Below are 172,197 nucleotides of genomic sequence, written 5' to 3' on the forward strand. Positions count from 1 at the left end.
GGTTTTCGGAACTTCGAAAACTTCAAAAAACGGATTTTTATTGCTCTGAATATCAAAAAAGAAAGGACTAAATCTGTCCTTTCTCGAGCTTAGCTTTTCTTCAACCCACTACAGTTGACAAAGAGCCAGTTATCGTTGCTTATCTTTTAATCTTTTCCACCAAGTCGACTGTTAATATTCATCATAATACTAGCTATTTTTTCACCCCAGTACGGATCTGATGCATAGCGAACATTCATTCCTGTCGCTTTATTTCCAAGGTGATTTCTTCCACGGTCAATATAGTTCTCACGAATCCACTTGGCCGCACCAAGAATTCCTTTATCTACATCATCAAATTTCTTAGCTGAATCATAAGGACTGGTATCGTAAGCAGCTATACCGAAGAAGTTATTTTTATCATTAGCAATTTGGCTACGTCCCCAAGCACTTTCTAGCGCACTGTGAGCCATTAAATAGAGAGCATTGATACCGTAACGTTTTTCAGCTTCTTTAAAAATTGCTCCTTTACCAGCAAGACGGCTGTTTCGGATATTCATCATCGAATAAACTCTATTTAATTCATCCGCACTATAGTTGGTTGGTTCAGTTAAATTTTTGAAAAGGAAACGATTTTTGATAGTAAACCCATCGAAATGTTCTCCATCCTTTGAATAATACTTCTTACCAATTTTCATAGCTGAAGTATGTGGAGCTACCCGAATACTAGTGTATGGAGAAAGTTCATGATATAGGAATCTTCCGTCAGTAGTATAGTGAGGAATAAACTCACTTCCTTCCTCAACTAAAGTCAAATCGCTTTGATTCATATAACCAGACAAGCCTGATATTGAAACAGCTAGACGACTACCCTTGCTTTTAGAGCCATCATGGGTCACAATACTTCCCTGATTGACATAGCTCAAAATATCTCCTGATTCGCTATAAATATAGGCTGTGATTGGTTTAACCTTAAAATATTTTGGGATTTGAATCCACTTTCCGTTATCTTGGAAGAAGTACTCTTTATTTTTGATGTTAAAACCACCAGTAACATAGCTGCCATCTTCTTTTAGATAGTACCATGCATTATAGTTAGGATCAAAAATCCATTCATTCTTGGCCATATAACCACCTGATTTTAGGTAATAAGCACCAATCCATTCACGTGAAGCATAAGCACCACCTGATTTCAGGTAAAACCAGCTATTATAAGATTTATCAAAAATCCATTCTTTTTCAGCCATTGCTCCACTATTTTTTAGATAGTAAGCATCTTTCCACTGATTACTGGCCATCACACCATCATTATTAAAATAGTACCATGTGTCCTTAATCTTTTCCCATTTATTACGAAGGATTTTTCCTGAATCTGTAGCATAATACCATTTATCAGTAATCTTCACCCAAGCATTTTGAGCCATCGCCCCACTACTATTAAGAAGATAATCGTTCACTAGAGCATTGCTAGCCATGACTCCATCTTGCTTGAAGTAATACCAAACATTGCCAATTTTTTCCCATCTATTACGAACAATCTTTCCTGAATCTGTAGCATAATACCATTTATCAGCAATTTTTAACCAGGAATTTTCTACCATTGCTCCACTAGTATGAAAAGCATAGTCATTAACAATAGTATTGCTGGCCATGACTCCATTTTGATCAAAGAAATACCAGACACCCGCAATCTTTTTCCAGTTTTTGATTGGTTGATTATTCTCATAAAAAAGCCATTTCCCATGCCCTTTCTGCCAACCAGTCTTAGGAACTTCTGCAACTTTTTCTTTGTTTGAAATAGCCTCTTTTTTAGAATTATTTTCTTCTACAACAACTGGCTCTTTCTTTTTTTCTGTTTTTTCAGTTTCATTCTTTGTATGTTCAACAACTTTTTTCTCTTCTGATACTGGAGTCTGATTTTTATCTTTAGACTGATTTTTGTCCACAGATTGACTCTTATTCGTCGTTTGACTTTGGTCTGTTGTTTTACTATCTTCAGCAAAGACTGATGCTGTGGGCACAATTGCCAATGCAAGAACTGCTGTACTTACAAGTAGTATTCTCTTCATTTTACTCCCCTAAGTAGATATTCATCTACATCATTCGTAATTAACTTTATTTTAACATAGTTAAAATATGAAGATATTACAAAATGATGAAAATTATGTGTCTTATTGACGATGATGATACCCTAGCTTATCTAAGGCTGGCTTTTACTTCCTTGCGTAGATTTTCTAGACTGCTGATACCATATTTATCCATAACCTTTGGTAAATTTTCTATGATATCAGGACAGGCATATGGATTGGTAAAATTAGCTGTTCCAACTCCGATAGCAGAGGCTCCAGCCAGATACATTTCTAGGGCAGCTTCTGCCGAATTCACTCCTCCCATTCCAATGATGGGCAAGTCTGTTGTTTGGGCGACTTGGCGGATGAGTTTGAGGGCTACTGGAAAAACTGCTGGACCAGACATTCCACCTGTTCCATTGGCCAAGATTGGTTTTCTGGTTTTGAGGTCAAAACGCATTCCAACCAGAGTATTGATCATGGTTAAGCCACTTGCACCCGCATCTTCTGCAGCTTTTGCGACTGTGACGATATCCGTCACACTAGGGGTTAATTTGACATAAACTGGTACATCAGAGGCTTCCACAGCTGCTTTCACCACATCATAAGCTAAATCTGGATCTTGACCAATCAAAAGTCCGTGATTACAGTGGTCAACATTGGGGCAAGAAATATTGAGCTCAATAGCCTTCACATTAGCTGCCTTGGAAATCCCATGAGAAACAGCCGCATACTCTTGTTTTGAAAAACCAGCTACATTAGCGATAATAGGAAGATTTGGATACTCTCTTTCTAGCCAAGGTAACTTTTCAGCCAAAACAACCTCCAAACCAGGATTTTGCAAACCAATTGCATTAAGCATACCAGCAGGTGTTTCTGCCACCCTTGGAGTTGGATTGCCAAAACGGGGTTCAAGGGTTGTCGCCTTGATCATAATAGAGCCTAAAAGGTCTAAATCATAGTACTTGGCATACTCTTGTCCAAAACCAAAACAGCCTGATGCTGGAATAATAGGATTTTTCAAATCCAAGCCTGGTAGAGAAACTTGTAAACGATTTCTAGTCATAATTTTCTCCTTATAATACAACTGTTCCTGTGCGGAAAACAGGACCATCTTCACAGACACGTTGGCTGACCGTCTCGCTTTCTGGCACTTTTAGGACGCAGGCATAGCAAGCCCCCATCCCACAAGCCATACGAGATTCCAGAGATAGATAAGCCCTTGGGTGGTCATAAAAGGTTTGATTGATATACTTCATCATTCCAGGCGCCCCACATGAATAAACAGCATCAAACTGACTATCTAAGTCATTGATAACAACGGAAACATTTCCCTTAATGCCATAAGAACCATCGTCTGTCGTTACAAATACCTGCCCATATTGAGCCAATTCCGGCTCTAAAATAACAGCATCCTTAGTCGCAAAACCAAGAACAGTCACTACTTTTACTCCACGCGCATGCAATTCCTTGGCTACCTCAAGCAAGGGCGGAACACCAATCCCCCCACCAACAAGGAGTACCTGACTCTGCTCATCAAGGTCAGACAAGTCAAAACCATTTCCCTGAGGACCCATCACATCAAGAGTATCTCCCTGACTTAAGGTTGAGAAAATAGCTGTACCAGCTCCCTCAATCCGATAAATGAGATGACACTGCTTCTTAACCTTATCGATAGATGAAATCGAAATAGGACGGCGCAAAAGATGGGCATCATCAGGCACACGCAGATGAAGAAATTGGCCTGCTCGCATGGCTTCAACCATTTCCCCTTCTAGGACTAATTCAAAGATTGCTGGTGCGATTTCCTCCTGTGCTACCACCTTCATGGTTTCCAAACGAATTGCACCCAAACGTTTCTTACATGTGGGATTCATGACTTTTCCTCCTTAAATTTTAAGGGGACCAGACAAAGAAAAGACCTTGCTAGTGCAAGGCCTCAGTTAAAATCGTACAACACAAGAGAGCACACTCAAAAAGTCCCCTCTAGAAAATTGTACTATTCTTTTATCTGACACCTTGTGAGTCTCTCTGGACTCCCCTTAAAGGTTAAATTTTTATTAGTATACTCTTTCAGCTAAAAAAAGTCAAGTAGAAAACGAACATTCTACTTGACTTCACGTGATTATTTTTCACGAATGACTTCGACCTTGTATCCATCAGGGTCTTTGACAAAGTAATAGTTCGGTGCAGTTCCTGGTAGACCATTTGGCTCAGTCACTTCATAGCCTTTTGCACTGTGCTCTTGATGAAGCACCTCAAGATCAGGTGTACTGAGGGCGATATGGGCAAACCCATCTCCAACCACATAAGGACCGTGATCGTAGTTATAAGTCAACTCCAACTCATAATCGTCACCTTCAAGTCCTAAATAGACAATCGTGAAGGCATGGTCTGGAAAATCTCTGCGACGCAATTCTTTAAATCCAAAAGCATCTTGATAAAATGCAATTGATTTTTCAAGATTTTCTACTCGCAAGCAAGTATGTAGCATTTTTGAAGCCATATTTTTCTCCTTTATTTTTAAAAAGACTGGGACAATCCTGTTCCAGTCTTATCTGTTATTATTTACCAAGTTTTGCTTTAGCTGCATCTGCAAGAGCTGTGAAAGCTGCTGCATCGTTAACAGCCAAGTCAGCAAGCATTTTACGGTTAACTTCAATCTCAGCCAATTTCAAACCATGCATCAATTGTGAGTATGAAAGTCCGTTCATACGAGCTGCCGCGTTGATACGAGTGATCCACAATTTGCGGAAGTCACGTTTTTTCTGACGACGGTCACGGTATGCATAGTAGTAAGAGTTCATTACTTGTTCTTTTGCAGTACGGAACAAGATGTGTTTAGCTCCATAGTAACCTTTTGCTAATTTAAGAATACGTTTACGACGTTTGCGTGATACAACGCCACCTTTAACACGTGCCATGTTTTATTTCCTCCAAATATTTCCTAGAATTGTTTACTTACAGTCAAGCTATTATTTCAAGCGAGTAAGCATTGCTTTGATACGTTTGTAATCTCCTGAATGCACCATAGATGCTTTACGAAGATGACGACGTTGTTTCTTAGTTTTTCCGTGGAAACGGTGAGAAGTGTAAGCACGGAAACGTTTAAGTCCACCAGAACCTGTACGTTTGAAACGTTTAGCTGATGCGCGGTGTGTTTTTTGTTTTGGCATGATTTTTTCTCCTTTATTTAACTTTCTGACAATTATTTTTTGTCAGTCGCTGGCGCCAATTGCATGAACATTTGACGTCCATCCATTTTAGCACGTTGTTCGATGATTGCAATATCTTGAGTTGCTTCAGCAAACTCGGCTAAAACTTTTGCACCAATCTCTTTATGGGTAATCATACGACCCTTAAAGCGAATAGATACCTTAACTTTATTTCCTTTTTCAAGGAATTTGCGTGCATTGCGAAGTTTTGTATCAAAGTCACCCTTGTCAATCGTTGGACTTAGACGAACTTCTTTCACAGTAACAACACTTTGTTTTTTACGTTGTTCTTTTTGCTTCTTCTGGTACTCAAATTTGAACTTACCGTAGTCCATAATTTTTGCAACAGGCGGTTTGGCTTGGGGTTGAATCAATACTAGGTCAACATTAGCGTTATCAGCCAAAGCTTGCGCTTCACTGAGTGGCTTGATACCTAACTGTTCTCCCTCAAGACCGATCAAGCGAACTTCACGTACACGAATCTCATCATTGATGAATAAGTCTTGCTTTGCTATGGTTTTCACCTCTTTTGTTTTATTAGAGAAAAACAATAGCGGACTCGTAAATATACAAGCCCGCACGTTATGATAGCGTTTCTTAGAAACTTTTCATCCGTAGGGCCAGGCAACTTAATGTCACAAGGCGAGAAGCTCTCACTTCTGCTTTTCTCAACTTTTATATGATACCAAGTTTTCTAGCCCTTGTCAAGATAAAAAGTTATTTTTTTGAAAAGTTTGTGTTTATATTTTGACTTGATTTTTGAATCAAAAAGAGAGAATCAAGTTGATTCCCTCTCTATGTTAGTTTTTACTTATTTTCCCTATAGGAAAGCTAAAACCTATTAAAAACTTCCTTTTTCCGTGAACTTCTCCATCTTTCGATAAATAGAATCCCCACTAACAAAAGGATAATCAGGCAAGGAAGTAAAACTAGCCCCATGTCCCAATTTAGATTGACATTATCAATTTGCTTAGGTAATCTTCCAGACAAAATCTCCACTGAACGCAAGTAAGTAAAGGGAATCAGATGGGCAATACTCTGAAGAGGCTGAATCGTTTGGATACCAAACAACAAGCCAACAATCCCAATGAGTGAAAGAAAGAGGATAGGCATTTTTTGCTTGAAAAAGTAAGCAATCAAGTAGACGACTTCCACAATGACGATAAAAGCTAAGAAAGTTAAGAGCAAGCTAGGAAATAACACATCCTGTATCTTCCCAATAGTTACCTCTTGATTCGTTAAACTATTGAACGGGTAGGGATAATCTAACTGTCCAAAACCACTTATCAGGCTTCCCACTAGAAAAGAAAATCCACAAATTCCGATAAACAGCACAGTTACATATCCCACCCCAACTCCAAGAGAGGACATGGCAAATGTCACTTTTGAAAAAGGATATAAGTGAGCTGTGTCCAGATGATTTTGATATCTTTCTGCGAACAGTTGTGTTAGCATAAAAATAATACCAATCACAAACAAGGTTGGGATGATAGCCTCTAAAATCCAGACAATCTGATCAATCCCGTGGGTCGGAAACTCCAAAGTATGTGCTTTTATGTTCAAGGGATACAGGGCTTGGTAAATCTTTCGTTGGCGGTCAATTGCCATTTTTAAGTCAGAGCTAGCAGTTGGGGCATTTGACATAACTTCATAATTCTTCTCTTCATCTTGCCACTGCAAATAATAGGCTTCTTTCCATCGTCCTTCTTTTAACAAAGTCAGAATTTCTTTCTTTTGCGTTAAAAGATTTTTTTGCAATTCTAAATTACTTTTAACACTCTGGTATTCCTCCGAGCTGGTGTCAGACATTTGGGAAAGCTTCACTTCATTTTCATTGATGATTCTCTCATCTTTTACAAGACGGGTTTCCAACTCGCTCTCCAAGCTGTGTGAGTTTGCAGTCTGACTATTTAAATAAAAGGTAACACCGAGTACAGATGCAAATAAAAGTAAGATAATCCAGTTTAAACGACTTTTGAAAACTTTCTTTAACAAAAATAGGCTAATATCTTTCATAACGAAACCTCTTCTATCTGCCCCTGATGAATGGTTACCATGCTATCGCAAATCTCCATTAACTCCTCTTTGTAGTGGGAACTCAAAAGAACCAGCTGTTCTTTTCTATCGATTTGTGCCAGCCTATCAAAAAACTTCTGTCGATAATACTCATCTAAGCCATTTGTTATCTCATCCATGAGCCAGCATTTCGCCTGACTGAGAAAATACATAGCAATCACCAAGCGTTGCTTCATGCCTAAGGAATACTTGCGGATGGGAAGGTTGATATAGTCAGACATTTCCCAATAGGCGATTACGTCCCCCAAGTTTAGGTCTGACTTCCAGATATTTTTTATGAGACGAAGGTAGTCCATCCCACTTAAGTTTCCATCCAGCCATTCAACGCTCTCATAATAAAACAAAGAAGGAGGGGCTGCGATATGTCCACTACTAAGGGGAAGCAGCTTGCTCATAGCTCGGAACAGTGTCGTCTTTCCCGAGCCATTGATAGCAAGAACGCCATAAATTCTGCCCTTTTCAAATGTGAAATCAACATCTTGCAAGATGACTTGTCGCGTTTTTAAGGTAACATGAGTAAGATTTAACATATACAGCCCTCCTTTTTTCACTCTTTAACGATTGATAGTTTCCTGTCTAGTAGTTAATGACCTCATAGCGAACATAATGCCAATCGGACCAACTTTATAGTCATTATAGAGCAATAAGCAGACCATCTTGAAATATTTACATATTTATGTTCGTGGTAATTCATACTATACTTCCAAACAGTATTCCAATCATACCGATAACTTTTAGTAACTGTCACAGCTGATACACTGGACTGAAAAAGACCAATAGATCATAAACTAACTAATTAAACGGTTTTTACTAATTTTTAATGGTTTTATATCATCGACATTGAAGACGCTTTCATTATATCGTTTTTATCATTATTATGCAACGGATTTTTAGTTTATTTTACTAATATATAATATTTGTCCTTCCTATCGAACACTTTCGATTTTCCAACTATTCCACCCTTTAAAGCGTATAGCTCCTTGCTGGTCAGTTCGGTAAACTTTGCTATTGATAGTTTCCAGTCGTATCAACGTTTCCTGATGAGGGAGTTTCATTCGATTGTTCTTTCCAACTGAGATGAGAATCATCTCTGGTTTGAGTTTTTCTAGAAAGGTTGAACTTGATGATTTTTTAGAGCCATGTTGGCTAGCTTTCAAGACATCCACCTTCAAGTCTGGATAGTGCTTCAGCATGTCCTTCTCTCCTTTCTCCTCCAAATTTCCTGTGAAAAGAAAGTTTTTATCCAAGAGTTTTCCATACAAAACCAGGGAATCTTCATGATCTCCATCTCCAATTTTCCTTGGAGATAGGACTTCTAATTGACTTCCAAAAATTAGCAAATTCTCTCCCATTGTCACACTACGCACCTTTGTTTGAGTCGCCTGTAGTTCTGCCACAAATTCCTTCTGTTTCAGACTGCCTTTTGATACTAAAATCTCCCCTACATGAAAAGCCTTGGTCACCTCCAACAAATCTCCAACATGCTCCTTATCTGTATTGGTCAAAATTAGCTGGTCAATCTTGGCTACTCCTCGACTTTTGAGATAGGGAATCAAGCTTTGCTGGGCATTGCTGGTCGTCGCCTTTTCTTGCCATTTTTCTATTTTCTTATCAGATTCTGCCTTGCCACCGACATCTATGAGAATGGTTTTACCAGTTATATCCCGTAGGAAAATACTTTCTCCTTGCCCAACATCCAGCATGGTGATTTCATTTTCCAGTGGATACTTGGTCAGGAAAAAGAGACCTGTAATCAATAAGCTCAATACTGTTAGCCTTTTAATGTTTTTTCTCCAATCATAGGCTAAAGCTAAGGAAATTAACAATAAGATTAAAAGCCATGCATTGGGTTGTCCAAAGACCAGAGGTCTACTTGCCACCTGCGATACCAAGCGAATAATGCCCTCCAACCATTCAAAGATAAAATTCAGCTGAATGACTGGATAGAGAAAGGAAAGGGCAAATAAGATAGACAAGAGCGGTAAGAAGACCAAGTCAAATAGAAAAGAAAAGACAAAGGTCAAAAGGATGGACCAAGGTTGAAATTCTGCAAAATAGAAGGATAGAATGGGCAATATTCCCAAGGAGATGACTAGACTTTCTCTGGCAACAGCCTTGAGTCCCTCCCCTTCTTTACTGGTCATAGTCAAGATAAAAGCGTAGGCGCAGGATAAGACACCTCCTGCTGTCAAGAAAAAGTTGGGCATGATGATAAAGAGGACAAGAACCGTCAAGGCAAAATTATCCAAGCCCTTAACACCATGTTGAGCCAGTAACTTTTGCAAGAGACTGCGAATGACCGAAGCTGAAAATCCTGTCAGACCTGCATAGATAAGGGAAAAGGGATAGGTCAGCCATTTCAACTTTTCTTTAGTCAAGCCTGATCGCAAGAGAAGTTTCTTAAATCCATCCATAAAAAAACCTACCTGCATCCCCGACAAGGCAAAGAGGTGGATAATTCCTAGACTGGAGTAAAGTTCATTCATCTCCTCAAAATCTGTGTCCAGATGTCCTAGCAAGAGCCCTGTCATGTAATTGCGCATAGGGTCTGGAAAGTGCATCTTAATCCAAACCACAGCCTTTCGGCGTAAACTCGACAGATTTTCTCCTATATCCCAACTGCCAACCTTTTGAAGTGACTGGATTTTTTTGATATTGAGAGTCTGGTAAATTCCCTGAGTCTTCAGATAGGCTTGGTAGTCAAAGCCACCAAAATTCCTCTGCCCCTCCGGCTCCGAAAATTTTCCTTCTAATTCTATCTCATGAAGGTCTGTTAAGGCTTGAAAGGCTTCTTTCTCCTCCTCGGATTGGAGTTTATAATAGACTTGAAAAATGCCTCCATCAGACTTGCCACGAAAGGATAAGCTATCACCATTAACCTTAATAGTATCAGGAAAAATCCGTACCCTTTCAACAGAATCCGCTAGGTTTTGACTCGCTCGACTCTGTTGCCAATTTTGAAACAGAAACCAGAAACCAAAGATTCCGCAAATCACTAAAACTTTTCTAGCAGATTTCCAAGGAAATTGAATAAAGAGACAAACTAGCAAAAAAACGAACCCCAACAAAGCAAGATAGGATGCTGAGAAAATGGCGTAGTAAAGCCAAAGTAACAGAAAACTCAGGTAAATTAGGGGAATGGGGAAATTCTTAATCCACTGTAACATAATCTTTTAGCTTTTCTATTGTCTTGGCACCAATGCCAGAGACTTTCTTGAGTTCATCGACCGACTTGAATTTCCCATTTGACTCACGATGGTCGATAATGTCCTGAGCTCGTTTTCCTCCCAGTCCCTTGACCTGCTTGAGTTCTTCCAGACTGGCTTTGTTGAGATTGACCTTCTTTTCTTTGCTTGTTGAAGAAGGCGCTCCAGAACCTGCCTGTTGACTAGCTGATTCTTCTCCCTTAGTTGGAACGTAAACCAGAGCCTCATCACTAACTTTCTGAGCTAGATTGAGCGACTTGCTGTCTGCTTGCTCTGTCAAGCCACCAGCCTTCTGAACAGCATCATTGACCCGACTACCTACAGGCAAATCATAAATCCCTGGCGATTTGACAGCACCCTTCACATCTACTGTGATTAGATCTTGTTCAACCAGTTCTTCCTTTTCTTCCTTGGTCACTTCCTTTTCGGCCGATGAATCCTTGGAAACAGCTGCAATTTCAGCCTGCAAATTCGTTTCCTTGACAGGTGTTTGTGGAGCTGGCTTTAGCAGGAAAAATCCGCCTACAAGCAAGCCCAGACCAGTACAGATGACAATGATTTTATACTCTTTAATTTTCTCGATAATTGCTTCCATATTTTCTCCTCTCTTAGATTATTCGTAAGAGGAAGAAAAAACAGTTGAAAATTTCTTCTCAACTACTTATTTATTTGCAAAATAGTCTTCCTTGGTCAAAACATAATGAACTCTTGTAACGATTCGGCCTTCTTCATGCTGGTCCATACAAGCATATGGTTCTGCATGTGAAAAACGCATGCCTGATTTCTCCATGACCTTTCCAGATGCAGGATTGTCCTTATCGTGAAGGGCGGTCAACTTGTTCATTCCAATCTTCTCAAAAGCCAGCGCAATCACGGCACGATTGGCTTCTGTCGTTAATCCTTGATTCCAATACTTTTTATTGATAATGTAGCCAATGGCCGCCTTCTTAAGAGCAGGAACAATCTTGTGCAAATCAATGGTTCCGATAAATTTGCCATTGCTTTTTAGTTCTATTCCCCAGCGTCCCAAGGGATTGGCCAAGTAGAACTGAGCAATGTTATCCTTGGTTTCTTCCAAGCTTTGATTGGTTAGAAAAGTGTAACGAGTATTTTCTCTGTCCGAGGCATACTCAAACATTTCTTCCGCATCATCCAAGGTTACAGGTCTAAGCAATAAACGCTCTGTTTCCACTATTGGATACTGAGCTAGTTTTAAAAAGATTGATTCCATACTTCTCCTCCATTTAAAAATATTTTCTACCAGTCTAGCATAAAAAAGAAGTGATAACAAATTTTTCTTGCTTTTTAAAGCGGTTTCATATAGAATAAAATCATCACCTTATTTTATAGATAATTGTGATAAATCATTTACAGCCCGTCAATAGAAAGGGAGTTTTTCTCTATGTTAATCGGAATTCCAAAAGAAATTAAGAATAATGAAAACCGTGTCGCCGTCACACCTGCTGGTGTCCACAGCTTAGTCGGTCGTGGTCATCGCGTCCTTATCGAAACAAATGCTGGTCTCGGTTCTGGCTTTACTGATGCTGACTATCAAAAGCAAGGAGCTGAGATTGTCGCTACTGCTAGTGAATCTTGGGCTGCAGAGTTAGTCGTGAAAGTAAAAGAACCATTAGCTTCTGAATATGGGTACTTACGTGACGACCTGCTTCTCTTTACCTACTTACACATGGCCGCTGCTCCTGAATTAGCAGATGCTATGCTAGCAGCAAAAACAACAGGGATTGCCTATGAAACTGTTCGTGATTCCCAAGGTCAGTTACCACTCCTCGTACCTATGAGTGAGGTTGCAGGCCGTATGGCAGTCCAAATCGGTGCTCATTTCCTAACTAAGCAAGCAGGAGGTTCTGGCGTTCTACTGGGTGGTGTACCGGGTGTACCTAAAGGGAAAGTAACCATCATCGGTGGCGGTGTCGTAGGGACCCATGCCGCCCGCATCGCTTTAGGATTGGGAGCGCAAGTGACCATCCTTGATATCAGTGCTAAACGTCTCTCCGTTTTAGAGGAGGTCTTTGGTCATCAAATTCAAACCCTTATGTCCAATTCGCTCAACATCGAAGCCAGTGTGAGAGATGCGGATGTGGTGATCGGAGCGGTTCTCATCCCAGGTTCCAAAGCACCAAAATTGGTGACAGATGAGATGGTCAAGCAAATGCGTCCAGGCTCTGTCATTGTGGACGTTGCCGTTGACCAAGGGGGCGTTATCGAGACAGCTGACCGTGTGACAACGCACGATGAACCTGTCTATGAAAAATACGGCGTTCTCCACTATGCCGTTGCCAACATCCCTGGTGCAGTTGCCCGTACTTCAACCATCGCCCTAACCAATGTCACTCTTCCTTATATCGAAGCTTTGGCTGGTAAAGGTTTTATACAAGCAATCTCTGAAGATGAGGGCTTGCGTCAAGGTGTGACCACTTATCAAGGTTACTTAACCAGTCTTCCAGTAGCCCAAGGTCTCGATAAAAAACATACTCCAATTGATGAACTAGTCTAAAAAATATAATTATCAGATAAAAGAAAGAGCAATTCCACCTGAACTGCTCTTTTTTGCTATTCTGTTTCTTCTTGGCTTTCTTCACGCTCTTCATTTTTAATTGGAGCTGGTTCATAAGCTCGGATAATCTGAGCGACAACAGGATGGCGAACCACATCCTTAGCTGAAAAATGAACAAAGTCAATCTGATGGATGTTCTTGAGTTTTTCTTGAGCATCAATCAAACCGGACTTGACGTTACGCGGAAGATCAATCTGACTGATATCTCCATTGACAATCATCTTAGAATTAAAACCTAAACGAGTCAAGAACATCTTCATCTGCATGATGGTCGTATTTTGCGCCTCATCGAGAATGACAAAGGCATCATCCAAGGTTCGTCCACGCATATAGGCAAGGGGCGCAATCTCGATAATTTCACGCTCCATGAGACGAGTCGTTTGGTCTTTGCCAAGAATCTGATACAAGGCATCATAAACAGGTCTAAGGTAAGGATCTACCTTCTCTTTAAGATCACCCGGAAGAAAACCTAGACTCTCTCCTGCTTCCACCGCTGGGCGTGTCAGGATAATTCGCTTGACCTGCCCACGTTTAAGAGCTGTCACCGCCAAGGTCACTGCAAGAAAGGTCTTCCCTGTACCTGCTGGCCCAATTCCAAAGGTCACATCGTGCTGTTTGACACTATCCACATAAAGCTTTTGACCTAGAGTTTTGACACGAATAGGCTTCCCTGTATTGTCCTTGATAATTTCTTCTTCGTAAAGGGCGACAAATTTATCAATTTCATCGTTTTTGACCATGCTAATTGCAGTTACCACATCTGGCGTACCAACGGTCATCCCACGATTTACCAAGACCATCAAAGCCTGGATAACCTGACGGGCTTCCTCACAAGCAGACTCTTCTCCCAAAACCTGGACAATCTCCGTACGAGCATGAATCACAACATCAAGCTCTTCTTCCATCAAACGGAGATGGCGTTCATTGGAACCAAAAAGATGAAACAGGTCATCTGGATGACTCAGTTGAATGTCTATTGAATGTTCCTTCAAATAAAGAACCTCTCTAATCCTTTTATTTCTTTTTATTATAGCAAAGGGGTGGAGAAATTACTAGCCCAAACCCAATGAATCATGCTAGTGTTCTAAGTATTCTTGCCAGATAACGTCAAAGTCTCCTAGGTTAAAAGAGAAACTGGCATGTTCTTCCAGAAAGCGACTCACCTCATCAAAATCATCTGTGTGTTTTGGGAAGGTTGGCTCTTCAAAAGCGAGGTCTGCCAAGATAGCCTTGGGACTGTCACTTTTAGGATTGCGCTCGGTCATGAGCCAAGTGTAAAATGATTTTCTCATATGTATCCCTAAATCAACTCTGTCCCAAACTGGTCTTGCTTGATTTTACCAGCCTTCATCAAGCCACCGAGTGCTTTCTTGAACTGACCTTTAGAAATGCCAAAGGTTGCCTTGATAGCCTCAGGGGATGACTTATCATTCAAGGTCATGAAACCGCCATTGCTTTCCAAATAAGTCAAAATCATCTGAGCATCATTTTCCAACATCTCAAAAGAACGTGGTTTAAGGGAAAGGTTCAAGGTACGGTCCACTTCACGGAAACCAATAACGCGCGCATCTAATACTTGCCCCAAACGTGGCTCTGCGTAACGCTCGCTAGGATGGATAAAGCCAAGCATGTTATTTTCTGGCAGGTAAACAAAAGTTCCTGACAGCTTGAGACGGTATACAATGGCTGGCCAATTTTGGTTCTGCATGTTGTTGTAGGCAGGTCGAGCCAGATGTTGAAAGTCTTCTTGATAGGCCAAGAGTCCCCAGATACGGTCTTTCTTGTCCACCTCAAGACGGATGTAGAGTTGGTCGCCCTTCTTAGGCCAGAGTTCCTTGAGCTCAGGGAGAATATCGAGTGACACAACGATTTCCTTGTCAGGAAGGCCTGTATCCACAAAGACACCCAAGTCTTTACGAACTTCCGTTACAGTTCCCCAACCAAATTGGTCCTGAGTTGCAGTCACTTCTAGAGTGGTCAAGCGGAGTTTTTGCTTCATATCCGTGTAGGCAAAACCTTTAACCGTATCCCCAACTGTATGTTGACCTTCTTCCTTGGCAATAGCATAGGTTTGACCATCCTTTTGCACAAAGTAAAAACGGTCGTTTTCATCGATGATCAGTCCAACGATAAAACTTGCAAGATTTGTATTCATATTTCCTTCTTTCGAATAAAACTCAGCCAGCAATGCCAACTGAGTTTTTCTGTTTATTTTTAGACTTCCAAAAGTTCTTTCTCTTTGTTGGCAGTCATGTCGTCGATGTGTTTGACAGCATCGTCTGTTACTTTTTGAATGTCTTTTTCAAGAGTCTTCAATTCGTCTTCAGTGATTTCTTTTGCTTTCTCTTGTTTCTTAGCTTCATCCATAGCGTCGCGACGGATATTGCGGACAGCCACTTTAGCATTTTCGCCGACCTTCTTCACTTCTTTAGCAAGGTCACGACGAGTTTCTTCTGTAAGAGCTGGGATAACCAAACGAATCACAGAACCATCGTTAGCTGGTGTGATACCAAGATCAGAAGCGTTCAAGGCACGTTCGATGTCTTTCAATGAAGACTTATCAAATGGTGTTACCAACAAAACACGCGCTTCTGGAATCGTAATTGAAGCGATTTGGTTAAGAGGAGTCTCTACTCCATAGTATTCTACATGTACACGGTCCAGCAAGCTCGCATTGGCACGACCTGCACGGATACCACCAAATTCACGAGCAAGTGATTGGTGAGACTGGGTCATTCTCTCTTTAGCTTTTTCAATAATTGCGTTAGCCATAATCTTTCTTATTCCTTTTCTTCGATATTATTTGAAACTGTTGTTCCGATATTTTCACCAAATACGACACGTTTGATGTTGCCTGGTTGGTTCATGTTGAAGACAACCAAGTCAATGTCGTTATCCATTGAGAGGGTTGAAGCTGTTGAGTCCATGATACGAAGACCTTTATTGATAACATCTCGGTGGGTCAATTCTTCAAATTTAACAGCTGTCTTGTCCTTCTTAGGATCGGCATTGTAAACACCGTCGACACCATTTTTAGCCATAAGGATGGCATCCGCTTCGATTTCAGCCGCACGAAGGGCCGCTGTTGTATCTGTTGAGAAGTAAGGTGAACCAATTCCAGCACCAAAGATAACGATACGGCCTTTTTCAAGGTGACGAAGGGCACGTCCACGGACATAAGGTTCTGCCACTTGTTGCATAGCAATAGCTGTTTGCACACGTGTATCAACCCCAACTTGTTGCAATGAATCTGCCATCACAAGAGCATTCATAACAGTCCCAAGCATTCCTGTGTAATCTGCCTGAACGCGGTCCATACCTGCTTCTGCTGCAGGTTCACCACGCCAGAGATTTCCTCCACCAATAACAAGGGCAATTTCGATACCTAAGCTATGAACTTCTTGAATCTCTTTTGCGATTGTTTGAACTGTTTGGATATCAATCCCTACGCCACGTTCACCGGCAAGGGCTTCACCTGATAACTTAATTAAAATACGTTTATACTTGGGATTCGCCATTTTCACTCTCCTTTTTTTATCCTACCTATTTTATCACAATTTCTAAGATTTTTATAGTATCATGAGCAATTCTTTCAAAAAAATTAGACCGTTAAAAATTCCTCTAAGTCAGAAAGAGCACGCTCTGCAATTTTTTCATAACGAGCCTTCTTATCACGGATACGCTCGCCTTCCAACTCCTTGATAATACCGAAATTGACATTCATTGGTTGGAAATGTTTGCTATCTGCATGAGTGATGTAATGAGCTAAGCTTCCAATCGCTGTCGTCTCTGGGAAAATAGCTTCACTTTCTCCCTTGAAAAGACGAGCCGCGTTAATTCCCGCAACTAATCCTGACGCTGCTGACTCTACATAGCCTTCCACACCCGTCATTTGACCAGCAAAGAAGAGATTTGGTTGTTTCTTAGAACGGTAAGTCTGTTCAAGAAGATTTGGTGAATCCATATAAGAATTGCGGTGCATAACACCATAACGAACAAACTCCGCATTTTCAAGACCTGGAATCATTTGGAAGACACGCTTTTGTTCTCCCCATTTGAGGTGGGTCTGGAAACCGACGATATTGTATAGGCTACCAGCCGCATTATCCTGACGCAGCTGAACCACCGCATAAGGTGTTTTGAATTCTCCATCACGAGGTCCTGTGTAGTCGTCTGGATACTCAAGACCGACTGGTTTCATAGGACCATAAAGCATGGTTTTAATGCCTCGTTTTGCCATGACTTCGATTGGCATACAACCTTCAAAGTACTTTTCTTTCTCAAAAGAATTAAGCGGTGCTTCTTCCGCATTGACCAAGGCTTCATGGAAATCCATAAACTCTTGCTTGGTCATAGGCGCGTTGAGATAGGCTGCTTCTCCCTTATCATAACGAGACTTGAGATAGACCTTGCTCATATCGATAGTGTTGACATCGATAATAGGCGCTGCTGCATCGTAGAAATAGAAACCATCGCCGTCATTGAGAGCATGAATCTTTTCAGCTAGGGTATCGCTGGTCAAAGGACCAGTCGCCACAACTGTAATAACATCTGTCGGCAATTCTGTAATTTCATCACGAACCACTTCAATCAAAGGGTGGTTGGCAACTTTCTCAGTCACCATATGGGAGAATCCATCACGGTCCACCGCAAGGGCACCACCTGCAGGAACACGTGTAGCTTCAGCAGATTCCAAAATAACAGAACCCAAGCGACGCATTTCTTCCTTGAGAAGACCAACTGCATTTGTCAGAGCATCTCCACGAAGAGAATTGGAACAAACTAACTCTGCAAAATTGTCTGTTTTGTGTTGAGGTGTTGACTTGACACCACGCATTTCATAAAGTTTAACTGGAATACCACGTTCTGCAATTTGGTAGGCTGCTTCAGAACCTGCCAAACCAGCACCGATAACATTGATATAAGATTGAGACACGACACTAATACCTCTTTGGGAGTGTGAAGACAAGGTTCACATTGAAAAAGCCAATCAAACTTAAGAGTTTTCGAATTTCTTGGCTCAGGCTGAAAAAGTCCACAGGACTTTTTCACTCCCACAAATCTTTCTAATTTTTTCTTCTACTAGTATAACAAAAAAAGGGAAGAAGGCAAACTTCCCTGTTTAGTCATTTTCTTGATTTTCTTCCCAGTCGTGATAGGCAGCGTAGAGTTGACTCTTATTCCACTGGTAAATCTTAGCGACTTCCTTAATAGCTTGGTTTTTCTTCATGCCTTGCTGGATGCGGGCTTGGATTTCTAAGAACAAGTCCTCCTCGTCTTTTTCCTCCATATCCTGACTGGCACCTTCAACGATGAGAAGGCATTCTCCCTTAAGTGGCGTTTCAACTATGCTTTCTAATAACTCTGAAATGGTACCTCTTTGGTATTCTTCATAGATTTTGGTCAATTCTCTAACCAAGACCACCGAGCGGTCACCATAGACTTCTAGCATATTTTCCAACGTATCTGCTACACGATGAGGGGATTCATAGAAAATCTGAGTTTCAGGATAGTCTTTTTTCGAGTCAAAAAATTGCTTCTGCTGACCTGATTTTCTCGGTAAAAAGCCGTAAAAGATATGTGGCTGTGGCGCTAAACCACTAGCAATCAAAGCAGAAATTCCTGCAGAGGCACCTGGAACAGTCACAACCGCAATTTCTTCCTCAATTGCTGCCTTAACCAAATCATGACCAGGGTCTGAGATGCTAGGCAGACCCGCGTCGGATACCTGAGCAATACTTTGCCCTGCTTTCAGGAAACCAATCAAATCAGGAATCTTTTCCTTGGCATTGTGCTCATGAAAACTGATTTGCTTGGTAGAAATGTCAAAATGCTTGAGCAATAGACCTGTATTGCGCGTGTCCTCAGCAGCAATCCAGTCCACTTCTTTCAAGGTCTGGATAGCTCGAAAGGTCATATCATCTAGATTGCCAATCGGCGTTGCCACTAGGTACAGCTTGCCATAGGGAGACTGCCCCTTAAAACTTTTTTGAATCTGCATGCCTACTCCCTGTATAACAACTCGTCACAGAACATACATTCCTCGTCCTGCTCTCGACGTTGTCCATAAAAATCATTACATACGTGAAATCCATCTTTATAAATTCGACGGACACTTTCACGAACATGCTTAGCCTTGACAGGAGCGTCTGCTTCCACCTCACCCAAGCGTTCGCGCAATTTACTATTTTCCAAACGAAGAGCTGTATTTTCCTCTACCAGGCTCTTGAGATTTTTCTTGATGGCTTCCACATCGGCCAAGGTTACCAATAACTGTTGGGAAAAATCATCCAGCGCGTCAAATAATTCTTTTTTGTCCATAAAACAGCCCTTTCCTTTCATTATCGTTCATTTTTGAGTTTATATTTCTTTCAAGACCAGATATTCCATGGCATTTTGAAAGCTGACATTAGCTTGCCACATTTTTCTAGCTTCTAGCAAATCTTGTAAAATCACTCTTACTCTTGCTTGTAGGATATCTTGTCCACAGAGAACTTCAAGAATCCGTAAAACCTGATCTTGTTTTTCCTTGTCATCTGCCAAGCTAGCTAGTTTGGCAACTTGCAAATAACTTTCTTTTTTCTTAGCCACTAACCAAGTCAGCAGGCGTTCACTTTCATCAACCAAGGTCCAAAAACTTGCCTGATTAGCTAATTTTTCTGCTTCAGCTCGCGATTGACTAAACTGAGCTAGGAGAGTCGCTTTTTTCTTAACCAGTCCCATTTGTTCTAAGAGCAAGATGAGCTTCTCTTCTTGTTTTTTAAAGTGAAAAATTTGCGTCCGACTTCGGATTGTTGGTAAGATCTTTTCCTCATCGCTGGTCAAGAAGAAAATATAAACCTCACTCTGGGGTTCTTCGATGACCTTGAGCAGAGAATTGGTTGCATTAGGATGCATTTTCTCAGCTTGCTCGATAATAAAGACCTGTTGTTGGTTTTCAATCCCTGCTTGAGAAAACTGCCCCACTAATTCTCGAATCCGTTCTGTCTTGATGACCTGATTGACTGGCTTGATTAAAGTAACATCGGGAAATTCTTCCTGTTCAATCAGCTTGCAATTTCGACATTTCTCACATGGTAGAACGCCAATTTTATCCGTACAAAAGAGGCTCTTAGCCAAAAACTGCGCCATTTCCAAGCTTCCAAAGAAACCTGAAAAGAGGTAAGCATGATTGAGCTGGTCTTGCTCCAAGATACGGACAAAGCGGTCAAACTGTTCTGGCTGCCAGGCCTTTAGTTGATCTTGTTTCATTTAGCTAATCCCATTCTATCAAACAAGATAGCCTTGGTAGTTTCCACAACCTGCTCCAAAGGAAAACTCGCATCAATCTTGACGATGCGATTTCCTTCTTTGTCCAGAAGATAAAGATAGCCTTTACGGACTTTTTTGTGCAAGTCCAACCCTTCCAAGTCCAAACGATTGATCTCACGATTACTATTAGCAGCAATGCGAGCCAGCCCTTCTTCCACCTCGATGTCAAAATAGAGTGTCAAATCAGGTTTAAGACCATCTGTCGCAAACTGATTGAGCCAGTTAATTGCTTCAATATCTAAGCTACGACCAAATCCCTGATAGGCAACTGAACTATCGATGAAACGATCCATAATGACCAACTTGCCAGCTTCAAGGGCTGGAAGAACTTTTTCCACCAAGTGCTGTCTGCGACTGGCAATATAGAGAAGAAGTTCTGTCTTCGCATCCATCTGAGTATGACTTGGGTCCAAAATCACTTGACGAATCTTCTCCCCAATCAAGACTCCGCCTGGTTCACGAGTCGTCAGCACCTCTACCCCTTTTTCCTCTAAAATTGGTAACAGAGCTTCTAAAACACTGGTCTTTCCTGCTCCCTCTGGTCCCTCAAGAGAGACTAAAAATCCTTTTGACATGTCTAACTCATTTCTTTTTTACTACTTCTATTCTATCAAAAAAATAGGGGTTTGTGACAATCTTTTTGTCTTCTCATTTCAACCACCATAAAAGAGGCAGACAAAGCCACCTCTTATTTACCTAGTTCTTGTGTTCGTTTGTAAGCTTGATGAACTGCATCCATGACCGTTCCTCGAAAAGCATGCGCTTCTAGGCTTGCTACACCAGCGATAGTCGAACCGCCTGGGCTACAAACTTGATCTTTTAAGACCCCAGGATGTTCTTGGCTTTCTAGGACCAATTGCCCAGCTCCTACCACAGTTTGGGCTGCCATTTTCAGTGCTATTTCCCGTGGCAATCCCGTCTGAACACCTGCATCTGCCAAGGCCTCAATAAAGAGATAGACAAAGGCTGGTCCACAACCTGCAAGACCTGTCGCTGCATCGATTAAGCCTTCCCCAAGTTCAACCAAAAGACCAGCCTTGGCTAAAAGCTGACAAAAGAGCTCACTGTCCTCAGCCCTGCAATTAGGAGACAAGGCATAACTAATCACTCCTTGCCCGATAGAAGCAGGGGTATTTGGCATCATACGAATAATTCGGTGTTGACTTGGGATAAGACTAGCCAGTTTTTCTAATGTCAATCCAGCTGCCATCGAAATCAAAAGAAGACTTTCTCTTTTTTCAAGGATGGTCTGGTATTGAGAAAGCAGTTCAGAAAACTGAGCAGGCTTAACTCCTAGAAAAATCACATCTGCTTCTGCAAATATTTCTTCATTGCTAGAAGCCTGACCACCGAAGTCTGCAATGAAAGCATCCACCTTGGCTTGACTACGATTGGCAAGGAGAAGATCATCACCTGTCTTGACCTGCAAGACAGCCTTGGCCAAGCTAGCACCCATATTCCCCAAACCGATAAATCCAGTCTTCATCTCTTACTCCCTTATCTGTCCGTCACCAGTAACCACATACTTGTAGCTGGTCAACTCTTTCAAGCCCATTGGACCACGTGCGTGCAGTTTCTGAGTTGAAATCCCCATTTCACAACCCAGACCAAATTGGCCACCATCTGTGAAACGAGTTGAAGTATTGACATAGACTGCTGCAGAGTCCACTTGATCTGTAAAGTAAGCTGCAGCCTCAGCATTTTCCGTCACAATGGCATCCGAATGATGGGTACTGTGAGCCTCAACATGGGCAACCGCTTCTTCTAAACTGCTCACGACCTTAACAGCTAGGACATAGTCTAAAAACTCGGTATCAAAGTCTTGTGCTTCAGCTGCTTGGCCTGAAACAAACTGACTTGCTTTGCTATCTAGGCGGAATTGAATTGGTTCCAACCCAGCTTCTTTTCGATCTGCAACCAACACTTGCTCCAAGCGAGGAAGGAAGCTTGCTGCCTTGTCTTCATGAACAAGTAAAACTTCCATGGCATTGCAGACAGAAGGACGACTGGTTTTAGCATTGTTGATGATAGACAGAGCCTTGTCTTCATCTGCATCCTTATCCACATAGACATGGACAATCCCAGTCCCTGTCTCGATAACAGGTACGATCGCATTTTCAACCACTGCATTGATCAAACCAGCTCCCCCACGAGGAATGAGAAGGTCTAGATAGCCCTTGGCCTTCATCATGGCATAGCTACTTTCACGGCTGGTATCTTCCACTAGTTGAATCACATCTGGATGAATGGTCGTCGTCTCCAAGCCCTTCTTCAAGGTTGTGACAATGGCATGGGCTGTTTGATAGGCATCCTTACCACTACGAAGAACAACCGCATTCCCACTCTTGAGAGCTAGAGCAGCTGCGTCAGACGTCACATTTGGACGACTTTCATAGATAATACCGATAACACCCATAGCCACCCGTTTCTTTGTGATAACCAAACCATTTTCAAGCTGATTTGTTTCTAAAACTTCACCGATTGGATCTGGTAAAGAAACCACTTCACGAATCCCAGTTGCCATTGCTTCTATACGTCCTGCATCCAAATAAAGACGATCCAGCATCACATCTGAGATTTTACCCTTAGCAGCTTCCATATCAATGGCATTGGCTGCTAAAATTTCCTCAGTAGCTGCTAATAAGTAATCAGCCATGGCTAGCAAGGCTTGGTTTTTCACTTCTTCACTAGCTGTGTTAATCGATTTTTTAACAGACTGTACCTGTTCAAATTGTTCTTGTGTACTTACCATAGTTTACCTCTAAAATTCTGTAAAGAGTAGTTGGATTTCAGGAGTAATGGAAATCCAGTCATCACGGTGAATCAAGACACCCTTGGCTTTTTGAGAACGCAACATATCCTCCAAAGCAGATGCTCCAAATTGCACGCGTCCTTTTCCAAGTGATTTTCCACTTTCCTTGTCAAATACTGTCACGATATCACCGTAAGAAAAGGCTCCTTCTGCTTCAACAATACCAGATAAGAGAAGACTCTTTCCATGTTGAGAGAGAGCTTCTGCAGCCCCTTTATCAACCCAAATAGAACCCTGACTTTTGGCATAAAAAGCTAGCCATTGTTTCTGGGTACGGAGTCCTTTCTCCTGTGCAACAAAGTAAGAACCATCCTTGGTCTTCTCTGCTGCCTCTATCATAGCATCAGCTTTCAAGGATGAACAAATATAAACAGGTACTCCTGATTCTGTCGCAATAGTTGCTGCTTTGATTTTGGTTAACATGCCCCCAGTTCCGTTTGAAGAACCTGCTCCACCAGCCATATCAATAATCTCACGATTGATGGTCTCAATTCGCTCCAAGCGTTTGGCTGTTGGGTCTGAATTAGGATTTCCAGTATAAAGACCGTCTACGTCTGTCAAGAGGACCAAAAGGTCTGCTTGGACCATGGCTGCTACCTGAGCACTTAGAGTATCATTGTCCCCAACCTTGAGCTCATCAATAACGACACTGTCATTCTCATTGATGATAGGAATCGCACCACGGCTAAGTAGAACCGACAAGGCCTGATGGGCATTTTTATAACGGCGCTTATCCACAAAGTCGTCCTGGGTCAGCAAGATTTGTGCAGAAACGATTTGGCGCAAGAGAAGATTAGTGGTGTATTCTTCCAACAAAAGCCCTTGCCCTACCGCCGCTGAAGCCTGTTTATCAGCAATCTTAGTCGGACGCTTTTTAAATCCTAAAGCTCCAAAACCAGCCGCAATGGCACCTGACGATACCAAAATCAATTCATGACCAGCCTCATGCAACATAGCCAACTGTTGGGTAATAGCCTTTACCTTACTACGTGATAAACTTCCATCCTCATTCGTCAGAGAAGAAGTCCCCACCTTAAAGATAATCCGTTTGTATTTCATAGTCTCACTCCGATTCTTCATATTTATCCATTATAACATGAATGACAGAAAATAGAAAAGAGTTGATAGGAAAAAAGGTCGAGACAAGCTATCTCAACCTTTTATCAAATCTAATTCTTTCTTAATCTCTCCAAAGTTTCCTTAAAAATCTCTGGGATATCTGCTGTAAATTCCAAGGTCTCACCTGTTCTCGGATGAGTAAAGCCTAGAGTCTTGGCATGAAGAAATTGTCCATGTCCTTTCAGAGTCTTACGTGAACCATAGACTTCATCACCAGCGACTGGATGGCCGATATAAGCCATATGAACACGGATTTGATGGGTGCGTCCTGTCTCTAGCTGCAACTCCACTAAGCTATAATCACCAAAGCGTTCCAAGACGTGGAAACGAGTCACTGCAGGCTTCCCTTTAGCAGTCACAGCCTGTTTCTTGCGGTCTTTTTCACTTCGACCAATCGGTGCTTCAATCACACCGCGATCATTAGGCAGATTTCCATGAACAATGGCCCAATATTTGCGGAGAGACTTTTTATCCTTAAGTTCTTGGGCAAGTGCTAGATGCGCCTCATCGTTTTTAGCAATCATGAGAAGACCTGACGTATCCTTATCAATTCGGTGAACAATTCCTGGACGCAGAACTCCATTGATACCCGACAAGTCCTTAATATGATACATGAGAGCATTTACCAGGGTTCCACTGGTATGACCAGCACTCGGATGCACAACCATCCCCTGAGGCTTGTTAACGACAGCCACATACTCATCTTGGTAGATGATTTCTAGCGGAAGATTTTCAGCCACATACTCTAAGACCTCTGGCTCTGGTACATGGTAAGTCACGATATCACCCTCTTGAACTGTGTATTTAGCTTTCTTGACTTGGCCATTGACCAAGACCTGGCCTGATTTGATTTGTTCATTCGCGAGACTGCGTGATAATTCTGTCAAATCCGACAAAGCCTTATCTAAACGCAGACCACCAGTTTCAATTTTAATTTCCATTTATTTCCTCTTTTAACATTGCAATCAATAAAATAATCACTCCAACAGTCAGATAGCTATCTGCCACATTGAAAATTGCAAAATTGATAAAGTCAAGGTGGAACATATCCACAACAAAGCCCTGACTGATCCTGTCAATAAAGTTTCCAAGACCACCTGCGATTATCAAAGTCAAGCCCAAGACCATCCAGAATGAGTCCTCCATGTGTTTATGTAGATACCAAATGGCACCTACCATAACGACCAGCGTAATGATAGCAAATAACCACTGCTGGTCTTGTAGCATTGAAAAGGCAGCCCCTCTATTTTGCAGGTAGGTCAAGCTAACGAAATTGGGAATCCAAGAGCGCACTTCACCCAGTGGAATCTGCTGTACGATATAGGATTTGACCAACTGATCCAGCGCAATCAAAAGCAGTACAATGACTGCCACTATTCCTCTTTTTTTCATGATTTCCTCTTTTGATTAAAATATTCTTGCATGACTTCTACAAAGAGAGTCCCAGCTTGACTGAGCTCCACTTCCTCACGTTTAACATATACCATACGATTATCCAAATTATCCTTGAGACGAATAACTGTGATACCATTAACACTGTCACTATCTAAAAATCCAGAACCTGTTGCATAAGCATCCGTCCGCTCCAAAATACCATTCAAAGTAGCACGGTCTGTTACATTAAACATCTGTGAGCTAGCACTGGTATCGACAAAGTTCTCTGAATAATAAAGGTACTCGTCTTTCTCTTGGGTAAAACGAACTGTCGGTAAGTCCGCTAAATCCTCCATGACCAATTCCTCTTTCTGAGCCAAAGGATGCCCCTCACGGAGATAAATATGAGTATAGAAGGGAATCAATTCAATGACCTCCAGACCTAGCTTTTCAACCCGTTGCATGATCCCCTTTTTATTTTGATTGTTGAGGTAGATAATCCCAATCTCACTATGCCCTTGGGCTACTTCGTCTAAGATTTGAACAGTAGTTGATTCAAAAATACGAAAGTTTTTATAGTCAGGATAGCGCTCTGAGAAAGCCGTAATGGTTGGTGGTAAGAAGTCATAGTGCTGACTAGCAATGGAAAATTCATCCTTTTCTTCCTCAGGATTGGCATACTGATTTTGAAAAATATCAAATCCTTTAACCAATTCTTGCGCTTTTTCATAGAATTCCATACCACGACGAGTCAAGAAAGTCCCTGAGCTGGTCCGACGGAAAATCTTAAAGCCCAACTCTTTTTCCAAATCACGAACAGAAATGGACAGACTCGGCTGACTAACATACATCTTTTCAGCAGCTTCACGAAAAGTACCGCTATTGGCAATAGCCACAACATAGCGTAATTGTTGAATGTTCATCTTCTACCCCCAACTTCTTTATCTTTTCATTATACCATATTTTAGAAGTTTTCCATCGAAGAAAAATAATGTCACTCATAAAATTCATCTACACTAAGAACGAAAAAATCATGGGTACAAAAACAAAAAATAGGCTCTCCGAAAACTCGGAAAGCCTTATTCAATGCTACTTCTAGCTTCCTCGCCTTTACATTTCAAGGCTCGGGATAAAAAGGTTCACTGGACCTTTTTATTTAGCGATTGGGTAAACAGAAACTTGTTTTTTATCGCGTCCTTTACGTTCAAAGCGTACTACGCCTTCAACTTTAGCGAACAAAGTATCGTCTCCACCACGTCCAACGTTTACACCTGGGTAGATGTGTGTACCACGTTGACGGTAAAGGATTGATCCACCTGTTACAGTTTGTCCGTCAGCTGCTTTAGCTCCAAGACGTTTTGCTTGTGAATCACGTCCGTTTGATGTAGAACCTCCACCTTTTTTGTGGGCGAAAAGTTGCAAGTTGTTAAGAGTCATTTTTAACATAATGTTTTCCTCCGTGTTAGTTTTCTGTGATAACTCTGGTTTGGACGAACTCAGAAGAGTTCTCCGATAAGTTTGCCATACCTAAGAAAAATGATTCAAAGAATAACTGGGTCATTTCTCTCTGGTGTGAAGGAAGATCTTTTGGTATTTCAACCATCAGATAGCCACCTTCATCTTCGTTTAATTCTAGGATTGGTTCATAGCCTGCAAATTTCTCAATAGAATTGATAAAGTTAATGGCAAGCGTAGAAACCGATGCACACACGACATCAAAGCCGTATTCGCCACTCTCGGCGTGTCCAGTAATTTCCGCACTCCTCAGCTCGCCATCTTCGGCTCTCTCAAAGACTGCCTGTATCATGTGTTCTCCTTAAAATTAAGCGTTGATTGCGTTGATGACAACTTTTGTATATGGTTGACGGTGACCTTGTTTACGGTGGCTACCTTTTTTAGGTTTATACTTGTAAGTAACAACTTTCTTTTGTTTTCCTTGTTTTTCAACAGTTCCAACTACAGTAGCTCCAGCAACAAGTGGAGTTCCGACAACAGTGTTTTCACCACCAACAAGAACAACTTCGTTAAAAGTAACTTCTTGACCAGCTTCAACGTTCAATTTTTCAACGTAAACTGCTTGACCAACTTCAACTTTAACTTGTTTTCCGCCAGTTTTGATAATTGCGTATGTGCTCATTATGCACCTCCTATGATTTTTATGGGTTTCCCCGAATTTTTTGTGAAGACTCGCCTATCATCGTGGGACGAACCACTTAAAAGAAGAGCTCTAAGTATAACAAAGAATAAACTAGGAATTGAGCAGAAGGCATAACTTATGTTAGGCAAGGCGACAATGACGAAGTTTAAATTTGTTATACGACGAGCAACGATGTTCGTGCGGTTGCACAGGATCGTGCATAGTCAACTCTTCAAGTATAGCATATCTCCTATTTTCTTACAAGTAATAACACCTAAAATGAAGCTTTTTCTTTTACTTTTTTCTGCCAAGATGCAAAAAGCATGCTGAGGTAAAAAATACTCATCATAATAGGAACACCAAGAATGGTCTTTTCATGATAGAAAATCGTCAAATAGGCTGAAAAGACAACACCAAGGACAAAACTACTAAGCAGGCTAACAAAGATGAATCCTTCTCGCAAAAAAGGTGTGTGCTTGGTTCGGAAATAATCTCCAAAAGCCAGCATGGTCCGTTTGATATTCCCTGTCATAAAAGCGTTATTATAGGCAATACCCGACACTTCTCCAAAAGCAGTTGTCACCAATCCCATACAGAAGGCCAAGGGCGGTACTAGATAGATATTATCTACAGTCTGCGGCACAAAACCAATAATGATTGATAAGATTGCCAAAGGAATCAGTGACAGAATCGGTTTTTTCACAATTCTCAATTTTTCCTTATAAATTGTTAATAGAAAGACTCCCATCATAAAAGCTAACAAGGTGAGAACCTTGTCCCTAACATCTGAAACATTATTTTGAATTAATTCTACTGAAAGAAAGACGACATTCCCAGTTTGTCCAGCTACAAGAGTATTCCCTCGCACAATAAACGTATAGGCATCTACATAACCTGCACAAAAAGTCAAAAAAAGCGCTAGCCTCTTAGACTGACGTGATATTTTTCTTATAGGTAATAACCTCATTTTCCCTCCCATTTCATTTACTCATCTCATTATTGTACCACTTTCTTTGGAAAAGACCTAGTAGCTTATTTGAAATTTTTTCCCCTCTGTTGGATAGTCCCGTCTATCTATGTTATAATGAAAGAAGGATTTGAAATCTGAAAAGGAGTAACTATGCTTAAATTAGGTGTCATCGGAACAGGGGCTATCAGCTACCACTTCATAGAAGCAGCCCATATCAGTGGAGAATACCAGTTAGTCGCAGTCTATTCTAGAAAACTAGAAACTGCGGCAACCTTTGCTTCTAGCTACCAGAATATCCAACTCTTTGATCAAGTAGAGGACTTCTTCAAGAGCTCCTTTGATGTGGTCTATATTGCTAGCCCAAACTCCTTGCATTTTGCTCAGGCAAAAGTTGCATTATCTGCTGGCAAACACGTCATTCTTGAAAAGCCAGCTGTCACTCAGCCACAAGAATGGCTGGATTTGGTTCAAACAGCTGAGAAAAATCACTGTTTTATCTTCGAAGCAGCTCGTAATTACCACGAAGAAGCTTTTACTACTATCAAAAACTTTTTAGCAGACAAGCAAATTTTAGGGGCAGATTTCAACTATGCCAAGTATTCTTCCAAAATGCCTAACTTGTTGACTGGGGAGACACCAAATGTCTTCTCAGACCGTTTTGCTGGTGGAGCTCTTATGGATTTAGGGATTTATCCCCTCTACGCTACCGTTCGTCTCTTTGGAAAAGCTCAAGACGCGACCTATCAGGCTCAACAACTTGACAATAGCATGGACCTAAATGGAGACGGAATTCTCTTCTACCCTGACTTTCAAGTTCATATCAAGGCTGGGAAAAACATCACTTCCAATCTCCCTTGCGAGATTTATACGACAGATGGAACCCTGACGCTCAACACCATCGAACATCTCAGCTCGGCTATTTTTACCGACCACCAAGGCAATCAAATCCAACTCCCTATCCAACAGACTCCTCATACGATGACTGAGGAAGTCGCTGCATTTGCACACATGATCCAGCAACCAGATCTGAATCTCTACCAAACTTGGCTGGAAGATGCAAGTTCAGTTCATGAGCTACTATATACTATGCGCCAGACTGCTGGCATTAGATTTGAGGCAGAAAAATGAAAAACAAACTACCGACTGAATGGCAAGAACTGAGTGACCAACTCGGTTTCCAAGAATTCACCCCCATTCAAACTCAACTATTTGAGCCCCTTCTTGCTGGAGAAAACCTCCTAGGAGTGAGCCCAACAGGAACTGGTAAGACCCTAGCTTACCTTCTACCAAGTCTTCTCAGACTACAAAAGAAAAAAGCGCAGCAACTCTTGATTCTAGCACCAAATACTGAGCTTGCTGGACAGATTTTTGATGTATGTAAAACGTGGGCTGAAGCTATCGGCTTAACTGCCCAACTCTTCTTATCAGGTTCGAGTCAGAAACGCCAGATTGAACGCCTAAAAAAAGGACCAGAAATTCTGATTGGAACTCCTGGCCGTATCTTTGAACTAATTAAATTGAAAAAAATCAAGATGATGAATGTGGAAACCATCATCCTAGATGAATTTGACCAATTGCTCGATGATTCTCAGATACACTTTGTCAAGAAAATTACTCACTACGCACCTCGTGACCACCAACTTGTCTATATGAGTGCGACGACCAAGTTTGACCAAGAAAAGATTGCGCCTAACACACGTACCATTGATCTTTCTGACCAAAAATTGGACAACATCCAACATTTCTATATGCAGGTAGATCAACGTCACCGAGTAGATATGCTACGAAAACTAGCTCATGTTGAGGATTTCCGCGGTCTGGTCTTCTTTAACAGCCTATCAGACCTTGGAAGTGCAGAAGAAAAACTACAGTATCGGGATATCTTGGCTGTTTCCCTCGCTAGTGATGTCAATGTCAAATTTAGAAAAGTCATCTTAGAAAAGTTTAAGGACAAGCAACTAACCCTGCTTCTTGCAACTGACCTTCTGGCTCGTGGAATTGATATCGATAGCCTCGAATGTGTTGTAAACTTTGATGTCCCTAGAGATATCGAAACTTACACTCACCGTGCTGGACGTACTGGCCGTATGGGCAAAGACGGCTATGTTATCACTCTCGTCACTCATCCAGAAGAAATCAAAAAACTTAAAAAGTTTGCAAGTGTCCGTGAAATTGTCCTAAAAAATCAAGAACTCTATATCAAATAAGGTTGGCTCTCGCCAACCTTTTTCTTATCCCCAAGTAATTTCTAATTGATAGCTGGCAAAGAGGTGTCCCTCTTGATTTTGTAGTTGATAGTCTAAATAAATCTTTTGTCCATCCACTTCATAGCGACTCGTTTGAATGATAAATTCCTGCATGCCCATAGGTGTAGGAATATAGGCTAAACTATCACTATCCTTCAAAAAACGCATAATGGTCTTGGGATTGGAAAAACGGCTCATCACCAGTTCTTGACCATGGAATTTAATCACTACTTTTTCCTTTTCCTCATTGTAGAAAAGCAAATAGCTATAATCGCCCTTTTCTCTTAACTCTACATCATAAAGCTGGTCAATCACTTCCAACTGCTCATCAAACTGAATGGTATTTCGCATCCGAATCTTCACATCAGGTCCTCTTTCTTCTCTCTTGTCCTACTATTTTACCAAAAAGAGCAGGATTTTGCTATAATGGTCATATGAACGAAAAAGTATTCCGTGACCCAGTTCACAACTACATCCATGTCAATAATCATATCATCTATGACTTGATTAATACAAAAGAATTTCAGCGTTTGCGTCGAATCAAGCAACTGGGGACTTCCAGTTATACCTTCCACGGTGGAGAACACAGTCGCTTCTCTCACTGTCTAGGAGTCTATGAGATTGCACGACGTATCACAGAGATTTTTGAAGAAAAATATCCTGAAGAATGGAATCCTGCCGAGTCTCTCTTGACCATGACCGCTGCTCTCCTACACGACCTTGGACATGGTGCCTACTCCCATACTTTTGAACATCTCTTTGATACAGACCATGAAGCCATTACTCAGGAGATTATCCAAAGTCCTGAAACGGAGATTCACCAAGTCTTGCTACAAGTAGCGCCAGACTTTCCAGAAAAGGTAGCCAGTGTTATTGATCATACCTATCCTAACAAGCAGGTTGTGCAACTCATTTCCAGCCAAATCGATGCGGACCGCATGGACTATCTCTTACGCGACTCCTATTTTACAGGAGCATCCTATGGAGAATTTGACCTGACTCGCATCCTCCGAGTCATTCGTCCTGTCGAAAACGGTATTGCCTTTCAGCGCAATGGCATGCACGCCATCGAAGACTATGTCCTCAGTCGCTACCAGATGTATATGCAGGTTTATTTTCACCCGGCAACACGCGCCATGGAAGTTCTCCTACAGAATCTTCTCAAACGCGCCAAGGAACTCTATCCTAAGGACAAGGATTTCTTTGCACGAACTTCCCCACACCTCCTGCCTTTCTTTGAAAAAAATGTAACCTTGACTGACTATCTGGCTCTGGATGATGGTGTGATGAATACCTACTTCCAGCTCTGGATGACCAGTCCTGATAAGATTCTTGCAGACTTGTCGCAACGCTTTGTCAACCGCAAGGTCTTTAAATCCATTACTTTTTCACAAGAAGATCAAGACCAGCTCGCTAGCATGAGAAAATTGGTTGAAGACATTGGCTTTGATCCCGACTACTATACTGCCATTCATAAGAACTTTGACCTCCCTTATGATATTTATCGTCCCGAATCTGAAAATCCACGGACACAGATTGAGATTTTACAAAAAAATGGAGAACTGGCCGAACTCTCTAGCCTGTCTCCTATCGTCCAATCCCTTGCTGGCAGTCGCCACGGAGATAATCGTTTCTATTTTCCAAAAGAAATGTTGGACCAAAACAGTATCTTCGCAAGCATTACCCAGCAATTTTTACACTTGATTGAGAACGATCATTTTACCCCAAATAAAAACTAGAAGAGGAAATTTATGAGTATTAAACTAATCGCCGTCGATATCGACGGAACCCTAGTCAATAGCCAAAAGGAGATTACTCCTGAAGTCTTTTCTGCCATCCAAGATGCAAAAGAAGCTGGTGTCAAAGTCGTCATTGCAACTGGCCGCCCTATTGCAGGTGTTGCCAAACTTCTAGACGACTTGCAGTTGAGAGACGAGGGTGACTATGTTGTGACTTTCAATGGTGCCCTTGTCCAAGAAACCGCTACAGGACATGAGATTATCAGCGAATCCTTGACTTATGAGGACTATCTGGATATGGAATTTCTCAGTCGTAAGCTTGGTGTTCACATGCACGCCATTACCAAGGATGGAATCTACACTGCAAATCGCAATATCGGAAAATATACAGTGCACGAATCAACCCTCGTCAGCATGCCTATTTTCTACCGCACTCCTGAAGAAATGGCTGGCAAGGAAATTGTCAAATGTATGTTCATCGATGAAGCAGAGATTCTGGATGCTGCCATTGAAAAGATACCAGCGGAATTTTACGAACGCTACTCTATCAACAAGTCTGCTCCTTTCTACCTCGAACTCCTTAAAAAGAATGTAGATAAGGGGTCAGCTATTACCCACCTAGCTGAAAAACTAGGATTGACCAAAGATCAAACCATGGCTATCGGTGACGAAGAAAATGACCGTGCCATGCTGGAAGTCGTTGGTAACCCTGTTGTCATGGAAAACGGAAATCCAGAAATCAAAAAAATCGCCAAATACATCACCAAATCTAACGATGAATCCGGCGTTGCCCATGCTATTCGAACGTGGGTACTATAAAATAATTTGAATGTAAAAAAGCACTCCAGAAGTTAGAGATAATGTACTGCCCCCAAAAGTTAGACAGAAAAATCTTACTTTTGGGGGCAGTTTAATATTCAGTATTTTTGGTTTCTAGTTCTATTCCCTTAATAATTATTAAATCTGAAAAAGGTAGTACATTATGTAAAACCTTTTTCATTTTTTTATTTCACTACGAATTAATATTATTTTTTCTAATGATAATTAATCCACTCAAAATTGAATAACAAATTCCAAAAAATATCCAATTTTCTACTATTCCACTCACCATAATGACAAGTGGGATGGTTGCCATTGATATATTCAACAATATAAAGGCATCCTTCTTATTCAAAAAAGTAGAAAGAAAGGTAACTGCTATCAAACTTCCAAATCCAGCAATTGAGTAAACAATTCCAACAAGACTATTTGATAATTTTAATTACGTCCATTTTTTTCTCTCATTAGTTGGACATAGCCCTTTGTTTCTATTTTTGAATTTAAAAACGAGAACTCTCCGCACATTTTATCATAAAAATTATTATAATCTTCTTTTGAAAAATCTCCTAAAATCTCTATTTCAAGATAAAATCCAAGACCATCAATCTTATCTAGATTGATCGTTTTATTTTCTAATGCATCATGATAAGTCTTTCTATGTTTACTTATTGTGAAAATATTTGAAAATCCATCTTGTAAGATATTTCTTACAAATTCTAATTTTTCAGATTCTAGCTCTATTTCACTTTCACTCCACATTCCTTGTTTTATCGTATCTTTTCTTGTAAAAACACATGCTTTATTATCATCTTCTTGGCGAATTCTGTAGATAAAGCTACCTACCTCATCATTTTCAAATTCTCTTCCTTTTGTTTTAAAATATTTATCAACTTGCTTATTTTCATTCTTAAATTTATAAGATTTTTCTAAATATGAAATAGCATTAGTATAATCTTTCTCATCGTTGAGTTCAAATCTAACTTCTAATTCATTCATTAATTTTACCTCTCAATTCTTCAAAGGCTGAAGTCTCTTTACATTCACTCAGTCTATAGTAAGTTTCTGTAGATGTTTTATGGACAAAAAGCCTAATATTTTCTTGCAGTCATTTTAGCACTTCAATATAATAATGTCAAGATTTTTGATAATATTTTTTATTTATTTTTATTAAATACATATTTGTATTATTTTGGATTAAAAAAACGATGCTTAAGTGAACATCGTCTTTACTATTCTGTTATATCTGCAATGTAATGCTCGATTTTAAGAGCCATTGACATATTTCCCTCAAGCTTATATAGGAAATAAGCCGTTTCAAAGTACTCTTTTACTGCAACTTTAGAAGAAAAATTCTTACTGACATTTCCCATCAATACATACAAATCAGCCAAAAGATATGTTGTTCTATACGTCTTACACTGCTTTATCGTATCTGTGATTTTAGTAATAGCCTCTTCAGTATTATTCTGCAACCATAGGTAGCGACAAACATTATAATTAAATTTAATAGAAAGGTTTAATTCTTCGATTGTGTTTAACTTGAGTTGATTTACTTGATACTCTAACTTTTCTCTAATTTCATTAAAACTTTCTAAATCTTCAATATCATAATAAAAATTGAATAGAGTATTTGCAACTTGAAGGTAGGTCAAGTCAGTTACACTTAACTGATACAGTACCTTCTCCAATCTTGCCACAGCCTCCTCTTTTTGCCCATAGAAATAAAAATCTATAAGAGATTTTATCCACTCCATATAAAACTTATCTACTAAAGACAAACGATGTACCTTTACACTCTCTAGTTCATATATATATTTCAAAGACTCATAATTTCGATTTGTGATAAAAGTCTGGGCTAACTTCTTAAACTCTGATAGCTCATCAATCTCCTCTCCAATCTGCTCATTAAAAAAATAATCTATACTAACTTTTAACTTCTTAGACAGAGCATATAAAAAGTCCGCTCCTGGAGTAAATTCTCCATTCTCCAATCGACTAATCTGTCCCTGTTTACATATCCCCTCAGCCAATTCTCGCTGAGACATTTTTAATTCTTTTCGTCTATTTTTTAATCTTGTTGCTAACAGTGTGCCCACGTCTGCATTTTCCTTTTCAATTTGATATCAATTTCAATTGTAACATGATTAAATTTTAAATACAAATTAATAAACCAAAAGATACAAATTATATATAAACAATGACTAAATAGGTTATTTTTGAAAACCTATCATTTCTTCTTTTGAAATTTTCTTACTCAAACGATTGATAAAACTATTAACGTTAAATGTACTAGATGTTAGACTATCACGTTTAGATTTTGATATTGATAGATTTAACAGACCAGAAATAGTCTTTTACAACATATCAAATTCAGGGGAATAATAAAGATTTATAACTAAAAAAATTTTTTGGAACAAAAATAGCTAAAGATGTACATTATCAAAGTGAAAACTGGAAATTTTTTCAATTGTACATAATCCAAAAATGTACTTTTTAAAATAAAATTTTTGACATATCAAAGCGTTTTTATGTAGCTGCTATGCTCGTCGAAATTGACCTAAACTGAAAAAACCAAGCTACATTTTAGCAACTTGGTCTCCCAAAATCTTCTTGAAAGGCACGAAATGTTTCCTTTTTCTTCTTCGACCCTTGCAAATTAAACATGGTTCTTTATGACGTTTCTCAAATAAAGCTCTATTATATAAGGACATCTTGTACCTATGTTTATCATTATTTATGCAGGTCCACCACACATTGTTCCGACTCTTTTCACTGACTTCACTAGGGTTAGATAATAGAATATTATTTAAGTAATCCCATTCGTGAACTTAAGATTGGCTGAGTAACATCAAATGAGTTGTATCCTGGTAATACTTTTCGTCCAAAACAGTAAGGACAGCAATCATCATTCTCATCACACAAATTTATCACCTAATTAAAAGTCTATTATCTGTATACTACAATAACTCTGTCTATAAAACAACGGGTTTTAAGCAACTTTTAAGTTGATTAGTTCAATGAATTTAGACTATTGCTTTTTATAACGACTATAAATTGTATGCTCAATGCTATAATTTGTCTTCAGAATCTACTTCTTCATAATTTATCGGAATTAAAGCAACTTCACTGCTTAGAGTAGATTGTTTTTCATTTTCACTTATTTGAATGGCATTTTTGAGTGAAAAAATAACTTCTCTTACAAGATTTAATAAATCTAATGTACACTCTTGCAATTCAAATTCAGTTAGATACAATCTACTTTCGTTATTATCTACACTTCCATCAAAAAAATTCAATGTGATATTAGTAAACCTATGCTCTAAATAATTTCTAATAGTTTTTAATCGCTTTGAGTGTGGATTTGCTGTCAAAGAATTATTACCATTATCAAAATCTTTCGATATCCAAAATATAGATGATAGACCAATATTCTTATCCAACAACTTATCTAAATTGCTATCTGTTCTCCAAATTGAATGAAAATTTACTTGTCGAGTCTCAATTTTTAAAGAATAATATTCATTTATAAACATTCCTACTTTATCTAATAATGAATATAGTGTTTTAAAAGCTGCTTTTAATCCTTCTACTCGGATAGAATATTGTACGTATTCTAGACCATCAATAAGATTAACATTCTCGTCAGCATAATGAACCGAATCAATCTCAATGCTATTAAAACAGAGATAACGCGCATAAACATATTCTTGCTTAATTTGATTAAACATAGAAATATATTTGTTTAAATCTTTATCCGATTGAAATAATAAACTTGGTAGTAAAAGATTATCATCATATCTATTTATATCGTCAGCTTGTAAGTCATTAAGTGGATTAAGATACAGCCCGTTGTTCCAACACCATTCGCGATACTTTTGTGAATTAGGATTATAATCGATGGTTTTACAAGAGCATTCATCTAAGTCTTTATAATTAAGATATTGTTCGTAAAGTTCAATAAATCGCTTTTCTGCATAATCAACTCTGTTTGGATCTGAAACAGTTATGCTTGTTTCTATTAAATTTTTAATTTTTTTAATAAAGTGGAGGTGTTCGTTATCATTCAAAAAATTACGATAATGATCTAGACAAATAGCCAAGTTACCACTAGCCATTGTGAATCTTGGATTGATTTGTATACATTTACAATACATCTTAATAGCTAACTGCTTTCTACCACAAGCATCTAATAAATTTGCGTAATTAGTGTAAAGTGAACATAATAATGGGAAAACAAACCTACTGTTCTCAGAATTTATATCAACGTTATTTGAAATTTCGATAGCTTTTCTAAAGTAATAAATTTGTTGAACTGTAAAATCGGTATCTATGTTGAAAACTAAGTTATCACTTAGTTCAAATATATCAGCGTATGCTGTCCCAATAGAATAAAATAATTGAATTTTGGAAATATCATCAATAGTATTTTCCATATTTTTTCCAAATTCTATTAGTCTATAGATTTCCTCTATATTTTTATGTTTAAAAGCATTATCGAAATCCATTGACAATTTAAGTACACTATGATTAATTGGATTATTTGTTAACATCTTCATCCCAAACTAAATATTTCGATTTTAAATTTGATTTTCCTTTATTTTCCTGTTCTTCAACTAACATATCAGATAAAAACTCTTTTATCATGTCCCAATTAAAATTCTCTTTAAATCCTCTACTACCATCAGAAGGAACATTTAATGAAAATGTTGCAAATACGGTTTCACAAGTTCTTCTTGGAAATTTTGCTAAGTAAGAATCAAAAAATGAATTTGAATACCTATAATGATGACTATGAATAAAGTCTTTCCATGTATTTAGCATAGTCGCTTCGTCTACAATATCTATTACAGAAACTTCTTCAAGTGGTCGGTCTTCAATATTTCCCCATGCTTTTTTCATTAAATTAACAGCATCTACATCACTTTTAGGAGCACTGTATCCAAAAATAGTTAACATATATGAATGATCGATAAAGTAATCTAATCCTTTCCAACACCAATTTATGTAGCCGTCGGAAGAATATTCTTTATTTTTCACTGGATACAATAATTTTGTTGGATAAAATTTATTATGACATGTTGAGCAGTAGCAATCTACTCCTCCAAACTCAATATGTTCTTCACAAAACCCAACAGCTACATTACCATGTAAACAAAGAATTTGTGGCAAGTTCAGAGTAATTTTTGAGCAGCGAATATAAGCCTGTATAAGTAAAGGGTCCCAATTAAACGTAGCTATACAATCTTTATTAGTTAAACTTAATATTAAGAAATCATAAATTGTTGGTTCATCAGGTAACTCCAAAGAAGCAAAATAATCATAGAGCCTTTTTTCTAGTTTTCTAACGATTTCGGAGCACTCTTCTCTCTTAAATAATTCTGAATAGATATCCTCTAAATTTTCGCTCTTTGTCTGTAATTCAACACCAGCAAGAATTTCTTCTAAATTTAGTTTTTTTAGCAATCCATTCATAACTGAAGAACTTTTGCCATTTTTATCACCATCTGGAATTGCTGCAATAGTAGCACCAGCGCCTAGAATAACTGTATGTGATCTCATGTCATTTCTCCTGAAAGTCTTTTGACACTATTATACCACTACATCTACTTTATTTATGCTTCAATACTATTATTATAACCATAAATATTTTAAACAAAAATGTACAATTGAACCACCACTTCTTCTACACCTATTAGAGTAAAAAGGTACAAATCAATTTCTTAGATTGGATAATATTATGTACTAGAAAACATACAAAACACCACTCCAGAATAATGTATAAAACAAAAATAAAGTACACTTTTTAAAGAATGTACTTTGTGCTTCTAATTCAGTTGTATCAATGGTTTAGCTCTAGTTTAGTCAATTGTACATAAATTTTTAGTTTTCGATTTTCCCCATTTTTTCGGCTCTCTATTTCATAACAATCAATTCATTTTGTCACATACCTTAGCCCGAAAAATCCACACTAAATCTTTTTGAAAGCTGTTTAAAGCTTTGTACTTACTTTCTGAGTTCATAGATCTGAACCTTTACCTCATTTGTCCAATTCCATAATAAAAATAAGGACATTCTAACAAAGGAAGTCCTTATTTTTTAACTAATAGATGTCAAAGTTACTTTGCTGATCCACTTTATCTGTACTCATTGATCAAAATATAATTTTTTGTAAAATTTTGATTATGAATTAGTCAAAGAAAAAACACTAACCTATTTCAAAAAACTAAATTGTGATGATTGCCTATAAATAAACACTTTGAATATTCTTTATTTTTCTTAATTTACTAAAAATGCCCCCTGCAGGAATAAAAAAACAACCTAAAATCCTTATTCTAAAGACTTTTCTATATAGGTTGGTCAAATTTTGGTCAAAGTTTTTGTTTTCTTTCTTATTCTTTATCAACCATAAATTGTCTAATCAATTCATACTCCTTATCAATCACCTCTTGAAGCACATGACCATAAGTATTTATAATTTGTTGTATATCTTTATGCCCCAATAATCTAGCAACAACCCAAATATCAATACCTTTAGCTAAAAGATATGAACCATATGTATGCCTTCCTGCAGTTGCTGTCATTTCTTGATTCCCAATACCAAGTTCTGATAAACATACTCTCAAACTCTTATTCAAACCTGAATTTGTCGGTATTTTATACCTTCTATCATAGAATACTAAATCGTGTTTCTTCAATTCTTCACGATCAAACAAAATTTTATCTTGCTCAATCTGTAATTCTTTCAGAACAGCTATCAAATCATCATCAATAGGAATCTCTCTTATAGAAGTCTTTGTTTTAGGAGGTACAAACTCTTGCCGATCTCCTGCATATCGTCTATATGTTTTAATTGTTTTATTGTTAAAATCAATATCTGACCAGCACAATGCCATACCTTCACCAACCCTAAACCCAGTCTTAAACAAAAAATATAATAGATATGGTATCACAGATTCTCTATAATTAAACTTCGACTGTAAATGTGACAATAAATCTTTATATTCTGAAATACTATGAATATACTTATCTTCTACATTCCCAGCTTCCAAGCCAAAGATTTTCACACCTTCTGTAATATCTGTTATCTGCAATCCACTACGCTGACTAAATTTTATAGCCGACCTTATATCTGCATTGATTCTACGCAAATGATCTTTCGTTACCTTTTCTCCAAATTCATTTAATCTCGACTGATATTCCTGATGATTAAGACTCATTGCAGGTATAACAGAAAATATTTTCTCTATAGCCTGACCTCTTGCATAATATCCTTCCTTCGTCGCCTTCGATTTTTCTGATGGAAGAATCACTAAGTTATACCAATCCTGCCACAACTCATATAAGGTAGCCTTACTGTCAAATCGTGCTGTATAATTTGACTGAAATAGTTTCTTCTCTTTCTCCTGAGCTTCAATCATAGCTTCACGCTTCGTCTTAAAACCTGAATTTGTCGCAACAACTTTTCCTTTTTTATCGAAAATTCGATAATCCCAAAGTTTATTTTTTCCACGTTGTCTGTAACTTGCCACAACTTCTCCTTCCTAAATGGCAATCATCACCATTCTATTATAACATCAATGATATTTTTTGATAATTCTTATCAAAATATTCTCTTGTTTTTCTAGCTAAAAATCTATATGGTGAACCCTTACTTTTAGGATATAAAACAAAACCTTCCTCATTCTGTTCAATATCCACTTCTTTTTTTATGGTAGGATTCAATAAAATATCATTCACTAATTTAGTCTTACTGATAGACAACAATTCCTCTACCTTATCTATCGTCCACCATTGACCTACTTCTTCTTTTTGAATCAAATCTAAATATTCAGATCGACTAATCAGAACTATATCAGCAGGAATTGGAACTTCAATATTAAATACTTGTTTCTGCTCTTTCATTTAAAACTCCTTCACACAACAAAAAAAGGCAGAGTTTCCTCTACCTTAATTATTTACTAAACTTACTTTCACACCTTCAACTGTAAAAGCCTTTCTTCGACTTAAATCTAATCGAATCAATTTGAAAGATAAATCTATTCTTTTTCCAAAAGGATATACTCTAAACACTAAACGATACATTTCATCTACATCAAGAAATCTTTTTTTCAAAGGAGCTTCAAAACCATAACATGCTTCTCTAGAATAAGCAATACCAGTAAATCTTTCAACATTCAAAAAACTTAACTCTACAATATCTTGATAAGCCTCTTTTACTACACGTTGATTAATCGTAACCATTCGTTGGTTTACATCGCTTTCATCAGCATCTACATAGAAATTAATTTCAGGAGGAAAAGGATCCGTCATTTTCTTAATTCCAAGATATTCTTTATTCAGGATATTCTTAAACAAGTATCGCTGAAACAATTTTGTTTGAAACCACTTCATAAACTGATAAATACCAATGCTAATAAGAGCCATTAAAATCCATAATGAAGATTCATTCTCTTGAAATGGAAAATCCACTGCGATTGAAAAAATCAAGACTAACACAATACTTTCAGAAAATAAATAAATGAATCTATCAACACCAAAACGAAATTTTGAAAAGGGAACAGCTAAGATAAAAATAATCATTAAAAATCCTAAATAATTTGAACTAATTTCAAGTATTGCCGAACTCTCTTTTATAAGAACGGCACACGCTATCATTTCAAACACTAAAGATTGCCATTTAAACAACTGACCAACCAGCCAATTTACTCCACAAATCGCAGATAGTTTATATCCCAACTTATCTGATTCTTTCAAAATTCTAAAAAACTCTTTCATACTATCTCTCTTAATTCAATTTACGTTTACCCAATACTGTCGCAATCAATCCTACAAATCCCCAAATAGTTGTAAAAATTGTACTAGCTGTTCCAGTATTCGGAAGAACTTTTAGTTGACCTTCTTTATCCTTCAAAGCGATTGTACCATCTTTTTGCTTTACAGCACCTACTTCATAAGGCTCTTTTTCAACATAATTTCCTTCGTCAGTTTCGATCACTACTTTTCCTTGATTCGTAGAAACTACTTTATGACCAGTGTTTGTTTCAATCGGTTTCTCTTGAATTTCTTCCTTTGTTACATTCAATGGTTTAGGATCATCAGCTTCTTTCACACCAATATTTTCTTCTGCCTTCTGCTTCGCTTCTTTAATTTCAGGAGCTTCTTCTACAGCAGGCTTTTTATCTTCTTTTGGTGTTCCTTCTTTCGATTTTTCTTCCTTAGGTTTTTCTGATGGGGTTGTAGGTTCGACAACTACACCTGTATTATCATGTTCCTGATTCTTACCAGTTTCTTTCCCAAGTTCAGCAGATGGTTTATCTTCTTTTGGTTGCTCACTTGGAATCGTTGGCTCGACAACTACACCTGTATTATCTCCAGTTTCTTCCTTATCAGATTCCTTACCAAGTTCTGTAGAAGAATGTTCTACGCTTGCTGATGGTTGTGTTTCTGTTGGTTGTTCTGAAACTACCAATCCAGTATTATCTCCATTAGAAACTACACTTCCACCCAAAGTTAATTCATCAGCAGATACTCCACTTGCAACTGTACTCAACACAGCTACAGACAACAATGTTACAAATTTCTTATTCATTTCTTTTTCCTCTTTTTTCTTTATTTTCCAATCACATAATAAAAATTTTTAGCTTCATCAGCACTAAATACTCGATAGTCTGTTATCCCAGTTCCTTGTCCACTTCGAACAAAGTTACATTCAGAAATCAATATTGAACCATCATCTTTTACATCTTCTACAAAGGCTACATGACCATAAATTGGGTGACCACCTGCCTGCCTACCTTGGAAGCTAACAGCAGAATGCTTTGTAGGAGTATTAGAAACTTCATACCCTGACTTATGCGCCCAGTCTTGACCATTGCCCATGTATGGATCAAAATGAATCCCAAATTCTTTAGCACGATTAAATACATACCAAGTACATTCTCCATAAGGGTAAGATTGAGTGATATAGCCATCTTTGGTAATTTCCTTATCAATCGAATATCCACTAGGTATATCCATAGCAACAACTCCAGGAGCAATATCTAAGCTACCAGCTATAGCATTTCCACCTGAAGAACCATCGGATTCAATTGTACCTTTAAAGACTTCATACCACTTCTTACTATCCTTTTCCAGCTTCCCTAATTTTGTCTGACCGTCTGAAAGTGAGACACCTTCATAATGTTCAGACCAATATTTTGCACTTTCAAAAGGATCAGTCGCCTTCTGCATATAGTCTTTGACTTTTTTATAGCCATGATTCAACTCATAAGACATCAATTCCAGTTCCACCGTACTATCTAAAGTACGAGAACTAGCATTTCTCCATCTATCACCATTGATAGTATTATCCCAACCTGACCATTGAAAATAGCCAGCAACCCCACCTGATGGATTCGTTAGTTTAGGATCAAAATCACTTTCTCTTTCAGCATTGGCAAGAGAACCACTAGCACCCTCTAAAGTAAATTTCTCCTTAGAAAGTTGCCGGTTTAGAATCTTAATGACATCTTCTGCTCTTTCAACAGAAATATTTGCCTTTTGAGCCACCTCTTGCGCTGTTAATCGTGTTCTTTTTCCAGTTGTAGAATCAGATGAGCCACCAGCAGAAACAACTCCGATAACGCTTAAAATAATTAAGAGAATCACTAAAAACGTAGGTATAAGACTTGCGAAAAAGAATCCCAAGTGTTTCGCTGTTTTATTCCCCATTAAATTTCAACCTTTTTCCTTTTTTTAGCTTTCAATTTTTTGGTTTGCTTACTTAAAATTGCTTTAGAAGTTATTTCTTCATTTTTAGGATTTTTTACAACTGTTTTTCTTCTTCCAACAGCCTTAGGATTGACCGTTTTCAGAGTCTGCAGTTTCTGTTTTACTGAGCCTTCCTGATTCTCTTTAAATGGCTTCTGACCTTTCTTCAACCGTTCTTCCTTCAGCCGTTGAATTGACTCACGAGAAGCATTTTTCTGACCAGCATATTTTTCAGCCTGACTATCTCTAAGTCTTTTTTTCTCTTTCAAGACTTTTCTATCAGCACTTCCCTCTTTAAAAGCATTGGCTCTCACTCCATAGAGTTTAGCTAAAGCCTTATTGCCTTTTTCTTTTAAAGCATTGACTGAACTATTTTTATGTTCCTTAATCAAATTCATTCGATTCTTAATTCCATCCCCTTTTTCAGCAACCTTATCTACTAACGGACTTTTCTTACGTAAAGTTTTAAGATTTTCACTCAACTTATCTTTACCCATCTTCAATCCACCTTTAGCAAACTGTCCACCAACTTTGAGTCCGTTTCCACCTGCTTTCAAACCAGTCTTACCTGTTTTTGACAATCTTTCTTTCAGTTTTTGAACAGACTGAGAATTGCTTATTTCTCTACCAATCTTACCAACAGGACTATTGGTTACTCTTGAAAATGCTGATAAAAGCGAATTTCTGTACTTCCACATTAGAAACAATAATACACCTTTTAAAAAGACTGTAACTAGTAAATCACCACCTACAGCAGTAGAGATAAATTCAGTTAAAGTATTGTAAAAGAAGGAAAATATACTAGTTGCTAAAAGCATAATTGATGATAAAGCAAGCATTGATATTCCTTTTTTATTAAATCCAATCAATAAATGCTCCATCTTAGGAAACAGACTTAACAAAAGGATAAATGGTAACAATACAATCAAAAAGATAAAAACGATTAAAAAGAAGAATCGTGACAAACCTAACAATAAATAAATCGTTCCCATCACAGTAATATCGACATCAGAAGCAAAGGCATACATAAATTTTAAGCCCCACTCATTTTTTAACATCTTGTTTTCAGGGTCTTTATCTTTTGCAAGATCCTTGACTTTTTTATCGCCAACTAAATGATCTCCATCACCTTGCTTATAACCAGCTAAATCTTCAAATTCTTTTTCAGAAAGAAGAAATGAACCATCTTCTTTTACAGGAGAGTTCATATACTTATATCCCTTCAACAAAGTTTCAGAAAAATATGTTTCTACTCCATTTTTACTTTCACCAGTTAAAGTTTTTGTAATTTCACCATTCAAAGTAATTGTTGTTGTTCTAAAGCTATCATAGACATGAGTTATCAAATACTTATTTTGACCATTGACATTAAGTTGAATAAAATAAACTCCAATACAAGTATAAATCAATAACATTTTTATCAATGTTTTGAAGAAACTTCCTTTTCCAGTCGCAAATAGATACAGTAAATAAACTGCCATACTTGCACCAACCATATAAATAATTTCTTGACTAAACAAAGAAGAAAATACCTTACTAGAATTTCTTACCGTTTCATTCAACAATCCACTAACATCGCTCATTCCCTCAACAGCTATATAAACTTGTGCAACTACATAGAAAACAAGTTTTCCAAGCCAAAAAACAGACTGAACCATAGAATTAAAGAAATAATTAACATTGGAATCAAATCCAAAAAACTTTTTATCAAAGTAAACTTTACTTGTTAAATCAGACATCTTAGACTTATAATTCTCATAAGTCAGTTTGCTATTTTCTGCTTCCTTTTTCTTTTGATTCTCTTTTTCTTCTGCTTCTTTCTTAACCGTGTCTAATATTTTTTTAGCATTATCAGAAGGATCAACCAGTTTAGGCTTATTCGTGTTCCTATCAAATTCAATAATATCAAAGTTATTTTTTGGAAGAATATCTTTAACAGAATCAGCTTTTACAAAAGCAGGAAGAAGAAAGAAAGAACAAATAAACACTAGTAAAATATTTTTTCTCATATTCCTCCCCCTATACAGCAACCAATTCTGTTTCTACTGTTTCAAATAATTTCATTAAAATAGGATAAAGTGTACCATCTACTGTAATACGCTCTTTTCTTCCAAACGTATCATAATAGATACATTGACCCATTGTTTGATTTTCAAGCCAAGAACGTGAAGAATCGTTATCTTCTACACGCAAATGTTTCAAAATAGCTTCTGTTTCTGAATTTTCAGGAAAAGCAAATACTGTACCAAATCCAGTTCCATCTTCACTTGTTTTCAAATCTCTTACCGATTGAGTTACCAGCACTAAGAAATTATTGAATGATCGTCCAGTACGCTTAATTCGATTCACTACTTGTCGGCCAGCAGGAGTTGACATAATCTGCCATGCTTCGTCAAGGAATAACATTGTTTCCTTGTCCTTTTCACGTTCACCAAAAATCGCACAGAAATAGGTTAAAGAATACATGACAGTCAAACTTCTTAATTGACTTTCAGTCATTTCATCTTTATCTGTACCTTTTGGCATATCCAAACCAGTAATTTCAACGATTGTAATTTTATTATCAACCTTCAGAACATTTTGGCTTCCATCAGAAAAACAAAGTGACAATAAAGAATTTCTTGAAATTCTTTTTAAGAAATATCCAGCAGTTTCAACATCTTCCTTTGAATTTTTCTCTAATTCATCAAAGACTTGTAACATACCGACTTTCTCACCAGCTTTCCTTCGTTCAATCACTTTGTCAATCGAATCTAACAAATGTGGTTGAACCTTGATATAAGTATCTTTATCCAATACAGAGCCTACAAGTACAGTTGCTAACTCTGTCAGTTCAGCTTCATCTTGTAAAAATGAGAATGGATCAAGAACACCTCTATTATTCTTATCTTTCATATTCAAGGTCACAAAATTGATTGACTTGATATATTCTTGAAGTTCATAAAATTCATCATTTTTTTCCAATTCTGATAACACAGTTAAATATTGTCTTTTCATTTCTGCTTTTGGATCAATATACAATACTTTTGTTTTCAATAAAGAATGATAGGTAAATAATAACTTAGTTAAGAATGACTTACCATTCCCAGTTGAACCAGTTATAGCTGTATGAGGATTGCTTGTTTCCTTACCCTTCACTCCAACTTTATTCGCTTGTAATAAATTTGAAAACACAATGTTTGTACTTGAATCAAGAGCTTTTTGAAAATCTCCATACCATGAAGAAATCTCATTATCAACACGACCAATAGGAAAACCAATTTCTGTTCCAACCTTTTTCGTCGTAAACATCAGATTCTCACACAATCCGCGCAGGCTTCCATATTGAAGAAATGATTCCCTTCCATTATCAAGAATTTCTGTCAATCTACTCTTATAGAACAAATAGATTCGATCAGCAACAGCCTTAACAACTTCTACTTCCAACTCTTTCAAACGTGCAAACAAAATATCAAATTTAAGATTCAATTCTTCCAAACTGTCTGCTGTAATGGTTAAGGTATGAAGATAGGTAATCATCAATTCTTTATTGTCATGTTTCTCCTGAAAATCTTCTAACAACTGATGGCTTTCCAAAACTTCAATCTTTTGAACATCATCATTTTCTGCTGTTTCATTTACCGTATTCCCAAGATTCTTACGTTTGTTTCTTGCCCTAGATAAAAGTGAGAAAAAACCTTTTTGAGTTGAAAAACGGATTTTATACATACTATCAACAGGAAATTCAAGATTTTGAAGTTCTTCTTGTAAATGAAGATAAGATACATTTTTGGGATATGAAACAACAGGAATTGTCGCTACATAACTTGTTTCCTGACCATTGGTTAATTTCAAAGCATTCCCATCAACAACTTCAATAATTGTTTCATCTACATTCTCAATCGAATTTTCAAGTGCAATCAACTCACTTTCTTTATCATAGGTTTGACCACCAAGAAAATGAAGTCGATTCAATAATTCTAAATCAGCTTTTGAAACCTCTTTCACGTTCAAAGCATGGATTTTAGTTTGAATCACATCTTTCTGATTTTGCCAAGCCTTCCACCAATCAACTTTTGGTAATTCTTCAAAACCAACCATTTTCATCACATTTTTACGATAAGTTTCTATCGTCTGTTCAACAGTTAGTTTAAAGTCCGAGGTTACATTAACCGATTTCAAAGGAACTACAAGATAATGCTTATACTCAAAGAGATAGCTTACTTCTTCTTCCAATCGTGACTTCATTGTAGATACAATATAATTTCCTAAAGGACTTGTCCCTTGACCTTGCTCAATATCTTGTGATAACAAAGCAATTTTCTTACCCAATTCTAAATCAATATGTAAGCTATGAATACTTAGATCATTATACTCTGCCAAACTAGCTAAACAATTATAAACAATATCCTTACTAGTCTCCTTTTTCGTTTCTTCAATCGTATTGACAACTTGTGATTCAATTTCAAATACGGATAAAACCGTTCCATCTTTTAACAGAATCAAACCATCAGCAACCGACCAAATATTATTTGATAATTCCACGTTTGATACTTCTCACTTTCTCATATTTTATTCCTTTACAAATATATATTTTCTTTCGCTGACTATCGTATTCCTTCCAAAAAATCAAATACTCATAAATAAATCTAAATAATGTCTTTCCATCTAACTTATAATCAGCTAACAGATTCCCAAGTTTCCAACCAGTAAATGCAGCAGCCATAAAGCGCCAACCCCAATCAAGGTAAGGAATAAAGCCTAGTAAAAACCAGGCTAACACTAAAATTACTAGGCAATAGACAATCGCAGACATTTTAATTGCAAATGGTAAACTAAATTCTTCATTTAATTTATGCACCCAAACAGGCTGTCTAAATGCTGTTGTATAGACATACAGCTTCTTGTCTTTTCTTTCCATTTTTCATTCCTACTTAACTGCTTCAATCAATTTTGACCAAATAGGTTTAGTTGCATTTAAAACTGTTTCAGGATTTTCTAAAAAGAAAAGAATAAATCCTGCAACCAAAATAATAACAACCAATTTTCCTAACTGCTGTTCTTTCCATGCTTTCAATGCTTTCATTCCTGCAAAAAATGCTACTGCTGGAATACCAAACTTAGAAACTAAAAAACTAAATAATGCCATCTATCTTATTCTCCTTTTTCTTCTTTCTTGTTGTAATCTAATGGAATTGTATGTTCCATCTTTTCTACAAAATAACTATCTTTATCTTCTCTTAACTCAAAGCTAAAATTCTCGCTATGAGTTGAACCAGCTACTTCTAAAGTAATCTGAGCATAAGCCAAGATTTTCCCATCTTTTTCTTTAAAGTAGGTATAATCTAAACTCTTAAATGTTGCACCACCAATCGACTTAATATCTTTAGAGATTAAGTCTAAATTTGCTTGACTAGTTGTGTAATTTTTAAAGAATAATTCTAAGAACGAAACTAATTTCTTTCTTTGACCTTCCCCAATTTCATCATTATCCAGTAAAGCCAAATGAGTTTCTTTTCCCAAACCATCAGCTTTAAAATCACTTACAGGAGAGAACCAAGGTAAACCAGCTACATAGTATTTACCATCTTTTTCTCCGTATGGAATCGAGAATTCTATACCTACACGCTGATTCTTGTCATCTTTTTTTGTATCATAAACAATACGATATACAGCTATACCATCTTTAGCAAGTAACATACGAGCGCTAACTACCGACATTTCCTGCTTCGATTGACCTTGATTCTTAACTTCTGGAATACTTCCATAGTATTCATTCAACTTCGCTACATCATCTTCACTAGAACCATTTTGTGAATTATAGGTAAAATATCTACTCACAAATCCATCTAAGAATTGTTCCAATTTACGATCTGTTTCCTTTTTTGATTCAACAACTGGTGAATTTGTCAATCTATCCAGCATTTTTGAAGTTGTCCTTAAAGAAACAAACATTGTTAAACCACAGAAAAGAATAAAAGCAGATAAGCCTGCTAAAAAAATACGATTCGATTTTTTCTGACTTATCTGTTTCATTTTTACTTGCTTTTCTTTTCTTGGCTTCTTTAAATATAAATTTCTCATTTTTTCCTTTCTATGTTTACAAATTAACTTTCTTGTAGAAGCCAATAGGGGTATTTAAGATTTCTCCCTGCTCTACGAATCCTTGAAATACTGTCACCCAATTCCCACATTGAAAAAAATAATCAACAACCGATTTATAATCTAACTCTTTCGTCAATTCAAAAATTGTATCAACTTCATTTTTAGAACAAAATCTATAATATCTAGTTGCAATTTTTGTTACAGGAATATAATGCTGTAATTGAAATCTGACAATGTATTCATCACCATCATATAATTCCAACACTGCTTTCTTCAGCAAATAAACCTCGTCTAACGACATGATTTTATCCACTTCCCAATCAGAAATCCCACAAATAAAAAAGTTGTCTTTATCAATTCCTCTTTCATTTATTCTTTCAAGGACTTGTTCTTGACTGTACTTCATAATATCTAGTTCACAGAGAAATTCAAAATTCCCTTCCCTTAAAACCCTTATATTTGCTATCATCTTGATACAAAATAACCTTTATCTACAAAGCTACCACCTTCTTCTAAGCGAAAATCACGACCAAACTTTTCATAGTCAATATACAGAAGCAGTTTTTCCTTAGAAAGTTCTACACCAACTTCCTCTACAAGATATTCACCTAATTCTCTATCAGTAGCAACATCAGAATATAAACTACAATCATCAAATTCTACACCTGCTAAATATTTTGGATCAGAACTTTCTGATTCAATAAATGATAGAACCAAATCTTCATCAACATCTTCCACGTTTTCAGCAAGTTCATTCGCTAATTCTAAAGTTAAGCCTTCACAATTCAAAGTAGGTAATTCTTCAATAGATTGAATAGTAAAAACAACATCTTCTCTATCATATCCAAACTCAGAAGCAATGTATTCCACATCAGCAGGTAAAGAAAATTGTTTCACTTTCTTTGATCTTGTATCCAAAATTAAAGCTGTTAAGTCCATATTTTCTCCTTTCTTAACTAGCCTTCTACTTGTCTATTTAACTGTTCCAAATCAGCAACACTAAATAAACCATAACCAATAAATGCTGAACCTTCATAATCAACAATTTCAATTTGTTCATCATAAGAGCCATTTAAACCAATATGAGATAACCTTCCAAAATATAAAGGCAAGCTAAACCAAGCCTGCCTTACATTCTTTGGATTCTTAATCAATACCTTTGAAGCCATTCAGCACCAACCATTCTTTATTGCAAAATATACCAACTATCGCCTTCATGACCGAGAAACACATAGGAATCTCCTAAACGACTAGCAATTTCTTCTTCATGTTCTTCTACATAAGCAGACAAACGATCTTCATTCACTAACTGCTCATATTCTCCATGATTCAAAATACCTGCAAAATCAATCAATGCTTCCTGCGTATCAACTTCTGTAAACGAATTGACATACACATTATCAGGATTGTTACCATCAAACTGTCCAAACTCTACACCGTCAAAGTGTTCATCTAAGCGTTCAATAATCTTTGCAGGTTCATCAAGCAACTTTTTTCCAAAATTGTAATACTTACATACATCAGAAAACTTATCATAGACGACTTTAATACTCATTTTTTCTCCTTCCAAATAAAAAAGGAAGCCAACCTTGACTTCCTTCATTCCTTTACTTAAATTGAAGCTGAACGCTCAAAACTAGAACCAATCGCAAAGGCACGAGTTGTTACCTTATTCAATTCCTTATTCATTGCATAGTAACTAGACAGGTCTTTCTTGATACACTCAATAACCTGATACGGTAGTTGCAATTCTTCATCATTTTTGAGAAGCGAACTCAATTCACCAGCATTCTTCCACGCTAAATCAAATTCTTTCGATTTTAGTTTTTTCGCGAGTTCATTCGACAATTCAATAATTTGTTTATCTTTTCCTTGTAAAGCCATTTTTTTATACCTCTTTTCTTCTTTAGCTTTTTATATATTCAACCTAAAGCTGGAGAACGTTTCTTAACTTTCATCTATTCTCTCCCAAACAACCAATCTAACGAAACTTCTAATAAATCTGCTAACTTAATAAGATTTTCAAAGCTGGGCTCGTTTTTTCCAGTCTCCCAATCACTATAAGAATTTTGCTTTATTCCGATTTGTTCTGCTAACTCTTTTTGAGTTAGTTTTTTTTCTTTTCTTAGGGTCTTTAATCTTTCTGAAAAGAGCATTTTCTATACTTCCTTGGTAAACAACTAGCATAATGTTCTGAATCATTAACCTTTGCATTATAAAAAATCATATTATTCCCAATAATTTCTTGCCATTTAGGAATCTCCTCACGATAAATACGATTAAATCCATAAAAGTTCTTTACAATAAATCTGACGGCTCCAATATGATCTCCTAAACCAACCACACACAACACATCATGTTCCATGTCATATACCCAATGACTTTTTGAATTTGTCAGTATTTCCCAAGCAAATTCCCAATCTCTTTCAAGCCAATCATAACCTGGTCTGTAATAAACTTTTGTCTGACAAGATTCATCATTAAATCCATAAAAACAGTGACTACATAGCGTTCTGTTTTTATCTACCCACCAGCAAGAACCATACATTTCATCAACACAGGCTGTATTCCACTTACAGCCACATCTTCTACAAATATCCTTTTCCATATCCTAAATCCACTCCTCTAAATGAAATCGTTCAATCAATTTTAAACACTCCATTTCCATTTCTTCTTTACTCCTTCTTAACAATCCAAACCAAAGTAACTTTCTCTTAACATCTACTTGTCCTGCTAAATATGATTCATATTCTCTAATCAATCGTTTCAATTTAACCCAATCACTTCGCTTCTTTGTCTGATTATAGGTTTGAGATTGAAATTCAATATAACCCTGATAATCTCTTGCTATCTTACTATCAGTTAAACCATCATAGAAATTTCTTGCTGGAATCAAATAGACAATCTTTTCAATATCTTTGTATTCAATCATACTCTCCTGCCTAACTGACTTTGAAGAAGTTCTAATTCTTTTCGCTGTCGTGAAGTTAATTCGCCTGCTTCCATTATCTTCTTCATGTTCTCTTGTAAGAATAAGCGATCTATTTCAGATACAAATAGCAAGGAGTTAGAAACTCTTTCTACCAACCATCTAATCGTTCTATCAACTGAATATGGCTCAGGGCTAACCGATAACCTAATAGCTTCATTATTGCCAAATAATTCTTGCCATTTACTATCGAACTTCCTAAATCCATGTTCATCAGTACCATCATAAATCTGTATCGCTCCTTGAAAGATTGACCTTGTTAATTCAGCAATCTCAGCACCAGCCAAAACTTCTGAAATGAATGACCTTGCCTTACCTTGTGAGAATCGAACTTCATAACGATTCCATATTCCAAATAACCTTACACTATCTGATACACTTATACCTTCTTTCTTCGCTATTTCATACCTCTTTTCATAAAAGTTAAAATACATTTCAGACTGCCGACTACCAAGATAGATTGATAACCCTTGTCTATTTTCTGTTTCCAATGGATTCTCAAAATCAAATCCTCCACCACCCACAAACGAAAAACTTTTTAAATAAGGCGAAACAATATCCTGTTTATAATACCTTGTTACTAGTGTTGATAAATCAAAATTTTCTTTCGTATCTTCTCTAGCCATTTCATCAACTGCAATATCTATTCTAGTAACACTAAAATTTTCCCCATATTTTTGTTTGAACCTTTTTATAAAATCTATCCAAGTTATATTTTCACTTTCAAGATACAGTTCTAACTGCCTGCAGCCTTGACCACTTAACTGTACCGTAATTCTGTTTTTATCTTCTCCATTCTCACTAAAGGAAGAATTAAAACCAAAAAACCAAATGTCACCATAGCGATACAACAATTCATATTTCATAAATGAAGTTGTTTCAGGATTCAACATAATATCAAATCCAAAAAATTCTTTAGCTACATAATAAACATCATTCTCTTTGTGAAGCGTAAATCTGAAATAGTCTATCATATACCTTGTCAATTCTGTATCACACTTTTTCAAACTAAAATTGTTTTTTATCTCTAGGAAATCTTCTTTCTTCAAAGTCCTATAACCATTCTCATAAGCCTTTATAGTAGAAACAGGAATACCAGTCTTAATTGATAACTCTTTTCTAGTCATTTTTCGCTCATTTCTAAAATCTTTTAACTTTTTTCCTTCCATTTCTCCTTTAAAACTCCATTTTTTACCAAAAGGGACACAAAAAAACTCAAAAGGGACACAAGTGTAACCCTTGTCGCTGTAAGCGTGAAGTGCATTTTGTAACTTTTGTTACCCACCTATTAGAATAGGTGGGTTCATTAGCATAGTCTAGCACTCTAGTGAGCGCTAGTGAGCGCAGGCGCTCGTCGCTTCGCTTCCTCGCTTCTGCTACTAGCTACTAGAGTGCTAGACTATACCAACATCCATAAAATAGAGAAAAGGGGATCTCCCCCCTATTCTCATAGTCCATATTCGTCAAAAGGAAAATCTTCCAAAATTTCAGACCACTTCTGACTTCCACTTTCCTTTAATTCAAATAAGTCAGTCAACAAAATAATTTGTGACCGATCCAATACAATAAGTCCATCTTCTTTTAGAATCGTTATTTTATTAAGTTCTTCCAATTTTTTCAATAGATTCTGAACAGATGAAAAACTTACACCAACTTTATTAGAAAAATCACTTGCTTTCATCAAAGGAACATCATCTCCTTCTTTTTCTTCTTGTTTGCTGGAAAGCAATTCTTGTACCAATTCAGAACTATCTTTTTTTACAGTTCCTTTTTCAAGTTCTTCATTAGCTTGCATTTCTTCCTGCAACACTTGTTTTTCTTCTTCAGAAAGAACAGCTTCAGGATTCTCTAATGGATTGAAGGGATTTTCTCGTCTTTGAATCTTGTCATATTCATCAAAGAAAGAGAACTCTTTTGAAAGCAATGGAGAATAAAACTCTCTAGCCACTTCTCCATACACACTCGCATATCCACGACCATATACACGCTTACCAGCAAGATATTTCACATACTTAAATTCCTTATTCCTATTGACTTCTCCGAAGGCTAAATCATATCCAACCTCGTCCAATCGACCAACAGAAATACGAAAGTTAATGTTCGCTTGTAGTTTAGAGCCTAAATCTTCCCTAGAAGGCTTCTGCATTGCAATAGTCGCAAAACACCCAGCTTGCCTTCCTAGAAGCAAAAATTGACCCATAGCATTGTCTAAACGCTGTCTTGTCTGAAAATCAAGCATAGCGCACAAGGCATTATATTCATCACAAACTAAAAAATAAGGTTCAAGTCCATATTCAAAAAACTTCTTCAAATCCTTGTCGCCATTTTCTTCACGCATTTTACGCATATAGGCATAGCGAGCGAACATAATTTGAACTGCTCTTTCAATCATAGAAACAATATCTTCAACCTCATAAGAAATACGACCTTCAAAGGCTTTCTGCTCCGACATAGTAACAAAGTCAGCTTGCTTTGGATCACATATATCCACTACTCCAACTTTAGCCATTGCACGAATCAGAGTTCTTAAAAGAACTGTCTTACCTCCACCAGTACCACCACACACAAGTAAATGTGGATCATCAACAGGATTCCAATAGAGATTCTTCATCAGTTGAATACCTTTACTAGAGTATTCAACATCACTAATCTTAATACGATTCTGAAACGCTGAATAAGCCATTTTATAAGTTTTAAATTTAATATCGTCCTGAACTTCCATAAAGTCCATAAAAAAGGTTGTTTCTAAATCTGAACCAATCTTCTTAAACTTATCTTGAAACTTATTCCCAGCCATTTTAAAAGCAATTTCCAAATCATACCGATTCTGCTTCATATAAACTGCTGGAAAAATAACTTTATCCCTTGTTCCTGAATCCGTCTTAATCTTTTTCGTGTAAGAATATCCATTTTCTTTCAGAAAAAAAGCTAGTTTAGCAAGTCTTTCTAACTTTTGAAAAAAGAAAAAACGTTCTTGTGAAAACCAAGTCAAATAAAGACTAATCAAACTAAATACTGTCACCATCAAACTGACAATCACTATCGAAGGAACATCAGCATTTTTTAGTTTTTCTAAATTTTGATAAATATAAAATCCTAATATTGGACTAAACAACAAAAAGAAAAAAGAAAAGATAAAGTATCTTAGATTTTCCATATAAGGTTTAATCTTAACTCCTCTATACGCTGGAAGTAAACCCATATCTTTTCTCCTTTAAAACTTATCCTTTATGTTCTTGTTTTTGATCATGTTTCTGTTCTTGTTTAGGTTGACTTCCACCAACTTTTTTAAGTTTATCAACCACAAAAACGAAACGGTGCTTGTTCGGCTCTACTTGATTACGATCAGCCTTACGCATACCATGATAAGCAACCAGCAAAGTATCAAAATCAATAGCTTCTTGATAACCAAGATTCAAAGCATTGATTTCTTCTTCTGATTGTTCTGTCACTTTCAAGAAAACAGTATCTTCTTGTCCTTCTGAATATACAAGAACTTCAACACCATCATAATCGCCTTCACCAGTTTCAAGATCAACATTTACAAATTGCGCACCTTCATTCTTAATAAATTTACAAGTACCCAAAATTTCCTTCGGATTTAACAAGAGATCATTCAAAATACGATATTTCTTTGAGAAAATTTCTACACGATTTCCTAATTCAAGTCCATTTTTAGCCATTATTTGTTACCCCCTACACGTTTAAGTCCTTTAGCCAATACATTTGTTGAAGCTGAAAAATTTGTACCTTCAACATAATCTTCCAAGAAAGTTGGTTCAATAGCTTCCACTTCCTCATTTACTTTATAAGTTGCCATATCTTTTGGAGTGATAATTGAAAACATACCATGTTTAGCATTCATCACAATATGTCGAGTTCCATCAAAAGGCTTACCTTCAATAATAGAAGGTGCTTTTTCAGAACGTACATAATTTGCCTTCCCAATAGCTTCAGGATTGAATTTAAATTTTTCGACTTTCATTTTTTATATTTCCTTTTCTTTACATTTTTATTCTTAAAAATAAAGGACGATAATTCCTGTTTTATTATCGTCCTAACATCATTATCTTAATCTTTTTTACGCTTAATCCCTACTAAACCTAACATAGACAAGATTCCACTTCCAACATAACCAAGCATACTAGATGCTGTACCAGTATTCGGCAATGATGGTTTCTTAGGCTCTTGTGGTTTTTCAGGCTCAGGAGTATAAGTCGTTACTTTCGCTTCCATTTCTTGACCATTGACAATATTAACAAAAGTATTCTCAACTTCTCCAGGCGCATTACGCTCCGCCTCAATGTAGAAGTCAGCATCAAATGTTCCTTTAATTCCTAGAGAATTCAAGAAATCTTGATTGATAACATAAGACCATACCCCTGTTTTCTCGTTCCACTTAACAGTCACAAGTTTCTTGATGAACTCAGAATTTGTGCCTTGGTTGAACTCAAAGGTAAAGGCATAAGTGCTACCTTTGGCAATCTTATCTCCTGCCTTAATCACTTTACCATTCTTCAGGATAACATCGTATGGCAACGTTAGCTCTTTTTCTGCTTTATATTCTGTACCCTTGATGATACCTTTCCAATTACCTGTATATCTGTCATGCTTCGTATCGAGCTTATCCAAACCATCATATTGATACAACATATGGTGTCTTTCTGGAACAGTGACACCATCAAGAAGGTACTGAATCAACTCACCCATTTGAACTTCTTTACCGTCAAGAACTTTCTGACCTGTTTTATCAAGCGCATGTTTTTCTGGATGTTTTGGTTTAGGTGGCTCTGGAGTATGGGTTGTTACTTTCGCAGTCATTTCTTGTTTATTGACAATATTGATGAAGGTATTCTCAATCTTATCACCAGTTTCAATACGCTCAACTTCGATATAGAAGTCAGCGTCAAATGTTCCTTTTACTCCTAGGGAATTAAGGAAGTCTTGATTGATAACGTAAGACCATGCCCCTGTTTTCTCGTTCCATTTAACAGTCACAAGTTTCTTGATGAACTCAGAATTTGTGCCTTGGTTGAACTCAAAAGTAAAGGCATAAGAGCTACCTTTGGCAATCTTATCGCCAGCTTTGATAACCTTACCATTTTTCAATGTCACATCATAAGGTAACACAAGCTCTTTTTCAGCAATATATTCTGTTCCTTTAACGATACCCTTCCAGTTCCCAGTATAGCGGTCATGCTTCATATCAAGTTTATCCAAACCGTCATATTGATACAATGTATCATGTTTTTCTGGAACAGTTGCACCATCAAGAAGGTACTGAACAAAATCACCTAGCTGGACTTCTTTACCATCAAGAACTTTCTTGCCAGTTCTATCAAGTACATGTTTTTCTGACTTCACATCTGGCACTTCAACTGTCACAAGATTCGACTGATGTCCAATTCCAAAATCAATTTGATAAAAATCGTTCTTCACAATTTGACCTTTTTCTACAAGCAAACGTGCAGGAAGTTCAATCGTGATATTCTTATCTTGTTTAACGTAGTTTTTATAGAATGAAGCAGAATTTTTCGCTACCCAAAGGTAAAACTCACCTTTAGGGTTCAAACCAGCTTCTTTCAAAATGCTTTGAATTTCTTTTGTACGTTCCTTTTCAGAAAGTACATGGTACATATTAAAGAGTGCTTTCACATCTTTACCAGTAGAATCCTTCATAGTAATTTTACTATCAACTACCTTGTAAGCACCATCTTGTACATCATCTACCATAGCCCATGTTTTACCATAAGTCTTAGAATCAGTGGTAAAAGTTGAATATGGTTTGTAGTCAGTTGTCAAACTGAATTTCACATTTTTGTCAAATGTATTTGCGCCATCAATGTTGTGACCATAATTATCAATAATAGCTTTCACAGGTTTGGGAGTTGAAGGTTGAACACGCAAACGTGAATAATTCACTTTTACATTAGGAACTAAAGGCATTTCAGGAATTTTTTTCTTCTCTGGTGGAGTTGGTGCTGGTGGAGTTGGAAGAGTTGTACGAGGAACAAACTCTTTTGGATTTTCCAATGTTGGCATAGGAATTTCTTTAGTATCCTTCTGTTTCAATTCAGGTTTAACTGGTTCAACAGGTTTAATCACTGGTCTTTGAATAGATGAATTTACTCCCCACAATCCAAAAGTATAACCATGAGCATTAGTAATCTCTAAATCAGTTGGTGCTGGTTTACCTTCCTTCTTCGCAATTTCTTCTAAATAGGCTTTATAAGCATAATAATGACTCTCAGGACGAGTATTATTTGTACCAACCCATTTTGAATATCTTGAAGCTGTATAAGTCAAATGATTCTTTGAACCCCACCCAATACTCAACAATGAACCTTTAGGTACAGAACTTTCCCCTAATGCTCCAGAACCTAAAACACTTCCTACACTATAATCACCTAGTCCAGAAGTATCATCATAAGTAAATTTAACAGGGCTTACAGTCCCTTTAATAAACTCTTTACCATTTTCAACTACTTTAGTCAATTCAGAATCTGGGTGAATCTTAAGAATACCAGTAGATCCATCTTGATATTCATAACGATACATTTGATCATAATCCAGGTCAGTCAAAACATTTACATAGGCAAGATTGATTGGTTTACCTGTTGCTTCATCAAAATATTCAATATCCAAATCCACTACCTGATAATTCGATTGAGAAAAATCAAATGCAGAATGTGATTCTTTTTTTGACCACAATACATTCATTCTAGGCTGAATATTATCATTACCTTTTACTTTAAATTCAGGAACTGGATCAGAAGTAAAAGTAAATTTTGCTAAAATAGACTTACCTGATTCGGTACGTCCAATATTATTAAGTGTAAAATAATCACCCTTCTTCATATTCTTTAAGAAGAAACCTGTTACCCCTTCTTTGGTGTCAATAGTTTTCTCCAATAAATCACTTCTACTCAATTTTACTTCTGTCTTTGGAGAAGCACTTAAAAAACCATCAACTACTTCTAAATCCTTAACACCTTCAAATACAGAATGAAAATTTTTATAAAAGTCTAAAGACCCTCGACCTGATTCATTATAATCTCCATAAAGATTTACTCCTGTTGAAGAAGCAACAAGACCGAGTTTTTCTAATTTTGCTTTTTGCTCATTATAGATAGCTAAATCTTGATTATATTTTTTTAAACCCTTGTCATATTTTTCTTTAGCATTTTTATTGCTAACTTCAATCTGCTTATTCGCATTTTCTTGATTCAACTTAGCTTGCTTATAATCAGCTTCTTTCTTAGCGTTATCACGTTCGATCCGTGCATTTTCAGCTTTAGTATCAGCTTCTTTCTTAGCATTATCAGCAAGAATAGCCTTATTTTCAGCTTCAATACGTTTGACTTCTGCTTCATGATCTTTTACAGCTTTTTCAAACTTATCTTGTTTATCCTTGTTTTCTTTTTCGATTACTTCACGTTCTTTAGTAGTTTTATCTACTTTAGAAGAATAATCATCAGTCACAGTTTTGACATTTTTTTCCTGATTAACATAATCAACTTCAATTTCTTTCTGCTTACCTGCTACTGTTTCAGAGGTTGCAACACCTTTGTCCTGAACTGCTCCGACTTCAACTTTAACGCCTGCGTTTTTAGCGTCTGTTACAGCTTTGTCAAGTTTGTCATGAGCAATAGGAACTTCTACTTCTGTTTTCTTCTCCACTGCAACAGGCTTAGCAGTTGAAACTTCATCAGCCGATACCGTTGAAGAAAATACCATTCCCAACATTCCAAGTGCAAGAATAACACCACATGCACCACCAACCTTCAGTTTACGGATTGAACCATAAGCCTTAAATTCTTGTGTCTTTGACATCTTTTTTTCTCCTTTTAAATTAAAAATTTTTTATATTTTATCAATCTCAATCATTATAGTCCTAAGAAGGTGAACGAGATCTTTTAAAAATCATTCCAATCATTTCATTTTCCTTTCCAAACAAAAAAGCCAGTTTTTACTAAACTGACTTTTTTTATCTATATCAAACCCATTTTCCTGAATAGTCAACACGGTATCTGCCTTGAACGATTTCATTACGAGCATAAGAACCATCTGATTTCAAATAATACCATGCCTTATAATTTAAATCGTAAATCCATTCATTTACAGCCATAGCACCATTAGACTTCAAATAATTGCTTCCTATCCAGGTATTTACAGCCATATAGCCACCTCTCTTGAAATAAAACCAAGAGCCACCCAATTTCATCCATTCATTATTCGCATAAGAACCATCTTCTTTTATAAAGAACCATGAATTGTAATATTTATCATATACCCACTCTTTTTCAGCCATCTTACCATCTGACTTCAAATAATTGCTTCCTATCCAGGTATTTACAGCCATATAGCCACCTCTCTTGAAATAAAACCAAGAGCCACCTAGTTTCATCCATTCACTATTCGCATAAGAGCCACCTTCTTTAATGAAAAACCAGGACTTATAGTTTGAATCGTAAATCCATTCATTTTCTGCCATAGCACCATTAGACTTCAGATAATAGCTTCCTAACCAAGTATTTGTTGACATATAGCCACCTCTCTTGAAATAGAACCAAGAGCCACCTAGTTTCATCCATTCACTATTCGCATAAGAGCCACCTTCCTTCAAATAGAACCATGAACCATAATATGAATCATAAACCCACTCTTTTTCAGCCATCTTACCATCAGACTTCAGATAATACGAATCTTGAAACTGATTAGAAACAGGCTTACCATTCAAATAATAATACCACGAACCATTTTCCTTAACCCATCCATTCTTACTTGAAGAAGGTTTACTTTGATTTTGAGAAGGTTTGCTCGGTTTATTCATATCTTGTTTCTGAGAAGGTTTATTCGATTTATCCTTGTCTTGTTTTTGAGCAGGATTAGATGGCTTAGCAGGACTTATATTTTGTTTTTCCTTATCCTTCTTAGCTTTTTCTTGCTTCTCCTTCTCTTCTTCAGATTTTAAGCTATCAATCTCCTTCACAATTTTATTGTAATCATTATAGGCTGTTTGTAACTTCTCGTACTTACCTTTTTCATCTTGTAATTCTTTTGATTTTTTAGCTAAAGTTGCTTGTCGATTGCCTTCTGTTGTATTTGACGGACTAGAAGTGTTAAAAACGCTCTTTGTTGCTTTAGATAAATCTTCATTAGAAACTTTAATATAACTAATTCCTAATCCATCTTTTAAATAATGAAGTGAAACTCCAAGATACTCATTCTGATAAGTAGTTCCATAATTTACACCAGCAATAGATTGAGCATGAAGAAATTCTGAACCATTATATAGAAATTCTAGTATAGAATAATGAATCCATTGTTTCATTTCAGCTTTAGTCATTTCACTTGAACCACCACTTAAAGCAAAGTAGTTTTCATAGTACTGACCACCATATTCGCTTACTTCATCTTTCTTGCTAGAAGTAGGCAAGCCATATTCTCTAGCTACATCATTGATACCTTTTACATAGTGCCAATCATAAATACTTCTATTTGCTTCAAGAACTTTTTTTGAAAGTTTATCAGAAAAATCAATAGATGAATTAGCTAATGAAACCTGGGGCATTCCCATCTGTCTACGAACTTGATTAAGCATATCTAAAGCAAAGTAATTCAATTCAACTACAACTTCTTTAGGAAGGTTGTTGATATCATAAACTTCTACTTGATCTGAAGCGCTAGAAATAAAATTCTCTTCTTGATAACGTAATTTACTGCTTTCTGACTTCAAAATTTGTTCTGCTCGATCTCTTTCAGCATCACTTTTATCATAATTGAAATAATCTTTAAGAGCCTTTGCATACTCAGCACTTACTTTAATCGTATTCTTTTCTGAATAAGGTACATTTAACTGAGCTACTTGTTGTTCTAATTCTTTTATCTTGTTTTCACTTTCCTTCAAAGAATACCAGCGACCACTAACTTCAAAACCACTATCACCATTCTTCTTAGCAAGTTCATTTCTTTGATTATCCAATTCTTTAATCTTAGATTGTCTTGCAGAATCAGCATGAACAACACTACAACTAAACGCAAGCAAAGTTGCAGTTGAAATCAACGCAAACGACCTTTTGAAATTCATTATAAAATCCCCTTTTAACAATATTATTTATTTTATTATACTATATCTTCCAATTCAATCATTTTTGAACCACAATTTTCACATCTATATTTATTCCAGCAATTCTTAACAACTAAATCATCATACATATCACTGTTATCTTCAGGACTTCCATCAAGATTAACTCTAAAATATGAAAAACCTGACATCTTTTGCTTCATAACCGCAACAGTTCCACCACATTTTTTACAAGGATAAAATTTCATATAATCACTCCTTCTTTAATACTCAATAATCACCCCATCTTCTCTGAAATGACTATACGTTCTTTCAATTTTAGAAATTATCTTACTGTAATAACTACGAGTCAACTGACCGACACCATACAATTGATAATACAAATCATCACAACATTGCTTTGATGATACATAGACATCAGCACCATTTTTTACATGAGCATAGATTTTCAAATTCCAGCAGAATCGACTATAGATTCGATTATACTCTTTTATAATCCATTCTTCTGAATATGTCCTTAACCCCTCTTTATAACCATACTCTTCGATTTTAACACACCTCTCTCCTACTAATCAATCTTCTCAACTAGGTCAAGTAAGAATCGCTTCACTTCACTCTTATAAACATACTTAGTCTTATCATCAGCAAAGCGAATAGTTTCTTCATAACTTTTCCCTTTAGTCAACATTGTTACCAATCCATGAGAAAATTGATGATGACACCCTAGATTATCTAAGTCCTTTGTTGACAAAACTTCTTCACGCTTCACAGTAAATTTTTCATCAACATTAATAAAATCATCTATCGCACAGTTATAATACTTTGCTAACTTGTAAAGTTTATCAATGCCAGGCTCACGTTCTCCACTTTCATAGCGTTTATATGCTTTCTTTTGGATACCTAGATAATTTGCTAAATCATCTTCCGACTTATTATTCTTCTCTCGATACAAACGAAGTCCCATTGACACATTCAACATAAATCCTTTTCCTCTCTACTTTAATGTGATAATCGCAAAAAAAACCACAAACAACACAAATACAAACAGAATTATCAAATGACTAAACATCCAATAAATCAAAAACATCATCAAAATAAGCATAGACAATAGCATTCCAACTCTTACTAAGTAGATCCAAATATCCATCTTTCCTCTTTTCTATTCTCTACTCATATTGTTAGTTTACATAAAAGAATACTTTCTTATATTCCCTTGTGAAAACTAACAATACTTTCAATTCTTATCAGGACAAAACCTGTTTTATAAAAATTAAATGATTGTTAATTTTGTTTTTTGAGTAAAATTAAAAAGGCTTATATTTCAAAGCCTTTTCTTTTTACTCTTTCTTTGTATGCTCTTATCTTCGCACACTTTCAGCTTCTCAGCCTACTACCTTCGCCAAGGTCACAAATTTAAGGATAACTCAATATCCCCTCTTTCTTACCCAAAGGCATTAGCAAGATTTTACTCTTACACACCGACCATACAATAAAGCCTCACTATCTCACTCTAGCTACCTCTTCAAAGTATCATTGACTGCTCCACAGCCGTCAGTTCCCTTTTCTTATCTACTAAGGTGAAAGGACGAAAAACCCAACGTGAACTTTACAAACTCTAAACTCCTTGCCAACCACATTTACTTATGGTATAATAATACCGTATATAAAACAAAAAACAAAATATCGTAAACAGCTTAGTAAGATGGAAACACACTTTGCTGGATTTTTGTGTTCAAAAAATATTAGAAAAGAGAACATTATGACTGAAATCATTACTAAAACAATATCCATCATTTACAATATTGTGAAGTTGTTAATCCGTCTTTACATTAAATCTTTTGACTCAAATCCATATTTGACAACCTTTTGTACAATATTCATCATTATACGTTATCTATGCTTTCCATAGTATTACTAAAAAAGTCAGTAAAGAGTTTAGAATCTATAAAGTTTTGTAGATACATTTCATGGAATCTAGTTAGTAGATGTGACTGAGTTTAAGAAAGTCAAAATAAAGGTCACACGTAAGCACGTAACTGAGAAAGGGTTCTTCTCAAAATTGAAAAACAACTAGACTCCATGAAATATACCTACAATCAAGCAAGTCTTGACATTTTCCCAAAATTCACGTATAATTAAATTGCTAAATTTTTATATTCGTGTTTGGTCAGTGTCTATCATTGCCTGACACGTTTTTTTATTTAATTTTCAAAGACCAATAACTACTATCGTTAGTTAGAGAAAATACCTTATATCTGTTATCACTTTTCAAAAGAAATCACTCAATCATTTACTTGAAACAAAACTCATATTTGCAAACTATTGATTATTCTTCTTTAAAGTTTTAGATACAGATAGGTCCCACTCTAGCTAGCTTTAATAGCTCTAGCAGTACAACCAACTCGCACTTGATTGTACTAAAGAACCATTAAATTAAATAAAGGAATCTATATTATGGCAAAGAGTAAACTTCACCCTTTCGTCCTCCAAGGAAACCATCTCAAAGATGACTTCAATTCCCATAACAGAAATTGTTATCAAGAAAATGGAAAGAAAGTTACAAAGAGGAAAGTTGATAAAGCTAAAAATATGGACAAGGCTTTCAAGACCCGCTCGAAAGGAAAATTGACTATCCTAATTCCTGTCCGCAAAGGAAACGAGATTATCTTTCCTAGTCGAACAAAATAGTCTCAAAGTCAATGTAATCTTCAGACGGAACTTCATTTATCTCCTCGTCTAACTTCAACAAAACTTTTCCTAGCGCTTGACGATACATCAATGAAACACGTTCAATATCATTTAGACGAATTTCCGAGAGTCCCTGCATATCATACTTATCTCTAAGACTTTCTACCATTTCAAGATTATCTTCACAAATTCTTGAAATATCTGAAATAAACGAGAACATTTGTAATTTTGTTTTTTCTTTATTTGAGAAAGTTGACTGTTCCATTCTCTACTCCTCATTTATTTTATGAAAGGTATTGACTTAACAGCTTTTAATCTGTATTATTATAATACAACTTTTTATCTGTTTTGTCAACAGGGTTTTTAAAACTTTTTTATGTTTTCTAAAAATTTAAAAGAATTAAGATTGAAAGCCAATCTTACTCAAGCACAAATTGCTCAAGAGTTGGATATTACTCAACAATCCTATCAAAAATGGGAAAGCGGTAAAAGCAAACCAACCCTTAACACCCTTGAAATGTTTTCTGATTTCTTTGGGGTTTCTATCGAAGAACTTCTATCTGATGGGACTGTTCGTATCGAATCAATCCTCAACGCTGATAAAATCTCTTACAAGAACCAACTACTATCAGATGAAACCGTTGAACTTATTAAGAAAACTATAAAAGATTCATTATAGCTGTTTTTGTTTTATCGCTATCAGCTATATTTATATTATATAGCTATTAGCTATTTTTGTCAACACTTTTTTTGAAAAAATTTATTTTTTTATTTAGAAAGGAACTCTTATGTTTTCTGAACGACTAAAAGAACTAAGAAAAAACAAGGGCTATACTCAAAAAGAAATTGCTCAAGAGTTAAATATAGCCCAATCAAGTTACGCGGATTGGGAACGAAACAAGAAAAAACCTACTCAAGAAAAACTAACCTTGATAGCTGACTTTTTCAAGGTTTCTACTGATTACTTACTAGGTCAAACCAATATTCCAAATTCAACTCTTGAAGCTGACATCGACACAGCTATTGATAACTCAGTCGCTTATGATGGTACACCAATCACAGATAACGACCGTGAAATTATCAAAGACTTCCTAAAAGACTATTTTGCAAACAAAAAATAAGTATGAACCTAAATAAAGTTATAAAAGAGATAGAACAATTAAATTGTAAAGTGATCACTCTTAACAACTTATCAAGTAAAGGTAGATATGTACTTGTAAATAACCAGCACTTTATTTTTCTTCGTTCCGACACAAGCGATATTGAAAAAATAAATGTACTTCTTCATGAAAAACACCATTTAATCAATGATGATTGCAACAATTCACTTTCTCAAATTGATACTTTTAAAAGTCACATTGAAAACAACAGTGAAAAAGGACGAATCCTTGATTTTATGAGTTTAGTGAATAGTGAATATCCAATAGATGAACACTTCAACTATCAAGACTACCTTAAAAATGCCGACATTCCAGCAAGCTATGAAAACTACGTTAAAGAAATAGCTACACATTTTTATAATGAAAACAAAAAAAATAACATTATCTAATGATAGTGTTATTTTTTCTATTTCCGAACAAATTTTAAATACCTGGTTGCCCATTTTGACCTAAAAAACGAATCAAATATCCAGGAACATTTAATTTTTCTTCGCTTTTTACTCTAAAATAACATCTCCCCAAAACTCGCCATTACAAGTTACCGCCAATTCATTATCTAAATAACCTGTAAAAAATCCCCCACCTTTTCTATGAAATGTAATTTCTACAAAATAGACTTCTAAATCAGCTTCATATTCTTTATTAACCGTCATACTTGTACCAGCTTCCATTTCTTCTAGCTGATCTGAATACTCCTTCAGAAAATCTCTCACAAAATAATTAAATTTTGAAATCATGTTTTTGGGAACTCTATCCTGATAACTTATTTCTTTAATTTCCATATTCTATCTCCTTAAAATAAATCCGAATGAGTACCTACACGTTCAAAAACAACATGAGTACCTCTCTCTAAATAATAATAAATCATAAGTAAATCAGACTTTCTTCCACCAATATGGATTTCCCATAACTTCGGTATTCTTTTTCTAGGCTCTAAAACATGCTTCTTATATTCATAACCCAATTCTTCATCATTTATTATCTTCTTAACAGCTTCGTTGATAGGAGTTATATCTATTCCACGCTTAATTATTTTAGCCAAATCTTTATTGTATCTATTTGAAAACTCATAACTAAGCATTTTCTCTTACCATTCTTTCAAAATATTCATCTACACTTTCAGAACATTTTGTTATTCCTTCATTTTCATATTTCTCTATACTCTCTTTGAAAGCATTTTGAGTAATTTCATTATATTCATCTATACTTCTCGTCCGAATATAATCTCCATTTTCTAAATCAATTTCATAATCTGTATTAAGTTTTAATTCAAAAGGAATACTTCTCGTCAACACACTCTGTTTCAAAAACAACTTTACAGCAGTTGTCATATCTAACCCCAATTCACTAAAAACTTCAGTCGCATCTTTTTTTAATTTATCATCTACTCTTACAGCAATTTGTGACATAGCAATTCTCCTTTTCTTATTGTATATCTATTGTATCACTATTAGAAAGACAATTCAACTTTTTATATATAAGTAAATACAAAATAAAATAGACCAGCTTTCTGATCTACTTTATTCTATATTCATTGACTTTTGGTCAAAGATTCCAAAAATACTAACCTATTTTAAAAAACTAAATTGTGATGATTGCCCCTAAACAAACACTTTGAATACTCTTTACGCTTCCCAAAATGCCAAAACAGCAACAGCCTTATCAAGATATAAAACCATATCCTTCAAATACGCTATATCAGTTTCAAGAGATTGACTTCTCATAAATAACCTCTCTATCATTCAAAAAATTTTTCTTAACTAACTTCCCAATATTCGTTTTAGGAGAAAGTAAATCACTAACCAATAGAATATCTATATTACTATCAAAAATAGTTAAAAGCCTACCATATACATCAAAATATATCGAATCATCCTCTAACTCCAAAGCAATATCAATATCACTTTTTCCATCAGCTTCACCCCTAGCATAAGAGCCAAATAGATAAATTTTAGACAAATCATACTGTTTAGCAATAGGAACAATCTTATCCTTTATCTGTTCTACTGTATAAACCATTGCTTCTATCCTTTTTTTATATTGTCAATACATTACAATTATATACCTATTAAATACAGGCTTTAAATTTAAACTTGCAACTTCTTCTCTAATGCTTGTGCCAAAACTTCTGAATAGTTAATCTTTTCTCGATCAGCAAGACGAACTAGCCATTCAGGAACGGTCACGTTCTTTCTAATCGCCTTGTTACTTCTCACAAAAGGCGCAGGATCAACTTGAATCATTGATACAAAACCATCTGAAACTTCAATCTTTAAAATATCACTTGGAGTAGGCAACGCCATCCCTTCATCGATATAAGAAGCTAAAACATTTTCAAGCATTTCTCGAGCATTTTTCATCGCTTCTTCGATATTTTTTCCTTCTGTACCACCACCAAATTCTGGAAATTCTACCCAATATCCTGTTCCTTCTTTATGAAAAATAGCTGGATACGTTTTTAACATTCTACTACCTCCAACATTCTACTACCTCTGATGTAAAAAGACTTAGGAAAGTAAAAATTACAATCCTAAATCTTTGAGAATCTTTCTCTCCAATCCCTTTCCCAAATCTTCATTTCCATGAACTGGAATCGTGACAAGATAAGAAAAACCCTCTTTCTTAAAATGATGATGACTTCCTCTTTGACGAACTTCAACCCATCCATTCTCAAGAGCTAGTTTCACCATTTCTTTACCTGTAAGTGGCATATATTATTGTTACCTCCTTACACTTACTATTATACGCATTATGTGTATAAATGTCAAATTAAAACAAACCACTTTTTCTCAATAGCTACAAAATAAAATAGACCAGCTTCCTGATCTACTTTATTCTATATTCATTGACTTTTGGTCAAATTTTGGTCACACTTTGGTCAAAGATTCCAAAAATACTAACCTATTTTAAAAAACTAAATTGTGATGATTGCCCATAAACAAACACTTTGAATATTCTTTATGCTTCTTTACATTTCTAAAAATGCCCCCTGCAGGAATCGAACCTGCAACTACTCCTTAGGAGGGAGTTGTTATATCCATTGAACTAAGGGAGCTAGATAAAAACTCTGCTGAAAAAGCAGAGTTTTTTAGTCGAATTAACGACGGATTTCTTTGATACGAGCTGCCTTACCTTGAAGTGCACGCAAGTAGTACAATTTCGCACGACGTACTTTACCGTAACGAACAACTTCGATTTTTTCAACACGTGGAGTGTGGATTGGGAAGATACGCTCAACACCTACACCGTTAGAGATTTTACGAACTGTGTAGTTTTCTGAGATGCCAGCACCTTTACGTGCGATAACAACACCTTCAAAAATCTGGATACGTTCACGGTTACCTTCGACAACTTTCGCGTGTACACGAACAGTGTCACCAGGACGGAATGATGGGATATCTGTACGAAGTTGACCTTCAGTCAAGCTTTGGATTAATGGATTCATTTTATTCTCCTATCTTTGTCAATCTTGAGGAACCTTCCTCAGCGGATAAACTGTATTTTTGTGCGTCCATTACACACAAGATACAGTTTACCAAATTTCCATAAAAAAGTAAAGAAATTTATAGCAGAATTCCTAAAAAAATCGCAACCAAACCACCTAGATAGGTCAAAGCTAAATAAGAATAAAATACCTTCTTATCACTTAACAGTCTTTGGAGTTCGTCATTTAAGGTAGAAAAGGTTGTTAAACCTCCACAAAAACCCGTCGCTAAAATAGCATAGACTTCCTTAGATTCCACATGATTGTAGAATAATCCAATTAAAAAACAACCTAGAAGATTGGCTATGAGCGTTCCGAGTGGCAATTTAGATGCTTGATTATAGCGGGAAAAGAAATAACGTACTAGAGCTCCGAAGCCACAAGCAATTGCAAGATAGACCATTACCATTTCTTCCTCCCTAGAAAATAAGCCAAGAGTAGACCTCCACCAATACTCAAAAGCAAATACATAACTAAACTAAGATAACGCCCTGTATCCAGTAGTTTCACAGCATCAAGCATGAGACTAGAAAAGGTTGTCAAACCACCACAAAAACCTGTACCCAGTGCTAAAATAACGCCTTTACTGGTTCCCTTATAGACTAAATAGCCCTTAACAAGATACACCAAGCAGAAAATGCCTAAATAGTTAACAAGAAGGATGCCCCAAGGGAAATCTGGACTGGCTGGTAACCAAGTAGAAACCAGGTAGCGAACCAATCCACCCAACATAGCAGCTAGAAAAATTCCTAGCGGATAAAATTGCTCTTTTTTCATTTGATATTTTGATCCTGATAATCACGCGAACGTTTGAGTATGTCCGAAAAAGTCGAGACAATAGTCTCCTGATAGCGCTTGTCCTCTACACGACTTCTAACCTTTTCAAAGATAATTGCTTCTCTCTTGGTATCTAAAATCGGTTTACCCGAAGCTTTCTTATAAGCCACAACCCCTTCAACTAAGTGCATTCGTTCTTCTAGAAGTTTAACAATTTGATCGTCGATGTGATCAATTTCTTGGCGAATAATATCTAAATCCATACAGTCTCCTCCTTTATTTGAATTATTGTATCAAAAAGCCACCAAATAGGCTAGTAAAATCTCAACTCACGATAAAAAAATGCACTGATTGATTACATCAGCGCACTTTTATACTTATCCTACTTTAGCAGCCAATTCTTCTGCGAATTGTTCCAAGCGTTCAATGTCTTCTTCCTCAGCAGAAAGATCAACTTTAACACACTCTGAACCTTTTTCTGCTCCTGTTGACACAAAGACACGGTCAAAGTCATCAACAGCCTTACAGAATTCATCGTAGAAGGTATCTCCTGAGCCGACCACTCCGTAGATTTTGCCATTCAAGTTGAGGTCAGCTAGGTCTTCGTAGAAGTCCATCATCTCATCTGGCAATTCTCCATCACCATAAGTATAGGTCGCAACGATAGCGATGTCTGCTTCCAAGAAGTCTGAAGCGTCAACAGTTGTACATTCATCAACATCAACATCCAAGCCCAAGTCACGTAATTTGTCTGCTACAATATCTGCAATTTCTTCGGTATTACCGGTCATACTGGCAAATACAATTTTTGCTAATGCCATATCGTCCTCCTCAATTTATCTTTCTCCATTATATCACATCTTTTTCATTTTAAAAATAAAAATTCTTGTGCTACAATGAAATGAGAAAGAATTGAGGTTATTTATGGAAATTTGCCATCAAATTTTAGAAAAAATCAAAGAATACGACACGATTATCATTCATCGACATATGAAACCAGACCCTGATGCCTTGGGAAGTCAAGTGGGCTTGAAAGCTCTTCTCAAACATCATTTCCCTGAAAAAACCATCAAAGCCGTTGGTTTTGATGAACCAACTCTTACTTGGATGGCGGAAATGGATCTTGTTGAAGATAGTGTCTACCAAGGGGCACTTGTCATCGTCTGTGATACGGCTAATACTGCTCGTATCGATGATAAGCGCTATCGTCAAGGTGATTTTCTCATTAAGATTGACCACCATCCAAATGATGATGTATATGGTGACCTATCTTGGGTCGATACTAGTTCAAGTAGCGCTAGTGAGATGATTACCCTATTTGCCCAAACAACTCAACTGGCCTTATCAGATCGTGCTGCTGAGTTGCTCTTTGCAGGAATTATCGGTGATACAGGTCGCTTCCTCTATCCTTCTACCACTGCACGAACCCTCCGACTGGCGGCTTATTTGAGAGAACATAAGTTTGACTTTGCGGCTCTCACTCGCAAAATGGACACTATGAGTTACAAAATTGCTAAACTTCAAGGCTACATCTACGACCATCTTGAAGTGGATGAAAATGGCGCAGCTCGAGTGATTCTGAGTCAAGAAGTCTTGAAACAATTCAATGTTACCGATGCTGAAACTGCCGCTATTGTAGGAGCTCCTGGTCGGATTGACAGCGTCAGTCTCTGGGGAATTTTTGTGGAGCAGGCTGATGGCCACTACCGAGTTCGCTTACGCAGTAAAATCCATCCTATTAATGAAATTGCCAAGGAACATGATGGAGGAGGCCACCCTCTAGCAAGTGGTGCTAATTCCTATAGCTTAGAAGAAAACGAAATCATCTACCAAAAGTTAAAAAACTTGCTTAAAAACTGATAAAATACTTGCCAAACTTTTCAGAATCTGATAGACTAGTATGGTAACAATCTATGGCTCGCAAAGAGACCATGGCAGAAAGGAAATATTGCAAAATGAAAAAAGATATCCATCCAGAATATCGCCCAGTTGTCTTCATGGACACAACTACTGGTTACCAATTCCTTAGCGGTTCAACAAAACGCTCTAACGAAACAGTTGAGTTCGAAGGCGAAACTTACCCATTGATCCGTGTGGAAATTTCATCAGACTCACACCCATTCTACACTGGACGTCAAAAGTTCACTCAAGCAGATGGACGCGTGGATCGTTTCAACAAAAAATACGGTCTCAAATAATGATAAAAAAGAACAGTTTCAACTGTTCTTTTTTTCTTCTTTTTATGAACCAATCACTACTATTATCTCTTTATCAATCCTCAAGCTGATGCCAAGACCTGACTTAGACAGGTTTAAAAAATATCGAAAAGAAACTTGACATTGAGAATGGTCAAGATGAATGAAACTACGTAGCCTAGGATTGTATTCCACTTGGCATTGGTAAATTCTCCCATCACTGACTTCTTAGAGGTAAGATAGATTAAGGGGAAGATTGAAAACGGAAGAGCAATAGAAAGAAAGACCTGTGAATAGACCAACAACTGATCCAAGGTTTTTTCTTGATATCCAAACAAGATAGCAACCATAATCACAGGAAGCAAGGCAAAAATACGTGTACCAATACGGATGATCCACTGAGGTAATTTCATATGCAAGAAACCTTACATAACGATCTGACCAGTCAAAGTACCTGTGATAGTAGAATTTTGACCGCTTGCTAAGAGGGCCGTAGCAAATAAAGTTGACAGAGTTGAGCTGGCTATCGCTCTTGCTATTGTCGAATCCTGTAAAGCATTGTATATTTGAGAGAAAGCTGAAATTTCAGATGAATGACCAAAAAAGAGCGATGCCCCTAAAATGAGAAGTAAGGAATTGACAACAAAGGCTAGGGACAACTGAAGATTTGAGTCCCAGGTCATAAAACGCACAGCTTTTCGAATATCCTTTTTATCCTTATGGTTGATTTTCCTTGTTTGCGAAAGGGATGAATGGAGATAGAGATTATGAGGCATGACTGTCGCTCCTACAATTCCTAAAGCCAAAGTCAGTTGACTCTCATGTCCCGGCAAAGGACTCTCAAACAAAGTTGATGTCGGTAAATAGCCACCAAAGATACCCTGCATACTTGGATTGGATAAAGCCACCAGATAAGAAAATATTCCTAATATAGTTAAGATAAGGGTTGTAACAATAGCTTCAATCTTCTTGAAGCCAAATTTCATCAACAAAAGCAAAAGAAACACATCTAAAACCGTTAGGAGGATAGCCACCATAATCGGTATTTTAAACAAAAGATTCAAGGCAATCGCTGAACCCAAAACCTCAGCCAAGTCTGTCGCCATTAAAGCTAATTCTACAATCACCCACAGACTATAACGGAGCCACTTAGGAGCATGATGAGCTGTTGCCTGCGCTAAATCCATCCTAGTCAAGATACCAAGCTTTCCAGCCATCTGTTGTAATTGCATGGCGATGATGGATGAAATCAAAATAACAAATAAGAGACTATACTTGTAGGAAGCACCACCAACCACACTGGTAATCCAGTTTCCAGGATCCATATAACCAACTGCTACAAGAGCTCCAGGCCCCAAAAATACTTTTAGATTTTGCCAAAATGATTGTTATTCGGAGTTTCAATAGATTGGTTGATCTCAGAAAGAGAGACCTTTTTGTAAGAAGACATCGGAATATTCACTTTCTAATCTTGTCTTTACCTATTTTATTAATGGATTTTGAAAGAAATGTTGAAAATAGTTTTCTATTTCCAATTTATTCTTATTACATCACATTTTGAAATGATTCTTAAGGAAAGTATGATAGTTGAAATAAGCAACACCAGTATTGCAAAAAACCAGCGTTTTCTGACGCTGGTTTTTTAACTGTGAAAATTCTTTCTAAACTAGATTGCTTCTGTAACAAAACTACGGCTTTCCAATACTTTGAGCATGGCGTTAGCTGTATCTATTGCTGTGAAGAGGGGCACCCCGTGTTCAATAGCTGAACGGCGGATTTGCTCTCCATCCTCGTCAGCAGTTCGTTTTGTTCCTACTGTGTTAATGATAGCTTGAATTCTTCCTTTACGAACAAAGCTTGGAATATCCTTATCGTCATCACCAATCTTACCAACAGGTTGGGCTTGCAATCCATGACTGGCAAAGAAGGTTGCTGTCCCTTCTGTCGCGAGGATTCCATAGCCAATATTTTGGAAACGACGAGCCAAGTCCAAAGCTTCTTCTTTGGTATCATCAGCGATAGTAAATACAACGTTACCAAAAATTGGCAAGTGTAAGTAAGAAGCTTCAAAAGCTTTATAGAGAGCTTTTTCCAAAGTAGTATCAGAACCCATAACTTCACCTGTTGACTTCATTTCAGGACCAAGTAAGCTGTCTACCTTAGCTAGTTTGGTAAAGGAGAAGACAGGTGCCTTGATATGAACGCGAGTACTTTCAGGGTAAAGACCATCTTGGTAGCCAAGTTCTTCCAAACTTTGACCGAGAATAAGCTTGGTCGCTACTTGAGCCATAGGAATATTGGTCACCTTAGAAAGGAATGGCACCGTACGGCTGGCACGTGGATTGACCTCAATAACGTAGACTTTTTCATCCTTGATGACAAACTGGATGTTCATCATTCCAAGGCAGTTAAGACCGATTGCTAGGCGTTTAGTATAGTCTGCGATTGTTTCTTGCACCTTTTGCGACAAGGTTTGTGGTGGGTAAACGGCCATTGAGTCACCTGAGTGGACACCGGCACGTTCGATATGTTCCATAATACCAGGAATGAGTACATTTTTACCATCTGAAATGGCATCAACTTCGCACTCTTGCCCAACGATATAAGAGTCGACAAGAACTGGGTGGTCTGGACTAGCCTTAACAGCAGTTCGCATGTAAGAACGAAGGTCTTCTTCGTTTTCAACGATTTCCATGGCACGTCCACCAAGTACATAAGATGGGCGGACAAGAACTGGGAAGCCAATCTTGCGAGCTGCAAGAACTGCTTCTTCTTCATTGGTAGCCGTTTGTCCTGGTGGCTGTGGAATATCCAATTCTTTTAGGGCTTGCTCAAAGAGATCACGGTCTTCAGCACGGTCTAGATCAGCAACCTGTGTCCCAAGGATGGTCACACCTGCTTTTGCCAGTGGTTCAGCTAGGTTGATGGCTGTTTGACCACCAAACTGAACGATAACTCCTTTTGGTTGCTCCAAATCAATGACATTCATAACATCTTCGAATGTCAATGGCTCAAAGTAAAGCTTGTCTGATACAGAGAAGTCTGTTGAAACGGTCTCTGGGTTTGAGTTCATTATGATAGCTTCATAGCCAGCCGCCTGAATAGCCTTAACCGAGTGAACAGTTGCGTAGTCAAACTCAACCCCTTGACCGATACGGATTGGACCAGAACCTAGAACAAGTACAGATTCTTTATCAGACTTGATTGATTCATTTTCCCAACCATAGGTTGAATAGAAGTATGGTGTTTCAGAGTCAAATTCTGCCGCACAAGTATCTACCATCTTATAAACTGGAACAATCTTGTTTTCCAAACGAAGCTGACGAACGTGCTCAGCAGTCGTTTTCCAGAGTTCAGCAATCTTACGGTCTGAAAATCCATTTAGTTTAGCCGTTTTCAAAACGTCTAGATCTTGTGGATGAGCTCCCAACTCCTGTTCAATTTCAAAGATATGCAAGAGTTTATCCAGATAGAAGATATCAATCTTAGTCAATTCAGCAATTTCTTCTGGTGTGTAACCACGGCGAATAGCTTCTGACACATAGAAGAGACGGTCATCTTGGGCTTTGACAACTTTTTCAATCAAGGCATCATCAGAAACTGCTGAAAGTTCAGGCATTTCATTGTGATGCACCCCAATTTCAAGGGAGCGACAAGCCTTAAGAAGAGATTCTTCAATGTTACGACCGATTGCCATGACTTCTCCAGTGGCCTTCATCTGAGTACCAAGACGGCGTTCACCTTTTTCAAACTTGTCAAATGGGAAACGAGGAATCTTGGCAACCACATAGTCAAGGGCTGGTTCAAACATGGCATAGGTTGAACCCGTAACGGGGTTGATCACCTCATCCAAAGTCAAACCTACTGCAATCTTGGCAGCCAACTTAGCAATCGGATATCCTGTCGCCTTAGAAGCAAGAGCTGACGAACGCGATACACGAGGGTTTACTTCGATAACATAGTACTTAAAACTGTGTGGGTCAAGGGCCAGCTGAACATTACATCCACCTTCAATCTTAAGGGCACGAATAATGCTCAAGCTTGCGTCACGAAGCATTTGGTTTTCATAGTCTGACATGGTTTGGGCAGGGGCAAATACAATGGAATCCCCTGTGTGGATCCCAACTGGGTCAAAGTTTTCCATGTTACAAACAACCAAAGCATTGTCAGCTGAGTCACGCATCACTTCGTATTCGATTTCCTTGAAACCTGCGATTGAACGCTCAATCAAACATTGGGTAACAGGTGATAATTTCAACCCATTTTCAGCGATTTCACGTAATTCTTCCTCATTGGCACACATACCACCACCAGTACCACCAAGTGTAAAGGCTGGACGGACGATGACTGGGTAGCCAATTGTCGCTGCAAAGGCAACTGCTTCTTCGACAGTGTTAACAATTTCAGATTCTGGAATGGGTTGCTCAAGTTCCTCCATCAATTGTTTAAAGAGATCACGGTCCTCGGCTTGGTCAATGGCAGATAATTTAGTTCCCAGAAGCTCAACACCAAGTTCATCTAGGATACCATTTTTAGACAATTCCATGGCCATGTTGAGCCCTGTCTGACCACCAAGGGTTGGTAGCAAGGCATCTGGACGCTCCTTACGAAGAATACGTGTCACAAACTCAAGTGTAATCGGCTCAATATAAACCTTATCAGCAATTTCCTTGTCCGTCATGATGGTTGCAGGGTTTGAGTTAACCAAAACAACCTCATAACCTTCCTCTTTCAAAGACAAGCAAGCCTGGGTCCCAGCGTAGTCAAACTCAGCAGCCTGACCAATAATAATCGGACCAGAACCAATCACCATAATTTTTTGAATATCAGTACGTTTAGGCATAGTTTATGATACAAAGCCCGTAAAGAACACAGTGAAAATAGGAAACTCGGTGCAGACGCCTTCAACGTCAAGACGATGTTTATCTTTTTCACACAGTTCTTAGGGCGTGTTCACTTCCGCGAACAATGTATCTTCTCCTTTCTATTCGGCAACTCTCAGGTTGCCATTAAATAAATTCTCCGACGAGCTTTTACTCGTTCTTAGTTTGATTGTTTAAAAGCTTCCATCATCTCGATAAACTCATCAAATAGGTAGCTAGCGTCGTGTGGACCAGGGGCTGCATCTGGATGGTATTGAACAGAGAAAGCAGGTTGATATCTGTGACGCACACCTTCAACTGACTTGTCATTGATTTCTTCGTGGGTGATAATCAAGTGTTCTGGCAAATCCTCACGGCTGACTGCATAACCATGGTTCTGACTTGTAAAATCCACACGTCCTGTAGCAATTTCACGTACCGCATGGTTAAATCCACGGTGACCAAACTTCATCTTGTATGTCTTAGCACCATTTGCCATTGCAAAGAGTTGGTGCCCCATACAGATACCAAAGATTGGAATTTTTCCTTGCACACCACGAATCATGTCCAGTGCTTGGGGAACATCTTCTGGATTTCCCGGTCCATTTGACAACATCACTCCGTCAGGATTGAGATGGAGAATTTCTTCTGCCGTCGTTGAATAAGGAACAACCGTCACGTTACAGTTGCGTTTAGAAAGTTCACGTAGGATTGAGTGCTTGAGACCAAAGTCCACTAGAACCACGCTCAAACCAACTCCTGGAGCTGGATATGAAGTTTTAGTAGAAACCTGTTTGATATTGTCTGTCGGCAAGACTGTTGCTTGGAGCTGGTCCGTCACATGATCCATGCTGTCCCCAACATGGGTCAAGGTTGCACGCATGGTACCATGCTTACGGATAATCTTGGTAAGAGCGCGTGTATCAATTCCTGAAATACCTGGAATTTTCTTGGCTTTCAAAAATTCATCCAGCGTCATTTGATTTCGCCAGTTGCTAGCTCGACGCGCTTCTTCAAAAACAACGACTCCCTTACAAGTTGGAATGATGGATTCGTAATCATCACGGTTGATTCCATAATTTCCTACTAAAGGATAAGTAAAGGTCAAGATTTGTCCATTATAAGACTGGTCTGTAATGGATTCTTGGTAGCCAGTCATACCTGTATTAAAGACGATTTCGCCTGTTACATCAATATCTGCTCCGAAGGCCTTGCCTTCAAATACTGTGCCATCTTCTAATACTAGAAGTCTTTTTGTCATATTTTCACCTCTCGTGGACGCTCACTGGCGTCTTTTAACGTCTTGTGTTTTAGTTGGCGTTTCTACTCGCCAATACGGATTCTAAGATTGCCATTCGAACAAAGACACCATTGGTCATTTGTTGGACAATCCGTGATTTTGGTGCTTCAACCAAGTGGTCTGCGATTTCCACATCGCGATTGACTGGAGCTGGGTGCATAAGGATTGCTGTTTCTTTCAAACAATCGTAACGTTCTTGAGTCAAGCCATGTTGGGCATGGTAGTCCTCTTTTGAAAAGATAGCTCCACTATCATGACGTTCATGTTGCACACGGAGAAACATCATGACATCCACCTGATCAATGATTTCATCAATGGTTACAAACTGTCCATAGTCTGCAAACTCTTGACTTCTCCATTCCTCAGGTCCAGCAAAGTAAAGTTCAGCTCCCAAGCGTTTCAAAATCTGCATATTAGATTTGGCAACACGTGAGTGGTCCAAGTCACCTGCAATAGCAACCTTGAGTCCCTCAAAGTGACCAAATTCCTCATAAATGGTCATCAAATCCAGCAAACTCTGGCTAGGGTGTTGTCCCGAACCATCTCCACCATTGATAATGGAAGTCGTAATCGTTGGACTTGCAATTAACTCTCTGTAGTAGTCAACCTCAGGGTGGCGAATCACACAGACATCCACTCCTAAAGCAGACAGAGTCAAAATGGTATCATAAAGTGTCTCACCCTTATTGACTGAACTGGTCTTCACATCAAAGTCAAGTCGCTCCAATCCCAGTTTAATCTCTGCCACTTCAAAGGACTTATGCGTCCGTGTAGAATCCTCAAAGAAAAGATTGGAAACAATCGGATGGTCTTCATAAGGAAGCTGAGCTCCGTTTTTAAACTCAATCCCTCGTTTGATCAATTTCATCACTTGATCGACAGTGAGGTCTTCCATGGACACCACATGGTTCAATGCTTGTTGATTTTCTGACATGGCTACTCCTTTAGCTTTCTAAGCTTCTTCAGTAATCAGAACTCTGTCTTGGCCATCAAGTTCTGCCATCTCTACGATGATTTCTTCAGAACGACTAGTTGGGATATTTTTTCCAACGTAATCTGGACGGATTGGCAATTCTCTATGTCCACGATCGACTAGAACTGCTAAACTCACACGCGCAGGACGGCCATGACCTACAATATTATCAATAGCAGCACGGATAGTACGGCCTGTATAAAGCACATCGTCCACCAAGATAACTTCACGGCCTGTCACATCAACAGAGATCAAAGAAGTATCTTCTCCACTTTTAATATCATCACGGAAAGGTTTAGTATCCAATTCCACAACAGGAACTGAAAGATTTTCTAGTTGCTCCAAACGTTCTTGGATACGGTGGGCGATAAAGACACCACGAGTTTTAATACCAGCCAAGACGATTTTATTCAAATCTTTGTTGCGTTCGATAATCTCGTAAGTAATACGCGTAATTGCCCGTTTGACGGTCAATTCGTCTACAACTTCTTTTGTCTTCATGACAAACCTCCAAAAAGAAAAGTCTCCTTAAACAAGGAGACTTGAAATGTATAGCTAAGTAAGCCCTACTGCAAACAGTATAGACTTCACCCTTCTACTTTATCACGCTCCTTGCCTGCCTCACGGGACAGGTTTAAAGGAATATTTAGTTATCAAATACTATAGCACAAAACAGACCTAAAATCAAGCAAAAACTTTTGAACTCCCATCTTATAAATTGCTAAAATCATATAACTGTGGGTACTGGTCACACTCTGGATTTTTAGGATGACAGATAGCTCTTCCAAAATAAATCATAGCCTGATGGGCTGCTAACCACTGCTCCGGCGGCAAGATATCCATGACCCGCTTTTCCACCTCAAGTGGTGTCGCTGATTTTTTGACAATATCGTGGTGCTTACAAATACGCTCCACATGAGTGTCTACTGCAAAGGCTGGAATTCCAAAGCCCACACTCATGACAACATTGGCAGTCTTGCGACCAACACCTGCTAAACTCTCCAATTCCTCACGTATTTGAGGAACTTGACCATCAAAATCGTCTAGTAACTGTTGAGCACATTTTTTTAGGAATTTAGCCTTATTCCGATACAGTCCTAGACGAGAAATGTGTGAAGCAATCTCACCCTCTGTCGCAACAGACATGGCTTGTGGCGTTGGAAAGGCAGCAAAGAGACCTGGTGTGGCCTTATTTACCGCTGCATCCGTTGTCTGAGCTGACAACATGACCGCAACCAAGAGTTCAAAATGATTGGTAAAATCAAGACTGGGCTTGGCATCTGGAAACAGAGCAATGATTTCTTCTAGCACTTTTCGTGCTCGTTTTTTTGATAAAACCATTATTCGTCTCCATCAAATAGTCCTTGTAAGCCAGCAAAAGGACTGTTTTCTTCTTTCTTAACTGCCTGTTGGGCTTGGTATTCTTCCTCTGTCATGATTTGCCAGTCATTTCCTGACACAAAACCTTTACCAGCTTCTTCTTCAGCCGTCAAAACCTTAATAGGAATGTTTAGTAGGATATTGTCTGACACGCTCTCAGCAAGGTCAAGTTCTCCATTTTCGATAGGCAAGACCAAATCATCGTCTAAAACTTCCTGATCTAGTTGGTTAGTTGCTCCTTCCATGAAAACCTCCGTTACTGGATAAGATTCAGCCAACTCAACTGGCTGCATACTGCGACTTGAAGCAAGAACAATGATATAAGATAGTTGATAATCTAAGAAATACATACGGTCTTCGTATTGGACCTTCCCAACCGCAAGGATATCTTTTACATCTAAAATTTCTTGATTACGTGCACGCAGGTCTGCGGCTAGGTCTAACGTTTGTTCAAAATGCAAGCCTTCAGACTGCTTACGAATTTCTTGAATATTTAATTTCATACTTCCTCCATAAAGATTTACTCTCTTGATTATACCATGAAAAGCCTACAAATCAGCCCACCAAACTTTATAATTAAAATTCAATTTTTTAACATATTTACTATGACATTTTTGTTTTTTAGTGCTATACTATAGGCAAGAATACATCAGAGCAAGGAGGATGCTCATATGGAAGACAAAGAACTCATTACTAATGCAACCCAACTCCTATCCGAGTTAAATAAAAGTTTCCAAAGCTGCAAACAGGATACTGCAGATGATATTCGATTACAAGAGCTACTAAACACTACTATAAAAGAGCTCAAAAAAGCGGAAAAGTTGAACAACAGTATTTTAATAGACCTTGAGAAATTTTACCAACGTACCAGTCTTCTGATAGGCCTCGGTAGCCTAAAACTGAACGACCAAGCACGTACCGCTTGGCGCAACTATGACAAGTTCCATTACGAGCATGTCAAACACGTACTAACTCTATATGGACCTGTTTTCGGATTTTAGAGATTAGAATTGTCGGTTTTCTGTTGACAAAATATCCTGAAAGGTATAGGATAGAGGTACTAATACTCGGAGGTAAGGGAGACATGAACAACTAAGTCTATCAAATAAAGAACCTTTATTTAGTAGATCTTGTTTCTGTCTCTTTTTGTGTGCTCTTTTTGTACTAGATTTTCTAGTACTTTATCATCTATGAAAATCAAAAAACTAGAAAGCTATGCTCCTCTTGGGTTGGGTTAGGCAACTCCAAGCTAGTTTGACGAGTTTTTCAACGAGGATAATAGAGTTTTGACATAGACTTTGGCTCTACTAGGTAAAGTAGAGCTTTTTGTTATGCACTATTGACATTCTAGAAAGGGTAATCATATGATAAAAATCAATCACCTGACCATCACACAGAACAAAAATTTACGAGACCTTGTCTCAGATTTAAACATGACCATCCAAGACGGGGAAAAGGTAGCTATCATCGGCGAAGAAGGAAATGGTAAATCAACCTTGCTTAAAACTTTAATGGGGGAAGCATTGCCTGATTTTACTATCAAGGGCGACATCCAGTCTGATCTTCAATCACTGGCCTACATTCCTCAAAAACTCCCCGAGGACCTGAAAAAGAGAAGTCTACACGACTACTTCTTTTTAGATTCTATTGATTTAGACTACAGTATCCTTTATCGTTTGGCTGAGGAGTTGCACTTTGATAGCGACCGTTTCGCTAGCGATCAAGAGATTGGGAGCCTTTCGGGGGGCGAAGCTTTGAAAATTCAGCTTATCCATGAGTTTGCCAAACCCTTTGAGATTCTATTTTTAGATGAACCTTCAAATGACCTAGACATTGAGACGGTTGATTGGCTAAAAGGTCAGATTCGAAAGATTCGGCAAACTGTTATTTACATTTCCCATGATGAAGACTTTCTTTCTAAAACGGCTGATACTATTGTCCACTTGCGACTGGTCAAGCACCGTAAAGAAGCGGAAACACTAGTAGAGCATTTAGACTATGATAGCTATAGCGACCAGAGAAAGGCTAATTTTTCCAAACAAAGCAAGCAAGCTGCTAACGACCAAAGAGCCTACGATAAAACCATGGAAAAACATCGGCGAGTCAAGCAAAATGTAGAAACTGCGCTTCGAGCTACCAAAGACAGTACTGCCGGTCGCCTATTGGCTAAAAAGATGAAAACTGTCCTCTCACAAGAAAAACGCTACGAAAGGGCAGCTCAGGCCATGACCCAAAAGCCACTTGAAGAGGAAGAAATCAGACTTTTCTTCTCAGATATACAGCCATTACCTGCTTCTAAAGTCTTAATCCAACAGGAAAAAGAAAATTTGTCCATTGGAGACCGAGTTTTGGTGCAAGAACTACAATTAACTGTCCGTGCCCAAGAAAAAATCGGTATCATCGGCCCAAATGGTATGGGGAAATCAACTCTATTAGCAAAGTTACAGCAACTTCTTAATGATAAAAGAGAGATTTCTATTGGTTTTATGCCACAAGATTACCATAAAAAACTGCAATTGGATTTATCCCCAATCGTCTACCTCAGCAAAACTGGGGAAAAAGAGGAACTGCAGAAAATCCAATCTCACTTAGCAAGTCTCAATTTCAGTTATCCAGAAATGCAACATCAAATTCGCTCCTTATCTGGCGGGCAACAGGGAAAACTCCTGCTTTTGAATTTAGTCTTGCGCAAACCAAACTTTCTCCTGCTAGATGAACCCACACGAAACTTTTCTCCAACTTCTCAACCCCAAATCAGAAAACTCTTTGCCACCTATCCTGGTGGTCTCATCACTGTTTCGCATGACCGTCGTTTCTTAAAAGAGGTCTGTTCGACTATCTATCGCTTGACAGAACACGGTTTGGAGGTAGTTGATTTAGAAGATTTATAAATTTTCAACATAGCAAAAATCCAGAGACGACCTCTGGATTCTTTTTACATCTGTTTTAAACGTTCAATCCGTTCTGAGATAGGTGGGTGGGTATAAAAGAGTTTTTGGAACCCTCCACCTTTCTTAGGATCATTGATATAAAGTGCACTGCTGGCATCATCTACAGGACGACTCATCGGTTTACTATTATCCAACTTATGGAGAGCATTAATCATCCCTTGAGGATTGCGAGTCAACTCGACACTTGAAGCATCAGCTAGAAATTCCCTCTGACGAGAAATAGCTAGTTGTACCAAGGTTGCAGCGAGAGGTGCTAGCACAATAGCTAGGAGGGAAACCACTAGCATAATGATTTCTAAGCCATTTCCATCTCTGTCATCGTTACTTCGTCTGCGACCTGCGCCACCCCACCACATCATACGACCTGCCATACTAGAAAGCATGGTAATAGCACTAGCAAGGGCAACAGCAATAGTCGAAATACGGATATCGTAATTACGAATATGACTGACTTCATGTCCCATAACAGCTTCTAGTTCCTCGCGATTCATGATAGCTAGGAGACCTGACGTCGCAGCAACCGCCGCATTTTGAGGGTTAGAACCTGTCGCAAAGGCATTTAAGGCTGAATCATCAATGATGAAAACACGGGGCATAGGAATCTGAGCGACCATAGCCATATCTTCCACTACATGGTAGAGGTCTGGTGCCGTTTGTTCATCCACCTCACGCGCTCCATTCATGGACATGACAATCTCTGTCGATTGAAAAATCATGGACAAGGCATAGATAAAGCCGATAATCAGTGCGATAACCAAACCACCAATCCCAGACCGCATAAAGAGGTAACCAACAGCATAGCCAACAAGAGCTAAGAGTAGGAAAAATACCAGCAACAAAATCCAGGTTTTTCGTTTATTGCTTGCAATTTGATCAAACAACATCTTAGTCACCTAAACCGCTAAAATCAACTTTAGGAACTGCCTTTTCCTCTTCTGGTGTTTGAAGGAAATCTGCTGCTTTAAATCCAAACATTCCAGCGATAATATTGCTTGGGAAAGTTTCTAATTTTACATTGTAGTTGCTAACAACACTATTGTAGAGTTGACGAGAGTAAGAAATTTTATTTTCTGTGTTTGTCAACTCCTCTTGCAATTTAACAAAGTTGGCACTAGCTTTCAAATCTGGATAGCTTTCTGCAACTGCGAAGATACCTGAAACCTGACGAGTGAGTGCATCACTAGCTTTCATAGCTTCTGCTGGTGAAGTCGCTGCCGCCACTTGGTTACGCAGTTCTGCCACTTTTTCAAGGGTAGAACCTTCATATTTAGCATAACCTTTTACAGTCTCAATCAAGTTTGGCAAGAGGTCATTTCGACGTTTCAACTGAACATCAATCTGACTCCAAGCCTCCTTTGTTTGCATACGATTCTTAACCAAACCGTTATAGCTAACAATCACAAAAATAACAATAAGAGCGATAACTCCAAGAATAATCCAAGTCATTATATAAGTCCTTTCTACTTTTAGATTAGTACCAGTATATCAAATTTTTAATGATTGTGGTAAAATAAGATGATACTAAAGAAGGAAATAACTATGAAACCAGAAACATTTTACAACTTGCTTGCCGAGCAGAATCTTCCACTTTCGGACCAGCAAAAAGAACAATTTGAACGTTATTTTGAACTCTTGGTCGAGTGGAATGAGAAGATTAATTTGACAGCTATTACGGACAAGGAAGAAGTTTATCTCAAACATTTTTACGATTCGATTGCACCCATTCTTCAAGGTTTGATTCCCAATGAAACTATCAAACTTCTGGATATTGGAGCTGGGGCGGGATTTCCTAGTCTACCAATGAAAATCCTCTATCCTAAGCTTGATGTGACCATCATTGATTCACTCAACAAGCGCATCAACTTTCTCCAACTGTTGGCTCAAGAACTGGATTTGGACGGAGTTCATTTCTACCATGGGCGTGCGGAAGATTTTGCCCAAGACAAGAACTTCCGTGCTCAATATGATTTTGTAACAGCTCGTGCTGTAGCCCGCATGCAAGTCTTGTCTGAATTGACAATTCCTTACCTTAAAGTTGGCGGAAAACTATTGGCACTCAAGGCTAGCAATGCGCCTGAAGAATTATTAGAAGCTAAGAATGCCCTCAACCTCCTCTTCAGTAAAGTCGAAGACAATCTCAGCTACGCCCTAGCGAATGGAGATCCGCGTTATATCACAGTGGTGGAAAAGAAAAAAGAAACACCAAATAAATATCCAAGAAAGGCTGGTATGCCCAACAAACGCCCGCTTTAAATTTTTTAGTAAAAAATATTTACAAAGTTCGGAATTTCTGCTATACTATCACAAGCAAAGGTTTTTAATGTCATCCCGTGAGGTGACGAAGACGCAGAAATACTTGAAACTCTTTAAAGTCTAGATTTTAGAGAAGTCTTACTCTGAGGGCCTATTGCTGTAAAATAATGGGCTCTTTTTTGATGCCCAAAAGTGAGGTTTATATGAAACAAGAATCAACTGTTGATTTGTTACTAGACGTTGACCAACGTCCTTCGGCTGGAAAAGGAATTCTCCTTAGTTTCCAACACGTTTTCGCCATGTTTGGTGCGACCATCTTGGTACCATTGATTTTGGGAATGCCTGTATCTGTTGCCCTTTTTGCTTCAGGTGTTGGAACACTCATCTACATGATCGCAACTGGTTTTAGAGTTCCAGTTTATCTAGGATCATCATTCGCCTTTATCACAGCTATGTCGCTAGCTATGAAGGAGCTAGGAGGGGATGTATCAGCTGCACAAACAGGGGTTATCCTTACAGGTTTTATCTATGTTCTTGTCGCTGCTGGTGTTCGTTTTGCAGGTACAAAATGGATTGATAAACTCTTGCCACCAATCATCATCGGACCTATGATCATCGTTATCGGTCTTGGGCTTGCAAGTTCAGCTGTTACCAACGCTGGTCTTGTAGCTGATGGAAATTGGAAAAATGCTCTTGTAGCAGTTGTTACTTTCTTGATTGCTGCCTTTATCAATACAAAAGGAAAAGGCTTCCTACGAATCATTCCATTCCTCTTTGCCATTATCGGTGGTTACCTCTTCGCACTAACTCTTGGCTTGGTTGACTTTACACCAGTTCTTAAAGCTAACTGGTTTGAAATTCCTGGTTTCTACTTGCCATTTAGCACAGGTGGTGCCTTTAAAGAATACAATCTTTACTTTGGTCCAGAAACTATCGCTATCTTGCCAATCGCTATCGTAACAATTTCTGAACATATCGGGGACCATACTGTTTTGGGTCAAATCTGTGGCCGTCAATTCTTGAAAGAACCAGGTCTTCACCGTACTCTTCTTGGTGACGGTATCGCAACTTCTGTTTCTGCCTTCCTTGGTGGACCAGCAAATACAACTTACGGAGAAAATACAGGGGTTATCGGTATGACTCGTATCGCTTCTGTCTCAGTTATCCGTAACGCTGCCCTTATCGCGATTGCTCTTAGCTTCCTTGGTAAATTTACAGCCTTGATTTCTACAATCCCAAACGCTGTTCTTGGTGGTATGTCAATCCTTCTCTATGGGGTTATCGCCAGCAACGGTTTGAAAGTCTTGATCAAAGAACGTGTAGACTTCAGTCAAATGCGTAACCTAATCATCGCAAGTGCTATGTTGGTCCTTGGACTTGGAGGAGCTATCCTTAAACTTGGTCCAGTTACCCTTTCAGGTACTGCCCTATCAGCCATGACAGGAATCATCTTGAACTTAATCTTGCCATACGAAAATAAAGACTAAACGTCTTGACACAAAAAGTCCGCTCAGACAACTGAGTGGACTTTTCTAATTCTTAAGTCCCCCAAGCAACCAATAGATAGATCAGGCTAGAACCAAACATATCTGCTAAAGCATGCATGAAAAAGAATGGAAGGAGATTTTTAATTTTATATTTGTATAAGAAATAATAGAATAAGCCATAAACTACACCGATTACCAAAGCCCATACTAATCCTTGATAGGTGTGGAAGGAAATACGAATAATAGTAGAATAAAGCAAAACCAACCACTTGTGTTTTTCCTTCACTGAAGTCAACAAACCTAGAAAGAAAAACTCTTCATAAAATCCATTAAGCAAGGCATAGGCAATCACTATCGGGCTGAGAGCTAAGAACTTCCCTATTATTTGCGTGAAATCTATATAGGCAAAAAGGTCTGGATTAAAGTAGTTGTATTCACCAGTGAGAGTTGTAACCAAGTCTCCAAACAGTCCCACTAAAGCAAATATAAATGGAACCCAAAAGATAATGGACCAATTCCAGCGAATAGGAAGCTGTTTAAAATCATAATTTCGAATCAAAAGATAGAGTAAGGTCACAGTCAGCAATATAGTTTGCAGGATAAAATTACTAGAATAAGCCGCACCTTCGCTTGCAGCCTGTCTAACCGTCCCTACTGTACTTGATGCACCCGTTGGAAACGTATTTGCTAAAAATAGCTCGGTTGAACGAATTATAAACTGACCAAACATTATGATCGTAATAATCACAATGTCAAACCATCTCAAGTATTTTAGAGGTTTAGATGGATGTATTTTTTTAAAAATATTCATATTTTCTCCAGGTATTCTATACTTATATAAATATTTTAAGAAAAAAAGCTTAAACTTTTATAAAATTTCATTAATTCATTTAGATTCAAAAGCTTTTATTAGTAAAAATAACCCCTCTTTAAGAGTGGTTATCATCTACTTTCATTTTTTGTTTATTTCTCTAACAATAAATCTTTCAAAGAAATCAGAGTTACTGCAATTAAAATCATTGCCATGCCAAGAAAATCAATGGGATAAAATTGTTCATTCATAATTAGGAAGGCAAAGAAAACCGCAGAGATTGGCTCAATTGAAGCCAACAAACTTGACTTAACCGGTCCTATCAGACTGGTTCCCTTTAAGAAGGCTGTATAGGCAAAGACAGTCCCGATAAGGATAATACCCGCAAATGCAAGAAGAAAATCAAGACTAGTTGGGATAGCAATCTGTAGAACTCCTGTAAAAGGAAGGGCGACAAAACCTGCTATGACCATTCCCACACCAATGACCAAACTACTCCCCCACTTCTTAATCAAGGCTATGGGCAAAATGATATAAAGTGCGTAAGTCAGAGCAGAAAAGAGACCCCAGAACAGACCTGCAGGTGTCATAGATAACTGGTCCAACTGCCCATGAGTGGCGATCAGGAAGGTTCCTCCAATGGCTAATATGATAGAAACAATCTCTGCCAGAGTCGGCGCCACCTTATCCTTGATACAGCTATAAATCAAAATCCCGACAGGACAAACATACTGAAGCACTGTCGCGGTACCTGCATTGGTCTCCTGAATAGCAGTTAGATAGGCAAATTGATTGAGGAAGAGGCCAATCAGAGCAAAAATGAGAAGAGACAGCAAACTTTTTCTATCCTTTAAAAAGGCCAGCATTCTATCCTTTGCAGTAGCATAAGCCAAGACCATGAGAATCCCACCAGCGATTAAAAGTCGTAAGTTAGTTAAAACCAGAGACGAAATTCCATGTGCCATCAGGTATTGGCCACTCGTTCCTGACAAGCCCCAAGCAATACCAGCCACAACTGTTAATAGAGTCCCTTTTAAACCGTTTGACATGTCTCTCCTTACTCTTCTTTGCGAATCAAGTCCATCACTTGATTGCGGTCTACAATCCACTGAGCTCTCTCATCCTTTTCATAGGTACGGTTGGATAGGAAAATAGCCGCTTCTTTCTTCTGACGATTCCACATGATAAAGGTACCCGTATAGCCCGTATGGTCTAGCCAATCTCCTTCTAAATTCCATGCTAAAGAACGTTCCTTGTCATCCAAAGGTGAAAAATTTTGACTCAAGTCTCTTGCAAAATCATCTGCTAAATAGTGTTCTAAAAAGATTTGTAAATCCTTTACAGTCGAAAATAAACCAGCACTACCTGCATGTCTGCCCAGGAGACGAGCTTTGGGATCATGTACCATACCAGCCTCTACACCTCTGACTGTGGGAACAGCAAGCTCAACCGGCCCAAACTGGGTTTCATTCATTCCCCAAGGATTAAAAACTTGCTCCTGTAAAATCAAATCCAAGTCTTGATTAAAGATTCTTTCCAAAACAAAGCCCAAAAGCAAAAAATGGACATCTGAATAAAGAAAGGCTGGCTGATTTCGTCTGTTGAGATGAAACATCGCTTCCTTTAATTCTGAGGCTATTAAAAGATCACGATTGGGAATAAACGGATCAAGGTCTGTAGCGTGAGTTAAGAGCTGACGAATAGTAATATCTGGATAAGCACTTTCAGGTAAAAAATCGGTTACTGGTCTGTCAATATCTAATTGACCTCTTTCCCACAAAAAGGTACAAACTGTGCCAACCCCAACAACCTTGCTGACACTGGCTAGGTCATAAACTAGACCTGCCTCAGTCTCCAAGCCATGCTCTGGGTCACTCTGGCCTAAATAGAACTCCGTCCATTGATTGTCCTTAAAATATGCAAAAGAGGCTCCGGGATAAATCCCTGCCTCGATTTGTTCTTCTATTTTTTTAATAATCTTGGTCCACTTCATACTTCTTCAAACCACAATTCAACATTATTTCGATCTTTACCAAGGAAGAATTTTTCAGACTTAGGAATAAAATATTCGGTAGACTCAAATTTCTTGCGAAGACTTGCTATATCAAGTTCATTGACCAAGAACTTAAGCATAGATAAGTCCCAAGTAACCGTATTGTCTACAGTCAAATCCTGCCCCTGTGCTGGGATAAAATCAAGTGATGTCCCAATTTCAGATAGTTCCAAGAAACTTTCGACATCAGTTGGGAGGTGTAATTCCATAGAAATCTCAAATTTACTTAAAGAAATTAATTCCAAGTCTGTTTGAAATTCAGGCTTTTCTTCTACTTCTCCTAGACTTTCTCTATCATCTTCCGCATGAATCAAAACCAAATCATCTTCTGGAGAGTAAATTTCAAAAGCGTAGCCATTCTGCCCCTTATATAATTTATGAATCGAATCTGTTTTAGATAAGAGTCCTTCAATTTCTAAGGGATTTTCCACCTTGACAATTAATCTAGCTAATTTTTTTCTTCCCTCCACCTTACGAGTACGCATACTTGGAGCTTCTTCTAAAACCAGCTTTTCTAGACCTGTTTGATCACCTAGTGACAGAAAGGCTGACTCTTCTAACAAGGCCTTCATACCAAGGGTCTCTATATAAAATATTTCATTTAATTTTCTATTATTAACTTTTAAAGTAGGAATAATCCGTACAATCTGATTTACATTCATAAACTCCTCCAACTCTTTTATTTTAAAGGATTTTAGAATTTTTTACAAGATATTATGCTCAAATTTACCTATTTTTCGTAAAAATTTCACCTAAAAAACCGAGGATTTCCTCGGTTTCAATTTCTTATAGGTAAAGGAATTTGAAGATAGCTACTGCCGCAATTGCTGCTGCGATAGGTGCTACTACTGGTACCCAAGAATACCACCATTTTGAATCACCTTTGTGCTCACCAAGAACTGATTTTGGAAGGAAAGCATGAAGGAGACGTGGTCCCAAGTCACGGGCTGGGTTCAAGGCAGGCCCTGTAGGTCCACCAAGTGATGTTACCAAGGCCATAACAAGGAATCCAAGTGCCAAGTGAGCAATTCCAAGACCAGATGTCATAAATGGAGCTACTTGTTCTTTAGCTTGGTCAAGCGCTGCTGTTACTTGTTCTTGAGGAATGGTTTGACCTTGAGTAGTTGCTTGTGTAACTTGAGCATTAATAGCTGCTTGTGCTTTTGATACTAGTTCAGCACCAAAGAAGTTTTTAGTTAATCCAAGAGCTGCAAAGAACAGAACAAATGAACCGATAAACTCGTTTACAAAACCGTTAACAGTTGCTGCAAAGCGTGATTCTTTTGTACCTTGATCCAAACTTGAAATTGTTGAGAAAGTACCCAAAATGTTGTTAGGATTTTCAGTTTTCAAGTAATATGGACGATGTGTTGCAACAACTAATGCTTGTCCGAAGATTGCTCCCAACACTTGCATAATGATGTAAGGTGCAACTTGAGCCCATGGGAAAAGACCGCTAACTGCAAGACCTAGAGTGAAGGCTGGGTTGATGTGGTTACCAGATACATTACCAAACATCAAGGCTGGGATCATAACCCCCATACCGTAACCAACAGCGATAACGAGCCAGCCACTTTGGTGACCTTTCGTACCTTTAAGTTCAACGTTGGCAACTGCACCATTTCCAAGAATGATCAAAAGAGCAGTAGCCAAAAATTCAGTGGCATATTTAATTGCCCATGTGAAATCCATTTGATAGATTCTCCTTAAAATTTTTTAGACAATCCTTATTCTATCAATTTTTATATCTTTTAGCAACAGGTTTTCTAAAAGATTAACTGGGAAAACGCTTTAATTCAGGAAATTTAAAAAGACTTAACAAATAAAGCTTGTTAAGTCTTCATATTCTATTATTGACGTTGTCCGAAATCTGCAATCATCTGCTCCATTTCTTGTCGACTCGGAGTTGTCAGCATATAAAGGTAATCTCCTTGAAGTTCCGCGAAGGCCGCTGGCATGATTTTTTTAACCTTGAACTGCTGACTATATTTGGCAAGCAAGTCCTCCTCAGAATAGACATAGTGAGCATTTGCACGACGTGATGTAGCCAAACAATACTGAGGTTCAAATTCTGACGCTGGGAACTCTTCTCCTGCGACTATAGCCGCATAGCCACGATAGAGGTCCAAGGAATGGGCAAAATTATAAACATCAATGGTAAAACCACCTGCAGGGCGGTTATTGTACTCGATGGCAATATAATCATCCTCCTCACGGAAGAACTCAATATGGAAGAAACGTTCTTTCATACCAAATTCCTTAACAATCGCTTCACCATACTTGCGAAGTTTGGTCTCCATATCCTTGAGAACGTAATAAGAATTGTCCATCTTGTAAATCATGAGATCAAGCGGTGTATAGGCGTAGTCAAAAGTTGTTGAAAAGACAATCTTACCATCCTTGTCTACGAGCCCGTCAAAGGTACAGATTTCGCTGGAAGTGACAAATTTTTCAAAGAAATAAACGGTCGAATGGTCCCATTCTTGCTTGAAGTGATTGATATCGTCCTCTGTCTCAAGCTTAAAGGTGGCGGCCGCTCCCACTCCGTTATCAGGTTTGGCAATCATTGGTAGACCGATTTCTTTCACAGCTTGATTAACATCAGCTTCCGTCTTGATAACTGCTCCAGGTACCACAGGGACACCTGCTTTTTTGAAGAGTTTCTTCATTTCAGACTTAAATTTCGTCTTTTTGAGATCCTCTGGTTTGGCACCAAAGACATTGAATTGTTCTCTGAGTGTTGCATCCAGCTCAAGCCAATATTCATTATGAGACTCGATGCGGTCAATTGGCCCATGTTTATAAAAGAGAAAAGCAACTGCACGCTTGACTTCATCTACATTTTCAAGATTATCTACACGGAAATACTCGGTTAAGCTATTGCGCAAGTGCTCATCCAGTTGCTCGTAAGGCTCTTGACCAATTCCCAAGACTGTGATGCCTTTATTAGCTAGTTCAATGGTAAACTGTTGAAAATTTTGGGGATAGTAGGGAGAAATAACAAGGTAATTCATAGGTAACTCCTTTTATAAATAGAGATTGCCGAGGAAATAAGGCATTTGTTTGCGCCACCATTCCCAGTCGTGGGCGACATCATGTCCCCATTCAGCAAACCAGGCTGGAATTTGTTTCTGGTCAAAGGCTTCTTTAAGCTTGTAGAAGGATGGCAAGCCATCTTGTTCCCAGGCACCGAGACCCGTACAAAGCACAATCTCTGCCTGACGATAACGGTCAATAAACCAGCCGTCGTTCTGGTTCCAGATATAATCTACTGGAGAATTTTGGTAAATAGCATCGTCATTGTAGTAATCGCCGACAAAGAAACGTGCATCGTAAACTCCACTAAGAGCAATTACTTTGGTAAAGACATCTGGATGTTGGAGGAAGAAATTGACAGCATGATAGGCGCCCATCGAGCAACCCGTCGTCATCATGCCATCAAACCAACCTGTCTTGTGCTTGATAAAAGGAATGGCCTCCTCAATCACATAGCGTTCGTAGGCACGGTGCATCTCTGCTTGATCGTGACCATTTTTCCAAGTGGCCAACCAGCTCTCACTGTCTACACTAGATAGGGTAAAGAACTGGACACGGCCTTCCTCGATAAAGGAAGCACAGGCATCAATCATGCCAAAATCATAGTATTCGTTGTGACTACCACCTGATGAAGCAAAGACCACAACTGGAATCCCAGCATGTCCATAACGGTTGAGGTACATTTCACGGTTGAGGTGACTACTCCAGTGGCTAAGGTCTTCAATATGCATTTGCTTTCTCCTTTTCTAGCTTACCATTTCTCTGCAAAAAATCTCAGACAGTCTGGTAAATTATCCGACCAAGGGATTTCACTATGAATAGCACCAGACTGAACTTTCAAGACAAGATTATCCAGATGAACTCCCCCAGCAATCAAATCATGGTAATAGCGAAGCGACGAGTCGATATAGGCTTGTTTGATATTGCCAGCCATCAGGGTCTTGTCTGTGTCATCTGCTTCTTCTGTTCCTACATAGATGAAGATGCGCTGGTCAGGCGACAGTTTTTGGCGCTCGATATAACGGTTAAATGCTTCTTGGTGGAGCCAGTTTGCAGATGAAAAGACGCCTAGGCAACCAATTTGGTCTTGGTATTCCAAACCGATAAATTGGGTAATATTGCCTCCTAGTGAGGAACCAATCATAGCCGTATGCTGGCGGTCAGCTTTGGTACGGTAAGTCTCATCGATAAAAGGTTTGACCACATCCATGACAAACTCGGCATACTCCACACCTTTACCACCAAACTGCTGCCCCGGAATAGGAGATTCTTGGAACTTCCAAGCCGCATACTCATTCATCCGCCCCATACCATCATTATCAATAGCAACGACAATCATGCGACTGATATCAGGATTACGCTTGATGGCTGGGATAATCTTCCACGAGTGACCAATGAAAGATTCTTTACTATAAAAGACATTTTGCCCATCATGAAAGTAAACAACAGGATAAGAACGATCAGTGTCTTTCTCATAATCTTTAGGAAGAAGAACACGTACACGGCGCTCCTTACCAGTGTAAGGAACCTTGAGTTTGTGTTCTTTCATTTTTAAATAAAAGTAGGATTGATTCATTGTCAGAAAACTCTCTATATTCAAAATTTTATCTCATTATATCACAATTATAGAAAAAAAGTTAGCTTTGCTTCCATTTTTGGATTAAAAACTAACTTTTTCATTTATTTTTCTAAATTCTTTTGGATTTTCTGAATTAGAGCAGATTATCAATCAAGTCATCTACTTCATCTTTTTCAACTTGAGGTGTAATTTCAGTAATCATGATTCCAGCTACTGCTCGCTCAACTAAGCCCTTAACATCCATACGTTTTTCATACTGCTCTGCATTTTTAATCTTAGGATTGGTCTTAGGACGATCAGGTGCAAAAATCGTACAGCAGTCTTCAAAAGGCTGAATAGAAATATCAAAGGTATCGATTGCCTGAGCGATGTCAATGATTTCCAACTTATCCATAGTAACCACAGGACGAATGATTGGAGTGCTGGTCACAGCATTGATAGTCTGCATGCTTTCCAAGGTCTGGCTAGCTACTTGACCAAGACTTTCCCCATTGATGATAACCAAACCATTTCGTACCTCACGGATACGATCAGTAATTCTCATCATAAAACGGCGTGTCAAGGTCATGAGGTAGGCTTCTGGTGCTTTAGCCTTGATTTCCTCTTGAATCTCTGTGAAAGGCACTTCGATAAACTGGATATTGCCCCCAAACTTGGTCAATTTACGGGTTAAATCTTGGGCTTTTTTAAGAGCCCCTGGACTAGTATATGGTGGGCTGGCAAAGTGAACCGCCTCAATATCTACCCCTCGTTTAAGAGCTAGATAACCTGCCACAGGTGAATCAATTCCTCCTGACAACATGAGCATGCCTTTACCAGAACTTCCCACAGGTAATCCTCCTGCTCCACGAAAGGTTTCATAGGAAATATAAGCCGCTTCCTCACGAATCTCAACCTGAAGATTAATATCTGGATTTTTCATCTGAGCTTTCACGTTTGGAATAGCCTTGAAAACAGCACTACCAAGAGTTTGATTGAGTTCACGACTATCAAGTTCAAAGGTGTGGTCGCTACGCTTACCAGTGATTTTAAAGGTCATCCCTTCCTTGTAGGTTTCTTTCATAATCTCTTGGACAGCAGACTTAAGAACTTCCACAGACTTTTCGACTTTATAAACGGGAGAGAAGTTTTGAATTCCAAATACTTTTTTGAGGGATTCTGCTACTGCGGTGTAATCAGCTCCATTGAGGTAAGCGTGGGCACGATCGCGATCTGCGGTTACCTTAACTTGGGGATAGATAGACAAAACGTCTGAAATATTATTACGAAGTTTATTGATGAAACGCATACGATTTTTGTGTTTAGTTGACAATTCTCCGTAGCGAATCATAATTTCTGAATACTGCATAAATGCTCCTATCTTACTTTTCTAGTTTGATTATAAATTAATTTTAGCTTGGTCAAAAACTGCTCGACCTGACTCATATCATTTTCAAGGTCTAGGCTAAGACGCACAGCTGACTGGGCCTTATCCTTGTCCACTCCCATGGCAATTAAGGTGCCTGCAGGTTTTCCTGCCTTGGATGAACAAGCAGAGGTCGTTGAGATAAAAATATCATAGTCTTCAAAGGCGTGGACGATGACTTCACCACGAACACCCTTAATTCCAAAAGTCAGGATATGAGGGGTAAATTCTTCCTCATCTGAAAAGACAAAAATATCTGGATAGTCCAGAAGTGCTTGGCGAATCACTGCCTTCATCTGTCCTGTCTTACTAGTAAAGATATCTAGCTTTTCCATAGATAAACGGAGAGCCTTGGCTGTCGTTGCAATTCCTGCGACATTTTCAGTTGTCGAACGATAATCACGCTCTTGGCCACCACCTGTTAAAAGAGGAGTAATCTTCTTGCCAGACTTGATATAGACAAAACCAACGCCACGAACTCCGTGGAACTTGTGACTAGAGAAGGTCGCGAAATCCACTCGTTCTGTCAGATACTTTTCAGTTGGAATCTTAGCAAGTGCCTGAACCGCATCAACATGGAAGGAAATAGTCGGCTTGTCTGCTAACAGTTCTGAAATAGCCTCAATTGGCTGAACAGAACCGATTTCATTGTTCACAGCCATGACGGAAACGAGGGTCGTATCAGGTCTTATCAAATCTGCTAGTGCCTCAACATCCACAAATCCTTTGTTATCAACTGGAGCAAAATCTACTTCAAATCCTTGAGATTTCAACCAGAGGGCTGACTCTTTGACTGCCGGATGTTCAATGGCTGATACAATAATGTGCTTTCCAAACCGGGATTTTTCAAAGGCCACACCCTTGATGACCCAGTTATCCCCTTCTGTTCCACCAGAAGTAAAGAAGATTTCCTCACTTTTCTTACCGATTAAATCTGCAATCTGTTGGCGGGAAGCATCTAATATTCGTGTTGCTTGGTCTCCCAAACGATGGAGACTAGATGGGTTTCCTAAAATTTTTGAAGCCACCTGCATATAGGTTTCAAGAGCTTCAGGATAAGGCTTGGTCGTCGCCGAATTATCAAAGTAAATCATGTTTTCTCACACTTTCTAAAATCACTCCTTCTATTGTATCATGAAACGGAGCTTGCGACAAGAAAGGGCAATTCCTCTTTTTTTAAGATTTTTTTAAAGAAATGCGGTATAATAAACTTTAATTAAAGGAGAGAATGTATGTCTAATTATCGTAGAACTTCAAAACCAAAAACAGAACACATCAAAAAAGGCTTCACAGTCTTTCAAAAAACCGTTGCTACTATCGGTAGTATCCTTGGCTTAATTACCGCAAGTATCACTATCATGAACGCCTTGGATAATAACAAAAATACTAAAAAAGAACCTACGACAAGCCAGACGACAACAATTGTCAAAGAAATTCAAAAGGAATCCCCTCAGGAAAATACTAGTCCCAATAAAGAAAATAACACTTCTCAAGAAAAAACACAGCAAGAGGAAACACCAAAAGCTAGCGTCAAGGAAGAGAAAAAAGAAGAGCAGAAAACAGCAACTCAAGACTCTACTACATCTGCCACAAGTAAACCTACTACTGAAAATGAAAAACAGTCCAATACCCCAACTTCGGAAAATAAAACTAATCAATAATCACTAAAATAGCCTCCTTCCAAACTTGGAAAGAAGCTATTTTTTTATTGTTGTAAAACTTTTCTTGGTTTGGTACCTTCAGCTGGACCAATGACACCTGACATCTCAAGCTCTTCCATGAGACGGGTCGCACGGTTAAATCCAACTGACAAACGACGCTGAATCATAGATGCGCTGGCTTTCTGCGTTTCGATTACCAAAGCCTTGGCTTCTTCAAAGAGCGGATCTCCACCAGAATCACCATCTGAAAATTCTCCTTCATTCTCAGAAACCTCACCCGGATCAAAGCTCTCATCGTAGTCCGCATCTGCCTGAGCCTTGATGAAGTTTACGATGCGTTCGACATCGTCATCCGATATAAAGGATCCTTGGAGACGAACTGGGTGGTTTTCATCAATCGGTTTAAAGAGCATGTCACCTCGACCAAGCAGTTTTTCTGCTCCATTTTCATCCAAGATGGTGCGCGAGTCTGTACCTGATGATACCGCAAAAGCCACTCGAGATGGGACATTGGCCTTGATCAGACCAGAGATGACATCAACGGATGGACGTTGGGTTGCAAGAATCATGTGGATACCGGCAGCACGCGCCTTCTGCCCAAGACGAATGATGGCATCTTCCACTTCCTTGCTGGCAACCATCATGAGGTCAGCCAACTCATCCACAATCACGACAATGAGCGGTAACGGAACCTGCTTGTACTCAGACTGGGCATTGAACTCTTCTACCTTTGCATTAAAGCCTGCAATATTCCGAACTCCCACCTTGGCAAAGAGTTCATAACGATTTTCCATTTCATCCACGACCTTTTGCAAAGCCTTGCTGGCCTTACGTGGATTGGTCACGACTGGAATCAAGAGGTGGGGAATATCATTGTAAACAGACAACTCAACCATCTTGGGATCGACCATCATAAATTTAACTTGATCGGGTCTCGCCTTCATGAGGATGCTAGCGATAATGCCATTAACAGCTACTGACTTCCCTGAGCCTGTTGAACCTGCGACTAGCAAGTGGGGCATTTTAGAAAGGTCAAAAGCTCTTGCGGTTCCATTAACAGCCTTCCCTAAAGGAATTTCCAAGAGATTTTCTGCTTTCGTTTGAGATTGTTCCCATAGTTCACGGAAAGAAACTGTCGCAATCTCAGAGTTAGGTACTTCAATCCCCACTAAAGATTTCCCTGGGATAGGTGCTTCGATTCGGACATCCTTAGCCGCCAAGGCTAGAGCGAGGTCATCTGCGAGATTGGAAATGCGGTTAACCCTTACACCAACGGCCGGCTTGACTTCATACTTGGTCACTGATGGTCCAATTTCAGCCCGTTCAACTGTTACCTTGATACCAAAACTAGCAAAAGTTTCTTCTAGGATTTTGATATTTTCTCGGACAATTTTCTTCTCTTTAGACTGGTCTTTTGGTTTATCAGGGGCAAAAAGTTGTAAGCTTGGAAGTTTGTATTCAAGGGCCTCCTTGGCTGAAAAATCGACCTGAACATCTTCATCATCCAAGGTTTCTTCTTGTTCAGGAAATTCAAGTTCAGCTTGAGGCAAGATGATCTCTGGTTCTACCCACTCTTCTTCTGGAACCGGTGGAACATCAAGCACAACATCTTCTGTCAGAATTTCACCTGTTTCCATATCAACAGGAGGAAGATTGAGCAAAGCTTTCTCAGCTGCTTCTTTTTCTAATCTAGCCTCTTCCTCAGCCTTTTGACGAGCTTTTTCTTCTTGTTTGACAAAGCGTTCCTCTTTTCGACGCTCATGCCCTTCCCGCCATTTGGCAAAGCCTCTACTGAAAAATTCAGCAATATCGTAAACAGACCAAGGACTAACTAGGAGAGCACCCACTAAAATCAAGATAGCACCAATAAAGTAAGTACCGATATTTGAAAAGAGAAAGGCTGTTGGCACATAGAGGGCAACACCAATCAAGCCTCCTCCAGCAAAACTGGTCGTTCGAAAACCAGTCAAATCAGTCACAACCTGAGCCATGGTTCCTTTTAGAACTGACTTGTCCAAGCCATATTTCCAAACCAAGTAGGCCTCAAAAATCAGGAGCAAGCCTGCAAATATAGTGAAAAAGCCAGATAGAAGACCTTCCTGTTTTCGGATCCACTTGAAAAAGAAGAGATAGATTAAGAGGCCAAATATAGCTAGATAAGCTAGGCTACCCACCAGCAAGCGAATTAAATTGTAAAGAGTGATACCTGCAGACCCTAATTTGAAGGCTGCAAAAATCAATAAAAGCGCTATTCCCAACGAAATCAACATTCGTTGAATCGCTTCTTTTCTTTCGAGTTCTGCTTTAGACGGTCTCCGTCTCGTTTTACTTGTATTCTTGTTTGCCATTCTTCTATTATACCATATTTGACAGACATTTCGGAAAGAGAAAAAGACTGCACTAAACGGTACAATCTTTTCATTTTTCTATTTTTTATGCTTGGGGTTTGCGTAGGTAACCATAAACCACACCACTTACAATTGCTCCTACTAAGACAGAAACGAGGTAAAGAAGAGCATTTGAAGTAAGGGCGATGACGAAGATTCCTCCGTGTGGTGCCATGAGTTTGATACCAGTAAGACCAACGAGGCCACCTGCTACTGCTGAACCAAGGATGAAGCTTGGGATAGCACGAGCTGGGTCAGCGGCACCAAATGGAATCGCTCCCTCAGTGATAAATGACAAGCCCATGATAATGTTGGTCAAACCAGAGTTGCGTTCTTCCTTAGTAAATTTGTCTTTAAAGAGAAGAGTTGCTACAAAAATAGCAAGTGGTGGAACCATTCCTCCAGCCATAACTGCTGCCATGGCTACAGAACCACCTGAAGAAACAGTCGCTGCAAGCGTACCTGTACCAAAGACATAGGCCGCTTTGTTAACTGGTCCACCCATGTCAACAGCCATCATTCCACCAAGAACGATACCAAGAAGGACAGCTGAACCTCCTCCAAGACCGCCAAGGAAATCATTCATAGCAGTGTTGATTGCTGCCATCGGGATGTTAACAGCTAGCATGACAAATCCAGTCAAGATTGTTCCAAGAAGTGGCAAGAGAAGGATTGATTTAGCACCTTCAAGTGAACGAGGAACTTTGACGTATTTCTTGATAGCAAGAACCAAGGCACCTGCGATAAACCCACCCACAAGAGCACCTAGGAAACCAGATGAGACACCTGCAAGAGTTGAAGTTGCTTCACCACCTGCTGCATAAGGGATTTTACCAAAGGCAAAACCTTCTTTGGCAATGGCACCAGCCACGAAACCTGCTACCAAACCTGGTTTTTCAGCGATAGAGTAGGCAACATAACCTGCAAAGACTGGAAGCATCAAACCAAAGGCAGCTCCACCAATTTTCATGAACATAGAAGCTAGCTCATGGTAAGAACCAAGATTGCCAAGATTTTCATTCGGCACACCTAAAGCACCGTCAATCAAGAAGGCAAGAGCAATCATGATACCACCACCGATAACGAATGGCAACATTTGAGATACACCACTCATCAAGTGTTTGTAGAAGGCACCACCAAGGCTTTGTTTTTCATTGCTTGCGGTTGCAGCTTTTGCTCCATTAGCAGCACGATAAACTTCTGCATCTCCTGATAGAGCCAAGTTAATCAATTCTTCTGTCTTACGGATACCGTCAGCTACTGGACGATTGATCAATGATTTCCCATCGAAACGATCCATTTCAACGGCCTTGTCTGCTGCGATGATAACAGCTTTAGCCTTGCGGATATCTTCTGCAGTTAGTTGATTTCCAACACCGCTAGCACCATTAGTTTCAACCTTGATCCCAACACCCATTTCAGCAGCTACTTTTTGAAGGGCTTCTTGGGCCATGTAAGTGTGGGCAATACCTGTCGTACAAGCTGTAACAGCTACGATAAAGTCATCAGAGTCGTTGGCAGGCGCTTGAACAGGTTCCTCAGTTTTTTCTGAAGCTTGGTCAAAAAGCTCAATGACTTGATCAGCTGATGTTGCTTGACGGAGTCTGTCAGCAAAACCGTCTTTCATCAAGTATTGAGACAATTCTGCCAAGGCTGCTAAGTGAGTATCATTGGCACCTTCTGGAGCTGCAATCATAAAGAAGAGGTCAGTTGCTTGCCCATCCAAGCTCTCATAATCAACACCCTTATTTGACTTAGCAAAGAGAACTGTCGCTTCTTTAACAGCAGCGTTTTTGCTGTGAGGCATAGCGATTCCGTCTCCTAAACCAGTAGAAGTCAAAGCTTCACGCGCCAAAATACCTTCTTTAAATGTTTCAAAATCTGTCACATAACCGTGATCTACCAAGCTTTTAATCATCTCTTCGATGACAGCAGTTTTTTCAGTTGCTTGTAAATCTAGCAACATGACATCTTTTCTCAATAGGTCTTGAATTTTCATCTTTTTTCTACCTCAACTTTTTCATATGTTTCTTTAATAAATTCCGCCGTTGCCAAGTCATCCGAGAAGGTCGTTGCCGTTCCACAAGCTACCCCCCATTTGAATGCTTCTACTGCATCTTTTGATTTGACAAATTCACCTGTAAATCCAGCGACCATAGAGTCACCAGCACCAACTGAATTTTTGACTGTTCCCTTGATTGGTTTAGCAAAGTAAGCTCCCTCAGATGTTACCAGAAGGGCACCGTCGCCAGCCATAGAGATAATGACGTTTTGAGCACCTTTAGCCAGTAACTCACGAGCGTATTTCTCAATTTCATCTAAACTTTCGAGTTTAACCCCAAAAATCGCTCCAAGTTCATGATTGTTTGGTTTGACCAAAAGCGGCTGATAATCCAAACTATCAATCAAGGTCTGACCTTCAAAGTCACAAACCACTTGCGCACCATTCTGACGTGTCAAGGCAATTAAATCCTTGTAGATAACATTGCCTAGATTTTTAGCACTTGAACCCGCAAAGACAACTGTATCTTCTGCTGTCAAACTAGACAAAATAGCTTTCAACTCTTTAAGCTGAGCTAGTTCAACAGTTGGACCCGTTCCGTTAATTTCTGTTTCTTGGTCCGCTTTGATTTTAACATTGATACGAGTATCCTCTGCTACTTGGACAAAACGTGTCTCGATTGCTTCATCAGCCAAAGTATCTGTGATAAATTTACCAGTAAAACCTCCGATAAATCCAGTCGCTGTATTTGGAATATCCAAGCGTTTCAAGACACGACTGACATTGATTCCTTTCCCTCCAGCAAACTTATCATCACTATCCATTCGATTGACACTACCGACTTGGACTTGGTCCAAACGAACGATATAGTCAATGGATGGATTGAGTGTGACTGTATAAATCATACTTCTATTACCTCCGTTTTCTCCTTAATAGCCTGCAAGAGCTCATGCCCTTGACTTGTGATAACAATAGCTCGTTTGAGTGGTGCTACCTTGGCAAAGCAAGTTTGTCCAATTTTTGACGAATCAACCAAGACATAGGTCTGTTTGGCATTCTCTAAAATAGCGCGCTTCACAGCACCCTCTTCCATATCAGGAGTTGTATAATAGCCATCGTCCACACCATTCATCCCGATAAAGGCACGATCAAAGTGCAATTGGTTAATCTGGTTAAGAGCAACGCCCCCGATGCTAGCATCTGTTGCCATCTTGACACTTCCTCCAACCATGACAGTTGGAATCTGCTTTTCAACCAACTGTGCGGCATGGTGAATCGAGTTGGTCACGACTGTAACATTCTTATTGACCAATTCATGAATCAAAAAAGCAGTTGTTGTTCCAGCATCGATAAAGATGACATCTTGTTCCTTGATGAGAGAGGCTGCTTTCTGAGCCAGCAACTTCTTCTCTTGAAGGTTTTTGACAGATTTTTCTTGAATGGTTTCTTCTTCCTGCAAAGAGTGAGGCAATTCTGCTCCACCATGTACGCGACGAAGCTTGTTTTCCGCTTCCAACTCATCCAAATCTCTTCGAACCGTTGATTCTGAGGTCTCTAGCAAACTAACTAATTTTTCTAGAGAAACTACATGATGTTGATTTAACTCCTCTAAAATCAGTTGCTTCCGCTCTGTTTTTAACACCGAATCACCTCCTGTTATCGTTTACACTATTCATTCTATCACACTTTATTTAAAAGTCAAGCATTTTTTATCATTTTCTTTCAAAATCTATCATTTTCCTTATTTCTAGAATTTTTATTGCAAGATAAGGGCCTTTATGGTAGACTATTTGAGTAAGTATTGGAAGATTACTCAAGAGGCTTAAGAGGCCGTGTTGGAAACGCGGTAGGCGTGTAACAGCGTGCGTGGGTTCGAATCCCATGTCTTCCGTTTATTTTAAAAAAGATACCCAAGAAATCTTGGGTATCTTTTTTCTTATATGCTTGTTTTATAACTCGGGTGAATTTCTTAGAAAATATCAAATAACAATTTCACATTGAGAATTGTTAAGATAATGGAAACGATATAGCCAAGGATGGTATTCCATTTGGCATTGGTAAATTCTCCCATCAGTGATTTCTTAGAAGTTAGATAAATCAGTGGGAAGATTGAAAATGGAAGAGCAATCGAAAGAAAGACTTGTGAATAAACCAATAACTGATCTAATGTTTTTTCCTGATGACCAAACAGAACCGCTACAATCATGACAGGCAACAAGGCAAAGAGACGAGTTGCCAAACGAATGAACCATTGAGGTAATCTCATATGCAAGAAACCTTCCATAACGATTTGTCCAGTCAAGGTACCCGTAATTGTCGAATTTTGACCACTGGCTAATAAAGCCAAGGCAAACAAGGTTGATAAGGTCGAGCTAGCTATAGCTCCTGCAATAGTAGAATCCTGCAAGGCATTATACATTTGAGAGAAGGCAGAAATCTCAGATGCATGGCCGAAAAAGAGAGCCGCCCCGAGAATTAATAGAAGGGAGTTAACCACAAAGGCCAAGGATAATTGGAGATTTGAATCCCAGGTCATAAAGCGCACGGCTTTTCGAACATCATTCTTGTCCTTGTGATTGATTTTCCGAGTTTGTGACAAGGAAGAATGCAAATAGAGGTTATGGGGCATAACCGTTGCTCCCACGATCCCTAGTGCCAAGGTTAATTGACTTTCATGCCCTGGCAAGGGACTTTCAAATAAGGTTGCATTCGGTAGATAACCCTCAACGATTCCTTGGAAGCTTGGATGTGACAAAGCTACCAGATAGGTAAAAATTGCTAGAATGGTTAAAATCAGTGTTGTCACAATAGCTTCAATCTTCTTAAAGCCAAATTTCATCAGAAGCAATAAGAGAAAAACATCCAACACGGTCAAGAGAATTGCTATCATAATCGGAATCTTAAAGAGAAGATTGAGAGCAATCGCTGAACCTAGAACTTCTGCCAGATCTGTCGCCATCAAGGCTAATTCTAAAATCACCCATAGACTATAACGAAGCCATTTAGGTGAATGATGAGCCGTTGCTTGAGCCAGGTCCATCTGGGTTACAATACCAAGCTTTCCTGCCATCTGCTGAAGTTGCATGGCAATGAGAGATGAAATCAAGATAACAAACAAGAGACTATACTTATAGGAAGCACCACCGACTACACTGGTAATCCAGTTTCCTGGATCCATATAACCAACTGCGACAAGAGCACCCGGACCTAAAAAGGCATTTAAATTTTGCCAGAAATGATTGTTATTTGGAGTATCGATAGATTGATTAATCTCAGAGAGTGACACTTTTTTATGAGAAGACATAGATACTTACCTCTTTCTAAACCTACTTTTTCATTATTTTCTATTAGAGAAAAATAAGATTGACTTTAAACTATTAAAACAATGAAAACTATATGAAAAACATTTAGTTTTTTCATTATTTTTCTTAAGGCACCTTAATTATAACAGAAAATATGATAAAAACTTAAGAAAATTCAGGACTTGATTTAATATTTAGGATACAACAAAATGTTGTATCCTTTTTTTGCAAAAGAATACCAAAGAATAAAATAAAAAACGTTGTAAAAACAACGTTTTAGAAAGATTTACAAAACAATGTAAATTATCAATGGAGCCGGTGGGAGTCGAACCCACGTCCAAACATCTGCTAACATATTTGTCTACAACCATAGGTTATGTATTCGTTTAACAGTCCCTCGACACATAACTCAAGCCTAGAAACCGCGAGTCTATCAATCTCTTATCAAGCCGCTAGACAAGACTTGATCGTATCTCGCTAATAATAAGACCTGTCATTGAACACGAGCAATCCAAATCAGGTCACGCCTGCTGGTTTTTAGGCAGCTAGAGCGTAAGAAGTGTTATTTTTTGCAGTTATATTTAACTGAGCGTTTACGTCGCCACACGAGTCGCAAAATATGCCTCATAATGCCTGTCGAATCCGTAACGACCCCAAAAGACAATAAAACCATTATACCTTATCTAACTCAAAAATGCAAAAAGGAAATCAACTAACTACACAAGATAGTCTTTCAAAGCTTTGGTCAAAACCTGATAACCAGTAACACTAAGGTGCAACCCATCAGTTGTATAATCTTTTTTGAGTTGACCTTCTTGGTCTATCAAACTATCAAAAACTGGCGCAAATTCTACCTGCATATAGGCAGAAGCAAGTTCTTTATAGGCTTGATTCCATTTCTGAATTTTTTCATTCGTGCGGATATAGACTGTCTGCTTGTACTCCTCTCCCTCATTGACTGGCAAAATAGAAAGCAATTTCATCTCTGTCAATGGATAATCGCGAGCAATAGTTTGAATAATAGCTTCAAGATTATTGAGAGCCTCATTCACAGGCACATCTTTTCCGATATCATTTGTCCCAATCAAAAGGACAATTTTATCTACTACTCCACCGTAAAGATGCGCATCTAGATTCTCTAGTAACAGCCCTGTCTGATACCCTCGAATGCCTCGATTGACAATCGTCTTCGAAGTCCCAAATAGTTCCTGCAGAGGATAATATTCGACAATGGAATCCCCAATAAAAAGAATGTCTGGTTCTACAACAGAAACCTGATTTAAGTGACGATACTTGGTTTGGATTTTTTCTTGTTCCTTTAGTAACCAATTTTCTAATAACTGTACTGCCACTTCATTCTCCTTTTTCTAACCAGTTTTCCAAGATTTGATAAACTCCTCCTTGGCTGTTGGCTGGCGCTAGAGCAGTAGCCACAGCTTTGGCTTTTTCATCAGCATTTTCCATCGCATAGGCAATTCCAGCCATTTCAAGCATTTCAACATCATTTTCACTGTCACCAAAAGCCATAATTTGTTGGGGGTTCAATTCCCAACGCTTGAGTAATTCTTCCAAGCCCCATGCTTTATGAATTCCAGCTTGAAGGATATCAATGCAACCATAGCCACTCGATACAGCCCGAACACGGCCATCAAAGAGGTCATTGATTTCTTCCAAGACCGAACTCAAACGTTCCTCACCAACAACCATACTCATCTTGAGCACACCACCAAAGAGGTCAGAGGTTAATTCATCCACAAAATGCATCCGTTGGTAGAATTTTTCAATCATTTCTGAAGTCATAAAACTTTCAAGGTCTGTAAAAATCGTACCTTCCTTGACGAAACCACCCTTCATAGACGTTACAACAAACTGGTCCTGACACGCTCGACCATTGAAATGAGCCAAGGCCTTATCAACAATGGCATCATCCCAAGTCTGAGCCTGAATCAGTTCATTGTTTTCAAAAATACGAGCACCGTTTGCAACAACCAGAACCACCCGATCGACCAAGTGCTCCAGTAGTTGCCTCATTCGGTGAATTTCATTGCCCGTCGCGATGACAAAACGAATACCCCTTTGATCCAACTGATCTAAAATCTTTTCCAAACGTGGGAGATCAAGCTGGCCTCTAGCATCCAGCAAGGTCCCGTCCATATCTGTTGCAATTACCTTAATCGTCATTTACTTTCCTCTGGATTCAAGCTAGTCCCACTTCAATCCCACATGTTCGTTCATTTCTTTGTAGGCTGTATCAATTCGTTCCTTAGTCGCTTCATCTAACTGGTCACGATGACTACCACCCTCGATAAAATCTTCTAAGATATAGGTTTGGTAAAGGAAGAGTGGATAACCTTCTGGAGAATAGGTTCCTTTCGGTGTACGGTTTACCCAAGAAGGATGTGCTTTGGCAGTTTCGATTGTCGTCTTACCGGCTTTTTTCTTAATAGTCACATCCATGAGCACGCCACGCTCTGTCCACTTAGCATTCTCTTCATCTTGCATGGTTTCAATTCGTTGATTGGAAATGAAGTTCCCCATTGAATAGATAATGAGTTTCTTGTCTCCATCTTTTTCAACCGTTTCAGATGGTTCAACAACGTGAGGATGCCCTCCAAAGATGATATCAGCCCCCCAATCAATCATCTTGTGATAAAGAGCTTTTTGTTCTTCAGTTGGTTCCAATCGATACTCAACACCCATCTGAGGCATGATAATGGTGATATCTGCTTCCTTCTCTGCACGTTCAATTTCAGCCTTCATCTTGTCTTCATTTAGGTCTGAAAGATAGCGGTTATAGTCTTCTTGAGAAATACTTTGCTCAATTCCATTAAAACCATAAGAATAGGCCAAAAGTGCAACCTTGATGCCGTTCACTTCCTTGATAACCAGTGGAGCTTGATCACGGGACTCATGCGTATACACTCCAATAGGTGTCATTCCTGCCTTTTCAATAGCATCTGCTGTTGAGACCACACCTTCTATTTGTGAATCTAGGATATGGTTATGCGCCAAGTCTAATACTTGATAACCGGCATCCTTGATGGCATCCATAACTTCTCCAGGTGCATTAAAAAGAGGATAACCAGCCAAATAGTGGTCCTTGTTTACCGTACCTTCAAAATCGCCTATAATCAAATCTGCTTGTTTGAGCCATGGTTTCACATAATCAAAATTTTCATGAAAATCATAGGTTCCATCTTCTTTTAAAGCAGAACGATAAATCGGAATATGATAGAGGAGGTCCCCATTGGCCATAATTCTGGCAGTTTTTTCCTCTTCCTGATCTTTTGTATTTTGATTGGTCTTATTAGCTTCTTGAAAAATGGCGTCCTTTTTTTGACTGGTCAAGGGGATTCCTTGGAAACTTTCAAACAACAAGACCAAGCCCATTGATAAAGCAACTGCTAGCAAGAGTATGGCCACAAATCCCTTATTACTCCACTTGCGATAACTCCTAAAAAAGTTTACAAAGCCCTTCATAAAACGAAAAGCTGAACCACGCTGATTTCGATCTTGTCTTCTTTGCATCTTCATTCTCCCTACTTTCTTATGCAAGCCTTTTCTTTTTATTATATCACAGATAAGTAATTCTTTCACAATTGAATTCAACTTGCTAGTAAATTTCTAAAAAAGCTTAATGCCGTAATGCTTTCAATCCTTGTCATTTTGTGATATCATGTAGAGGTAATGAAAGGAGAGAAAATGTCTGCTATAGAACGTATTACAAAAGCTGCTCACTTAATTGATATGAACGATATTATCCGCGAAGGGAACCCGACTCTACGCGCGGTTGCTGAGGAAGTTACTTTCCCTCTATCTGACCAGGAAATTATCCTTGGCGAAAAAATGATGCAATTCCTCAAACATTCCCAAGATCCTGTCATGGCTGAAAAAATGGGGCTACGAGGTGGGGTTGGACTTGCTGCTCCCCAATTGGATATCTCAAAACGCATTATCGCTGTTTTAGTACCAAATATTGTTGAAGAAGGTGAAACTCCAGAGGAAGCTTACGACTTACAAGCTATTATGTATAATCCAAAAATCGTCTCTCACTCTGTTCAAGACGCTGCTCTTGGTGAAGGAGAAGGTTGTCTGTCTGTTGACCGCAACGTGCCTGGCTACGTAGTTCGCCATGCCCGCGTTACTGTTGACTACTTTGACAAGGATGGGGAAAAACACCGTATCAAACTTAAAGGTTATAACTCCATCGTTGTTCAACATGAAATTGACCACATTAACGGAATCATGTTTTACGATCGTATCAATGAAAAAGACCCATTTTCAGTTAAAGATGGTTTACTGATTCTAGAATAAAAAAATCCCGTTGCAAGACGGGGTTTTGTGTTATAATAGAGGCATGAAAACAAATGATATTGTCTATGGCGTCCACGCCGTTACCGAAGCCCTCCTTGCAAACACAGGAAACAAACTTTACCTCCAAGAAGATCTCCGAGGTAAGAACGTTGAGAAAGTCAAGGAACTGGCTACAGAAAAGAAGGTATCCATTTCTTGGACTTCAAAAAAATCCCTCTCTGAGATGACTGAAGGTGCTGTCCACCAAGGTTTTGTTCTACGAGTGTCTGAATTTGCCTATAGCGAGCTGGACCAAATCCTTGCCAAAACACGCCAAGAAGAAAACCCTCTGCTATTGATTCTGGACGGGTTAACTGACCCTCATAATCTAGGTTCTATCTTGAGAACAGCAGATGCGACCAATGTTTCAGGTGTCATCATTCCCAAACACCGTGCTGTCGGAGTGACTCCTGTCGTTGCCAAAACGGCCACAGGTGCTATTGAACACGTTCCAATTGCCCGAGTGACCAATCTGAGCCAAACTCTGGACAAACTCAAGGATGAAGGCTTCTGGACCTTTGGAACGGATATGAACGGTACTCCTTGCCATAAGTGGAATACAAAAGGGAAAATCGCCCTCATCATCGGAAATGAAGGAAAAGGTATCTCTAGTAACATTAAAAAACAGGTCGATGAAATGATTACCATTCCGATGAATGGACATGTTCAAAGTCTCAATGCCAGTGTTGCTGCAGCTATTCTCATGTACGAAGTTTTCCGAAATAGACTATAAAAAGTTTCCAGTCATCTGATTGGAAACTTTTTTATGATTATACTCAATGAAAATCAAAGAGCAAACTAGGAAGCTAGCCATAGACAGCTCAAAGAACTGCTTTGAGGTTGTGGATAAGACTGACGAAGTCAGTTACCTATACCTATGATACCTACGGCAAAGCGAAGCTAACGTGGTTTGAAGAGATTTTCGAAGTGTATTAACTATGTTCTGTGATAAATTTATAAGCTTCTTGACCAGCGATAGCTCCATCTCCAACTGCTGTTGTTACTTGGCGAAGATCTTTCAAGCGAACATCTCCAACTGCAAAGATACCATCAACTGCAGTTTTCATGTGGTTATCTGTCACAATCCAGCCTGCCTGATCTTGGATATTCAATCCTTTAACAAAATCGCTAAGAGGGTCCAATCCAACATAGATAAAGACGCCACCGAAGGCTTGCTCTGTCACTTGACCTGTTTTCACATTTTCAAATACGACAGATTCTACTCGATTTTCACCTTTGATTTCCTTCACGACAGAATCCCATATAAAGCTTACTTTCTCATTCGCAAAGGCGCGGTCTTGTAAAACCTTTTGGGCACGAAGTTGGTCACGACGGTGAACAATGGTAACAGTCTTAGCAAAGCGAGTCAAGAAGAGGGCTTCTTCAACAGCTGAATCTCCACCACCGACTACCAACAAATCTTGGTCACGGAAGAAAGCACCATCACACACGGCACAATAAGAAACACCTCGACTGTTCAATTCTTCTTCTCCAGGTACTCCCAAAGGGCGGTGTTTAGAACCAGTTGCTACGATAACTGTACGAGTTTCATATGTTTGGTCATCAGTAGTCACTTTCTTAAAATCACCATGGTCTTCTACATTTTCAACATAACCATAAATGTGCTCAACACCAAGATTTTCAAGTGGTTCAAACATCTTTTCAGCCAATTCTGGCCCACTAATATTAGCGTATCCAGGGTAATTTTCGATATCAGAGGTATTATTCATCTGACCACCTGGCAGACCACCTTCAATCAAGGCTACTTTCAGATTGCTTCGAGCAGCATACAAGGCTGCAGTCATACCTGCAGGTCCAGCACCGATAATAATAGTATCGTACATATAGATTCCTTCTTTCTTGTTGTAACTATCTTTATTCTAACTCTTTCTTGTCAATCATGCAAGGATTATGCCTTGAAAACAAGAATTAAACTCATAACCGCAAAGGATAATACTGGAACAACCAAGACACCAATCATAATCATATCATAGAGATGGGCTTGGCGAGCCTTGGCTGTCTTATCAACTCCCGACATGGCTCTCAGTCCAATCCAAATCCCTAAAAAAATCAGAACGAGGATGGTGGTCAAGATCAAACTCTCGAAATATAAAGAAAATAGTTGCAGTAGCATGATTTCTCTCATTTCTATCTTTTTTAAAGAGTAAACTCAGCTAGTCCATCTAACTGAGTTTTCCTTTATCTATTATATCAAATATAAGTTCGTTTGTAACTAGCGAAGAATTCTTTTGTTCGTTCTTCTTTAGGATGGTGGATAATCTCATCCGGTGTTCCAGACTCAATGATTTTCCCCTTATCTAGGAAGAGAATCTTATCAGCCACTTGGGCTACAAAGGACATATCATGACTAACCAAAATCATGGTTTGACCTGACTTAGCAGCATCTGCAATAGATTTTTCTACTTCACCAACCAATTCTGGGTCAAGGGCTGAAGTTGGTTCGTCTAAGAGCAAGACATCTGGTTTCATAGCGAGCGCACGCGCTAAGGCAACCCGTTGCTTTTGTCCACCTGATAAATGTCGAGGGTAATGGTTTTCACGGTCAGAAAGCCCAACCTTAGCCAACTCTTCCTTGGCAATCTTAGTCGCTTCTTGATCAGACAATTTCTTGACAACAACCAAGCCTTCTTTCACATTATCAAGTGCTGTGCGGCGTTCAAACAAATTAAACTGTTGGAAAACCATAGACAGCTTACGACGAAGGGCAAGGATTTCTTCTTGAGTGATTTTAGAAAAATCAACTGAAAAATCATCAATCTGAATAGATCCACTGTCAGGTGTTTCAAGATAATTGAGACTACGAAGAAAAGTTGATTTTCCAGCTCCTGAAGAACCAATCAAGGCTACAACTTCCCCTTTTTGAATGTCCAAGTCCAGATGATCCAAGACAGTCTGTCCTGAAAAGGATTTGCTTAAATTCGAAATCTTAATCATTAACGAAGGTCTCCTTTCACATCTGTTTGCACTGTATCAGGTGCAGAAATAGCCATTTTTCTCTCGATGAAACGACCGAGGCTTTCAATTCCAATATTGACTACCCAATAAACAAGAGCAACGGAGATAAAGCGTTCAAAATAGCGGTAATCAGCCCCACCTAAAATCTGAGCTTGGGCAAAGACTTCCACAACACCCGCACTAAAGGCTAGGGAAGTTCCCTTGGTCAAGCCGATGAGGGAGTTAATTAAGGTTGGAGTAGCTACCACCGCTGCATTTGGAATAATCACTCGACGATAAACTTGCGCTCGGGTCATCCCCAGACTGCGTGCCGCCTCAATCTCACCAGGATTGACTGAGAGAATGGCTGCACGAATGGTTTCACTAGCATAAGCTGCCTCATTAAAGGCAAAGGCTACAATCGCAAAAACAGCCGCTGGAATCGCATTGATATTGAGACCAGTACCCCATTGCTGATTGAGAGCTTTCAAAGCCAAAGGGATTCCGTAGTAGGTCAACATGAGTTGCACCAAAATCGGTGTCCCTTTTAAGAAACTAACAAAGAAGGCCTGCAAGGGATATAAAATCTTGACACGATTGATCTTCACAATGGCAAAAAGAAGTGCCAAAACCAAGCCAAAAAGGGCACCACCAATGGTCAACATAATCGTTGTTGGAAGTTGTTGGACAATTCTCGGGATTCCATCAAAGACCGAACGCAGGCTAAAAAGCTTGCCATCCGGAATCAATTGCATCAAGTTTTGGTACCAATCTGATGCTAAAATCGTTGTAACATTCATAAAAACATCCTCTCCTGATAATGATTCATTCTACCATACTTCTGCCGTCAATGAAATTATTTGCTACGGTCAGATACAGACTTTGTCTACCTACTAGTTTATCATACTTTGAAACAGGGAGGTTATATATTTTATCTATCAAAGAGATAGATAAAAACTATTTCAATCCCAATTCTTCATAAGCTTTTCGATAACCGATTTGCTTAACAGTTCCATTTTCTACTAAAATGGGTCGTTTTAACAACATACCGTCACTTGCTAGCAACTCAGCCGCTTCTTGGTTTGACAGGCTTCCTACCTTATCTTTCAGCCCCAATTCACGGTATTTGATTCCACTGGTGTTAAAAAATTGCTTCAACTCGAAACCTGAGGTTTCTAGCCAGTTTAAAATGACTTCTTGGCTAGGTGTTTCTTCGACGATATGAACGGCTTTATAGTCCACACCGAGTTGGTTTAATTCTTGTTTTGCTTTTTTACAAGTTGAACATTTTGGATATTCGATAAATTCTAACATATCTTTCACTTTCTATTTTATATCTTTAAAATCTGCGCCTTCATGCTCCAAGAGCCAAGCTTTCTTTTCCACTCCTGCGGCATAACCAGTCAGACGCTTGCCAGCTCCCAGCACACGATGACAAGGTACTAGGATAGACCAAGGATTGCGTCCCACTGCTCCACCAATTGCTTGAGCAGAAGCCACTTGCAGATCTTGGGCTATTTGTCCATAGGTCACTGTCTGACCATAAGGAATTCTCTGTAAATAGGACCAAACTCGCTTTTCAAAATCCGTTCCGATTGGAGCCAAGGGCAAGTCGGATAAATCTTGAGGCTTGCCTTTAAAGTAAGCATCTAAGCAAGCAATAACTGAGTCTAAAATGGGATGACTAACAACTACTTCTATCGTTTCATCTCCTATCCCCCTCTCAAAATGCTTCTGCTCCTGCACCCAAATGCCATACAAATACTGGTCATCAGCTACGAGAGAAAGGGAGCCAATTGGCGAAGAATAGAGCATTTTTGCGTACTTCTTTTGCATTATTTCTTCAATTTTTGATAGGCCAAGCGTTCGCCATCAACTGGAACCTTACCAACCTGTTTAAATCCGAGTTTTTCAAAAATATGTTGCATAGCTTTGTTTTCAGCATGCGTATCTGAACGAAAATCAAGATAGTCAAAACCTTCAATCAAGCCCTCTAAGAAGGTTTGAGCAACTCCTTGTCCCTGCACATCTGCTGCCACAGCAATACGGTGAAAGACTAGATATTCTGACTCTCCAGCTTGCCAGTTTCCCTCATAAATATCTTCATAGGCCTCCTCTGGACTCTTAGTCACAGCAGCATAGGCTAGTAGTTCTCCCTCTTCCAAAGCTACATAGGCTTGACCTGAGATTATATCCTCAATAATAATATCAGCATTTGGATAACCATTTTGCCACTGGTCACTACCAGCATCTGCTAAACATTTCTTAGCATCCTCCATCACCTGCATAATGGCATCTACTTCATTTGGAAAAGCTAAACGAATCTCCATATTTTCTCCTCATTTCTGACTAGTTTCTCCCATCATAGCATAATTTAAGTCTTTCCACAAGCAGTTAAAATTTGACTTTCTATTTTTATTATTTTATAATCTAGTTATTAAAACTAGATAAAAAGGAGTTGGAAATGAAAACCGCCTTTTCCTACCCTAAATGGGCAGAAATTCCAAACATTGACCTCTATCTGGATCAGGTTTTACTCTATGTCAATCAGGTCTGCGCCCCTATTTCTACTGATAAAGACAAGGGACTAACAGCATCTATGATCAATAATTATGTGAAACATGGTTACCTGACAAAGCCTGACAAGAAAAAATACCAACGCCAACAGATTGCCCGTCTGATTGCTATCACAACACTCAAGTCTGTATTTTCTATTCAAGAAATAGCACATACACTTAATACTCTACAAATTCAAGCAAGTTCAGACCAACTCTACGATGCTTTTGTGGACTACATGAACCAAGGGATTGACCCAGCTAACCCTATCATACAAACCAGCTGCCAAACCGTTAAACTCTATCATCAAACTCTAGCCTTAATCCATCATACTCAAGAGGAGGAAATCTAATGAATACAAGCCTAAAGCTCAGCAAACAACTCAGTTTTGGAGAGGAGATTGCTAATAGTGTGACCCATGCTGTAGGTGCAGTCATCATGCTCATCTTACTCCCCATTTCATCCACCTATAGTTATGAGGCACACGGATTTTTATCATCTATCGGCGTTTCCATTTTCGTTATTAGTCTCTTTCTCATGTTCCTATCATCCACCATTTACCACTCTATGGCCTATGGTTCAACCCACAAATACGTCTTGCGGATCATCGACCATTCGATGATTTATGTGGCTATCGCAGGTTCTTACACGCCGGTCGTATTGACCTTGATGAATAACTGGTTTGGCTATCTGATTATTGCCATCCAGTGGGGAACGACCATCTTTGGTATTCTCTATAAAATCTTTGCTAAAAAAGTCAATGAGAAATTTAGCCTTGCTCTTTACCTGATTATGGGCTGGTTGGTTCTAGCTATCATTCCTGCCATTATCAGTCAAACAACGCCAATTTTCTGGAGTCTCATGGTAACTGGAGGACTTTGTTATACAGTTGGGACTGGATTTTACGCCAAGAAAAAACCTTATTTCCACATGATTTGGCATCTCTTTATCCTAGCTGCATCCGCACTCCAATACATTGCCATTGTTTATTACATGTAAAAAAGTTGAGAAATTCAATCTCAACTTTTTTCTTTACACATATTGATAAAGTACTGGTGCAAGCGCACATCATCAGTCAATTCTGGATGAAAAGAAGTTACCAACATATTTTTTTCTTGGGCTGCAACGATTTGATTATCAACTGTTGCTAGAATTTCTACATCTTCTCCAACACTGCTGATAATTGGACCACGGATAAAGATCATTGGAATCTGACCGACTCCCTTACATTCTGCTTCCGTATAGAAACTTCCTAATTGGCGCCCATAGGCATTGCGCTCGACCACCATATCCATAGTTCCTAGATGACTCTCTTCCTGAGAAGTAATTTCTTTAGCTAAGAGAATCAAACCTGCGCAAGTACCAAAAACGGGAAGTCCAGAAAGTATGGTTTCTCGAATGGGAATCAGCATGTTCTGGTCTCGTAAGAGCTTACCCATGGTTGTAGATTCCCCACCAGGTAATATCAAACCCGATAAATCACTCTGATGTTTCTGAAAATCATCTAGATTTCTGATTTCGACATTGTCTACGCCCAATTTATCTAGTACTTTTGCATGTTCTGCAAAGGCACCTTGCAAGGCCAATATTCCAATTTTCATCTATTTTCCTCGCTCAGCCATGAGGATTTGGATTTCATTTTCATTAATACCCACCATGGCTTCTCCTAAATCTTCAGAAATTTGAGCCAGGATTTGAGGATTTCGGAAATTAGTTACCGCTTTGACAATGGCACTAGCTCGTTTAACAGGATCTCCTGACTTAAAAATACCTGAACCGACAAAGACGCCTTCTGCCCCTAATTGCATCATCAACGCAGCATCTGCTGGCGTTGCAACGCCTCCAGCCGCAAAGTTTACAACTGGCAATTTTCCATGCTCATGGACATATTGAACCAATTCTACAGGTACTTGCAAGTCCTTAGCAGCAACATAAAGTTCGTCCTCTCGTAAGTTTTGAATACGGCGAATTTCCTGATTCATCATACGCATATGACGAACAGCTTGAACAATGTCTCCTGTCCCTGGTTCTCCTTTTGTACGAATCATAGAAGCACCTTCAGCGATACGACGCAAGGCTTCACCCAAATCCTTAGCCCCACAAACAAAAGGAACTTGGAATTCTTTTTTGTCCACATGGAAACGGTCGTCTGCTGGAGATAAAACTTCACTTTCATCGATATAGTCAATCTCAATAGCCTCTAAAATCTGAGCTTCAACAAAGTGCCCGATTCTGACCTTGGCCATTACTGGAATGCTAACCGCTTCTTGGATTTCCTTAATCATCTTTGGATCACTCATACGGGAAACCCCACCAGCTGCACGAATATCAGCTGGAATCCGCTCCAAGGCCATCACAGCTGCCGCACCAGCAGCTTCTGCAATACGGGCCTGTTCAGGGTTCTGAACGTCCATGATAACCCCACCTTTAAGCATCTGTGCCAAGTTTTTATTTAGTTCATAACGATTTTCAGTCATTTCTTTATCCTCATCATTTGTATTGGTAGCTACCATTTCATTTTAAGTTAGATTAAAATGAAGTACAAGATAAAAAAAACGTAATTGTATGGGTACAGAATAGTTAAAAAACTATCTGGCCTTAACTTAAGGCCAGATAGCTCATTCATTTTTATTTTTCAGCTGTAAGGGCAGCCATTGTGATGTAGTTGTATGGTTTGTTGAAGTGTGGCAAGAAGAATAGGTCTGTCAATGCCAATTTATCAATTGTCACATGCTCTTGGATAGCAAGTGAGAACATGTGGATTCCCATGCTGATTGCAGAATCGTGTGAAACCATTTGTGCACCAAGAATTTCACGACTATCTTTGTCAAAGACAATCTTGATGGCAACTTCATGGTTGTCATGCTTCATAAATTCTGGTTTTTGAAGATCGTTAAAGCCTGTTTCAGTTGCGTTGTAACCAGCAGCTTTAGCTTTTTCAAGAGTCAAACCAGTTGAAACCATGTGAAGACCGTAGATTGAGATACCGTTTGATCCTTGAACACCGATTCCTTCCAATTCATGTCCACATGCGTTATATGCACCAACTATACCAGTACGAACAGCATTTGAAGCAAGCGCGATGTAGCTAGTGTCTTTACGAGCGTTGTCATAAACAGTCGCACAGTCACCTACTGCGTAAACGCCTGGGATAGATGTTTCTTGTTTCTTGTCTACAAGGAAGGCACCGTTACGGAAGAGTTCAATTTTTCCATCAGCAAGGGCTGTGTTTGGACGGAAACCAACTGCAAGAACAACCATATCCACGTCAAAGCTTTCTTTGTCAGTAATCAAGCGTTCAACTTTACCGTCACCCTCAATTGCTTTAACAGTTTGACCAAGCGCCAAGCGGATGTTGTGGTCTTCCAAGTTCTTCGCCATCATTTGTGTGAAGTCTTTGTCATAGTAACCGTTCAAGACAGTATCAACGATATCAACAAGGACAACTTCTTTTCCAAGACGTTCAAAGGCTTCAGCAAGTTCAACACCGATATAACCACCACCAACAACGGCGATACGGTCAAGGTGTTGACTCTTATCAGACAATTTGTGAATCACTTCTTCAGCGTTTTGGTACAATTTAACGAATTGTACATTTTCAAGAGTTGCTTTAAATTCGCGGTTTCCTTTAACAATTTCAACACCTTCGATTGGTGGCAAGATTGGTGTAGAACCTGTAGCGAAAATCAATTTCTCATATGATTCTTTGTGCTCTTTCCCTTCAACTTCTGCTGTAACTACTTTGTTATCATAGTCGATTGAAAGAACTGGTGAGTTCATGTAAACCTTAGCACCTTTAGCTTCCAATTTTTCTTTATCAGAATAGAACAAGCCTTCAGCACCGTCAATTTGTTCACCGATCCAAAGGGCCATTCCACATCCTAGGAAAGAGATGTTAGAGTTTTGGTCGAATACAACGATTTCGTTCTCATTGCCAAAATTATCCAACATAGTATTAATACATGCTGTACCAGCGTGGTTAGCACCAACTACAACGATTTTACTCATAGAAAAATTCCTACCTTCAATTTTAAATTTACCCTTCTAGTATAACATTTACTGTTAGCGTTTACAAGAGTTTAGCTAATTTTCCCGATTTTTTTGTAAAAAAATGTAAATAATCTGTATTTTATCAGTCTTTCTTACAATTATTTTTTTATTTTCTGAGCATATTTCTTGACAAGTTTACAAATTTTATTTGTGAAAACGCTGACTTTATGGTATGCTAGTATCATGGAAAGAAAATGTAAGGGGTTAAATTTAATATAAATTTACAATGTTTCAACCTTCTTTTCATAAGAGAAAGGAGTTGGTAGCTTGCCTCTTAGTTCACATTCCGAACGGCTAATGGGGACTACTATCACTATTTCATTAGTAGATGAGCGAGCCGATAGCTTGCTCCAAAAATCCTTTGATTTGCTCAAAGAGCTTGAATACCGCTTCAATGCCAATAGTCAAGAATCTGAGTTGATGGAAATCAATTATCAAGCTGGAATAGCTCCAGTCAAAGTTCATCCAGACCTGTTTGAATTGATTTCACTTGGATTAGAGCATAGCCTAGCGCCCTCTAGTCATCTAAACATTAGCATTGGTCCCTTGATTCAAACCTGGCGTATCGGTTTTTCAGATGCCAAAGTTGCCCAGCCTCAAGAAATTGAATCAGTACTTCCTTTAATCAATCCTCATTATATCGAGTTAGATTCTTCCACTTCCACTGTGTTTTTAAAACAAAAAGGAATGAAAATCGATCTTGGTTGTTTAGCCAAGGGTTATAGTGCGGATAAAGTTGCCCAATTTCTTAGAGAAGAGGGAGTAACATCTGCCTTGATCAATCTGGGAGGGAATATCCTGACTATTGGAAAAAATCAGGCAAGAGGAAATCAGCCTTGGCAAATCGGGATTCAAGACCCAGCCAATCCGAGGGGAAATCACTTAATGACCATCCCTGTTGTCAATAAATCTGTCGTGACTTCAGGCATTTATGAACGTCACCTGACTGTCGATGGAAAAGATTACCATCATATTTTTGACAGCCAAACAGGATATCCTGTTGAAACGGAACTAGCTAGTCTGACAATCATCTCTGATAAATCAGTCGATGGTGAAATCTGGACAACTCGTCTATTTGGAGAAAAACCTGCTTCTATCCTCTGGCAAGTCGAAAGTTTGGAGGGCATCGAAGCTATCCTCATCGATAAAGAAGGTTACCTAAGCTGTTCTTCAGGAATTCCTACTCTATAGAAATAGATGTTTCAATGGAGTTTTAAAATCGTATTATGTAAAAAGAGAAAGGAAATCTCATGTTAAAACTTATTGCTATTGTTGGAACAAATTCAAAACGTTCTACAAACCGTCAATTGCTTCAATACATGCAAAAACACTTTGCTGAAAAAGCTGAAATTGAACTTGTTGAAATTAAAGACATTCCTGTCTTCAATAAGCCAGCCGACAAGCAAGTACCTGTTGAAATTTTAGAAATTGCTGCTAAAATTGAAGAGGCAGATGGCGTTATTATCGGTACTCCTGAGTATGACCACTCTATCCCAGCTGTTTTGATGAGCGCTCTTGCTTGGTTGTCTTATGGTATCTATCCACTTTTGAACAAACCAATCATGATTACAGGTGCTTCATATGGTACTCTTGGTTCATCACGTGCCCAATTACAACTTCGCCAAATCTTGAATGCCCCAGAAATTAAGGCAAGTGTCCTTCCAGATGAATTCTTGCTTTCACATTCTCTTCAAGCCTTCACCCCAAGTGGAGACCTAGTAGATCTTGATGTTATCAAAAAACTGGATGCTACTTTTGACGACTTCCGTATCTTTGTAAAAATTACTGAAAAATTGCGTAATGCACAAGAACTACTTCGCAAAGATGCTGAAGACTTTGACTGGGAAAATTTGTAAGATAGGAGACCAAAAAGAATGAAATTTGTTGGACTTGTAGGATCAAACTACGATCAATCATATAACCGTAAACTCTTGGAATTTATCCGTCGTCACTTCAAACTTAAATTTGAATTAGAAGTTCTTGAAATTGACGAAGTTCCAATGTTTAATCAAGACGAAAAATGGGACGAAAGTTTCCAATTACGTTATTTATATAACAAAATTACTCGTGCTGATGGTGTTATCATTGCTACTCCTGAGCACAACCACACAATCTCAGCTTCCCTAAAATCTGTTCTTGAATGGCTTTCATACGAAGTTCATCCATTTGAAAACAAACCAGTCATGATTGTGGGAGCATCTTACTACGACCAAGGTACTTCTCGTGCCCAAGTTCACCTTCGTAAGATTCTTGACGCTCCAGGTGTCAATGCCTACACACTTCCAGGAAATGAATTCCTTCTTGGTAAAGCTAAAGAAGCCTTTGATGTTAATGGGAATATCACAAATGAAGGAACTATTAATTTCCTTGAAACATGTTTAGACAACTTTGTAAAATATGTGGGAGTCGTTTCAAAATTGAAAAAACCAAAACCAATCGCACCAGAAGATTTATATTGTACAAATCCAATTGCAACTACCATTCAAGGTGTTGATCCTGATGATCCTGAATGGGTAGAAAAAGCTGCTGAGCTTGTTGGAGCTGTTTCTGGAGATACTTACGTAAAATTAGACCATGGTATCTTGACAGTTAACCAAATTGATATGTTCTTGAAAGCAATGCCATTTGAGTTGACATATGCGGATGATAATAACCAATTCTTGTACTACAATAACGCCCACCAAGATCCAAACACTATGTATGGTAAACGTGTGCGAGTTCAAGCAGGTAGCCGACTAGGAACAGTACACGCTTCTCTACCACCTGCAAGAATGAAAAACGTTGAGTGGGTTGTAGGCGTATTACGTAATGGTGATCAAGAGTATGTTCGTACAATTGTTCCAGGACAACCAGAAGGTGTTATTAATACACATAACTACAAGGCAATGTACTATCCAGATGGCTCATATGCTGGAATTAATGAAATTATCTTTAATTTCCAACCATGGCTTGATTGGTACTTAGAAACAACTGGTCAACGTCTAGTTGGTGGAAATGCTGCAGCATCTGCTGGCGGACATGGTCACGGCGATGCAGATGCTACATCTGGAGCTTCTGATGCAGGTGATGCTGGAGCTCACGGTGGTGGCGCAGACGCTACATCTGGTGCAAGCAACTAATAGTAGTTTTAGGAACCATCTTGGTTCCTTTTTTAGCAAAAAAAGACTAGCAAACACAAACTGCTAGTCTTTTAGTTATTATTTCATCTATCTTTGTTAAAAGAAAAAATATTTATTATGAATTTGGGTCATCGAGACTACGACCATGTAAGCCTTTTTCACGTTGTACCTGACGTAGTTTCTCTGGTGTAACATCGTTTCCTTCTTCGTCCACAATTTTGATCCCTTCGATGTGGTGACGAACAGTGCGACGATAACCTTCGATGTACTCCTCACGTAGTTTGGCTTGTTCTACTTTTTCTTCTGGGGTCAAGCCTTCTGTTTTTTTCTTTTTGGCAAGCTCGTTAATACGATCAATTTTTTTAGGATCCATATTTCTCTCCTTTATGATAAGATTTAATGCGTTTAACAGATTTTATCTGGTATTGATTTGGTTAAAACGTGCAAGCTTAGCTGCTTTTTGAGTTAAATGAGACAAGATAGCCAAACGATTTTGACGGACAGCCTGATCTTCGGCCATAACCATAGTATTTTCAAAGAAGGCATCAATAACTGGACTAAGCGCAAAGAGCTGTTTCAATTGCTGACTTGCAGTTCCTGACAAAACGAGTGATTCTACTGCTTCTGCCAAAGCTTTCTCTTCTTCATTCTCAAAGTGAGCAGGATCAACAGTATCAGTTCCTTCGGCTTTTTCAGCCAAGTTGAAAGCACGTGAGAGGGATTCAACAGATGGTTTGAAGTCTTCTTTCTTGCTTGCTTCTACGAAAGCACTTGCCGCTTCCAACATATCCGCCACAACAAAGTTCGAACTTGCAAGGACCGCTTCCTTAACGTCTTTTGGAGTAGAGCCCATCATCTTATCGACACGAGCCTTGATAAAGTCCATGACCTCCGCTTTATTTTCATAAGTTAAGCTGTCGAATTTCAAATCATAAAGGCTATCGATCAGCTCATCCATAGCAATGTGCCAACCAAAGGCATCCAAGATACGAACCACACCTTGAGTCGCGCGACGAAGGGCATAAGGGTCATTAGAACCTGATGGAATCAAGCCTACTGAGAAGAAACTCAAAATCGTATCCAATTTGTCTGCAATAGCTAGAATGGCTCCAACCTTGCTCTCTGGAAGTTCTCCTTCGGCTGATGTAGGCATGTAGTGTTCACGAATAGCAACTGCCACCGCTGGAGTTTCCCCAGCAAGAAAGGCATATTTCTCACCCATAATGCCTTGGAGCTCGTCAAATTCGCCAACCATACCTGTCAACAAGTCAAACTTGTAAATAGCAGCTGCACGGGCTAAGTCAACTGTTTCATCAGCTGATAAACCTGCTTTTTCTGCCAAAAGTACAGCGATTTGACCCGTACGAATCATGTGTTCACGAAGGGAACCAATTTTCTCATGGAAGGTTACATTGTTTAATTTTTCAACAAGGTCTGAAATAACCAATTTTTGGTCTTCACGCCAGAAGAATTCTCCGTCTTCCAAACGAGCTACCAAAACTTTTTCATTTCCTTTGATAACATTTTCCAAATACTCTGCGTTTCCATTACGAACAGAAATAAAGTTTGGCAAGAGTTTGCCATCTTGATCGCGAACAACAAAGTAACGTTGGTGTTCTTTCATTGAAGTCACTAAAACTTCTTCTGGAACTTCAAGGTATTTGGCATCAAAACTTCCCATAAAGGCAGTTGGGTATTCAACCAAGTTCAAGACTTCGTTCAGCAAATCCGCATCAATTTCGATACGTACACCATTTTTCTCCTCGATTGCCTTAATTTGGTCAACAATCATTTGCTCACGTTCACGTGGATCTGCGATTACAAACTGCTTACGAAGATCTTCTTCATAGCTCAAAGCTGACTGAATTTTGGTTTCTTTCCCCAAGAAACGATGACCACGGCTCACACGACCTCCCTTGATATCAAGGAAATCCAAATCAAACTCTTCTTCATCTAAAAGAACAGTTAAAGTGTGAACAGGGCGGATATATTCAAAAATGTTGTTAGCCCAGTGCATGCTGACAGGGAAAGTCAAGGACTTCAAGACATCCACAACACCAGGAACAATGGCTTCAACTGCTTGACCAATTTCTTCCTTAGTGACATAGACATATTCTTCACCCTTAATTTCACGGAATTCGATATCTTCAACAGTCAAGCCTTTTCCACGGACAAATCCTTGAGCAGCTTTGGTGAAGTTCCCATCACTATCCAAGGCAATTTTCTTTGCTGGACCCTTGAAATCTTCTGTCAAATCAGCCTGTTTGTCTGCTAGACCAGTCACACGAACAGCCAAACGACGTGGTGTTGAGAAGGTTTGAACGGCTTCAAAAGACAGGCGGTTTTCCTTGAGGAAGGCTGCCATTTTTTCGCCTAGTTGTTTTTCACTTGGTGTGACAACATAGGCTGGTAATTCTTCAAGACCGAGTTCTACTAATAAGTTTTTTGTCATGTTTTTTCTCCGAAAAATATCTTTTTATTTTCCAGTTTGCCTTATGTGATTGGCACGCAAGCAACCAACTTCGTTGTTTCATTGCTAAAATTGGAGCCAAAAGTCTCCAATTTTGCCTAGTATCCTTAGTTTCACTAAGGATACCTTCATCACTACGGCAACTGGCTCAGGGCTCACTCTGTTCGCCCATTTTCGTAATTTGTCACTCTCTTTATTCTGCGTCTTCTGCTAAGAGTTTAGCTCGTGTTGCTTCATCCAAAAGTGGATAGCCTAGGCGTTTGCGTTCTGCGACAAAGGTTTTAGCTACGACACGGGCTAGGTTACGAATACGAGCGATATAGCCTGCGCGCTCTGTTACAGATACGGCACCACGTGCATCAAGCAAGTTAAAGGTATGTGAACATTTGAGAACATAGTCATAGGCAGGGTGTACCAATCCTTCTTCCAAGGCGCGACCAGCTTCTTTTTCAAACTTATCAAAGTTTTCAAGCAACATTTCTTGATCCGAAATTTCAAATGAATATTTTGAGTGTTCGTACTCAGGCTGGATGAAGATTTCTCCGTATTTTACACCATCAGCCCATTCAATATCATAGACAGAATCCACTTCCTGAATATAAGAAGCTAAGCGTTCCAAACCATAGGTAACTTCAGCTGTCACAGGGCCAGTTGCCAGTCCACCGACTTGTTGGAAATAAGTAAATTGAGTGATTTCCATCCCATCAAGCCAAACTTCCCAACCAAGACCAGCTGAACCAGTTGATGGGTTTTCCCAGTTGTCCTCAACGAAACGAATATCATGTTCCAAAGGATTGATTCCCAATTTTTCCAAAGACTCAAGGTAAAGTTCTTGGATGTTTGATGGAGATGGCTTCATGACCACCTGGAATTGGTGGTGTTGGTAAAGACGGTTAGGATTTTCTCCGTAACGACCGTCAGCAGGACGACGTGATGGCTCTACATACGCTGCATTCCATGGCTCAGGTCCGATAGCACGAAGGAAAGTGTACGGACTCATGGTTCCCGCACCTTTTTCATTGTCATAAGCCTGCATAAGCATACAACCTTGGTCATTCCAAAATTGTTGCAAAGTCAAAATAATTTCTTGAAATGTTAATTTTTTAGACATTGAATACTCCTTAATAAAAAATGATTTTTTGCGACACGAGTCTGCCTTGTTGATTATACGAGGCAAGACGAGTTAGTACTGCGTCTAGCTCAGGCACTCTAGTGCTGAGCGTGGGGCAGTCCGACTGTAAGGAGGTCTCTGCCACTGATGCAGTGGAAAGTCAATTTTTTAGACATTATTTACTCCTTTTTCTATAAATTACTTGCGACACGAGTCTGCCTCGTCGATTTTACGAGGAAAGACGAGTTAGTACTGCTTCTAGCTTAAACAGACCTAAAGCAGTAGGACTGTATAGAAAATCACAGACTGATTTTCTTGAAAGAAGACTCAGGTTCAAAATCAAAAAGAACCGAATTTCAACACCCAAGCCTTGCGACTAGGGGCGTCAGAAACGCGGTTCCACCCTAATTTATTACTTCATTGTTTTTGAAAATACTACAGAAAGCGCCAGCTCTTTATTTTGTCCTACTTGGCTCCCACTATTCCAAGCTCGCTTGAAGAACGCCATAAGACTTTCTTTCCTGATGACTATTATATCAGAATTGTAACATACTGTAAATCAAAAACTATAGAAAGATGTATTGTATTCTCTACTCACTTTTTGAAAAAGTTGCAAGTCCGATAACTGACAATAAGAGAGAAATTCCTGAAATACTTAGAATAATAGAAATCATGTTATTCTCACCAGTGGCTGGTAATTGTTTTCCTTCTTTGTTGACTGTAGCTAAAAGCACTTGTTGACTACTTCCAGCTAGTGTTTTATTCTCATGCTTAGCTTCTATATTGGAATGATGTATTGCAATTGATGTAGCTTTCTCAATTTTATCATTGCTAATTGAAGGCTTGATAGTTGAGACTTGTCTATTGTGACTTACTAATTTAACAGGTTTCACTTGAGAAACTGGTTTAGTTGGAATAACTGGTTTAATCGTTACAACTGGTTTAGTTGGAATAACTGGCTTAATCGTTACAACTGGTTTAGTTGGAATAACTGGGTTAACCGATGCAACTGCTTTAGTTGGAATAACTGGCTTGATCGTTACAACTGGTTTAGCTGGAATAACTGGATTAATCGTTACAACTGGTTTAGCTGGAATAACTGGGTTAATCGTTACAACTGGTTTAGTTGGATTAGCTGGTTTAATCGTTACAACTGGTTTAGCTGGAATAACTGGTTTAATCGTTACAACTGGTTTAGTTGGATTAGCTGGTTTAATCGTTACAACTGGTTTAGCTGGAATAACTGGTTTAATCGTTACAACTGGTTTAGTTGGAATAACCGGCTTAACTGGTGCAACTGGTTTGATTGGAATCTCTACTTTATTAGCCTTAAGTTTTACAGCCGTCTCTTTTAGAGCATTGATTACTGCATTAATTTCTTCTTGACTAGCTTCTGCATTTTCCAAAAGTAGCTTAGCTTTGTTGAAAATAAGATTATATGCATCTTTCTCCTCTTTGCTAGCTGCCAAAAATCTTGGATCTTTGTCTTGGAACTTCACTTCATCCACGATAACATTTTTTAAGCTCATGAAATCTGTTTCTTTCCCATTCAGCTGGTCTTGTGCTTTCAAGAAAGCGGTCAATAGACGGTCGATTTCATCTTGAGTTATCAAATCTTTTGTAATTAATAATGCCAAGAGTTTAAATTCACGATCATATTGACCTTTGCGTTCTTGATCAGAATTTATATATTTACCTTTTTTAACTGTCTCAGCATATGCTTTAATAGCATTCTTCAATGATGTGATATCAGATTCCTTACCATCCAATGTTTGCATAGCAGACTCTAAAGCCTTAACAATTTGGTCAATTTTATCTTGGTTAAGTTTACTTCCCAATGCTAGTTGCGCATCTTTGACACTTTGATCAAAAATTTCTTTTAACTTCTGTTTTGTATTATAATATCTCGGAGTTTTAACTACTTCCATTTGTTTATTTAAAGCTGCAATCAGAGCTAACTTAGAAACAACTGAAAGTGACAAAACATTATTTTTACCAAACAGAACTTTAAATGGTTGAAGATTATCAAGTAATTCATAACCGTTTGATAGATTTACAAGAACTTTATACTCACCAGTAACTACTTTCTTACCATAAGAATGTTTACCATATGTTTCAGCTGGCAAGACTTGACTCTGACCGTCTTCACCTACTAAAGTAATCGTTGTAGTTCCAGGAACAGCTTGATTAAATCCAACCGTTACTGGGGCATATTTCATTTTGTTAGCCAAGAAGGTAATAGTTTGAAAACTATTTTCTTTCGTTAAATCAAATTCCTTAGATAGAGCACTCACAAATTTCAACTCTGTACGGTCATAGCTAAAAATTTCCGCAACATAATGCCCAAATTTCAAGAAATTAATATCTTTTGACTTATCAACAGTTACATATTGTCCTTCGCTATTTTTAATGCGATAAACATAAGTTGTATCAATCTCATCGTTGGTTTTATTGTTTAGTATAGCAATTTTTACACGACCACTATTTTCTTCACCTACAAGATCTTTGAGAGATATAAAATCTACATTTCCCGCAAAGTCTTCTACATAATAGAAGATTTTCGATTTATCAACGTTCTTAGGAAGTGTATAACTACCATCTTCATTTTGTTTGATAATTTGATACTGTTCGATTTCTGAATCTGTCGCCTCTCTATTTTCAGAAGGACGAATATAAAAGACTTTTTCTAGAAGAATTCCACCATTTCCTACATCCTGAGGTTTGCGAGCTATAAATTGTTCTTGTTCTTCTTGAGAACGAATATATCCCGAAGTAATCAGAGGTTTTTGTGTGTCGATTTGAATTTTAAATATTGTGTATTGTTCCTCAGCTCCAGGGACATCTGGCTTATAACTAATAACATAGTCATAAATTCCATCAGAGACTCGATTTCCATTAGAATCCTGTCCTCCCCAAGCTGTTTTATCTACAATGTAACTTCTTGGATTTCTAGTATCACCATCAAAATAATTTTTTACAAGGTCTGTTGGACGACTTTGCCAAATAGGTTGACTGTGTGTTGTATCCGAAGAATCATAAACTGTTGCACGAAGATTTACCAAATTTCTATAGACAAGAGTTTTAAATTGAACAGAATCTTTATTACCATCCTCATTTGGCGAGATAGCAAGGCGGATGTTCCCCTTTTCATCTAATTGAAGATGGTATTTTCCTTCAGCATCTTGTTTCACTCCGAGTACAGTCACTCGATTTCCTTGACGCTCTGCTTTTAAAACATTTACATCATTTTCAGAACTTGTTAAATAAGTTGCATCGTCTGAAGGTGAAATCCCTGGATTATCTTTATCAATTTCAGAGTAAAATCCACTGTTTCCTTCCTTAATCAATTGATAAATTGGTTTTTCAATTGCAGGTAGATTCTGGAATTCTCCCTTAAATCCCATAAATGGTAAACCAATAACAGAACCATCATCTGCAGGATTGACAAATCTAACAAATCCTTCTAGAAAATATCCATTTGGCATTATTTTGCTAAGTTCTTCAGTAAACTTACTTGTATCTACACTAACTGTTACTGTCTTCGTACTATGAGCTTTCACAGTTACTTCAGGCCAAACTGTTTCAGTTAGTTTTCGTGGACGGAGAGTGAATTTCCCTTCGGCAACTTCGTCCGTATTTGTATTTACAATCATCTTCAATGTTTGGTCTTTATCCGAAATATTATGAATTGTAACTTCAAAGGTAAATTTATCACCAACATTGCCAAAAGTAACACTTGGATAGTTATTTGTACCTGTTACAAATAAATCTGTGCTTGTTGCCGCCATCGTGTCAACTACGCCCGCACCTTGCTGACGTGGAGAAGTATAGGCTCCAGTTTGTTTATTAAAATGTGGTTTTGCAGTAGACATAATTAAAGCTTTTACAATCTCTGAAATTTGACTAGCTGATAATTCAGGATGTTTTTTCGCTAAATATTCTTTGACTAATGCTGCGACACCAGCTACATGAGGGGCCGCCATACTTGTTCCACTGATACTTCCATAGCTATTATCGTTAAATGATGAATAGATATTTCCACCAGGTGCAGTAACATCTGGTTTCAATTGTCCATCAGTTGTAACTCCCCAACTTGAAAAATCTGATAATTGGTCTGCAACGTCTGATTTACGATTATCCATCTTGTGATTAAAGACAATTTTATACTGACCAGACTTAAGAATTTCACCATAATGTTTTGAAATAAAGACAGATGGGATTTTCTTAGCATCACCTGTAACAGACATACTAACATTTGCACCTTCAACGTTGTTATAAATTAAAACTCCAGCTGCACCGTGTTTAAGAGCATTTTTAATCTTATCAGAAAAATGAATTTTACCACGTTGAATCAGTGCTAACTTGCCTCTTACATCAATATTAGCAAAATCTTCTTCACGACCAATACCCGCTGCTACATATTCGTATTCTTTCCCTTTTTCAAAATCTTTTTCTGTTTCAGGTCTATTAAAATCAAACTTACCATAATCAAGGGTAGCGTCATTTTCTAAACCTTTTACTTCAAAGACTTCAGTAGTTAGAATTTTATTATTAATCGAAGCAACAGAAATTGAATCTTCCACTGTAGAGGGATTTCCGACGAGACCATAATCAGGATTTGCTGCCAATGGTTGTGAAAAACCTCTACCGAAAGTATTACTATTACCAGCAGCAATAACAACAGATACTCCTTTAGCACGTGCTCTTTTTACTGCATCAATGATATCTGAACCTGCATCTACCGTTGAACCCGCACCTGCACCCAAACTCATATTGATCACATCTGCACCTAATGCAACAGCATCATCAATAGCTTTTACATAGAGGGCAGAGGCTGTAGTTTTATTTCTGTCTGAAAAAACTCTCATAAACATAATTTGAGCTTCTGGCGCCACCCCATAAACCTTCTCAGAATTTGGGGCTTTATTAACAGGATTTCCAGCTACAATCCCAGTAACATGCATTCCATGAGACTCTTTTTCAGCCTCTTTTATATTATCAGTTCCATCAAAGTAATCATAAGCATATACTACTTTATCACTGTACCATTTCCCATAGTCAATACCAGCAGCCTTTTTAGCTTTTTCGATATCATCCTGATTTTTAAATTTCGCCTTTGACGGATCAGAAATACGCAAAACCTCATGATTCAAATCAAGACCTGAATCTATAACAGCGACTACAGTTCCTTGTCCTTTATGTCCTGCTTCCCAGGTTTTAGGGACAGTAATAATTTCATTACTGGAGATACTGTTTGGCTTTTCTTTCTGTCCAGCTTGAGATAACGACTGTGATTGGATGCTTTCCGAAGAAGAATTACTTTTCACTGCTGATTCTTCCTTCTTCTCCTCACTTTTTATAGCAGTCGTTTCTTTCTGTGTGGTTACATTCTTGTCTGACTTATTATCTCTATATTCTATAGAATCATCTTGTTTTAACGACTCTGTCACTTCTGTTTTTTCCTTCGAAGAAGAATTTAGAGCATTCTTGTCAGCCGTGACTGGCGGTGCGAGCTTATTTGAATCATCTAATTTATTAGTCGTTACATCATGTGTAACTTGATTGGATGCTTCAAATTTTCCCTCATCGGCACTAACCTGTGCGAAAGCAAATCCGAATGCAAAGACCGTTAGCAGAAAAATCGTTGCTACTTGGTACTTTTTATGACAAAAATCTTTGCAATCTCCCATAAAATCACTCCTTTTTATTTAAATTAAAAGTATTATATACCAAATTATCAGAAAATTCTATCAAAAACTTATTTTGTAACAAAATTGTAATATTAACCAATCCTATCATGAGATTTAAACATAAAAAAATTTAGCCTCGATTAATACAAGACTAAATTTATTTATTGAAAAAATACTTACTATGGAATTAGTTATTCAGCAAAAATCTTACTGATCACGATCATAGAATAGTTCATGTGATTTCAATCGTGAATTAAGCATTTCAGGAACTGTGACAAAGTGATATCCTTGCTCTTTTAGATAATCTATAATCTTTGGTAAAGCATTCACTGTTTCAGCATGAATATCATGCATTAAGATAATCGAACCATTACGAACTTGACGTTGAATCTCTGTCAAAATAGATGCTTCATTTTTACTCTTCCAGTCCAGACTATCGACATCCCACATAATAAAGCTCAAATCGAGGCTATTGCGAATGTCGTCTGTAATGGCTCCATAAGGGGGGCGCATAAGTTTGGAGCTAGACCCCAACACTTTAGTTAGCGCATCTTCAGTATCAGTAATCTGTTTTTTAGCTTCATCAAGCGAAAGTTTTGAAAGCACTGGATGACTCCAACTATGGTTTCCAATGACATGGCCATCTGCTTTCATGCGTTTCAATATCTCTTCATTGCCAGAAACATTCTTACCTAAAACAAAGAAAGTTGCCTTGATACCATACTTAGAAAGTGTATCTAATGCTTGATTTGTCGTCGCAGGATTTGGTCCATCATCAAAAGTTAAAGCTACTACTTTTTGATTTTTCTTTTCATAATAAGCCTTATAAAGTTCGGCATCCTTATCTAATAAATAAGAGGATTGTACTACATCAAAGAAACTGGATACTGGCAAGGCAATCTCATCTATATTTTCCACTGCCTGGCTTGGGTAAAGGATAATTTGACTATCCTTGTAATCAAAATTCCATGCAGACAAATCTTGATCAGAAAAGCTTTTAACAAGCTGATCAATCTTTCCTTGTTCTAATTTCTTATCCTTTAAGAAAGATGTGAGTTCTTTTAGCAATATTTCCTTTGCCTTACTAGAATCTGAAAATAATTGATCCAGGGTAAATAATTTACCATCCTCAGTCAAATATACTTTTCCAAAAGAAGTTTTCTCTGTCTCCTCTACCTTAGAATTAGACAAATCATAGATTTGCTTGCTTATACTGTGTGTGATAATTCCCTTTAAAACTGAATCTAGTTTCTCTGTATAATAAAAAACAAGGTTATCTTTATCTTCTAATTTATCTTTAATATCCTGATTAATCTTATCTTTTATTGAAGGAATAAGCTCATTTCCTTGGAGGGGATAATAAACAATAATCTCAGCCTGGCCCTTTTTAAAGCTTTCCTTCTGACTTCCTTCGTTGAAAAGTTGATCTTTTTCATTTTTAATGGTTTGGATAGTTTCGTCAAAGGTATATTTTTGGAAAATCTTATAGCCGATTGCACCGCCTAGGAGAATCATCGCCAATCCCAAAATTCCTACAAAAACGAGTAAAATACTTCTCTTTTTAGCGTGACTACTACGCTTTGTTCTATTTTTCTTCATATTTACATGATATCAAAACCAAGCATTAATTTCAATGATAAACAAGCAATCTCACGACTTTTGAGCAGATAAAAAAGCTTAGAATGAACTAAGCTTTTTAGAAACGAATCGTCTCACGTGTTTTCTCATAAGAAGATACAAAACGGTTTGTAACACCAGGCTCTGCAACTTCCAAAGCTTGCGAAATCTTATCAAATGAAGCATGATAATCAAATTCTTTTTCAAAAATTTCTAGTGATTCATTAAAGGCTTCTTGAATTCGTTCATCAAATGAGCGGTAACGGTTCGAATACTGTAGCAATTGTTCTGTCAATGTTGCATATTGAACAATATTATATGTTTCTGCTTCGAGTGCTTCCATGTCATTTGTTGCAATTTCAAGAATTCGATTTACTGATTCAACATCAACGAGTTCTTGCTCTAACTCTGACATTAATTCTTCTGTGTTATGACTCGCAGTGAAGAAGATTTTCAAGAAACTTTGTGGAATCCCTGGTAAATTTCTCTTTTCCATATAACGTTTGATCGTATGCAAGCGATTCACATAAACATTTGCTTTTTGACGAGCATTAATGTCATCTTTTTCAACCTGCGCAAGACGTTGGCTAACAGAAATCTGTTCATCTTCAATCTCTTTAAGTTGGCTTTGGAGAGCTTCTAATTGCTCCTCCAAAACAGAATATGCTTGAGTTGGTTCTGACTGATCTTCAATAACATCCAGAATTGCAGTCTCAAGAGCAGATAAATCAGCTTGAATACGACGAACATGACTCGCATCTGTTTCTGGCAGAAGATAAGTCTGGCTCAAACGTTCAAGATCCTGAACAAGGACTTTATTATTTTCCTTTACATGATTGAGATAGGTTGGAAGTGTTGAAAGAAGACTTTCAACAACTTTCTGAGCAGCAATTTCACGAGTAAAAATATCGTAAAGTGAATTAATTTCTTCTTGAATTTGAGTATTTTCATACTCTGCATTATCCAATTCCAATTGACGAATATTTTCTTGATTCTTTTTCAAGGATTCATACAAGAGTTGGAAACGTGACTCGATATCTGTTTCTGTGAAATGGTAATTAGCATCTAATAATTTACGGTAACCTTCTTCCAAATCCACTAACTGATCAGGTAAAGTACTTGTTAGAGTTGTTACAAGACCTGGAACACGGTCAACAATATGTGTTAAAGCAAGAATATGATTTTCAGTAGCATCCAGAATAGCTGCTGCTTCAACTGGGTCTCCCGAAGAATTCAAGGTAACAAATTGAGAGAATTCAGATTGAATGTTTTCCAATTGCTTCTCAATTTCTTGAAGAGCTTGTCCATATTTCTCTGAATCTTCTTCGACAGTATTTTGAAGCGATTCAAACAAATCTAAAGCATGTAAAACACGTCCACTGTTTTTAGACTCTTGTTTTTCAAGTTCAGATAAGGCATTACGAATTGATGTAATATCTTCTTCAATCAAATCAATTTGACTTTCAATTTGATCAATCTTATGTGTTGCTTTAAAGAAACGGAAAGAATTATTATAACTTTCTGCCTCGAAGATGTTATTTTCAATATCAGCGAACGAATTCAAAGATAAGTCTACCCATTTTTGATTCCATTCACGAAAGGCCACTTGGCTTTGACCAATCAAATGCATATTTTTTACTGCTTCGACCTCATCATTAACAGGAAGATTATAGAGCTGTTCTTTTCTTTCTTCAAGACCTGTTAATCTACTTACGTTTCGCTTGCGTAGAAAAATAGCTGCCACATAAGCCAGAATCAAAATGACTGCAATCGCAACCATTAGATAAATTAGTTGTCCATTAGACATATTAAACTCCTTTTATACTAGAAACAATCGTAATGATTATATCATATTTTTTAAACCATGGGAACCATTTCCCATTTTTTAGACGTCAAGTGTACTATAGACAGCATTTTCTTCGATAAACTCACGACGAGGCTCTACTCGATCCCCCATCAACATATCAAAGATTTTATCTGCTTCTGCAGCATCATCCACAGAAACTCTAGCCATCAAACGGTGTTCGGGATCCATAGTTGTTTCCCACAACTGGTGATCATCCATCTCACCCAAACCTTTATAACGCTGAATGGTTGGTTTGGCACGACCCTCACTGTGGCGTGCTAAGGCTTCTTGGAGTTTAATTTCTTGATCTGCCCCTGGCTGGATATATTCTTTAATCTCGCTTCCAACCTTGACACCATAGATTGGTGGTTGGGCGATATAAACATAACCAGCTTCTAGAATTGGTTTCATATAACGATAAATCAAGGTTAAAAGAAGGGTACGAATGTGAGCACCATCGACATCGGCATCGGTCATCAAAACGAGTTTTTGGTAACGGGCTTTTGAAACATCAAATTCTGCACCAAATCCTGTTCCCATCGCTGTGAAAAGACTGCGAATTTCTTCGTTAGCTAGAATCTTATCCATACTTGCCTTTTCAACGTTCAAAATCTTACCGCGAATCGGAAGGATTGCCTGAAATTCACGGTTACGACCAGATTTGGCTGACCCACCAGCTGAGTCTCCTTCGACGATGAAGAGTTCTGTCTCTGCAGGATTGTTAGAAGAACAGTCCGCCAGTTTTCCTGGAAGGTTAGAAATTTCCAAACCAGATTTTTTACGGGTAACTTCACGCGCACGCTTGGCAGCCACACGAGCCTTCGCAGCCAAAATACCTTTTTCCACGATACGTTTAGCAATCTGTGGATTTTCCATGAGGAAATCAGAAAAGGCATCACTGAAGAGACGATTGGTAATCTTGACCACTTCGCTATTCCCCAGTTTTGTCTTGGTCTGTCCTTCAAACTGTGGATTTGGGTGTTTAACTGAGATAACTGCAGTTAATCCTTCGCGGACATCTTCCCCTGTTAAGTTGTCTTCATTGTCTTTCAGTAACTTACTCTTACGAGCATAATCATTGATAACACGTGTCAAGGCTGTACGGAAACCTTGTTCATGCGTTCCACCTTCATGGGTATGAATATTATTGGCGAAACTCATGACATTTTCATGGTAACCTGTTGTGTACTGCATGGCTACTTCGACTGTGATATCATCCATCTCACCGTCTGTATAGATTGGTGTATCAAAGATTACATCCTTGTTCTCGTTGATATATTCAACGTAGCTAGCAATCCCACCTTCATAATGGTAATGCTTGGTTTGTTCCAAACCTTCACGCTTATCTGTGATAGAGATTTGAAGACCACGATTTAGAAAGGCTAACTCTTGAATCCGTTTATTTAATTTATCGAAATCAAAGGTTGTTGTTTCAGTAAAGATTTCTGGGTCCGGTGTGAAGTGAACTGTTGTTCCAGTCTTATCCGTATCTCCAACCACCTCAAGGTCTGCGACAACATGACCACGACGGTATTCTTGGTAATGAATCTTACCATTTTTGTGGACATGAACATCTAATTGAGTTGAAAGGGCGTTAACAACTGAGGACCCTACTCCGTGAAGACCACCTGAGACCTTATATCCGCCACCGCCAAACTTTCCTCCAGCGTGAAGAACAGTAAAGACAGTCTCAACGGCAGGCCGACCTGTTTTTTCCTGAATATCGACTGGGATACCACGCCCATCATCTACAACAGTAATCGAATCATCTGGCTCAATAAAGACTTGAATATGGCTGGCAAATCCTGCCAAGGCCTCATCAATTGAGTTATCAACAATTTCCCAGACTAGATGGTGAAGACCTTCTTTTGAGGTTGATCCGATATACATCCCTGGACGCATACGAACAGCCTCTAGGCCCTCTAAAACTTGAATTTGACTGGCATCATAATCTTGTGCCTGCAGATTTTTAATTTCTTCTGTCATCTTATTCCTTTTTCTTACATGTCTAATACTTGTCTTAAATTCACGATACTAGTAAACAAATGGGTAGCTAGTCCTGCAGCTTGCCCGGCTTCGATATCAATCGGTCGATCACCAATTACAAGACCAGAGCTAATCTGATAATTTTCTCTTAAATACATCATGGACTCAGGATCTGGTTTTCTCTTAAAGCCTGAGTTAGAAGTCACCACTTCTGTAAAATAAACCGCTATAGAGGTTTTTTCTAAAATTTCCAAGACCTGGTCATTTCGATGAGAGACTAAAAAATGACGCCCACCTTGATTTGAAATGTCTTCCAATAAGTCAGAAACTCCATCAAACAAAATCGGATGTTCTAGCTCTCTGGCTTCATTTTCCTTGTACTTTTCTAAAAAATGCTCTAAGTTGGGAGCGAATGTCTCAATCGCAAAATCAGTAGAAACCTTTAAAGCCTGATAGACACTGTCATGGTCTTGTGTGATACCATACAGCGCTAAAGTTTCAACAAATGCAGCTGTTGAAGTTTCATAATTATCCAGTAAAGTTCCACCTAAATCCCAGATGTAATCGTGATATTTCATACCCTTCATTATAGCATTTTTTTATGAAAAAAGCGATGATTTCCTAGATTTTTCCAAGTAAAAAAACGAGAGAACAACTCCCGTTTTACTGTTTTTTACCAAATACATCTCGATAGAGCATTCCTGTTCGTAAACTCTCTGCGTCTCCTCCTAATTGCTCCACCAACTCGTAGGCAAAAGCAAGGGCTGTTGAAGGGCCTCGACTGGTTGTCAAATGACCATCTACCACTACTGTTTCCTTGACGTAGTGACCATCAAGGATTTGCTCTTGAACGCCGTCATAGCAAGTGTACTGCTTATTTTTCAATAGCCCTGCTTGATTGAGGGCAATTGGCGCAGCACAAATGGCTGCCAGTTTTTTCCCTTCTCGTTCGAAGCTTTGCAATTCTTTCATCAAGGCCTGATTATCACGTAAATGTGCAGAACCAGGCATCCCTCCAGGGAGAACAATCATATCATAGGCTGATAAATCTCCATCAAAGACACGATCTGCTCTTACTTGGATTGCATGCGAACCCATCACTTGCTCTTCAAAACCAACCATATCACAAGTGATATTGGCACGACGCAAGACATCTACAACTGTCAAAGCTTCAATTTCCTCAAAACCCTGAGCTAACATAACTGCTACTTTAACCATGATTTTCTCCTTATTTGATTCGTTTTAATACAACTTTTTTTCGCTTGAATGGAACATTTCCACTCTTTTCTTCAGCTAAATTTGTCTGGTAACTCATAGATAAAAGCAAGCCAACGCCAATTAAGTTACTAATAATAGCCGACCCCCCTTGAGAAATGAAAGGCAATGGAATCCCAGTCAAGGGAAGTAAGCCTGTAACAGCACCGATATTTTCAAAGATATGAAAGAGTAGCATCATGATAAAGCCAGTCGAAATATAGGTATAGAACTGGTTATTCGATTTTAGTGTTATCTTTAGCATACGATAGATGAGAAGCAGATATAAAGCGATAACAAAAACAGAACCGATAAAACCAAAGTCTTCAGCAATAACAGTGAAAATCATGTCTGACTCTCGAACCGGAATCAGAAGATTCGATACATTGAATCCTTGACCAAACAAACCACCACTACCAATCGCAATCTGCCCTTGAGCCTGCTGATAAGTAGTTGTTTGGGCAAAGTCAAAAGGATTAAGCCAAGCTAGAATTCGATTAATTTGATAGGTTGGCATCCCAATCTGATGTAAGAAGGCACGTCCATCCTTACTCAAAAAAATTGTAAGAAAGCCGACTACACCAATAACTCCTGTTGCAAAAACTGGGATAATAATTTTCCAAGAAACTCCTGATAATAAAACGATTCCTGAAAAGATAGCCACAAAAACCAAGGCTGTACCCAAGTCACTCTGAAGAGCTAAGAGAACTAGAATCGGAATAGTAAAAACAATCATCCAGCCTATCAATAGAAAATCCAAAGGAATTGTGCGTCGCCATTCCTTATGTTTTTGAGTAAATTGGACAATAATTCTTGCCAAAATCAAGATATAAGAAATTTTCATAAACTCTGAAGGTTGGAAGAGTGTTGCGCCCCCAATGGATACCCAGTTCTTAGCCCCAGTTGAAGCTACAAGACTTGGATTATAAAAAACCAGTGGTAAGACCATCAAAGCTAAACCAAGAACATATAGATAAGGGGTAATTTTCCAGAGAAATTCTGTATTAAAGAGCATGACCACAAAACCAATCACAAGCCCCAAGGCAATCCAGGCAACCTGCTGCCCTAAAATGGGTAAAATATTGTTCGGATAATCATGACTAACAGCTATATAAATAGTCACCACACCGATAACCAGTAGGAAAAATACTGGCAGGAGCAAACTATAATCGACTCTAGAGTCGAGAGAACGTTTCATATATTCACCTTTTCTCTTTCTTAGATTTTTCATTTTTGTTGTTTTGGAGGAAATCAATAACAGCAGAGGTAATCTGTTTCCTATTCACCTCTCTGATAGTTCTTTCCTTCGCTAAAGCTTGTCTAATCTGTTTACCATATCGTTTATGAACAACTCGACTATCCAGTATCACAGCAATGGAAGCTTGTTCCTCTTTTCTAATTGTTCTACCCAAAGCCTGTTTGAGACGAATAATGGCCATTGGCAACTGATAATCATAGAAAGGATTCTTCCCTTCCTGACGCAATTCATGATTTAATTTTCGTGTCAAAGGTTCTTGGGGATTTTGGAAAGGCAAGCGAGGAATTACTTGAATAACACAAGGATGGGTAGAAAAATCAACTCCCTCCCAGAAACTTCCTGTTCCAAGTAAGATTTGTCGCTCTCCTTTTTCAAAACGTTTCTTCAGTTGACTGGGTTCTCCATTTTTATATTGGGCTAAATGAGGATGGTCTAGTAAATCTGACACTGCTAACAGTAATTCTTTAGACGTAAATAAAACAAGCAAAGGCTCTTGAAACGCCTGTAAGGAATGGATAACTGATGTAACCTCTTCTGCATAATCTAAAGGAGAATGTTCAGTTACTAACGGAAAATCATTTACTAATAAAATTTCTTGTTGCTTCTGTTGTAAAGATTCAACTGTAATAAGTGGAGCTTCAGTAAATCCTAATAAATCCGCTAAAGAAACTCTATTACTGATTTCAAGAGTGGCAGATACGCCAAGCACTCTGCAATCTTCTGGCAATAAATCTGCTAGTAGCAAGCGACCTTTTTTACTTGAACAAATTAAAACATCCTTACTTGACTTCTCAGCTGTTGCCAGCCAAAATTCACGGTCCGATGTAAAAAAGCGCGTCATATCTCTATACTCGGGAAGATTTAACTCAGAAAAATGCTGGCGTAAGTTTTCAAGAGAATCCAACCACTTGTCATTCTTAAGTCCTGAGTAAAACTGATTTATCAAATAGCGACATTCAAACCCAATACTCTCAAGCAACCGTCTCTGAATAAGATCTTTTTCTGTTTCCAAGGACTTTTCAACTTGTGTTACTAAATTATCGAGAAGATAAGACTCTTGGGCGAGGTTTTCAAGAGCAATCAGCATTTTTTGAGCTTCATCTATGATTACCAAGCGATTGTTGACAAACTCTGGATCGTCCTCTAAACGTGTTACCAAATAAGCGTGATTGGTTAACAAAAGGCGACTCGATTTAGCCCTATCTTGACTGCGTTTCCAGAAGTCCTCAGAAATAAATAAACTTTTTTTTGAAAGTTTTCCATCATGTACAAATTCAGGTATAAAATGTTGATAACGATACAGCTGCCCGATTTCATCTAAGTCACCTGTTTCTGTCTCTGTTAACCAAATCAATACTTGCATTTTAAAGCGTGTGAATAGGCGGTTAGACTCTGGCCTATGAAGTACTTTATAAAAATTATCGAGTTTCAAATAATTTTGAGGTCCCTTAAGACTATGAATATCAATATGAAAAGTATCTTTTAATCGACTTCCTTCTTCTTGCATAATTTGATTTTGAAGGATTTTGGTAGGAACACTAACAAGGATGCCACTTTCACTTTCCATGCTCAAAGCTGGCAGTAGGTAACCATAAGTCTTTCCAAGTCCCGTTTGGGCTTGAATAAATGCGGTTTTCTGTTCCTTTAATAACTGCTCAACTTTTTCTGCAAATTCAACTTGCTGAGGACGTTCATCCAAGTCTAATAAGGAAATATTTTTAGTAAAATCCTTAGATAGCTTACGTGGTTTTAAAGACTGACTTTTCTTTCTTAGAAAGAGTCCATGGAACTCCATCAAATCGTGAGAAGAAAGGAGGGACTGTCGCTGATATACTTCTTCAATCACTAAATAAGTTTCATAAAGGAGGTTATCCGCAAGATTTAACAACGTTTCTAAAAGTTCTTTTGGTAACTGAAAAAGTTTTTGACGCATAAAAAGCAAAAGCTCTGCTGTTGCTTGTGCATCAGAGAGAGCGGTGTGGGCGTGGTCTAACTTAATCCTTAACTCTTGACAGAGAATGCCGAGATTGTACTTTTCAAACTGAGGGTACAAAACCTGTGCTAACTCAACGGTATCCACTCGTGGAGTTCTCAATTCATAACCTTCAAAAAATAAATACTCTGCCAGAAGATTTGCATCAAACTGTACATTGTGCGCAACAAAAACACCATCCTTGACCAGTTCAAAAATCCTTCCAGCTACCTGTGAAAACTCTGGAGCAACTGCCAACCGTTGATCAGTCAAACCTGTTAATTCTTTTATATGAGAATCCAAGGGCTCATGGGGATTGACATCAGTCCCATACTGATCGACGATTTCGCCATTTTCAATCACCACAATACCCACTTGAATAATTTTTGCCTTGCTTCCGGTGCTAGTGGCCTCTAAATCAACAACCACATACCGCTCAGTTCTCGAATTCATCATTAAAAATTATATCAAAAAAAGCCCTGTTTGACACCCCTCAACTTCGATAGAAAAATCTCTTTGCTTGAAAAAATTTTTATAAAATGTTTGAATAGTATTATACAGAAAAGGAGAAATAGGATGAACCCATTAGATTTATTTAACCAAGTAAAAGAATTAATCGAAACAAAAGATTTCGAAGCTGCTAAAACATTTGTTGCAGAAAATCAAGAACAGCTTGGAGAATACTTCTCTCAAGCTCAGCAGTTGATTTCTGGTTCTGAAGGTCTAGATGGCCTCGTTGGAAAGATTAAAGGATTTTTCTAAAAGATATAAAGGCGCCTGAAACAATCAGGTGCCTTTTTGAGATATTTTTTTCATTACTTTGGGAAGATGACTGCTGATTTCCGTCGGCAAGACCACATAATGTTCTTGAGATAATTCTTGGGCTATTACTGAATGAAGATGGGTTGCTACTGCCACACGCTCGTAGAGACTGGCTTGTTTAAACTGACCTGCAAATCCTGCAATTATTCCAGCCAGAGTATCTCCCATTCCCCCAGTCGCCTGATAGGGACCACCAACCTGTAACTGGTAATAATCAGACTGGCCAACTTCCCAAATACGAGTAGCTGGGCCTTTCTCCACCAAAATTATTCCTTGAGGAAAGGAAGTCAGGGCACTAGCCGTTGCATCTTCCTTTTGCTTTTCAATCGTAATTCCAGATAATTTTTCCCATTCTTTTTGGTGAGGAGTTAGGATAAGCTGGTTAGACGGAAATGACAAACTTGTTCTAGCAAGAATGGTCAAAGCACCTCCGTCTACAATCAAAATCTGATTCTGTTTTAAGCCAGCAAAGACCTGTTTGACTAGATCTTCTCCAAAAGCAACGTCTCGTAAACCAGGCCCCAGCAAGACAACTTCTGCCTTCTCCAATTGCTCTTTTAACAATTGCTGGTCTTGAAGAGAAAAGGCCATAGCCTCAGGTAAATGACTGTGTAAAGCTGTGATATTTTCCCTATCTGTTCCAACAGTCACCAATCCTGCACCGCTTTTAACAGCTGCCAAAGCAGCCATGATGATAGCACCACCGTAAGGATAAGTTCCACCTAACAGAAGCAAGCGACCATAGTCTCCTTTATGACTTGTACGAGAACGTTCAATAATGACTTTTTCTAGTAAGTCTTGATCAATCACTTTCATCGTTTTTCCTCTCTATTCATTATACTATAAAGTCTATCCACCTTGCATCTTAAATATAAATCTCTTCGTTCATATAGAAAAAGAGGGAACAAAGCCCCTCTACTCTCTTTTCGTCTAAACACGAAAGTAAACGATTCCATTTTTACTAGTAAAGACGGAGAGGCCTAATTGGTCCTCTCCATCTATTCGACTCATTTATCGATTCATTTTTTATCTTCTACCAATCTATACAAATAGAATGGTATTAGGAACATAGACTAATCCTCTTTACGTTTTGCAGTTAATAAGGCTGCTGACAAAGCCAAGGTAACACCTGCCAAGAAAATAGCTGTTTCTGACTGTTTTTCACCAGTTTCTGGCAATCTCTTGTCTTCCTTGACAACTTGAACTGGTGTTTCTGGAGTCTGAGCTTTTTCTAACGAATTTAGTTTAAACTCTGGTTTTTCTACTGTCGGTGCTGGTTGATTACCTACTGTAGCTAGAATACCACGGTACTCTGGAAGTTTATGTTCTAGAGCCATTACAGCATTAACACCACCCTTAAATTCAGGTTTCTCAACACTTGGTACTGCTTGATCTCCTACTGTAGCTAGAATTCCTGTGTATTCTGGAACTTCATTGACTGCTGCTTCTACAAAGTTAGAACCACCTTTAAATTCTGAAACTTCGTTTACTGCTGCTTCTACAAAGTTAGCACCGCCTTTGAATTCTGGAACTTTGTTTACTGCTGCTTCTACAAAGTTAGAACCACCTTTAAATTCTGGAACTTCATTGACTGCCGCTTCTACAAAGTTAGCACTGCCTGTGAATTCTGGAACTTCGTTTACTGGCGCAGGTTCCTCACCCTTACTATTTGAAATAGATGGTTTTACTCCTACCTCAATAATACGATTTTGAGCTTTTCTTTGTTCAGAATGAACAAGAGTTCTAGTAGTTCCTGATACTTGAATATAGTCAACTTTTTCTCCAGCTTGTCCTTCAGAAACTACACGACGTTGACCTTGAGCAAGCTCAGGGGTTTCACGAATAACTTCTTCAAACGGAAGTGGAGTCTTTTCAATTTCCAAGCTTGGAGCTTCTGCAACTAAGTTCTTAACGCCTTCTGTCGGTGTTGTTTGGAAGGTAGACTTAAAGTGTAAACGATATTCTTTCACCAGATTTCCATCTTTGGAAACAAGACGAACAAGTGTTGGAAGATTTGTATTTCCATGATCCACTACTGTGACTACTCCATGTCCACTAGTTGTCGCAGTGACTTTTGGTTTAGTTCCCATTGTTGTTAGGGTGTACTCTGTCACATTTGGATCAAAGTTTTCCAATGCTTTTCCATCGATTGAAATAGTCGCTGACGGTGTTTCGACTTCTGCTCCCTTGCCTGCAGAGTAGGCTGTAAATTCGACTACTGCTAGCCCGTTAGTAATAGACTTACGGGTCATTCGAGCACGAATAGCTGTCGCTTGAACCGGTTCAAAGTTAAACTCGATTGGTTTACCAGCTACTAATTCTCCAGAAGCTTTGTAAGGAATTGGTGCCCAATTTTCTGCCTTGTTGAATGGGTGGTCAGCATTTTCTTCATAACGAGAAATCGTACTTGGTTCTGTAAAGGCAGGACCAATATATCTTTCTAGAACCATTTTTTCTGGGGCATCTGTTCCACTATCTTTAAAGAACTGAATGGCTACTTTTCCAATAGACTGAGAGGCAATTTTACCGTCCTTCTTAAAGAGTAGTCCGACAGAAGTTTCTTCATTTTTCGGAGTACGAGACCAGTTTGTCCAACGTCCATCTTCATTGTATTTTCCATCATTGAGATAGAAAATTCGATCATGTGAAGCTACTTGTGTATCGTTCGTTGTCGAAGCAAAGGCTTTAGAATCCGTTTCATTGTTGCTTGGATTTTCTGAAATGACTTGATTTCCTTTAGAAACAACTGTCACCTGCATTTTAGTGGTTAGATTTGTACCAATGACATGACCGGTAACTTCAAATGTTCCCTCATGCTCTGTCGCATGTTCAGGAATAGCATCCCACTTCACTGCAAGTTTAGCTGTAGTCCAAGTAGTTGAAGTTGGGTAATAAACAGTGACTTCTGAAGGAAGTTGAAGAGCATCTCCAACATTCAAAATTTTAGCACTATTTTCTGCAGCAAGAGGTTGGCTAGTTTCTCTCTCATCATTGCGGAAGATTCGATATTCTTTCAATACCGTACCATCTTCTGCTTTTAAGATGAGACGTGTTGCACCTTTTGGACTGGTTGCCGGAACAACTGTTACCAAACCATTATTGCTAGCGGTTGCAGTGATTTCTTTGCTAGATTGAGGAATATAGTAATCAGTCTTAGATGGATTAAAGTGTTCAAGATCCTTACCATCTACCTTGATAGAAATCTCTGAACTTGTAGAGCTTAAGACCTTGTTTCCAAGAACAGTTAGCTCTGTCAGACCAACACCTGAAGTTCCATCAGCCTTCTTCATACGAATACGAACAGCATAAGTTTCTACCTTGTCAAATGTGAAGTGATTTGTTTGAGTTGCAGATAGCTGACTTGGAGCATGTAAATTTTCAACTGCTTTCCAATTGTCTGGATTATTAAATGGATGATTGCTATCTCGTTGCGCATGACTGACATCACTTGGTAAATCAGGAATTTCTTTACCTACATAATATTCAACTACATATTCTTTTGGAAGACCAATTGCTCCATCAGTATAGAAATCAACTGATAAATTATTGACAAAACGTTTCGTCAAGTCTCCTGAATTACCAAACAAGATAGAAGCCCAATCATTATCAGTATTTGTTCTCCAAGTAGTCCATCTATTTTTAGCATCTGTTGACGTTCTTGACACAGTCAGGTCGTTCAAGGCATTAGCTGAGTCATCTCCTCCTGTATTGGATACAATGGCAGCTGGCAATTGGGAACCTGTCCATTGTTTAGAGATATTATTTCCAGCAACAACTTGACTAGATACTCGAACATGAGCTTTAGTGGTCAGATTGCTACCCACTAAACGACCATTGATTTCATAGACTCCTTCAGTTTGACTAAAGTTGGCTGGAACCTGATCCCAAACTACATCTTTATAGATAGTTGTTCCATTAGAATGGTAAGCACGAACATTAGCTGGCAATTGAACTGACTCACCCTTAGGTACTGTGAGGCTGATTTCCTCTGCAACTTGTAAGCCTTCAACTGTCACCGTTGCTTGAGCTTCAATGTCTGTGCCTTCTACATGTCCTTTAAGCGTAAATCTATGATAATGCCCCAATTCTTTTTCATCTACCTTGTCCCAAGTTACAGATACTTTGCGTGGCAAGCCCTTATCAAATTCTGCCCCAACTTCTTTAGGTAGATTCGGTTGCTGATTAATGTCTGTAGAAATAGATACAGGATGAAGTTTCACAATCTTCTTGCTGACTTTATTTTCTTTAATCACCACTTCAGTAGTTACAGATTCTGTTTTCTCTGTTTGATTATCGATTCGAGGTGTCAAAGTCACTCTTCCCTTAGTATAGAGCAACAAGTTCTGTCCATTCACCTCAAGATGCCCACCATCAGATGATTTAGCTTCTAGGTGAATATCTGAAGCTGAAAATTCTGTTTGAGAACCATCCTCATAACTACCAATGACACGATAAGTTAAGACTTGATCTTCAGTAGCAGTTTCTTTTTCTTCCACAACTACTTCCAAACGTTTCAAGGCAGGGGATTCCTTCACAAACTGAATTAAATAAGTTTGAACCAAGTCACCCTTTTGATTACTCAAGAAGACTGAGGCCTGATAACCATTATCAGCAGAAGCTTGCTGAACAGTTACTTGATAACCAGTAGTCTGAGCCCCAACACTTGGAATTGTTCCAGTGTAAGGAAGGGATACACGGTAATAAGTCTTGCCAGACTCGAAGTTCTCAAGAGCTTTATCCCCAACAGTAAGTCCTGTAATGCTACTTGTTGTTTCCTTACTGCTTGCGATAAAGGTTGCCGTCACTTCACGGTCGTCATCTACCAATTTACCAGTAGCCTCCGTACGTCCCCCTTCCTTGTTCAAAGCAGCAGGATCTTTCAAGGTCCAAGAAACAACATCAGTATCAATCAAGCTACCATCTGTCAGAACAGCTGTGACTGTTTTATCCAAATCAGCTACAGTTGTACCAACTGGTACTGTAGCAACTTTTGGTAACCATCTATCTAAGGCAACAACTTTTACAAGTGCCTCAGCTTTGGTTTCCAAACCTTCTACACGTCCAGATACTTTTTTCTCACCTGCACTTGTAAGCAAATCAGCTGGCACATCCCATGTTACAGTCTTTTCCTCAACACTACCGTCGCTATAAATAGCTGTTACTGTTTGAGGCAATTCAGGATTAGTAGTCACATCAGTTGTTGCTTTTACAGGAGCAAAGGCTACAAAATGACGGTTTTCTTTCTTACCAGACACAGTTGCGACCGTTGCGCTATCAGAAGTTAAACCAGCAGAATCTGCATAAAGAGTAAATTTTCCTTCTTTTTCTGTTGATTTTACAATGACAACTCCTTTACCATTGAAAGCACGTCTTTGCCATGTTCCATCTGCTTGAGCTTTGTAGCGCTCACGGCTAGCTTGTTCTCCATTATCCACACCAACAATCTGTCCCTGACCATGAAGATTGAAATGAACAAGATTGTTAGCTGTCGGAACCACATTCCCATCGCCATCAACAATTTCGTAATGGATGTAAGATAAATCTTTACCATCTGCTGTGATAACATGCTCTTCTTTAGTCAGACGAACCCTTGCTGGCTCCCCAGCAGTTGTCACACTATCACGCGCAATTTCGTTGCCTTTTTCATCTCGAGCAATCGCAGTCAGTGTACCTGGTTGGTATTTTACAAGCCACTCAAGATACAATTCATTTGGTTTAGCCCCCTCATGATATGGACGTCCATCTTCTGTCGTTTTCTTAGTAAATTCCTTTTTACCAAGCGACTCACCATTTAAGAACAATTCGACACTTGCAGCATTTGAGAAGGTACGAACTGGAACCTTTCCATCGACCAGCATCTTGCGATCCTTAAGAGTCTCTTCAGTCCAGTTCCAATGCGGTAAAATTCGGACAGTTGGCTTTTCTTTAGCACTATACCATTCACTACGGTAAAGGTAAAAATCATTCTTCGGTAAGCCAGCCGTATCGATAATACCAAAGTAAGAACTTTTTACAGGTGTATTATCTTGGTTATGCCATGGAGTTGGTTCACCGATATAGTCAATTCCTGTCCAGATAAATTGTCCAGCATAGCCAGCACGATCACGATCAAAAGTCCATGACTCAGTAGCTGTTCTTCCCCATCCAACACGGTCATTACCATAATCAGATTGTTCATAGTGACGATTTGGACGGTTATCGTGTCCAAGGATTTGAGCAGGATTGTAATAAGAATCACGCGTTCTAGTAGCTGAAGAGGTTTCAGAACCATAAATGAGCCAGTCTGGATGCGCTCTACGAACCGCATCATAAAAACGTTCACCATAGTTCATACCGACAGCATCCATGATTTCTGCAACTTTTAAGAAATCACCTGTTGCTGCACGACTAAATTTATTCTCACCCATGGTAACATAACGTTCGGTATCAATCGCTTTAATGACAGCCTTCAAACGTTTAGCAGTTTCGATAGAACGAGGACTACCATTTGCCTCTTCTACTTCATTTCCAAGAGACCACATGACGATAGACGGATTATTCTTATCACGTTCTACCATTGTTCTAAGATCAAAATCAGACCACTTCTCCCCCTTCTTAGCTTCAGGATGAGTTGCATCTTGATCAAAGAACCGTCCATAGTCGTAAGTCTTCTTGCCACCATACCAAGTATCAAAAGCTTCCTCTTGCACCAAAAGACCTAAACTAGCTGCAGCATCAAGCAACTGAGGACTAGCTGGATTGTGGGTTGTTCGAATAGAGTTTACCCCCATATCTTTCAAGAGTTTTAATTTACGATAGGTAGCCTTATAATTCTCTTCTGCACCCAAGGCTCCATTGTCATGGTGAATACTTACTCCGTGGAATTTCATGCGTTCACCATTCAGAGAGAAACCATCCTTAGCAGTCCAATTGAAATAACGGTAACCAAATGTATCTTCTGTTACATCAACTAGTTGACCTTCTTTATAAACCTTTGTTTTCAGCACATACAGTTGAGGATGATAACTTTTTGTCGTCCAAAGAGTTGGTTTATTAACTAGGATTGTTTGTCTGAAATCTGCAACTTCATTTTCTGCTAAATTCTTCGTTTCAGAGCGAACTAATTCTGATACAACCTTTCCTTCCTTAGTAAAGATTTGTTGTTCCACAAAGACTTTAGCAGCCTTCTTATCCGTATTTTTAATCTTACTTTGAACCTGTGTTTCAACATTTCCTTCTTTTTGCTCAGCAAGTTTTGGAGTAGTGATATGATTACCATTTTCGGCAACATGGACTTTATCACGATAACTGAGAGTTACATCACGATAAATCCCACTTCCTGAATACCAACGACTACTTGGTTGCTTATTGGTCACTTGAACAGTAATTGAATTTTCACTACCATCCTTGTTTAAAAATTCTGTGATATCATATGAAAAATGATTATAGCCACTTGGATAATGTCCTACAAATTTACCATTTACATAGACCTTTGAATCCATGTAAACCCCATCAAAATTGATACGAACATCCTTATTCTTGTCTGCTTCATTTAATGTGAAAGTCTTACGATACCAAGCTGTCCCACCATTTAACTGGCCACCTTCATTACGCGCGAGAGACTTGTGATCAAAGTCAAAATAAATACTCCAATCATGAGGAAGATTCAATTTAGACCAATCATGAACATCCACATCTTTTTTTGAAAAATCGCCTTGAGCATTTAGTTTAAAATACCAATCTTTATTAAAATCTTGTTTTCGATCCGATAATAGCTGTTTTTCCTTTTCAACTTCAGCTTTGTTTGACTCTCCAGATAGTGCTTGCGATTTTTCAGAAGAAGGTTTGATCTCAGTGTCTGCTTTCACTTGGTCCTTTTCAGAAGTTTTTTTAGAATCCTCTTTTACTTCTGTTCCAGCTGTTACTGCAGATTCAACAGGCTTTGGATTTGTCTCTTCAGATTTCTGTTTGTCCTCAGTTTTGGTTCTTTCTTCTACTTTATTTGGAGTTTCCACTTTAGGACTAGCCAATTCATGACTACCATCGTTAGCAGGTCTAGTAGTTTCTGTATCCTTAGTCACTTTATCTTCTGTCGACTCAGCTTTGGGTTTTACAAACTCACGCCCGCCATTCTCATCAGCCTTTGCGATAGCAGCTGCCACATCATCGGGAAGCTTATCTAAAGGCTGAGGTTGATGAACAGTTGTTTCTTCTGTTTGAGTATTGGATGAAGCCACTTCCTCAGCTTGTACAGCTGAAATACCAAATATACTAGCCCCAATCATTACAGATGCCGCACCTATTGCAAATTTACGAATGCTATAATGACAACGTTTATCAAAAAGTCTTTTGTTCATTAAAATCCTCATTTCTTTTTCTTGATACAAAGTAAGCGTTTACTTTATTTAAAAAATAACCTCCTTCTGAATACACAAACAAGTACCAAGTTCGATAATATATTTTATATATTGAATATATCAAAACACACCTAAAATTGCAATCATTTTCCATCAATTTAACCTAATAAAATGGTATGCAAGATAAGTTCATTCAAAAGAAATAGGTGCAATGAAAGTAGCTTTCTATTCTAGACTCTTTCCAATACAAATTTCATTCCATTAATAGCATTTTCATACTTCAAATTTATAGTTTATGGACTCATATCATTATAGACTGCATTCATTTACATACACTACATAAAAAGAAGGTAAAACATTATTCTACCTTCTTTTTTCCTATTTTATATCCAATGTCCTAAGTGCTGCTTGATAAGTTTGATCCATCAGCATAGTAATGGTCATAGGACCGACACCTCCAGGGACTGGCGTAATGTGGCTAGCAAGTGGGGCAACCGCCTCATAATCAACATCCCCACAGAGCTTCCCATTTTCATCGCGGTTCATCCCGACATCAATGACAACCGCACCAGGTTTGACAAAGTCAGCAGTCACAAACTTGGCACGACCGATTGCTACCACCAGAATATCTGCTTTAGCAGCCACCTTGGCAAGATTATGAGTCCGTGAGTGTGTCAAAGTCACTGTAGCATTCTTGGCCAAAAGAAGCTGGGCCATAGGTTTTCCAACGATATTGGAACGACCGATGACGACCGCATTTTTACCTTCCAAGTCAACCCCATATTCATGAAACATTTCCATAATTCCTGCAGGTGTCGAAGGAATCATGACTGGATGACCAGACCAAAGACGTCCCATATTTAGAGGATGGAAACCATCCACATCCTTTTCTGGGTCAATAGCCAATAGAACTGCCTCCTCATCAATATGTTTTGGTAATGGTAACTGTACCAATATCCCATGCCAAGCCGGATCTTGATTGTATTCAACAATCAAATCTAACAACTCCGCTTGACTAATAGTCTCTGGAACTCGCAATACTTCGCTACGGAAACCAGCCGCAAGGGCTGACCTCTCCTTGTTCCGAACATAGACTTGGCTGGCAGGGTTGTCCCCAACCAAAATCACTACCAAACCAGGTACTAGCCCCGTTTCTTCCTTTAATCTTGCAGTCTTTTCAGCCAGCTGTCCTTGTAACTTAGCTGCTAGAGCCTTCCCATCAATAATCTGTGTCATATCACTTCTCTTTTCTTTCAAATATCTTCCATTATACCAAAAACTACTGCTCCCCTCTAACACTTCTTTCCTAGGCTACCCTATAGTTTCAAACTATAAGAAAAAGCTCTGGTCGAGCTTTTCACTAATCTTTTCGTGAAAGTTTAAAACTGATTACAAACAGCTCAGCAAAGCTAACTTATAAAACCTTACTCAAGAAATCCTTAGTTCGTTGTTCTTGGGTTTGTTCAAAAATCTGTTCAGGTGTTCCGTCTTCAACAACCACACCGTCTGCCATAAAGATGACACGATCTGCCACCTCACGGGCAAATCCCATTTCATGTGTTACGATAACCATAGTCATTCCTGACTTGGCTAAGTCTTGCATAACAGCCAACACTTCACCTACCATTTCAGGGTCCAGGGCTGAAGTTGGCTCGTCAAAGAGCAAAACATCTGGTTCCATAGCTAAACCACGCGCAATAGCAATCCGCTGTTGCTGACCACCTGACAAACTCTGTGGATAAGCAGTTGCCTTATCTGGTAAACCAACTTTTTCCAAAAGTTCCTGAGCTCTCTTCTCTGCAACTTCCTTACTTTCACCTTTGGTCTTGATAGGAGACAAGGTGATATTTTCCATCACAGTCATATTAGGAAAGAGATTGAATTGTTGAAAAACCATACCCATCTTCTCACGCATGGCAAAGAGGTCATTCTTCTTGTCCGTAATATCGACCCCCTCAAAGATAACCTTCCCCTTGGTCGCTTCTTCCAACAAATTCATAGAACGAAGCAAGGTAGATTTCCCGCTCCCTGAAGGACCGATGATAACGACAACTTCTCCTCTTTTAATCTCGAGGTTGATGCCCTTCAATACTTCATTCTTTCCAAAGGATTTATGTAAATTTTCAATTTTTATCAAGGTTTCTGTCATTATTTTTTATCTCCTTGTCCCATACGTTTTTCAAAAGCTTTCAAGGCTACTGTCAAAATAGAGGTCATAATCAAGTAATAAAAGGCTGCAAATAAAAGTGGTGTTAAAGGTAGATAGGTTGTTGTGGAAACTGTTGTAGCTCCATTCCACAACTCCATGACACCAATAGCTGATAAGAGGGAACTATCTTTGATAATAGTGATAAATTCGTTTCCCAATGCTGGCAAAATATTTTTGATAGCTTGTGGCAAAATCACATAGCGCATCGCATTTTTAGGACGAATCCCTAAAGAATAGGCCGCCTCTAGCTGACCTTTTGGAACCGCATTAATCCCAGCACGAACAGTCTCAGAAACATAAGCACCACTGTTCATAGAAATAATCAAAATCCCTGGAATCAGACGAGAAAGATCAACACCCAAAATCCCAACCTGAATAGTCGGAGCATTGATATGCATTAGAGCAAAGGCAATCATAATCTGAACCATCATCGGTGTCCCACGGAAAATCCAAACGTATAAGTTGGCAAGCCAAACAAGCGGCTTAAACTTTGAACGTTGCCCAAAAGCCAATACAACACCCAAAATGGTTCCCAAAAAGACAACACAAATAGAAATGAGAACCGTCACGACAGCCCCATAGTTAAAATAAGGTAAATACTTAGGTAAAAAAGAAAAATTCATAGTCACACTGCTTTCTAAAATAGAATACTGTATGATTATAATATAAATTGAATTAAAATTCAAATCTTTTGTCTAATTTATTCAAAAAAACTTTAAGATGGTAGAATTAGCGAGAAATCTTAGTTTTTTCTAGGCAAGTTGAGCTCCTTTATGGTAAAATAGTAACGATAAGAAATGAAGGAGAATCAAAATGGAATCACATTTGGTTAGAATCATCAACCGCCTTGAAGCAATGGCAAAAGACGGCGGAAATTTAAAACGTAATTTTGAACGCGAAGGAGTTGTTGTTGCAGAAGTTGCATACAGCCACGACGAAGAAAACGGCTCAATCTTTACCCTTCGTGATGTCGAAGCTCGCGAAACTTATACGTTTGACAGCATTGACTTGATTGCAATGGAGATTTACGAACTCCTTTACTAACACAAAACAAGCTGGGATTACACCCTGCATGTCTAACCAAAATCCTTTTTGTCTCACAAATAGGATTTTTTTATAGTCCAAATCCACAAATATTTTCATTATAACAACTTCTCAAAGCCTCAATCTTTTTACTTGCTTTACACCCCAATCCTGTTATAATGAGAGTATAGAAATTTGACTATTATTGACCTTTGGACAGGTCAAGCTAAAGAAAGAAATGAGGTAGATGTATGCTTTGTCAAAACTGTAAAATCAATGACTCAACAATTCATCTTTATACCAATCTCAATGGAAAGCAAAAACAAATTGACCTCTGTCAAAACTGCTATAAGATTATCAAGACAGATCCTAACAATAGCCTCTTTAAAGGTATAACTGATCTGAACAATCGTGACTTTGATCCTTTCGGTGATTTCTTCAATGACCTAAATAATTTTAGACCTTCTAGCAATACTCCTCCGACTCCCCCAACCCAATCAGGTGGAGGTTACGGTGGAAATGGCGGTTATGGTTCCCAAAATCGTGGACCTGCTCAAACTCCTCCACCAAGCCAAGAAAAAGGCCTGCTGGAAGAATTTGGTATCAACGTAACTGAAATTGCCCGTCGTGGAGATATTGACCCCGTTATTGGGCGCGACGATGAGATTATCCGTGTCATAGAAATTCTCAATCGCAGAACCAAGAATAATCCTGTTCTTATCGGTGAACCAGGTGTCGGAAAAACTGCCGTTGTCGAAGGTCTAGCTCAGAAAATCGTTGATGGAGATGTTCCGCATAAACTCCAAGGCAAACAAGTCATCCGTCTGGATGTGGTTAGCTTGGTTCAAGGAACGGGTATTCGAGGACAATTTGAAGAACGCATTCAAAAACTCATGGAAGAAATTCGCAAACGTGAGGATATTATCCTCTTTATCGATGAAATCCATGAAATTGTCGGTGCTGGTTCTGCAGGCGATGGCAATATGGATGCAGGAAATATCCTCAAGCCCGCCCTTGCTCGTGGAGAACTGCAATTGGTCGGTGCTACTACCCTCAATGAATACCGTATCATTGAAAAGGATGCAGCCCTAGAGCGTCGTATGCAACCTGTTAAGGTCGATGAACCAACAGTGGAAGAAACAATCACCATCCTCAAAGGAATTCAAAAGAAATACGAAGACTACCACCACGTTCAGTATACCGATGCTGCAATTGAAGCAGCTGCAACTCTTTCCAATCGCTACATCCAAGATCGCTTCTTGCCTGACAAGGCCATCGACCTCCTGGATGAAGCTGGTTCTAAGATGAACTTGACCTTGAATTTTGTGGATCCTAAAGTGATTGATCAGCGCTTGATTGAGGCTGAAAATCTCAAGTCTCAAGCTACACGAGAGGAAGATTTTGAGAAGGCTGCCTACTTCCGCGACCAGATTGCTAAGTATAAGGAAATGCAAAAGAAAAAGGTTACGGATCAAGATATTCCTATCATCAGCGAGAAAACTATTGAGCATATTATCGAGCAGAAAACCAATATTCCTGTTGGTGATTTGAAAGAGAAAGAACAATCTCAACTCATCCATCTAGCCGAAGATCTCAAGTCTCATGTTATTGGCCAAGATGATGCAGTCTATAAGATTGCCAAGGCTATTCGCCGTAATCGTGTCGGTCTCGGTACGCCTAACCGTCCAATTGGAAGCTTCCTTTTTGTCGGACCAACTGGTGTCGGTAAAACAGAACTTTCCAAACAACTAGCTATCGAACTCTTTGGTTCTGCTGACAGCATGATTCGCTTTGACATGAGCGAATACATGGAAAAACACAGTGTAGCTAAATTAGTTGGTGCCCCTCCAGGTTATGTTGGCTACGATGAGGCTGGGCAATTAACTGAAAAAGTTCGTCGCAATCCCTACTCTCTTATTCTCTTAGATGAAGTAGAGAAAGCTCATCCAGATGTCATGCATATGTTCCTCCAGGTCTTAGACGATGGTCGTTTGACAGATGGGCAAGGACGCACTGTTAGCTTCAAGGACGCAATCATCATCATGACTTCAAATGCTGGTACTGGTAAAGCCGAAGCCAGCGTTGGATTTGGTGCTGCTAGAGAAGGACGTACCAATTCTGTTCTCGGTGAACTCGGTAACTTCTTTAGCCCAGAGTTTATGAACCGTTTTGATGGTATTATCGAATTTAAGGCTCTCAGCAAGGAGAACCTCCTTCAGATTGTCGAACTTATGCTAGCAGATGTTAACAAGCGCCTTTCTAGCAACAACATTCATTTAAATGTAACTGAAAAGGTCAAAGAAAAATTAGTTGACCTCGGTTATGATCCAAAAATGGGAGCACGTCCACTTCGTCGTACTATTCAAGACTATATTGAGGACGCAATCACTGACTACTACCTTGAAAATCCAAGCGAAAAATACCTCAAGGCAGTTATGACCAGCAAGGGCAACATTCAAATCAAATCTGCCAAAAAAGCTGAAGTAAAAACTTCTGATAAAGAAGTATAAATCCTATAGAAAAGGAGTAGAAAATGAAAATTTTCTGCTCCTTTTTACAAAAGTCACTATAAATTCTTGACAGCTTGGCCTTTGTCCATTAAGATAATAATAAAGACAATAGATAATGAGGAAAATGCAATGGCAAATCCAACTTTCGGAGAAAAAAAGGCGAATACAGACTATGTTGCTCGTTATGGCGTATATGCTGTTATCCCTGATACTGAACAAAAACACATTGTTCTTGTTCAAGCACCTAATGGCGCTTGGTTCTTACCAGGTGGCGAAATTGAAGCAGGTGAAAATCATCAAGAAGCCCTAAAACGTGAATTGATTGAAGAGCTTGGCTTCACAGCTGAAATTGGTGCCTATTACGGACAAGCTGATGAATATTTCTATTCTCGTCATCGTGACACCTACTACTACAATCCTGCCTACCTCTATGAAGCGACTTCTTTCAAAGAAGTACAAAAACCACTAGAGGACTTTAATCATATTGCCTGGTTCCCTATTGACGAGGCTATTGAAAATCTCAAACGTGGTAGTCATAAATGGGCAATTCAATCTTGGAAAAAACAGCATAAGATTGACTAAATCAAGCTACTTTATTCAAAAAATGCTATAATAGAATTAGAAAATCGGAGGAAATGTTATGAAGCTTATCAATACGACAAACTCACACTCGCAACTTGTAAAAAGCCAGCTAGAAAGTACAGATGCAACCCTTGTTGAGGTTTATTCTGCAGGTAATACAGATGTTATTTTTACCCAAGCTCCGCTTCACTATGAAATCCTCATCTCAAACAAACACCGTGCTATTCGCGAACCTGAAATCGAAGCTATTCAAGAATTTTTCTTGAAACGTAAAATTGATAAGGACTCTATTGATGAGGCCAATATCAAAACCCTCTATTCAGAAAAATTAATTGGAATTTCAATTCCGACCAAATAAAATCTTGGAGAGATTAAAAAGTCTTTTAAACCTTATGGAACAAAATTGGGTTTATTTAGCTTTTTAAATCATCTCCAATTTTTTATCTTGAAATCCTATCATACACAATTTTATAGGTAACAAAGGAGACAAGCATGGGAGACATGATATATCGAGAGGCAAGACTTGAAGAATACGAAAAAATTGGAAAACTATTAGCCAATTCCTTTCTTGACTATCCCTTTTTAACGATTATAACTGATGATTTAAAGAAACCTGATTATTATCCTAATTTTGTAGAAACATTACAAACATTGCTCACTAGAGTCTATATTAAAAAAGGAAACTGTTTGGTTGCAGAACAAGATGGAGAATTACTAGAAGTCGCCCTTTTGCAACAAAAGGATTTCTGTATACTATCCTATCTACAAAATGGCGGAACAAACATTTTTCGCTACATTCGACCACGAAATCTTTTTAAATACTTTGACTTTGTAAAACGTTCCAAAAATCATTTAGAACAAGCAGGAGAGTTTGATTGGTATTTGATGGCTTTAGCTGTTAATACAGCAAGAAAGGGGCAGGGAATAGGCAGTACTTTTCTGACACAAGGGATTGAACCCTATATTAAATCAAAAGGCTGTAAGAACTTATGTCTCATAACTAGTACAGCTAGAAACGCCTCATTCTACGAAAAAAACGATTATGTATTACTGGACCATATGGACTTAGAATACGGATCAAAATCAATTGGTAACTGGGTATTTTTAAAAACAATAAATAAATTATAACAGACTAGCAATTTACAAATCCTATTTAAATAAGGATAACTTATATTTATAAAAACCAACGTTCAAAACGTTGGTTTTCTTATCTATTTTACAGCTTCTTTCAAAGCATCTACCTTATCCAAACGTTCCCATGGAAGGTCAATATCTGTACGTCCCATGTGTCCGTAAGCCGCTGTTTGACGGTAAATTGGACGCTTGAGGTCCAGCATTTTGATAATCCCTGCAGGGCGAAGGTCAAAGATTTGACGAGCCGCTTTTTCAAGCTTGCTTTCAGCTACTGTTCCTGTACCGAAAGTATCGATACGAACGGAAACTGGTTGGGCCACACCGATGGCATAGGCCAATTGCACTTCTGCCTTCTTAGCAAGACCTGCTGCAACGATGTTCTTGGCAATGTAGCGAGCCGCATAAGAAGCTGAACGGTCCACTTTAGTCGCATCCTTACCAGAGAAGGCACCTCCACCATGACGAGAGTAGCCACCATAGGTATCCACGATGATCTTACGACCAGTCAAACCTGAATCCCCTTGAGGTCCACCGATTACAAAGCGACCAGTTGGATTGATGAAGAATTTGGTTTGCTCATCCAAGTAAGAAGCTGGAATAACTTCCTTGATAACCTTGCTAATCACATCATTGTGAATTTGTTCATTGCTAATTTCTGGGTCGTGCTGAGTGGAAATAACGACTGTATCCACACGTACTGGACGGTCATTTTCATCATACTCAACTGTAACTTGTGATTTAGCATCAGGACGAAGATAGCTGATTTCACCAGACTTACGAAGTTCTGCCAGACGACGAACCAATTTATGACTGAGTGAGATTGGCAATGGCATGAGCTCTTCTGTTTCATCCACTGCAAATCCAAACATGAGCCCTTGGTCACCAGCACCAATCAAGTCAAGCGGATCTTGGTCTGCATTCCCACGTACCTCCAAGGCTTCGTTAACACCTTGGGCAATATCAGGAGATTGTTCTACCAAAGATGGATGTACTCCTACAGTCTCAGCAGAGAAACCATATTCTGTATTGGTGTAGCCAATCTCTGCAATGGTATCACGAACCACACGGTTAATATCCACATAGGCATTTGTAGATATTTCACCAAAAACATGGACTGAACCAGTATATACAGCTGTCTCCGCAGCAACGTGCGCCTCTGGATCTTTAGCTAAAATAGCATCCAAAATCGCATCTGAAATTTGGTCTGCAATCTTATCTGGATGCCCCTCAGATACAGATTCAGACGTGAATAATTTACGTTCTGACATAAAAATGTCCCCCCTTAAAAATAGTGTTATAGAGTTACAAAGTACTGATAGGAAAACTATTAGTGATAAATGCCTACCATCTTATCGGGACTATATAACTTTATCATTATACCATTTTTAAGCGCAATTTGCAGTCTTTAATGTAGTGTTTTAATGTAGATATTTCGTTCTCATAAAGCAAAAAGTTGGAGCTCAGTACTCCAACAATTACTATTAAAATGTTTGGCGTTTTGCTTTACGCTCTGCACGACCGCGAGCACGATTTTCAGCACGCTTAGTCTTGCGGCGTTTTTCATCCACTGCCCATTGAATTTTCTTCTTATAACCCGGTTTGACTTTTTTCTTTTTCTTTTTAACCAAACCAATCATTTCGATATCAAGTTTATCTTGTTTTTTCTCACGGTTGGCACGACGATCACGGTCATAAGTATCTTGAAATTCCCCGTCTTTGACCATCTTAGGAGTAAACTTGATTCCCAATTTCTCCAACTCACGGATATCCGAGTCATCACTTGGCTGATAAAGGGTAATAGCTGTACCTGGTAGGCCATTTCTTCCAGTACGACCAACTCGATGAACAAAGAAGGATAAGTCTTGCGGAATGGCATCATTGATGACATGGCTGACACCTTCAATGTCAATTCCACGCGCTGCCAAATCTGTTGCGACAATATACTCAAAATCCAGATTTTTCACCTGGTTCATAATACGTTTGCGCTCACGAGGGGCAATATCCCCATGAACCTTTGCCACCTTCAAACCTTGAGCAGTCAGGTATGAATGTAACTCATCAGCACGCGTTTTAGTGTTAACAAAAATCATTGCCAAATACGGTTGCATCAACTGAGTCAACTGATAAATTTGAGCATTCTTATCACGTCCCTTAGTAGAAATCAACCAATTATCAATAGTATCAGAAATAACCGTTTTGGTCTTGATTTTCTCCATAACAGGATTTGATAAGTATTTTTTCAAGAATGGTTGCAGTTTTTGTGGAATAGTCGCTGAGAAGACCATGAATTGCAGGTCTTTTGGAAGGCTTCCAGCAATCTTATCAACCGTTTCTAAGAATCCCATATCCAAGGTCATGTCTGCCTCATCGACCACAAAGGTCTTAGCCTTGTGAATAGCTAGATCACCAGACTTAACTAAGTCATAGATACGACCTGGCGTTCCGATAACAATATGAGGCTGGTTACTTGCCAATTTGTCAATCTGGCGAGCCTTATCTGTACCACCCACATAATTAACTACACGAACTTCCACCTCTGAGTGAGTTGCAATCTGACGAGCTGCTTGGTAAATCTGAGTAGCCAACTCACGGCTCGATGCAGTAATCACTGCCTGTACACTATCACTAGTTTCATCTAATTGCTGGAAAATCGGCAACAAGAAAGTATGAGTCTTACCTGAACCTGTTTTTGATTCACCGACTAGGTCACGACCTGCCAAAACAATAGGAATCAACTTGTCTTGCACCTCTGTTGGAGTTGTAAATTTCAACTCCTCCAAGGCTTCACTAATATATTTTTTAAATTGAAATTTCGTAAATGACATAATATCCTCGATTCTATCTATCTTATCAATTATATCATATTTTATTCCATTTCAGTAGTCTCACTCATAGAGCTTACTTTCAGTAGTTCATCTAATCAGAAAAAGGCTGGAATTTGTGAATCCCAACCTCTTTTCAGTCCTTATTTCCAGTTTAAAATAGCATTCAAGCCATAGTGATCACTAACTTGTGGACTCTTGTTACCATCAAATACGACATATAAATTTTCCACCGCTAACTCTTTGGTAGTAAAAACATAGTCGATTCGAAGGGGTTCTGTGTTCCCCTTCCAGCCATCAATTTCTGGTGGAACAGTATAGCTACCACTTTTCTCTTGAGCAACTTCAAATGCGTCTTGTAAGCCTAATGGACTAGCTAAAATAGCTTGGTAACCTTCCTGACCAGCTGGGTTGTTGAAATCTCCAGCAAGCAAAAGTGACTTGTTCAATTTCTTCAAGACAGCTTCAAATCGTGCCCATTCTTCTTGGAACCCTTTATCCCACCAAGAAAGATGGACACTGGCAACTGCAAGATCCTTGCCATCGACTACAGTTTCGGCCAGGGCGACACGGCGAGTATGATAGTCTGTTGGATCATCCACATCTGAAACCAAAATTTCTCTTGCTTCAATAGGTGTTTTAGACAAGATAGCCACACCTTCATGGTAGCGGTCATAACCAATATGGTTATAGGCCCAAGTCCAATAGTAATTTTTTCCTTGCTTTGACAACTTTTCAACCAAAAGTCTAACATAATGGTCTTGGTGAATAGGCTCAGCTGCTGGCAAAGCTTGATAAAGGTCATTAACCTCCACCTCTGGCGAAGTAATCTCCTGATTGATTTCTTGGAAACAAATCAAATCATAATCTTTATCAAGAATATCTTCAAGCAAGAGCTGGAATTTTTTCTCAGCTTCTTTTTCCATCCAGCTATGAGTATTGAGTGTTAAAAATTTCATGCTTTTCTCCTAAAACAAGAGGTTGGAAAACAGCTTCCAACCTCAAGTGTATTACAATTCTACTTTAGCAACTGCTGTTTTAGCTGCAAGAGAACCTGTTTGTTCTAATTTAACTGATTTAATAGCTTCAGCATTTGTGAAGACAACCACTGTTGAAGTTTCACGATCTGCTGCACGGATAGCATCCAAGTCAGCTGTGACAAGAAGATCACCTGCTACAACTTTTTGTCCTTCAGCTACATGAACAGTAAATGGTTTTCCTTCAAGACTTACTGTGTCCAAACCAATATGAACCAATACTTCAAGACCTGCTTCAGTCACAAGACCAAGAGCATGTTTTGTAGGGAAGATGCTTGATACAGTACCTGAAACTGGAGATACAATGTTTCCATTTGCAGGTTCTACAGCAAATCCGTCGCCCATCATTTTTTGAGCAAATACTGGATCTTTTACTTGTTCCAAAGCAACAACTTGACCGTCTGCTACTGAGTAAACTTCCTCAGTAAGACCTTTGAATTGAACAGTGTTTTGTTGCGCTTCTGTCATTTGACTTGGAAGAGTTTCAGGAATGATTTCACCTGAATCAAGGATATCTTGGATATCAGATTTCAATACGTCTGCTTTTGGACCGTAGATAGCTTGAACTCCTTGTCCTTTCATGACAAGACCCATAGCTCCTTCTGCTTTCCATTGTTCTGCATCACCGACTTTGTCAGCATCTTTTACAGTTACACGAAGACGAGTCATACATGCATCAACATCAACGATGTTTGCACGTCCACCAAGAAGGTTGATAATGTTTACAGCTTGAGAACCTGCTGCAACTTTCACTTCGCTGCTAGCTTCTTCTGAGCCTTCAGCAGTTTCGTAGTTTCCGTTACGTCCTGGAGTTGCGTAGTTGAATTTTTGAATCATGAAGTTTGCGATAAAGTACATGATTACAGCAAAGAGAACAGTTACCCAAACGAAGTTAACGATATCCATACCGATACCAGCGCTAATCGCAATAGGTGTACGAGTCAAGAACTCGATTGAACCGAATGAGTGCATACGTAGGTTTACTACGTCAGCCATAGCGAAGGCCGCACCTTGAACAAGTGAGTAAACAAGATACATAGGTGTTGCTACAAACATGAACATGTATTCGATTGGTTCAGTAACCCCTGTCAAGAATGTTGCAAGAGCTGTCGCAATCATCATACCTTTATATTGATGTTTCTTATCAGCATCGACATTACGGTAGATAGCCACGATCACACCCATCAAGATACCGAATGAACCGATCATTTGTCCAACTTTGAAACGAGCTGGGTGAACAGTATCTAACAATTGTTGGTAGTGACTTGCATCTGCACCTTTAAGGTTAACAAGGTCTGTTACCCATGCAAGCCATAGTGGGTCTTGACCAAATACTTGAGTACCTTTAGCTGCACCCGTCAAAATCTCATAAGTACCACCAAGAGCTGTGTAGTTCATTGGGATTGTCAACATGTGGTGGAGACCAAATGGCAAGAGCAAACGTTCCAAAGTACCATACAAGAATGGTGCAAGGATTGGAGCAGTTTCTTGTGAGTTGGCAATCCAGATACCAAAGCTATTGATACCTGTTTGAACTACTGGCCAAAAGGCAGCAAGTAGAATTGCAGCGATTGCTGAACGAAGAATAACTACAAATGGTACGAAACGTTTCCCGTTGAAGAATGAAAGTGCATCAGGAAGTTTACGGAAGTTGTAGTATTTGTTGTAAGCAGTTGCCCCTACAAAACCTGAGATGATCCCTACGAAGACACCCATGTTAAGTGCTGGGGCTTCCATAACACTAATGAAGTAATCAGCAACTTTGATTGATCCACCAAAGAGAGTTGTTACCATAGCTTCTGGATTTTTCAACATATCTCCTGATACGCCAAAGATTGTACCAGTGATACGGTTAATCAAGATGAAGGCAAGACCAGCGGCGAAAGCACCACCAGCACGTTCTTTAGCCCAGCTTCCTCCAATTGCTAGGGCAAACAAAATGTGAAGGTTACCGATAACCCCCCAACCAATTTGCTCAAGAATTCCACCGGTAACTACAAGTGGTGCAAAAGTTGGGTTAATCATTACGATAGACTTACCGATTGAAATCATCAAACCAGCAGCCGGCATAACCGCGATAACCACCATCAAAGCCTTACCGAATTTTTGCCAAAACTCGAAAGACAAGACATTTTTGAATGTATCTTTCATCATTCAAATCTCCTTTATTTTTATTTAGGCAAACGTTTTACGAAAACGTTTGCACTTAACTATGTATTAATTATACCACTTTAATTTTTTTTGTAAAGGCTTTTATAAAAAAAATGGAGAAAAAAGAGAAAGTTTTTACACTTCCTCTTTTATATTTACATTATTATTCTAGTATTTCAAGAAATATAGTATTAAATCTTTAGGAAACGTCTCATTGATATACCAGATCCAATTGAACCAATAAAGATACCGATAACAAAAAGAAGTGCAATCATGAGAGGTATAAATATATCTGGTGTAATCATTGACAAGTTTTGTCCAATCAATGATTTATTTACAGATTGATAAACCATATTGTAAACAAAGAAAACTAAAACTGATGGGATTGCAGCACCAAACAAACCGATAAAGGCACCTTCTAATAAGAATGGACCTCTGATATAACCATTTTTAGCCCCCACCAAACGCATGATTTGAATTTCACGACTACGTGAAATGATTGTAATACGAATAGTGTTGGAAATTAAGAACACTGCTATAAAGATCAACAGACCAGCTATAACTAATCCCCAAACACGGATGAAGGAAGCAAGTTGGAAAAGACGCTGGGTATTTGCACCGCCATCTTGAACTTCTGACACACCTTCAATTTTTTTAGCCTCTTCAGCTACTTTTTGGACATCACTTGGGGTATTTGTATCTACTACGTAAGCATCGTAGAGTGGATTGGCATCCCCTTCAAAAACTTTCCAATCATCGCCCATCGTTTCAGTTAATTTCTGGTACTGCTCTTCTTTACTTGAGAAGGTAACACTTTTAACAGTGGGCATAGCTTTCAAAGCATCATATACCTTATGGTAATCATTATTGGTTACTGTTTGACCTTCTTTTACAATAGTCTCACTATTGTCGGCTACATCCTTACGAATGTATACCATCACTCGGACATTGTTTTCAATATCGGTAGCCAATTTTGCAGTGTTAAAGATAACAGATGCAAACAAGGCAACAAGTGTCAAAGTAATCATAACCGAACTGACAGCTGCTACTGTCATCCAGCCATTTCGTTTCAAACTTTTTAATGATTCAAATAAATGACGAAAAAATCTACTAATCATCGTATCCATATTCTCCTTTAGCTTCGTCACGAACGACACGGCCATTTTCAATGGCAATGACACGGTGGCGCAAGGTATTTACAATCTGACTGTTGTGGGTAGCCATCAAGACAGTTGTACCTTGGAGATTGATGCGTTCCAACAAATTCATGATCTCCCATGAATTATCCGGGTCCAAGTTTCCTGTTGGTTCGTCCGCAATCAATACTTTGGGATTGTTTACAATAGCACGCGCAATCGCAATCCGTTGTTGTTCTCCTCCTGAAAGTTCATTTGGAAAAGAACGAACCTTATGCTTCAATCCAACCAAGTCTAAAACTTCCATAACACGTTTTTTGATATTACGGCGACTCTCACCAATAACTTCCATTGCATAGGCAATATTTTCATAAACGGTTTTCTTTGGCAAGAGTTTATAGTCTTGAAAGACCACCCCAACACTACGACGTAGAAGCGGAATATCTTTCTTCTTGATTTTAACTAGATTAAAATCTGCTACTGTTAAACTTCCTTTTTCGATTTTGACTTCTCGGTACAAAGATCTAATAAATGTTGACTTTCCTGCTCCTGAAGGTCCTACGATGTAAACAAATTCCCCTGGTTGAACGCTTACCGAAACACCACGTAGGGCAGTCGTTCCGTTGTCGTATTTTTTGACGACATCTCTCATTTCAATAATTGACATGTGAGTTCCTTTCTATCTTAGCTGATTCTCCACTTGAGATAGGCATCAATAAAACCATCTAGGTCTCCATCCATAACCTTATCTACTTGTGCAACTTCAAAGCTAGTTCGATGATCTTTTACCATAGTATATGGCGTGAAAACATAAGAACGAATTTGACTTCCCCATGTGATTTCCTTTTTCTCACCCTTGAGGGAATCAACCTCCGCAGCTTTCTTTTCTTGCTCCATTTGATAGAGCTTAGCCTGCAACATCTTCATGGCACGATCTCTATTTCCATATTGGGTACGATCCACTGTTGATTGGACAACAGTTCCCGTAGGAATGTGTGTCAAACGCACACCTGTTGAAACCTTGTTGACGTTTTGTCCACCAGCACCACCTGAACGGAAGGTATCCATCTTAATGTCATCTTCACGGATTTCCACTTCAATGGTATCATCCAGCTCAGGCATCACTTCTACAGATGTGAAAGAGGTGTGGCGACGTTTAGCAGAGTCAAATGGTGAAATACGGACCAAACGGTGAACACCCATTTCTGACTTGAGAAGACCATAGGCATTAGGTCCTTCAAATGATAAGGTTACTGACTTGATACCAGCTTCATCTCCTGCTTGGTAATCCAACACTTCCACTTTAAAGCCTTTAGCATTTCCATAGCGAGTGTACATACGAAGTAACATATCACCCCAGTCTTGAGCCTCTGTACCACCAGATCCTGGATGGATTTCCAAGATGGCATTGTTATGGTCATAAGGTTCTGACAAGAGAAGGGTCAGCTCATAGCTGGTCATCATCTTGTCAAGTTCTGATAACTGCGTTACCAGTTCTTCATGCACCGACTCATCTTCAGCTAAAAAGTCTAATAAAATTTCAACTTCATCCTGCAACTCTTCCATTTTGTGGAAGGTATTGTAGGTGTTTTTTAATTCATTTAATTCTTGCGACGTTTTTTGGGCCGCGATATTATCGTTCCAAAAATCAGGTTCTGTCATCTTGTTTTCCAAGATGGCAATCTCTTCCTCTAAACCTTCGAGGTCAAAGAGACCCCCTGAAAGAAGCTAATTTTTCACGATTTGCGTCAATTTTTTGACGAATTTCTGAAATGTCCATAAATACTCCTTTTTTATATCGTTTTATTATACCATAATCTCTTATTTCTTTCCATCTTTTGCTCTAATGACTTTTTCTATCTTGATTATACAATCTAATTGCACAATAAAAACTCATAAAATTTTCTAATAAAATAGAATTGAACGAACTAGTTACCAAAAAAGTTTTATGAGCTACCATCATTCTACCATAAACAAGAGTGAAAGTATTCTCATTTACTGTACTCAAGGCCTAAATTTTTCTCAAATTGCTAAGTTACCTCATCTTTATTAAACTAAATTATGAAATTCCCCAAGTGTTATATCCTTTATGCCTAACTTTCGGGGTACAGTCCAGTTCATACACATAGATCTTTTATCTCATAATCTCCCTGTTTCTTAATAGCGTATAAAAAAATCGTCATATGAATGCCCTTTTGTGTCAATCGTTGGCATAAATAGTTCGCTACTTTTACCTATTTAACAAAAGCCTTCGTAACCTAGTCAAATTATACCACAAAAAGAGAGCGTTTCCGCTCCCTTTACTACTCCGGTAATTCTATCTTCAAGCTCATATCCGTCAGTTGTAATACCTTCTGAACCGCAGCAAGAAAGGCTAGTCCATTATCCGATGGAGAATATTGGAAGGTAATATGGATGACTTTTTTGTCAAACTTATCACCGTATCGTGCCACATACTGCTTGCTTTCGAGGAAGTAGATATAGTTGTTCATTTTTTCCTGCAGAAGTTCCAAATGAACTGCTTCAATTTCTTCCTGCTACTCGAGAGGGTCTACTAGAAGAAGTTCCAAATGATTATCAACTGTACCAATTGCATCAAGTTCAGTTGGCTTTAATTTCGAAGATATAGCCTTTTGTACAAGAGATTTAAACTCTTTAACATCAAATAACTCACGTTTATCTTCTATATTTAGTAGAACAGCTTCAGGGTGATTACGTATGTAGTTTCTATCAATATCGTCTTGCTTTAGGGGCCAGTGCCCTGTTTCAGCATAAATCATGACTTCATATGCTCCCCTAGAAGATTCAAATGCTTTATCCATCAGTTCTTTAGTAATAGGATAGCGAACTTCTGGACCCATGGCTCCGCCAATTTCTTTAAAGAAGCTAATTTCGTAATAGCCGTCTGTCTCATATACAATAAATCCATTGCCTCTATGTACAATCGTATCCGATTGATTATAATCTTCTAACTCATCTTTCTTTGGCCAACGTTGATTTTCACAATAAAACATTACTTCTAAAGAATCTTTGTCTGATTTTGAAACACGTTCTGCTAATTCCTGGCTAATGGGAAAGTTAAGCACTTCTTTTCCTCTACTCCACAAAATCTGATAATCATTATTGTTTTTTAATATCGTACAATTTTTGTATTGCTGAATTTCTGTTGTCATACAAACACCTATTCAAATATCTTTCCTATTGTATAATCACCTGGTTTAAATTGATCTACAACTGCCTCTGGTATACCTCCCTTTGTAAAACCTCCTGGTTCCCAAAGGCCTTGCCAAGCACCTGGCTCATTGCCTGATGGCATACGTAAATTTTTAGGGTGTTTAACATTAATAGTAAGAGGTGAATCACCTAAATACCCTCTATCTAAGCCTAGTAATTCCTCTAATACTCTCGGATTCCCATCTGATGCCAATACAGCTTTATCATATATAAATTTTGGCATTACATAATGTCCCTTTTCTGGTCCAATATTCCCACCAAATTCCATTACAGATTTATTAAATCCTTCTTTACTGATAACCTTTACAACTCCATCCTTAAACATATTTAGATGTGTCTCTATCTCTTGGTGTGAAAGATATCTGGAAGGATCTAAACGTTGACCCTTTTCTGTACTAATCAAACCATCTACGATTTTTCTAGACATATCTGCTCGCTGTATTTTTTCCAGCTCCATCTTAAAGTTTTTAATTTTTGAGTTGCTACTATTAATTACATCAATCCGAGTTCTCTTTGGAATTTCTACACTACCAACAAATTTACCATTCCCCTTACCAACAATGACTCCGCCATTTCTTTCGATATTATCAAGGATTGTTTGGCGTTTAATGGATAAACCATCTTTTGCAGTTGTATAATCCGGAATCCGAATTTTTCCAGTTTTATCTACACCGACCGCTTTTAATTGGATACGCTGAATTTCACCTGCCGCATTACGAGTCTCAACAGTTATTTTCGTTTCAACATCTTTGAAATTTGTCTTGAAGTTACCAATCTTTCTAGTTGAAAACTCTCTATAATTAGAAAAATTTTGTTCAGATAAGTTATTTTTCACCTTATTGAGACTAAACTTGCTGGCTGCTGAGGAGACCGTATAACCTCCTACGATATTCCCGATAAAGTTTGCGGTTTGGGCATCTTCCTCACTTCCACCTAGGAGCTTGGTCCCATGATAGGCAACCTGACCTGCTGTATAGGCACCTGCTTCCCCTATCGCAAACTGGGTCAAGCCCTTGACAACGCTCTGGGTCTGCCCTATGGGAATCATGATGGCACTCGCCGTCACAAAGACATTTCCAACATCATGATACAGCTTGTCATTCCCCATGAAAAGCGTATCTCGGATGAGATTATAGGATTTCGTATGGGCATCCCCTGCATTTCCAAGTTGGATGTTATGAATCCCTTCCGCTGCATTAGACGCCCCATAAGCAAACGACCCCAGTCCTGCGGTTAAGCCAGCCCCAACAACCAAGGGTGTCGCAAAACCCATGCTTCCTACAATCGCAAGAATACTAAACGCAACGGTCATCACACCAATTGCCAGGTCTTTCCAACCGTTCTTGGCTCGATCCTCCGCAGCCAAGGCCTCAAAACGAGCCTTGTCTCTCTCCTGGGCAGCTTGTACGCGCTCAACACGACTCTCCATCTGCTTGGTCGCCTGTTGGTAGGCCATCGCAAAGCGTTGGACAGACTGGAGTTTAGCGAAATCACCCGACTGATAAGTCCCTACAGTCCGTGTCTTCCCTGCATGTTCTGCGATCAAGGCCTTGGTCGCCGACAAGAGTTCCTTAAAGGCAACCAAATCCTGACTCGCATGATTACTTTCATACTGGATGATCGAGTTGTCCAAGTTCTTGACCTGATTCATGAGAAAGTTAT

General features: G+C 38.5%; 164 protein-coding genes, 2 tRNA genes, 1 other RNA gene, 3 pseudogenes and 2 other annotated features. Of the genes and pseudogenes, 30 read left to right on the forward strand and 140 right to left on the reverse strand.

Annotated elements, in window-relative coordinates; all coding sequences use genetic code 11:
- Window positions 1-146 precede the first annotated feature (146 nt).
- The 12 genes from FBF73_RS03405 to FBF73_RS03460 form a co-directional block, all read right to left on the reverse strand.
- Window positions 147-2,048 (reverse strand): glucosaminidase domain-containing protein, encoded by a 1,902-nt coding sequence (locus tag FBF73_RS03405; RefSeq protein ID WP_136936964.1) that lies wholly within the window; start codon window positions 2,046-2,048, stop codon window positions 147-149.
- Between the two features lie 127 nt (window positions 2,049-2,175).
- Entirely contained in the window at window positions 2,176-3,162 is a 987-nt protein-coding gene (locus FBF73_RS03410; protein WP_169435168.1) for a dihydroorotate dehydrogenase, read from the reverse strand.
- Window positions 3,125-3,925, reverse strand: a complete 801-nt coding sequence (locus tag FBF73_RS03415) for a dihydroorotate dehydrogenase electron transfer subunit (RefSeq protein WP_136936966.1) — start codon at window positions 3,923-3,925, stop codon at window positions 3,125-3,127. Before FBF73_RS03415 ends, FBF73_RS03410 begins: the two co-directional genes overlap by 38 nt.
- Window positions 3,926-4,173: 248 nt before the next feature.
- On the reverse strand, window positions 4,174-4,554 hold the full coding sequence (locus FBF73_RS03420) for a VOC family protein (protein WP_136936967.1): 381 nt from the start codon (window positions 4,552-4,554) through the stop codon (window positions 4,174-4,176).
- Between the two features lie 58 nt (window positions 4,555-4,612).
- Window positions 4,613-4,972, reverse strand: coding sequence for a 50S ribosomal protein L20 (rplT, locus tag FBF73_RS03425; RefSeq protein ID WP_000124834.1), 360 nt, complete (start codon window positions 4,970-4,972; stop codon window positions 4,613-4,615).
- A 51-nt stretch (window positions 4,973-5,023) separates the two neighbouring features.
- Entirely contained in the window at window positions 5,024-5,224 is a 201-nt protein-coding gene (gene rpmI, locus FBF73_RS03430; RefSeq protein WP_001125943.1) for a 50S ribosomal protein L35, read from the reverse strand.
- Window positions 5,225-5,256: 32 nt separating this feature from the next.
- The gene (gene infC / locus FBF73_RS03435; RefSeq protein WP_000848180.1) at window positions 5,257-5,787 is read right to left on the reverse strand and encodes a translation initiation factor IF-3; all 531 of its coding nucleotides are present in this window, start codon (window positions 5,785-5,787) and stop codon (window positions 5,257-5,259) included.
- A 15-nt stretch (window positions 5,788-5,802) separates the two neighbouring features.
- Window positions 5,803-5,934 (reverse strand) — a sequence feature (ribosomal protein L20 leader region).
- A 160-nt stretch (window positions 5,935-6,094) separates the two neighbouring features.
- Window positions 6,095-7,279, reverse strand: a complete 1,185-nt coding sequence (locus FBF73_RS03440) for an ABC transporter permease (RefSeq protein WP_136936968.1) — start codon at window positions 7,277-7,279, stop codon at window positions 6,095-6,097.
- Entirely contained in the window at window positions 7,276-7,869 is a 594-nt protein-coding gene (locus tag FBF73_RS03445) for an ABC transporter ATP-binding protein (protein ID WP_136936969.1), read from the reverse strand. Before FBF73_RS03445 ends, FBF73_RS03440 begins: the two co-directional genes overlap by 4 nt.
- A 396-nt stretch (window positions 7,870-8,265) precedes the next feature.
- A complete protein-coding gene (locus tag FBF73_RS03450; protein WP_136936970.1) occupies window positions 8,266-10,506 on the reverse strand; it encodes a DNA internalization-related competence protein ComEC/Rec2 in 2,241 nt (746 codons plus the stop codon).
- Complete coding sequence (locus tag FBF73_RS03455) at window positions 10,490-11,140, reverse strand: helix-hairpin-helix domain-containing protein (protein ID WP_136936971.1); 651 nt, start codon at window positions 11,138-11,140, stop codon at window positions 10,490-10,492. Before FBF73_RS03455 ends, FBF73_RS03450 begins: the two co-directional genes overlap by 17 nt.
- A 66-nt stretch (window positions 11,141-11,206) precedes the next feature.
- On the reverse strand, window positions 11,207-11,776 hold the full coding sequence (locus tag FBF73_RS03460) for a GNAT family N-acetyltransferase (RefSeq protein WP_136936972.1): 570 nt from the start codon (window positions 11,774-11,776) through the stop codon (window positions 11,207-11,209).
- Window positions 11,777-11,947: 171 nt separating this feature from the next.
- On the opposite strand from FBF73_RS03460, the gene ald reads away from it, so the two are divergent.
- Window positions 11,948-13,060 carry an alanine dehydrogenase gene (gene ald, locus FBF73_RS03465; RefSeq protein WP_136936973.1) on the forward strand — a complete coding sequence of 371 codons (1,113 nt, stop codon included), beginning with the start codon at window positions 11,948-11,950 and terminating at the stop codon, window positions 13,058-13,060.
- A 56-nt stretch (window positions 13,061-13,116) separates the two neighbouring features.
- Here ald and FBF73_RS03470 read toward each other — a convergent pair whose 3' ends face one another.
- From FBF73_RS03470 to FBF73_RS03545, 16 genes are all read right to left on the reverse strand, one after another.
- Complete coding sequence (locus FBF73_RS03470) at window positions 13,117-14,112, reverse strand: PhoH family protein (protein ID WP_136936974.1); 996 nt, start codon at window positions 14,110-14,112, stop codon at window positions 13,117-13,119.
- A gap of 84 nt (window positions 14,113-14,196) precedes the next feature.
- Window positions 14,197-14,412 (reverse strand): YozE family protein, encoded by a 216-nt coding sequence (locus FBF73_RS03475; RefSeq protein WP_136936975.1) that lies wholly within the window; start codon window positions 14,410-14,412, stop codon window positions 14,197-14,199.
- An 8-nt stretch (window positions 14,413-14,420) separates the two neighbouring features.
- Entirely contained in the window at window positions 14,421-15,275 is an 855-nt protein-coding gene (gene cvfB, locus FBF73_RS03480) for an RNA-binding virulence regulatory protein CvfB (RefSeq protein WP_136936976.1), read from the reverse strand.
- Window positions 15,276-15,334: 59 nt separating this feature from the next.
- Complete coding sequence (gene frr / locus FBF73_RS03485) at window positions 15,335-15,892, reverse strand: ribosome recycling factor (RefSeq protein WP_001262225.1); 558 nt, start codon at window positions 15,890-15,892, stop codon at window positions 15,335-15,337.
- A gap of 8 nt (window positions 15,893-15,900) precedes the next feature.
- A complete protein-coding gene (gene pyrH, locus FBF73_RS03490) occupies window positions 15,901-16,638 on the reverse strand; it encodes a UMP kinase (RefSeq protein ID WP_000002996.1) in 738 nt (245 codons plus the stop codon).
- A gap of 83 nt (window positions 16,639-16,721) precedes the next feature.
- Complete coding sequence (gene trmFO, locus FBF73_RS03495) at window positions 16,722-18,056, reverse strand: methylenetetrahydrofolate--tRNA-(uracil(54)-C(5))-methyltransferase (FADH(2)-oxidizing) TrmFO (protein ID WP_136936977.1); 1,335 nt, start codon at window positions 18,054-18,056, stop codon at window positions 16,722-16,724.
- 186 nt (window positions 18,057-18,242) lie between these two features.
- Window positions 18,243-19,121 carry a 16S rRNA (cytidine(1402)-2'-O)-methyltransferase gene (gene rsmI / locus FBF73_RS03500; RefSeq protein ID WP_136936978.1) on the reverse strand — a complete coding sequence of 293 codons (879 nt, stop codon included), beginning with the start codon at window positions 19,119-19,121 and terminating at the stop codon, window positions 18,243-18,245.
- 2 nt (window positions 19,122-19,123) lie between these two features.
- On the reverse strand, window positions 19,124-19,441 hold the full coding sequence (gene yabA / locus FBF73_RS03505; RefSeq protein ID WP_000358227.1) for a DNA replication initiation control protein YabA: 318 nt from the start codon (window positions 19,439-19,441) through the stop codon (window positions 19,124-19,126).
- Between the two features lie 39 nt (window positions 19,442-19,480).
- On the reverse strand, window positions 19,481-20,371 hold the full coding sequence (locus tag FBF73_RS03510) for a DNA polymerase III subunit delta' (RefSeq protein WP_136936979.1): 891 nt from the start codon (window positions 20,369-20,371) through the stop codon (window positions 19,481-19,483).
- Window positions 20,368-21,006, reverse strand: coding sequence for a dTMP kinase (gene tmk / locus FBF73_RS03515; protein WP_136936980.1), 639 nt, complete (start codon window positions 21,004-21,006; stop codon window positions 20,368-20,370). Before tmk ends, FBF73_RS03510 begins: the two co-directional genes overlap by 4 nt.
- A gap of 113 nt (window positions 21,007-21,119) precedes the next feature.
- Window positions 21,120-21,917 (reverse strand): pyrroline-5-carboxylate reductase, encoded by a 798-nt coding sequence (gene proC / locus FBF73_RS03520; RefSeq protein ID WP_136936981.1) that lies wholly within the window; start codon window positions 21,915-21,917, stop codon window positions 21,120-21,122.
- 3 nt (window positions 21,918-21,920) lie between these two features.
- The gene (locus FBF73_RS03525; protein WP_136936982.1) at window positions 21,921-23,183 is read right to left on the reverse strand and encodes a glutamate-5-semialdehyde dehydrogenase; all 1,263 of its coding nucleotides are present in this window, start codon (window positions 23,181-23,183) and stop codon (window positions 21,921-21,923) included.
- A gap of 9 nt (window positions 23,184-23,192) precedes the next feature.
- On the reverse strand, window positions 23,193-24,302 hold the full coding sequence (proB, locus tag FBF73_RS03530; RefSeq protein WP_240798239.1) for a glutamate 5-kinase: 1,110 nt from the start codon (window positions 24,300-24,302) through the stop codon (window positions 23,193-23,195).
- Between the two features lie 110 nt (window positions 24,303-24,412).
- Window positions 24,413-25,303 (reverse strand): RluA family pseudouridine synthase, encoded by an 891-nt coding sequence (locus FBF73_RS03535; protein ID WP_136936984.1) that lies wholly within the window; start codon window positions 25,301-25,303, stop codon window positions 24,413-24,415.
- Window positions 25,293-25,754, reverse strand: coding sequence for a signal peptidase II (lspA, locus tag FBF73_RS03540; RefSeq protein ID WP_136936985.1), 462 nt, complete (start codon window positions 25,752-25,754; stop codon window positions 25,293-25,295). Before lspA ends, FBF73_RS03535 begins: the two co-directional genes overlap by 11 nt.
- Window positions 25,751-26,659: a LysR family transcriptional regulator gene (locus FBF73_RS03545; RefSeq protein ID WP_112443591.1), complete on the reverse strand. Its 909-nt coding sequence runs from the start codon at window positions 26,657-26,659 to the stop codon at window positions 25,751-25,753. The genes lspA and FBF73_RS03545 overlap by 4 nt, the downstream gene beginning before the upstream one ends.
- Between FBF73_RS03545 and FBF73_RS10095 the strand changes: the two are divergent.
- Window positions 26,652-26,723 (forward strand): annotated as a pseudogene (locus FBF73_RS10095) (AraC family transcriptional regulator); the annotation flags it as partial. The gene FBF73_RS03545 and the pseudogene FBF73_RS10095 overlap by 8 nt on opposite strands.
- 165 nt (window positions 26,724-26,888) lie before the next feature.
- Here FBF73_RS10095 and rpmA read toward each other — a convergent pair.
- The 4 genes from rpmA to FBF73_RS03565 all read right to left on the reverse strand — a co-directional run bounded on the left by rpmA (window position 26,889) and on the right by FBF73_RS03565 (window position 28,852).
- Window positions 26,889-27,182, reverse strand: a complete 294-nt coding sequence (gene rpmA / locus FBF73_RS03550; protein WP_000916509.1) for a 50S ribosomal protein L27 — start codon at window positions 27,180-27,182, stop codon at window positions 26,889-26,891.
- Between the two features lie 16 nt (window positions 27,183-27,198).
- The gene (locus FBF73_RS03555; protein ID WP_000613694.1) at window positions 27,199-27,543 is read right to left on the reverse strand and encodes a ribosomal-processing cysteine protease Prp; all 345 of its coding nucleotides are present in this window, start codon (window positions 27,541-27,543) and stop codon (window positions 27,199-27,201) included.
- A 15-nt stretch (window positions 27,544-27,558) separates the two neighbouring features.
- Entirely contained in the window at window positions 27,559-27,873 is a 315-nt protein-coding gene (gene rplU / locus FBF73_RS03560) for a 50S ribosomal protein L21 (protein ID WP_000109141.1), read from the reverse strand.
- Between the two features lie 36 nt (window positions 27,874-27,909).
- Window positions 27,910-28,089, reverse strand: a sequence feature (ribosomal protein L21 leader region).
- A gap of 58 nt (window positions 28,090-28,147) precedes the next feature.
- Window positions 28,148-28,852 (reverse strand): YoaK family protein, encoded by a 705-nt coding sequence (locus tag FBF73_RS03565; protein WP_136936986.1) that lies wholly within the window; start codon window positions 28,850-28,852, stop codon window positions 28,148-28,150.
- Window positions 28,853-28,993: 141 nt separating this feature from the next.
- Here FBF73_RS03565 and FBF73_RS03570 point away from each other — a divergent pair, with 141 nt between their 5' ends.
- Window positions 28,994-29,971 (forward strand): Gfo/Idh/MocA family protein, encoded by a 978-nt coding sequence (locus tag FBF73_RS03570; RefSeq protein WP_136936987.1) that lies wholly within the window; start codon window positions 28,994-28,996, stop codon window positions 29,969-29,971.
- On the forward strand, window positions 29,968-31,050 hold the full coding sequence (locus FBF73_RS03575; RefSeq protein ID WP_136936988.1) for a DEAD/DEAH box helicase: 1,083 nt from the start codon (window positions 29,968-29,970) through the stop codon (window positions 31,048-31,050). The genes FBF73_RS03570 and FBF73_RS03575 overlap by 4 nt, the downstream gene beginning before the upstream one ends.
- Window positions 31,051-31,074: 24 nt before the next feature.
- On the opposite strand, the gene FBF73_RS03580 is transcribed toward FBF73_RS03575, so the two are convergent.
- Window positions 31,075-31,452, reverse strand: coding sequence for a DUF1934 domain-containing protein (locus tag FBF73_RS03580; protein ID WP_125452216.1), 378 nt, complete (start codon window positions 31,450-31,452; stop codon window positions 31,075-31,077).
- A gap of 71 nt (window positions 31,453-31,523) precedes the next feature.
- On the opposite strand from FBF73_RS03580, the gene FBF73_RS03585 reads away from it, so the two are divergent.
- Together FBF73_RS03585 and yidA are read left to right on the forward strand one after the other, a co-directional pair.
- Window positions 31,524-32,828, forward strand: a complete 1,305-nt coding sequence (locus FBF73_RS03585) for an HD domain-containing protein (protein ID WP_136936989.1) — start codon at window positions 31,524-31,526, stop codon at window positions 32,826-32,828.
- 12 nt (window positions 32,829-32,840) lie between these two features.
- Window positions 32,841-33,647, forward strand: a complete 807-nt coding sequence (yidA, locus tag FBF73_RS03590) for a sugar-phosphatase (RefSeq protein ID WP_136936990.1) — start codon at window positions 32,841-32,843, stop codon at window positions 33,645-33,647.
- A gap of 438 nt (window positions 33,648-34,085) precedes the next feature.
- Here yidA and FBF73_RS03600 read toward each other — a convergent pair whose 3' ends face one another.
- The 32 genes from FBF73_RS03600 to FBF73_RS03765 all read right to left on the reverse strand — a co-directional run bounded on the left by FBF73_RS03600 (window position 34,086) and on the right by FBF73_RS03765 (window position 66,509).
- Window positions 34,086-34,643, reverse strand: a complete 558-nt coding sequence (locus FBF73_RS03600) for a CYTH domain-containing protein (protein ID WP_136936991.1) — start codon at window positions 34,641-34,643, stop codon at window positions 34,086-34,088.
- 233 nt (window positions 34,644-34,876) lie between these two features.
- Complete coding sequence (locus FBF73_RS03605) at window positions 34,877-35,743, reverse strand: helix-turn-helix domain-containing protein (protein WP_136936992.1); 867 nt, start codon at window positions 35,741-35,743, stop codon at window positions 34,877-34,879.
- A 480-nt stretch (window positions 35,744-36,223) separates the two neighbouring features.
- Window positions 36,224-36,448: a zinc-ribbon domain-containing protein gene (locus FBF73_RS03610; protein WP_136937075.1), complete on the reverse strand. Its 225-nt coding sequence runs from the start codon at window positions 36,446-36,448 to the stop codon at window positions 36,224-36,226.
- 267 nt (window positions 36,449-36,715) lie between these two features.
- Window positions 36,716-38,197 carry an LA2681 family HEPN domain-containing protein gene (locus tag FBF73_RS03615; protein ID WP_136936993.1) on the reverse strand — a complete coding sequence of 494 codons (1,482 nt, stop codon included), beginning with the start codon at window positions 38,195-38,197 and terminating at the stop codon, window positions 36,716-36,718.
- Window positions 38,184-39,206 (reverse strand): hypothetical protein, encoded by a 1,023-nt coding sequence (locus FBF73_RS03620; RefSeq protein ID WP_136936994.1) that lies wholly within the window; start codon window positions 39,204-39,206, stop codon window positions 38,184-38,186. The genes FBF73_RS03615 and FBF73_RS03620 overlap by 14 nt, the downstream gene beginning before the upstream one ends.
- Before the next feature lie 830 nt (window positions 39,207-40,036).
- Window positions 40,037-41,176, reverse strand: coding sequence for a site-specific integrase (locus FBF73_RS03625; RefSeq protein WP_136936995.1), 1,140 nt, complete (start codon window positions 41,174-41,176; stop codon window positions 40,037-40,039).
- 37 nt (window positions 41,177-41,213) lie between these two features.
- Window positions 41,214-41,549 carry a DUF771 domain-containing protein gene (locus FBF73_RS03630; protein ID WP_136936996.1) on the reverse strand — a complete coding sequence of 112 codons (336 nt, stop codon included), beginning with the start codon at window positions 41,547-41,549 and terminating at the stop codon, window positions 41,214-41,216.
- A gap of 45 nt (window positions 41,550-41,594) precedes the next feature.
- A complete protein-coding gene (locus FBF73_RS03635) occupies window positions 41,595-42,422 on the reverse strand; it encodes a hypothetical protein (protein WP_136936997.1) in 828 nt (275 codons plus the stop codon).
- Between the two features lie 10 nt (window positions 42,423-42,432).
- The gene (locus tag FBF73_RS03640; protein ID WP_136936998.1) at window positions 42,433-43,236 is read right to left on the reverse strand and encodes an LPXTG cell wall anchor domain-containing protein; all 804 of its coding nucleotides are present in this window, start codon (window positions 43,234-43,236) and stop codon (window positions 42,433-42,435) included.
- Window positions 43,237-43,256: 20 nt separating this feature from the next.
- Window positions 43,257-44,357 (reverse strand): phage tail tip lysozyme, encoded by a 1,101-nt coding sequence (locus tag FBF73_RS03645; protein WP_136936999.1) that lies wholly within the window; start codon window positions 44,355-44,357, stop codon window positions 43,257-43,259.
- Window positions 44,357-46,405, reverse strand: a complete 2,049-nt coding sequence (locus FBF73_RS03650; protein ID WP_136937000.1) for a hypothetical protein — start codon at window positions 46,403-46,405, stop codon at window positions 44,357-44,359. The genes FBF73_RS03645 and FBF73_RS03650 overlap by 1 nt, the downstream gene beginning before the upstream one ends.
- A 10-nt stretch (window positions 46,406-46,415) precedes the next feature.
- Window positions 46,416-48,920: an ATP-binding protein gene (locus FBF73_RS03655; protein WP_136937001.1), complete on the reverse strand. Its 2,505-nt coding sequence runs from the start codon at window positions 48,918-48,920 to the stop codon at window positions 46,416-46,418.
- Window positions 48,904-49,296 (reverse strand): TcpE family conjugal transfer membrane protein, encoded by a 393-nt coding sequence (locus tag FBF73_RS03660; protein ID WP_060805768.1) that lies wholly within the window; start codon window positions 49,294-49,296, stop codon window positions 48,904-48,906. Before FBF73_RS03660 ends, FBF73_RS03655 begins: the two co-directional genes overlap by 17 nt.
- Before the next feature lie 9 nt (window positions 49,297-49,305).
- Complete coding sequence (locus tag FBF73_RS03665) at window positions 49,306-49,524, reverse strand: TcpD family membrane protein (RefSeq protein ID WP_136937002.1); 219 nt, start codon at window positions 49,522-49,524, stop codon at window positions 49,306-49,308.
- 5 nt (window positions 49,525-49,529) lie between these two features.
- Window positions 49,530-50,459, reverse strand: a complete 930-nt coding sequence (locus tag FBF73_RS03670; protein ID WP_136937003.1) for a conjugal transfer protein — start codon at window positions 50,457-50,459, stop codon at window positions 49,530-49,532.
- A gap of 16 nt (window positions 50,460-50,475) precedes the next feature.
- Window positions 50,476-50,949, reverse strand: coding sequence for a hypothetical protein (locus FBF73_RS03675; RefSeq protein WP_136937004.1), 474 nt, complete (start codon window positions 50,947-50,949; stop codon window positions 50,476-50,478).
- Complete coding sequence (locus FBF73_RS03680; protein ID WP_136937005.1) at window positions 50,946-51,419, reverse strand: antirestriction protein ArdA; 474 nt, start codon at window positions 51,417-51,419, stop codon at window positions 50,946-50,948. The genes FBF73_RS03675 and FBF73_RS03680 overlap by 4 nt, the downstream gene beginning before the upstream one ends.
- A gap of 17 nt (window positions 51,420-51,436) precedes the next feature.
- Entirely contained in the window at window positions 51,437-51,649 is a 213-nt protein-coding gene (locus FBF73_RS03685) for a hypothetical protein (protein ID WP_136937006.1), read from the reverse strand.
- Between the two features lie 17 nt (window positions 51,650-51,666).
- Window positions 51,667-52,035, reverse strand: a complete 369-nt coding sequence (locus tag FBF73_RS03690; RefSeq protein WP_136937007.1) for a hypothetical protein — start codon at window positions 52,033-52,035, stop codon at window positions 51,667-51,669.
- Between the two features lie 56 nt (window positions 52,036-52,091).
- Window positions 52,092-52,364: a hypothetical protein gene (locus FBF73_RS03695; protein WP_136937008.1), complete on the reverse strand. Its 273-nt coding sequence runs from the start codon at window positions 52,362-52,364 to the stop codon at window positions 52,092-52,094.
- A gap of 74 nt (window positions 52,365-52,438) precedes the next feature.
- Window positions 52,439-52,636 carry a helix-turn-helix domain-containing protein gene (locus FBF73_RS03700; RefSeq protein ID WP_136937009.1) on the reverse strand — a complete coding sequence of 66 codons (198 nt, stop codon included), beginning with the start codon at window positions 52,634-52,636 and terminating at the stop codon, window positions 52,439-52,441.
- The gene (locus FBF73_RS03705) at window positions 52,615-53,088 is read right to left on the reverse strand and encodes a hypothetical protein (protein ID WP_136937010.1); all 474 of its coding nucleotides are present in this window, start codon (window positions 53,086-53,088) and stop codon (window positions 52,615-52,617) included. The genes FBF73_RS03700 and FBF73_RS03705 overlap by 22 nt, the downstream gene beginning before the upstream one ends.
- A 3-nt stretch (window positions 53,089-53,091) precedes the next feature.
- The gene (locus FBF73_RS03710) at window positions 53,092-53,412 is read right to left on the reverse strand and encodes a hypothetical protein (RefSeq protein WP_136937011.1); all 321 of its coding nucleotides are present in this window, start codon (window positions 53,410-53,412) and stop codon (window positions 53,092-53,094) included.
- Window positions 53,409-54,638 carry a replication initiation factor domain-containing protein gene (locus tag FBF73_RS03715; protein WP_136937012.1) on the reverse strand — a complete coding sequence of 410 codons (1,230 nt, stop codon included), beginning with the start codon at window positions 54,636-54,638 and terminating at the stop codon, window positions 53,409-53,411. The genes FBF73_RS03710 and FBF73_RS03715 overlap by 4 nt, the downstream gene beginning before the upstream one ends.
- Window positions 54,639-54,916: 278 nt before the next feature.
- Window positions 54,917-56,671, reverse strand: a complete 1,755-nt coding sequence (locus FBF73_RS03720) for an FtsK/SpoIIIE domain-containing protein (protein WP_136937013.1) — start codon at window positions 56,669-56,671, stop codon at window positions 54,917-54,919.
- Between the two features lie 19 nt (window positions 56,672-56,690).
- Window positions 56,691-57,152: a hypothetical protein gene (locus tag FBF73_RS03725; RefSeq protein ID WP_136937014.1), complete on the reverse strand. Its 462-nt coding sequence runs from the start codon at window positions 57,150-57,152 to the stop codon at window positions 56,691-56,693.
- On the reverse strand, window positions 57,152-57,454 hold the full coding sequence (locus tag FBF73_RS03730) for a hypothetical protein (RefSeq protein WP_136937015.1): 303 nt from the start codon (window positions 57,452-57,454) through the stop codon (window positions 57,152-57,154). The genes FBF73_RS03725 and FBF73_RS03730 overlap by 1 nt, the downstream gene beginning before the upstream one ends.
- An 86-nt stretch (window positions 57,455-57,540) precedes the next feature.
- Window positions 57,541-61,302: an SspB-related isopeptide-forming adhesin gene (locus FBF73_RS03735; RefSeq protein WP_136937016.1), complete on the reverse strand. Its 3,762-nt coding sequence runs from the start codon at window positions 61,300-61,302 to the stop codon at window positions 57,541-57,543.
- Between the two features lie 163 nt (window positions 61,303-61,465).
- Window positions 61,466-63,559, reverse strand: a complete 2,094-nt coding sequence (locus FBF73_RS03740) for an SEC10/PgrA surface exclusion domain-containing protein (protein ID WP_136937017.1) — start codon at window positions 63,557-63,559, stop codon at window positions 61,466-61,468.
- 35 nt (window positions 63,560-63,594) lie between these two features.
- Window positions 63,595-63,804 (reverse strand): hypothetical protein, encoded by a 210-nt coding sequence (locus FBF73_RS03745; RefSeq protein WP_136937018.1) that lies wholly within the window; start codon window positions 63,802-63,804, stop codon window positions 63,595-63,597.
- Between the two features lie 320 nt (window positions 63,805-64,124).
- Window positions 64,125-64,535, reverse strand: a complete 411-nt coding sequence (locus FBF73_RS03755) for a helix-turn-helix transcriptional regulator (protein WP_125410940.1) — start codon at window positions 64,533-64,535, stop codon at window positions 64,125-64,127.
- Between the two features lie 1,692 nt (window positions 64,536-66,227).
- Window positions 66,228-66,509: a hypothetical protein gene (locus FBF73_RS03765; RefSeq protein WP_000438215.1), complete on the reverse strand. Its 282-nt coding sequence runs from the start codon at window positions 66,507-66,509 to the stop codon at window positions 66,228-66,230.
- Between the two features lie 111 nt (window positions 66,510-66,620).
- Between FBF73_RS03765 and FBF73_RS03770 the strand changes: the two genes are divergently transcribed.
- From FBF73_RS03770 to FBF73_RS03780, 3 genes are all read left to right on the forward strand, one after another.
- Complete coding sequence (locus FBF73_RS03770; protein ID WP_136937021.1) at window positions 66,621-66,923, forward strand: helix-turn-helix domain-containing protein; 303 nt, start codon at window positions 66,621-66,623, stop codon at window positions 66,921-66,923.
- A 109-nt stretch (window positions 66,924-67,032) separates the two neighbouring features.
- Window positions 67,033-67,365, forward strand: a complete 333-nt coding sequence (locus FBF73_RS03775; protein WP_136937022.1) for a helix-turn-helix domain-containing protein — start codon at window positions 67,033-67,035, stop codon at window positions 67,363-67,365.
- Window positions 67,366-67,367: 2 nt separating this feature from the next.
- Window positions 67,368-67,793: an ImmA/IrrE family metallo-endopeptidase gene (locus tag FBF73_RS03780; protein ID WP_136937023.1), complete on the forward strand. Its 426-nt coding sequence runs from the start codon at window positions 67,368-67,370 to the stop codon at window positions 67,791-67,793.
- A 108-nt stretch (window positions 67,794-67,901) separates the two neighbouring features.
- On the opposite strand, the gene FBF73_RS03785 is transcribed toward FBF73_RS03780, so the two are convergent.
- The 12 genes from FBF73_RS03785 to FBF73_RS03845 form a co-directional block, all read right to left on the reverse strand.
- Window positions 67,902-68,186: a hypothetical protein gene (locus FBF73_RS03785; RefSeq protein ID WP_136937024.1), complete on the reverse strand. Its 285-nt coding sequence runs from the start codon at window positions 68,184-68,186 to the stop codon at window positions 67,902-67,904.
- 11 nt (window positions 68,187-68,197) lie between these two features.
- Window positions 68,198-68,485 (reverse strand): type II toxin-antitoxin system YafQ family toxin, encoded by a 288-nt coding sequence (locus FBF73_RS03790; protein WP_060805787.1) that lies wholly within the window; start codon window positions 68,483-68,485, stop codon window positions 68,198-68,200.
- Window positions 68,478-68,813, reverse strand: coding sequence for a type II toxin-antitoxin system RelB/DinJ family antitoxin (locus tag FBF73_RS03795; RefSeq protein WP_136937025.1), 336 nt, complete (start codon window positions 68,811-68,813; stop codon window positions 68,478-68,480). The genes FBF73_RS03790 and FBF73_RS03795 overlap by 8 nt, the downstream gene beginning before the upstream one ends.
- Before the next feature lie 295 nt (window positions 68,814-69,108).
- Window positions 69,109-69,423: a nucleotidyltransferase family protein gene (locus FBF73_RS03805; protein WP_136937026.1), complete on the reverse strand. Its 315-nt coding sequence runs from the start codon at window positions 69,421-69,423 to the stop codon at window positions 69,109-69,111.
- Window positions 69,424-69,491: 68 nt separating this feature from the next.
- On the reverse strand, window positions 69,492-69,869 hold the full coding sequence (locus FBF73_RS03810; RefSeq protein WP_000921490.1) for a type II toxin-antitoxin system HicB family antitoxin: 378 nt from the start codon (window positions 69,867-69,869) through the stop codon (window positions 69,492-69,494).
- A 57-nt stretch (window positions 69,870-69,926) separates the two neighbouring features.
- Complete coding sequence (locus tag FBF73_RS03815) at window positions 69,927-70,115, reverse strand: type II toxin-antitoxin system HicA family toxin (protein WP_001131503.1); 189 nt, start codon at window positions 70,113-70,115, stop codon at window positions 69,927-69,929.
- Between the two features lie 272 nt (window positions 70,116-70,387).
- Window positions 70,388-70,459: transfer RNA gene (locus FBF73_RS03820), tRNA-Arg, on the reverse strand.
- A gap of 42 nt (window positions 70,460-70,501) precedes the next feature.
- The gene (gene rplS / locus FBF73_RS03825) at window positions 70,502-70,849 is read right to left on the reverse strand and encodes a 50S ribosomal protein L19 (RefSeq protein WP_001068669.1); all 348 of its coding nucleotides are present in this window, start codon (window positions 70,847-70,849) and stop codon (window positions 70,502-70,504) included.
- 118 nt (window positions 70,850-70,967) lie between these two features.
- Entirely contained in the window at window positions 70,968-71,297 is a 330-nt protein-coding gene (crcB, locus tag FBF73_RS03830; RefSeq protein ID WP_012972531.1) for a fluoride efflux transporter CrcB, read from the reverse strand.
- Window positions 71,291-71,665: a fluoride efflux transporter CrcB gene (crcB, locus tag FBF73_RS03835; RefSeq protein ID WP_084886381.1), complete on the reverse strand. Its 375-nt coding sequence runs from the start codon at window positions 71,663-71,665 to the stop codon at window positions 71,291-71,293. Before crcB (FBF73_RS03835) ends, crcB (FBF73_RS03830) begins: the two co-directional genes overlap by 7 nt.
- The gene (locus tag FBF73_RS03840; RefSeq protein ID WP_136937027.1) at window positions 71,662-71,928 is read right to left on the reverse strand and encodes a chorismate mutase; all 267 of its coding nucleotides are present in this window, start codon (window positions 71,926-71,928) and stop codon (window positions 71,662-71,664) included. Before FBF73_RS03840 ends, crcB (FBF73_RS03835) begins: the two co-directional genes overlap by 4 nt.
- A 114-nt stretch (window positions 71,929-72,042) precedes the next feature.
- Window positions 72,043-72,486 (reverse strand): flavodoxin, encoded by a 444-nt coding sequence (locus FBF73_RS03845; RefSeq protein WP_001162128.1) that lies wholly within the window; start codon window positions 72,484-72,486, stop codon window positions 72,043-72,045.
- Window positions 72,487-72,589: 103 nt separating this feature from the next.
- On the opposite strand from FBF73_RS03845, the gene FBF73_RS03850 reads away from it, so the two are divergent.
- Together FBF73_RS03850 and FBF73_RS03855 are read left to right on the forward strand one after the other, a co-directional pair.
- Window positions 72,590-73,525, forward strand: coding sequence for a DHH family phosphoesterase (locus FBF73_RS03850; RefSeq protein WP_136937028.1), 936 nt, complete (start codon window positions 72,590-72,592; stop codon window positions 73,523-73,525).
- A gap of 95 nt (window positions 73,526-73,620) precedes the next feature.
- Window positions 73,621-73,863: a type B 50S ribosomal protein L31 gene (locus FBF73_RS03855; RefSeq protein WP_000710764.1), complete on the forward strand. Its 243-nt coding sequence runs from the start codon at window positions 73,621-73,623 to the stop codon at window positions 73,861-73,863.
- A gap of 113 nt (window positions 73,864-73,976) precedes the next feature.
- Here FBF73_RS03855 and FBF73_RS03860 read toward each other — a convergent pair.
- The 7 genes and pseudogenes from FBF73_RS03860 to FBF73_RS03890 form a co-directional block, all read right to left on the reverse strand.
- Window positions 73,977-75,310: pseudogene (locus tag FBF73_RS03860) on the reverse strand (Nramp family divalent metal transporter).
- 216 nt (window positions 75,311-75,526) lie between these two features.
- Entirely contained in the window at window positions 75,527-78,703 is a 3,177-nt protein-coding gene (carB, locus tag FBF73_RS03865; RefSeq protein ID WP_136937029.1) for a carbamoyl-phosphate synthase large subunit, read from the reverse strand.
- 200 nt (window positions 78,704-78,903) lie between these two features.
- A complete protein-coding gene (locus FBF73_RS03870; RefSeq protein ID WP_000166853.1) occupies window positions 78,904-79,983 on the reverse strand; it encodes a carbamoyl phosphate synthase small subunit in 1,080 nt (359 codons plus the stop codon).
- 49 nt (window positions 79,984-80,032) lie between these two features.
- Window positions 80,033-80,956 (reverse strand): aspartate carbamoyltransferase catalytic subunit, encoded by a 924-nt coding sequence (locus FBF73_RS03875; RefSeq protein ID WP_136937030.1) that lies wholly within the window; start codon window positions 80,954-80,956, stop codon window positions 80,033-80,035.
- An 18-nt stretch (window positions 80,957-80,974) separates the two neighbouring features.
- Window positions 80,975-81,496 carry a bifunctional pyr operon transcriptional regulator/uracil phosphoribosyltransferase PyrR gene (gene pyrR, locus FBF73_RS03880; RefSeq protein ID WP_000850022.1) on the reverse strand — a complete coding sequence of 174 codons (522 nt, stop codon included), beginning with the start codon at window positions 81,494-81,496 and terminating at the stop codon, window positions 80,975-80,977.
- A 210-nt stretch (window positions 81,497-81,706) separates the two neighbouring features.
- Window positions 81,707-82,336 (reverse strand): endonuclease III, encoded by a 630-nt coding sequence (gene nth, locus FBF73_RS03885; protein ID WP_136937031.1) that lies wholly within the window; start codon window positions 82,334-82,336, stop codon window positions 81,707-81,709.
- Window positions 82,336-82,878, reverse strand: coding sequence for a YceD family protein (locus FBF73_RS03890; protein WP_136937032.1), 543 nt, complete (start codon window positions 82,876-82,878; stop codon window positions 82,336-82,338). Before FBF73_RS03890 ends, nth begins: the two co-directional genes overlap by 1 nt.
- A 168-nt stretch (window positions 82,879-83,046) precedes the next feature.
- Between FBF73_RS03890 and FBF73_RS03895 the strand changes: the two genes are divergently transcribed.
- Both FBF73_RS03895 and FBF73_RS03900 read left to right on the forward strand, forming a co-directional pair.
- The gene (locus FBF73_RS03895) at window positions 83,047-83,376 is read left to right on the forward strand and encodes a helicase BlpT (RefSeq protein WP_136937033.1); all 330 of its coding nucleotides are present in this window, start codon (window positions 83,047-83,049) and stop codon (window positions 83,374-83,376) included.
- A 363-nt stretch (window positions 83,377-83,739) separates the two neighbouring features.
- Window positions 83,740-85,266: an ATP-binding cassette domain-containing protein gene (locus FBF73_RS03900; protein WP_136937034.1), complete on the forward strand. Its 1,527-nt coding sequence runs from the start codon at window positions 83,740-83,742 to the stop codon at window positions 85,264-85,266.
- Between the two features lie 44 nt (window positions 85,267-85,310).
- Here FBF73_RS03900 and htpX read toward each other — a convergent pair whose 3' ends face one another.
- Entirely contained in the window at window positions 85,311-86,210 is a 900-nt protein-coding gene (htpX, locus tag FBF73_RS03905) for a zinc metalloprotease HtpX (protein WP_136937035.1), read from the reverse strand.
- Between the two features lies 1 nt (window position 86,211).
- Window positions 86,212-86,772 carry a LemA family protein gene (locus tag FBF73_RS03910; RefSeq protein WP_000219822.1) on the reverse strand — a complete coding sequence of 187 codons (561 nt, stop codon included), beginning with the start codon at window positions 86,770-86,772 and terminating at the stop codon, window positions 86,212-86,214.
- Between the two features lie 93 nt (window positions 86,773-86,865).
- Here FBF73_RS03910 and rsmG point away from each other — a divergent pair, with 93 nt between their 5' ends.
- Window positions 86,866-87,579 carry a 16S rRNA (guanine(527)-N(7))-methyltransferase RsmG gene (gene rsmG / locus FBF73_RS03915; RefSeq protein WP_136937036.1) on the forward strand — a complete coding sequence of 238 codons (714 nt, stop codon included), beginning with the start codon at window positions 86,866-86,868 and terminating at the stop codon, window positions 87,577-87,579.
- 203 nt (window positions 87,580-87,782) lie between these two features.
- Window positions 87,783-89,066 (forward strand): uracil-xanthine permease family protein, encoded by a 1,284-nt coding sequence (locus tag FBF73_RS03920; RefSeq protein WP_169435169.1) that lies wholly within the window; start codon window positions 87,783-87,785, stop codon window positions 89,064-89,066.
- A gap of 52 nt (window positions 89,067-89,118) precedes the next feature.
- Here the strand turns inward: FBF73_RS03920 and FBF73_RS03925 are convergent, their stop codons facing one another.
- The 10 genes from FBF73_RS03925 to FBF73_RS03970 form a co-directional block, all read right to left on the reverse strand.
- Window positions 89,119-89,877 (reverse strand): CPBP family intramembrane glutamic endopeptidase, encoded by a 759-nt coding sequence (locus tag FBF73_RS03925; RefSeq protein ID WP_136937038.1) that lies wholly within the window; start codon window positions 89,875-89,877, stop codon window positions 89,119-89,121.
- 152 nt (window positions 89,878-90,029) lie between these two features.
- A complete protein-coding gene (locus tag FBF73_RS03930; RefSeq protein WP_136937039.1) occupies window positions 90,030-90,926 on the reverse strand; it encodes a DMT family transporter in 897 nt (298 codons plus the stop codon).
- An 8-nt stretch (window positions 90,927-90,934) separates the two neighbouring features.
- Window positions 90,935-91,870, reverse strand: coding sequence for a serine hydrolase domain-containing protein (locus FBF73_RS03935; RefSeq protein WP_136937040.1), 936 nt, complete (start codon window positions 91,868-91,870; stop codon window positions 90,935-90,937).
- Window positions 91,867-92,592: a CppA N-terminal domain-containing protein gene (locus tag FBF73_RS03940; protein ID WP_136937041.1), complete on the reverse strand. Its 726-nt coding sequence runs from the start codon at window positions 92,590-92,592 to the stop codon at window positions 91,867-91,869. Before FBF73_RS03940 ends, FBF73_RS03935 begins: the two co-directional genes overlap by 4 nt.
- Before the next feature lie 124 nt (window positions 92,593-92,716).
- Window positions 92,717-93,622: an aquaglyceroporin Gla gene (gene gla / locus FBF73_RS03945; protein ID WP_049486741.1), complete on the reverse strand. Its 906-nt coding sequence runs from the start codon at window positions 93,620-93,622 to the stop codon at window positions 92,717-92,719.
- Window positions 93,623-93,780: 158 nt separating this feature from the next.
- The gene (locus FBF73_RS03950; RefSeq protein WP_136937042.1) at window positions 93,781-94,944 is read right to left on the reverse strand and encodes an ATP-grasp domain-containing protein; all 1,164 of its coding nucleotides are present in this window, start codon (window positions 94,942-94,944) and stop codon (window positions 93,781-93,783) included.
- 12 nt (window positions 94,945-94,956) lie between these two features.
- The gene (locus tag FBF73_RS03955; RefSeq protein WP_136937043.1) at window positions 94,957-95,697 is read right to left on the reverse strand and encodes an esterase family protein; all 741 of its coding nucleotides are present in this window, start codon (window positions 95,695-95,697) and stop codon (window positions 94,957-94,959) included.
- 20 nt (window positions 95,698-95,717) lie between these two features.
- Window positions 95,718-96,542, reverse strand: coding sequence for an alpha/beta hydrolase (locus FBF73_RS03960; RefSeq protein WP_136937044.1), 825 nt, complete (start codon window positions 96,540-96,542; stop codon window positions 95,718-95,720).
- 136 nt (window positions 96,543-96,678) lie between these two features.
- A complete protein-coding gene (gene thiI / locus FBF73_RS03965; protein WP_136937045.1) occupies window positions 96,679-97,893 on the reverse strand; it encodes a tRNA uracil 4-sulfurtransferase ThiI in 1,215 nt (404 codons plus the stop codon).
- An 8-nt stretch (window positions 97,894-97,901) separates the two neighbouring features.
- Window positions 97,902-99,044: a cysteine desulfurase family protein gene (locus FBF73_RS03970; RefSeq protein ID WP_124788541.1), complete on the reverse strand. Its 1,143-nt coding sequence runs from the start codon at window positions 99,042-99,044 to the stop codon at window positions 97,902-97,904.
- A gap of 138 nt (window positions 99,045-99,182) precedes the next feature.
- Between FBF73_RS03970 and FBF73_RS03975 the strand changes: the two genes are divergently transcribed.
- A complete protein-coding gene (locus FBF73_RS03975; protein WP_124788540.1) occupies window positions 99,183-99,611 on the forward strand; it encodes a DUF6556 family protein in 429 nt (142 codons plus the stop codon).
- A gap of 44 nt (window positions 99,612-99,655) precedes the next feature.
- On the opposite strand, the gene FBF73_RS03980 is transcribed toward FBF73_RS03975, so the two are convergent.
- From FBF73_RS03980 to FBF73_RS03995, 4 genes are all read right to left on the reverse strand, one after another.
- The gene (locus tag FBF73_RS03980) at window positions 99,656-101,959 is read right to left on the reverse strand and encodes a DNA translocase FtsK (protein WP_136937046.1); all 2,304 of its coding nucleotides are present in this window, start codon (window positions 101,957-101,959) and stop codon (window positions 99,656-99,658) included.
- Between the two features lie 85 nt (window positions 101,960-102,044).
- Window positions 102,045-103,997 carry a PTS fructose transporter subunit IIABC gene (locus FBF73_RS03985; protein ID WP_136937047.1) on the reverse strand — a complete coding sequence of 651 codons (1,953 nt, stop codon included), beginning with the start codon at window positions 103,995-103,997 and terminating at the stop codon, window positions 102,045-102,047.
- On the reverse strand, window positions 103,994-104,905 hold the full coding sequence (pfkB, locus tag FBF73_RS03990; protein ID WP_136937048.1) for a 1-phosphofructokinase: 912 nt from the start codon (window positions 104,903-104,905) through the stop codon (window positions 103,994-103,996). Before pfkB ends, FBF73_RS03985 begins: the two co-directional genes overlap by 4 nt.
- Window positions 104,902-105,642 carry a DeoR/GlpR family DNA-binding transcription regulator gene (locus tag FBF73_RS03995; RefSeq protein ID WP_000920654.1) on the reverse strand — a complete coding sequence of 247 codons (741 nt, stop codon included), beginning with the start codon at window positions 105,640-105,642 and terminating at the stop codon, window positions 104,902-104,904. The genes pfkB and FBF73_RS03995 overlap by 4 nt, the downstream gene beginning before the upstream one ends.
- Before the next feature lie 161 nt (window positions 105,643-105,803).
- On the opposite strand from FBF73_RS03995, the gene FBF73_RS04000 reads away from it, so the two are divergent.
- Window positions 105,804-105,891: transfer RNA gene (locus FBF73_RS04000), tRNA-Ser, on the forward strand.
- A gap of 78 nt (window positions 105,892-105,969) precedes the next feature.
- Here FBF73_RS04000 and FBF73_RS04005 read toward each other — a convergent pair.
- From FBF73_RS04005 to FBF73_RS04025, 5 genes are all read right to left on the reverse strand, one after another.
- Entirely contained in the window at window positions 105,970-107,304 is a 1,335-nt protein-coding gene (locus tag FBF73_RS04005) for an Nramp family divalent metal transporter (RefSeq protein ID WP_000094601.1), read from the reverse strand.
- A 305-nt stretch (window positions 107,305-107,609) separates the two neighbouring features.
- Window positions 107,610-107,957: a transfer-messenger RNA gene (gene ssrA, locus FBF73_RS04010) on the reverse strand.
- A gap of 61 nt (window positions 107,958-108,018) precedes the next feature.
- Window positions 108,019-108,654 (reverse strand): SGNH/GDSL hydrolase family protein, encoded by a 636-nt coding sequence (locus FBF73_RS04015; RefSeq protein WP_049544438.1) that lies wholly within the window; start codon window positions 108,652-108,654, stop codon window positions 108,019-108,021.
- A gap of 1 nt (window position 108,655) precedes the next feature.
- Window positions 108,656-109,483, reverse strand: a complete 828-nt coding sequence (locus tag FBF73_RS04020; RefSeq protein ID WP_136937049.1) for an HAD family hydrolase — start codon at window positions 109,481-109,483, stop codon at window positions 108,656-108,658.
- A gap of 21 nt (window positions 109,484-109,504) precedes the next feature.
- Entirely contained in the window at window positions 109,505-110,830 is a 1,326-nt protein-coding gene (locus FBF73_RS04025) for a CapA family protein (protein WP_136937050.1), read from the reverse strand.
- A gap of 174 nt (window positions 110,831-111,004) precedes the next feature.
- Between FBF73_RS04025 and def the strand changes: the two genes are divergently transcribed.
- Complete coding sequence (gene def, locus FBF73_RS04030) at window positions 111,005-111,616, forward strand: peptide deformylase (RefSeq protein WP_136937051.1); 612 nt, start codon at window positions 111,005-111,007, stop codon at window positions 111,614-111,616.
- A gap of 43 nt (window positions 111,617-111,659) precedes the next feature.
- Window positions 111,660-112,388 carry a 23S rRNA (guanosine(2251)-2'-O)-methyltransferase RlmB gene (gene rlmB, locus FBF73_RS04035; protein WP_045611907.1) on the forward strand — a complete coding sequence of 243 codons (729 nt, stop codon included), beginning with the start codon at window positions 111,660-111,662 and terminating at the stop codon, window positions 112,386-112,388.
- Window positions 112,389-112,587: 199 nt separating this feature from the next.
- Here the strand turns inward: rlmB and trxB are convergent, their stop codons facing one another.
- The 7 genes from trxB to FBF73_RS04070 all read right to left on the reverse strand — a co-directional run bounded on the left by trxB (window position 112,588) and on the right by FBF73_RS04070 (window position 116,940).
- Window positions 112,588-113,499 (reverse strand): thioredoxin-disulfide reductase, encoded by a 912-nt coding sequence (gene trxB / locus FBF73_RS04040; RefSeq protein WP_136937052.1) that lies wholly within the window; start codon window positions 113,497-113,499, stop codon window positions 112,588-112,590.
- A gap of 65 nt (window positions 113,500-113,564) precedes the next feature.
- Window positions 113,565-113,789, reverse strand: coding sequence for a DUF4059 family protein (locus FBF73_RS04045; RefSeq protein WP_000926599.1), 225 nt, complete (start codon window positions 113,787-113,789; stop codon window positions 113,565-113,567).
- 77 nt (window positions 113,790-113,866) lie between these two features.
- The gene (locus FBF73_RS04050) at window positions 113,867-114,610 is read right to left on the reverse strand and encodes an amino acid ABC transporter ATP-binding protein (RefSeq protein ID WP_000590965.1); all 744 of its coding nucleotides are present in this window, start codon (window positions 114,608-114,610) and stop codon (window positions 113,867-113,869) included.
- A complete protein-coding gene (locus tag FBF73_RS04055) occupies window positions 114,610-115,410 on the reverse strand; it encodes an amino acid ABC transporter permease (protein WP_001103451.1) in 801 nt (266 codons plus the stop codon). The genes FBF73_RS04050 and FBF73_RS04055 overlap by 1 nt, the downstream gene beginning before the upstream one ends.
- A 157-nt stretch (window positions 115,411-115,567) precedes the next feature.
- Entirely contained in the window at window positions 115,568-115,924 is a 357-nt protein-coding gene (locus tag FBF73_RS04060; protein WP_000889091.1) for an arsenate reductase family protein, read from the reverse strand.
- Between the two features lie 12 nt (window positions 115,925-115,936).
- Window positions 115,937-116,446, reverse strand: coding sequence for a methylated-DNA--[protein]-cysteine S-methyltransferase (locus FBF73_RS04065; protein WP_136937053.1), 510 nt, complete (start codon window positions 116,444-116,446; stop codon window positions 115,937-115,939).
- Window positions 116,446-116,940: a GNAT family N-acetyltransferase gene (locus tag FBF73_RS04070; RefSeq protein WP_136937054.1), complete on the reverse strand. Its 495-nt coding sequence runs from the start codon at window positions 116,938-116,940 to the stop codon at window positions 116,446-116,448. The genes FBF73_RS04065 and FBF73_RS04070 overlap by 1 nt, the downstream gene beginning before the upstream one ends.
- Window positions 116,941-117,074: 134 nt before the next feature.
- On the opposite strand from FBF73_RS04070, the gene FBF73_RS04075 reads away from it, so the two are divergent.
- On the forward strand, window positions 117,075-117,518 hold the full coding sequence (locus FBF73_RS04075) for a DUF1836 domain-containing protein (protein ID WP_136937055.1): 444 nt from the start codon (window positions 117,075-117,077) through the stop codon (window positions 117,516-117,518).
- Window positions 117,518-118,165, forward strand: a complete 648-nt coding sequence (trhA, locus tag FBF73_RS04080; protein ID WP_136937056.1) for a PAQR family membrane homeostasis protein TrhA — start codon at window positions 117,518-117,520, stop codon at window positions 118,163-118,165. The genes FBF73_RS04075 and trhA overlap by 1 nt, the downstream gene beginning before the upstream one ends.
- Window positions 118,166-118,185: 20 nt before the next feature.
- Here trhA and pdxT read toward each other — a convergent pair whose 3' ends face one another.
- From pdxT to nox, 3 genes are all read right to left on the reverse strand, one after another.
- Window positions 118,186-118,767 (reverse strand): pyridoxal 5'-phosphate synthase glutaminase subunit PdxT, encoded by a 582-nt coding sequence (gene pdxT / locus FBF73_RS04085; RefSeq protein WP_136937057.1) that lies wholly within the window; start codon window positions 118,765-118,767, stop codon window positions 118,186-118,188.
- A complete protein-coding gene (gene pdxS, locus FBF73_RS04090) occupies window positions 118,768-119,643 on the reverse strand; it encodes a pyridoxal 5'-phosphate synthase lyase subunit PdxS (RefSeq protein ID WP_000138517.1) in 876 nt (291 codons plus the stop codon). It lies immediately after the preceding gene.
- Between the two features lie 151 nt (window positions 119,644-119,794).
- The gene (gene nox, locus FBF73_RS04095) at window positions 119,795-121,174 is read right to left on the reverse strand and encodes a H2O-forming NADH oxidase (protein WP_136937058.1); all 1,380 of its coding nucleotides are present in this window, start codon (window positions 121,172-121,174) and stop codon (window positions 119,795-119,797) included.
- A gap of 309 nt (window positions 121,175-121,483) precedes the next feature.
- Here nox and FBF73_RS04100 point away from each other — a divergent pair, with 309 nt between their 5' ends.
- From FBF73_RS04100 to FBF73_RS04110, 3 genes are read left to right on the forward strand one after another with little or no spacing between them, the layout of a single operon-like run.
- On the forward strand, window positions 121,484-122,407 hold the full coding sequence (locus FBF73_RS04100) for an FAD:protein FMN transferase (protein ID WP_136937059.1): 924 nt from the start codon (window positions 121,484-121,486) through the stop codon (window positions 122,405-122,407).
- 59 nt (window positions 122,408-122,466) lie between these two features.
- Entirely contained in the window at window positions 122,467-123,072 is a 606-nt protein-coding gene (locus FBF73_RS04105) for an NADPH-dependent FMN reductase (RefSeq protein ID WP_070842713.1), read from the forward strand.
- Between the two features lie 18 nt (window positions 123,073-123,090).
- On the forward strand, window positions 123,091-124,335 hold the full coding sequence (locus tag FBF73_RS04110; protein ID WP_124788172.1) for an NAD(P)H-dependent oxidoreductase: 1,245 nt from the start codon (window positions 123,091-123,093) through the stop codon (window positions 124,333-124,335).
- Window positions 124,336-124,450: 115 nt separating this feature from the next.
- On the opposite strand, the gene FBF73_RS04115 is transcribed toward FBF73_RS04110, so the two are convergent.
- The 11 genes from FBF73_RS04115 to FBF73_RS04165 all read right to left on the reverse strand — a co-directional run bounded on the left by FBF73_RS04115 (window position 124,451) and on the right by FBF73_RS04165 (window position 143,992).
- On the reverse strand, window positions 124,451-124,708 hold the full coding sequence (locus FBF73_RS04115) for a DUF896 family protein (RefSeq protein WP_000371299.1): 258 nt from the start codon (window positions 124,706-124,708) through the stop codon (window positions 124,451-124,453).
- 42 nt (window positions 124,709-124,750) lie between these two features.
- Window positions 124,751-126,787, reverse strand: coding sequence for a glycine--tRNA ligase subunit beta (gene glyS, locus FBF73_RS04120; protein ID WP_124788171.1), 2,037 nt, complete (start codon window positions 126,785-126,787; stop codon window positions 124,751-124,753).
- A gap of 211 nt (window positions 126,788-126,998) precedes the next feature.
- A complete protein-coding gene (gene glyQ / locus FBF73_RS04125; RefSeq protein ID WP_000038733.1) occupies window positions 126,999-127,916 on the reverse strand; it encodes a glycine--tRNA ligase subunit alpha in 918 nt (305 codons plus the stop codon).
- 590 nt (window positions 127,917-128,506) lie between these two features.
- Window positions 128,507-133,606 carry a S8 family serine peptidase gene (locus FBF73_RS04130; protein ID WP_136937060.1) on the reverse strand — a complete coding sequence of 1,700 codons (5,100 nt, stop codon included), beginning with the start codon at window positions 133,604-133,606 and terminating at the stop codon, window positions 128,507-128,509.
- 207 nt (window positions 133,607-133,813) lie between these two features.
- Complete coding sequence (gene pgdA, locus FBF73_RS04135; RefSeq protein WP_136937061.1) at window positions 133,814-135,205, reverse strand: peptidoglycan-N-acetylglucosamine deacetylase PgdA; 1,392 nt, start codon at window positions 135,203-135,205, stop codon at window positions 133,814-133,816.
- A 97-nt stretch (window positions 135,206-135,302) separates the two neighbouring features.
- On the reverse strand, window positions 135,303-137,030 hold the full coding sequence (gene ezrA, locus FBF73_RS04140) for a septation ring formation regulator EzrA (protein ID WP_136937062.1): 1,728 nt from the start codon (window positions 137,028-137,030) through the stop codon (window positions 135,303-135,305).
- A gap of 78 nt (window positions 137,031-137,108) precedes the next feature.
- On the reverse strand, window positions 137,109-139,055 hold the full coding sequence (gene gyrB, locus FBF73_RS04145) for a DNA topoisomerase (ATP-hydrolyzing) subunit B (protein ID WP_136937063.1): 1,947 nt from the start codon (window positions 139,053-139,055) through the stop codon (window positions 137,109-137,111).
- Window positions 139,056-139,069: 14 nt separating this feature from the next.
- Window positions 139,070-139,633, reverse strand: a complete 564-nt coding sequence (locus FBF73_RS04150) for an HAD family hydrolase (protein WP_169435170.1) — start codon at window positions 139,631-139,633, stop codon at window positions 139,070-139,072.
- 85 nt (window positions 139,634-139,718) lie between these two features.
- The gene (locus FBF73_RS04155; RefSeq protein ID WP_136937064.1) at window positions 139,719-140,273 is read right to left on the reverse strand and encodes a DJ-1 family glyoxalase III; all 555 of its coding nucleotides are present in this window, start codon (window positions 140,271-140,273) and stop codon (window positions 139,719-139,721) included.
- Between the two features lie 10 nt (window positions 140,274-140,283).
- Window positions 140,284-141,507 carry an FtsW/RodA/SpoVE family cell cycle protein gene (locus tag FBF73_RS04160; protein ID WP_136937065.1) on the reverse strand — a complete coding sequence of 408 codons (1,224 nt, stop codon included), beginning with the start codon at window positions 141,505-141,507 and terminating at the stop codon, window positions 140,284-140,286.
- A gap of 4 nt (window positions 141,508-141,511) precedes the next feature.
- Window positions 141,512-143,992 (reverse strand): bifunctional DnaQ family exonuclease/ATP-dependent helicase, encoded by a 2,481-nt coding sequence (locus FBF73_RS04165; RefSeq protein ID WP_419991805.1) that lies wholly within the window; start codon window positions 143,990-143,992, stop codon window positions 141,512-141,514.
- 123 nt (window positions 143,993-144,115) lie between these two features.
- Here FBF73_RS04165 and FBF73_RS04170 point away from each other — a divergent pair, with 123 nt between their 5' ends.
- A complete protein-coding gene (locus FBF73_RS04170) occupies window positions 144,116-144,301 on the forward strand; it encodes a hypothetical protein (protein ID WP_001068558.1) in 186 nt (61 codons plus the stop codon).
- Between the two features lie 24 nt (window positions 144,302-144,325).
- Here the strand turns inward: FBF73_RS04170 and FBF73_RS04175 are convergent, their stop codons facing one another.
- From FBF73_RS04175 to FBF73_RS04195, 5 genes are all read right to left on the reverse strand, one after another.
- Window positions 144,326-145,177, reverse strand: coding sequence for an NAD(P)H-hydrate dehydratase (locus FBF73_RS04175; RefSeq protein WP_136937067.1), 852 nt, complete (start codon window positions 145,175-145,177; stop codon window positions 144,326-144,328).
- Window positions 145,178-145,434: 257 nt separating this feature from the next.
- Window positions 145,435-152,697 (reverse strand): SIALI-17 repeat-containing surface protein, encoded by a 7,263-nt coding sequence (locus tag FBF73_RS04180; protein ID WP_136937068.1) that lies wholly within the window; start codon window positions 152,695-152,697, stop codon window positions 145,435-145,437.
- 378 nt (window positions 152,698-153,075) lie between these two features.
- Window positions 153,076-153,933: a bifunctional methylenetetrahydrofolate dehydrogenase/methenyltetrahydrofolate cyclohydrolase gene (locus FBF73_RS04185; RefSeq protein WP_169435171.1), complete on the reverse strand. Its 858-nt coding sequence runs from the start codon at window positions 153,931-153,933 to the stop codon at window positions 153,076-153,078.
- A 178-nt stretch (window positions 153,934-154,111) separates the two neighbouring features.
- Window positions 154,112-154,846, reverse strand: coding sequence for an amino acid ABC transporter ATP-binding protein (locus FBF73_RS04190; RefSeq protein ID WP_000140957.1), 735 nt, complete (start codon window positions 154,844-154,846; stop codon window positions 154,112-154,114).
- Window positions 154,846-155,529, reverse strand: a complete 684-nt coding sequence (locus tag FBF73_RS04195) for an amino acid ABC transporter permease (RefSeq protein ID WP_001011642.1) — start codon at window positions 155,527-155,529, stop codon at window positions 154,846-154,848. The genes FBF73_RS04190 and FBF73_RS04195 overlap by 1 nt, the downstream gene beginning before the upstream one ends.
- 190 nt (window positions 155,530-155,719) lie before the next feature.
- Here FBF73_RS04195 and FBF73_RS04200 point away from each other — a divergent pair, with 190 nt between their 5' ends.
- The 5 genes from FBF73_RS04200 to FBF73_RS04225 all read left to right on the forward strand — a co-directional run bounded on the left by FBF73_RS04200 (window position 155,720) and on the right by FBF73_RS04225 (window position 160,149).
- Window positions 155,720-155,950, forward strand: a complete 231-nt coding sequence (locus tag FBF73_RS04200) for a DUF1797 family protein (protein WP_000443570.1) — start codon at window positions 155,720-155,722, stop codon at window positions 155,948-155,950.
- 230 nt (window positions 155,951-156,180) lie between these two features.
- Window positions 156,181-158,439 carry an ATP-dependent Clp protease ATP-binding subunit gene (locus FBF73_RS04210; protein WP_124787740.1) on the forward strand — a complete coding sequence of 753 codons (2,259 nt, stop codon included), beginning with the start codon at window positions 156,181-156,183 and terminating at the stop codon, window positions 158,437-158,439.
- A gap of 129 nt (window positions 158,440-158,568) precedes the next feature.
- Complete coding sequence (locus FBF73_RS04215) at window positions 158,569-159,021, forward strand: NUDIX hydrolase (protein WP_124787741.1); 453 nt, start codon at window positions 158,569-158,571, stop codon at window positions 159,019-159,021.
- A 58-nt stretch (window positions 159,022-159,079) separates the two neighbouring features.
- Window positions 159,080-159,379, forward strand: a complete 300-nt coding sequence (locus FBF73_RS04220; protein WP_000767189.1) for a DUF1827 family protein — start codon at window positions 159,080-159,082, stop codon at window positions 159,377-159,379.
- Window positions 159,380-159,513: 134 nt separating this feature from the next.
- Window positions 159,514-160,149, forward strand: a complete 636-nt coding sequence (locus tag FBF73_RS04225) for a GNAT family N-acetyltransferase (RefSeq protein ID WP_136937069.1) — start codon at window positions 159,514-159,516, stop codon at window positions 160,147-160,149.
- Between the two features lie 83 nt (window positions 160,150-160,232).
- Here the strand turns inward: FBF73_RS04225 and metK are convergent, their stop codons facing one another.
- From metK to FBF73_RS10100, 9 genes and pseudogenes are all read right to left on the reverse strand, one after another.
- Window positions 160,233-161,423 carry a methionine adenosyltransferase gene (metK, locus tag FBF73_RS04230; protein ID WP_136937070.1) on the reverse strand — a complete coding sequence of 397 codons (1,191 nt, stop codon included), beginning with the start codon at window positions 161,421-161,423 and terminating at the stop codon, window positions 160,233-160,235.
- 213 nt (window positions 161,424-161,636) lie between these two features.
- Window positions 161,637-162,980: a DEAD/DEAH box helicase gene (locus tag FBF73_RS04235; RefSeq protein WP_136937071.1), complete on the reverse strand. Its 1,344-nt coding sequence runs from the start codon at window positions 162,978-162,980 to the stop codon at window positions 161,637-161,639.
- Window positions 162,981-163,120: 140 nt separating this feature from the next.
- Complete coding sequence (locus FBF73_RS04240) at window positions 163,121-163,936, reverse strand: endonuclease/exonuclease/phosphatase family protein (RefSeq protein ID WP_136937072.1); 816 nt, start codon at window positions 163,934-163,936, stop codon at window positions 163,121-163,123.
- A 51-nt stretch (window positions 163,937-163,987) separates the two neighbouring features.
- Entirely contained in the window at window positions 163,988-166,168 is a 2,181-nt protein-coding gene (locus tag FBF73_RS04245) for a PTS transporter subunit IIBC (RefSeq protein WP_136937073.1), read from the reverse strand.
- 188 nt (window positions 166,169-166,356) lie between these two features.
- Entirely contained in the window at window positions 166,357-167,283 is a 927-nt protein-coding gene (gene ftsX / locus FBF73_RS04250) for a permease-like cell division protein FtsX (protein WP_124787747.1), read from the reverse strand.
- A complete protein-coding gene (gene ftsE / locus FBF73_RS04255) occupies window positions 167,276-167,968 on the reverse strand; it encodes a cell division ATP-binding protein FtsE (RefSeq protein WP_124787748.1) in 693 nt (230 codons plus the stop codon). The genes ftsX and ftsE overlap by 8 nt, the downstream gene beginning before the upstream one ends.
- Before the next feature lie 17 nt (window positions 167,969-167,985).
- Window positions 167,986-169,081 (reverse strand): peptide chain release factor 2 gene (gene prfB / locus FBF73_RS04260; RefSeq protein ID WP_124787749.1). Its coding sequence is split into 2 segments (ribosomal slippage): window positions 167,986-169,008 and window positions 169,010-169,081, totalling 1,095 coding nucleotides; the frame shifts between segments, so codons are not numbered across the junction.
- Window positions 169,082-169,604: 523 nt separating this feature from the next.
- Window positions 169,605-170,315: pseudogene (locus tag FBF73_RS04275) on the reverse strand (DUF6572 domain-containing protein).
- Between the two features lie 167 nt (window positions 170,316-170,482).
- A complete protein-coding gene (locus FBF73_RS10100; protein WP_240798241.1) occupies window positions 170,483-172,186 on the reverse strand; it encodes a hypothetical protein in 1,704 nt (567 codons plus the stop codon).
- Between the last annotated feature and the right edge of the window lie 11 nt (window positions 172,187-172,197).

It is taken from the genome of Streptococcus mitis, from assembly GCF_005144795.1.
GTDB lineage: Bacteria > Bacillota > Bacilli > Lactobacillales > Streptococcaceae > Streptococcus > Streptococcus mitis_BB.

Coding starts and splice junctions, on each gene's coding strand:
- FBF73_RS03405 (WP_136936964.1), bottom strand. CDS start 2,048: ATGAAGAGAATACTACTTGTAAGTACAGCAGTTCTTGCATTGGCAATT.
- FBF73_RS03410 (WP_169435168.1), bottom strand. CDS start 3,162: ATGGTCCTGTTTTCCGCACAGGAACAGTTGTATTATAAGGAGAAAATT.
- FBF73_RS03415 (WP_136936966.1), bottom strand. CDS start 3,925: ATGAATCCCACATGTAAGAAACGTTTGGGTGCAATTCGTTTGGAAACC.
- FBF73_RS03420 (WP_136936967.1), bottom strand. CDS start 4,554: ATGGCTTCAAAAATGCTACATACTTGCTTGCGAGTAGAAAATCTTGAA.
- rplT (WP_000124834.1), bottom strand. CDS start 4,972: ATGGCACGTGTTAAAGGTGGCGTTGTATCACGCAAACGTCGTAAACGT.
- rpmI (WP_001125943.1), bottom strand. CDS start 5,224: ATGCCAAAACAAAAAACACACCGCGCATCAGCTAAACGTTTCAAACGT.
- FBF73_RS03440 (WP_136936968.1), bottom strand. CDS start 7,279: ATGAAAGATATTAGCCTATTTTTGTTAAAGAAAGTTTTCAAAAGTCGT.
- FBF73_RS03445 (WP_136936969.1), bottom strand. CDS start 7,869: ATGTTAAATCTTACTCATGTTACCTTAAAAACGCGACAAGTCATCTTG.
- FBF73_RS03450 (WP_136936970.1), bottom strand. CDS start 10,506: ATGTTACAGTGGATTAAGAATTTCCCCATTCCCCTAATTTACCTGAGT.
- FBF73_RS03455 (WP_136936971.1), bottom strand. CDS start 11,140: ATGGAAGCAATTATCGAGAAAATTAAAGAGTATAAAATCATTGTCATC.
- FBF73_RS03460 (WP_136936972.1), bottom strand. CDS start 11,776: ATGGAATCAATCTTTTTAAAACTAGCTCAGTATCCAATAGTGGAAACA.
- ald (WP_136936973.1), top strand. CDS start 11,948: ATGTTAATCGGAATTCCAAAAGAAATTAAGAATAATGAAAACCGTGTC.
- FBF73_RS03475 (WP_136936975.1), bottom strand. CDS start 14,412: ATGAGAAAATCATTTTACACTTGGCTCATGACCGAGCGCAATCCTAAA.
- cvfB (WP_136936976.1), bottom strand. CDS start 15,275: ATGAATACAAATCTTGCAAGTTTTATCGTTGGACTGATCATCGATGAA.
- frr (WP_001262225.1), bottom strand. CDS start 15,892: ATGGCTAACGCAATTATTGAAAAAGCTAAAGAGAGAATGACCCAGTCT.
- pyrH (WP_000002996.1), bottom strand. CDS start 16,638: ATGGCGAATCCCAAGTATAAACGTATTTTAATTAAGTTATCAGGTGAA.
- rsmI (WP_136936978.1), bottom strand. CDS start 19,121: ATGCAGATTCAAAAAAGTTTTAAGGGGCAGTCTCCCTATGGCAAGCTG.
- yabA (WP_000358227.1), bottom strand. CDS start 19,441: ATGGACAAAAAAGAATTATTTGACGCGCTGGATGATTTTTCCCAACAG.
- FBF73_RS03510 (WP_136936979.1), bottom strand. CDS start 20,371: ATGAAACAAGATCAACTAAAGGCCTGGCAGCCAGAACAGTTTGACCGC.
- tmk (WP_136936980.1), bottom strand. CDS start 21,006: ATGTCAAAAGGATTTTTAGTCTCTCTTGAGGGACCAGAGGGAGCAGGA.
- proC (WP_136936981.1), bottom strand. CDS start 21,917: ATGAAGACTGGATTTATCGGTTTGGGGAATATGGGTGCTAGCTTGGCC.
- FBF73_RS03525 (WP_136936982.1), bottom strand. CDS start 23,183: ATGGTAAGTACACAAGAACAATTTGAACAGGTACAGTCTGTTAAAAAA.
- proB (WP_240798239.1), bottom strand. CDS start 24,302: ATGAAATACAAACGGATTATCTTTAAGGTGGGGACTTCTTCTCTGACG.
- FBF73_RS03535 (WP_136936984.1), bottom strand. CDS start 25,303: ATGGAAATTAAAATTGAAACTGGTGGTCTGCGTTTAGATAAGGCTTTG.
- lspA (WP_136936985.1), bottom strand. CDS start 25,754: ATGAAAAAAAGAGGAATAGTGGCAGTCATTGTACTGCTTTTGATTGCG.
- FBF73_RS03545 (WP_112443591.1), bottom strand. CDS start 26,659: ATGAACATTCAACAATTACGCTATGTTGTGGCTATTGCCAATAGCGGT.
- rpmA (WP_000916509.1), bottom strand. CDS start 27,182: ATGTTAAAAATGACTCTTAACAACTTGCAACTTTTCGCCCACAAAAAA.
- FBF73_RS03555 (WP_000613694.1), bottom strand. CDS start 27,543: ATGATACAGGCAGTCTTTGAGAGAGCCGAAGATGGCGAGCTGAGGAGT.
- rplU (WP_000109141.1), bottom strand. CDS start 27,873: ATGAGCACATACGCAATTATCAAAACTGGCGGAAAACAAGTTAAAGTT.
- FBF73_RS03565 (WP_136936986.1), bottom strand. CDS start 28,852: ATGGGAGGGAAAATGAGGTTATTACCTATAAGAAAAATATCACGTCAG.
- FBF73_RS03570 (WP_136936987.1), top strand. CDS start 28,994: ATGCTTAAATTAGGTGTCATCGGAACAGGGGCTATCAGCTACCACTTC.
- FBF73_RS03575 (WP_136936988.1), top strand. CDS start 29,968: ATGAAAAACAAACTACCGACTGAATGGCAAGAACTGAGTGACCAACTC.
- FBF73_RS03585 (WP_136936989.1), top strand. CDS start 31,524: ATGAACGAAAAAGTATTCCGTGACCCAGTTCACAACTACATCCATGTC.
- yidA (WP_136936990.1), top strand. CDS start 32,841: ATGAGTATTAAACTAATCGCCGTCGATATCGACGGAACCCTAGTCAAT.
- FBF73_RS03600 (WP_136936991.1), bottom strand. CDS start 34,643: ATGAATGAATTAGAAGTTAGATTTGAACTCAACGATGAGAAAGATTAT.
- FBF73_RS03615 (WP_136936993.1), bottom strand. CDS start 38,197: ATGTTAACAAATAATCCAATTAATCATAGTGTACTTAAATTGTCAATG.
- FBF73_RS03620 (WP_136936994.1), bottom strand. CDS start 39,206: ATGAGATCACATACAGTTATTCTAGGCGCTGGTGCTACTATTGCAGCA.
- FBF73_RS03630 (WP_136936996.1), bottom strand. CDS start 41,549: ATGAAAGAGCAGAAACAAGTATTTAATATTGAAGTTCCAATTCCTGCT.
- FBF73_RS03635 (WP_136936997.1), bottom strand. CDS start 42,422: ATGAAAGAGTTTTTTAGAATTTTGAAAGAATCAGATAAGTTGGGATAT.
- FBF73_RS03640 (WP_136936998.1), bottom strand. CDS start 43,236: ATGAATAAGAAATTTGTAACATTGTTGTCTGTAGCTGTGTTGAGTACA.
- FBF73_RS03645 (WP_136936999.1), bottom strand. CDS start 44,357: ATGGGGAATAAAACAGCGAAACACTTGGGATTCTTTTTCGCAAGTCTT.
- FBF73_RS03650 (WP_136937000.1), bottom strand. CDS start 46,405: ATGAGAAAAAATATTTTACTAGTGTTTATTTGTTCTTTCTTTCTTCTT.
- FBF73_RS03660 (WP_060805768.1), bottom strand. CDS start 49,296: ATGGAAAGAAAAGACAAGAAGCTGTATGTCTATACAACAGCATTTAGA.
- FBF73_RS03665 (WP_136937002.1), bottom strand. CDS start 49,524: ATGGCATTATTTAGTTTTTTAGTTTCTAAGTTTGGTATTCCAGCAGTA.
- FBF73_RS03670 (WP_136937003.1), bottom strand. CDS start 50,459: ATGAGAAATTTATATTTAAAGAAGCCAAGAAAAGAAAAGCAAGTAAAA.
- FBF73_RS03675 (WP_136937004.1), bottom strand. CDS start 50,949: ATGATAGCAAATATAAGGGTTTTAAGGGAAGGGAATTTTGAATTTCTC.
- FBF73_RS03680 (WP_136937005.1), bottom strand. CDS start 51,419: ATGGACTTAACAGCTTTAATTTTGGATACAAGATCAAAGAAAGTGAAA.
- FBF73_RS03685 (WP_136937006.1), bottom strand. CDS start 51,649: ATGGCTTCAAAGGTATTGATTAAGAATCCAAAGAATGTAAGGCAGGCT.
- FBF73_RS03690 (WP_136937007.1), bottom strand. CDS start 52,035: ATGAGTATTAAAGTCGTCTATGATAAGTTTTCTGATGTATGTAAGTAT.
- FBF73_RS03695 (WP_136937008.1), bottom strand. CDS start 52,364: ATGGCTTTACAAGGAAAAGATAAACAAATTATTGAATTGTCGAATGAA.
- FBF73_RS03700 (WP_136937009.1), bottom strand. CDS start 52,636: ATGCTCTTTTCAGAAAGATTAAAGACCCTAAGAAAAGAAAAAAAACTA.
- FBF73_RS03705 (WP_136937010.1), bottom strand. CDS start 53,088: ATGGAAAAGGATATTTGTAGAAGATGTGGCTGTAAGTGGAATACAGCC.
- FBF73_RS03710 (WP_136937011.1), bottom strand. CDS start 53,412: ATGATTGAATACAAAGATATTGAAAAGATTGTCTATTTGATTCCAGCA.
- FBF73_RS03715 (WP_136937012.1), bottom strand. CDS start 54,638: ATGGAAGGAAAAAAGTTAAAAGATTTTAGAAATGAGCGAAAAATGACT.
- FBF73_RS03720 (WP_136937013.1), bottom strand. CDS start 56,671: ATGGGTTTACTTCCAGCGTATAGAGGAGTTAAGATTAAACCTTATATG.
- FBF73_RS03725 (WP_136937014.1), bottom strand. CDS start 57,152: ATGGCTAAAAATGGACTTGAATTAGGAAATCGTGTAGAAATTTTCTCA.
- FBF73_RS03730 (WP_136937015.1), bottom strand. CDS start 57,454: ATGAAAGTCGAAAAATTTAAATTCAATCCTGAAGCTATTGGGAAGGCA.
- FBF73_RS03735 (WP_136937016.1), bottom strand. CDS start 61,302: ATGTCAAAGACACAAGAATTTAAGGCTTATGGTTCAATCCGTAAACTG.
- FBF73_RS03740 (WP_136937017.1), bottom strand. CDS start 63,559: ATGAATTTCAAAAGGTCGTTTGCGTTGATTTCAACTGCAACTTTGCTT.
- FBF73_RS03745 (WP_136937018.1), bottom strand. CDS start 63,804: ATGAAATTTTATCCTTGTAAAAAATGTGGTGGAACTGTTGCGGTTATG.
- FBF73_RS03755 (WP_125410940.1), bottom strand. CDS start 64,535: ATGTTGAATGTGTCAATGGGACTTCGTTTGTATCGAGAGAAGAATAAT.
- FBF73_RS03765 (WP_000438215.1), bottom strand. CDS start 66,509: ATGGAACAGTCAACTTTCTCAAATAAAGAAAAAACAAAATTACAAATG.
- FBF73_RS03770 (WP_136937021.1), top strand. CDS start 66,621: ATGTTTTCTAAAAATTTAAAAGAATTAAGATTGAAAGCCAATCTTACT.
- FBF73_RS03775 (WP_136937022.1), top strand. CDS start 67,033: ATGTTTTCTGAACGACTAAAAGAACTAAGAAAAAACAAGGGCTATACT.
- FBF73_RS03780 (WP_136937023.1), top strand. CDS start 67,368: ATGAACCTAAATAAAGTTATAAAAGAGATAGAACAATTAAATTGTAAA.
- FBF73_RS03785 (WP_136937024.1), bottom strand. CDS start 68,186: ATGGAAATTAAAGAAATAAGTTATCAGGATAGAGTTCCCAAAAACATG.
- FBF73_RS03790 (WP_060805787.1), bottom strand. CDS start 68,485: ATGCTTAGTTATGAGTTTTCAAATAGATACAATAAAGATTTGGCTAAA.
- FBF73_RS03795 (WP_136937025.1), bottom strand. CDS start 68,813: ATGTCACAAATTGCTGTAAGAGTAGATGATAAATTAAAAAAAGATGCG.
- FBF73_RS03805 (WP_136937026.1), bottom strand. CDS start 69,423: ATGGTTTATACAGTAGAACAGATAAAGGATAAGATTGTTCCTATTGCT.
- FBF73_RS03810 (WP_000921490.1), bottom strand. CDS start 69,869: ATGTTAAAAACGTATCCAGCTATTTTTCATAAAGAAGGAACAGGATAT.
- FBF73_RS03815 (WP_001131503.1), bottom strand. CDS start 70,115: ATGCCACTTACAGGTAAAGAAATGGTGAAACTAGCTCTTGAGAATGGA.
- rplS (WP_001068669.1), bottom strand. CDS start 70,849: ATGAATCCATTAATCCAAAGCTTGACTGAAGGTCAACTTCGTACAGAT.
- crcB (WP_012972531.1), bottom strand. CDS start 71,297: ATGGTAATGGTCTATCTTGCAATTGCTTGTGGCTTCGGAGCTCTAGTA.
- crcB (WP_084886381.1), bottom strand. CDS start 71,665: ATGAAAAAAGAGCAATTTTATCCGCTAGGAATTTTTCTAGCTGCTATG.
- FBF73_RS03840 (WP_136937027.1), bottom strand. CDS start 71,928: ATGGATTTAGATATTATTCGCCAAGAAATTGATCACATCGACGATCAA.
- FBF73_RS03845 (WP_001162128.1), bottom strand. CDS start 72,486: ATGGCATTAGCAAAAATTGTATTTGCCAGTATGACCGGTAATACCGAA.
- FBF73_RS03850 (WP_136937028.1), top strand. CDS start 72,590: ATGGAAATTTGCCATCAAATTTTAGAAAAAATCAAAGAATACGACACG.
- FBF73_RS03855 (WP_000710764.1), top strand. CDS start 73,621: ATGAAAAAAGATATCCATCCAGAATATCGCCCAGTTGTCTTCATGGAC.
- carB (WP_136937029.1), bottom strand. CDS start 78,703: ATGCCTAAACGTACTGATATTCAAAAAATTATGGTGATTGGTTCTGGT.
- FBF73_RS03870 (WP_000166853.1), bottom strand. CDS start 79,983: ATGACAAAAAGACTTCTAGTATTAGAAGATGGCACAGTATTTGAAGGC.
- FBF73_RS03875 (WP_136937030.1), bottom strand. CDS start 80,956: ATGTCAGAAAATCAACAAGCATTGAACCATGTGGTGTCCATGGAAGAC.
- pyrR (WP_000850022.1), bottom strand. CDS start 81,496: ATGAAGACAAAAGAAGTTGTAGACGAATTGACCGTCAAACGGGCAATT.
- nth (WP_136937031.1), bottom strand. CDS start 82,336: ATGGTTTTATCAAAAAAACGAGCACGAAAAGTGCTAGAAGAAATCATT.
- FBF73_RS03890 (WP_136937032.1), bottom strand. CDS start 82,878: ATGAAATTAAATATTCAAGAAATTCGTAAGCAGTCTGAAGGCTTGCAT.
- FBF73_RS03895 (WP_136937033.1), top strand. CDS start 83,047: ATGGAAGACAAAGAACTCATTACTAATGCAACCCAACTCCTATCCGAG.
- FBF73_RS03900 (WP_136937034.1), top strand. CDS start 83,740: ATGATAAAAATCAATCACCTGACCATCACACAGAACAAAAATTTACGA.
- htpX (WP_136937035.1), bottom strand. CDS start 86,210: ATGTTGTTTGATCAAATTGCAAGCAATAAACGAAAAACCTGGATTTTG.
- FBF73_RS03910 (WP_000219822.1), bottom strand. CDS start 86,772: ATGACTTGGATTATTCTTGGAGTTATCGCTCTTATTGTTATTTTTGTG.
- rsmG (WP_136937036.1), top strand. CDS start 86,866: ATGAAACCAGAAACATTTTACAACTTGCTTGCCGAGCAGAATCTTCCA.
- FBF73_RS03920 (WP_169435169.1), top strand. CDS start 87,783: ATGAAACAAGAATCAACTGTTGATTTGTTACTAGACGTTGACCAACGT.
- FBF73_RS03925 (WP_136937038.1), bottom strand. CDS start 89,877: ATGAATATTTTTAAAAAAATACATCCATCTAAACCTCTAAAATACTTG.
- FBF73_RS03930 (WP_136937039.1), bottom strand. CDS start 90,926: ATGTCAAACGGTTTAAAAGGGACTCTATTAACAGTTGTGGCTGGTATT.
- FBF73_RS03935 (WP_136937040.1), bottom strand. CDS start 91,870: ATGAAGTGGACCAAGATTATTAAAAAAATAGAAGAACAAATCGAGGCA.
- FBF73_RS03940 (WP_136937041.1), bottom strand. CDS start 92,592: ATGAATGTAAATCAGATTGTACGGATTATTCCTACTTTAAAAGTTAAT.
- gla (WP_049486741.1), bottom strand. CDS start 93,622: ATGGATTTCACATGGGCAATTAAATATGCCACTGAATTTTTGGCTACT.
- FBF73_RS03950 (WP_136937042.1), bottom strand. CDS start 94,944: ATGAATTACCTTGTTATTTCTCCCTACTATCCCCAAAATTTTCAACAG.
- FBF73_RS03955 (WP_136937043.1), bottom strand. CDS start 95,697: ATGCATATTGAAGACCTTAGCCACTGGAGTAGTCACCTCAACCGTGAA.
- FBF73_RS03960 (WP_136937044.1), bottom strand. CDS start 96,542: ATGAATCAATCCTACTTTTATTTAAAAATGAAAGAACACAAACTCAAG.
- thiI (WP_136937045.1), bottom strand. CDS start 97,893: ATGCAGTATTCAGAAATTATGATTCGCTACGGAGAATTGTCAACTAAA.
- FBF73_RS03970 (WP_124788541.1), bottom strand. CDS start 99,044: ATGATTTACTTTGATAATTCGGCGACGACCAAGCCTTATCCTGAAGCT.
- FBF73_RS03975 (WP_124788540.1), top strand. CDS start 99,183: ATGTCTAATTATCGTAGAACTTCAAAACCAAAAACAGAACACATCAAA.
- FBF73_RS03980 (WP_136937046.1), bottom strand. CDS start 101,959: ATGGCAAACAAGAATACAAGTAAAACGAGACGGAGACCGTCTAAAGCA.
- FBF73_RS03985 (WP_136937047.1), bottom strand. CDS start 103,997: ATGAAAATTCAAGACCTATTGAGAAAAGATGTCATGTTGCTAGATTTA.
- pfkB (WP_136937048.1), bottom strand. CDS start 104,905: ATGATTTATACAGTCACACTCAATCCATCCATTGACTATATCGTTCGT.
- FBF73_RS04005 (WP_000094601.1), bottom strand. CDS start 107,304: ATGTCTTCTCATAAAAAAGTGTCACTCTCTGAGATTAATCAATCTATC.
- FBF73_RS04020 (WP_136937049.1), bottom strand. CDS start 109,483: ATGACGATTAAGGTAATTGCAACAGATATGGACGGGACCTTGCTGGAT.
- FBF73_RS04025 (WP_136937050.1), bottom strand. CDS start 110,830: ATGCAAAGAAGACAAGATCGAAATCAGCGTGGTTCAGCTTTTCGTTTT.
- def (WP_136937051.1), top strand. CDS start 111,005: ATGTCTGCTATAGAACGTATTACAAAAGCTGCTCACTTAATTGATATG.
- rlmB (WP_045611907.1), top strand. CDS start 111,660: ATGAAAACAAATGATATTGTCTATGGCGTCCACGCCGTTACCGAAGCC.
- trxB (WP_136937052.1), bottom strand. CDS start 113,499: ATGTACGATACTATTATTATCGGTGCTGGACCTGCAGGTATGACTGCA.
- FBF73_RS04045 (WP_000926599.1), bottom strand. CDS start 113,789: ATGCTACTGCAACTATTTTCTTTATATTTCGAGAGTTTGATCTTGACC.
- FBF73_RS04050 (WP_000590965.1), bottom strand. CDS start 114,610: ATGATTAAGATTTCGAATTTAAGCAAATCCTTTTCAGGACAGACTGTC.
- FBF73_RS04055 (WP_001103451.1), bottom strand. CDS start 115,410: ATGAATGTTACAACGATTTTAGCATCAGATTGGTACCAAAACTTGATG.
- FBF73_RS04060 (WP_000889091.1), bottom strand. CDS start 115,924: ATGTTAGAATTTATCGAATATCCAAAATGTTCAACTTGTAAAAAAGCA.
- FBF73_RS04065 (WP_136937053.1), bottom strand. CDS start 116,446: ATGCAAAAGAAGTACGCAAAAATGCTCTATTCTTCGCCAATTGGCTCC.
- FBF73_RS04070 (WP_136937054.1), bottom strand. CDS start 116,940: ATGGAGATTCGTTTAGCTTTTCCAAATGAAGTAGATGCCATTATGCAG.
- FBF73_RS04075 (WP_136937055.1), top strand. CDS start 117,075: ATGAAAACCGCCTTTTCCTACCCTAAATGGGCAGAAATTCCAAACATT.
- trhA (WP_136937056.1), top strand. CDS start 117,518: ATGAATACAAGCCTAAAGCTCAGCAAACAACTCAGTTTTGGAGAGGAG.
- pdxT (WP_136937057.1), bottom strand. CDS start 118,767: ATGAAAATTGGAATATTGGCCTTGCAAGGTGCCTTTGCAGAACATGCA.
- pdxS (WP_000138517.1), bottom strand. CDS start 119,643: ATGACTGAAAATCGTTATGAACTAAATAAAAACTTGGCACAGATGCTT.
- nox (WP_136937058.1), bottom strand. CDS start 121,174: ATGAGTAAAATCGTTGTAGTTGGTGCTAACCACGCTGGTACAGCATGT.
- FBF73_RS04105 (WP_070842713.1), top strand. CDS start 122,467: ATGTTAAAACTTATTGCTATTGTTGGAACAAATTCAAAACGTTCTACA.
- FBF73_RS04110 (WP_124788172.1), top strand. CDS start 123,091: ATGAAATTTGTTGGACTTGTAGGATCAAACTACGATCAATCATATAAC.
- FBF73_RS04115 (WP_000371299.1), bottom strand. CDS start 124,708: ATGGATCCTAAAAAAATTGATCGTATTAACGAGCTTGCCAAAAAGAAA.
- glyS (WP_124788171.1), bottom strand. CDS start 126,787: ATGACAAAAAACTTATTAGTAGAACTCGGTCTTGAAGAATTACCAGCC.
- glyQ (WP_000038733.1), bottom strand. CDS start 127,916: ATGTCTAAAAAATTAACATTTCAAGAAATTATTTTGACTTTGCAACAA.
- FBF73_RS04130 (WP_136937060.1), bottom strand. CDS start 133,606: ATGGGAGATTGCAAAGATTTTTGTCATAAAAAGTACCAAGTAGCAACG.
- pgdA (WP_136937061.1), bottom strand. CDS start 135,205: ATGAAGAAAAATAGAACAAAGCGTAGTAGTCACGCTAAAAAGAGAAGT.
- ezrA (WP_136937062.1), bottom strand. CDS start 137,030: ATGTCTAATGGACAACTAATTTATCTAATGGTTGCGATTGCAGTCATT.
- gyrB (WP_136937063.1), bottom strand. CDS start 139,055: ATGACAGAAGAAATTAAAAATCTGCAGGCACAAGATTATGATGCCAGT.
- FBF73_RS04150 (WP_169435170.1), bottom strand. CDS start 139,633: ATGAAATATCACGATTACATCTGGGATTTAGGTGGAACTTTACTGGAT.
- FBF73_RS04155 (WP_136937064.1), bottom strand. CDS start 140,273: ATGGTTAAAGTAGCAGTTATGTTAGCTCAGGGTTTTGAGGAAATTGAA.
- FBF73_RS04160 (WP_136937065.1), bottom strand. CDS start 141,507: ATGAAACGTTCTCTCGACTCTAGAGTCGATTATAGTTTGCTCCTGCCA.
- FBF73_RS04165 (WP_419991805.1), bottom strand. CDS start 143,992: ATGAATTCGAGAACTGAGCGGTATGTGGTTGTTGATTTAGAGGCCACT.
- FBF73_RS04170 (WP_001068558.1), top strand. CDS start 144,116: ATGAACCCATTAGATTTATTTAACCAAGTAAAAGAATTAATCGAAACA.
- FBF73_RS04175 (WP_136937067.1), bottom strand. CDS start 145,177: ATGAAAGTGATTGATCAAGACTTACTAGAAAAAGTCATTATTGAACGT.
- FBF73_RS04180 (WP_136937068.1), bottom strand. CDS start 152,697: ATGAACAAAAGACTTTTTGATAAACGTTGTCATTATAGCATTCGTAAA.
- FBF73_RS04185 (WP_169435171.1), bottom strand. CDS start 153,933: ATGACACAGATTATTGATGGGAAGGCTCTAGCAGCTAAGTTACAAGGA.
- FBF73_RS04190 (WP_000140957.1), bottom strand. CDS start 154,846: ATGACAGAAACCTTGATAAAAATTGAAAATTTACATAAATCCTTTGGA.
- FBF73_RS04195 (WP_001011642.1), bottom strand. CDS start 155,529: ATGAATTTTTCTTTTTTACCTAAGTATTTACCTTATTTTAACTATGGG.
- FBF73_RS04200 (WP_000443570.1), top strand. CDS start 155,720: ATGGAATCACATTTGGTTAGAATCATCAACCGCCTTGAAGCAATGGCA.
- FBF73_RS04210 (WP_124787740.1), top strand. CDS start 156,181: ATGCTTTGTCAAAACTGTAAAATCAATGACTCAACAATTCATCTTTAT.
- FBF73_RS04215 (WP_124787741.1), top strand. CDS start 158,569: ATGGCAAATCCAACTTTCGGAGAAAAAAAGGCGAATACAGACTATGTT.
- FBF73_RS04220 (WP_000767189.1), top strand. CDS start 159,080: ATGAAGCTTATCAATACGACAAACTCACACTCGCAACTTGTAAAAAGC.
- FBF73_RS04225 (WP_136937069.1), top strand. CDS start 159,514: ATGGGAGACATGATATATCGAGAGGCAAGACTTGAAGAATACGAAAAA.
- metK (WP_136937070.1), bottom strand. CDS start 161,423: ATGTCAGAACGTAAATTATTCACGTCTGAATCTGTATCTGAGGGGCAT.
- FBF73_RS04235 (WP_136937071.1), bottom strand. CDS start 162,980: ATGTCATTTACGAAATTTCAATTTAAAAAATATATTAGTGAAGCCTTG.
- FBF73_RS04240 (WP_136937072.1), bottom strand. CDS start 163,936: ATGAAATTTTTAACACTCAATACTCATAGCTGGATGGAAAAAGAAGCT.
- FBF73_RS04245 (WP_136937073.1), bottom strand. CDS start 166,168: ATGATGAAAGATACATTCAAAAATGTCTTGTCTTTCGAGTTTTGGCAA.
- ftsX (WP_124787747.1), bottom strand. CDS start 167,283: ATGATTAGTAGATTTTTTCGTCATTTATTTGAATCATTAAAAAGTTTG.
- ftsE (WP_124787748.1), bottom strand. CDS start 167,968: ATGTCAATTATTGAAATGAGAGATGTCGTCAAAAAATACGACAACGGA.
- FBF73_RS10100 (WP_240798241.1), bottom strand. CDS start 172,186: ATGAATCAGGTCAAGAACTTGGACAACTCGATCATCCAGTATGAAAGT.